This is a genomic window from Achromobacter anxifer, from assembly GCF_903652925.1.
Taxonomy (GTDB): Bacteria; Pseudomonadota; Gammaproteobacteria; order Burkholderiales; family Burkholderiaceae_B; genus Achromobacter; species Achromobacter anxifer.
In genome coordinates, this window is record NZ_CAHLAR010000009.1 from 1 (window position 1) to 230686 (window position 230686).

General features: G+C 67.0%; 176 protein-coding genes, 2 tRNA genes and 1 other RNA gene (1 of these 179 cut by a window edge). 84 read left to right on the forward strand and 95 right to left on the reverse strand.

Going from position 1 to position 230686, the window contains the following annotated elements:
* Window positions 1-772: 772 nt before the first annotated feature.
* Window positions 773-1078 (reverse strand): hypothetical protein, encoded by a 306-nt coding sequence (locus HWY37_RS34685; RefSeq protein ID WP_246302399.1) that lies wholly within the window; start codon window positions 1076-1078, stop codon window positions 773-775.
* A 123-nt stretch (window positions 1079-1201) separates the two neighbouring features.
* Here HWY37_RS34685 and HWY37_RS24670 point away from each other — a divergent pair, with 123 nt between their 5' ends.
* Window positions 1202-2131, forward strand: coding sequence for a LysR substrate-binding domain-containing protein (locus tag HWY37_RS24670; RefSeq protein WP_176090072.1), 930 nt, complete (start codon window positions 1202-1204; stop codon window positions 2129-2131).
* 150 nt (window positions 2132-2281) lie between these two features.
* Here HWY37_RS24670 and scpC read toward each other — a convergent pair whose 3' ends face one another.
* The gene (gene scpC, locus HWY37_RS24675; protein ID WP_176090073.1) at window positions 2282-3799 is read right to left on the reverse strand and encodes a succinyl-CoA:acetate CoA-transferase ScpC; all 1518 of its coding nucleotides are present in this window, start codon (window positions 3797-3799) and stop codon (window positions 2282-2284) included.
* A 242-nt stretch (window positions 3800-4041) separates the two neighbouring features.
* On the opposite strand from scpC, the gene HWY37_RS24680 reads away from it, so the two are divergent.
* Window positions 4042-4962, forward strand: coding sequence for a LysR family transcriptional regulator (locus HWY37_RS24680; protein ID WP_176090074.1), 921 nt, complete (start codon window positions 4042-4044; stop codon window positions 4960-4962).
* A 374-nt stretch (window positions 4963-5336) separates the two neighbouring features.
* Entirely contained in the window at window positions 5337-7742 is a 2406-nt protein-coding gene (locus tag HWY37_RS24685; protein WP_176090075.1) for a DUF3772 domain-containing protein, read from the forward strand.
* Window positions 7743-7870: 128 nt separating this feature from the next.
* Here HWY37_RS24685 and HWY37_RS24690 read toward each other — a convergent pair whose 3' ends face one another.
* Both HWY37_RS24690 and HWY37_RS24695 read right to left on the reverse strand, forming a co-directional pair.
* Entirely contained in the window at window positions 7871-8539 is a 669-nt protein-coding gene (locus HWY37_RS24690) for a hypothetical protein (RefSeq protein WP_175210981.1), read from the reverse strand.
* A gap of 45 nt (window positions 8540-8584) precedes the next feature.
* Window positions 8585-9055, reverse strand: coding sequence for a hypothetical protein (locus tag HWY37_RS24695; RefSeq protein WP_175210983.1), 471 nt, complete (start codon window positions 9053-9055; stop codon window positions 8585-8587).
* Window positions 9056-9509: 454 nt separating this feature from the next.
* On the opposite strand from HWY37_RS24695, the gene HWY37_RS24700 reads away from it, so the two are divergent.
* Window positions 9510-9800, forward strand: a complete 291-nt coding sequence (locus HWY37_RS24700) for an antibiotic biosynthesis monooxygenase family protein (RefSeq protein ID WP_175210985.1) — start codon at window positions 9510-9512, stop codon at window positions 9798-9800.
* Window positions 9801-9839: 39 nt separating this feature from the next.
* On the opposite strand, the gene HWY37_RS24705 is transcribed toward HWY37_RS24700, so the two are convergent.
* From HWY37_RS24705 to HWY37_RS24730, 6 genes are all read right to left on the reverse strand, one after another.
* The gene (locus tag HWY37_RS24705) at window positions 9840-10199 is read right to left on the reverse strand and encodes a nucleotide pyrophosphohydrolase (protein ID WP_175210987.1); all 360 of its coding nucleotides are present in this window, start codon (window positions 10197-10199) and stop codon (window positions 9840-9842) included.
* An 8-nt stretch (window positions 10200-10207) separates the two neighbouring features.
* Complete coding sequence (locus HWY37_RS24710; RefSeq protein ID WP_246302406.1) at window positions 10208-10744, reverse strand: 3'-5' exonuclease; 537 nt, start codon at window positions 10742-10744, stop codon at window positions 10208-10210.
* Window positions 10745-10823: 79 nt separating this feature from the next.
* On the reverse strand, window positions 10824-11048 hold the full coding sequence (locus tag HWY37_RS24715; protein WP_176090076.1) for a DUF1653 domain-containing protein: 225 nt from the start codon (window positions 11046-11048) through the stop codon (window positions 10824-10826).
* A gap of 147 nt (window positions 11049-11195) precedes the next feature.
* On the reverse strand, window positions 11196-12644 hold the full coding sequence (locus tag HWY37_RS24720; RefSeq protein ID WP_176090077.1) for a methyl-accepting chemotaxis protein: 1449 nt from the start codon (window positions 12642-12644) through the stop codon (window positions 11196-11198).
* A gap of 183 nt (window positions 12645-12827) precedes the next feature.
* The gene (locus tag HWY37_RS24725; RefSeq protein ID WP_175210995.1) at window positions 12828-13538 is read right to left on the reverse strand and encodes a glutathione S-transferase; all 711 of its coding nucleotides are present in this window, start codon (window positions 13536-13538) and stop codon (window positions 12828-12830) included.
* A 62-nt stretch (window positions 13539-13600) separates the two neighbouring features.
* On the reverse strand, window positions 13601-14668 hold the full coding sequence (locus tag HWY37_RS24730) for a GlxA family transcriptional regulator (RefSeq protein ID WP_175210997.1): 1068 nt from the start codon (window positions 14666-14668) through the stop codon (window positions 13601-13603).
* Between the two features lie 136 nt (window positions 14669-14804).
* On the opposite strand from HWY37_RS24730, the gene HWY37_RS24735 reads away from it, so the two are divergent.
* From HWY37_RS24735 to HWY37_RS24755, 5 genes are read left to right on the forward strand one after another with little or no spacing between them, the layout of a single operon-like run.
* Window positions 14805-15857, forward strand: a complete 1053-nt coding sequence (locus HWY37_RS24735; RefSeq protein WP_175210999.1) for an ABC transporter substrate-binding protein — start codon at window positions 14805-14807, stop codon at window positions 15855-15857.
* 13 nt (window positions 15858-15870) lie between these two features.
* Entirely contained in the window at window positions 15871-16920 is a 1050-nt protein-coding gene (locus HWY37_RS24740; protein WP_175211001.1) for an ABC transporter ATP-binding protein, read from the forward strand.
* Window positions 16917-17765 (forward strand): ABC transporter permease, encoded by an 849-nt coding sequence (locus HWY37_RS24745; RefSeq protein WP_175211003.1) that lies wholly within the window; start codon window positions 16917-16919, stop codon window positions 17763-17765. Before HWY37_RS24740 ends, HWY37_RS24745 begins: the two co-directional genes overlap by 4 nt.
* Window positions 17762-18553 carry an ABC transporter permease gene (locus HWY37_RS24750; protein WP_175211005.1) on the forward strand — a complete coding sequence of 264 codons (792 nt, stop codon included), beginning with the start codon at window positions 17762-17764 and terminating at the stop codon, window positions 18551-18553. Before HWY37_RS24745 ends, HWY37_RS24750 begins: the two co-directional genes overlap by 4 nt.
* A 37-nt stretch (window positions 18554-18590) precedes the next feature.
* A complete protein-coding gene (locus HWY37_RS24755; protein ID WP_175211007.1) occupies window positions 18591-19604 on the forward strand; it encodes a proline racemase family protein in 1014 nt (337 codons plus the stop codon).
* 154 nt (window positions 19605-19758) lie between these two features.
* Here the strand turns inward: HWY37_RS24755 and HWY37_RS24760 are convergent, their stop codons facing one another.
* Together HWY37_RS24760 and HWY37_RS24765 are read right to left on the reverse strand one after the other, a co-directional pair.
* Window positions 19759-21357, reverse strand: coding sequence for a GMC family oxidoreductase (locus tag HWY37_RS24760; protein ID WP_176090078.1), 1599 nt, complete (start codon window positions 21355-21357; stop codon window positions 19759-19761).
* Window positions 21358-21362: 5 nt separating this feature from the next.
* Window positions 21363-22184 carry a shikimate dehydrogenase family protein gene (locus HWY37_RS24765; protein WP_176090079.1) on the reverse strand — a complete coding sequence of 274 codons (822 nt, stop codon included), beginning with the start codon at window positions 22182-22184 and terminating at the stop codon, window positions 21363-21365.
* A gap of 178 nt (window positions 22185-22362) precedes the next feature.
* Here HWY37_RS24765 and HWY37_RS24770 point away from each other — a divergent pair, with 178 nt between their 5' ends.
* Complete coding sequence (locus HWY37_RS24770) at window positions 22363-23067, forward strand: GntR family transcriptional regulator (RefSeq protein ID WP_175211012.1); 705 nt, start codon at window positions 22363-22365, stop codon at window positions 23065-23067.
* A gap of 21 nt (window positions 23068-23088) precedes the next feature.
* Window positions 23089-24159, forward strand: a complete 1071-nt coding sequence (locus HWY37_RS24775; RefSeq protein WP_176090080.1) for a glycerol dehydrogenase — start codon at window positions 23089-23091, stop codon at window positions 24157-24159.
* Between the two features lie 40 nt (window positions 24160-24199).
* On the opposite strand, the gene kce is transcribed toward HWY37_RS24775, so the two are convergent.
* The 3 genes from kce to HWY37_RS24790 are packed head-to-tail and all read right to left on the reverse strand — an operon-like array spanning window position 24200 to window position 26866.
* Entirely contained in the window at window positions 24200-25135 is a 936-nt protein-coding gene (gene kce / locus HWY37_RS24780) for a 3,5-dioxohexanoate:acetyl-CoA acetone transferase (RefSeq protein WP_175206294.1), read from the reverse strand.
* Window positions 25128-26084: a 3-hydroxyacyl-CoA dehydrogenase gene (locus HWY37_RS24785; RefSeq protein WP_175206293.1), complete on the reverse strand. Its 957-nt coding sequence runs from the start codon at window positions 26082-26084 to the stop codon at window positions 25128-25130. The genes kce and HWY37_RS24785 overlap by 8 nt, the downstream gene beginning before the upstream one ends.
* Complete coding sequence (locus tag HWY37_RS24790; protein ID WP_175206292.1) at window positions 26084-26866, reverse strand: SDR family oxidoreductase; 783 nt, start codon at window positions 26864-26866, stop codon at window positions 26084-26086. Before HWY37_RS24790 ends, HWY37_RS24785 begins: the two co-directional genes overlap by 1 nt.
* A 327-nt stretch (window positions 26867-27193) precedes the next feature.
* Between HWY37_RS24790 and HWY37_RS24795 the strand changes: the two genes are divergently transcribed.
* From HWY37_RS24795 to HWY37_RS24820, 6 genes are all read left to right on the forward strand, one after another.
* The gene (locus HWY37_RS24795) at window positions 27194-28393 is read left to right on the forward strand and encodes an ABC transporter substrate-binding protein (RefSeq protein WP_175206291.1); all 1200 of its coding nucleotides are present in this window, start codon (window positions 27194-27196) and stop codon (window positions 28391-28393) included.
* Window positions 28394-28508: 115 nt separating this feature from the next.
* Window positions 28509-29375, forward strand: coding sequence for a branched-chain amino acid ABC transporter permease (locus HWY37_RS24800; protein WP_175206290.1), 867 nt, complete (start codon window positions 28509-28511; stop codon window positions 29373-29375).
* 22 nt (window positions 29376-29397) lie between these two features.
* Window positions 29398-31179 (forward strand): branched-chain amino acid ABC transporter ATP-binding protein/permease, encoded by a 1782-nt coding sequence (locus HWY37_RS24805; protein WP_175206289.1) that lies wholly within the window; start codon window positions 29398-29400, stop codon window positions 31177-31179.
* A complete protein-coding gene (locus HWY37_RS24810) occupies window positions 31172-31876 on the forward strand; it encodes an ABC transporter ATP-binding protein (protein ID WP_175206288.1) in 705 nt (234 codons plus the stop codon). Before HWY37_RS24805 ends, HWY37_RS24810 begins: the two co-directional genes overlap by 8 nt.
* A 19-nt stretch (window positions 31877-31895) precedes the next feature.
* A complete protein-coding gene (locus tag HWY37_RS24815; RefSeq protein WP_175206287.1) occupies window positions 31896-32891 on the forward strand; it encodes an NAD(P)H-quinone oxidoreductase in 996 nt (331 codons plus the stop codon).
* Complete coding sequence (locus HWY37_RS24820) at window positions 32888-33655, forward strand: SDR family oxidoreductase (RefSeq protein WP_175206286.1); 768 nt, start codon at window positions 32888-32890, stop codon at window positions 33653-33655. The genes HWY37_RS24815 and HWY37_RS24820 overlap by 4 nt, the downstream gene beginning before the upstream one ends.
* Before the next feature lie 43 nt (window positions 33656-33698).
* Here the strand turns inward: HWY37_RS24820 and HWY37_RS24825 are convergent, their stop codons facing one another.
* Window positions 33699-34358, reverse strand: a complete 660-nt coding sequence (locus HWY37_RS24825) for a thiopurine S-methyltransferase (protein ID WP_175206285.1) — start codon at window positions 34356-34358, stop codon at window positions 33699-33701.
* 138 nt (window positions 34359-34496) lie between these two features.
* On the opposite strand from HWY37_RS24825, the gene HWY37_RS24830 reads away from it, so the two are divergent.
* The 3 genes from HWY37_RS24830 (at window position 34497) to HWY37_RS24840 (ending at window position 36358) form a co-directional block, all read left to right on the forward strand.
* Complete coding sequence (locus HWY37_RS24830) at window positions 34497-35042, forward strand: sigma-70 family RNA polymerase sigma factor (RefSeq protein ID WP_175206284.1); 546 nt, start codon at window positions 34497-34499, stop codon at window positions 35040-35042.
* Window positions 35039-35722, forward strand: coding sequence for an anti-sigma factor (locus HWY37_RS24835; protein WP_175206296.1), 684 nt, complete (start codon window positions 35039-35041; stop codon window positions 35720-35722). The genes HWY37_RS24830 and HWY37_RS24835 overlap by 4 nt, the downstream gene beginning before the upstream one ends.
* A gap of 87 nt (window positions 35723-35809) precedes the next feature.
* Window positions 35810-36358, forward strand: coding sequence for a fasciclin domain-containing protein (locus HWY37_RS24840; protein WP_175206283.1), 549 nt, complete (start codon window positions 35810-35812; stop codon window positions 36356-36358).
* 192 nt (window positions 36359-36550) lie between these two features.
* Here the strand turns inward: HWY37_RS24840 and HWY37_RS24845 are convergent, their stop codons facing one another.
* Entirely contained in the window at window positions 36551-37597 is a 1047-nt protein-coding gene (locus tag HWY37_RS24845; protein ID WP_176090081.1) for an aldo/keto reductase, read from the reverse strand.
* Between the two features lie 319 nt (window positions 37598-37916).
* Here HWY37_RS24845 and HWY37_RS24850 point away from each other — a divergent pair, with 319 nt between their 5' ends.
* The 9 genes from HWY37_RS24850 to HWY37_RS24890 all read left to right on the forward strand — a co-directional run bounded on the left by HWY37_RS24850 (window position 37917) and on the right by HWY37_RS24890 (window position 45752).
* On the forward strand, window positions 37917-38879 hold the full coding sequence (locus HWY37_RS24850; protein WP_176090082.1) for an AraC family transcriptional regulator: 963 nt from the start codon (window positions 37917-37919) through the stop codon (window positions 38877-38879).
* Window positions 38880-38996: 117 nt separating this feature from the next.
* Window positions 38997-40298, forward strand: a complete 1302-nt coding sequence (locus HWY37_RS24855; protein ID WP_176090083.1) for an alanine racemase — start codon at window positions 38997-38999, stop codon at window positions 40296-40298.
* A 3-nt stretch (window positions 40299-40301) separates the two neighbouring features.
* Window positions 40302-40970 carry an amino acid ABC transporter permease gene (locus tag HWY37_RS24860; protein ID WP_175206279.1) on the forward strand — a complete coding sequence of 223 codons (669 nt, stop codon included), beginning with the start codon at window positions 40302-40304 and terminating at the stop codon, window positions 40968-40970.
* An 11-nt stretch (window positions 40971-40981) separates the two neighbouring features.
* Window positions 40982-41632, forward strand: coding sequence for an amino acid ABC transporter permease (locus HWY37_RS24865; RefSeq protein WP_175206278.1), 651 nt, complete (start codon window positions 40982-40984; stop codon window positions 41630-41632).
* Window positions 41619-42359, forward strand: coding sequence for an amino acid ABC transporter ATP-binding protein (locus tag HWY37_RS24870; protein ID WP_175206277.1), 741 nt, complete (start codon window positions 41619-41621; stop codon window positions 42357-42359). The genes HWY37_RS24865 and HWY37_RS24870 overlap by 14 nt, the downstream gene beginning before the upstream one ends.
* Before the next feature lie 24 nt (window positions 42360-42383).
* Complete coding sequence (locus HWY37_RS24875; RefSeq protein ID WP_175206276.1) at window positions 42384-43169, forward strand: transporter substrate-binding domain-containing protein; 786 nt, start codon at window positions 42384-42386, stop codon at window positions 43167-43169.
* A 24-nt stretch (window positions 43170-43193) separates the two neighbouring features.
* Window positions 43194-43541, forward strand: coding sequence for a RidA family protein (locus tag HWY37_RS24880; RefSeq protein ID WP_175206275.1), 348 nt, complete (start codon window positions 43194-43196; stop codon window positions 43539-43541).
* A 62-nt stretch (window positions 43542-43603) separates the two neighbouring features.
* On the forward strand, window positions 43604-44638 hold the full coding sequence (locus HWY37_RS24885) for a M14 family metallopeptidase (protein ID WP_175206274.1): 1035 nt from the start codon (window positions 43604-43606) through the stop codon (window positions 44636-44638).
* Window positions 44639-44663: 25 nt separating this feature from the next.
* Window positions 44664-45752, forward strand: a complete 1089-nt coding sequence (locus tag HWY37_RS24890; protein ID WP_175206273.1) for a LacI family DNA-binding transcriptional regulator — start codon at window positions 44664-44666, stop codon at window positions 45750-45752.
* Between the two features lie 3 nt (window positions 45753-45755).
* On the opposite strand, the gene HWY37_RS24895 is transcribed toward HWY37_RS24890, so the two are convergent.
* Window positions 45756-46574 (reverse strand): 2-keto-4-pentenoate hydratase, encoded by an 819-nt coding sequence (locus tag HWY37_RS24895; RefSeq protein ID WP_175206272.1) that lies wholly within the window; start codon window positions 46572-46574, stop codon window positions 45756-45758.
* 109 nt (window positions 46575-46683) lie between these two features.
* Here HWY37_RS24895 and HWY37_RS24900 point away from each other — a divergent pair, with 109 nt between their 5' ends.
* The 3 genes from HWY37_RS24900 to ycaC all read left to right on the forward strand — a co-directional run bounded on the left by HWY37_RS24900 (window position 46684) and on the right by ycaC (window position 49099).
* Window positions 46684-47631, forward strand: coding sequence for a LysR substrate-binding domain-containing protein (locus HWY37_RS24900; RefSeq protein ID WP_176090084.1), 948 nt, complete (start codon window positions 46684-46686; stop codon window positions 47629-47631).
* Window positions 47632-47736: 105 nt separating this feature from the next.
* A complete protein-coding gene (locus tag HWY37_RS24905; RefSeq protein ID WP_176090085.1) occupies window positions 47737-48414 on the forward strand; it encodes a hydrolase in 678 nt (225 codons plus the stop codon).
* A 58-nt stretch (window positions 48415-48472) separates the two neighbouring features.
* Entirely contained in the window at window positions 48473-49099 is a 627-nt protein-coding gene (ycaC, locus tag HWY37_RS24910; RefSeq protein ID WP_175206269.1) for an isochorismate family cysteine hydrolase YcaC, read from the forward strand.
* Between the two features lie 77 nt (window positions 49100-49176).
* Here ycaC and HWY37_RS24915 read toward each other — a convergent pair whose 3' ends face one another.
* Entirely contained in the window at window positions 49177-50325 is a 1149-nt protein-coding gene (locus tag HWY37_RS24915) for a sterol desaturase family protein (RefSeq protein WP_176090086.1), read from the reverse strand.
* Window positions 50326-50581: 256 nt separating this feature from the next.
* Here HWY37_RS24915 and HWY37_RS24920 point away from each other — a divergent pair, with 256 nt between their 5' ends.
* Window positions 50582-50806: an HP1242/YdcH family protein gene (locus HWY37_RS24920; protein WP_176090087.1), complete on the forward strand. Its 225-nt coding sequence runs from the start codon at window positions 50582-50584 to the stop codon at window positions 50804-50806.
* A gap of 56 nt (window positions 50807-50862) precedes the next feature.
* Here the strand turns inward: HWY37_RS24920 and prpR are convergent, their stop codons facing one another.
* Complete coding sequence (gene prpR, locus HWY37_RS24925) at window positions 50863-52809, reverse strand: propionate catabolism operon regulatory protein PrpR (RefSeq protein WP_175206267.1); 1947 nt, start codon at window positions 52807-52809, stop codon at window positions 50863-50865.
* A gap of 165 nt (window positions 52810-52974) precedes the next feature.
* On the opposite strand from prpR, the gene prpB reads away from it, so the two are divergent.
* From prpB to HWY37_RS24940, 3 genes are read left to right on the forward strand one after another with little or no spacing between them, the layout of a single operon-like run.
* Window positions 52975-53880, forward strand: coding sequence for a methylisocitrate lyase (gene prpB / locus HWY37_RS24930; protein ID WP_175206266.1), 906 nt, complete (start codon window positions 52975-52977; stop codon window positions 53878-53880).
* A 50-nt stretch (window positions 53881-53930) separates the two neighbouring features.
* A complete protein-coding gene (gene acnA / locus HWY37_RS24935) occupies window positions 53931-56627 on the forward strand; it encodes an aconitate hydratase AcnA (protein WP_176090088.1) in 2697 nt (898 codons plus the stop codon).
* Between the two features lie 37 nt (window positions 56628-56664).
* Window positions 56665-57642 (forward strand): Bug family tripartite tricarboxylate transporter substrate binding protein, encoded by a 978-nt coding sequence (locus HWY37_RS24940; protein WP_175206264.1) that lies wholly within the window; start codon window positions 56665-56667, stop codon window positions 57640-57642.
* Between the two features lie 114 nt (window positions 57643-57756).
* Here HWY37_RS24940 and HWY37_RS24945 read toward each other — a convergent pair whose 3' ends face one another.
* On the reverse strand, window positions 57757-58734 hold the full coding sequence (locus tag HWY37_RS24945) for a LysR substrate-binding domain-containing protein (protein ID WP_246302400.1): 978 nt from the start codon (window positions 58732-58734) through the stop codon (window positions 57757-57759).
* 194 nt (window positions 58735-58928) lie between these two features.
* Here HWY37_RS24945 and HWY37_RS24950 point away from each other — a divergent pair, with 194 nt between their 5' ends.
* The 8 genes from HWY37_RS24950 to HWY37_RS24985 all read left to right on the forward strand — a co-directional run bounded on the left by HWY37_RS24950 (window position 58929) and on the right by HWY37_RS24985 (window position 68141).
* The gene (locus tag HWY37_RS24950; RefSeq protein WP_175181993.1) at window positions 58929-59903 is read left to right on the forward strand and encodes an ABC transporter permease; all 975 of its coding nucleotides are present in this window, start codon (window positions 58929-58931) and stop codon (window positions 59901-59903) included.
* An 11-nt stretch (window positions 59904-59914) separates the two neighbouring features.
* Window positions 59915-60799, forward strand: a complete 885-nt coding sequence (locus HWY37_RS24955) for an ABC transporter permease (RefSeq protein ID WP_223283369.1) — start codon at window positions 59915-59917, stop codon at window positions 60797-60799.
* 8 nt (window positions 60800-60807) lie between these two features.
* Complete coding sequence (locus HWY37_RS24960) at window positions 60808-61791, forward strand: ABC transporter ATP-binding protein (RefSeq protein WP_176090089.1); 984 nt, start codon at window positions 60808-60810, stop codon at window positions 61789-61791.
* Window positions 61792-61805: 14 nt separating this feature from the next.
* Window positions 61806-62810: an ABC transporter ATP-binding protein gene (locus HWY37_RS24965; protein WP_176090168.1), complete on the forward strand. Its 1005-nt coding sequence runs from the start codon at window positions 61806-61808 to the stop codon at window positions 62808-62810.
* Complete coding sequence (locus HWY37_RS24970) at window positions 62807-64411, forward strand: ABC transporter substrate-binding protein (protein ID WP_176090090.1); 1605 nt, start codon at window positions 62807-62809, stop codon at window positions 64409-64411. The genes HWY37_RS24965 and HWY37_RS24970 overlap by 4 nt, the downstream gene beginning before the upstream one ends.
* Window positions 64408-66288, forward strand: coding sequence for a CocE/NonD family hydrolase (locus tag HWY37_RS24975; RefSeq protein WP_175206259.1), 1881 nt, complete (start codon window positions 64408-64410; stop codon window positions 66286-66288). The genes HWY37_RS24970 and HWY37_RS24975 overlap by 4 nt, the downstream gene beginning before the upstream one ends.
* Before the next feature lie 94 nt (window positions 66289-66382).
* Entirely contained in the window at window positions 66383-67399 is a 1017-nt protein-coding gene (locus HWY37_RS24980) for a porin (protein WP_175206258.1), read from the forward strand.
* A gap of 139 nt (window positions 67400-67538) precedes the next feature.
* Window positions 67539-68141: a LysE/ArgO family amino acid transporter gene (locus tag HWY37_RS24985; RefSeq protein ID WP_175206257.1), complete on the forward strand. Its 603-nt coding sequence runs from the start codon at window positions 67539-67541 to the stop codon at window positions 68139-68141.
* Window positions 68142-68154: 13 nt separating this feature from the next.
* Here HWY37_RS24985 and bamE read toward each other — a convergent pair whose 3' ends face one another.
* The 18 genes from bamE to HWY37_RS25075 form a co-directional block, all read right to left on the reverse strand.
* Window positions 68155-68469 (reverse strand): outer membrane protein assembly factor BamE domain-containing protein, encoded by a 315-nt coding sequence (gene bamE / locus HWY37_RS24990; protein WP_175206256.1) that lies wholly within the window; start codon window positions 68467-68469, stop codon window positions 68155-68157.
* A 102-nt stretch (window positions 68470-68571) separates the two neighbouring features.
* Window positions 68572-69225 carry a TetR/AcrR family transcriptional regulator gene (locus HWY37_RS24995; protein ID WP_175206255.1) on the reverse strand — a complete coding sequence of 218 codons (654 nt, stop codon included), beginning with the start codon at window positions 69223-69225 and terminating at the stop codon, window positions 68572-68574.
* A 42-nt stretch (window positions 69226-69267) separates the two neighbouring features.
* A complete protein-coding gene (gene lpdA, locus HWY37_RS25000; protein WP_176090091.1) occupies window positions 69268-70707 on the reverse strand; it encodes a dihydrolipoyl dehydrogenase in 1440 nt (479 codons plus the stop codon).
* A gap of 6 nt (window positions 70708-70713) precedes the next feature.
* On the reverse strand, window positions 70714-71439 hold the full coding sequence (locus HWY37_RS25005; RefSeq protein ID WP_175206253.1) for an ABC transporter ATP-binding protein: 726 nt from the start codon (window positions 71437-71439) through the stop codon (window positions 70714-70716).
* Complete coding sequence (locus tag HWY37_RS25010) at window positions 71432-73246, reverse strand: branched-chain amino acid ABC transporter ATP-binding protein/permease (protein WP_176090092.1); 1815 nt, start codon at window positions 73244-73246, stop codon at window positions 71432-71434. The genes HWY37_RS25005 and HWY37_RS25010 overlap by 8 nt, the downstream gene beginning before the upstream one ends.
* 5 nt (window positions 73247-73251) lie before the next feature.
* The gene (locus tag HWY37_RS25015) at window positions 73252-74136 is read right to left on the reverse strand and encodes a branched-chain amino acid ABC transporter permease (protein WP_175206251.1); all 885 of its coding nucleotides are present in this window, start codon (window positions 74134-74136) and stop codon (window positions 73252-73254) included.
* A gap of 66 nt (window positions 74137-74202) precedes the next feature.
* The gene (locus HWY37_RS25020) at window positions 74203-75414 is read right to left on the reverse strand and encodes an ABC transporter substrate-binding protein (RefSeq protein WP_175206250.1); all 1212 of its coding nucleotides are present in this window, start codon (window positions 75412-75414) and stop codon (window positions 74203-74205) included.
* 72 nt (window positions 75415-75486) lie between these two features.
* Window positions 75487-76845 carry an MmgE/PrpD family protein gene (locus HWY37_RS25025; protein ID WP_176090093.1) on the reverse strand — a complete coding sequence of 453 codons (1359 nt, stop codon included), beginning with the start codon at window positions 76843-76845 and terminating at the stop codon, window positions 75487-75489.
* Between the two features lie 45 nt (window positions 76846-76890).
* Window positions 76891-78384: a long-chain-fatty-acid--CoA ligase gene (locus HWY37_RS25030; RefSeq protein ID WP_176090094.1), complete on the reverse strand. Its 1494-nt coding sequence runs from the start codon at window positions 78382-78384 to the stop codon at window positions 76891-76893.
* A gap of 73 nt (window positions 78385-78457) precedes the next feature.
* Window positions 78458-79633: an acyl-CoA dehydrogenase family protein gene (locus tag HWY37_RS25035; protein ID WP_175206247.1), complete on the reverse strand. Its 1176-nt coding sequence runs from the start codon at window positions 79631-79633 to the stop codon at window positions 78458-78460.
* A gap of 5 nt (window positions 79634-79638) precedes the next feature.
* Window positions 79639-80880: a dihydrolipoamide acetyltransferase family protein gene (locus tag HWY37_RS25040; RefSeq protein WP_176090095.1), complete on the reverse strand. Its 1242-nt coding sequence runs from the start codon at window positions 80878-80880 to the stop codon at window positions 79639-79641.
* 3 nt (window positions 80881-80883) lie between these two features.
* Entirely contained in the window at window positions 80884-81672 is a 789-nt protein-coding gene (locus HWY37_RS25045) for an enoyl-CoA hydratase/isomerase family protein (protein WP_175206245.1), read from the reverse strand.
* Between the two features lie 14 nt (window positions 81673-81686).
* Window positions 81687-82661, reverse strand: a complete 975-nt coding sequence (locus HWY37_RS25050) for an alpha-ketoacid dehydrogenase subunit beta (RefSeq protein ID WP_175206244.1) — start codon at window positions 82659-82661, stop codon at window positions 81687-81689.
* A gap of 1 nt (window position 82662) precedes the next feature.
* Complete coding sequence (locus HWY37_RS25055) at window positions 82663-83634, reverse strand: thiamine pyrophosphate-dependent dehydrogenase E1 component subunit alpha (RefSeq protein WP_175206243.1); 972 nt, start codon at window positions 83632-83634, stop codon at window positions 82663-82665.
* Window positions 83635-83863: 229 nt separating this feature from the next.
* On the reverse strand, window positions 83864-84637 hold the full coding sequence (locus tag HWY37_RS25060) for an IclR family transcriptional regulator (protein ID WP_175206242.1): 774 nt from the start codon (window positions 84635-84637) through the stop codon (window positions 83864-83866).
* Window positions 84638-84722: 85 nt separating this feature from the next.
* Entirely contained in the window at window positions 84723-85499 is a 777-nt protein-coding gene (locus HWY37_RS25065) for an enoyl-CoA hydratase/isomerase family protein (RefSeq protein ID WP_176090096.1), read from the reverse strand.
* Window positions 85496-87637, reverse strand: a complete 2142-nt coding sequence (locus HWY37_RS25070; protein WP_176090097.1) for an acetate--CoA ligase family protein — start codon at window positions 87635-87637, stop codon at window positions 85496-85498. The genes HWY37_RS25065 and HWY37_RS25070 overlap by 4 nt, the downstream gene beginning before the upstream one ends.
* A 1-nt stretch (window position 87638) precedes the next feature.
* Window positions 87639-88640, reverse strand: coding sequence for a tripartite tricarboxylate transporter substrate binding protein (locus HWY37_RS25075; protein ID WP_175206239.1), 1002 nt, complete (start codon window positions 88638-88640; stop codon window positions 87639-87641).
* Window positions 88641-88868: 228 nt separating this feature from the next.
* On the opposite strand from HWY37_RS25075, the gene HWY37_RS25080 reads away from it, so the two are divergent.
* Genes HWY37_RS25080 through HWY37_RS25110 form a run of 7 tightly spaced genes read left to right on the forward strand, consistent with a single transcriptional unit; the run spans window position 88869 to window position 94345 of the window.
* Window positions 88869-90017 carry an acyl-CoA dehydrogenase family protein gene (locus HWY37_RS25080; RefSeq protein ID WP_176090098.1) on the forward strand — a complete coding sequence of 383 codons (1149 nt, stop codon included), beginning with the start codon at window positions 88869-88871 and terminating at the stop codon, window positions 90015-90017.
* Complete coding sequence (locus HWY37_RS25085; RefSeq protein WP_176090099.1) at window positions 90014-90823, forward strand: enoyl-CoA hydratase/isomerase family protein; 810 nt, start codon at window positions 90014-90016, stop codon at window positions 90821-90823. Before HWY37_RS25080 ends, HWY37_RS25085 begins: the two co-directional genes overlap by 4 nt.
* Window positions 90820-91971 carry a thiolase family protein gene (locus tag HWY37_RS25090; protein ID WP_176090100.1) on the forward strand — a complete coding sequence of 384 codons (1152 nt, stop codon included), beginning with the start codon at window positions 90820-90822 and terminating at the stop codon, window positions 91969-91971. Before HWY37_RS25085 ends, HWY37_RS25090 begins: the two co-directional genes overlap by 4 nt.
* 1 nt (window position 91972) lies before the next feature.
* Window positions 91973-92374 (forward strand): Zn-ribbon domain-containing OB-fold protein, encoded by a 402-nt coding sequence (locus tag HWY37_RS25095; protein WP_176090101.1) that lies wholly within the window; start codon window positions 91973-91975, stop codon window positions 92372-92374.
* Complete coding sequence (locus tag HWY37_RS25100; protein ID WP_176090102.1) at window positions 92371-92766, forward strand: hypothetical protein; 396 nt, start codon at window positions 92371-92373, stop codon at window positions 92764-92766. Before HWY37_RS25095 ends, HWY37_RS25100 begins: the two co-directional genes overlap by 4 nt.
* Window positions 92767-92774: 8 nt before the next feature.
* The gene (locus HWY37_RS25105; RefSeq protein ID WP_176090103.1) at window positions 92775-93167 is read left to right on the forward strand and encodes a MaoC family dehydratase; all 393 of its coding nucleotides are present in this window, start codon (window positions 92775-92777) and stop codon (window positions 93165-93167) included.
* 17 nt (window positions 93168-93184) lie between these two features.
* Window positions 93185-94345: an acyl-CoA dehydrogenase family protein gene (locus HWY37_RS25110; RefSeq protein ID WP_176090104.1), complete on the forward strand. Its 1161-nt coding sequence runs from the start codon at window positions 93185-93187 to the stop codon at window positions 94343-94345.
* Between the two features lie 13 nt (window positions 94346-94358).
* On the opposite strand, the gene HWY37_RS25115 is transcribed toward HWY37_RS25110, so the two are convergent.
* Window positions 94359-95270 (reverse strand): LysR family transcriptional regulator, encoded by a 912-nt coding sequence (locus HWY37_RS25115; protein ID WP_175206231.1) that lies wholly within the window; start codon window positions 95268-95270, stop codon window positions 94359-94361.
* Window positions 95271-95533: 263 nt separating this feature from the next.
* Here HWY37_RS25115 and HWY37_RS25120 point away from each other — a divergent pair, with 263 nt between their 5' ends.
* The 7 genes from HWY37_RS25120 (at window position 95534) to HWY37_RS25150 (ending at window position 102049) form a co-directional block, all read left to right on the forward strand.
* On the forward strand, window positions 95534-96310 hold the full coding sequence (locus tag HWY37_RS25120; protein ID WP_176090105.1) for a 5-oxoprolinase subunit PxpA: 777 nt from the start codon (window positions 95534-95536) through the stop codon (window positions 96308-96310).
* A 38-nt stretch (window positions 96311-96348) separates the two neighbouring features.
* On the forward strand, window positions 96349-96591 hold the full coding sequence (locus tag HWY37_RS25125; RefSeq protein ID WP_088142093.1) for an acetyl-CoA carboxylase: 243 nt from the start codon (window positions 96349-96351) through the stop codon (window positions 96589-96591).
* A 7-nt stretch (window positions 96592-96598) separates the two neighbouring features.
* Window positions 96599-97999: an acetyl-CoA carboxylase biotin carboxylase subunit gene (locus HWY37_RS25130; protein ID WP_176090106.1), complete on the forward strand. Its 1401-nt coding sequence runs from the start codon at window positions 96599-96601 to the stop codon at window positions 97997-97999.
* On the forward strand, window positions 97996-98868 hold the full coding sequence (locus HWY37_RS25135; protein WP_175206228.1) for a 5-oxoprolinase subunit B family protein: 873 nt from the start codon (window positions 97996-97998) through the stop codon (window positions 98866-98868). Before HWY37_RS25130 ends, HWY37_RS25135 begins: the two co-directional genes overlap by 4 nt.
* Complete coding sequence (locus HWY37_RS25140; protein WP_175206227.1) at window positions 98861-99850, forward strand: 5-oxoprolinase subunit C family protein; 990 nt, start codon at window positions 98861-98863, stop codon at window positions 99848-99850. Before HWY37_RS25135 ends, HWY37_RS25140 begins: the two co-directional genes overlap by 8 nt.
* 137 nt (window positions 99851-99987) lie before the next feature.
* Window positions 99988-101319 (forward strand): purine-cytosine permease family protein, encoded by a 1332-nt coding sequence (locus HWY37_RS25145; RefSeq protein WP_175206226.1) that lies wholly within the window; start codon window positions 99988-99990, stop codon window positions 101317-101319.
* 79 nt (window positions 101320-101398) lie between these two features.
* Window positions 101399-102049: an HD domain-containing protein gene (locus HWY37_RS25150; protein ID WP_176090107.1), complete on the forward strand. Its 651-nt coding sequence runs from the start codon at window positions 101399-101401 to the stop codon at window positions 102047-102049.
* A 1-nt stretch (window position 102050) separates the two neighbouring features.
* Here the strand turns inward: HWY37_RS25150 and HWY37_RS25155 are convergent, their stop codons facing one another.
* The 8 genes from HWY37_RS25155 to HWY37_RS25190 all read right to left on the reverse strand — a co-directional run bounded on the left by HWY37_RS25155 (window position 102051) and on the right by HWY37_RS25190 (window position 145881).
* The gene (locus HWY37_RS25155) at window positions 102051-102854 is read right to left on the reverse strand and encodes an efflux RND transporter periplasmic adaptor subunit (RefSeq protein ID WP_176090108.1); all 804 of its coding nucleotides are present in this window, start codon (window positions 102852-102854) and stop codon (window positions 102051-102053) included.
* A gap of 19 nt (window positions 102855-102873) precedes the next feature.
* A complete protein-coding gene (locus HWY37_RS25160) occupies window positions 102874-104856 on the reverse strand; it encodes a preprotein translocase subunit SecA (protein WP_176090109.1) in 1983 nt (660 codons plus the stop codon).
* Between the two features lie 13 nt (window positions 104857-104869).
* The gene (locus HWY37_RS25165; RefSeq protein WP_176090110.1) at window positions 104870-107023 is read right to left on the reverse strand and encodes an efflux RND transporter periplasmic adaptor subunit; all 2154 of its coding nucleotides are present in this window, start codon (window positions 107021-107023) and stop codon (window positions 104870-104872) included.
* A gap of 10 nt (window positions 107024-107033) precedes the next feature.
* Window positions 107034-108857, reverse strand: a complete 1824-nt coding sequence (locus tag HWY37_RS25170; RefSeq protein WP_176090111.1) for a GAF domain-containing protein — start codon at window positions 108855-108857, stop codon at window positions 107034-107036.
* Window positions 108850-142395, reverse strand: a complete 33546-nt coding sequence (locus tag HWY37_RS25175; protein ID WP_176090112.1) for a DUF4347 domain-containing protein — start codon at window positions 142393-142395, stop codon at window positions 108850-108852. Before HWY37_RS25175 ends, HWY37_RS25170 begins: the two co-directional genes overlap by 8 nt.
* A 148-nt stretch (window positions 142396-142543) precedes the next feature.
* The gene (locus HWY37_RS25180; protein ID WP_176090113.1) at window positions 142544-144211 is read right to left on the reverse strand and encodes a TolC family outer membrane protein; all 1668 of its coding nucleotides are present in this window, start codon (window positions 144209-144211) and stop codon (window positions 142544-142546) included.
* Window positions 144204-145073, reverse strand: a complete 870-nt coding sequence (locus tag HWY37_RS25185; RefSeq protein WP_176090114.1) for a hypothetical protein — start codon at window positions 145071-145073, stop codon at window positions 144204-144206. Before HWY37_RS25185 ends, HWY37_RS25180 begins: the two co-directional genes overlap by 8 nt.
* Before the next feature lie 16 nt (window positions 145074-145089).
* Window positions 145090-145881, reverse strand: a complete 792-nt coding sequence (locus tag HWY37_RS25190) for a SapC family protein (RefSeq protein ID WP_176090115.1) — start codon at window positions 145879-145881, stop codon at window positions 145090-145092.
* Window positions 145882-146215: 334 nt separating this feature from the next.
* On the opposite strand from HWY37_RS25190, the gene HWY37_RS25195 reads away from it, so the two are divergent.
* The gene (locus tag HWY37_RS25195; RefSeq protein WP_176090116.1) at window positions 146216-147376 is read left to right on the forward strand and encodes a hypothetical protein; all 1161 of its coding nucleotides are present in this window, start codon (window positions 146216-146218) and stop codon (window positions 147374-147376) included.
* A gap of 58 nt (window positions 147377-147434) precedes the next feature.
* On the opposite strand, the gene HWY37_RS25200 is transcribed toward HWY37_RS25195, so the two are convergent.
* Window positions 147435-147511, reverse strand: a tRNA-Pro gene (locus HWY37_RS25200).
* A gap of 258 nt (window positions 147512-147769) precedes the next feature.
* Between HWY37_RS25200 and HWY37_RS25205 the strand changes: the two genes are divergently transcribed.
* The gene (locus HWY37_RS25205; RefSeq protein WP_175206215.1) at window positions 147770-149122 is read left to right on the forward strand and encodes an MFS transporter; all 1353 of its coding nucleotides are present in this window, start codon (window positions 147770-147772) and stop codon (window positions 149120-149122) included.
* Window positions 149123-149215: 93 nt separating this feature from the next.
* On the opposite strand, the gene pstB is transcribed toward HWY37_RS25205, so the two are convergent.
* From pstB to ppk1, 5 genes are all read right to left on the reverse strand, one after another.
* Window positions 149216-149992 carry a phosphate ABC transporter ATP-binding protein PstB gene (pstB, locus tag HWY37_RS25210; RefSeq protein ID WP_006221056.1) on the reverse strand — a complete coding sequence of 259 codons (777 nt, stop codon included), beginning with the start codon at window positions 149990-149992 and terminating at the stop codon, window positions 149216-149218.
* 50 nt (window positions 149993-150042) lie between these two features.
* Window positions 150043-150897: a phosphate ABC transporter permease PstA gene (gene pstA / locus HWY37_RS25215; protein ID WP_176090117.1), complete on the reverse strand. Its 855-nt coding sequence runs from the start codon at window positions 150895-150897 to the stop codon at window positions 150043-150045.
* Between the two features lie 26 nt (window positions 150898-150923).
* Window positions 150924-151940: a phosphate ABC transporter permease subunit PstC gene (gene pstC / locus HWY37_RS25220; RefSeq protein ID WP_176090118.1), complete on the reverse strand. Its 1017-nt coding sequence runs from the start codon at window positions 151938-151940 to the stop codon at window positions 150924-150926.
* Between the two features lie 153 nt (window positions 151941-152093).
* Complete coding sequence (gene pstS, locus HWY37_RS25225; RefSeq protein ID WP_175206212.1) at window positions 152094-153134, reverse strand: phosphate ABC transporter substrate-binding protein PstS; 1041 nt, start codon at window positions 153132-153134, stop codon at window positions 152094-152096.
* Between the two features lie 217 nt (window positions 153135-153351).
* Complete coding sequence (gene ppk1, locus HWY37_RS25230) at window positions 153352-155427, reverse strand: polyphosphate kinase 1 (protein WP_176090119.1); 2076 nt, start codon at window positions 155425-155427, stop codon at window positions 153352-153354.
* Between the two features lie 220 nt (window positions 155428-155647).
* Between ppk1 and ppx the strand changes: the two genes are divergently transcribed.
* Window positions 155648-157135, forward strand: a complete 1488-nt coding sequence (ppx, locus tag HWY37_RS25235) for an exopolyphosphatase (protein ID WP_175206210.1) — start codon at window positions 155648-155650, stop codon at window positions 157133-157135.
* 185 nt (window positions 157136-157320) lie between these two features.
* Here the strand turns inward: ppx and HWY37_RS25240 are convergent, their stop codons facing one another.
* The 5 genes from HWY37_RS25240 to HWY37_RS25260 all read right to left on the reverse strand — a co-directional run bounded on the left by HWY37_RS25240 (window position 157321) and on the right by HWY37_RS25260 (window position 163276).
* The gene (locus tag HWY37_RS25240; protein ID WP_175206209.1) at window positions 157321-158127 is read right to left on the reverse strand and encodes a GNAT family N-acetyltransferase; all 807 of its coding nucleotides are present in this window, start codon (window positions 158125-158127) and stop codon (window positions 157321-157323) included.
* A 213-nt stretch (window positions 158128-158340) separates the two neighbouring features.
* Window positions 158341-159684 carry a phosphoglucosamine mutase gene (glmM, locus tag HWY37_RS25245; RefSeq protein WP_175206208.1) on the reverse strand — a complete coding sequence of 448 codons (1344 nt, stop codon included), beginning with the start codon at window positions 159682-159684 and terminating at the stop codon, window positions 158341-158343.
* A complete protein-coding gene (gene folP / locus HWY37_RS25250) occupies window positions 159681-160523 on the reverse strand; it encodes a dihydropteroate synthase (RefSeq protein WP_175206207.1) in 843 nt (280 codons plus the stop codon). Before folP ends, glmM begins: the two co-directional genes overlap by 4 nt.
* Window positions 160524-160541: 18 nt before the next feature.
* Entirely contained in the window at window positions 160542-162428 is a 1887-nt protein-coding gene (ftsH, locus tag HWY37_RS25255; RefSeq protein WP_175206206.1) for an ATP-dependent zinc metalloprotease FtsH, read from the reverse strand.
* 215 nt (window positions 162429-162643) lie between these two features.
* On the reverse strand, window positions 162644-163276 hold the full coding sequence (locus tag HWY37_RS25260; RefSeq protein WP_175206205.1) for an RlmE family RNA methyltransferase: 633 nt from the start codon (window positions 163274-163276) through the stop codon (window positions 162644-162646).
* An 18-nt stretch (window positions 163277-163294) separates the two neighbouring features.
* Here HWY37_RS25260 and HWY37_RS25265 point away from each other — a divergent pair, with 18 nt between their 5' ends.
* The gene (locus HWY37_RS25265) at window positions 163295-163894 is read left to right on the forward strand and encodes a YhbY family RNA-binding protein (protein WP_176090120.1); all 600 of its coding nucleotides are present in this window, start codon (window positions 163295-163297) and stop codon (window positions 163892-163894) included.
* A 130-nt stretch (window positions 163895-164024) separates the two neighbouring features.
* Here HWY37_RS25265 and greA read toward each other — a convergent pair whose 3' ends face one another.
* Entirely contained in the window at window positions 164025-164501 is a 477-nt protein-coding gene (gene greA / locus HWY37_RS25270) for a transcription elongation factor GreA (protein ID WP_054451366.1), read from the reverse strand.
* A 666-nt stretch (window positions 164502-165167) separates the two neighbouring features.
* Here greA and HWY37_RS25275 point away from each other — a divergent pair.
* Window positions 165168-166787 carry a methyl-accepting chemotaxis protein gene (locus HWY37_RS25275; protein WP_175206203.1) on the forward strand — a complete coding sequence of 540 codons (1620 nt, stop codon included), beginning with the start codon at window positions 165168-165170 and terminating at the stop codon, window positions 166785-166787.
* A 51-nt stretch (window positions 166788-166838) separates the two neighbouring features.
* Here the strand turns inward: HWY37_RS25275 and HWY37_RS25280 are convergent, their stop codons facing one another.
* A complete protein-coding gene (locus HWY37_RS25280) occupies window positions 166839-168149 on the reverse strand; it encodes a solute carrier family 23 protein (protein WP_175206202.1) in 1311 nt (436 codons plus the stop codon).
* 138 nt (window positions 168150-168287) lie between these two features.
* Here HWY37_RS25280 and HWY37_RS25285 point away from each other — a divergent pair, with 138 nt between their 5' ends.
* The 6 genes from HWY37_RS25285 (at window position 168288) to HWY37_RS25310 (ending at window position 174643) form a co-directional block, all read left to right on the forward strand.
* Window positions 168288-168716: a hypothetical protein gene (locus tag HWY37_RS25285; RefSeq protein WP_176090121.1), complete on the forward strand. Its 429-nt coding sequence runs from the start codon at window positions 168288-168290 to the stop codon at window positions 168714-168716.
* A gap of 128 nt (window positions 168717-168844) precedes the next feature.
* On the forward strand, window positions 168845-170170 hold the full coding sequence (locus tag HWY37_RS25290; RefSeq protein ID WP_175206200.1) for an ABC transporter substrate-binding protein: 1326 nt from the start codon (window positions 168845-168847) through the stop codon (window positions 170168-170170).
* A gap of 88 nt (window positions 170171-170258) precedes the next feature.
* Window positions 170259-171971 carry an ABC transporter permease gene (locus HWY37_RS25295; protein ID WP_175206199.1) on the forward strand — a complete coding sequence of 571 codons (1713 nt, stop codon included), beginning with the start codon at window positions 170259-170261 and terminating at the stop codon, window positions 171969-171971.
* The gene (locus HWY37_RS25300; RefSeq protein ID WP_175206198.1) at window positions 171968-173053 is read left to right on the forward strand and encodes an ABC transporter ATP-binding protein; all 1086 of its coding nucleotides are present in this window, start codon (window positions 171968-171970) and stop codon (window positions 173051-173053) included. The genes HWY37_RS25295 and HWY37_RS25300 overlap by 4 nt, the downstream gene beginning before the upstream one ends.
* A 10-nt stretch (window positions 173054-173063) precedes the next feature.
* Complete coding sequence (locus HWY37_RS25305; RefSeq protein ID WP_175206197.1) at window positions 173064-173972, forward strand: LysR family transcriptional regulator; 909 nt, start codon at window positions 173064-173066, stop codon at window positions 173970-173972.
* Window positions 173973-173998: 26 nt separating this feature from the next.
* Window positions 173999-174643 carry a histidine phosphatase family protein gene (locus HWY37_RS25310; RefSeq protein ID WP_175206196.1) on the forward strand — a complete coding sequence of 215 codons (645 nt, stop codon included), beginning with the start codon at window positions 173999-174001 and terminating at the stop codon, window positions 174641-174643.
* Between the two features lie 4 nt (window positions 174644-174647).
* Here the strand turns inward: HWY37_RS25310 and HWY37_RS25315 are convergent, their stop codons facing one another.
* The 3 genes from HWY37_RS25315 to carA all read right to left on the reverse strand — a co-directional run bounded on the left by HWY37_RS25315 (window position 174648) and on the right by carA (window position 179906).
* Window positions 174648-175412, reverse strand: coding sequence for an SDR family oxidoreductase (locus tag HWY37_RS25315; RefSeq protein ID WP_175206195.1), 765 nt, complete (start codon window positions 175410-175412; stop codon window positions 174648-174650).
* Between the two features lie 89 nt (window positions 175413-175501).
* Complete coding sequence (carB, locus tag HWY37_RS25320; RefSeq protein WP_054451376.1) at window positions 175502-178741, reverse strand: carbamoyl-phosphate synthase large subunit; 3240 nt, start codon at window positions 178739-178741, stop codon at window positions 175502-175504.
* Between the two features lie 10 nt (window positions 178742-178751).
* The gene (gene carA / locus HWY37_RS25325) at window positions 178752-179906 is read right to left on the reverse strand and encodes a glutamine-hydrolyzing carbamoyl-phosphate synthase small subunit (protein WP_175206194.1); all 1155 of its coding nucleotides are present in this window, start codon (window positions 179904-179906) and stop codon (window positions 178752-178754) included.
* Between the two features lie 219 nt (window positions 179907-180125).
* On the opposite strand from carA, the gene tal reads away from it, so the two are divergent.
* Complete coding sequence (gene tal / locus HWY37_RS25330; RefSeq protein WP_176090122.1) at window positions 180126-181079, forward strand: transaldolase; 954 nt, start codon at window positions 180126-180128, stop codon at window positions 181077-181079.
* Between the two features lie 65 nt (window positions 181080-181144).
* On the opposite strand, the gene HWY37_RS25335 is transcribed toward tal, so the two are convergent.
* From HWY37_RS25335 to HWY37_RS25415, 17 genes are all read right to left on the reverse strand, one after another.
* The gene (locus tag HWY37_RS25335; RefSeq protein WP_176090123.1) at window positions 181145-181672 is read right to left on the reverse strand and encodes a carboxymuconolactone decarboxylase family protein; all 528 of its coding nucleotides are present in this window, start codon (window positions 181670-181672) and stop codon (window positions 181145-181147) included.
* Between the two features lie 11 nt (window positions 181673-181683).
* Entirely contained in the window at window positions 181684-182478 is a 795-nt protein-coding gene (locus HWY37_RS25340; RefSeq protein ID WP_088142186.1) for an ABC transporter permease, read from the reverse strand.
* 3 nt (window positions 182479-182481) lie between these two features.
* On the reverse strand, window positions 182482-183291 hold the full coding sequence (locus HWY37_RS25345; protein ID WP_175206191.1) for an ABC transporter ATP-binding protein: 810 nt from the start codon (window positions 183289-183291) through the stop codon (window positions 182482-182484).
* The gene (locus tag HWY37_RS25350) at window positions 183284-184324 is read right to left on the reverse strand and encodes an ABC transporter substrate-binding protein (protein WP_176090124.1); all 1041 of its coding nucleotides are present in this window, start codon (window positions 184322-184324) and stop codon (window positions 183284-183286) included. The genes HWY37_RS25345 and HWY37_RS25350 overlap by 8 nt, the downstream gene beginning before the upstream one ends.
* Window positions 184325-184335: 11 nt before the next feature.
* Window positions 184336-185595: a CaiB/BaiF CoA transferase family protein gene (locus tag HWY37_RS25355; protein ID WP_175206185.1), complete on the reverse strand. Its 1260-nt coding sequence runs from the start codon at window positions 185593-185595 to the stop codon at window positions 184336-184338.
* Window positions 185596-185663: 68 nt separating this feature from the next.
* Window positions 185664-186272 carry a recombination mediator RecR gene (gene recR, locus HWY37_RS25360; RefSeq protein ID WP_175206156.1) on the reverse strand — a complete coding sequence of 203 codons (609 nt, stop codon included), beginning with the start codon at window positions 186270-186272 and terminating at the stop codon, window positions 185664-185666.
* 19 nt (window positions 186273-186291) lie between these two features.
* Complete coding sequence (locus tag HWY37_RS25365) at window positions 186292-186618, reverse strand: YbaB/EbfC family nucleoid-associated protein (RefSeq protein WP_042794716.1); 327 nt, start codon at window positions 186616-186618, stop codon at window positions 186292-186294.
* 45 nt (window positions 186619-186663) lie between these two features.
* Entirely contained in the window at window positions 186664-188904 is a 2241-nt protein-coding gene (locus HWY37_RS25370) for a DNA polymerase III subunit gamma/tau (protein WP_176090125.1), read from the reverse strand.
* A gap of 215 nt (window positions 188905-189119) precedes the next feature.
* Window positions 189120-189217, reverse strand: an RNA gene (ffs, locus tag HWY37_RS25375) — signal recognition particle sRNA small type.
* Between the two features lie 349 nt (window positions 189218-189566).
* The gene (locus tag HWY37_RS25380; protein ID WP_176090126.1) at window positions 189567-189929 is read right to left on the reverse strand and encodes a cupin domain-containing protein; all 363 of its coding nucleotides are present in this window, start codon (window positions 189927-189929) and stop codon (window positions 189567-189569) included.
* Between the two features lie 28 nt (window positions 189930-189957).
* Entirely contained in the window at window positions 189958-191244 is a 1287-nt protein-coding gene (locus HWY37_RS25385; RefSeq protein WP_176090127.1) for an NAD(P)/FAD-dependent oxidoreductase, read from the reverse strand.
* Window positions 191245-191252: 8 nt separating this feature from the next.
* Window positions 191253-193493 (reverse strand): N,N-dimethylformamidase beta subunit family domain-containing protein, encoded by a 2241-nt coding sequence (locus HWY37_RS25390; RefSeq protein WP_176090128.1) that lies wholly within the window; start codon window positions 193491-193493, stop codon window positions 191253-191255.
* Window positions 193494-193541: 48 nt separating this feature from the next.
* Complete coding sequence (locus HWY37_RS25395; RefSeq protein WP_176090129.1) at window positions 193542-193850, reverse strand: N,N-dimethylformamidase alpha subunit family protein; 309 nt, start codon at window positions 193848-193850, stop codon at window positions 193542-193544.
* Between the two features lie 26 nt (window positions 193851-193876).
* Entirely contained in the window at window positions 193877-194668 is a 792-nt protein-coding gene (locus HWY37_RS25400) for an ABC transporter permease (RefSeq protein ID WP_175206557.1), read from the reverse strand.
* Between the two features lies 1 nt (window position 194669).
* Window positions 194670-195506 carry an ABC transporter permease gene (locus HWY37_RS25405; protein WP_175206558.1) on the reverse strand — a complete coding sequence of 279 codons (837 nt, stop codon included), beginning with the start codon at window positions 195504-195506 and terminating at the stop codon, window positions 194670-194672.
* A gap of 16 nt (window positions 195507-195522) precedes the next feature.
* Window positions 195523-196569, reverse strand: coding sequence for an extracellular solute-binding protein (locus tag HWY37_RS25410; protein WP_176090130.1), 1047 nt, complete (start codon window positions 196567-196569; stop codon window positions 195523-195525).
* A gap of 28 nt (window positions 196570-196597) precedes the next feature.
* Window positions 196598-197677, reverse strand: a complete 1080-nt coding sequence (locus HWY37_RS25415) for an ABC transporter ATP-binding protein (RefSeq protein WP_176090131.1) — start codon at window positions 197675-197677, stop codon at window positions 196598-196600.
* 146 nt (window positions 197678-197823) lie between these two features.
* On the opposite strand from HWY37_RS25415, the gene HWY37_RS25420 reads away from it, so the two are divergent.
* The gene (locus HWY37_RS25420) at window positions 197824-198618 is read left to right on the forward strand and encodes an IclR family transcriptional regulator (protein WP_176090132.1); all 795 of its coding nucleotides are present in this window, start codon (window positions 197824-197826) and stop codon (window positions 198616-198618) included.
* Between the two features lie 60 nt (window positions 198619-198678).
* Here HWY37_RS25420 and HWY37_RS25425 read toward each other — a convergent pair whose 3' ends face one another.
* The 4 genes from HWY37_RS25425 to HWY37_RS25440 form a co-directional block, all read right to left on the reverse strand.
* On the reverse strand, window positions 198679-202122 hold the full coding sequence (locus tag HWY37_RS25425; protein ID WP_176090133.1) for a UvrD-helicase domain-containing protein: 3444 nt from the start codon (window positions 202120-202122) through the stop codon (window positions 198679-198681).
* A 3-nt stretch (window positions 202123-202125) separates the two neighbouring features.
* Window positions 202126-204789 (reverse strand): PD-(D/E)XK nuclease family protein, encoded by a 2664-nt coding sequence (locus HWY37_RS25430; protein ID WP_176090134.1) that lies wholly within the window; start codon window positions 204787-204789, stop codon window positions 202126-202128.
* Window positions 204790-204877: 88 nt separating this feature from the next.
* Window positions 204878-205042, reverse strand: a complete 165-nt coding sequence (locus HWY37_RS25435; protein WP_175206564.1) for a hypothetical protein — start codon at window positions 205040-205042, stop codon at window positions 204878-204880.
* Window positions 205043-205065: 23 nt separating this feature from the next.
* Window positions 205066-206265, reverse strand: a complete 1200-nt coding sequence (locus HWY37_RS25440; RefSeq protein WP_176090135.1) for an MFS transporter — start codon at window positions 206263-206265, stop codon at window positions 205066-205068.
* Between the two features lie 311 nt (window positions 206266-206576).
* Here HWY37_RS25440 and HWY37_RS25445 point away from each other — a divergent pair.
* Together HWY37_RS25445 and pbpG are read left to right on the forward strand one after the other, a co-directional pair.
* A tRNA-Arg gene (locus HWY37_RS25445) sits at window positions 206577-206651 on the forward strand.
* 377 nt (window positions 206652-207028) lie between these two features.
* Entirely contained in the window at window positions 207029-208225 is a 1197-nt protein-coding gene (pbpG, locus tag HWY37_RS25450) for a D-alanyl-D-alanine endopeptidase (protein WP_246302403.1), read from the forward strand.
* A 91-nt stretch (window positions 208226-208316) separates the two neighbouring features.
* On the opposite strand, the gene HWY37_RS25455 is transcribed toward pbpG, so the two are convergent.
* Entirely contained in the window at window positions 208317-208703 is a 387-nt protein-coding gene (locus HWY37_RS25455) for a ribbon-helix-helix domain-containing protein (RefSeq protein WP_175206604.1), read from the reverse strand.
* Window positions 208704-208938: 235 nt separating this feature from the next.
* Between HWY37_RS25455 and adhP the strand changes: the two genes are divergently transcribed.
* Window positions 208939-209964, forward strand: coding sequence for an alcohol dehydrogenase AdhP (adhP, locus tag HWY37_RS25460; RefSeq protein ID WP_176090136.1), 1026 nt, complete (start codon window positions 208939-208941; stop codon window positions 209962-209964).
* 151 nt (window positions 209965-210115) lie between these two features.
* On the opposite strand, the gene HWY37_RS25465 is transcribed toward adhP, so the two are convergent.
* The 4 genes from HWY37_RS25465 to HWY37_RS25480 all read right to left on the reverse strand — a co-directional run bounded on the left by HWY37_RS25465 (window position 210116) and on the right by HWY37_RS25480 (window position 213260).
* On the reverse strand, window positions 210116-210694 hold the full coding sequence (locus HWY37_RS25465; RefSeq protein ID WP_013395630.1) for a DJ-1/PfpI family protein: 579 nt from the start codon (window positions 210692-210694) through the stop codon (window positions 210116-210118).
* A gap of 134 nt (window positions 210695-210828) precedes the next feature.
* Entirely contained in the window at window positions 210829-211317 is a 489-nt protein-coding gene (ybaK, locus tag HWY37_RS25470; RefSeq protein ID WP_175206606.1) for a Cys-tRNA(Pro) deacylase, read from the reverse strand.
* 38 nt (window positions 211318-211355) lie between these two features.
* Window positions 211356-212339 (reverse strand): site-specific tyrosine recombinase XerD, encoded by a 984-nt coding sequence (xerD, locus tag HWY37_RS25475; RefSeq protein ID WP_175206607.1) that lies wholly within the window; start codon window positions 212337-212339, stop codon window positions 211356-211358.
* Between the two features lie 15 nt (window positions 212340-212354).
* Entirely contained in the window at window positions 212355-213260 is a 906-nt protein-coding gene (locus tag HWY37_RS25480) for a LysR substrate-binding domain-containing protein (RefSeq protein WP_175206608.1), read from the reverse strand.
* A 184-nt stretch (window positions 213261-213444) separates the two neighbouring features.
* On the opposite strand from HWY37_RS25480, the gene HWY37_RS25485 reads away from it, so the two are divergent.
* From HWY37_RS25485 to HWY37_RS25495, 3 genes are all read left to right on the forward strand, one after another.
* Window positions 213445-215127, forward strand: a complete 1683-nt coding sequence (locus HWY37_RS25485) for a thiamine pyrophosphate-binding protein (protein ID WP_175206691.1) — start codon at window positions 213445-213447, stop codon at window positions 215125-215127.
* 113 nt (window positions 215128-215240) lie between these two features.
* Entirely contained in the window at window positions 215241-216434 is a 1194-nt protein-coding gene (locus HWY37_RS25490; RefSeq protein WP_175206609.1) for an acyl-CoA dehydrogenase, read from the forward strand.
* Between the two features lie 225 nt (window positions 216435-216659).
* Window positions 216660-217646: a TRAP transporter substrate-binding protein gene (locus HWY37_RS25495; protein WP_175206610.1), complete on the forward strand. Its 987-nt coding sequence runs from the start codon at window positions 216660-216662 to the stop codon at window positions 217644-217646.
* Between the two features lie 84 nt (window positions 217647-217730).
* On the opposite strand, the gene HWY37_RS25500 is transcribed toward HWY37_RS25495, so the two are convergent.
* The 5 genes from HWY37_RS25500 to HWY37_RS25520 all read right to left on the reverse strand — a co-directional run bounded on the left by HWY37_RS25500 (window position 217731) and on the right by HWY37_RS25520 (window position 223735).
* Window positions 217731-218174 carry a MaoC family dehydratase gene (locus tag HWY37_RS25500; RefSeq protein ID WP_175206611.1) on the reverse strand — a complete coding sequence of 148 codons (444 nt, stop codon included), beginning with the start codon at window positions 218172-218174 and terminating at the stop codon, window positions 217731-217733.
* 69 nt (window positions 218175-218243) lie between these two features.
* A complete protein-coding gene (boxA, locus tag HWY37_RS25505) occupies window positions 218244-219485 on the reverse strand; it encodes a benzoyl-CoA 2,3-epoxidase subunit BoxA (RefSeq protein ID WP_175206612.1) in 1242 nt (413 codons plus the stop codon).
* A gap of 54 nt (window positions 219486-219539) precedes the next feature.
* Window positions 219540-220967: a benzoyl-CoA 2,3-epoxidase subunit BoxB gene (gene boxB, locus HWY37_RS25510; RefSeq protein WP_175206613.1), complete on the reverse strand. Its 1428-nt coding sequence runs from the start codon at window positions 220965-220967 to the stop codon at window positions 219540-219542.
* 57 nt (window positions 220968-221024) lie between these two features.
* Entirely contained in the window at window positions 221025-222683 is a 1659-nt protein-coding gene (gene boxC / locus HWY37_RS25515; protein WP_176090137.1) for a 2,3-epoxybenzoyl-CoA dihydrolase, read from the reverse strand.
* A gap of 143 nt (window positions 222684-222826) precedes the next feature.
* The gene (locus tag HWY37_RS25520; RefSeq protein ID WP_175206615.1) at window positions 222827-223735 is read right to left on the reverse strand and encodes a helix-turn-helix transcriptional regulator; all 909 of its coding nucleotides are present in this window, start codon (window positions 223733-223735) and stop codon (window positions 222827-222829) included.
* A gap of 176 nt (window positions 223736-223911) precedes the next feature.
* Between HWY37_RS25520 and HWY37_RS25525 the strand changes: the two genes are divergently transcribed.
* The 7 genes from HWY37_RS25525 to HWY37_RS25555 all read left to right on the forward strand — a co-directional run.
* Window positions 223912-224382, forward strand: coding sequence for a DUF4863 family protein (locus HWY37_RS25525; RefSeq protein ID WP_176090138.1), 471 nt, complete (start codon window positions 223912-223914; stop codon window positions 224380-224382).
* A gap of 69 nt (window positions 224383-224451) precedes the next feature.
* Entirely contained in the window at window positions 224452-226011 is a 1560-nt protein-coding gene (locus tag HWY37_RS25530) for a benzoate-CoA ligase family protein (RefSeq protein WP_176090139.1), read from the forward strand.
* Window positions 226008-226832, forward strand: a complete 825-nt coding sequence (locus HWY37_RS25535; protein WP_176090140.1) for an alpha/beta fold hydrolase — start codon at window positions 226008-226010, stop codon at window positions 226830-226832. Before HWY37_RS25530 ends, HWY37_RS25535 begins: the two co-directional genes overlap by 4 nt.
* Window positions 226833-226868: 36 nt before the next feature.
* A complete protein-coding gene (locus HWY37_RS25540; protein WP_175206619.1) occupies window positions 226869-228029 on the forward strand; it encodes an ABC transporter substrate-binding protein in 1161 nt (386 codons plus the stop codon).
* Between the two features lie 31 nt (window positions 228030-228060).
* Window positions 228061-228942 (forward strand): branched-chain amino acid ABC transporter permease, encoded by an 882-nt coding sequence (locus tag HWY37_RS25545; RefSeq protein ID WP_042794742.1) that lies wholly within the window; start codon window positions 228061-228063, stop codon window positions 228940-228942.
* A 2-nt stretch (window positions 228943-228944) separates the two neighbouring features.
* Window positions 228945-230021: a branched-chain amino acid ABC transporter permease gene (locus HWY37_RS25550; protein ID WP_175206620.1), complete on the forward strand. Its 1077-nt coding sequence runs from the start codon at window positions 228945-228947 to the stop codon at window positions 230019-230021.
* Window positions 230014-230686, forward strand: partial view of an ABC transporter ATP-binding protein gene (locus HWY37_RS25555; RefSeq protein WP_176090141.1) — the 5' portion only. It continues 92 nt past the right edge of the window; 673 of the gene's 765 nt are visible here — the first part of the coding sequence; the start codon lies at window positions 230014-230016; its stop codon lies off the right edge, out of view. Before HWY37_RS25550 ends, HWY37_RS25555 begins: the two co-directional genes overlap by 8 nt.

The following is a 230686-nucleotide window of genomic DNA, read 5'->3' on the forward strand; positions in this document are numbered from 1 at the left end:
TTCTTAACCCCCGAAAGGGTCGAGTCATACGTCGCTACTCAAAGGAAGTGAGGTATGTGCTTAGACTTGACATCTAAGGTACTTCACTTCTAGTGAGCACTTGATTTCATTGTGCTTTGTGACCGAAGCCACTATGCACTCGCATCAAGCGCCCACACTTATCGGTTGTTTAATTGTTAAAGAGCGGTACTGCTAAATTCTGTACTTCTTACTGCATCTTGCTACCAACTTCACGCTCCGTCGCCTTCGCGACATCGCCGTGTCAGCAGCAGAGAAACGAGATTATGAAGAAGTTTTTATCGCTTGTCAAGTCGGCGTCACATCCATCGTTTCGCCTTCTTGCTTGCGACCTCCTCAGGCCCGCCTCTCCTTAGCAGCTATCGAAATATCAGGGTTAACCCTAATTTTTCGGCAACTGCCAAGCCCAAGATATTAACACTATTTTTGCAGATTGCGCAACTGGCTTTTGCCTAACTTGCTGCAACCCATGCAACAACCGCTTGGCTCTCATTTCTGATTTCCTTGCGGCAGACCGGCTTGGATGACCTTGCCTGACCTGTAGTGCTTGCTTGGCTTCGCCGTTCAAAACCGCCCGAACTGCGAAGGAGCGAGACTATAGCACAAGTTTTTCGCCCGTCACGCGTCGGAGCCAAGAATTTCTTGAATTTCCTCATGCCGGCGTCCGGGCGGGGAAGCCGCGAAAGACGACGGCCCCGGTCTCTCTATATATAGCGATATAGAAAGAACGGGGCCGACGCAGGCGGCGGGCCGCCTACCAGCGGATGTAGTCGGCGTCGCGGAACCGCGCCAGGTCGCGCTTGACGGCGGCTTCGTTCAACAGCCAGGAGGGAGCGCCCAGGTCCTGCAGCATGTGCTCATCCAGGTCCGCCGCCAGTTTGCGCATCCGCGCCTTGTTGCGGCGCTGGCGCAAGGCCTCGAAGAGCGTCGCGATGAGGCTGCGGCGGGGAGCAGCGAACTCGACGGCCGGCGCCGCGTCAGGCTTGGGCGTGGATTGCTGCCGCTCCCTGGGCACAGCCACTAGGGCCGGGGAAGATGAGGTGCAAAGCTGTGCAGACATGATGGGCTCCAGGTGTTTATGCACTTTGGTAAGCGTATTCGCCCAATGCTTGCCTGAAAATCGAATTGTTCTGGGGTTATCGGTAAGCTATGATGACCAATCACCTAAACTCCGGTTCCTGCCATGCGCCTGCCCTTGAGTACTCTCCCCGCTTTCCGCGCCGTGGCCGAGCTGCAGAATCTGCGCGCGGCAGCTGAACGGCTGCACCTGACGCATAGCGCCGTCAGCCAGCAGATCAAGGTGCTGGAAACCCAGCTCGGCTTTCCCTTGTTCGAGCGTAGCGGCCGCGGCATCGTGCTGAATACCGCTGGAGCCGCGTTGTTGTGCAGCGTGCAAGGCGCGATGGCCTTGCTGGATGAAGGAACGATGGCGGCGTCGGCCGCGGCCACCGGCAGCGAGCAACGCCTGCGCGTGTCGGTGCTGCCCTCCTTCGCCCAGCGCTGGCTGCTGCCGCGCATGGCGCGGTGGCGCGCCCGCAATCCGGGTTTGACGCTGGAGATAGAGACTTCGCAGCAACTGGTGGATCTGCTGCGCGACGGCTTCCACGCCGCCCTGCGCTTCGGACGCGGCCCCTGGGCGGGCGTGGAATCGGAACCCCTGTTCGATACCCCCTTGCCGCTGATCGTCCTGGCGTCGCCGGAGACGGCGGCCGCGCTGCCCGACAACACGCCCGAGACCCTGTCGCGCCAACCCCTGCTGGGCGAGCGCGAACTATGGCAATACTGGTTCAACGCCGCAGGCCTGAATACGCCGGTCAACCCGGTGGCGTCGTTCAACGATGCGGGCATGATGATGCAGGCGGCCGAGCAAGGACTGGGCATCACCCTGGGCCGCCAGCTGCTGGCCGCGGACGCGTTGTGCGCGGGCCGGCTGGTGCAGGTGTCGCCGGTCAGCATCGAATATGAACAAGCGCAGACCTATCACTTGGTCTACCGGCCCAGCCTGCGCGATTGGGCGCCCCTGGTCGAGTTGAAACAGTGGCTGCGCGACGAGCTGGAGATGTCGCGCCACAACCTGACCGCGCCCCCGTCCGATTCCTGCAAGGATCAATAGGCGAAAAAAAAGGTAAAGCAGCCAGAGCTCCTTTACCCCTACCAAATCGCGGCGCCCTGCGGAAACCACGATCCGCAGACCGGAATCCGCTACGCACGGATGAACCGGCAGGCGCCGCGGCGGCGGCAGCCACAGTTCGCGGGAGGCCTCTCAGGCCACCTTGCGCGCAGCCGGTTTGGCCGGCCGCATCGTATCGGTTTCGTTGAAGCGCTGATGCCAGGAGAACGCTTCCTCCAGCAGATGCGGGGTCTGCCCGCCGCGCTCGCAAGCCCGGTCGAAATAGTCCTGCAAGGCCTCGCGGTACGACGGGTGCACGCAATGCTGGATGACGGCGCGGGCGCGCTCGCGCGGGGCCAGGCCGCGCAGGTCCGCCAGGCCGCATTCCGTGACCAGCACGTCCACGTCGTGCTCGGTGTGATCCACATGGGACACCATGGGCACCACGCTGGAGATGTCGCCGTTCTTGGCCATGGACTTGGACACGAAGATCGCCAGGTGCGCATTGCGCGCGAAATCCCCCGATCCGCCGATGCCGTTCATCATGTGCGTGCCGCCCACGTGCGTGGAGTTCACATTGCCGTAGATGTCGAATTCCAGCGCCGTGTTGATGGCGATGATGCCCAGGCGGCGGACAATCTCGGGCGCATTGCTGATCTCCTGCGGACGCAGCACGATGCGTTCGCGGTAGTGCTCCATATTGGCCAGGATCTTTTCATAGACCGGCTTGGACACCGTGATGGACGAAGCGGACGCGAACGCCAGCTTGCCCTGGTCCAGCAGCTCGATCGCGCTGTCCTGCAGCACTTCGGAGTACATCGTCAGGTTCTCGAAGCTGGACGACTCGAAGCCGTGCAGCACCGCGTTGGCGATGGTGCCGATGCCTGCCTGCAGCGGCAGCAGCTCGTTCGTCAGGCGGCCTGCGTCGACCTCGCGCCGAAGGAAGGCGTTGATGTGGCCGGCGATGGCATTGGTTTCCTCATCGGGCGGCAAGGCATTGGACGGGCTGTCCGGCTCCTGCGTGATGACGATGGCTGCGATCTTGGACGGGTCCACTTCGATGAACGTCTGGCCGATGCGCTGGTCCGCCGACACCAGGCCGATGGGCTTGCGCGCCGGCCGGTCGCCGGGCACGTAGATGTCGTGCAGGCCTTCGATGGCGGCCGGCACGCTCATGTTCAGTTCGACGATGATCTTGTCCGCCTGCTGCGCAAAGGAAGCGGAATTTCCCACCGACATCGTCGGCACGATGGAGCCGGTCTCGGTGATGGCGGCAGCCTCGATGATGGCCACGTTGATCGGACCGATGTGGCCGGCGCGCAATTGCTCGACAGTCTCGGACAGATGCTGGTCGATGAAGGCGATCTCGCCCTGGTTGATCTTGCGCCGCAGGGTCGTGTCAACCTGGAACGGCATGCGGCGCGCCAGCGCGTTGGCCTGAGCCAGCATCTTGTCCGTGTCGTGGCCCAGCGAGGCGCCGGTGATCAGCGTGATGGAGAACGGCTCGCGCTCGGCGCGGGCCGCCAGCGCCGCCGGCACCGATTTACAGTCGCCCGCGCGGGTGAAACCGCTCATGCCGACGGTCATGCCGTCCTGAACCAGCAAGGCCGCCTGATCGGCGGAAGTGATCTTGGCGCGCAGCCCAGGGTGGCGGATACGGTCGAGATGCATGGTGTCTCCAGAATTAAGGGCCTATGGCCAGCGGCGGGGCGCGGCGTCGCCGCCTTGGCGCCCAGGCGCCGTCTGACGCGGCGTTTCCCGAGGTTCCCTGGCCGCGACTTGGCTGCCAGGGAACGAATTTTCGGCAGTATAGGAAGGCCGGCTCAAATCTCGTAATGACTTAAAATCATCCAAACCAGTCGCTTTTTTCATCGTTTGAATGTTCTGCGCGTTGCGCAAGGAAATCCCGGTCCATGGACGTGCGCGCATTGCGGTACTTCGTCGAAACCGTCAGGCACGCCAGCTTCACGCAGGCGGCCAAGGCGCTCTTCGTCACGCAGTCGACGGTGAGCAAGATGATCCGCCAGCTGGAAGAAGAAGCCGGCACGCCGCTGCTGATCCGCGACGGCCACACGGCCCGCCCCACCGACACCGGCCGGGTCATGTACCAGCGCGGCCTGCAAGTGCTGGAAACGATGCGCCAGCTGCAGGAAGAATTGCGCCAGACCGCGGACCTGCGCCGCGGCGCGCTGGAGGTCGGCATTCCGCCCATGATCAATCTGCTGTTCACGCCGGTGGTCAAGCGCTTCCGCGAGCTGCACCCGGACATCCACCTGACCCTGCGCGAAGGTACCGGCCAGGCGGTGGAAGGCCTGGTCGCAAGCGGCGAGCTGGAACTGGGCGCGACCATCCTGCCCGTGGCGCCGGACAGCGGCCTGGCCGTCCAGCCTTTCGGCAGCTACCCGATCTGGGTGATAGGCCCGCCCGACGCGCCCTGGGCCGGCAAGACCTCGCTGCCGCTCGCCGCCCTGCGCGACGCGCGGCTATTGATACCCACGGACGACTTCGCCATGACGCGCCGCCTGCGGCAGGCCTTTGCCGACGCCGGCTTCCAGCCCGGCATCGCGGCCCAGAGCGCGCACTGGGACTTCCTGGTGGCGATGGCCTCCGCCGGCCTGGGCGTGGCGCTGCTGCCCGAACCCCTGATGCAGCGCATGAAGACGCGCGGCCTGAGCACGGCGAAGCTCGCCAAGTCGGGCATGCAGTGGGAAGTCGGCCATATATGGCAGCAGTCCGGCTACCTGTCCTATGCCGCCCGAGCCTGGCTGGACGTGTGCGACGCCGTGCTGGGCAAGCCGAAAAAAGGCCCGCAACGCGGCGCCCTGCCAGCCTGAGCTGCAGCCAGAGCCGGCCAGCGTTGCTACCAAGACCGGCCTGAGCCGCTGCCAGACTGGGTTCCTTCCAGACCGGGTTCCTTCCAGACTGAGTTCCTTCCGGACTGAGCTTCTTCCCAGACCCAGTTCCTTCCAGACTGAGTTGCTTCCAAACGTTGGCCTCGTAAACTTGGTTTGCGGGCAAACCCGGTCGCTGGACCGGAGACCAGGCCCTGCCGCCTATCCGACCCTGTTTCTCCCCCCCCGGTCCGCGCGGTCTCCCCAAGGCTCGCGGCGTCCTCGAAAAAGGGGGCCACAGCGCTCGTTTTTGTTGCAACGGACAGGGCGGCGGCTTGCTATGCTCCCGCCTCGATGCGAGCCACTCGCCCTGAAACATGACACAGACTTTCCTTCCCCTGCCCGCGCGCGACCGCCGCGCGCGCCACTCCGTTTTCGTGGCGTTGCTGGCGGCGCTGCTGCTGGCGCTGTTCCTGCTGCCGGCCCACGCCGCGGCGCCCCCCACACCCGCCGACACGGAAGCCACGCTGGCCGCCGCGCGCAAGCAGATCGACGACATCCGCAAGCGGGTCGCCGACGAAACCGATGACGCCACCCTGGTCAAGCAGCGCGGCGACGCGTTGGACATCCAGTCCAAGGCCGACGCGGCGGCCGAGGCCCTGACTCCGCAGTTGTCCAGCGTGACGGCCCGGCTGAGCGAACTGGGTTCGCCGCCGGAAGGCGTCAAGGAAGCGCTCGACGTGGCGGCCCAGCGCATGCAGCTGGAAAAGAACAGCCGGGCGCTGGACGCCCAGATCAAGCTGGCCAGGCTGCTGTCCGTGGATGCCGGCCAGACCGCCGAACAGATTTCGGCGCAACGGCGCACGCAGTTCCAGGCGCGCCTGGGCGAACGGCGCGACTCATTCCTGTCCGACCAATTCTGGACCGAGTTCCGCGAGGAATTCCCGCGCGACCTGGAGCGCCTGGAAGTCCTGCGTGACGACCTGTCCACCGCCGTCGGGCAAACGCCCAAATGGGGCTGGCTGCTGCTGGGCTCCGCGATCGCGCTGGCGATCGCCCTGCGCGTGGCCATCGGCCGGATCCTGCTGCGAGTGACGGCCACCCGGGTCCCGCCCGGACGCCTGCGCCGCTCCTTCCTGGCAGTCACGCACCTGGTCCTGGCCGTGGCCACGCCCGGCGTCATCGCGCTGCTGATCCACATGGGGCTGGACTGGAATTCCCAGCTCAGCGACAACACCTCGTCGCTGCTGGCGAACCTGGTCGCCACGGTCTGTTTCGGCGGCTATGTGTCCGGACTGGGCTATGCGCTGCTGTCCGCGAACCGGCCGTCGTGGCGCCTGCCGCCCATCAGCGACGCGGTAGCGACGCGCCTGCGCTGGCTGCCCGGCGTGCTGGGCGTACTGGTGGTGATGATCTGGCTGGCCGAGCGCCTGCCGGTGCTGCTGAACGCCAGCCTGACCACCACCATCACGCTGACCGGCATCGTCGCCGTCCTGACGATGGCGACGCTGGGCGCGGTGCTGGCCATCAGCCGCCGGCTGCGGCGCCAGGCCATGCAGGAGAACGACGCGCCGATCCCTTTCTGGGTGTCCTTGCTGCTGGGCGCGGTCTGGACCGTGCTGATCCTGAGCCTGGCCAGCCTGCTGGCCGGCTACGTGGCCTTCGGCAGCTTCCTGGTCAAGCAGGTACTGTGGGTGCTGATCGTGCTGGCGTCCGCCTATCTGCTGTCCACGCTGATCGAGGATGGCTTCAGCACGCTGCTGGGCACCTCGCACCGCGACGGCGGCGACCACGAAGCGCCCAGCATGCGCGACCAGGCGGCCGTGCTGCTGTCCGGCGTGGGCCGGGTGGCCGTCGGCCTGCTGGCTGTCATCCTGCTGCTGGCGCCCTTCGGCGAAGCGCCGATGGACCTGCTGCAGCGCTTCGACCAGCTGCGCAAGGGCCTGGCGATCGGCGAGGCCCAGATCCGTCCGGGCGCCGTGCTGCAGGCGCTGATGGTGCTGGCGCTGTCGCTGCTCGCGGTAAAGATGCTCAAGCGCTGGCTGTCCAACCGCTACCTGCCCACGACCGAGCTGGACCCCGGCATGCAGCTGTCGGCCGCCACGCTGTTCGGCTATGCCGGCTTCGTGATCGCGGTGGCGCTGTCGCTCTCGGCGGCGGGCATCGGCCTGGAACGCGTGGCCTGGATCGCGAGCGCGCTGTCCGTGGGTATCGGTTTCGGCCTGCAGGCGGTGGTGCAGAACTTCGTCTCGGGCCTGATCCTGCTGGCGGAACGTCCCGTCAAGGTCGGCGACTGGGTTTCGCTGGGCGGCGTGGAAGGCGACATCCTGCGCATCAACGTCCGCGCCACGGAAATCCAGATGGGCGACCGCTCCACGGTGATCGTCCCGAACTCGGAGTTCGTCACCAAGACCGTGCGCAACGTGACCCGCTCGAATCCGCTTGGCCTGGTGCAGATCAAGCTGCCCATGCCGCTGTCCACCGACGCCGAGCAGGTGCGCGAACTGATCCTGCAGGCTTTCTCGGACCATGAGGACGTGCTGGACACGCCGGCGCCCAATGTGTTCCTGGACGGCATCGACGGCGGACACCTGATCTTCAACGCCAAGGGCTACGTCTCGTCGCCGCGCGCGGCCTATGGCGTGCGCAGCGCCCTGCTGTTCACCGTGCTCAAGCGCCTGCACGACGCCGGCCTGGAAGTATCGTCGCCGCCCACCATGCTGCTGGCCTCGGCGCCGCAGCCGGCGGCGCCCCTCGCGGTGGCGCCGCCCGCCCAGACCTAAACGCCGCGCTTTCCGCCACGCCCGCGGCCCGCAGCAGGCGGACCGGGGCGCGCCGCCTTAATCGGGCAAACTCAGCCGGGCAAACTCAGCCCGGCGAACCCAACCCGGCAAACTCAAGCCCTGCAAGTTCAGCCCGGCGAGTACAGGTCGGCGTATGTCCGATTGCGCAGCGGCGGCACGGACAGCGCGGCGCTCTGCACGCTGCGCACCGGATAAGCCTGCGCCTCCGGCACAGGGGGTTGCGCCGGCGCCGGCCGGTCGGCCACGACCGGACCCGAAGGCGCCGTTTGCGCGACCGCGCTGCTGTCGAAACGATGGTCCGCCGTCGTCAAGGCGGGATTGGTGCACAGTCCCTGCGCCACCAGCGCCGCCTTGGTGCGGTCGTCGGTCTGGCACAGGATGTCGATGGCCGCGGTCTCCAGGCGGCGCGAACGATCCGCGTCCTTGGTCGATGCCGCCGCCTGCATGGTGCGTTCGAAGTTGCGCCGCAGGCTGCACTTCTGATCCTCGATCGGAATTGCGACGTTCATGCCGAAACCCACCACGGCGCCGCCGCCTCCCGCCGAGACCATGCAGCTGTCGGACGAAAAGGAACCGTAGAAACTCTGTCCGCCCAAGGGCGGCACGCTGCGCACCGTGCTGGTCCCGCTGTTGTTGGAGTTCAGCGTGATGCCCTGGTTGTTGCCGGCGTTGGTCGAACCCGATGACGCCGACGTCGTCGCGCTGGAACTGCTGGTCTGGGCGCTGGCGGAAAACGCAGCCAGCGACAGGGAAATGGCAAGCACTAAAGTCTTCATGATGTCCCCCCACACCGGACGGCCGGGGCCGTCCGGTTCCTTGGGTCAGTGATTGAAACCGCCGACGCCGCCCACCGGGCCGATGCCGTGTATCGATCCGAAAGCTCCCACGTTCACCGCATGGAATGATCCCGTCGCCGAAGCGCTGGTATCCGTCTTGGCAAACGTGGCGCTGCCGTTGGCGATGCTGTCGCCCACCATGATGGGCGCGTTGCCCGTCATGGAGCCCGACGAATCGCTATTGGCGTACTGCCGCGTGCTGGTGACGACTTGCGTGCCGTCCCGGTTGAAGGTGCCTCCGACTTCCGAAACGCCGCCCGTCATGCCGAACGACACCTGGCTGGAAGTGCCATAGCCGTTGATCTGGGTGGCGGCCACCGAACTACCGGTGGAGATGGATGATGCCGTGCCATTGATTGCGCCGGCGTGGCCCGTCACCGATCCGCCGACCTGGCCTGCGGCAAAGGCCGAGGCGGCGAACAAGGACAACGCGGCGGCTGCTGCGAGCTTTTTCATTTGAGCTCCTCCTGCTCCGTGCAAGCACGGATTCACGATTACCGGCGACCGACCGGCGCGGACCGTTACCGCTCAGCACCACGCCAGATCCATGACGAAAGGCGTGGGACTTTCGTATTGGTACGGAATGATTGCGCCGTCCTAGGCAAGTCGATATCGGTTAAACGGGCGACCGAGTTCCGCAGGAGGAGAAGCAGCCCGAAAACATTCAGCCAAATTTAGGGGAATCTTGCGCCCGCACCGTGCGTATGGACGAGAGCGGACAGCCGCCGCCTGCGTGGCGAAGCCGGATTTTCAACTTTATGGATGGGATGGAGGGAGCCTGACTCGGGCAACTTCCCTAGCGCGCACACCCTAGGCGCAACAGGGACTCGAGCGTGCCGCCCGGGATTTTCAGCGATACTACGGCGGCCGGCCGGGCGCTACCCGGCCTTATCCGTAGGGAGACAAGACCATGATCCAGGAGATTGCCAGCATCCATGTCCGCGAAGGACAGGAAGCGCTGTTCGAGGCCGGCGTCGCGCAGGCAAAGCCGTACTTCCTGCGCGCCCGCGGCTGCCATGGCGTCGAGCTATACCGCAGCATCGAACAGCCGCAGCGCTACACGCTGGTCGTGGACTGGGAAACCGTCGAAAACCACATGGTGGATTTCCGCGAATCCAGCGATTTCCAGGAATGGCGCAAGCTGGTGGCGGGCTTCTTCGTCGAGCCGCCCCAAGTGCATCACGAGCAGAAAGTGATCTGACGGCAAGACCGGCCGGCGGCGCAAGACGCGCCGCCGCCATCAAGCCTGTTCGGGCGGATCGTCGTACTTGCGCGCGCTGCCGCGGAACACGTCGGCCGGATACTTCCGCGCATTCTTGACCATCTTGCCGGCAACGGCATCCGCGATATCGATGCCGAGCTGGTCCGCCAGGGCCACCAGGTACATCTGCACATCGGCTATCTCGTCCGCAACGTCGGCCAGCTTTTCCGGCGGCATCTGGCGCGAAGCGTCCTCGCTCAGCCATTGGAACAGGGACACGAGCTCGCCCGCCTCCCCGGCCAAGGCCATCGCCAGGTTCTTCGGCGTATGGAACGGCTGCCAATCCCGTTCCTCGGTAAACCGGCGCACGGCGAGCCGGATCTGTTCCAGGTCGGACATCGGCGCTCCTAGCCCGCCGCCAGGCGGGAACTGGCTGCCAGCGCCACGGCCACGGTCGTGCGCACGTCGGCCAGCGCACGGTGAGTGGGATCGGAGGCGCCCACGTGGCGCGCCAGGATTTCCAGCTTGTGCGACGGCAGCTCGGGCCACGCGCGCCGGGCCAGCGCCAGGGTGCAATGCGTGGGGTTGGAAAACGGCATGCCGGTCTGCTCGGCCGCCGCGCCCAGGAAGCGCCGGTCGAACGAAGCATTGTGGAAAAACACCGGCAGGTCTTCGACGAAATCGAGAAAGCTGGAAAACGCCTGCCTCACCGGCACGCCGTGACGGTCGACTTCCGCCTGCGTGATGCCGGTCAGCCTGCTGATGAAGGGCGGCACTGGACCGCGCGTGCGCACGACCTGCGTGTACTCGCGCTCCAGCGTACCCTCGGCGCCGACGCGGACCGCGGCGAATTCCAGGATTTCGCACGTCGCCGTGGACAGGCCGGTGGTTTCCAGGTCGGCCACGATGAAGGGGCCGCGCAAGGCATGCAGCGCGGCGGTCAGGGTTTCGGCCCCCGGCTTGCGCGCCGGCGCCGCGGCCGGGCTGCCCGCGCGCGGCCGCCGGTAGAAGAACGTCACGGCCTTACTCCGCCGGCCGCAAGGGCGCGAAACGCGGCGTGCCGTCGGGCATCTGGCCGAAGAACATTTCCGCCGGGCGCACCCACAGCCCGCGCTCGTGTGGCCACAGGTGTTCGTAGACGACCAGGGACTCCTCGGTCTCGGAGTGGCGGGCGGTGCCCAGGTAGAGATAAAGGCCGCCCTTGTAATGGCGGTGCGAGGCGAGAGCCAGGGCTTCGGATTCGGTCATGGACGGTTGCCGCAAATGACGCGGCCCGGGCGGAATGGCTCCTGCCCGGGCCTGCGGGTTCAGATCAATACCGTCTTTATAGCGCATCGGCCTCTTGAGGACCGTGCCTCTGGTCCGGGCCTCTGGTCCAGGTCTTAGGTCCCGGCCTCAGTAACACACGTACTGCAATTCCGCCTGGGCTTGCAGCGGCGCGTTGGCGGCCGGCCGGGCGCGGAGGGCCGGCGCGACCGGTCTGATCGTCTCGGCCGGCAGGGCGCGGCGCGGCGCCTGGCTTTCCGCCGCGCCGGCGCGCTGCGTGATGTCCTCGGTCACCTCGCCCAGCTTGGCGGACTGGGCCAGCGATACCTCGACCACCTCGGCCATGATCTGGGTGACGCGGCGGGATGAGGCCACGATGTCGTCCATGGTCGTGCCGGCCGACTGCACCTGGCGCGCTCCGCTCTCGACCTGCTCGACCGAGGACGTGATCAGCGTCTTGATCTCCTTGGCGGCGGCGGCGCTGTTCTGCGCCAGGCTGCGGACCTCGGCCGCCACGACGGCAAAGCCCTTGCCGTGCGAGCCGGCGCGGGCCGCCTCGACCGCGGCGTTCAAGGCCAGGATGTTGGTCTGGAAGGCGATCCCGTCCATGACCCCGATGATCTCCGAGATGCGGCGCGAACTCTGGGTGATTCCGCCCATGGTCCGCACCACGTCCTGCACCGTGTTGCCGCCCTGCTCCGCCACGCGACAGGCGTCCTGCGCCAGCGTATTGGCCTGGCCCGCGCGTTCCGCGTTTTCGGTCAGGCCCTGGACCGCGACACGCAGGGTCTGGGCGGCGGTGAAGCGCCGCGTGATGTCGGTGGCGTACTTGACGACCTTGACCGGCCTGCCCTCGGCATCGAAGATCGGGTTGTAGCTGGCCTCGATCCAGACCTGGCGGCCGCCCTTGCCGATGCGCAGATACTGGCCGGTGTCGTGCTCGCCGTTGCGCAGCTTGCGCCAGAACTCCTTGTACGCCCCGCCGCGCGCCTCTTCCGGCGGCACGAACATGCTGTGATGGCGGCCGACGATCTCGTCGGCGCGGTAGCCCACCGCGGCCAGGAACAGATCGTTGGCGCGGATGATGGTGCCGTCCAGCTCGAATTCGATGATGGCCTGCACCTTGGAAATCGCCGCCAGCTGGCCCTCGACGTCCGCCTGCCGCTGCTGCTGCGCGGTGATGTCGACGGCGTACTTGACCACCTTCAGCAGCCGCTGCCGGCGGTCGAAGATCGGGTTGTAGGACGCCTGCAACCAGACGTCGTGCCCATCCCGGCAAATCCGCCGGTAGCGCCCGGCATCGTGCTCGCCTCGCCGCAGCCGGTCCCAGAACTGCTCATAGGCGGCCGACTCGCGCTCGCCGGGGTCGACGAACATGCGGTGATGCCGCCCGACGATCTCGTCCAGCGCATAGCCCATGGTGGTCAGGAAATTCGCGTTCGCTGCCAGCACGTGGCCGTCCAGGTCGAACTCGACGACGGCCTGGGCGTTGTGGATCGCTGCGATCTGCCCAAGCATGTCCGCCTTCTGCATGCCGCGGTCCGCGCGCAACAGTTGGCTGAGGGGAATCCATTTCATCGTGACGTCTCCTACCCGGTATCGGGTGGTTTGATGCCGTTCGACCTATCTGCCGCGAGACAAATGGATATATTTATCTAACAATTTGCAAATATTTAATCTTAAAAATGAGGGAGTCTCAAGATTTTCTAGAGACCCCTCAAAAATAAATTGGCATTCAGCAACACGAGGGTTTGCCCCAACTCAAGCGGCGTCCAATTCGCGATATTGGCGAAAGATTCCTTCCCCGAAGGGCAGGCGCCTGCCGCTTTCGAAATAAGGCTGCAATTCCGCCAGCGCCGCCACGCGCGCATGCAGCGCCATGACGTTCGGATAGCGGATGGCCAGCGTGGCCATGCGTTTGGGAAAGGCGTAGAGCAGGCCGTCGACCAGGTGGAACAAGGACAGATCCACATAGGTCCAGCGCTTGCCGCCAGCCAGCCAGGCCTGCGGCCCGTCCAGCACGCGCTCGAAGTAGCCCAGGAACTTGGGCATGCGCTCTTCGCGGAAACTGCGCGCGCGGCGCTTGGCCTCCACTTTCTGGTCTTCGTAGTATTCGCTGGCGGAAATCGGATGATGCGTGTCGTGCGCCTCGGCCACCATGTCGGCGATGGTGAGCTGCAGCTGGTTCACCCATAGCCGCCCCTCCAGCGATTCCGGCGCCAGTCCGTGTTTTTCGCCCAGGAACAGCAGGATGTTGGCGGTCTGCGCCAGCGTCATCTTGCCCGCCACCAGATAAGGCGGCGCGAACGGAGGATGCTTGCGCGCCGAGCTCAGGTCCGCGACCAGCGTGCCTTCGTCGGCGCCCGGCTGGCGCGCGCATTCGCGATAGGGAATGCCGCCGGCTTCCAGCGCCAGGCGCACGAATTCGCCGCGTCCGGGTATGCCGTCCCAGTACCAAAGGTCATAGGTCATGCCGTCTCCTTGCGTTGATGAGCCCAGGGCCTGCCCGCGCCGGAACCGGCCGTGCGCAGGCCCTACGCGGGAAACACGCTGATTCCGCCCTCGCGGCCGGCCGCCTGCTGATACTGCCGCGGCGACTGGCCGAAATGCGCGCGGAAATCGCGCGAAAAATGAGCGCCGTCCGCAAACCCGCAGTCCAGCGCGATCTGCGTGATGCTGCTGGGATTGTTCAACAGCAGCCAACTGCCGTACTCCAGCCGTAGCTGCCGCTGGAACGCCATGGGCGACATGCCCGTGGCCAGCCGGAACGCGCGTTCCAGCTGCCTGCGTCCCACGCCGACATAGCGCGCGATCGCATCCAGCGGCGGCGGGTTGTCGATGCGCTGTTCGATGAAGTGCGCGGCCTGGCGCACGCGCAGGTCCTGGATGCCCGACAGGTCCGTGCGGAAATGGGCCTGCGGCACGCGCCCCGGCCGCACGCCTTGCAGCATCATGTGGCGCATCGCCTGTTGCGCCTTGTCGCGTCCGCAATGCCGCGCCACCAGGTACAGGGCCAGATCGATGGCGGCCGTGGAGCCGGCGCAGGAAATCAGGTCGCCTTCATCCACGAACAGGCGGTCCACCACCGCGCGGGTGTCGGGAAAGCGCTCGCGGAACGTGTCCAGCACGTTCCAGTGCACGCAGACCGTGCGCGGCCCGATGACGTCCGCCTGCGCCAGCGCGAAGGTGCCCGTGCAGATGCCCAGGAGCCGCACCCGCTGCACCGCCGCCAGCCGCAGCCAGTCGCGCAGCGGCTCGGGCAGGCGGCCGTTGAAGTAATCGTTGCCGCCGCATACCGCCACATAGTCGAACTGCGTGGGATCGTCCGGCAGGCTGTCTGCCACCTCGATGGTGAGGCCGGCGCTGGAACAGCGCGGCTTGCCGTCCCAGCTCATGACGCGCCACGCGGTATGGATCTGGCGGCTGCGTCCGCCGTGGTCGCCCGCCAGCCGCAGCACGTCCACCAGGCCGGCAAAGGCGGCTAGCGTGAACTGGTCCAGCAGCACGATACCCACGGTCAGTGCGGGTTTCCCCCGAGGCTGGCCGCTGAGCTCATCGTCATAGGAGAAAGACGGAATTGCGGCGGGCGTGGCGGTATCCATGTCGCAATTATTCAAGTTTTTGTCCCAGGCCTTCAAGCTGGTTTTCCCGGGGATCGACCAAGATGTGTCCATGGCAACGTCCTGCCGCGCCGCGCGCGGCGGGAACGGGCCGATAAATCGACAAGGGGAATTGGACATGGCAACACACACTAGCCGCGCGATCCGCGCCGCCTTGCTGGGAGCCGGACTGCTGGCCGCCAGCCAGGCGCTGGCCCAACAGCAGAAAATCACCGTCGCCTGGTACGGCGGCAACTGGGGCGACGCATTCCGCGCCTGCGTGGCCGAGCCCTACACCAAGGCCACCGGCGTGACCGTCGTTCCCGAAGTGGGAACGTCCACGACCACGCTGGCCAAGCTGCAGCAGCAGAAAAGCGCGCCCACCATCGACGTCGCCTGGATGGACGGCGGCATCAGCGAACTGGCCGCCGAAGCCGGCGTGCTGGACACGCTGGACCCTGCCGGCATTCCCAACCTGAAGAACGTCATCGACCAGGGCGTGTACCGCAACGCCGGTGGCGCCTACGCGGTCAGCACCGGCTACTACTCGCTGGGCATCGCCTACAACACCAAGGAAGTGCCCCAACCGCCGACCAGCTGGAAGGACTTGTGGAAACCCGAGTACGCCGGCGCCGTCGCCATTCCTTCACCGGCGAATTCCTCCGGCGTGCCGTTCATCTTCTTCCTGGCGCGGGTGTTCGCCATCGACCCGTCCAACCTGGCGCCGCTGTACGCCAAGCTGGCCTCGCTGGACACGGCGCTGTTCTTCGACAGTTCAGGCGCCGCCACCAATGCCTACCAAAGCGGCGAGGCCATCATCGGCGCGCACTTCAACGTGGGCGCCTGGGACCTGATCGACAAGGGCCTGCCCATCGGCTTTGCCGTGCCCAAGGAAGGCGCCTGGGCCACGGATGCGCGCCTGCACCTGGTCAAGAACGCGCCGAACAAGGCCGCCGCGCAGAAGTTCATCGACACGGCGCTCACGCCCGACGCCGCCGCCTGCCTGGCCACGCGCCTGTACCTGGGCCCGGCCGTCAAGGACGTGCAGGTGTCCAAGGACGTGGCCCGCAAGCTGCCGTGGGGCGCCGAAGGCTCGGTCAAGAACCTGAGCCTGTTCGACTGGAACCTCATCAACAGTCGCCGCGCCGAGGTCACGGACGCCTGGAACCGCCAGGTTGCCCGCAAGCGCTAGACCAGGATCGAACATGCCCGCTTTGCTCACCATCGAAGGCGTATCGATGCGGTTCGGCGCCTATCAGGCGCTGGACCGCATCGACCTGGAAATCCAGCAGGGAGAGTTCGTGGCCTTGCTGGGCCCCAGCGGCTGCGGCAAGACCACCCTGCTGCGTTCGATAGCCGGATTCCTGCGGCCCGAATCGGGCCGCATCCTGATCGACGGCCAGGACATCAGCCGCCTGGCCGCGCACCATCGGCCGCTGAACACGGTGTTCCAGAACTATGCGCTGTTTCCGCACATGAGCGTGCTGGAAAACGTGGCCTATGGTCCGCGCCGCCAGGGCGCGTCGAAGCAGGCGGCGGCCGAGCGCGCCCGCTCGGCGCTGGACATGGTCGGCCTGGCGGACTTCGGGCCGCGCTATCCCCGCGAAATGTCCGGCGGCCAGCAGCAGCGCGTGGCGCTGGCGCGCGCCATCGTGAACCAGCCCAAACTGCTGTTGCTGGACGAGCCGCTGTCGGCGCTGGACCTGAAGCTGCGCAAGCGCATGCAGCTGGAACTCAAGCATCTGCAGGCCAAACTGGGCATCGCCTTCATCTTCGTCACGCACGACCAGGAAGAAGCCATGACCATGGCGGACCGCGTGGTCGTCATGCACGCGGGCAAGATCGAACAGGTGGGCGGCGGGACCGAGATCTACCGCCATCCCGCCACCCGCTTCGTGGCCGAGTTCATCGGCGACGCCAACTTCATGCCCTACACCGCCAGCGGCGGCGAATTGCTGTTGGACGCCCAGGGACTGCGCGTGCCGCACGCGGACCGGACCGCGCCCGCGCGCGGCGTCGCCGTGCTGCGGCCCGAAGACCTGCGCCTGGCCGATGAATCCGCGGCGCACGGGTTGAGCGGCAAGGTCACCGACGTCATCAACGTGGGCAGCCACTGCATGATCCACGTGGACATCGGCGGGCAAGTCCTGGTGGCGCGCCACGGCGGCATCGCGCCGTCCGGCCTGGGCCCAGGCGCCACGGCGCATCTGGCCTTCGCGCCGGAACACCTGCACCTGATCGGTGAGCAGCCATGAACCTGCGCGCCTGGCGTTCGCCCTGCCTGCTGCTGGCGGCTCCCGTGCTGTTCTTCGCGGCCTTTTTCCTGGCCCCGCTGGCGGTGGTGGCGCTGGCCAGCATCACGGGCGGCGCCGACGGCCTGACCCTTACCCCGCAGCAATACCTGCGCGTGCTGGGCGACCAGTACCACTGGGACGTGATCCTGGTGACTTTCCGGCTGGCGTTCTTCACCACGGTCGCCTGCGTGATCCTGGGCTATCCGCTGGCCTGGTACCTGGTGCGCGTGGTGCGCTGGAAGGCCTGGCGGCGCTTCTGCGTGATCCTGCTGGTGGTGCCGCTGTTCACCAGCAATATCGTGCGCGCCTTCGGCTGGATGGTGCTGCTGGGCCGCAACGGCCTGGTCAACCAGGCCCTGGTGGGCGCGGGCGTCGCCGACCGCCCCGTGCGCTTCATCGGCACCGAGCTGGGCATCCTGATCGGCATGGTCTACGTGCTGCTGCCCTTCGTGGTGCTGGCCGTGGGCAATGCGCTGGCCCGCGTCGATCCGGCCTGCGAGCAGGCATCGGCCGACCTGGGCGCCAGCCCCGCGGCGACCTTCTTCCACATCACCTGGCCGCTGACCCTGCCTGGCGTGGTGTCGGGCGCCATCATGGTCTTCACCCTGGCGGTCAGCGCCTACGTGACGCCGGCCCTGCTGTCCGGCGGGCGCGTGTCGGTGCTGTCCATGCTGATCTTCCAGCAGTACAGCACGGTGTTCGACTTCCATTACGGCGGCGCGCTGAGCATGGTGCTGCTGGTGTTCACCCTGATCCTGGTGGCGCTCGCGAACCGCGCCGCCGTCCTGCCGGGAGCCGCGCGATGATCGCCCGCAACCTGATCCGCCTGATCGCCCTGGGCGTGCTGGCCTACCTCGCGCTGCCGCTGGTGGTGATCCTGGGTTCCTCGTTCACGGCCACGCCGTACCTGGCGTTTCCGCCCAAGGGCTTTACGCTGGAGTGGTACCGCACCCTGCTGGTCGAAGCCGGCTATGTCGCCGCGTTCACCACCAGCACGGTGCTGGCCCTGGCGGCCACGGCCGCCGCCGTGCTGCTGACGGTGCCCGCGGCGCTGGCGGTGGCGCGCCACGAGTTCCCGGGCAAGGCCGCGCTGACCTCGGTGCTGATGTCGCCGCTGGTGCTGCCCCACATCGTGCTGGGCGCGGCGCTGCTGCAGTACGGCGCCTACTTCGGCCTGACGCGCAGCTTCCTGTCCCTGCTGATCGGGCACATCGTCATCATCGCGCCCTTCGTGCTGCGGTCCACGCTGACCCTGCTGACGCCGGAACAGCGCGCGCTGGAAGAGGCATCGGCCGACCTGGGCGCGAACCCCTGGACGACCTTCTTCCTGGTGGTGCTGCCGCAGATCCGGCCCGGCATCGTCACCGGCTCGATCTTCGCGTTCATCTCTTCGTGGATCAACGTGGAGCTGTCCATTTTCAACACCACGGCGGACCTGAACACCATCCCCGTGAAGCTCTTCAACTATGTGCAATACACGATAGATCCGACCATCGCAGCCGTATCGGGCGCCACGATCGTGGTTGCGGTGATCGCCATCGTCATCCTGGATTTGACCGTCGGGCTGGACATGCTGTCCGAACGCGGCAAATAACCTTTCTTCCCTACCTTACCTGTCTGGAGCCACAGTCATGCGCAAGCAAGACGCGTTCGATGTCATCTATACCCATACCGAAGGCGAGCCCCTGTGCATCGTGCATAGCGGCATCCCCTACCCCGCCGGCTCCACCATCCTGGAGAAGCGCGCCTTCCTGGAACAGAACTACGACTGGCTGCGCAAGGCGCTGATGCGCGAGCCGCGCGGCCACAAGGACATGTTCGGCGTGTTCCTCACGCCGCCGTCCAGCCCCGAGTACGACGCCGGCCTGATCTACATCGACGGCACGGAGTATTCGCACATGTGCGGCCACGGCACCATCGCGGTCAGCATGGCCATGGTGGCCAACGGCCTGGTGCCGCGCGGCAAGGACGGCATCACCAAGATCCGCTTCGAAACCACCGCCGGCCTGGTCGTGTCGGAAGTGGCGTCCGAAGGCGACAACGTGCTGTGGACCCGCTTCGAGAACGTGCCCGCCTACGTGGCCGCGCAGGACATCCCGGTGGAACTGCCCGGCTACGGCAAACTGTCGGCCGACATCGTCTGGGGCGGCAACTACTTCGGCATCGTCGACCTGTCCGGCTGCGACCTGCGCATCTCGCCGGACAACGGCACCGAGCTGTCGCGCATGGGCCTGATCGTGCGCGACCAGCTCAACGCCCGCCAACGCATCCAGCATCCGACCGAAGCGCACATCAACAATCTGAACTTCATCACCTTCTGGCACCAGCCGACCATCGAGGGCGCGTTCTACAAGAACGTGCACGTGTTCAGCGCCGGCCAGCTGGACCGTTCGCCCGGCGGTACCGGCACCAGCGCGATGATGGCCATGTTCGAGGCGCGCGGAAAGATGGGGCTGAACCAGCCGATCAAGTCGGAAGGCCTGCTGGGCAGCGGCGTGTTCGAAGGCTGCCTGCTGGGCGAGGTGGACCTGAACGGCACCCGCGCCGTGCGTCCCACGGTCAAGGGCACGGCCAGCATTTTGGGCACGGCGCGCTGGGTGATCGACAAGAATGACCCCGTCGGCGCCGGGTTCCTCATCCGCTGAAGGGTGTTGCCCCCCACGCCGCGCGCACTTCGTGCGCTAGCTGCCCCCCCGAGGGGGGCTCTTTCGCCTTGGGGCGGCCCGGCGGCGAAAGGGCCCCCCAAGCCACGCGCACTTCGTGCGCTAGCTGCCCCCCCGAGGGGGGCAGCAGCCCTACCTACTCGCGAGCCGCGTCTTCCAAGATCATCTCCGCGCCGCGCTCGGCCACCATCATGACGGCGGCCTGGGTGTTGCCGGAGACCATCTTCGGCATCACCGAGGCGTCCACCACGCGCAGGCCGGACAGGCCGTTGACGCGCAGGCGCACGTCGGTGACGGCGGCGGCATCCGAACCCATGCGGCAGGTGCCTATCGGGTGGTAGATGGTCTGGCCGTTGCGCCGCGCGAAATCCAGCCATTCGTCGTAGCTGTCAACCGCCGCGCCAGGACTGATCTCCGATTCGATGTAACGATGCATGGCCGGCTGGCCGACGATGCGCCGGGCCGCCTGCATGCCGCCCACCAGGCTGTCACGGTCAACCTGCGCGGACAGGAAGTTGGGCCGGATCGCGGGGCCGGCCTGCGGATCCGCCGACTTGATGTGGATGGATCCGACCGACTCGGGCCGCAACTGCGCCACGCCTATCGTCATGCCGGGATGCCGGTCCAGGATGCGTTCCGCCGCGTTGGCGTAGCTGGCGTGCACGAAGAAGTACTGCACGTCGGGCGCGGGCAGGTCCGGCGCGCTTTTCACGAAGCCGTGCACCAGCCCGGTTCCCAGCGTCAGGATGCCCTTGTGGCTGGCGTAGTAGCGCGCCACCTGCTGCGCCAGGCGCCAGCCGCGCGACATTTCGTTCAGCGTCACCGTGCCTTTCACTCGCCAGTTCATGCGCGTGGCAAAGTGGTCGATGTAGTTCTCGCCCACCTGCGGCTGCGCCAACACCGGCGTAATGCCGAAAGACTGCAACAGGGCCGGATTGCCGACCCCGGACAGTTCCAGCAGCTGCGGCGATTGCACCGCCCCCATGCACAGCAACGTCTCGCGCCGCGCGCGCACGATGTGTTCCTGTCCGTTCTTGCGGTAGGCCACGCCCACGCAGCGCTTGCCTTCGAACACCAGCCGGGTCACGTGCGCGCCGCATTCCACCTTGAGGTTCTTGCGGCCGGCGGCGGGCTTCAGATAGCCGTCCACCACGCTCCAGCGCCTGCCGCGGTGCTGCAGCACCTGGTAGTAGCCCACGCCCTCCTGGCTGCCGCCGTTGTAGTCGGGGTTCAAGGGCTGCCCGTCTTCCTGCGCCGCCTTCAGGAAGGCATCCGCGATGGGAAAGCGTTCGGCCACCTCTTCCAGATGCATGGGACCGTTCTTGCCGCGGCTGGCGTCGCCGGGTTCGTAGCATTCGATCTTGCGGAAGATGCGCTCGGCCTGGTTGTAGCCCCAGCCGGTGGCGCCGGCGGCCTCCCAGCCGTCGTAGTCCTGCGGTTGGCCCCGCACGTAGATCATGCCGTTGATCAGCGTCGATCCGCCCACGCCCTTGCCGCGCGGCACGGCGATGGTGCGTCCGTGGACGTTGTCTTCAGGCTCGGTGGCGAAGCGCCAGTTGTATTCGGGGTTCACCAGCAGCTTGGAAAAGCCCGCGGGAATCGAGATCCACATGCTGCGCGCTTCATGGCCGGCCTCCAGCATCAGCACGCGGTGCTTGCCGTCGGCGCTGAGGCGGTTGGCCAGGATGCAACCCGCCGTGCCGCCGCCGGCAATGATGAAGTCGTAATCGCTCATACGGTTCAGCGTCCCGTGCCGGCCGGCTTGTCCGCCGCCACGCCCAGCATCTGCGCCATCAGCTCGATCTGGCAGGCCAGCATGGGCGCGCCGTAGTGCACCTTGCAGCCACGGGCCTGAGCGGCCAGCAACAAGGCAGTGTCCTTGGGCTGCATGATGACTTCGCACACCCGCTGATCGGGCGTCAGGCGGCTGGCGTCCAGCGGCAATGCATCGTCCGGCTTCATGCCCAGCGAGGTGCCATTGACCACCAGGTCGTGCCCTGACGGGTCGGCCGTGCCCACGTCGATCCGGGCGCCGGGATGCAGCGACAGGATGCGCGCCTTGAGGTCTTCCGCCTTGGCCGTCGTGCGGTTGGCGATGGTCAGGCGCGACACGCCGGTCTGGACCAGGGCGAAGCCGATCGCGTTGGCCGCGCCGCCCGCACCCGCCAGATAAGCGCTCTTGCCCTGCGGCGACACGCCCGCGCTTTGCAGGCCGCGCACGAAGCCCTCGCCGTCCAGCATGTGCGCCACCAGCTTGCCATCGGCCTCGCGGCGCACCACGTTGGCGGCGCCGATCTTGCGCGTCACCGGGGTGGCGTCGTCGACCAGCTCCAGGATGGCCGTCTTATGCGGCACCGTGATGATGACTCCGCCCAGGTTTTCCAGGCGGCGCAAGCCGGCGACCACTTGCGCCAGGTTGTCCGGCCTGGCGTGGAACGGCACGCAGACGCCGTCGAAACCGATGGCGGCGAAATGCTCGTTCATGCGCTGCGGCGTCTTCACATGGTGGATGGGATCCGCCAGGATGCCGAACAGGCGCGTGGTTCCGGTGATTTCCTGCATTTGCTGTCTCCTAGTCTCTGGGCCGCAGCGCTGCGCGCTCCTGTGCTTAAGCACGTTTCCCGCTTGCCACAATAATATATGATATATAATATACCCATAGCGCTTGAATTGGCCATGGCGGGATAGAATTCATCCCGAATCCAACCCCGCCCATCAATACAGCAAGCCCGAGCCTGTCATGTCCAGCCTGAAACCGGTAAAGAAAGAGAACCTCTCCGTCAGGGTCTACAACGAAATCCGCAATGCCCTGATCAATGGGCAGTACGAACCCGGCGAACGCCTGATCATTGGCGAACTGGCCCAGGAAATGGGCGTGTCGATCACGCCCGTGCGCGAGGCCATCTTCCGGCTGATCAGCGAGCAGGGCCTGGAAATGCAGGCAGCCACCGCGGTCTACGTGCCCTACGTCAATTCGGAAAAGCTGCGCGAAATCCAGCAGATCCGCTTTCACCTGGAAGGCATGGGCGCGGCCGAGGCCGCGCAGAACATCACGCGCAAGCAGCTGGACAACCTGATCGCGCTGCAGAAGGACTTCATTTCCTGCACCGCCAGCGATCCCAAGCGCGCCAGCTACCTGAACCGCAAGTTCCACTTCGCCATCCTCGAAGCCAGCAACAAGCCCATCCTGCGCGCCACCGTGGAATCGTTCTGGGTCATCACCGGCCCCATCCTCAAGGTCTTCCACGTCAAGACCTCGGGACTCGACTATTCGCAGAACGAACACCGCCACGAAGCCGTGCTGGAAGCCCTGAAGGCGCGCGACTCCGAAGCGGCCCGGGAAGCCATCCAGGCCGACCTGGTCTGGGGCGGCAAGATCATGATCGACTGGCTGGTCGAGCGCGAAAAGGAACTCGACTACCGTCCTCCCACAGCCCGCAAATAGCAAGACCCGAAGGAAGACCCGATGCTGAAGATCTTTGGCGCGCCCAGCCGCTACATCCAGGGGCCCGGCGCCCTGGACACCCTGGGCCAGTACGCCGCCCTGTTCGGCCGCCGCGCGGCCCTGGTCATCGACAGCTACGTCCATGGCGTGCTGGGGCCGAGGATCGAAGCGCTGTGCGCGGCGCAGCAGGTGTCGCTGGTCCCGCTGATCGTGGAAGGCGACCTGACGCCCGCGTCGATCGCGCAATTGCGCGCGCAGGCCGCGCCCGCCGGCATCGACATGGTGATCGCGGTGGGCGGCGGCAAGGCGCTGGACGCGGGCAAGGCGGTGGCCAAGTCCTCGCCCTGCCATCTCATCACCGTGCCCACCGTCGCGTCCAACGACGCGCCGACCAGCAAGAACTACGTCCTGTACGACGCCCATCACAATCTCCTGGCGGTGGAGCACATGCTGTTCAACCCCAGCATCGTGCTGGTGGATACGGCGGTCATCGCCACCGCGCCCGTGCAGTTCTTCCGCGCCGGCCTGGGCGACGCGGTCTCGAAGAAGTTCGAGGCCGAACAATGCGGCCGCAATGGCGGCAGGAACATGTATGACGCCGCGCCGCCCCTTACCGCCCAGTTCATCGCCGACGGCTGCCTGCGCATCCTGCTGGCCGACGGCGCCGACGCCGTGGCCGCGGCCGGCAGCGGCCAGCCCACGCCGGCGTTCGAACGCGTGGTGGAAGCGATGATCCTCATGAGCGGCCTCGGTTTCGAAAGCGGCGGCCTGTCCATAGCCCACGCCTTGACGCGCGGGCTGCCCAAGATCAGCGGCGTGGCCACGGCCCCGCACGGCCTGCAGGTGGCGGTCGGCCTGCTGGTACAGCTGGAGCTGGAAAACCGCAGCGACGACATGCTGGCCGAGCTGACCCGCTGGTACGCCCAGGTGGGCCTGCCCGTCACCCTGCGCGAACTGGGCGCAGCCGACGCGCCCGCCGACGCGGAACTGCGACTGGCCGCGGAGCTGAGCCTGAAGGCCCGCCACGCCGCCAACTTCGACCGCGCGCTGGACACCGACACACTGGCCGCCGCGCTGCGCCGCCGCGCCTGACGCCGCAGGGGGCCGGCCAACGGCCGGCGCCCCCGCCGCGTCAGAACGCGACGTTGTCCTTACCCTTCAGGTCCAGCTTGGCGCGCGCTTCCTCGGGCGTGGCGATTTCAAGGTTCAAGGCTTCCAGGATGGTGCGGATGCGCTCCACCTGGACCCGGTTGGATTGCGCCATTTCGCCCGGGCCGATCCACAGCGAATCCTCCAGCCCCACCCGCACGTTCGAGCCCATGGCCGCGCCGATGGTCGCCAGCGGCATCTGGCCGCGGCCGGCGCCCAGGATCGACCACTCGTAGTCGTTGCCGAACAGGCGGTCGGCCGTGCGCTTCATGTGCATCAGGTCTTCGGGATGCGGGCCGATGCCGCCCAGGATGCCGAACACGGACTGGATGAACGGCGGCGACTTCACCAGGCCCCGGTCCACGAAATGCGCCAGGTTGTAGAGATGGCTGATGTCGTAGCACTCGAACTCGAAGCGGGTGCCGTTGGCATTGCCCAGGGTCAGGATGGACTCGATGTCCTGATAGGTGTTGCGGAACACCAGCGAACGGCTGTTCTCCAGATGCTCGCGTTCCCAGTCGTGCTTGAATTCCTTGAAGCGGCCCAGCATCGGGTACAGCCCGAAGTTCATGGACCCCATGTTCAGGGACGCCAGTTCCGGCTTGAAGGTGGTGGCCGGACGCATGCGCTCTTCCACCGTCATGTGGGGGCTGCCGCCGGTGGTGATGTTGATGATGGCGTCCGTTTCCCGCTTGATCCGCTCCAGGAAGGGCTTGAACAGCGCCGGGTCCTGCGAGGGCTTGCCGGTCTGCGGATCGCGCGCATGCAGGTGCAGCACCGCCGCGCCGGCCTGGGCCGCGCCGATGGCGGCTTCCGCGATCTCGTCGGCGGTGACCGGCAGGTGCGGCGACATGCTGGGCGTATGGATGGCGCCCGTCACGGCGCAAGTGATGATGACTTTCTGCTTGGGCTTAGCCATTGTTGTCTCCGTTGTCCTGCTTGTGGCGCATGAGGCGCATCAGTTTTTCATCGCGCCAGAAGCGGCGCTTGGCAAGATCTTCCCGCGGCAGCAGGCCGCGGCGTTCCTCCGACAGGGCGTCGACCAGCGCGCCGTCCCAGGCGACGAGATCGCCCTGGGTCGCGCCGATGGATTGATACAGCCCGCCGTAGCGCGCGCAGTAATCGGCGATGCCGCCCGGCGCGTTGAGGTCTATGGTTTCGAAGGGCCCCATGAACGACCAGCGCAATCCCAGGCCGTCCTTCACGGTCGTGTCGATGTCCTCGGCGCTGGCGATGCCCTCGCTGGCCAGGCGGAACGCCTCGTGCAGCAAGGCGCCTTGCAGGCGGTTGAGGATGAAGCCTTCGATTTCGCGGCGCACCAGCACGGGCTTCTGCCCGATGGATGCCATGACCGCGCTGGCGCCCGCCACCGTCTCGGGGCTGGTCCACGGCGCCGGGCATAGCTCCACGACCGGGATCAGATAGGGCGGGTTGACCGGATGCGCCACCAGGCAGCGGTGCCGCCCGGACAAATGCCCGGTGAATTCGCTGGCGGGGATGCTGGAGGTGGAACTGCCGATGATGGCGTCCGGTTCGGCCGCGGCGTCCAGTTCCGTGAACAGGGCCCGCTTGATTTCCACCTTCTCCGGCGAGTTCTCCTGGATGTAGCTGGCGCCCCGCAAGGCGTCGGCCAGGCTGCTTGCAGCATGGACGCGCGCGCCTATGGCTTCGGCATCCTTGAGCAGTCCCTGGGTTTCCAGTTCGCGCAGCTGCTGCAGGATCAGGCCGCGGGCTTCGGCCAGCATGGCGGCATTGACGTCGTGCAGACGCACTTCCCAGCCCATGCGGGCGAATACGATGGCCCAGCCCTGGCCGATCAGGCCGGTGCCGATGATGGCGGCGCGTTGCGCCAGTGAGCCGGCCGCCATCAGTAGAGCTTCTGCGTGAAGCCGTCCACCACGATGGCCTGCCCCGTGACGCTGCGGGCGGCCTCGCTGGCATTGAACAGCACCATGTTGGCGATATCGCGCGCGGTGACCATGCGGCCCAGCGCGGCCTGGTTCTCGTACTGCGCGGCGATCTCTTGCACCGGACGTCCCAGCGTATCCGCCTTGGCCGCGATGACGGCGCGGATGCGGGGGCCTTCCACCGCGCCCGGCAGGATGGCGTTGACGCGGATGCCGTGCGGACCCAGTTCGATGGCCAGGGACTTGGTGAAGCCGATCACCGCCCACTTCGACGCCGAATAGACCGAACGCCCCGCGAAACCCAGATGGCCCGCCGCGGACGACAGGTTGATCATCACGCCGGCCTTGGACTCCTTGAGCAGGCCGATGGCCTGGCGCGCGCACAGGAACTGTCCGGTGATGTTCACGGCCAGCGTGCGGTCCCAATCCGCCTTGGACAGGGTTTCGACATAGCCCGTGGGGCCGGCCACCCCGGCGTTGTTGACCAGGATGTCCAGCCCGCCCAGCTTGGCGCGGACCTGGTCGAAGAGCGCGGCGACGCTGTCCTCGTCCGACACGTCGGCCAGCGCGGCGTGCACGCCGGGCAGTTCGGCCGGCAGCGCGGCCAGGCGCTCCTGGTTCACGTCGCACACGAATACCGAGGCGCCGGCGTGGCGGAACACTTTCGCCATTTCCAGCCCCAGCCCGTCCGCGCCGGCGGTGATCAACACCCTTTTCCCGGCGAAATCCACTTCCTCGAACATGCCTCTGTCTCCTAGGATTCTTATGAAAAACAGGCTTTTGATGATATACGATATATGAAAAAAACAGCTAGACACCGGCACATCCGGCAAGCTCGGCATCGACCTTAAGGTGTCATTCAAAAGGATGATGCAAGCCCGTGTTTGCGCTGTATCAGCCCGCTAAGTCTTTATTCATGCGGCTTTAGGGAATTCCCCGATTCGGCGGGTTACGGCCCCAACTAGAATCCAAGGCGGGGTTTGCTACCCGCCCTGCCGATATATCATATATTCAAAAAAACGGACCAAACAAGAAAGTCCGCATCCCATACCGACAAAGGAGCGTAGACAGTGTTCAAGTTCAACAAGATCGTTTTGGCGCTGGGCGTGTGCGGCGCGCTGGCCAGCGGCAGCGCAGCGGCCGACATGAAGGTGGGCGCCCTCTTCCCGTTCAGCGGCGCGCTCGCGCTCCTGGGACAAGAGAGCTATCGCGGCCTGGAGCTGGCCGTCAATGAAATCAACGCCGCGGGCGGGGTCAACGGCGAGAAGATCGAGATCATCAAGGCCGACGCCGTCGATCCGACTCAAGCCGTGTCGGAGACCAAGCGCCTGATCTCCTCCAACGTGGTCGGCGTGTTCGGCAGCTACGCCTCCGGCATTTCGTACGCGGCCTCGCCCGTGACCGAGCTGGCCGGCGTGCCCTACTTCGAACTGGGCGCCACCGCGCACAAGATCACCACGCGCGGCTACAAGTACCTGTTCCGCAGCAACCCCAACACCGCGCTGTACGGCGTGTCGGTGGTCAATGCGCTGCACGACACCATCGCGCCGGGCATGGGGCTGAATCCCAAGGACATCAAGATCGGCATCATCCACGAGGACGGCCCCTACGGCACCGACGTGGCCGCCACCGAGAAGAAGCGCGCGCAGGAGCTGGGCTACACCGTGGCGGAAGTGCTGCCGTACTCGGCCAAGACCGTCGACCTGTCCTCGCTGATCCTGCGCCTGAAGGGAGCCAAGGTCGACGTGGTGCTGCAGACGGCCTACCAGAACGACGCCATCCTGTTCTTCAGCCAGGCGCGCGCCGCGGGCTTCAAGCCCAAGGTGGTGATCGGCGCGGGCGGCGGCTACTCGCTGGCCGACACGGCCAAGGCCGTGGGCGCCGACATGAACGGCGTGTTCGACCTGGACTTCCCGCAGGCCTCCATCAATCCGGCGGGCGCGCCGGGCCTGGACAAGTTCCTCGAAGCCTACAAGGCCACCTACAAGAGCGATCCGCAATCGGGCCACAGCCTGACCAACTACGTCGGCGCCAAGGCCTTCTTCGAAGCCATCGGCAACGCCAAGTCCACCGACAAGGACAAGATCCGCGCGGCGGTGCTGGCCTACAAGAAGCCAGCCGGCCAGACCGCCAACGGCTGGGCCTTCGACTTCGGCGAAGACGGCCAGAACAACGCATCCACGTTCTACGTGATGCAGTGGCAGGACGGCAAGCTCGTCACCATCGCGCCCAGCAACCTCGCACTCGGCAAGCCCGTCTTCAAGAAATAAGCGCCACGCCAGTGCCCAGGCGCTCGGGGGCGCCTGACGTTACCCGGGGTCCGCACCCCGGTCCGCCGCCACCGCGGCCGGACCGGGGCCGCTGCCCGTTCTAAGAGGTTGCAACATGGAAATATTCATTCAACTGGTCATCAACGGCCTGTTGCTGGGCGGCGCGTACACCATCATCAGCCTGGGGCTGACGCTGATCTTCGGCGTGGTGCGCGTCGTGAACTTCGCGCACGGCGAATTCCTGATGATAGGCATGTACATGGTCTATCTGATCGCGGCGCAATTCGGCGTGCATCCCTATGCCGGCCTGGTGCCGGTCGCCGTCATCCTGTTCGCGCTGGGCGCGCTGACGCAGAAGGGCATCATCCAGCCGCTGCTCAACGCCGACCAGCACATCCAGATCTTCGCCACGGTGGGCGTATCCACCATCCTGCTGAACCTGGCCCTGGTGATCTTCGGCGCCAACGTCTACCGCGCGCCGGTGGAGCTGGGCACCAGCACCGTCGATATCGGCCCCTACTCCATGGTGAGCGGGCAGCTCGTCACCTTCGTGATCGGCCTGAGCCTGGCCGTGCTGCTGCACCTGTTCATGCACCGCACCTACCTGGGCCGCGCACTGCGCGCCGTGGCGCAGCACCGCTACGCCGCCACGCTGATGGGCGTGAACGTCAACAATGTCTACGCCATCGCCTTCGGCCTGGGCACGGCCTTCGTCGGCATCGCCGCCGGCCTGCTGGCGCCGCAATACCCGGTGTTTCCCACGGTGGGCACCTACTTCGTGCTGACGGCCTTCGTGATCGTGGTGCTGGGCGGGCTGGGCAGCCTGTACGGCGCCGTGGCCGGCTCCATGATCATCGGCATCGTCGACACGCTGGCCGGCTTCTACATCGCCCCCGACCTGAAAGAGGTCGTTTATTTCGGGATCTTCCTCTTGATCCTGGTGCTGCGTCCGAACGGCCTGTTCGGCGTCGGCACAGAGTGATCAGAGCAACAAGGAGCGAGACGTGTTTCCCGATATTCGACATCCCAAGACCTACGTCAGCCTGATCCTGCTGATCGCGATGTTCCTGGTGCCCGTGGTCATGGGCACGCCTTTCTGGACCAACCTGTTCGTGCTGCTGTTCGTGTTCTCGGCCCTGTCCGTGGCCTGGAACATCGTCGGCGGCTACGCCGGCCAGCTGTCGCTGGGCCATGCCGTTTTCTACGGCATCGGCGGCTATACCGCCACGCTGCTGACGCAGAACTTCGGTATTTCGCCGTGGTTCGGCATGCTGGCGGGCGCGGCGATCTCGGCGGCCGTGGCCATCCTGATCAGCTACCCCACCCTGCGCCTGCGCGGCCCGTTCTTCGCGCTGGCCACCATCGCCATCCTGGAGGTGGTGCGCCTGCTGGTCATCCACGAGGAAAGCTGGACCGGCGGCTCCAGCGGCATCAGCCTGCCCCTGAACATAGGCTGGACCTGGATCGTGTTCCGCGAGAAGGTCAACTACGTGATCATCGCCTTCGGCCTGTTCCTGCTGGTGACCTGGGCGTCCTGGTACATCCGCAAGTCGCGCATAGGCCATTACCTGATCGCGATCCGCGAACGCGAGGACGCTGCGCTGGCCGTCGGCATCCACACCGTGCGCATGAAGATCATCGCCGCGGTCGTGTCCGCCGTGCTGACCAGCATCATCGGCACCTTCCACATCACCTACCTAACCTTCGTCGATCCCAGCTCGGCGTTTTCGCTGGAGCTGTCGATCCAGGTCGCCATGTTCGCCCTGATCGGCGGCCTGGGCACGGTGGCCGGCCCCATCGCCGGCACCTTCCTGGTGCTGCCCATCGCCGAACTGGCGCGCGGCTGGCTCAGCAGCGTGGGTAACGGCATGCACGGGCTGATCTACGGCCTGATCCTGGTGGCGGTGGTGCTGACCATTCCGCGCGGCCTGGCCGGCGCCTTCGGTCCGGTCATCGAGCGCTGGCTGTCGCGGCTGCCCTATCTGGGCACGCCCCGCGCCAAGCTCAAGCTGGCCGACGAGCTGCGCCTGCGCAGCGCAGAACGCACCGGCCAGCCGGTGCTGAAGGCCGACAAGCTGTTCAAGAGCTTCGGCGGCCTGCGCGCCACCAACGACGTGTCGCTGACGCTGAACCAGAACGAGATCCTGGGCATGATAGGCCCGAACGGCGCCGGCAAGACCACGGTGTTCAACCTGCTGTCGGGCTTCCTGTCGCCGGACAAGGGCGGCATCACGATGCTGGACGCGAACGGCAAATGGGTCACCTGCAAGACGCCCGACGAATTCGCGCACCAGGGCCTGGGCCGCACCTTCCAGATCGCCAAGCCGTTCACCGGCCTGACCGTGCTGGAGAACATCATGCTGGGCGCCTTCATCCGCACCTCCAACCGCGAGGAAGCCGAGCAGATCGCGCTCAAGGTCGCCGAACAGACCGACCTGGTGAAGTACCTGGGCATCGAGGCGCGCAACCTGACGGTGGGCGGCATGAAGCGCCTGGAAGTGGCGCGCGCGCTGGCGATCAAGCCGCGCATCCTGCTGCTGGACGAGGTCATGGCGGGCCTGAACCCCACCGACATCGAGAAGTCCATCCAGATGATCCGCCGCATCCGCGACTCGGGCGTATCAGTGCTGCTGATCGAGCACATGATGCAGGCCACCATGGCGCTGTCCGACCGCATCATCGTGCTGAACGAAGGCGCGGTGCTGGTCAGCGGCGCGCCCAAGGACGTGGTGGAGAACCCGGCCGTCATCGAAGCCTATTTGGGCAAGGAGTACCAGGATGCTTAAGGTTTCGAATCTGTCCTCGGGCTACGGCAAGAGCCAGGTCCTGAACGGCCTGAACTTCGAGGTCCGCGCCGGCGAGATCGTCACGCTGATCGGCGCCAACGGCGCCGGCAAGACCACCACGCTGAAGACGCTGTGCGGCGTCATCGGCGCAACCGAAGGCAAGGTCGAATTCGAAGGCCAGGACCTGACCAACCGCAAGCCCTACGACATCGTGGACGCCGGCATCACCATGATTCCCGAAGGCCGCCAGCTGTTCCCGCACTTCACGGTGCGCGACAACCTGCTGATGGGTTCGTACAAGCGCGCCGCCCGCCCCATCGTGCAGCGCAAGCTGGAAGAGGTGCTGGGCATTTTCCCGCGCGTGCGGGAACGCCTGAACCAGTACGCGGGCTCGCTCTCCGGCGGCGAACAGCAGATGGTGGCGATCGCGCGCGGCATGATGGCCGACCCCAAGCTGCTGGTGTTCGACGAGCCCTCCCTGGGCCTGTCGCCGCTGCTGGTGCAGCAGATGTTCGACATCATCCGCGGCGTCACCGCGCACGGCGTGACCGTGCTGCTGGTGGAGCAGAACGTATTCCGCACCCTGCGGCTGGCGGACCGCGGCTACGTGCTGGAGAACGGGGCCATCGTGCGCTCCGGCACCGGCGCGGAGCTGCTGAGCGACCCGCATGTGAAAAAGGCCTACCTGGGCCATTGATACCAAGGATTCACTTCCCATGTCTTTACGCTGCACATTCATCGACCACGGCCAGGGCGGCGCGCCCGATTGCATGCGCCTTGCCGAACGCGACATGGAGGCCCCCGTCGGCCGCCAGGTGCTGATCGAAGTGGCCTACGCCGGGGTCAACCGCCCCGACGTGCTGCAACGCTCGGGCTCCTACCCGCCGCCGCCGGGCGCTTCGCCCTACCTGGGTCTGGAGGTCTCCGGCACCGTCATCGCCGCCGGTCCCGACGCCAGCCTGTGGAAGGTCGGCGACCAGGTCTGCGCGCTGACGCCGGGCGGCGGCTACGCCCAGTACTGCCTGGCCGACGAACGCCACTGCCTGCCGGTGCCGCGCGGCCTGGACCTGCTATCCGCCGCCGCCATTCCCGAAAACTACTTCACGGTCTGGACCAATGTGTTCGACCGCGCCCGCCTTGCGGCCGGCGAACGCTTCCTGGTGCATGGCGGCTCCAGCGGCATCGGCCTGACCGCGATCCAGCTGGCCCGCGCCTTCGGCGCCGAAGTCTGGACCACGGTGGGCAACCAGGAAAAGGCCGACGCCTGCCTGGCGGCCGGGGCGCACCACGCGGTGCTGTACCGCGACGCCGACTTCGAGGCCGAAGTGCGCCAGGGCAGCGGCGGCCCGGGCGTGGACGTGATCCTGGACATGGTGGGCGGCGCCTACATCAACAAGAACCTGCGGCTGCTGGCGGTCAACGGCCGGCTGGTGCAGATCGCCTTCCTGGAGGGCAGCAAGGCCGAGATCGACGCCATGCCCATCATGCTCAAGCGCCTGCAGTTCACCGGTTCCACCCTGCGCCCGCGCTCTGACGAGGACAAGGGCGCGATCGCTCGCGCACTGGCGGAAAAGGTGCTGCCGCTGATGGAACAGGGGCAATGCCTGCCACGCATCCACAAGGTCTTCCCGCTGGCCGAGGCGGCCCAGGCGCATGCGCTGATGGAAAGCAGCAAGCATATCGGCAAGATCATGCTGAAGGTGGCCGCATGAGCGGGCGCTTCAAGGACCAGGTCGCCATCGTCACCGGCGCGGTCGGCGGCATAGGCTCGGCCATCGTCGAGGGCTTCCTGGCCGAAGGCGGCCGCGTGGGCCTCATCGACTTCAACTCCCAGGGCGGCCAGGCCTATGAAAAGGAGCTGCGCAAGCGCGGCCACGAAGCCTGCTTCGTGCACGCGGACGTGGCGCGCTTCGAGGAATGCCAGGCCGCCTACGAGCGCATCAGCCGCGAGCTGGGTCCCGCCACTATCCTGGTGAACAACGTCGGCATCTCGCCCAAGACGGACGGGCGCGCCCTGAAGGTCTGGGAAATGCCGCCGCGGGAATGGGAGAACGTGGTCGCCGTCAACCTGAACAGCGTGTTCTACATGACGCATCTGGCCACGCCGCACATGGTGCGCGAGCGCCAGGGCCGCGTGATCAACATGTCTTCGGTGGCGGGCCGCGCCTATTGCGACATCGTGGCGGCGCACTACGCGGCCACCAAGGCCGGCCTGATCGGCCTGACGCGCCACTGGGCGGCGGAACTGGGCGAACACCAGGTCACGGTCAACGCGCTGGCGCCGGGACGCATCAGCACGCCCTTGCTCAAGACCGTGCCCAAGGAAATCAATGACGCCGTGGCGCAGGTGACCGCGCTGCGCCGCCTGGGCACGCCCGAGGAAGTGGCGGACGCCTGCCTGTTCTTCGCCTCGGACCAGGCCCGCTTCGTCACCGGCCAGGTGCTGGACGTGGCCGGCGGCTGGCTGATGACCTGAGCTAGCGAGGCAGGACGCCCGCGCTGCGGCGCGGGCGCTTCGCTTATTCCTGGACGCCCAGGTGGTAGACCACTGTGTCCAGCCGGCTGACGCCAGCCGCCAGGAACTTGGGTTCCTTCTCCAGGATGTCGCGGCGGTCGATGATCCTGGCGGGCGACACGTCCGCGTAGAGCTTCTGCACCTCGCTGTCCACCAAGGAAAACGGCGGTCCCGGCATTTCTTCCTGGGGATAGTCCAGCGTGATCAGCAAGCCCTGATAGGCCGGCGACAGCTGGCCGTAGACGTGACGCACGTAGTCGGCGCGCATGGCCTCCGGCAGCGCCACCAGCGCCGCGCGGTCATAGGCGCCGACGCAATGCGACAGCAGCTGCGCATCCAGCTTGAAGATGTCGCCGCAGATGATTTCGATGCTGCCCGCCACGTAGTGCTTGCCATAGATGGACACGTGCGTGAGCGGCTTGAGTTCGTTCTCCTCGAAGAACTGCTCCACCGCGAGCTCGGACAGTTCAATACCCAGCACCGGATGCCCCTGGGCCGCGATCCACACCATGTCTAGCGACTTGCCACATAGCGGCACCAGCACCCGGCCGCCCTTGGGCACGCCCAGCGCCGGCCAGTACTTCTGCAACAGCGGGGTCACCCGCGTTTGATGAAAATGCGTGCGCCCTTCGCGCCAGCGTTCCAGCCAGAATTCCGCGTCCATGCCTGCTCTGCTCCTCCAAGGTCTTGGTGCCGAACCTGCCGGCCCGGTGCGAAGCATTGTAAGGCCCGCACTTTCTGGTGACGCCTTGCGGCCGGGCCGGTATGCTTGGACGCAGCGTGCCATTCCCTCCAGGAACCGATGCCCGACGCCCAGCACCTCCAGGCCCTGCTTGTCCAGTGCGCTGCAAAGCGGGAATCGGCGCTGGCCGAGATATATCGTCTTGCGTCCCCGCATCTGTTTGCGCTGGCCAAGCGTATGTTGAAAGACCAGGCTGCAGCCGAAGACGTGCTGCAGGAGTGCTTCGTGTCGATCTGGCGCCAGGCGGGGCAATATCGCGCGGACCAGGGCCAGCCCATGACCTGGATGATGCGCATTGTCCGCAATCGCTGCATCGACCGTTTGCGGCGCGCCAACGCGGAACTGCCGGATCCGGACGATGCGCTGACGCTGGCGATGGCCGACAGCGGGCCTGGGCCGCTGGCGCAGCTTCAGGCCAGCCAGGACGGTCGCCGCCTGGCCGAGTGTCTCGGACGGCTGGAGGGGCCGCAACGCGTTGCGATCGCCATGGCCTTCTTTGACGACTTGGCGCATTCAGCCATCGCGGCGCGCCTGAATGCGCCGCTGGGAACGATCAAGAGCTGGATTCGCCGGGGTCTGCAACAGCTGAAAAGGTGCCTGGAATGAACTACCGCGACCCGGAGCTGCAAGACCGCCTGGCCGCCGAGTACGTGCTTGGCGGCCTGCGCGGGGGAGCGCGCCGCCGGTTCATCCAGTTGATGCGTGACGATGCGGCCCTGCGCCGCGCCGTGGTCGATTGGGAAGACAAGCTGCTGCCCCTGGCGCTGGCGCTGCCGCCCGAAGCGCCCCCGCCCGGTATCTGGGATGCGATCGTTGCCCGCATCGCCCCCGCTCCGAGCCCAGCTCCCGCGAGCCGCAGCCACTTGCACCGCCTCTCGTGGTGGCGCAGGCTGTCCGCTGGCCTGGCGGCCGCTGCCGTCGTGCTGGCCGTCATGCTGTTCCGTCCGCCCTCGCCGCCACCCCAGCCTCGCACCGTCGCCGTTTTGAATGGGGAAAAGACGCCCGGCTTGCTGGTGCTTAACAGCCTGGCGGATCATCGCCTGGCGGTCCAGCCCATGCGCGATCTCACGGCCCTGGCCGACGGCCGCGCACTGGAACTATGGGCGATCTCGCCCAACCAGGCGCCGCGCTCGCTGGGCCTGCTCACGCCTGACCAGACCACCGTTCTGACCCCGCGCCAGCCGCCACAACAGGGCGACACCGTGGCCGTCACGCTCGAACCGCCCGGCGGCGCTCCGAACGGCGTGCCGACCGGTCCTATCGTTTTAAGCGGCTCCGTTATCTGATCAGGGTTTGTCCTAGCATCAAACGCCGCATCCAATCGCCAGCCAGCCTCGTATCTCCTCTTGACGGCCACACAAAAGGAGATCGTCATGAAATTGCTAGCTTCGATTGCCATCGCCTGCTCCGCGTTGATCCTGGCGCCCGCGCATGCCGCCGACGTCATGGTGGGCGGCCAGGCGATGATGCCCACCAGGAACATCGTCGCGAATGCGGTGAACTCCGCGGACCACACCACCCTGGTCGCGGCGGTGAAAGCGGCCGGTCTGGTGGACACGCTGCAAGGCAAGGGACCGTACACGGTGTTCGCCCCCACCAACGCCGCGTTCGGCAAGCTGCCGGCGGGCACGGTCGATACGCTGGTCAAGCCCGAAAACAAGCCGGCGCTGACCAAGATCCTGACCTATCACGTCGTGCCCGGAAAGCTGGACTTCGACGCGCTCGCGGCCCGGATCAAGAAGGACGGCAAGGCTGCGGAACTGACCACCGCCAGCGGCGGCAAGCTGTGGGTGATGATGAACGGCAAGCACAACCTGGTTCTTAAGGACGAAAGCGGCGGCATGTCGACCATCAGCACCTATGACGTGTATCAATCCAATGGCGTGATCCACGTCATCGATACCGTGCTGATGCCGAAGTAAGCACTGCGCGCTCTCGCGCAGGCAGGCCCCGCACATGGGTGCGGGGCCTGCCTGCTGCCTCCGCGCGTCAGGAACGCAACGGGAAGTTGCGGATATCGTCGGCCACCGGCGCTGCCACCAGCAGCAGCGACGGTATCGGCGCCAGCGTTCCCGCCGAGCCGAGCCCCAAGGCAAAGCAGAACTACGCGCCAGTCACGCCACGCCGGATTCGCTCAGTTGCTTGCGCCGGTGCTCGCCCTGGCGCACATGCATCCAGCCCGGGTACTCCGGCGGCAAGGCGCTGACCTGGTCCAGCTCGGCCAGCTCGTCCGCCGTCAGCCGGATGGCGGTGGCCGCCAGGTTGTCGTCCAGCTGGTCCACGCGCTTGGCGCCGATGATGACGCTGGTCACGGCCTGCTGATGCAGCAGCCAGGCCAAGGCCACCTGCGCCACCGACACGCCGCGCGCGCCGGCGATGCGCCGCAGGACGTCGATGCTGTCATAGGCGCGTTCCTGGTCGACCGGCGGAAAATCGAAGGCGGCGCGGCGGCTGCCGGCTTCGGCCTGGCCGTCGCGGCCGTACTTGCCGCTGAGCAGGCCGCCCGCCAGCGGGCTCCATACCATCAGGCCCACGCCCTCGCTTTGCAGCATGGGCACGATCTCGCGCTCCAGGTCGCGGCCGGCGATCGTGTAATAGGCCTGCAGCGACTCGAAGCGCGCCAGCCCCAGGCGCTCGGCAATGCCCAGCGCCTTCATGATCTGCCAGGCCGCCCAGTTGGACACGCCGACGTAGCGCACGTGGCCGTGCTGCACCAGGTTGTCCAGCGCCCGGACCGTCTCCTCGACCGGCGTGGCGGGATCGAAGCCGTGGATCTGGTAGAGGTCGATATGGTCCAGCTGCAGGCGCGCCAGGCTTTTCTTGACGCCGTCCATGATGTGCGCGCGCGAGTTGCCGCGGGCATTGACGCCGGCGCCCGTCTGGCCGAACACCTTGGTCGCGATGATGACGTCCTCGCGCGCCACCTTCAGGTCGCGCAGCGCCTGGCCGGTGATGACCTCGGAGCGGCCCTCCGAGTACACGTCGGCCGTATCGATAAAATTGACGCCGGCGTCCAGCGCCCGGCCCACCAGCCGGTTGGCGTCTTCCTGCTGCAGGTTGCCGATCTTGCTCCACAGCTCGCCTTCGCCGCCGAAGGTCATGGTGCCCAGGCAGAGTTCCGACACGAACAGGCCGGTGCTTCCGAATTTCTTGTACCGCATGGTTGCGCTCCTTCAAGGGCTCGGCGGGCGCCGGCGTCCCGGGATGGGAGGCCCGCGGCGCGCCGGCCGGGTCGATAGGCAGTATGCGTCCGGGAGCCGGCGCGGGCGCTGCTTGATCCTGTGCTTTTTTTGCCCGATTCTCCGGCGATCGGGAGCGTTGCGCCGCGGACGCCCATTCCTCCGGATTTCCTGCCCATTTCTCCATGGAAGGCGTCAAAGCCCGGATCGGGGCCCGCCAGGGCATACACTAAAAGGCACCCGATCCTCCAATTTTTCCGCCAGCTGCCCGCCCGCGGCGCGCCAGGCCACGGAGCCCTCCATGCCATTGACCACCGCACTAGCCGCTGACTTCGCCGGCCCGATCCTCGATGCCGCCTACGAGCCCGCGCGGCGCGAGCTGCTCTGCACGCTGGAACGCATGACGGGAGACCTGGAGGGTTCGCTCGATACGCCCATAGAGGGCCTGTACCTGCACCGCATCTCCCAACCCACCGGCGCCAAGCCCGGACTGCAAAAGGCCGCGCTAGGCGTCATCGCGCAAGGTTCCAAGCGCCTGCTCATTGGCGACGAGGCCTACGAGTACGACCCCTTCCACTACCTGATTTCCTCGGTGGACCTGCCGGTCGTGGCCAAGGTGTCCGTCGCCAGCCCGACCCTGCCCTACCTGGGCCTGCGGCTGGACCTGAACGTGGAGGAGATCACCGCGCTGATCAGCGACGAGAACCTGCCGCCGCAGCCGCCCGCCGAGGCGGCGCGCGCCCTTTGCGTCAACCCGCTGGGCGGCTCCCTGCTGGACGCGGTGCTGCGCCTGCTGCGCCTGCTGGACACGCCGCGCGACATCCCCATCCTTGCGCCCCTGGTCAAGCGCGAGCTGCTGTACCGCCTGCTGATGAACGGCCAGGGCGCGGTGTTGCGCCAGTCGGTGCTGCAGGACAGCCAGCTCAACCGCGTCGCCAAGGCCATCCGCATCCTGCGCGACAACTACGCGCAGCCCTTGCGCGTGGAAGAGATCGCGCGCGACGTGCACATGAGCGTGTCTTCCCTGCACCATCATTTCAAGCAGGCCACGGCCATGAGCCCGCTGCAATACCAGAAGCACCTGCGCCTGCAGGAAGCCCGGCGCCTGATGCTGACCGACGACGCCGGCGTGGCGCTGGCCGCCCACTCCGTGGGCTATGAAAGCTCGTCGCAGTTCAGCCGCGAGTACAGCCGCCTGTTCGGCTCGCCCCCCCTGCGCGACAAGCAGCGCTGGAAGGACGAAACGGCCTCGGCGCAGGCCTGAGGCACCCATTCCTCTGCGTAAGGGATAGCCCTAATCCTAATTTGACAACGTTACCATTAGACTGCCGCCATTAAATGACAACGTTGTCATAACCCTGAATCCTTCTTCGGCGGCCGCATGAATCCCTTCCTGGAAACCCTGCTCGATACCCCACTGGACGACACCTACCGGGGCATTCCTCCGGGCGAGCCCGCGCTCCCGCTGCGCGCGGTGGCGTCCCGGCGCTGGCAGCCCAGGAACGGCGACATGGCCCTGCCCGTCCTGACCCTGGACGAGGCCGCCTTTGCCCACAACGTCGAACGGATCTTCCAGTACGCCCGCAGCCACGGCGCGGCGCTGGCGCCGCATGCCAAGACGCCGATGTCGCCGCAGATCGTGCAGCGCCTGCTCGACGCCGGCGCCTGGGGCGCCACCGTCGCCAACCTGCAGCAGGCCGCCGTGCTGCTGCGCGCCGGCGTGACGCGCCTGATGCTGGGCAACGAGATTGGCGGCGCGGCCAGCGGCGCGCGCCTGGGCAAGCTGCTGGCGGCCTATCCCGATGCCCGCCTGCTGGCGTTCGCGGATTCCGCCGCCACGGTGCGTTCCCTGGCGGCCGCCGCGGCGCAGGCCGGCCGGCCCGCGGAAGTGCTGGTGGAAGTCGGCGGCGGCCGCGCCGGCGCGCGCGATGACGCCGCCGTCACCGCCATCCTGGACGCCATCCGCGAACAGGACGGCAAGCTGGCGCTGGCCGGCGTGGCCACCTATGAAGGCGCCGTCGCCAGCTCGGACGCGGCGCTCACCGCCACCAATATCGCCGCGCTGATGGAGCGCGCCGCCCGCGCTTTCCGCCAGGTGCGCGCCCTGGCGCCGCACTCGCCGCTGGTGTTCACCGCCGGCGGCTCGGCCTTTTTCGACCAGGTCACGCAGGCCGCCAAGCCCTGGCTGGCCGAGGACGGCAACGCCCAGCTGGTGCTGCGCAGCGGCGCCATCTTCTTCCACGACCACGGCACCTACCAGCGCGCCCTGCAAGCCATGGACGCGCGCGCCGGCTTCCAGGTCGACGGCCAGGCGCGCAATGCGGCCACCGATTTCCGGCCGGCCCTGCGCCTGTGGGGCGAGGTCCTGTCGCGTCCGGAACCGGGCTTGGCGATCTGCGGCTTCGGCATGCGCGACGTGTCCTATGACCAGGACCTGCCCGCGCCGCTGGCCGCCTTCCGCGACGGCGCGCCCCTGGCCGGCTGGGACGCCCAGGCCCGCGTCACGCGGCTCAACGACCAGCACGCCTTCCTTGCGATCGCGCCGGACAGCGCGCTGGCGCCCGGCGACGTGATCGAGTTCGGCATTTCGCATCCCTGCACCTGTCTGGACCGCTGGCGCGTGTTCTTCGGCCTGGACGCCGACGGCCGCGTGCAGTCGGCCTACCGCACGTTCTTCGGGTAAGCCATGCAACAGCTGAACTTCCAACAGATCTGGCGCTACCGCGAGCAGCTCTGGGACGGCATCCAGGTCACGCTGGAACTGACCGTCATCGCCGTGATCGCCGGGCTGGCCATCGGATTGGCCGGCGCCCTGCTGACGCGCCACGGCCCCAAGCCGGTCAAGCTGGCGCTGCGCGCCTACGTCGAAGTGTTCCGCAACACGCCGTCGCTGATCCAGCTGTTCGTGGTGTTCTTCGTGCTGCCGGGCCTGGGCCTGCGCATGCCGCCCTTCGTGGCCGCCGCGCTGGCGCTCAGCCTGTACTTCGGCGCCTATGCCATCGAAATCCTGCGCGCGGGCCTGGATTCGATTCCGCGCAGCCAGATCGAGGCCGGCCACTGCCTGGGCCTGAGCTCCTGGCAGGTGTACCGCCACATCGTGCTGGCGCCGGCCCTGCGCAACGTCTATCCCGCCCTGGGCACGCAGCTGGTCATCCTGCTGCTGGGCACTTCGCTGGCCTCGCAGGTATCGGCCGAGGACCTGTTCCACGCCGGCAGCTTCATCGAAAGCCGCACCTACCGCAGCTTCGAGGTCTATGCGGTGATCTGCGGCATCTATTTCACGCTGGTGCTGATCACCAAGGCCCTGCTGGCGCTGGCCGGCAGCCTGGCGTTCAACTGGCCCGTGCGCCGCTAGGAGCCGCAAGCATGCGTACGTTTACCCTGAGCGACTTCGCGTCCCTGATCAGCGCGCTGCAGTGGACGGTGGCCCTGGTGCTGATCGCGCTGGCCATCGGCGCGCCGCTGGGCCTGGGGCTGGCGCTATTGCGCGGCCATCGCGCGGCGCCGCTGCGCTGGCTGGCCGCGACCCTGCAACAGCTGGTCCAAGGCGTGCCGCTCCTGGGCCTGCTGATGTTCTTCTACTTCGGCATGCCGGTGTTCCTCGGCATCGAGGTGCCCGCGCTGACCGCCGTCAGCGTCGCCTTCATCATCTACACCGCGGCCTTCCTGGGCCAGATCTGGTACGGCGGCATCCAGGCCGTGAAGCACGAGCAATGGGAAGCCGCCGCCTGCCTGGGACTGTCCAAATGGCACCAGTTCCGCCACGTGATCGCGCCGCAGGCGTTCCGCCTGTCGCTGCCGCCCACGGTGGGCTTCCTGGTGCAGCTGATCAAGGGCACCTCGCTGGCCTCGGTGGTGGGTTTCGTCGAACTGGCGCGCGCCGGGCAGATCGCCAGCGCCGCCACCTTCCAGCCCCTGCTGGTCTATTCCTGCGTCGCCCTGCTGTATTTCGCGGCGTGCCTGCCCCTGACGATGTGGGCCCGTAACCTGGAGGGCCGCTTCCATGGCGCTCGTTGAAGTTTCCAACATCCATAAACGCTTCGGCGCCAACGCGGTGCTCAACGGCGTCTCGCTCGAAGTCAACGAAGGCGAGATCGTCACCATCATCGGCCGCTCCGGCTCGGGCAAGTCCACGCTGCTGCGCTGCCTGAACGCGCTGGAGACGGTGGACGACGGCGACATCCGCATCGGCGGCGAGCGCGTGCACGCCGGCATGCCCGGCCTGCGCCAGTTCCGCCAGCGCGTGGGCATCGTGTTCCAGCAGTTCAACCTGTTTCCGCACCTGAACGTGGAGCGCAATATCACGCTGGCGCCCACGCTCAACGGCAAGATCGCCAAGTCGCAGGGCCGCGAGCTGGCGCTGGACGTGCTGCGCCGCGTCGGCCTGGCCGAGAAGATCGACGCCTATCCGGCCCTGCTGTCGGGCGGCCAGCAGCAGCGCGTGGCGATCGCCCGCTGCCTGGCCATGGCGCCGCAACTGATGCTGTTCGACGAGGTCACCTCGGCGCTGGACCCGGAACTGGTGGGCGAGGTGCTGAAGGTCATGGAAGACATGGCGCGCCAGGGCATGACCATGGTGCTGGTGACGCACGAAATGGCATTCGCCCGCAACGTCGCGTCCAAGGTCGTGTTCATGCACCAGGGCCGCGTCTGGGAACAGGGCCCGCCCGCCGAACTCTTCGCCAATCCCCAAACCCCCGAGCTGCGCCAGTTCATCGGCACGGCCGCGCCTACCACCCACTAAGCCATCCGCCACTGGAGTCATTGCATGAAACTGTTCGCCAAGCTGGCCGCCGCCGCGGCCGTCTGTCTCTCCCTGGCCGCGCCCGCCTCGGCCGCCGACAAACTGCAGGACGTGCTGGGCGCGGGCAAGCTGCGCGTCGGCGTGCTGATGGATGCCGCGCCCTGGGGCTTCAAGGATGCCAAGGGCGAGGCCGCGGGCCTGGACATCGACCTGGCCAAGCTCATGGCCGCCGACATGGGCGTGAAGCTGGAGCTGGTGCAGGTCACCGGCGCCAGCCGCATTCCCAGCCTGCTGGCCGGCAAGGTCGACGTGCTGATCGCCGCCGCCGGCGCCACGCCCGAGCGCGCCCAGCAGGTCATGTTCTCGCAGCCCTACGCCGCGGTGAACCTGGGCGTGTACGGCGGTGAAGCCATGCCGCAAGCCAAGACCGTGGAAGAACTGAAGGGCCACAGCATCGCCGTCGCCAAGGGCTCCACCTTGGACATCTGGCTGACCGACAACGCGCCGGGCGCCAAGCTGGTGCGCTTCGAGGACACGCCCTCGGCCGTGGCGGCCTATCTGGCCGGGCAGTCGGAATCGTTCGCCGAGAACAGCGCCATCGCGCTCAAGGTAGCCGAGGACAACCCCTCCAAGGCGCCGCAGCTCAAGTTCCTGATCCGCCAGTCGCCCGCCCACGCCGCCGTGCAGCAAGGCCAGCAGAACCTGCTGAACTGGATCAACACCTTCCTCTTCACCAACCGCCTGAACGGCAAGCTGCCGGCCCTGCAGGAGAAGTGGTTCAAGGAAGCCCAGACCCTGCCGCAGATGTAATCGCCTCACCCATCAAGGACTCGCATGATCAAACGCTACAAATCCGGCTCGCGCATGAGCCAGGCCGTGTCGTACAACGGCTTCGTGTTCATCGCCGGCCAGGTGGCCGACAACCGCCAGGGCTCGCTGGAATCGCAGACCCGCGAAGTGCTGGCCAAGATCGAAGCGCTGCTGGCCGAGGCCGGCAGCGACAAGTCGCGCCTGCTGGCGGTGGACGTGTTCCTGCCCGCCATCGGCGACTTCGACGCCATGAACAGTGTCTACGACGCCTGGATCGATCCCGCCAATCCGCCCGCCCGCGCCTGCGTCGAGGCCCGCCTGGCCGACCCCGACCTGCGGGTCGAGATGACCGCGGTCGCCGCGCTGCGCTAAGCGCGGCCCGCCCCCCTTCCGATCCATTCTTGCGCCGCCCCCCGCGGCGCCATTGCTTCCCCATGCATACCGGCCTGTTTCACGAGATAGACTTCGACGCCGACGGCAAGGCGCTCAGCTTCCTGGGCACCCCCTATTCGGTGGACCGTTCGCCCTACTACCAGATCAAGACGCCCATCTGCCGCATCCGCAACGGCAGCGGCCCGCGCGTGCTGCTGATGGCGGGCAATCACGGCGACGAATACGAAGGCGAAGTCGCCCTGGGCCGGCTGATCCGCCGCCTGGATCCCGCGCGCGTGCGCGGCGAGGTCACCATCCTGCCGCTGGCCAACCTGCCCGCCGTGATGGCGGCGCGGCGGCGTTCGCCGCTGGACCACGGCAATCTCAACCGCGCCTTTCCCGGCGTGCCCGGCGGCACGCCGACCGAGAGGCTGGCGCACTTCCTGGAGCATGAGCTGTTTCCGCGCCATGACGTGGTGTTCGATATCCATTCCGGCGGCACCTCGATGGCGCACCTGCCCACCGCCCTGATCGAACGCCAGGATTCGCCCGAGCGCATGGCGCGCGCGCTGGACCTGATGAGATCGCTGGGCATGAGCCACGCCTTCGTTGCCGCCAACGGCCGCGATGCGCCCACCTCCATGGCGGCGGCGGCGCGCGCCGGCGCCATCGGCATCAGCGGCGAATTCGGCGGCGGCGGCACGCTGACGCCAGCGACGTTGGCCGCCACGCAGCGCGCCATCGACAACCTGCTGCAGAAGCTGGGCGTGACGGACGCGCCGGTGCTGGGCCCGCACCAGCCCGCCGCCCCCGGCATGCAGCTGCTGGAGCTGGACAGCCACGAACAGAACATCTTCGCCACCCGCCGGGGCTGGTTCGAACCCGCGGTCGACATCGGCGCGACCGTCCGCCAGGGCGATGTCGCGGGCTACTACCACGACCTCAACCAGCTGCACGCGGAAGAGGAAGTCCTGCGCTTCCGGGTATCGGGCATCGTCATTTCGCGGCGCCTGCATACCGACTGCGAATCGGGCGACAGCCTGATCCAGGTTGCGCGCCCGGTCGGCCAGGCTGATATCCTGACGGCTGCCGCCTGAACCCGGAACAATCAAAAGAAACCGCATGACCCACCGGCCCGCGCCCTCCGACTCCCCGACCTACGACGACGTGCTGCGCGTGCGGCCCGAAGGCGGCCCCGCGCCCGCGCGCGCGGCCGCCCCCGCCAAGCCGCCGCGCATCGAGGAAGTGGCGCGGCTGGCCGGAGTTTCGCCCATCACCGTGTCACGGGCCTTGCGCCAGCCGGAAAAAGTGGCCGCCGAAAAGCGCGACCGCATCCTGCAGGTGGTGGCGCAGACCGGCTATGCCTCCAATCCGCATGCGCGGGCCCTGCGTTCCGGGCAGTCCAGCGTGGTCGCGGCCTTCGTGTCCAATATCCTCAGCCAGCAGTTCGCGCTGGCCGTGCAGGGCTGCGCCGAGGTGCTGGAGCCGCAGGGCTATCAGCTGATGGTGGGCCAGACCTCGTATTCGTACGCCAAGGAAACCAGCATGATCGCGTCGCTGCGCGCGCTGCGCCCGGCCGCGGTGTTGTTCACCGGCGTCATCGAACTCGAAGAAAACCGCCAGTCGCTGCGCGACCTGGGCATCCCCATCATGGAGACCTGGGCCTATCCGCGCGATCCCATCGACATGCTGGTCGGGTTTTCCAACTACGACGGCGGCGCCATGGCCGCGCGCCACCTGGCCGAACGCGGCTACCGGCGCGTGGCCTTCGTGGCGCGCCAGGGCGGGCGCGGCGAACTGCGCCGCCAGGGCTTCAACGCCGCGGCGGCCGAACTCGGCCTGCAAGTGGTGGCCGAGCTGGCCGTGGACAACGCGCAGACCATCGCCGATGGGCGCGCCGCGCTGAGCCGGCTGCTGGCCATGGGCCAGGCCTTCGACGCCGTGTTCTGCGCCAACGACCTGCTGGCCGTGGGCGCGCTGTTCGAGGCGCGCGACCGCAAGCTCGCCATTCCAAAGGACATCGCCATCCTGGGTTTCGGCGACACCGACATCGCCAGCGAAATCGAGCCAGGCCTGACCACCATCGGCGTGGACAGCCGCAAGCTGGGCGCGCGCGCCGGCGAACTGCTGCTGCAACGCCTGAACGGCGGCGCTCCCGTCGCGCGCCAGGAAGTCTTTCCGCTGACGCTCAACCGGCGCGCCAGCGTCTAGGGCTCATTCGTCGAACACGATCCGCAGGCCTGGCAGCCCGATGCCATCGAGCTCGGTGCTCCAGGTCTCGCCCGCATGCACCGGAAAGGCTTTGGTCAGCGTTCCGGTCGTGACCAGCTCGCCCGCCTGGATCGCCTCTTCCTTCGGCCGTTCGGCCAGCACCGCCAGCAGATGGGCCAGCGCCGCCAGCGGACTGCCCAGCACATTGGCGCCGGTCCCGCTCTCGCGCAGGACGCCGTTGCAGGACAGGTCCACCCGGAAGCCCGCCAGCCGCTCGATCAGGTCAGGCCCCAGATCCGCCGCGTCCTTGAGCGGGCCGATGAAGAGCGCGCCGTGCAGGGCATTGTCCGCCACGGTATCCGCAGCCTGGAACTGCCAGGCGGGATAGTGCGACTGCACCAGTTCAAAACCATGCGCGATCCAGTCCACGCATTCCAGTATGCGGGCCGGATCCCGCGTTTGCGGCGGCGCTGAATGGAAGTGCAGCACGATTTCCGGCTCGATGCGCGGCTCGACATAGCGGCCCAGGCGGCAATGGACCTCGCCGGTGTCGTCGTAAACGGCGCTGTGCTCGTAGACGCGCCCCCACACCGGGAAGTCCACGCCCAGCGCCGCCCACATCGCCGGATTGGTGAAGCCGATCTTGCGGCCGACGAGCAGCGCGCCTTCGGCCAGCCGGGCCTGGTGTATGCGCGCCGCCACCTCATAGGCGGCGTCCAGATCGAAGCGCGGACGCCTGGCCGTGACCGGCGCGATGGAAGAAGCATGGTCCTGCGCCGCCTTGATTTCGCGGGCAAGCGTTGCGGGGTCGGAAGCGGGCATGTCGGCTCCTGTGCGTACTCGCAAATGTAAAAGAAAACGCCGCCGCGCCATACCGCCGCCGTTATATGCTCCCCTTGACGTCCTATTATCAGAACAGCGGGGTAGCAGCATGCACGACTTGAATGACCTCTATTACTTCGTCCAGGTCGTCAAGAACGGCGGGTTCGCGCCGGCCGGACGGGCGCTGGACATACCCAAGTCCCGCCTCAGCCGGCGCATCGCGCTGCTGGAAGACCGGCTGGGCGTGCGGCTCATCCAGCGTTCCACGCGCAGCTTCGCCGTGACCGAACTGGGTCAGGAATACTACGAACAATGCCTGTCGATGCTGGCCGGCGCGGAGGCCGCGCAGGAAGTCATCGACCGCACCCGCGCCGAGCCGCAAGGCACCATACGCATGAGCGCCCCGCCCGCGCTGATCTATTACTTCCTGGGCGAGCTGGTGGCGCGCTTCATGGTGCGCTGCCCCAAGGTCAACGTCTACCTGAAGAGCTTCAGCCGGCCGGTGGACGTGCTGCGCGAAGGCTTCGACATCGCGGTGCGCGTGCGCTTCGGCCCCATAGAAAGCAGCGATCTGGTGATGAAACCCCTGGGCATGAGCTGCCAGTGCCTGGTGGCCAGCCCGGAGCTGGCGCGCGCGCTCCCGTTGCCGGGCGATCCCAACGCCCTGAGCCAGCTGCCCACGCTGGCCCTGGGCACGGAGCAGCGCGAATCCCATTGGCGGCTGGACGGACCGGACGGCGCGCGCATGATCGTGCCCTTCACCCCGCGCCTGGTGACGGACGACATGCTGGCGCTGAAGCGGGCCGCGCTGAACGGCGTGGGCGTGGTCGCCCTGCCCCTGCTGATGATCCGCGACGAGCTGGACGCCGGTACCCTGGTGGACGTGGGCGCGCCCTGGCAGCCCGAGGCCGGCAGCGTCCATGCCATCTTCCCTTCGCGCCGCGGCCTGCTGCCCGGCGTGCGGGATCTGCTGGACTTCATGAGCACGGAGTACCGCGACGTCGCCAGGCGCGAGCACGACTCCCAGGTCCGCCACAAGCTGCCCACGCTGAAGTAGGCGCAGCGTCCGACGGATGGGACGCAGCAACCCATTTTCCAGGCCTACACAGCCCCCATGACTTGCTCCTAGGATGACTATCCCCCAAGTCATCAGGAGCACATCATGAGCGTCCCCGCCAACTTCAACGGCCAACGCCCCGTCATCGATCCCAACGATGCCGCCATGTTGCTGATCGATCACCAAAGCGGCCTGTTCCAGACGGTCGCCGACATGCCGATGACCGAACTGCGCTCGCTCGCGGGCGCCCTGGCCTCCATGGCCACCCTGGCGAAGCTGCCGGTCATCACGACGGCCTCCGTGCCACAGGGCCCCAACGGCCCGCTGATCCCGGAAATCCATGAGAACGCCCCGCATGCCAAGTACGTGGCCCGCAAGGGCGAGATCAATGCCTGGGACAACCCGGAATTCGTCGCGGCGGTGAAGGCCACCGGCCGTAAGACCCTGATCATCGCCGGCACCATCACCAGCGTCTGCATGGCCTTCCCCGCCATCAGCGCCGTGGCCGAAGGCTACAAGGTCTTCGTGGTGGTCGACGCCTCGGGCACGTACAGCAAGATGGCCCAGGAAATCACCCTGGCGCGCGTGGTCCAGGCGGGCGTGGTGCCCATGGACACGGGCGCCGTCGCCGCCGAACTGCAAAAGACCTGGAACCGCGAGGACGCGGCCAAGTGGGCCGAGGTCTATACCAAGATCTTCCCGCCCTACCAGCTGCTGATCGAAAGCTACAACCGGGCCCAGGAAGTCGTCAAAAAGGGCGAACAGCTCGACTCGCAGCGTTGAGCTGCACCCGGTTTTCCAGCGCGTCGCGAGGCGCGCGCCTTACCTCATGGAGTACGCAATGACCAAACCCTACGTGAAACTCGACAAGACCCAGGCCGCAGTGCTGCTGGTGGACCACCAGGTGGGCCTGCTGTCCCTGGTGCGGGACTTCCAGCCCGACCAGTTCAAGAACAATGTGCTGGCGCTGGCCGACCTGGCCGAATACTTCAAGCTGCCCACCATCCTCACCACCAGCTTCGAGGACGGCCCCAACGGCCCGCTGGTGCAGGAACTGAAGGACAAATTCCCCAAGGCGCCCTACATCGCCCGCCCCGGCAACATCAACGCCTGGGACAACGAGGACTTCGTCAAGGCGGTCAAGGCCACCGGCAAGAAGCAGCTGATCATCGCCGGCGTGGTCACGGAAGTGTGCGTGGCCTTCCCCGCGCTGTCGGCCCTGGAGGAAGGCTTCGAGGTGTTCGTGGTCACCGACGCGTCCGGCACCTTCAATGAAGTGACCCGTAACGCCGCCTGGAGCCGCATGGAACAGGCCGGCGCGCAATTGCTGAGCTGGTTCGGCGTGGCCTGCGAACTGCACCGCGACTGGCGCAATGACATCGAAGGCCTGGGCACGCTGTTCTCCAACCACATCCCCGACTACCGCAACCTGATGGCGGCTTACTCGACCGTCAAGGCCAGCAAGTAACTGGCGGATAGTGGCTGGACGGGCCGCGCCGGCCCGTGGCAGCTTCGAAGGCGGCGCGCACGATGCGCGCCGCCGTTTTATTTCTTGCGCGCGAAGGGGTAGGCCTGCTGCGCCAGGAAGGTGCCCGGCATGTCGTTGTCCAGAATGCCGTAGTTCTCGGGCAGGCGCTTGCTCACGCCGCGCACCGCCGTGCCAAAGGCGTAGTCGATGAACGAGAAGTGGGCGGCATAGTTGCGGTCGATCGCCTCGGTGTCCGAGGAATGGTGCCAATGGTGGGAGTCCGGCGTCACGATGATGTAACGTAGCCAGCCCCAGGGCAGCCTGACGTTGGAATGGATCAGCACCGCCTGGAAGCCCACGATGATGATGTAGGCGTCCAGCACCGGCTTGGAGAAGCCCAGCGCGAACAACACGCCCAGCACCGCCACGCGGGTGATCAGCAATTCGACGATGTGCAGCCGCGAACCGGCCAGCCAGTCCAGCGTGCGGGTGCTGTGATGCACCGCGTGGATCCGCCACAGGAACGGCACCTCGTGGTAGGCGCGATGCGCCGCGTACTGCACCAGATCCGCCACCAGCACGGCCACGAACAGCTCCGCCAGATAGGGCAAGGACTGGATGGCCTGCTGCAGGGGCTCGTAAGCCGCCCAGGAGAACAGCCGGTGCACGAAGAAGTTGATGCACAGCAGCACCGCCCCCACCGAGAGGTGGTTGAACAGGAAGTGCTTCATGTCCACCTGCCATTCGCCGCGGAACACGGGCTGGCCCGGATACAGGGGGAACAGCTTCTCGAAAATGATGAAGACGGTGCTGGAAGCCAGCAGGTCCAGGATGAACCAGTCCAGGCCCAGGTAGGGATGGCTGCCCGTATTGGAAGTGGTCACCACCACGTTGCTGCCGCCCGCGGCCACCGCGCCGCACACCAGCACGAAGGCGGCGATGTTCAGCCAGCGCTGGCGGCCCAGCACGGTATTGGCCAGCGCGATGGTGCCCGAGATCAGCAGCGCGGTGAACAGCAGCGCGCGCATCGCGTCCACGTTGTAGAAGCTGCGCAGCTCCGGCGTGGTCAGGTAGGCGGGGAAATGGAACGCCAGGACGCCGAGGACCGCCAGGATCGCCAGGAACAGCGCGATCACGCCGCTCATCATGCCCGTACCCGGGTGGATCCTCCCGTCCTGCTTGAAAAGCTGTAAGACCTGGCGAAGGATGGACGCGCGCTGATTCATTTCAAATTTATGGCAGACCACGGGGAAGCGAGTTTATCGCCGGGGACGGATCTTCATGTAATAAAACGTGATCAGGCGCGACAGAATGGCGTCCCTGCTTCCCCTTTGCGCGGCATCAATTCTCGGACGGAAGGCATGCGCCCGGATGGTTGACAAGGGCGCGGGGTTGGCGTGTCATGGAATCGAAAGCTTAAGGATCATCAGGTTCCCCGGTTTCCCCGCAGTGCCCATCAACCGGTTCTTTAAAGAGGCCCCTATGTTCCCTGAATACCGTCACCTCATTACCCAGCTGAAATCCGAAAACGCGCATTTCTCCGCGCTGTTCCAGCGCCACAATGACCTGGACCAGGAAATCAAGAACATGGAGGCCGGCATCCAGCCTGCCTCGGGCAATGAGGTCGAAGTGCTCAAGAAGGAAAAGCTGCACTTGAAGGACAAGCTTTACGGCATCCTGCGCGCTGCCGACCAGGGCAGCAGCTGAACCGTTCGCCGCCACGGACTGGCGCCTGCCTCGTCTTGCGGGCGCCTGCCCTCCCCCTATTCCCGCAGCCGCCGCCACAGCGTGGTCGGACTGATCCCCAGAATGGCGCAAGCCTCCTGGCGGTTGCCGTTGCAACGGGCCAGCACCGCCCGTATATGGGCTGCGTCGCGGCGCCGCGCATTGCCGGCCAGCGACTCCGCCGCCTGCCCTTCTTGCACCGCCTGGCGCGCCAGTTCGGGCGCGACGTCGCCAACGATGCGCCGCATCTGGGCGTCGGCCATGTCCTCCGGCATCTCCGCAAGGTAGACCGCCAGGCGCTCCAGCACGTTCTCCAGCTCCCGGATATTGCCGGGCCAGGCGTATGCCATCAGCGCGTCCCGGGTGCAGGGCGACAGCGGCCGGCCCGGCAGCAGGCCCAGGTTTTCCTGGATGCGGCCATACAGCAGTTGCGCCAGCGGCCAGATGTCCTGCCCGCGCTCGCGCAGCGTGGGCATGTCGATGCGCAGGATGTTCAGGCGGAAAAACAGGTCCTGGCGAAAATCGCCCGAGGCGACCATCGCCGCCAGATCGCGGTGCGTCGCCGCGATGATGCGCACATTGACCGGCACGGCCTCGCTGCCGCCCACCGGCATGACCTGCCGTTCCTGCAACACCCGCAACAGGCGGATCTGCAACGCGGCGGGCATGTCGCCCACTTCGTCCAGGAACAGCGTGCCATTGTGAGCCGACTCGAACAGTCCCGGCTTGCCGCCGCGGCGGGCGCCGCTGAACGCGCCGTCCTCGTAGCCGAACAGCTCGCTCTCCAGCAGGCTTTCCGGAAAGGCCGCGCAATTGACCGCGATGAACGGAAAGCTGTGCCTGGCGCTGGCCTGATGGATGCCCTGGGCCAGCACTTCCTTGCCCGTGCCGCTTTCGCCGCCGATCAGCACCGTGGAGTCGACGCGCGCGTAGCGGCGGCCCAGCATGCGGACTTTTTCGACCGGCGGCGCGGTCCCGAACAGATCGTCCAGCGTGTAGCGCACGGCGTGGGCGCGCATGCGGGCGCGCGTGCGCAGGCTGCGGTCGGCGCGATGGATCGCGCCCGCCTCCTGCAAGGTCAGCACTGCGCCGGACAGGCCGGCGCCCGACGCCAGCGGAATCCGGTTCACCACCACCATCTTGCCCGCCAGGCGATGGATCGACTCGGCTTCGCGCTTGCCGCTGCGCAGCACCTCGTCCAGCGACAGGGCGGGCGAAATTTCCTCCAGCCGGCGTCCGGCCATGCCCGCGGCGCTGATGCCCAGCAGGCGCTCGACGGCGGGGTTCAGGGCCTGGATCCTGCCGGCGGCATCCACCGCGGCGACGCCCTCGTCCAGGTTGGAGAGCACCGCATTGAGGTATTCGCGCCGCCCGGACTCGATGCGCTGCAGGCGCGTGATTTCGATGGCATCCTCGATGCAGGCGCCGATGGTCGACAGCGAGTACACCAGCACGCCGGTGAGCCCGATGCGTTCGGCGTAGTCGACGATCAGGCCGGAGCCGACGATCACCTCCACGCCCTCGTCCTTCAGCGCCTGGGCCTGGGCCAGCGCGTCGTCCGGATCGAGATAGGTCCGCACCGGGATGTCCAGGGCGAACGTGCGCAGGAAGGTGTCGAGTTCGGGATACTGGGCCGCCTGTCCCAGCAGCGCGACCCGCGGCGAAATGCGGCGGGCCGTGGACAGCGCGTTCATGACCTCGAAGCCGACGATCTTCACCTGCACCACCGGCACGCTGACGTGGCGCCGCAGATAAGCCCCATTCAGGCCCGCCGCAACCACGGCATCGACCTGTCCGGCTCGGACCGCCTGGTTGATGGCGCTGGCGGCCGCCTCGAAGCCGGCCTCGATCAGCTTGAATTCGCCACGGCCCGCATAGCGCGGCAGGATCTGCGCAAAGCTGCGCGAAATGCGCGCCATGCCGATGGCCCAGATGCGGGGCAGCGTGGCGGACTCCTGTTCGATCGACGGCGTGGCGGGCAGCATGGCGGATTCTCCGGGTATGGCTCCCGCATATCTCACCATTGAAATCCAGTTCGTTCAATTCTGAAATTCAAAACCCCGCCCCCGCCCGCCGCAGCGGGAGCGAGGCAGGCTGGTACGCATCTTGCATGAGCAGGAACATCCCCCTACTGACGGAGCGCGTACGCCATGGTCCCCACATCCCCTTCCGCCCCTGCCAGCGCCGGCGCGCGCATGCGCCTGGCCATGCAGGCCGAACGCCCGCTGCAGGTCGTCGGCGCCATCAACGCCAACCATGCGCTGCTGGCTCAGCAGGCAGGCTTTCGCGCCATCTACCTGTCCGGCGGCGGCGTGGCCGCCGGTTCGCTGGGGGTGCCCGACCTGGGCATCGTGGGCCTGGAGGACGTGCTGACCGACGTGCGGCGCATCACCGAAGTCTGCCCGCTGCCCCTGACCGTGGACGTCGATACCGGTTTCGGCGCCTCGGCCTTCAATGTGGCGCGCACCACCCGGTCGCTGATCGCGGCCGGCGCGGCGGCCATGCAGATCGAGGACCAGGCCGGCGCCAAGCGCTGCGGCCACCGGCCGAACAAGGAAGTGGTGACGCTGCCCGAAATGGTGGACCGCATCAAGGCCGCGGTCGACGCCCGCACCGACCCTGATTTCGTCATCATCGCGCGCACCGACGCGCTGGCCAGCGAGGGCAGGCAAAGCGCCCTGGACCGGTTGGCGGCCTGCATCGAGGCCGGCGCCGACGTGGCCTTCCCCGAGGCCGTGCACGATCTGGCGGGGTTCCGGGATTTCGCGCGCGCCCTGGCCGCGCCGATCCTGGCCAACATCACGGAATTCGGCCAGACCCCGCTGCTGACCGTCGACGAACTGGCAACGGCCGACGTGGCCATCGCGCTGTATCCGCTGTCGGCTTTCCGTGCCATGAACCGCGCCGCGCAGCGCACCTACGCCGCCATCCGCCGCGACGGCACGCAGAGCGCCATGGTGGAAGAAATGCAGACGCGGCTCGAACTCTACGAGAGCATCGGCTACTTCGCCTACGAACAAAAACTGGACGCGCTGTACGCTGGCAAGGCGGCCTGATCCGCGTCCGGCGCAAGCTGAAAAATAACGAAACTGGAGACACCGCCATCATGCATTCCTCGCTGGATGACCCGTTCCTGCTCGTCTACCAGGACGACGCGGACCACGGCCGCCACTACTCCGTGCCGGCCTACGCCGCCGCGCAAGGCCTGGACGCGCGCCGCCTGCCCTATGTCGCGCGGGTCCTGATCGAGAACGCGCTGCGCCACGAGAGCGCCGCGCACGACCGCCGGCCGCATGCGCAGGCGCTGCTGCGGACCTATCATCCGGACGCGCCGAAAGACGCCGAGCCGGCCGATGTCTGGCTGCATCCGGCGCGCGTGCTGGCCCAGGACGTCAGCGGCATTCCCAGCCTGATCGACCTCGCCGCGATGCGCGACGCCATCCAGGCGCGGGGCGGCGACCCCGCCCGCATCAATCCGCACATCCCGGTCGACCTGATCGTGGACCATTCGCTGATCGCTGAGCAGGCGGGCCACGCCGGCGCCCGCGCCGCCAACGAAGCGAGCGAGTACGCGCGCAACCGCGAACGCTACACCTTCCTGAAATGGGCCCAGGAGTCGTTCGACAACCTGCGCCTGGTGCCGCCCGGCAAGGGCATCCTGCACCAGATCAACATCGAATACCTGGCCGAAGTCGCGACGCTGCGGACCACCGCCAGCGGCGCGCGCGTGACCTGTCCGGATACGCTGGTGGGCACCGACAGCCACACCAGCATGGTCAACGCGCTGGGGGTGCTGGGCTGGGGCGTGGGCGGCATCGAAGCCGAAGCCGCCATGCTGGGCGACGCCCTGGTGTTCCGGGCGCCGGAAGTCGTCGGCGTGCGGCTGCACAACCGGCCGGCGCCGGGAGTCACCGCCACCGACATCGTGCTGAGCCTGACCCGCATCCTGCGCGAGGCCAAGGTGGTGGAGCAGTTCGTCGAATTCACCGGTGACGCGCTGGACGGCGCACTCACCCTGGAAGATCGCGCGACCCTGTCGAACATGGCGCCGGAGTACGGCTCGACCTGCGCCTACTTCCCGGTGGACGAGGAAACCCTGTCCTACCTGCTGCGCACCGGCCGCGATCCGCAACAGGTGGAGCGGGTGCGGCTCTACGCCCGGGCTTCCGGCCTGTGGCGCGAGCCGGGCGCCGAGCCTCCCGGCTACAGCCGCATCGTGGACGTGGACCTGGAGCAGATCGGCCGGGTGGCGGCCGGCCCGAACAAGCCGCAGGAACGCATCGCGCTGGCCGAGGTGCCCGTCAGCTTCAGGAAGGCGGCGAACGCGATGCCCGCGGCGGCGGACTCGTCCCTGCCGGAAGGCGCCGTGGTGCTGGCCGCGATCACCAGCTGCACCAATACCTCCAACCCCAGGCTGCTGGTGGCGGCGGGCCTCCTGGCGCGCAAGGCCGTCGCGCTGGGACTGCGGCCGCAGCCCTGGACCAAGACCTCGTTCACGCCCGGCTCCCGCGTCGTCACCGACTACCTGCAGGCCAGCGGGCTGCAGGCGGCGCTGGACCAGCTGGGCTTCCAGACGGCCGGCTACGGCTGCGCCACCTGCGCCGGCCTGTCCGGATCCCTGGCGCCCGAGGTGGAACAGGCCATCGCCACGCGCAACCCGCGCGTGGCCGCCGTGCTGTCCGGCAACCGCAACTTTCCCGGCCGCGTGCATCCGCTGGCGCGCGCCAACTACCTGGCCTCGCCCGCGCTGGTGGTGGCCTATGCGCTCGCCGGCACCGTGGAGCGGGACCTGGAGCAGGATCCGGTGGGCTGGCGCGCCGACGGCACGCCCGTGCGCCTGCAGGAGTTGTGGCCAGCCGATGAGGAAATCGATGCCATCGTCGCCGCGCACCTGAATCCCGGCCTGTACACGCGGCGCTATGGCGACATCTTCGACGGCGATCCGGCCTGGCAGGACCTGCCCACAAGCGCCGGCGCCTGCTATCCCTGGGACGACCAAAGCCTGTACCTGCGGCGCCCGCCCTACCTGGACGTGCCCACCCAGGACGGCGCCGTGCGCCTGACGGACGCGCGCGCGCTGCTGATCCTGGGCGACTCGGTCACGACCGACCATATTTCGCCTGCCAACGAGATTCCTCCCCAATCCAGCGCCGGCCGCTATCTGCAGTCGCTGGGCGTGGCGCCCGAAGATCTGCACACCTACCTGGCGCGCCGCGGCAACCACCGGGTGATGATGCGCGCCACCTTCGCGCAGCCCACCCTGGCGAACGAACTGCTGCCCCAGGGGCCGGCCGGCGCCACGCGCCACCAGCCGGACGGCGAGGTCATGCCGGTCTACGACGCCGCCATGCGGTACCGCGAAGCCGGCGTACCGGTGGTGGTGATCGCGGGCAAGGACTACGGCACGGGCTCTTCGCGCGACTGGGCGGCCAAGGGCACCCGGCTGCTCGGCGTGCGCGCGGTGATCTCCGAGAGCTTCGAACGCATCCACCGCTCGAACCTGGTCAACATGGGCGTGCTGCCCCTGCAGTTCCCGCCGGGCGTCACGCGCCTGAGCCTGGGGCTGGACGGTGGCGAGACCTATGACATCGAGATCGACGCCGGGCTGGCGCCGCGGGGCCAGGTGTCCTGCGTCATCCGCGGCAAGAACGCGTCGCAACCCTTGACCCTGACGTGCCGCCTGGACAACGAGCACGAAATCCGCATCTGGCGAGCCGGCGGCATCCTGCCCGCGGTGCTGCGCCAGGCCCTGGCCGATCCTCAAGCCAGCAACAAGCAGCACACACAAGCGCAGCACACATAAGAAGCGCAATGCCATCACCACCACCAAGGAGACAGACATGCATGCAAAACGACTACGCGCGCCCCTGCGCGCCCTGGCGCTGCTGGCCGGGCTGACGCTGGCCTGCGCGGCGCAGGCCGCCGACTGGCCGGCCAAGCCGCTGCGGCTGATCGTGCCGTTTTCCGCCGGAGGCCAACTCGACGCCATGACGCGCATCTTCGCGACCGGCCTGTCGGACCACCTGAAGCAGCCCGTGGTCATCGACAACCGGCCCGGCGCGGGCGGCCTGATCGGCTCCGACATGGTCGCCAAGAGCGATCCCGACGGCTACACCTTCCTGGTGGCAGGCAACGGCGCCATCACCAACAAGATGCTGCGCGCCAAGATGCCGTACGAGGACTCCGACCTGACGCCGGTCGGACTGCTGTTCGAGTCGGCCTCGGTCATCGTGGTCAGCGCCAAGAGCGACATCCACACGCTGAAGGACTGGCAGAAGAAGGCCGGCGCGGGCGGACACCCCATCCTGTTCGCCACCGCGGGCACCGGCAGCACAGGGCACTTTGTCGGTGAAATGCTGGGCCAGGCGCTCAACGTTCCGGTGACGATCGTGCCGTACAAGAGCGGATCGGAAAGCTCGGCGGCGCTGATGGGCGGGCAGGTCGACGCCGCTTCCGAGGCCAGCGTGTCGATCCGCAACTACGTGACTGCCGGCCGTGTACGCGCCCTGGCGGCGACCGCCGACCACCGCACACCGCTGCTGCCGTCCACGCCCACCACCGCGGAACAGGGCTTCCCGCAGATCCAGATCACGCACTGGGGCGGCATGTATGCGCCCAAGGGCACTCCCGGCCCCATCGTCGACGCCATGAACCGCGCCATCTCCCAGGTCATGGAAACGCCGTCGATCAAACAGCAGTTGAACGATGCCGGCTATGAGCCGATACCGGGCAGCGTGGCGCACTTCAAGCAGTTCATCGCCGCCGAGGACCAGCGGCTGGGCGCCATCGTCAAGTCGGCCGGCATGAAGGCCGATTAAGCGGGCTGATAAGCAGGCTGATCATTGGCCTGATGATTGGCCTGATAAACGACCTGGCCGGGCGCGCCCCAGCCCCGGAAGCTGCAAGGCATCCGGGGCCGCGATCCCTGCGCGTCAAGGCTCCACCAGCGTAAACGCATCGCTGCCCGCCATGCGCGACATCTCGTCGATGATGCGGCGCGACAGCTCCAGCACCAGCGGACTGCGGGGTTCGCCGGCAAGCGTGACCATGCCCAGGCTGTAGCCGATGCGCGGCGCAAAGGGCTTGCAGATCACGCCCATGTCCTGGCACAAGCGCGCGAACAGGCCGTTGACCACGGACACGCCGATGCCGCGCGCCACCAGCCGACAGGCCATTTCCACCGCATGCACCTCGGCGCGGATCTGCGGCACCATGCCGCCCTGGCGGAACACCTGGTCGATCTGCTGGCGCAAGAGGCGCTGGCGTCCCAGCAGCACCATGTCGACGCCGATGAGATCGCCCGGTCCGACCTCGGGCAAGGCTTCCAGCGCATGGCCGGGCGGCACGATGCACACGGCATCCGTGTCCAGGCGCGCCACCGTTTCCAGCCCCGAATTCAAGGTCGGCGAGCGCACCAGCGCCAGATCGGCCTCGCGCCCCAGCACCGCGGCCTCGCTGGTTTCGTAGGTGCCGACCAGCACTTCCAGCGCCACGTCGGGATGATCGTTCAGAAAGGATTCGGCCACGGCCGGCATGACGGTCTGCGCGACCGAGCTGGGCAACTGCACCCGCATCAGCGTGCGCCGCAGTCCGCCCAGGCGCAGCTGGTTGACGTGGCGTTGCAGCGAGTTGGCATTCAGGATCATGTTCTGCACGTCCGGCAGCAAGGCCTCGGCCTCGCTGTTGGGTACCAGCCGTCCCTTGCGCCGCATGAACAGGGGCAGCCCCAGATCGGACTCGAACTGGCTGAGCAGGCGGCTGACGGCGGGCTGGGAGGTCCCCAGCCGCTGCGCGGCCTCGATGGTCGACCCGGTAGTCATGAAGGCCAGGAAGGCCTCTAGCTGCTTGAAATTCATCGTCGTCGCGGGCGTGCCGATGGCGGCGGTCTGCCCGTATCTTAGGGTTAGCACCAAATTTGGCGGAATTCACATAGACGCATGCCGGCCCAGCATACGGTTGCCAAGCCCTCGCGTTGGCTCGAACATGCCGGCAACCGCGGATTCTGCCCATTCAGCAATCCGTAATCAATCCGTACTAGCGCCGAATCGCAAGGAGCCAAAATGCGCGCTGCTGTCCCACGCCCCTCCTGTCGCCGCACCGCGCCATGACCGCGTTCATTATCCGCCGGCTCTGCCAAAGCGTCGTGATCCTGGCCCTGACGTCGCTCATCGTGTTCGCCGGCGTCTATGCCATCGGCGACCCCATCGAGATCCTGGTGCCGGCCGACGCCTCGCAGGCGGAAATCGCCCAGGCCGTGGCCTCGCTGGGCCTGGACCTGCCGCTCTACCAGCAGTACCTGAAGTTCGTCGGCAACGCGCTGCACGGCGACCTGGGCACGTCCTTTGTCTACAACCAGCCCGCCATCCAGCTCATCCTGCAACGCCTGCCGGCCACGCTGGAACTGGCATTCGTCGCCCTGCTGCTGGCCCTGGCCATCGGCCTGCCACTGGGACTGGTCGCGGGCCTGAAGCCCGATTCGGCGCTGGACCGCGGCATCATGACCGGCTCCATCCTGGGCTTCTCCCTGCCCAACTTCTGGCAGGGCATCATGCTGGTGCTGATCTTCTCGGTGACGCTGGGCTGGCTGCCCTCCACCGGGCGCGGACCCACCGGCGAAGTGCTGGGCATCCAGACCAGCCTGGCTTCCTGGGATGGCATCCGTCACCTGATCCTGCCGGCGCTGAACCTGGCGCTCTTCAAGATCGCCCTCATCGTGCGCCTGACGCGCAGCGGCGTGCGCGAGACCATGCCGCTGGACTACGTGAAGTTCGCGCGCGCCAAGGGCCTGCGCGAGTCGCGCGTGATCTACATGCACGTGCTGAAGAACATCATGATCCCCATCGTGACCGTCGTCGGCATGGAGTTCGGCTCGATGATCGCGTTTGCCACGGTCACCGAAACCATCTTCGCCTGGCCCGGCGTGGGCAAGCTCATCATCGACAGCATCATGAAGCTCGACCGCCCCGTCGTGGTCGCCTACCTGCTCATCGTGGTGACCATGTTCATCCTGCTCAATCTGCTGGTGGACATCATCTACTCCGTCCTCGATCCCCGTGTCCGCGTGGGGGCCGCCGAATGAAATCCGCCGCCATGAAACTCAACCGCGAAACCACGCTGGGCCAGGCCCTGTACGGCGTGCTCGACAGCCGCGCCGCCAGCATCGCGGCCGCGATCCTGGGTGTGCTGGTCCTGGCCGCGCTGTTCGCCAGCTGGATCGCGCCGCAAAACCCGTATGACCTTGCCGCCATCACCATCCTGGACGGCCGCCTGCCGCCCGGCAGCGTCGGCGTCTACGGCGACACCTACTGGCTGGGCACCGACGCGCAGGGGCGCGACATGCTGTCGGCCATGATGTATGGCCTGCGCACCAGCCTGGGCGTGGGCGTGCTCAGCGGCCTGTTCGCCATGGTGGTGGGCACCGTGCTGGGACTGGCCGCCGCCTACTTCGGCGGCCGCGTGGACACCCTGATCATGCGGCTGGTCGACCTGATGCTAGGCTTTCCCACCATCCTGGTCGCGCTGATGATGCTGGCCATCCTGGGACAGGGCCTGGACAAGGTCATCTTCGCCCTGGTGGTGGTGCAGTGGGCCTACTTCGCGCGGGCGGTGCGCGCCACCGCCGTGGTCGAACGGCGCAAGGAATACATGGAGGCCGCGCTCTGCCTGGGCCTGAGCCACCGGCGCGCGCTCTTCAGCCAATTGCTGCCCAATTGCGTGCCGCCGGTCATCGTGATCGCCATGATCCAGACGGCCAACGCCATCGCGGCCGAAGCCACGCTCAGCTTCCTCGGCATCGGCCTGCCGGTCACCGAGCCCTCGCTGGGCCTGCTGATCGCCAACGGCTACCAGCAGATGCTGGCCGGCCTGTACTGGATCAGCGTCTACCCGGGCGTCCTGCTGCTGACGGTGGTCTTCACCATGAACATCGTGGGCGATCGCATCCGCGAAGCGCTCAACCCCCGCCTGCAGAAATAGGAAGCCCCATGAATCCGGCAATTCCCACGCTTTCCGTCAGGAACCTGCGCACCTGGTTCCACACCCGAGCGGGTGTGGTGCGCGCGGTCGACGACGTGAGCTTCGACGTCCACCCGGGCGAGATCCTGGGCCTGGTCGGCGAGTCCGGTTCGGGCAAGTCCATCACGGGCTTCTCCGTGCTGGGCCTCATCGACCCGCCCGGACGCATCGACGGCGGCCAGATCCTGTTCAAGGGCCGCGACCTGGCCACGCTATCGGCCGAAGAGCTGCGCGAACTGCGCGGCAACCGCATCGCCATGGTGTTCCAGGACCCCATGATGACCCTGAACCCGGTGTTCCGCATCGAAACGCAGATGGTCGAGACCGTGCAGGCGCACGAGCGCTGCAGCCGCAAGGCCGCCTGGGCCCGCGCCCGTGACACGCTGGCCGCGGTGGGCATCCCCTCGCCCGAAGAGCGCCTGAAGGCTTATCCGCACCAGCTCTCGGGCGGCATGCGCCAGCGCGTGGCGATCGCCATCGCCATGCTGCACAAGCCCGACCTCATCATTGCCGACGAGCCGACCACCGCGCTGGACGTGACCATCCAGGCCCAGATCCTGGCCGAAATGCAGAAGCTCTGCGCCGAAACCGGCACCGCCATGGTCTGGGTCAGCCACGACCTGGCCGTGGTCGCCGGCCTGGCCGACCGCGTCTGCGTGATGTATGCGGGCCGCGTGGTGGAGTCCGGCCTCACCTCGGACATCCTCGACCATCCCCGCCATCCCTACACGGTCGGCCTCATCGGCTCGGTGCCCAGCAACGACCAGGGCGGCGCGCGTCTCTACCAGATCCCCGGCATGGCGCCCTCGCCGCTGGCGCTGCCGCAGGGCTGTGCCTTCAGCCCGCGCTGCGCGCACGCCACGCTGCGCTGCCGCGAAGAACAGCCGCAGATCACGGCCGAACAGGAACGCACGCTGCGCTGCTTTCACCCCCAGACAGGAGCCCTCTCTTGAACACGCCCATCCTGATGCAGGCCCAGCAGGTATCGCGCCTGTTCGTGAAGCGTCCCGACTACGCCGAAAGGCTGGCCGGGCTGCTGGGCGCGCGCGTGGCCTCGCATACGGTGCACGCGGTGGACCGGGTGGACCTGGCTATCCACGAAGGCGAGGTCGTGGGCCTGGTCGGCGAATCCGGCTGCGGCAAGTCCACCCTGGGCCGAGTGCTGGCCGGGATCCTGCCGCCCACCTCCGGCACCCTGCTGACGCCGGCCGGCGAGCTTTCCTCCCTGACCGGGCAGGCCGCGCACGCCCAACGCATGTCCACGCAGATGATCTTCCAGGACCCGATGTCCTCGCTGAACCCGCGCAAGCGCGTGCGCGACATCATCGGCGAAGCGCCGCTGGCTCATGGCATCGTGGCGCGCGCCGACTACGACGACTACGTGGTCGAGGTGATGCGGCAGGTGGGCCTGAACCCGGACTTCCGCAACCGCTTCCCGCACCAGTTCTCCGGCGGCCAGCGCCAGCGCGTGGGCATCGGCCGGGCGCTGGCGGTCAAGCCGCGCTTTCTCATCTGCGACGAATCCATCGCCGCGCTCGACGTCTCGATCCAGGCCCAGATCCTGAATCTGTTCATGGACCTGCGCGAGACGCTGGGCCTGACCTATCTCTTCATCAGCCACGACCTAGGCGTCGTGCAGCGCATCAGCGACCGCACCGTCATCATGTACCTGGGCCGCATCGTCGAATCCGGCCCCACCGCCGAGATCTTCAAGGCGCCGCTGCATCCCTACACCCAGGCCCTGCTGGAAGAAGTGCCGCGGCTGACCAACCGCAAGCGGCGCTTCCACGCCATCAAGGGCGAGATCCCCTCGCCGCTGAACCCGCCGCCCGGCTGCCATTTCCATCCGCGCTGCCCCCACGCCATGCCGCGCTGCAAGACCGAACAGCCCGAGCTGCAGGAACAGGGCAATGGCCGCCGCGCCGCCTGTCATCTGCTGGACGCGCCAGCGCAAGGAATCCTCCGTCCATGAAAGCCGCAAGTCTCAAACCCTCTCTGTTGCGCAGCGGCTTGCGGGCCCTGCTCATTGTGACCTTGCTGGCGGCAGGCGCCGGCGCCGCTGCCCGTCCGCTGCTGACCATCGGCCACTCAAGCGAACCCTCGTCCATGGACCCGCTGTTCTCGCGCACGGGCAACAACCAGGCGGCGGCCGAGAACATTTTCGAACGTCTGGTGTCGACCGACGAGAACATGCAGATCCGCCCCGGCCTGGCGGTGTCGTGGCAGGCGCTGGAGCCGACGCTGTGGGAAATCCATCTGCGGCCCGGCGTGCGCTTCCATGACGGCTCGCCGTTCACGGCCGACGACGTGGTGTTCTCGCTGCAGCGCGCGCCCAAGGTGCCGAACAGCCCTGCGCCTTTCACCGGCGCGGTGCGCTCCATCGCCGCCATCGAAGTGGTGGACCCGCTGACGCTGCGCATCCGCAGCAAGCAGCCCACGCCCGACCTGATGGAGCAGATCGGCCTGGTCTACATCCTGTCGCGCCACGCGGCCGAGGGCCGCAGCTCGGAAGACTTCAATGCCGGGCGGGCCGCCATCGGCACCGGCCCCTACAAGTACAAGCGCTGGCAGCCGGGCGACAGCCTGGAGCTGGAACGCAACGACCAGTACTGGGGCAAGCGCCCGGACTTCGACCGCGTCGTGATCCGCTACATCTCCAACGACGCCGCGCGCCTGGCCGCCCTGCTGTCGGGCTCGGTCGACCTGATCGACAGCGTGCCGCCCACCGACACCAGGAAGCTGCAAAGCCGTCCCGGCTACGTGCTGTACCAGTCCGCCTCGGCGCGCCTGATCTACCTGGCGCTGGATTCGGCGCGCGACAAGAGTCCGTATGTCACCGACGCGCAGGGCAAGCCCATGGACGTCAATCCGCTGAAGGACGTGCGGGTGCGCCGCGCCATCTCGATGATGTTCATGCGCGGGCCCATCACCGATCGCCTGCTGAGCGGCGCCGGCGTGCCCGCGGGCCAGATGGTGCCCGAAGGGCTGGGCGGCTACTCGCCCGCGCTGCCGCCGACCGCCTATGACCTGGAAGGCGCGCGCAAGCTGCTGGCCGAGGCCGGCTATCCCAAGGGCTTCGGCCTGACGGTGCATTCGTCCAACGACCGCTTCGCCAGCGACGGCGACTTGGCGCAGGCGCTGGCGCAGATGATGGCGCGCGCCGGCCTGCGCATCAACGGCGTGGTCACCCAGCCCTACAACGTCTACGCCGGCGCCAGCAGCAAGCAGCAGTACAGCGCCTTCATCTTCTCGTACGGCAACAGCACCAGCGATTCGTCCAACGGCCTGACCAACGTGCTGGCCACCTACGACAAGGCCGCCGGCACCGGCGCCTTCAACCGCGCGCGCTACTCCAACCCCGAGGTGGACCGCCTGCTGGCGCAGGCCGCCACCGAGTTCGACACCGACGCACGCAACCAGCTGCTGCGCCAGGCCGCCGAAGCCGCCTTCAATGACGTCGGCATCGTGCCCCTCTATTTCCCGGTCGTCTTCTGGGCAGCGCGCGACGGCATCGTGGTGCGCGCCAACAAGCTGGAACGGACCTCCATGGTCTACATACAGGAAGCAAAATGAGCCCCACCCGCCCCCTCGCGGACCTGTCCAACCAGAAAGTGCGCACGCGCGACGGCGTGCTGCTGGCGACCGACGTGTACTTTCCCCCCGGCTACCGGCCCGGCACGGACGCGGCCCTGCCCGTCATTCTTGAACGCACGCCCTACGGCAAGGCCGACATCTCCCGTTCCGAGCAGCTTGGCGGCGTGCAAGGCCAGCCGCGCCCCGACATCGCGCGCTACTTCGCGCAGCACGGCTTTGCCGTCGTGTTCCAGGACTGCCGCGGCCGCTACGACTCCGAAGGCCAGTTCACCAAATACCTGTCCGAAGGCGAGGACGGCTACGACACCATGGCCTGGATCACGGCCCAGCCCTGGTGCAACGGCAGGATCGGCACCATGGGGCTGTCGTATGGCGCGCACACGCAAATGGCGCTGGCCTGCCTGAACCCGCCCGGCCTGGCCTGCATGGTGCTGGACTCCGGTGGCTTTTCCAACGGCTACCAATGCGGCATCCGCCAATCCGGCGCCTTCGAACTGAAGCAGGCGACCTGGGCCTACAAGCAGGCCAAGCTCAGCCCGGCCGCGCAGGAAGACCCGGTGGTGCTGGCCGCGCTCGAAGCCCAGGACATCCGCCAGTGGTTCATGCGCATGCCCTGGCGCCCGGGCCATTCGCCGCTGTCGGCCGTGCCCGAGTACGAGGACTACCTGTTCGAACAGTGGCGCGCCGAATGCTTCGACGAGTCCTGGCGCCAGCTGGGCATCTACGCCCAGGGCTATTACGACGCCATCCCCGACATTCCGGTCGTGCTGATGTCCAGCTGGTACGACGCCTACGTGCGCACGACCATGGAGAACTTCGAGGGCCTGGGCGCGGGCCGCAACGCGCCGCTGCGGCTCATCATGGGTCCCTGGCTGCATGGCGACCGCAACATCACGCATAGCGGCGACGCCGAGTTCGGCGCCGCCGCGGCCTTCGACGGCCACATCGCCCGGAACTGGCTGGAGTTCCGCCTGGCCTGGTTCCGCCGCTGGCTGCAGCAGGACGCCAGCCCGGCCGCCGCGGACCCCGTGGCCCGCCTGTTCCTGATGGGCGGCGGCAGCGGCCGGCGCGACGCGCAGGGCCGCTTCGAGCACGGCGGCCAGTGGGTGCAGGCCGCCACCTGGCCCGTGCCGCAAGCCCGCCCCACCCCCTATTTCCTGCATGCCGACGGCGGCCTGCGGCGGGAACCGCCGCAAGCGCAGGACGCCCGCATCCGCTACCAGGCCGATCCGCGGCGTCCCGTGCCCACCATCGGCGGCGCGCTGACCTCCGGCCAGCCGGTGTTCGTGGGCGGCGGCTTCGACCAGCGCGAGGACGCCCGCTTCTTCGGCATCGAGCAGGCCGGCCTGCCGCTGGCCTCGCGCGACGACGTGGTGGTGTTCCAGACCGAACCGCTGGAGCAGGACCTCGCCGTGGTTGGCCCGGTCGTGGTCAGGCTCAGCATCTCGTCCGACTGCCCCGACACCGACTTCACCGCCAAGCTGATCGACGTCTATCCCGCCAACCCCGATTATCCGGAAGGCTATGCGCTGAACCTGACCGACGGCATCTTCCGCTGCCGCTTCCATGAGTCCTGGGAAAAGCCGGCCGCGCTGGAACCCGGCAAGGTCTATGAGATCACCATCGAGCCCTTCGCCACCTGCAATCTGTTCAAGCGGGGCCACCGGATCAGGCTGGACATCTCCAGCAGCAACTTTCCCAAGTACGACGTCAATCCCAATAGCGGGGAGACGGCGGCCGATGCCCGCGAAAAGCGTGTCGCCCTCAACACCCTGCATCTCTCGCCGGTCCATGGCTGCAGCGTGACGCTGCATATCGCCGATCCGCAAGCGCTGACGCCCTTGCCGGCTCCCTGACCCGCCCATCCGTTTTTACCCCCTTCCTCCCGCGCGCCACGCGGGCGGCAGGGGCCGCTCGTCCATCCGCAGCACAACACCAATGGGGATCACCATGAAAAGAAAACTGAGACAACGCAAACTTCTGGGCGCCGCGCTGGCCCTTTCCTGCATGAGTCCCGTGCAAGCCGCCGAAAGCAGTTCGGTCACGCTGTACGGCCTGGTCGACCTGGGCATGCTCTATGAGCGCAAGGACGGCGAATCCAGCCTGCGCCAGAAAAGCGGCAACCAGTCCGGTTCGCGCTGGGGCCTGCGCGGCAGCGAGGACCTGGGCGACGGCTACAAGGCCGTGTTCCGCCTTGAAAGCGGCTTCAACGCCAACAACGGCACCCAGGCGCAGGGACGCATGTTCGGACGCTGGGCCTACGTCGGCCTGGCCGGCGGCTTCGGCGAAGTGCGCCTGGGCCGCCAATGGGTCTACGGTTTCGAATGGGCTGGCGTGGGCTCGCCGTTCGGCACTGGCTGGAGCCAGAGCTCCAACAACGCCGTGCTGGGCTACAACGACGGCGACTTCGGCGCCGGTGGCCGCGTCAACAATGCCGTGTTCTACGCCACGCCCCGGATGAACGGCTGGCAGGCCGGCCTGGGCTACAGCTTCGAGGCCAACGACGGCGCCGAGTTCGCCACCGACGCCCACGACCGCGTCCTGACCGCGGGCCTGCGCTACAACAAGGGTCCCGTCGCCGCGGCGCTCACCTATGAACGCCTGAACCCGAACTCGCTGCAGCCCAACAAGAAGACCGCCACCAACTTCCAGGCTGCGGGTTCCTACGACTTCGAATGGATCACGCTGCACGGCACCTATGGCAATCTGCGCAACGCCAACAGCGGCCCGTCCGCCGGCTATGACAACGTCAATTCCTACATCGCCGGCGTCACGGTGCCGACCGGCAAGGCGGGCAAGGTCATGGCCTCGTACCAGCGCGCCACATCCTCCGACATCACCGGCTGGGCGCTGGGCTACCAGTACGACCTGTCCAAGCGCACCAACCTCTACGCCTACGTCAATCGCCTGGACATCCGCGAGTCCCATACGCTGCAGACCTCGGCGGGCATCCGCCACATGTTCTGAAGCCTGACGGACGGATCGATGCGCCCGGGTTCGCCCGGGCGTTTTTTCATATTTAGAAAAACTGAATATGGATTAGGATAATTAGCTGTCCTAATCATCCAGGCAAGGCTAGTCTGTCGCCCTACGTTCAAGGGTATCGATGACCACCGCCTACCTCCCCGGATTCCTGCTCGGCCTGAGCCTCATCATGGCAATCGGCGCGCAGAACGCCTTCGTCCTGCGCCAGGGACTGCGCCAGGAACACGTTTTCGTCGTCTGCCTGGCCTGCGCCCTGTCCGACGCCATTCTGATCAGCGCCGGCGTGGCCGGCTTCGGCCTGGCCGTCGGCGCCCTGCCCTGGCTGGAACCAGCCTTGCGCTACGGCGGCGCGCTGTTCCTGTTCGCCTACGCCGCGCGCAGCCTGCGGTCGGCGCTGCGCGCCCGCCACGACAGCCTGACGCCTTCGTCGACCAAGGCCGCCGGACGCTATGCCGCGCTGGCGACCTGCCTGGCGCTCACCTGGCTCAACCCGCACGTGTATCTGGACACCGTGGTGCTGCTGGGTTCGGTTTCCAGCCAGTACGACGGCCACAAGACCGCCTTCGCGCTGGGCGCGATCTCGGCCTCGTTCGTCTTCTTTTTCGCGCTGGGCTACGGCGCGCGCCTGTTGCGGCCGGTCTTCGCCAACCCCAACGCCTGGCGCGTGCTGGACGCCTGCGTCGCCGCGGCCATGTTCGCCATCGGCCTGAAGCTGGTGCTTTGAGGGATCGCGCGCCCTAGCGCCGCTTGCCCGATCCGGCGGACGCGTTCACGTAGTCCTTGACCGTGCGGTCCGGATTGAAGATCACCGTCAGCGTCTGCTGGTCTTCCATCGCGCCGTAGTCGCTATTGTTGAAATAGAACCACGTGGCGGTGGTCAGCCCGTCCCCGCCCAAGTGCTGGGACCGCGGCGGCCCGTAGTCACGGACCATTTCGTCGTAGGTGGTGACGTTGAGCCGGATGGCCTGCACCTTCTCCTCGGTCAGCAGGTTGCCGGAACTGCTGGCGCAGCCGGTCACGATGGCGGCCACGAAAAGCAAGGATGTTCTCATTCTGTTCTTTCCCGGTCTGGCAGGCCGCGCGGGGCAGCCGACGTGATGGCGTTTTGCTGGATAGACCGAGATTAGAACTGAAATCCGCGCCCCGCGGTGCGCCTATTCCACCTGCATCTTGCCCAGGTCGGGCGCGAACGCCTCCGGCGGCTTGCTGGCGATCGAGCGGCACAGCAGCTCGGACATGCCCCGGGCCAGTTGCTTGTTGTTCCATTCGCCCGAGTCCGAATACCACTTCGGCACCCAGTTCACCGCCCCGAAAATGGAAAAAATGGCCAGCTTGGGATCGCACTGGATGATGCTGCCGTCCTCCATGCCCTCGCGCACGAAGGCGCGCAGCTTGGCTTCGAAGCGGTCGCGCTGCTTGACGATCTCCGCGCGGTCGTCCGGTTCCAGCGCGTGCTCTTCCGTGATGATGACGCAGCGGCTCATTTCGCTGAGCGTCACCTCCAGGTAGTCGCGCAGCGCGAACTGCAACTTGTCCAGGCCGGTGCCGCCATGGCGTTCCGCCGCTTCGATGGCCTCGAAACCCACACGCAGCGCCTCGGCGAACGCCTCGTACAACAAGGCATGCTTGTTCGGGAAATAGTGGTAGAGCGCCGCCTTGGTGACGCCCAGGCTGGTCGCGATGTCTCCCAGGGAAGTGGCGTGGAACCCCTTCTGGTTGAATGCGGCAATCGCCTGGCGCAGCAGCGCTTCGCGCTTCAATTGGTGCATCACCTTGTGCGTGGGCACCGAGTTATTCCATGTCGCCACTGATCAAACCCTCCCGGTGAATTGCGTGGACCGGCCGCATATTTAACTTTTTTTCCCTGAGAGGAACAACTCGGTGAGCGTCCCCTCGTACGCCTCTGCGGCAAACGCCAGCGTCTCCGACAAGGTCGGGTGCGGATGTATGGTGAGCGCGATGTCGCCGGGCTCCGCGCCCATCTCGATAGCCAGCGCCGCCTCCGCAATCAGGTCGCCGGCCTGCGGCCCCACGATACCCACCCCCAGCAAGACGCGGGTCTCGGGGTCGACGAGGATCTTGGTCAGTCCCTCGCCCCGCCCCAGGCTCAGCGCGCGGCCGCTGGCGGCCCAGGGAAAGCTGGCCGACTCGAACGCCACGCCGTCGCGGCGCGCGGCGGTCTCGGTCAAGCCCACCCACGCCACCTCGGGATCCGTGTAGGCCACTGCCGGAATGACCTTGGCGTCGTTGCCGGCCTTCCTGCCCGCCGCCGCCTCCGCGGCCACCTTGCCCTCGTAGGCCGCCTTGTGCGCCAGCATCGGTTCGCCGACGACGTCGCCTATGGCAAAAATGTGCGGAACATTGGTGCGCTGCTGCGCGTCCACGCGGATGAAACCGCGTTCATCCACATGGACTCCCGCAAGATCCGCGCCTATCCTGGCCCCGTTGGGCCGGCGGCCCGCCGCAACCAAGACGGCATCATACACCTGAGGTCCGGCGCCTTGCGGCCCGTCGAACGCCACATGTACGCCGTCGTCGCGGGCGCTGGCCGAGACCATGCGGGTGCCGGTCAGGATGGCCTCGTAGCGGCCGGCCATGCGCAGCTCAAGCGGCTGCACCAGGTCGCGGTCGCATCCTGGCAGCAGGCCGTCCGTCAGCTCCATTACCGTGACGCGGGCGCCCAGCGCCGCGTATACCGTGGCGAGCTCCATGCCGATGATCCCCCCGCCCACCACCAGCAGGCGGCCTGGCACATTCTGGAGCGCCAGGGCATCACTGGAATCCATGATGCGCGGGTCTTGCGGGAGGCCCGGCAGGCGCACGGGGTGAGAACCCACGGCCACGATGGCCTGCTTGAAGCGCACCGAAGGGCCCCCCTCGACCGCCAGCGTGCCGGGGCCGGTGAACTGGCCCCGGCCGTTCATCACGCGGACCTTGCGCCGCCGCGCCAGGCCGGCCAGCCCGCCGTTCAGCTTGGCCACCAGCGCTTCCTTCCAGTGCCGCAGCCGCTCCAGGCGGATGCGGGGCTCGCCGAACTCTATGCCCAGCTCATGCAGGCCGCGCGTCTCTTCCAGCGCGCGGGCCGCGTGCAGCAGCGCCTTGGAGGGAATGCAGCCCACGTTCAGGCATACGCCGCCGAGGGCCGGCCGCTCGTCGACCAGCGTCACGGCAAGCCCCAGGTCGGCCGCGCGGAACGCCGCGGTATAGCCTCCCGGCCCGCCGCCCAGCACCAGCAGTTCAGTCTCGATGATTTCGCCCTCGGCGGGCTCCTTCCTGTTGTCTGTCCGCATGTCCGCCTATTCCGTTCTGCCCGCGCCCAGATAGGCGCTGGAAAGCTCCGCGCCTGCGCTGCCCCGCAGCACCTCGCGCGTGCCCTCGAATACCGTCTTGCCGTGCTTGAGCACGTAGCCGAAATCGGCCACCCTGAGCGCCAGGCTCGCCATCTGCTCGCTGAGCAGCACGACCCGGCCGCCCTGCGCGCAATATTGCTTGATGAAGTCGAATATCTGGGCGACCACGATGGGCGCCAGGCCCAGGGAAGGTTCATCCAACAGGACGCAGCGCGGTTCGTGCAGCGTCGCCATCGACAGGATCAGCATCTGCTGCTGCCCGCCGCTCAGGGTTCCCGCCTTCGCGGCGCGGCGCTGCGCCAGGACCGGGAAATTGCCGTACACCTGGTCCAGCGCGGTCTTGAAGTTGCCCTTGGGCTTGCGGAAATGCCAGGCCGTGATCAGGTTTTCCTCGACCGTGTGCTGGTGAAAGATGCGTCGTCCCTCCATGGCGTGGGCCAGCCCGCGCCGCGCCCGCTCGTGCGGCGGCAGGCGGGATATGTCCTCTCCGTCCAGCAGGATCTGCCCGCCCTTGATCGGCGTGACGCCGGAAATGGCGCGCATCAGCGACGACTTACCGGCGCCATTGGCGCCGATAAGCGCCGTGATGCCGTCAGGGCGCGCCGTCAGGCTGACGCCGCGCACGGCATCGATCGCGCCGTAACTCACCTGCAGATTGCGTACTTCAAGCATGGACCGGCTCCTCGACGCCAAGATAGGCCTGGATGACGGCGGTATCGGCGCGCATGCCGTCCATGTCGCCCCGGTAGATTTCCTCGCCGGCCTCGAACACGACCACTTCCTCCACCAGCTCGGCCAGGAAATCCATGTGGTGATCGATGATCATGATCGCCACGCCATGGTCCCGCGCCAGGCGGACCAGTTTGATCAGGTGGGCCGATTCGACTTCCGACAGCCCGGCGGCAGGCTCGTCCAGCAGCAACAGCTCGGGATCGCTGGCCAAGGCCCGCGCCACCTCTGCCAGGCGCTGGATGCCATAGGGCAGTTCGCTCATGATGGCGTCGGCATGCCCCGCCAGCCCAGCCGCCTGCATCAGCGCCTCGACCTGGCGCAGCAGCGCGCCTTCTTCGCGCCGCGCGCCCGGCGTATTGAACGCCGCCGCCAGGGCGCCATGCCGGTAGCGGCGATGGGCTCCCATCAGGATGTTCTCGCGCACCGTGAAACTGGGCACGTTGCGCGGATCCTGGAAGGTCCGCGTGATGCCGGCCTGCGCCACCTTGTGGGCCGGCCAGCCCGCGATGTCCTGGCCCTTGTAGAGGATGCGGCCGACGGTCGGCGCATAGATGCCGCTGATGACGTTGACCAGCGTGCTCTTGCCCGAACCGTTGGGGCCGACCAGCGCGGTAATGCTGCCTGCGCGCAGGTCGAGCGAGACGCCGGCCAGCGCGCGCAGGCCGCTGAACTCCATCACCACGCCCTCGACGCGCACCAGCGCCTGCCCCGTATTCGCGCCCTCGGCCGCCGTCCTGCGCGACAGCGGAGCTTCGGCCGCGCCGCCCGCTGTTGGCCGCAACTGGTCGAACTTGCTGTAGCGCGTCTGCGTGCGCAGCAAGCCCGCCAGTCCCTTGGGCAGCAAGGTGAAGATGAACACCAGGATCAGGCCGTAGACGATGTACTGGTAGTCGTTGAAGGCCTGCAACTTCTGCGGCAGGTAGGTGAAAAGCACCGCGCCGTACACCTGCCCCGCCAGCGAGCCCAGGCCGCCCACGATGGACATGACGAGTATCTCGATGGAACGCATCAGGCCGAAGCTCTCGGGCGTGAGGTAGCCGATCATGTGGGCATAGAATCCTCCGGCCAATCCCGCCAGGCCGCCGCTGATGGCGTAGGCCGCGCGCTTGACCGCCGCCTGCGAAATGCCTAGCGAACCGGCCGCGATCTCGCTGACATGCACGGCATAGAACGCCCGGCCGAAATGGCTCTTGACGAAGTTGCGCAGCATCAGCATCACGACCAGCAGCACCACCAGCAGGATCCGGAAGTAGGCGACCGTGTCGATGCTCCAGCCGAAGATCTGCAAGGTGCCGATCTGCGAGGACGGAATGCCGCGCATGCCCATCACGCCGCCCGTCACCCCGCGCAATTCGCGCGCCAGTTCGTAGACGATCAGTCCGAAGCCCAGCGACATCATCGCCAGATAGAACTCGCGCACCCGCCCCGCCGGACCGGCCAGCAGCAGTCCGACCGCGGCCGCGGCAAAGGTCGCCAGGACCAGCGCCGCGGGAAATGGCATGCCCCAGGATTTCAGCGCAATCGCGCTGGCATAGGCGCCGATGGCGAAGAAGCCGGCATGGCCCAGGGATATCTGGCCATTTATCCCCGTCAGGAGATTGATGCCCTGCGCCAGCAGGATATTGATGATGACGAAACTCCACATCTGCACCGTGCCGGTGGCGACGTGGCCGGCGCCTATGGCCAGCGCCACCGCCAGCGCGCCCAGCGTCCAAGAGTTCGTCAGGAATTGACCGAGCTGTTTCATCGTCCTCACACCTTCACTGTTTCGCGCTTGCCGAACAGGCCCTGCGGCCGTATCGTCAACACGCCTATCAAGAGCACGAAAGCCACGACCTCCGCCGCGGCGGGCGACACATAGCCGCCGACCAGCTTCTCCAGCACGCCGAGCGCCAGTCCGCCCACCAGCGAACCGGACGCGCTGCCCATGCCGCCCATGACGGCCGCCACGAACGCTAGGATCAGCAGATGCAGGCCGAAATTCGGATCCACCGTGCCCGACACCTGCGACACCAGGATGCCGGCGATGCCCGCCAGCACGCCGCTCACCAGGTACGAGAAGACCACCACCCGGTAGACGGGTATGCCCATCAGCGCCGCCAGGTCGCGGTCGTGCGCGACCGCGCGCACGCCGTAGCCCCAGATGGAATGGCGCAGGAACAACTCCATCAGGCCGACGATCACCACGCTGATGACGAACACCGCGATGTACTGGAGCGACAGATAGGCGCCCAGGAATTCCACCGTATCCGCACTGCTGAAAAGCACGTCCGGAAACGCGACGGCCTGGGTGCCGAACAGCCAGCTCGCCACGCCTTGCAGGAATATGCCTATTCCCAGGGTGGAAACCACCCACCCCATGCTGCCGGCGATGCGCCGCGTGGGACGGACCCCGACGACCTCGACCACCCACAGGATGAAGGCCGTCGCCAGCAGCGACACGCCCACCGCAAGGAACACGTTGACCCCGGCGCCGACCATGACCGCCGTCAGCATCGCGCCCGCCATCAGCACCGAGCCCTGTCCGAAATTGAGCACCCGGGTGGTCCAGAACGTCAGGTTCAGGCCCAGCCCGATCAGCGCATAGGCGGCGCCCACGCTGAGTCCCGACACGATCATTTGGATAAAGAAATCCATCTCACCATCATCCATGCAGGCAGGCGCCGTCCGGCGCCGCAGGGCGCCGGACGCTCGCCGCGCCGGTTACTGGGCGACCGGCTGCAGCCGGACCTTGTCGTCCTGCTTGACGTACTCGAACACCTTCACGCCGTCCGTCTCGATCCCGTGATGCCGGTCCTTCGAGAAGTTGTACGTAGTGTTGACGCCCGGGTAATCCTTGATCGATTCGATGGCCGCGATGATGGCCTTGGGATCGGTGGAGTTGGCCTGCCGGATGCCTTCGAACAGCACGTTGGCCGCGTCGTAGCCGTTGGACACCGAGATCGCCATGAACAGCTGCGGATTCTCCGGATCGTTGCCCCACCAGCGGTCGGCGCCGTACTTGGCCTTATAGGCCTTGGCGAAGTCCGCCGCGGCCGGGCGCATGGGCTTGCCGAACGCGCCGATCATCGTGCCCAGGGTGCCCAGCGTGAGATCGCCCGCGCCTTCCTGGTACGGCTGGCCCAGCGCGCCGTTGGACGCGACCAGCGGCACGTTCACGTTGAGGCGCGCCATGGTCCGGCGCAACACCGCCAGGTCCTTGCCCAGGCCGATGGCGGCAATCGCGTCGACGTTGGCGCGCTTCATGCGCGCCACCTGGGCGGTCATGTCCTGCGCGCCCTGGTTGTAGGAATCGGTGGCGACCGGCTTGGCCCCGCCGTTCTTGCCGATGGAGGCGGACAGGTAATCGACGCCGGTCACGCCATAGGCCGTGCTTTCATGCACGATGCCGATGCGCTTGAAGCGCTTGGCCAGGTACTCGCCCATGGCCACGGCCTCGATGTCGTTCTGCAGGGCGAACGAAAACACGTTGGGCCGGGGCTTTTCGCCGGTCTTCTCGCCCGCGTAGGTCACGACGGGCGTCTGCGCGATGGGATTCATGTACGGCCGGCCATCGGCCTGGGCCATGTCGATCACCGCCAGGGTCGGACCGCTGCCCGCCGGGCCGATGATGCCGACGATATCCTTGTTGTCCAGGATGGCGCGCATGTTCTGCACCGCGCGGTCCGGGTTCAGCTGGTCGTCCAGCAGCATCGCGATCTCGATCTTCTTGCCGTTGATGCCGCCCTTGGCGTTCCATTGCTCGACGGCGAGCTCGACGGCGCGGCGGTTGCCTTCGCCGAATTCGCTATACGGACCGGTCAGCGCCGACGTCATGCCGATCTTCACGGTATCCGCCGCCATCGCGGATCCCGACACCAAGGCCGCCACCGCGACCGCCAGCCACGCAGGCGTGGGTTTCCTGTACCAGGACATGTTGTCTCCTCCTAGGTTCTTGCACGTTGTAGTGAGGCGCCCCGATGTCGCGCGGCGCCATCCACTGGCCTCTCAGCGGGCCGTCTGGATCTCTTTGAAAGCGGCGAGGACATCGCCCAGGTCCGCATCCGGCAGCGCGGCGGCGAACCGTTCGATGCGGTCATAGGCGCGCGGCGCCACGCCGGTCTCCTCGCCGATGCCGCGTATCAGCGCCGAGACGCGCGCCCGGTCATAGCTGTACTCGGTGTGATCGGTGTCCATGCGCACCACCACGGGCTCGTCCTCGCCCTCCAGCTCCGCCTCGATGCGGCAGGCCAGCAGGCCCAGCGAGCCGTCGGCATGCAGCCTGATCCGCGGGATCAGGCCCGCGACCGCGGCATCGTCGAACTGCGCCATGCGCGCGATCGTCGGAGTCCCGTGCAGCAAGGTCGTGGCCACGCAGAACTGCGTGCTCATCAGCGTTCCGGAGATGCTCTGGAACGGGCCTTCCTTGTCCATGCCCGCATAGCCCACGACGGTGGGGTTGAGGTGCACGCGCAGGGTCTTCACAGCCTGGGCGCGCGCGCCCAGTTGATCGCGCAGCTGCAGGCAGGCGCGGACCGGCGTCTGGTTGAGCGCGCAGACCGGATAGGGTTTGAACGTCACCTTGAGCAAGGACCAGTCCTGACCCAAGCGGCCGGCAATGGCGGCGGCGTCGCATTCCTCCCGGACAAAGGCCCGCACAAAGCCGGACCTGCCTTCGAAGGCGCCGTCCGCCGAGACCGATCCGCGGGCGGCCAGCGTTGCCGCTGCCAGCCCGTTGCGCCCCGCCATGCCGACCTGGTAGCGCCACTCGTCGGTGCCGTCGCCGAAGGACTGCAGGATGCCGCCGCTGAACGAAGCGGCATTGGACAAGGCCGCCGCGGTCCGGTCCGCCGGCAAACGCCACAGACGGGCGACGGCCGCTGCCGCGGCGATCGTGCCGTACAGCGGCGAAGCGCGCAGGCCTGCGGCGGTCGTGCGGGCCGAATAGGCGGACTCCAGCGCGCCGCCGACCTCGTAACCCGCCACCAGCGCCGGCAGGAAGTCGGCCATGGCGCCTTCACCTTGTTCCACCAGCGCGGTCAGGAGCGGCAGCAGGATCGCGCCGAAATGCGCCACGCCGCAAGTGTCCTCCTGGGCCCGCCCGTGGAACAGCGCGGCATTGGCCAGCGCCGCGCCGGCCACGGTGCTGCGGCGGCCGCTGCCCAGCAGCGAGGCGCCGCCTGGACGCTCGCCGTCCATGGCCAGGACGGCGCTTTCGGCCACCCCGAAGAACGGCGTCGGGTATGAACCCAAGGCGATGCCGTAGCCGTTGAGCACGCAGGCGCGGGCCTTCTCGATCACCGGCGCCGGCAGGTTCTCGACGCTCAGGTTCGTCGAAAAGATTGCGAATTTGCTGGCCAAGCTCATGCTGTCTCCCCCTGTTTTCTCGTGCCTTTCCCCCCTGCTGCGGGATCAGGCGTTGTAGCGGTCCCGCAGCACCCGCTTGAGGACCTTGCCGGACGGGTTGCGCGGCAACTCGTCCACCACTTTCAGTTCCCGCGGCACCTTGAAGTTGGCCACGCGCTTGCGGCAGTGGCGGTCCAGCTCTTCCAGCGTCAGCGTGTGTCCCGGATTGAGCACCACCACCGCGGTGATGCGCTCCCCCCATTGCTCGTCATGCACGCCGATGACCGCGGCTTCGGCGATCTGCGGCATCTCGTACAGCACCGCCTCGACTTCGCTGGACGCCACGTTTTCCGCGCCGGTCAGAATCATGTCCTTAGTCCTGTCGGTGACGAACAGAAAGCCTTCGTCGTCCAGGTAGCCCACGTCGCCGCTGCGCAGCCAGTCGCCAAAGTAGGCTTCGGCGGTTTTCTCGGGCGCGTTCCAATAGCCCTTGGTCACCTTGGGCCCGCGCACGCAGATCTCGCCCTTCTCGCCGGCGGGCAACCAGCGGCCTTCGTTGTCGGCGATGCGGATTTCCACGTGCGGCAGCGCCCGCCCGGTGGAACCGATCTTCTCGATTTCCCGTCCTGGCTCCATCAGCGTGTCGCCGCTGCAGGTTTCCGTCATGCCGAAGCCGTCGATGAAGCGGCCCCGCGTAAACACGCGGGTGAAGTCGCGGATGCGGGACTCGGGCGTTTTCTCGCCGCCGGCGATGCACCAACCAAAGGTATCCAGGGCGTAGCGCTCCGGGTTCTGCACGGCCAGCACGCGGCTCAGCATGACGGGCGCCATCCAGCCGCAAGTCAGACGGTGCCGTTCAATGGAGGCAAGCACTGCTTCGGGATCGAATTCACGGTGCACGCACAGCGTTCCCCCTACCCACAACACGGCGATGCCGGGCAGGTCGAAGGCGCCGACGTGATAGAGCGGGCCCACCACCAGCAGCCGCTCCCGGTGCGTCAGGCCCAGCGCGATCACGTGGTCGATGGACTTCCAGTGGATGTTGCCGTAGGTGTGCATCACGCCCTTCGGACGCGAGGTGGTGCCGGACGTGTACATCAGCCGCACCAGGTCGTCCTCCGCCGCGGCGGCCTGCTCGGGCACGGCCAGCCCCGGCTTGCCCAGGCGGCGCGAGTCGGCCTGCGCCGCCGCGTCGAGCACGATCTTGAGCACCTCCAGCGCGGCCACCTCCTTGAATTCCTCGTCCACGAACAACAGCTTGGCGCGGGCGTCGGCAAGAATGTAGCCAGCCTCCGGCGCCGCCAGCCGGTAGTTGATCGGCAGGAACACCGCGCCCAGGTAGCTGGCGGCAAACGCCAGTTCCAGGAAGGCTGCGCTGTTTTTCATGAACAGCGCCACCACGTCGTTGCGGCCTATGCCATGCGATTGCAGCAAGGCCGCCGCCTGGCGGATGCGGTCGTGGAAATCCGCGTAGCCGATCGCTTCGTCGCGAAAGATGATGGCTGCGCTATCGGGTGCGCGCCGCGCGTGATAGGCGATGGCTGCGCTCAGATTGAACATGGTGTCTCTCCCTTGGGTGGCGGCTCGGCGCGGGTGGCGGCCTGGGCCGGTCCCGCGTCTCGATTGTGCAGTTTCAGTACGACTTCGGCATGCCGAGATCGTGGATGGCGATGTAGTTCAGGATCATCTCTTCCGACACCGGCGCGAACTTGAACAGCCGGGCATCGCGCCACAGGCGCTCGACGTGGAATTCACGCGCGTAGCCCATGCCCCCCATGGTCTGCATGCTGCGTTCGATGGCGTGGCTGGCGGCCTGCGATCCTATCAGCTTGGCGATGTTGGCCTCGGAGCCATACGGCAGCCCCTGGTCGCACAGCGATGCCGCATTCAGGTTCATGAGACGGGCGCACTGCAGCTCCGCGTGCGACTGCGCCAAGGGGAACTGCAGGCCCTGGTAGGCGCTGATGGGCTTGCCGCCGAACACCTTGCGGTCATTGGCGTACTGCACCGCCAGGCGCTCCGCCAGCCGGCCCGCGCCGACCAGGCTGGCCGTGGTCACGATGCGCTCGGTGTTGAGCACGTCCAGCAGTTCGCGAAAGCCCTTGTCCAGCGTGCCCACCAGTTCATGCGCCTCGATGCGCACATTGTCGAAGAACACCGAGCAGGCGCTGAGGGTCTGCGTGCCCACTTTCTCGATGGCCGAATAGCTCAGACCCTCGCGCTCGACGTCGATCATGAACATGGAGATCCCGTCGGTGGGACGCGCGCCCTCGACCGGCTTGGCGGTGCGCGCCACGACCAGCATCTTCTGCGCCGCGTCCACGGCGGTGATCCAGATCTTGCGCCCGTCCAGCCGCCAGCTGCCGTCGGGCTGGGCCGCCGCGTAGCTCTTCATCGCCAGCGTGTTGGTGCCCGCGTCGGGCTCGGTGAGCGCCATGCAGAAATTGATCTCGCCGCTGGTCAGTCCAGGCAACAGCTCGCGCTTCATCTGTTCGCTGCCGAACTTGGAGATCGGCACGCCGCCAAAGATCGGATTGATCATGAACAGCTGGCCCAGGGTCGAACCGCCGCCCCCGGCGGAAAGCTCTTCGACGATCAGCGCCAGTTCCACCATGCCCAGGCCGGAGCCGCCGTGCTCCTCCGGCAAGGCCGCCCCCGCCAAACCCGCCTCGCAGATGGCCTGCCAGCATTCCTGGGGGAACGCGTTCTTGCGGTCCTGTTCATACCAATATTCCACGCCATACGTTTCACCGATGCGGCGCGCGGTCTCGACGATCAGCTTCTGCTCGTCCGAAAGCGAAAAGTCCATGAAGTCTATCCTTGGGTATGGGTGCGCAGCAGCCGGTACGGGTCCTGCAGCAGTTCGATGACGTGATTGAGGAATTTCAGCGCGCCGGCGCCATCATGCAGCCGGTGGTCCGCCGCCAGCACCAGGCCCATCTCGCGCCGCAACGCCGGCGCGCCTTGCGCGTCGGGCCGGAATACCTCGCGGATGCTGCCCACGCCCAGGATCGCCGACTGCGGCGGATTGATGATGGGCGTCATGTACGTGACGTTGAACATGCCCGCGTTGGAAATCGAGATGGCGCCGCCGCTCATGTCGTCGCGGGTGGCATTGCCCGTGCGCGCGCGCTCCAGCAAGGCGTCGGAGCGCCGGGCGATGCCGTCCAGCGCCACGCCCGCCAGGCCGTGCAGCACCGGCGCCATCAGGCCGCGCTCGGTGGTGACCGCCACGCCGACGTCGATGTCCTGGAACTGCACGATATGGTCGTCGTTCCAGATGCGGTTCTGTTGCGGCAGCGCCTCCAGCGCCCGCGCCACGGCCGCGATGACGAAGTGGTTCAGCGTCAGCCTGGGCGCGTCGGGCTGGCCGTTCAGCCGGCTGCGCAGCGCGAGCAGCTCGCTGACTTCGGCCTCCGCCGCCAGATAGAAATGGGGGACCTGCTTGGCCTGCGTCATGCGCCGCGCCATGGTCTGCACCAATCCGCTCGCGGCGATGCGTTGCGCGTCCTCCGCGGCGGGCGCCGCCGGAGCCGTCGCCGCAACGGCAGCCCGGGTTGGCGCCGCACGCGCCGATGCCTGCGCCTGGCGCACATCCGCCGCCTTGATGCGCCCGCCCGGCCCCGTGCCGCCTACGCCAGCCAGATCCACGTCCAGTTCGCGAGCCAGACGCCGTGCCAGCGGCGTGGCCACAATGCGGCCTGTCGCCGCGGACGCGGACTCCGGTTCGGCGGACGTCTTCGCCTCCGCCTCTGGGGCTGGATCCGCCTCGCCGGCGGCAAGCGCCTGGGGTTCCAGCCCGCCCTGCTGGCCCGGCCCCGTCCAGCGCGCAACCACGGCGCCGACCGGCACGGTCTCGCCCGCCGCCACCAGGATCTCACCGATCAAGCCATCGGCCTCGGCCGCGATCTCGTTGGCGACCTTGTCCGTTTCCACCACGAACAGAGGATCGCCGGCCTTGACCTGGTCGCCCGCGACCACGCTCCATTCGATCAGCATGCCCTCGGTCATCGTCAGGCCGAGCTTGGGCATCAGGAGGTCGTTCAGCGCGCCCATGGGCTATTGCCCCGCGAAGCGCGCTTCGCGCTTTTCCAGGAACGCGCCTATGCCTTCGTGGGCATCGCGCGTGTCCAGCACCAGGCCTATCATGGCCTGTTCATGCGCCAGCGCATTGGCCAGCGGCATGTCGGCCCCGTCGCGCAGCGTGCGCTTGAGCAACTTGAGCACCAGGGGCGATTTGCCGGCGATCTGTTCCGCCAGGGCCAGCGTCTGCGCCATGAGTTCCTCTTTCGGCACCGCGCGGTTGGCCAGGCCCATGCGCACCGCGTCGGCGGCGGCGATGCGTCCACCCGTGAACATCAGTTCCTTGGCCAGGCAGGGCGCAACCTGCCGGATGATGCGCTGCGTGCCGCCCGCGCCGGGAAACAGGCCCAGATTGATTTCCGTCAGCGCGATCATGGCGCTGTCGGCCAGGATGCGCAGGTCCATGGCCAACAGCAGTTCAGTGCCGCCGCCCAGCGCCCAGCCGTTGACGGCGGCGATCGTCGGCTTGTCGCTGACTTCTATCCGGCGGAATACGCGGTGGATGTCCTCGGCGAACTCCTGGTAGTGCGCCAGCCCCTGGCGCGAATTCAGGTCGGCCAGGTCGCCGCCCGCCACGAAGGACTTGTCGCCGGCGCCGGTGATGACGATGACCCGGCAGTCGTCGCTGGCTTCCAGCGCGGCGAACGCGCGCTCCAGTTCGATCAGCGTCGGGATGTCCAGCGCGTTATGCACCTTGGGACGGTTGATCGTGATGATGCCGACGCGGTTGCGGACTTCGGTAAGAATGCTGGCTGCTTCGTTCATGTCGTCTCCTGGAGTCAGGCGCAGAGCTTGCGCGCGGCCGCAATGACATCGGCCTCTTGCGGCTGGTACTGTTCTTCTAGCGAGGGGGCAAACGGCACCGGCACGAAGGGCGCCGCAACGCGGGCGATGGGCGCGTCCAGCTCGTCGAAACCGATGTCCGCCATGCGCGCGGCAATCTCGGCCCCCACGCCGAACGCCTCGACGGCTTCGTGCACGATGAGCAGGCGGTGAGTGCGCTTGAGCGAGGCCAGCACCGCCTGTTCGTCCCAGGGTTGAATGCTGCGCAGATCCAGCACTTCCGCCTCGATGCCGTCGGCGGCCAGCGCCTGAGCGGCCCGCAGCGCCTTGTGCACGGTCGCGCCATAGCTGACCACGGTCAGATCCCGGCCCGCGCGCGCCGTACGCGCCTGGCCCAGGGGGATGGCTGCTGCGTCGTCGGCCACTTCGCCCTTGAGCGCGTACAGGGCCTTGTTTTCCACGAAGACCACCGGGTCCGGGTCGCGGATCGCCGATTTGAGCAGGCCGTAGGCGTCGGCGGGATTGCTGGGGCAGACCACCTTCAAGCCCGGCACGTGGGCGAACCACGCTTCCAGGCACTGGGAGTGCTGCGGGCCCGCGCTGATGCCGCCGCCATGCGGCGTGCGCACCACCATGGGCACGCTGGCCTGCCCGCCGAACATGTAGCGGGCCTTCGCGGCCTGGTTCACCAGCGCGTCCATGGTCAGCGTCATGAAGTCCATGAACATGATTTCAAGCACCGGCCGCAACCCGGACAAGGCCGCCCCCACGGCGGCATTGGCCATCGTCGCCTCGGAAATCGGCGTATCGCGGATGCGGTCCGGACCGAAGCGGGCGTGCAGCCCGCGGGTCACGCCAAACGGGCCGCCGGCCTCGGCGATATCTTCGCCGAACAGGAATACCGTCGGATCTTCCTCCATGCACTCGGCCAACGCGCGGTTGATGGCATGGGCAAAACGAAGTTCAGCCATCTCAGTTCGCCTCGGTAGTGGTGTAGACATCGTTGCGCGCGTCCTGCCAGACCGGCTGGCGGCCCTGCCGCGCGCGCTCGACCGCGCGTTCGACCTGCGCCTGGACCTCTTCGAACGCCTGTTCGCGTTGCGCCTTGGCCACCCCTTCCTTGTCCAGCACCGCTTCGAAGCGCGCGACCGGATCGTGCTCGCCCAGGCCTTCGATCTCTTCCGAAGGACGGTACTTCTGGGGGTCGCCTTCATAATGGCCGCGCCAGCGGTGCGTGATGCACTCCAGCACCCGCGGACCCGCGCCTGCACGGATGCTGGCCACGGCCGCGCGGGCAGCGTCCGCGACCTGCAGCACGTCGTTGCCGTCGATTTTTTCGTGGGGGATGGAGAAGGCCGCCGACAGCTTGTCCAGCGGCGCCACGAATTGTTTGTGGGTGGGGGAGAATTCCGCCCAGCCGTTGTTCTCGCACAGGAACAGCAGCGGCAGGCGCCACAGCGCGGCCAGGTTCAGGCTTTCGTGCAGCACGCCTTCGGCCATGGCGCCATCGCCAAAGAACGCGACCGCCACGCGGTCCTTCTTGCCGACCTGATGGGCCAGCGCGCTGCCCAGCGCTATCGGTATGCTCGCGCCCACGATGGCATTGGCGCCCAGCATGCCGATCGACAGATTGGCCACGTGCATGGAACCGCCGCGCCCCTTGCAGATGCCTTCCTCGCGCGCCATCAGTTCCAGGAAGAAGTCCTCGATGTCGATGCCCTTGGCCAATGCATGGCCGTGGCCGCGGTGCGTCGAGGCGACCGTGTCGTCCGGACGCAGCACCATGCCCATCGCGGCCGCCACGGCCTCCTGGCCGATGCTCAGGTGTATGAAACCGGGCACTTCTCCGTCGGCGAACAGGCGTCCCAGCCTGAGCTCCGCCAGTCGGATGCGCAACATGCGCCGGTACGCGTCCAGCAACTGCTCTTTGTTGGCGCTAGCCACCATTGCCTCCTCGCAACAACCGCTTTGATTCCGCCGGCGATCTGCTCGCCGTCGAACTGTTACATATAAGTTATCAGTCAGTTAATTTACTAACCGTACGGTTAGATGAATCATAAGCAAAGGTTTTGGCGGACGTCAATCGGGTTTTTCAGGGAGTTCTTGCCGCGCCTGAACGGGCGGCAGCCGTCCCGCCCCTCGCGTGAAGAGGCGGTGGCGCATCAGCGGAAAATCAGGCCCGGCCGCCCGAGAGCGCGCGCGTGATCAGCACGGCGCGGTCGCGCAGGTCCGCGCCCAGGCGCTCCAGGGCATCGCCCGAAACCTGCGCGCTGAAGCCGACCGCGCTGATGGCCATGGCGGGTTTGCCGAATTCGTCGAGCACGGCGGCGGAGACGGTGCTCACGCCTTTGACGTAGTTGCCGGCATCGACCGCATAGCCCTTCTCACGCGCTTCGCGCACGCCTTCCAGGTAGTCCTGGAAAGGCGGCTTGTCGTCCCAGCGCAGATTGTCGAAACGCTGTCGCAGTTCCTTGTCGTCCAGGCCGGAATGCGCCGCCATGCACCGCCCCAGCGCCGCGATGTACATGGGCAGGCGCTGGCCCACGCTCATGTGCACGCGCACCGAACTGTCGGTGTCGGCGCGGTCCACCAGCACCACGCGTTCGTTCGAGGTGCGCTGCCAGAGCGTCGCGGTGACGCCATGGCCGCGCGCGATGTCGCGCAGATGCGGATGAACCAGCCGCACATAGGACCCCTGCTCCAGCACGCCCTTGGCCAGTTCGACCAGCCCCAGCGCGATCGAGTACGTCTTGGTGGCCTCGTCGAACGTCACCAGGCCTTCGTACACCAGCGTCTTGAGGAAGTTGTAGCAGGTGCTGGAATTGAGCTGGAGGTCGCGCGCCACCCGGGTCACGCCCACGCCCGAGGGCGCGGCGCTCAAATAGCGCAGCACGCGCAGCCCGCCCACGAGGGCGCCGACGAGTTTTTCCGGTTGTTCGGTCGTCATTCTGAAGACAGAGAATTTCTCTGGATAGAAAAGAGCAAAAATTGTGGCACAGAGCCCCTGCCCGCACAAACCGGCCGCGCGCGCCTCAATTCGCGCGCCTGGCGCGCATGTTGGCCAGATACGCCTGGATCGTTTCCCGCACGCCGGGCCGGGCGAAGTTCTCATGCATCAAGGGCTCCAGCGCGGCGATGCGGCCGATCGCGAGATCGGGCGGTTCCAGCTGCAAACGCGCCTTGCGGGCGATGGCCAGGGCTTCCCGGCGCGCAACGTAGAACGCCACGCGGTCGGCGGCAAGTTGGTCGAAGCCGTCAGCCGCGAGCACGTCCGTCACCAGGCCCAGCTCGCGCGCGGGCTCGGCCTTCAGCAACTGGCCGCTGAGGCACAGTTGCCGGGCCCGCGCGGCGCTAACCTTGGTCTGCAGCGCGGCCTGGACCATGACGGGATACATGTTGAAGGCGATCTCGGGGCAGGCAAGCGTCAGGTCGCTGGCGCCGATAACGATATCGGTCATGGCCAGCAGGATCACGCCGGCGCCGGCCGCCTTGCCCCTGGCCACGGCCAGGATGGGGCACGGGCAGCTCGCCATGACGCCCATCAGCTCACGCAAGCCTACGCCCTGCGCTTCCAACAACTCCGGGCTTTGGACGAATTCCTCGATGTCGCCACCGGCGCAGAACAGGCTCGGCGAGGCGCTGCGCAGCACGATCAGGCCCATGCCCGAGTCAGGCGCGCCATCAATCGCACGCCGCAAGGCGGCGAGCATCCCGGCATTCAGCGCGTTGGCCTTGGCGGCGCGGTTCAGCGTCAGCGTGCGGATGCCGTCGGCATCCTGCACCAGCACATGGTTTGCGGCGTCCATCATTCGTACCGGCTCACCACGGCATCGAGCACCCAGGCCTGGCCGGCGCCCACCGCCAGGGGATTGATCTCGATCTCCGCCAGGTCGGACCGCGCCAGGAACGCCTGGCACAGCTCCGCGATCTGCTTCGCCAGGGCCGGCAGGTCCACCGCGCCGCGGCCGCGGAATCCTTGCAGCAGTTTGGCGCAACGCAGGCTCCCGATCATTTCCTGGATGCCCGCCGCGTCCAATGGCAGCAGGCGGCTGGCCACGTCGGGGTCCAGTTCGACCTCCACCCCGCCGCGGCCGAGCGTCAGCGTGGGGCCGAACCGGGCGTCGCGGCGCAGCCCCAACAGCAATTCGTGGTCGAACCGCTGCATCGATTCCAGCAGGATGCCCATCGCATCGATGCCCCGGTCGCGCGCGATCTGGCGCAGCCGCTTCACGGCCGTCTGCAATTGCTCGTCATCCGCGATGCCCAGCACGACGCCGCCGATATCGCTCTTGTGCAGCACGTCGCTGGCCTGCAGCTTGGCGACGACCGGATAGGACAAGGGCGCGGGCAGACCGCCGGGCAAGTCGCCTTCCACCAGCACGCCGGCGGGAATCCCGGCAACGCCAAGTCCGCGCAACAGCGCCTTGCTGTCCCACTCCGCCAGGAACATGGTCTTGCCAGCGGACGCGGCGGCGGGCCCGCGGCCCGGCAGTGCCGGTTGCGCCAGCGCGGCGGCGCGCAGGCCGTTCAGGCGCACCGCCCCGCCCAGCGCCGCAACCGCCGGCGGAATGTCGCGGAACACCGGAATGCGCGCCTGCTGCAGCACCGCGACCGACTCCTCCTTGGCGCCGATCCAGATCACGACGATGGGGCGATGCGTGCGCTGGCGCGCATGGGCGATCGCGTCGGTGAATGCCGTGGCAATGCTATGCATGAGGCCGACGAACAGCACGATGGCGTCATTGCCGGGGTCGCGCGCCACGGCCTCCAGCGCGCGCGAGATGCTGGCCGTGTCCTGCACGACATTGCCGGTCAGGTCCAGCGGATTGGCGGCCTTGACGAAGGAAGGCAGCACGGGCGCCAGCGCCTCGGCCGTCTGCGGCGCGAGCGCCGGCAATTCGAGTCCCCAGCCTTCGGCCTCGTCCGCGATGAGCACGCCCGCGCCTCCCGACACGGACATGACGGCCAGTCGCCCGCCCTGCGGCACGCTGTCGAACAGGAACAGCCGCGCCACGTCCATCATCTGGCTCAGCGAATCCACGCGCAATGCGCCGTGCTGGCGCAGGCAGGCGTCATACAGCGCATCGTCGCCGGCCAGCGCCCCCGTGTGCGACGCGGCCGCCGCCGCGCCCGCCTGCGAGCGGCCGGCCTTGATGGCAATGACGGGCTTGCCCGTCTCCGCCGCGCGCCGCAAGGCCCGGCGGAACGCCTCGGAATCCCGGATGTCCTCGACATACAGGCCGATCACCCGCGTCTGCGGATCGTCGGCCAGGTACGCGATGGCCGAGGCGGCATCCATATCGCATTCATTGCCGGTGGTGATCCATTTGCTGAATCCCAGGCCCGAGCGCAGGCAGATGTCCATCCAATAGGCGCCCAGCGCGCCGCTCTGGCTGACGAAGGCGAAACCGCCCTGCTTGATGGGCGTCGCTTCCAGCGCGGTGGTGAAGGAGGCGATCAGGCCGGTGGCGCTGTTGGCCACGCCCAGGCAATTGGGGCCCAGTATCGTGACGCCCTGGGCGCGCGCGAGTTCGCCCAGGCGGCGCTGCAGCGCGGCGCCCTCCTCCCCGGTTTCGGAAAAACCCGAGGAAAACACCACGAAGGCCTTGACGCCCGCGGCCGCCCCTTCGCGCACCACGTCCTCGACCAGCGCCGCCGGCGTGCCGACGATCGCCAGGTCCACCGGTTCGCCTATCGCGGCCAGCGAGGGATAGCTCTTGAGGCCCTGCACCTGGTCGCGCGTCGGATTGACGGGGAACAGCTTGCCCACGAAGCCGCGCGACAGCATGTAGGCCAGCGGCCGGCCCGCGATCTTGCCCGGGTCGGCCGACGCGCCCACGATGGCCACGCTGCGCGCCTCCAGCACGGCGGCCGCGCGCGCGGCCCCGTCCAGCGGCGACAGCGCGGCACGGGCAGCGCCGCTTGCGGAATTCACTTCGTCCATCATGTCAGTTCGCATTGATGCCTGCCGTTTTGATGACCTGTGCCCAGCGCTTCATCTCGCCGTCCAGGAACTCGCTGAACGCCTGCGGCTCGGACGCGACCGGGATCACACCCTGCCCCAGCAGACGCTTGCGCACCACGGGATCGTCGAACTCTGCGCGCACCGCCCCTTGCAGTTTCTCGATGATGCCCTTGGGCACGCCCGGGGGCGCAACCAACCCCAGCCAGGTATTGCCGTTGAATCCCGGCAGGCCCGATTCGTTCAGCGTGGGGTAGTCGGGATAGGCCGGGGAACGCTCCAGTCCGGTGACGGCGATCAGCTTGAGCTTTCCGGACTTTACATAGGGTTCGGCCGACAAGGCATCCACGAACATCACCGACAGGGAACCACCGAGCAGGTCCGTCAGCGCCTGGGCGCTGCCGCGGTAAGGCACGTGCACCAGCTTGATGCCGGCCGCCTGCTGCAGCAATTCGCCGGACAGGTGATTGGATTGTCCGGTCCCCGCGGACCCGTAGGTCAAGGAGCCCGGCTTGGACTTGGCCAAGGCGATGAACTCCTTCAGGTTGGAAGCCGGCACCGACGGATTGGCGACCAGGAAGTTGGTCAGTTCCACCATCTGGGTGATGTTGCTGAACCCGTGCGCCGTGTCGTACTGCAGCTTGGAATAGATGCTGGGATTGATCGCGTGGCTGGTCGCCACGGCGCCCAGCGTATAGCCGTCGCCCGGCGCGCGCGCCACCGCGTAGGTGCCGATGGTTCCGCCGCCGCCCGGAAGATTCTTGACCACCGCCGGCTGGCCCAGGCGTTCGATGCCATGCGCGGCGGTGCGCGCGATGGTATCCAGGATGCCGCCGGCCGACGAGGCCACCACGATCTCTATCGGCTTGGACGGATAGGCGGATTCGGCGTGGGCCGGGGCTGCGCCCAGCGCCATAAAGGCGGCCGCGGCCGCACTGGCCAGCCGCGATGAGAACGAGGATTGAAGCAGGGGTATTCCGGTCTTCATGTTGTCTCCTATATTCTTTATAGCGAATAATTATCTTTATAGCGAATAAAGTCTAGGATCGGCATTCCTGCTTGTCAAGGAGAAAACCCCGAGATCCGATGATTGACGCATCAATGAACGGCCGCTATGATATTTTTTAACGAGAATATTTTTCTCTATATCGAATAAATAGCCAGCCGCGACGGGTTGGCGGCGGGCGCCGTCCGCAGAGACAAAAGGAGCATATCCGTGAGCTTGAGCTTTGCCTTTTCCAACGAGCACGAAGCCGTCCGCGACACCGTGCGGCGGCTGTGCCAGGAAGAACTCGCCCCCCTGGTTTTCGATGCCGAAGAGCAGGAGACCTTTCCCCGGCACGTCTTCGAACGCTGGGGAGACCTGGGACTGCTGGGCGTGCGCTACCCGGAAGCCGATGGCGGCAGCGGCCTGGACAAGGTCAGCGATTGCATCGTGCGCGAGGAACTGAGCTACCTGTCGCAGGCGTTCGCCTCGACCTGGTCGGCCCACACGCACCTGGGCATCTGGCCGATCTGGAAAGCCGGCACCGCGGCGCAAAAATCCCGCTTCCTGGCGCCGGCCCTGGCAGGCCGGAAAGTGGCGGGATTCGGCCTGAGCGAGCCGGACGGCGGCTCCAACGTGCGCGCCATGAAAACCCGCGCCGAGCGCGTCGAAGGCGGATGGCGCCTGCATGGCAGCAAGCTCTACATCACCAATGCGCCATTCGCCGACTTCCTGCTGGTGGCCGCGCGCACCAGCCCGGAACTGCGCCCGGAATCGATCAGCCTGTTCATCGTCGAGCTGCCCAATCCGGACTTCGAGATTGCCAAGCTCAAGAAGGAAGGCATACGCGCGTCGGAAACGGCGCTGATCCACATCGACAACGCGTTCGTCCCGGACGATTGCCTGCTGGGCGAAACCACCGGCACCTATCCGCTGATCCTGGAATCGCTGAGCGAAAACCGGGTGGGCGTGGCGGCCAATGCGTTGGGCATGGCGCGCGCCGCCTTCGATGCCGCCAGCGCCTACGCCAACGACAGGCTGGTGGCCGGCAAGCGCATCGGCCAGTACCAGGCCATCGGCCACAAGCTGGCCGAAATGTCGGCGCAGATCGAAGCGGCGCGCTGGCTGGTGTACTACGGCGCCTGGCGCGTGGACCAGGGCACGCTGGATGCCGCCACGGCCGCGCGCGTCAAGCTGGTCGCCAGCGAGACCGCAGTGTCGGTCAGCGAACAGGCCATCCGCATCTTCGGCGGCGCCGGCATCATGCGCGAGTACCCGGTAGGCCGCATTCACCGCGACGCCCTGGTCTACATCATTGGCGAGGGCACCAGCGAAATCCAGAAGAACATCATCGCGTACAGCCTGGGGTTCAAGCCATGACCGACTTTGTCCTGCGCGAGCGCCGCGGCGCGACGCTCATCATTACCCTGAACCGTCCTGAACGGCGCAACGCCTTCGATCTCGAAGTGCGGCAAAGCCTGGCCGAAGCCGTGCTCCAAGCGCGCGACGACGACGCCGTCAAGGCCGTGGTCATCACCGGCGCGCAGGGCGTGTTCTGCGCGGGCGGCGACCTGAAGTCGCTGTCCGAGGCCAAGCGCCCGGTCTACAAGGACCGCGACCGCATACGCCGCCTGCACACCTGGTTCCATGAGCTGGTCAACCTGGAAAAGCCAGTGATCGCCGCCGTGGACGGCCCCGCCTTCGGCGCCGGCTTCAACCTGGCCCTGGCCTGCGATTTCATCCTGGGCACGCCCACCGCGCGCTTCTGCGCCGTGTTCGGACGCATCGGCCTGGTGCCGGACCTGGGCGGCTTCTTCCTGCTGCCGCGCATCGTCGGCCTGCAGCGCGCCAAGGAACTGGTGTTCTCGGCCCGCGAAGTGGCTGCCGAGGAAGCGCACGCGCTCGGCATCCTGTACCGCATCGTGCCGGGCCCTGCCCTGCTGGACGAGGCGCTGGCGCTGGCCGCCCGCTTTCATGCGGCGTCGACCGAAGCGCTGGGCATGTCCAAGAACATCCTCAACCGCTCCTTCAACCTGGACCAGAACACGCTGGCCGAATTGGAAGCGCACGCGCAGGCGCTGGCCCTGCACACCGCCTATCACGACGACGCCGTGGCCCGCTTCCTGGACAAGCAGCCGCTCGCGTTCAGCTGGCCCGCCAAGACTGGCAAGGATGGCGACGCATGACGATGAATGCCTACATCACCGGGGCCAGCGACACCCGCGTCGGCGAGCTGCCCGGCTCCAGCTGCATGAGCCTGCACGCGGAGGCGGCATTCGGCGCGATCCGCGACGCGGGCCTGGAGCCCGGCGACATCGACGGCGTGCTGTGCGCGTACTCCTTTACCGAACCTCATCTGATGCTGGGCTCGGTGTTCTGCGAATACGCGGGACTCAGCCCGAATTTCTGCGCGGCCATACAGGCCGGCGGCGCCAGCGCCTGCATCATGGTCATGCAGGCCGCCGCCCTGGTGGCCAGCGGCCAATGCAATCACGTCCTGGTCGTGGCGGGCGACAACCGCCTGACCGGGCTGTCCCGCGACGGCGCGGTGGCGGCGCTGGCGGAAGTCGGCCATCCGCAGTTCGAACGCCCCTTCGGCATCAGCGTCCCCGCGTCCTACGCGCTGGTCGCGCAGCGCTACATGCATGAATACGGCGTGACGTCCGAGCACCTGGCCGCCATTGCGGTGGAGCACCGCCGCCATGCCGGCCGCCACCCCAAGGCGCACAAGCGCGAGCCCATCACCATCGGCGACGTGCTGAATTCGCGCGAAATCAGCTCGCCCCTGCGCATGCTCGACTGCTGCCTGGTTTCCGACGGCGGCGCGGCGCTGGTGATCAGCCGGCGCCCCGGTGGCGATGCCCGGCGGCCCGCCATCGAGATCCTGGGCGCGGGCCAGGGCCACACGCACGAACACATCGTCTCCGCGCCCAGCCTGGTCGACTTCGGCTGCAAGGCCTCGTCGGCGCGCGCGTTCGCGGCGGCGGGCCTGAAGCCCGCCGACATCGACGTCGCGCTCATCTATGACTCGTTCACCATCACCCTGCTGGTCGAACTGGAATCCATCGGCTTTTTCGCGCGCGGCGAAGCCGGACCCGCCGCCCTGCAAGGCCAGCTGGGCCTGGGCGGCTCTCTGCCTTGCAATACGCACGGAGGGCTGCTGTCCTATGGCCACTCGGGTGCAGCCGGCGGCATGTTCCACGCGGTCGAGGCCGTCCGCCAGTTGCGCGGACTGGCGGACGAACGCCAGGTGGACGGCGCCAGGCTGGCCTTCGTGCACGGAGACGGCGGCATACTTTCCGCCCATTGCTCACTTGTCCTGGGAGCCGCCTGACATGGAAAAACCCTCCATACGCCCCACGGCGGAAACCCGGCCTTTCTGGGAAGGCTGCCGCGACCGCAAGCTGCGCTACCAGCGTTGCGCGGATTGCGGCGCGGTGCAGCGCATTCCGCGCAGCGTCTGCACGCATTGCCACGGACTACGGCTGGACTGGCACGATTCGGCCGGCCTGGGCACCGTGCTCAGCCACACCACGGTCCATCGCGCCCCGACGCCCGCCTTCAAGGCGGACACGCCCTACGTGATCGCGCTGGTCGATCTGGACGAGGGCTTCCGCCTCATGGTCAACGCGCGCGGCGGCGCGAACTCCCCGCTGGCCATCGGCCAGCGCGTGCGGATCGGCTTCGAGCCGCGCGGCGACCATCTGCTGCCGATCGTGGAACCGGAGCTGCCATGAACCCGCTGTACACCTATGACCGTTTCCTGCCCGGCTCCGTGCTGGGCGACTGGGAAGAACCGTTGGACGCCAGGCTGCTCGCGCTCTGGGAACGCCTGTTCGGCTCGCACGCGCAGGACGCGCCCGCCCGTCAGGCCGGGCTGGCCGTGGCGCTGATGATGCGCGCCTACTTGAACGTGGTGACGCCGCGCCCGCCCGGCAACATCCACGCGCGGCAGGCGCTTTCCGTCCACGGTTTGCCGCAAGCCGGCGAACGGATCCGATCCACCGTGCGCTGCGTCGGCAAGGAATTGCGGGGCGAACGCCGCTATCTCCAACTGGAAGTCGCCGGCGAAGGCGAGGCGGGGCGCCCCCTCTACACCGGCCGGATGAACCTGATCTGGGCAGCCTAGGACCCGCCATGACGCCTACCCTTGAAACAGTCTCCATGACGGTCACGCAGGCAGACATCGATCTCTACGCCGAACTGACCAACGACTTCAACCCACTGCACGTGGACCCCGCGTTCGCCGCCGCCACGCCCATGGGCGGCACCATCGCCCACGGCACCCTGTCGGTCAACCTGATCTGGCAATCGCTGGCGCGCACGTTCGGAGCCGCTGCCCTGGAACGCTTCGATCTGGACATCCGCTTTCTCAGGCCCTTGCATGCCGGCGGCCTCATCACCGCGGGGGGCGAGGGGCTCGCCGATGCGCCGGGGCGATATGAGGTGTGGGTGAAGGACGCCAACGGCGGCGCGCTCATCGCCGGCCAGGTGGCGCTCGTCCATGCCGGCGAGCCGCCCTCCGACTGAACCAACCGGGAACAGCCATGCAATTCACTCACGAACATCGCGAACTCGAACGGACCACCCGCCGCATCATCGCGGAGCACCTGGATCCCTATCTGGACGAATGGGAAGCCGAACAGATCTTCCCCGCCCACCGCGTCATGAAAGCCTTCGGCTCGGCCGGCCTGCTCGGCATCGGCAAGGCCGCGGAGTATGGCGGCATGGAGCTGGACTTCAGCTACGAGATGGTCTTTGCCGAAACCTTGGGAGAAGTCCGATCCAGCGGCCTGACCTCGGCCATCGGCGTGCAAAGCACGATGTGCACCCCGGCGCTGGCCCATCACGGCAGCGACGCGCTCAAGCGCGAATACCTGGCCCCCACCATCGCGGGCGACCTGGTGGGCTGCATCGGCGTCAGCGAAGCCTCGGCCGGGTCGGACGTATCGCAGATCAAGACCTGGGCTCGCCGCGACGGCGACGACTACGTCATCAACGGTTCCAAGATGTGGATCACCAACGGTGTCCAGGGCGACTGGATCTGCCTGTTGTGCAATACCTCGCAGGACGGCGGGCCGCACAAGAACAAGTCGCTCATCATCGTGCCGCTCAAATCCCCGGGCGTCAGCGTTTCGCGCAAGCTGGACAAGCTGGTCCTGCGCGCCTCCGATACCGCCGAACTGTTCTTCGACGACGTGCGGGTGCCGGCGAGCAACCGCATCGGCGAAGAGAACATGGGCTTCATCTACCAGATGGAGCAGTTCCAGGAAGAGCGCATGTTCGTGGCCGCCCGCAGCATGCGCTCCATGGAGCGCGCCATCGAGGAAACCATTGAATACGCGGGCCAGCGGCAGGTGTTCGGCGGCACGATCCTGTCCAACCAGGTCGTCTATCACAAGCTGGCCGAAATGCAGACCGAGATCCAGGCGCTGCGCTCGTTGCTGTACCGCGCCATCGAGCAATACATGGACGGCCAGGACATCGCCCAGTTCGCCTCCATGGCCAAGTACTACGCTGGCAAGCTGTCGATGAAGATCCCGAACGAATGCCTGCAATTCTGGGGCGGCCAGGGGGTCATGAACGAGAACTGGATCTCGCGCGCCTACCGCGACCTGCGGCAGACGGCCATAGGCGGCGGCGCCAACGAGATCATGCTGGAAGTCATTGCGAAGACGATGGGCATACATCCCGGCAAGCGGGCGTAGCGCCGGCGCGCGCTCAGCCCGCGCCGCCCCGCTGCGCCGTATACGCATGCCGGAAGTAATCCCGCACCACCTGCATGGCGGGCGAGATCTCCGCGCCGCGGCGCCAGGCCAGGCCCACGTTCATGGGAGGAATCGGATCCTTGAGCTGGACCGTTTCGATGCGGCGGCCTTCCAGCGACCAGGGCCGGTAGACCATGTCCGACAGCAGCGCGACGCCGCTGCCGTTGGCCACCATGCTGCGCACCGCTTCGACGGATGAGGTGCGCAGCCGCACATCGGGCTTGAACGGGGTTTCGTTCCAGTAGCGCAAGGCCGTGTAGGCCGCCTCGTCCACGGTCAGCATGATGAACGGCTCGCGCGAAACGTCTTCCAGCGTCACCGCGTCGGCCGCCAGCAGCGGATGCCTGGCGGGCAGCCACAGGCGCCGCGGCGAACCGAAGAAATGCTCCACCGCGAGATCCGGATTGGCGACGTTGGAGGTCAGCAGCACCGCCATGTCGTAGCGGTTCGCGATCAGGCCTTCCTCGATCGCGCTGCGGTTCAGTTCGTGCAGCTGGATGTCCAGCCGCGGATACAGCTGCGACAGGCGCTGCAGGTGGTATGGCAGGAAGTAGCCGATCACGGTGTAGGACGCCGCCAGCAGCAAACGCCCCGAGACTTCCTCGGCAGCGCCCGGCATGCGCAGGGCCTCGTCCACCGAGGACAGGATGTTGTAGGCGTGGTTCAGGAAGGTGCGGCCGCTATGCGTGAGCGTCACGCCGTGGGCGCCGCGCAGGAACAGCGCCGTGCCCACGGTCTCTTCCAGTTCGCGGATGGCGCTGGTGATGGCCGATTGCGAGATGGCCAGTTGGATCGCCGCCTGCGAAATCTGGCCGAGTTCGGCCGCCGCGATGAAGTATTTGAGTTGGCGCAGGGTGACGGACATGGGCTGCCATATTGATTAAATCGATATCTGCCCATCAGGATATCTGCGAATTCTTTCTTGTGCGGCAAGAACCAGATCAGGGGTATCCCTTATTTTTCATAGATAAACCCGGCAAGCGCTGGCCGTTGGCTACGCTCAAGGTATCTGAAAATTCGATATTGCTCGATCAATAAAAAGATCTTTTTATCCCCTGCGAGCTTGGCTAATGTTCACGTCACACGCCGCGTCGAATGCGGCAGGCAACGCGAAGGAGGCCACCCGCAATGAGCAAGCGCAGCATCGACCTCAACTCGGACATGGGCGAAGGATTCGGCCCGTGGACCATCGGGGACGGCGTGGACGACGCGATCATGCCCTTGATCAGCTCGGCCAACATCGCCACCGGATTCCATGCCGGCGATCCGCGGATCATGAACCGCACGGTGCTGCATGCGCGTGAGCACGGCGTATGCATCGGCGCCCATCCCGGCTTTCGCGACCTGGTGGGTTTCGGCCGGCGCGACATCCGCGAAAGCGCCGAGGCGCTGGTGCACGACATCGTCTATCAGCTGGGCGCCCTGCGCGAGTTCGCCCGCCTGCATGGCCTGCGGCTGCAGCACGTGAAGCCGCATGGCGCGCTGTACATGCAGGCCGCCCGCGACGAGACCCTGTCGCGCCGCCTGATCGAGACGCTGCAGGAACTGGAGCCCACCCTGGCGCTGTACTGCATGGAAAGCTCCATCACCTACCGGCTGGCGCGCGAGCTCAACCAGCCCGTGGTGCGGGAGTTCTACGCCGACCGCGACTACGACGCCAGCGGCTCCATCGTCTTCACCCGCTACACGCAGCCGCTGGACGCCAACCAGGTCGCGGAAAAAGTGCTGCGCGCCTGCACCGAGGGGCGGGTACGCACGGTGGAGGGCAAGGACATCGCCATCGACTTCGATTCCGTCTGCATACACAGCGACACGCCCGGCGCGCTGTCCCTGGTCCGCGCCACCCGCGAGAAGCTGGAAAGCCACGGCATCCGCATCGCGCCGCCCAGCGTGACGGGTCCCTGAAACGCCATTCCCCCGAACAACAATCCAAGGAGAAAACCATGCCGTTGCACGATATTCCCAGCCCCCTGCCCGGAACCTTCTATCGCCGCCCCAGCCCCGGCGCGGCGCCCTTTGTCGAGCCGGGCGCGACGGTGGCTGCCGGCGCCGTCATCGGCATCGTCGAGGTCATGAAACAGTTCAACCAGATCGAAACGCCCACCGGCGGCGTGGTGGCGGAGATCCTGGTGGAAGACGGCGATCCAGTGGAAGCGGGCCAGCCCCTGCTGCGCATCGAGGGATAGGCGCGTCATGTCCGATCACAATCTCCCCTACCGCCCGCGCCGCATCCACAAGGTGCTGGTGGCCAACCGCGGCGAAATCGCGCTGCGCGTCATCCGCGCCGCCCGCGAACTGGGCATGCGCACCGTCGCGGTCTACAGCGAAGCCGACCGCGACGCGCTGGCCACGCGCATGGCCGACGAAGCCGTGTTCATCGGCCCCTCGCACGCGACGCGCAGCTATCTGAATACCGAAGCGCTGCTGGAGGCCGCGCGCAGCAGCGGCGCCCAGGCCGTGCACCCCGGCTATGGCTTCCTGTCGGAGAACGCCGCGTTTGCGCAGGCCGTGAACGACGCCGGCCTGATCTTCGTCGGCCCCGATGCCGCCACCATCCGCACCATGGGCGACAAGGCCGCGGCGCGTGCCTGCGCCCAGGCGGCCGGCGTGCCCACCGTGCCGGGCAGCGATGGCGTGCTGTCCTCGCTGGACGAAGCCCTGACCCATGCGGCCGTCATCGGCTATCCGCTGATGATCAAGGCCGCCGCCGGCGGCGGCGGCCGCGGCATCCGCGTGGTGCGCGACGAAGCGCAGTTGCGCGAACAAATGCCGCAAGCTCAGGCCGAGGCGCAGGCCGCCTTCGGCGAGTCCGGCGTGTACCTGGAACGCTATCTGCCGCGCGCGCGCCATATCGAGGTCCAGGTGCTGGGCGACGGCAGCAACGCCGTGCACCTGTACGAACGCGAATGCTCCTTGCAGCGGCGCCGGCAGAAGATACTGGAAGAGGCGCCCTCGCCCGCCCTGGACGCCGCCACGCGGCAGAAGCTGTGCGAATCGGCCGCCCAGCTGGCGCGCTCGGTGGGCTATCGCGGCGCGGGCACGCTGGAATACCTGTACGACGACAGCCGCGGCGCGGGCGAGTTCTATTTCATCGAAATGAACACCCGCATCCAGGTCGAGCATCCCATCACCGAAGCCATCACCGGCGTGGACCTGGTGCGCGAGATGCTGCGCATCGCCGACGGCGAGCCCTTGCGCTGGCGCCAGCAGGACATCGCCATCCGTGGCGCCGCGATCGAATGCCGCCTCAACGCCGAGGATCCCACGCGCAACTTCGCGCCCAGCCCCGGCCGGGTGGAGCACGTGCGCTGGCCGGGCGGGCCGGGCGTGCGGGTGGATTCGATGCTGTATCCCGGATGCACGGTGCCGCCCTACTATGACTCGCTGCTGGCCAAGCTGATCGTCTGGGACGAAAGCCGCGCGGCGGCGCTGGCGCGCATGGCCCGCGCCCTGGATGAAGTCGAACTGGCGGGCGTGCATTCCACGCTGGCCCTGCACCGCGAGCTGCTGCAAGAAGCGGACGTGCTGGCGGGCCGCTACCACACCAACTATCTTGAAGCCTGGATGCAAAAGGATCGGGAGGAGAGGCAATGAGCCTGCGCTACACCCACGGCGGCGACGAATTCATCTTCGTCGAGATCAGCGAGGACATGTCGCTGGAGTCCTTCTTCAAGGGCATGGCGATCACGCGGGCGCTGCGCGAACGCGCGGTCGACGGCGTGACCGAAATCTGCCCGGCCAATGCCTCGTACCAGGTGCGGTACGACCCCGACCGCATCGCGCCCGAAGCCATGCTGGCCCTGCTGCGCGAGCTGGAAGCCGGCATGGATCTGGCCAGCCTGACGCTGGACACCCGCATCATCGAAGTGCCCGTTTACTACAACGACCCCTGGACCCACGAAACCCTGATGCGGTTTCGCGAAAGACACCAGGATCCCGAATCCACGGATCTGGAGTACGCGGCCCGCATCAATGGCCATGACTCGGTGCAGGGCTTCATTGACGCGCATTCCGGCTCGCCCTGGTTCGTGTCCATGGTGGGCTTCGTGGCCGGGCTGCCCTTCATGTATCAGATGGTGGAACGCGAGCGCCAGCTGCAGGTTCCGAAGTACCTGCGCCCCCGCACCGACACGCCCAAGCACACGGTGGGACACGGCGGCTGCTTCGGCTGCATCTACTCGGTGCGCGGCGCAGGCGGCTACCAGATGTTCGGCGTCACGCCCGCGCCCATCTTCGAGCCAGCCCAGCGCCAGGCTCACCTGCGTGACTCCATGGTGTTCTTCCGTCCGGGCGACATCGTGAAATTCAAGCCCATCAATCGCGAGGAATACGACCAGGCCGCGGCGCAAGTCGAGGCCGGCGCCTTCGAACTGCGCATCCGGCCAGTTTCGTTCTCGCTGGCCGAATACCAGCGCGCGCCCGATGCCTGCAACGCCCAACTGCTGGAGACCCTCCATGCCTAACGCTGCCATCATCGAAGTCATCAAGCCCGGCCTGGCCACTTCGGTGCAGGACACGGGCCGCCAGGGCTACTACCACCTGGGCATCCCGCCATCCGGCGCGCTCGACCAGTACGCGCTGGCCGCCGCCAACCTGCTGGTGGGCAATGCGGCCGATGCCGCCGTGCTGGAATGTACTTTGCTGGGCCCGGAGCTGCTGTTTCACCGCGCCGCCGTGATCGCCGTGACTGGCGCCAGCATGATCCCCAAGCTCGACGGCGCGGCACAGGCCTGCAACGTGGCGCTGGCGGTGCCGGCGGGCAGCCGGCTGTCGTTCGACTTCGTGCAGGCCGGCGCCCGCGCCTGCCTGGCAGTGGCCGGCGGCATTGACGTGCCGGAGGTGCTGGGCAGCCGCTCGACCTATGCGCTAGGCGCCATCGGCGGCCACGAAGGCCGCAAGCTGCAGGCCGGCGACCGGCTGGCGGTGGGCCAGGCGTCGATCCGCACGCGCGTCGGCCGCGAGCTGCCCGCCGAGCTGGCCGTCAGCCCTCCCAAGACGCAGACGCTGCGCGTGCTGCCGGGCCTGTACGACCATCGCCTGGAAGCCGAATCCGCCGCCACCTTCTATGAAGACGCCTGGACCGTGACCTCCGAGGCCGACCGCATCGGCTACCGCTACAAGCAGGGCCGCCCGCTGCGCTTCCGTGGCCGCGAACAACCCTTTGGCGCCGGCGCCGACCCGTCCAACATCGTCGACGCCTGCTATCCCATCGGCTCCATCCAGGTGCCCGCGGGCGTGGAACCCATCATCCTGCACCGCGACGCCGTCTCCGGCGGCGGCTACGCCATGATAGGCACGGTGATTAGCGCCGACCTGGACAAGGTCGGGCAGATGCAGCCCAACCAGAGCGCCCATTTTGAGCGGGTGACGCTGGAGCAGGCGGTGGCCGCCCGGCGCGACTACCGCGCCCGCTTCGAGCGGCTGCGCCAGGCGCTCAGCGGCTGACCCCGGGGCGCGGCCGCGCCGCGCCTTCTCCCACGGTTTTTCCAAGATCCCGGCCCTGCGCTCCCGCAGGGCCGATGGGCGACGCGCGCCCGTTCCGCAGTCGAACCGCAGCATCCGATCCCGCCAGGAGATCCGTCATGGCCAATATGACCCCACGCAAACCGTCCGATGAGACGGACAACTCGCTGCATGCCGTCGCCGACAGCGACCGCATGCCCCGCTACTCGCTCACCATGGCCTGGTGGGCCGTGTGCAGCGCCGTGTTCTACATCGTCGTCGGCGCCACCCTGGCGCTGAAGTACGGCGCCCGCAACGCCATCATCGGCATGGTGCTGTCGGTGATCAGCTACGGGCTGATCAACGGCGTCATCAGCCGCTACGCCATCCGCACCGGCCTGTCGGTGGCGCTGTTCTCGCGCCGCCTCTTCGGCACCTCGGGCGCGGCGCTGGCCACCCTGATCTTCTTTGCCACCGCCATCTATTACGCGGTGTTCGAGGGCGCGGTGATGTCGGTCGCGGCGCATCACCTCTACCCTGCCGTGCCGTACTGGCTGGTGGCGCTGGTGGTGGTCGCCTACAGCGTGCTGCTGATCTTCGGCAGCGTGCAGCGCTGGCTGGACAAGTTCAACGGCGTCCTGCTCCCCTTCTATCTGCTGGGCCTGCTGCTGGCGGTCGTGATGGCGACTCAGGAATACGGCTACAGCGACGCGTGGCTGTCGTTCGGCCCGCCCGAAGGCCCGGTGCCCGGCGGCTGGTGGGACGCCTTCGTGTACTACATGGGCGTGTGGGTCCTGATGATGTTCACCTTCGACTACGCCCGCTTCGGCAAGCGCGAAGACCAGACCTATCACAGCCGCTACAACTTCGGCATGCCCTTCTATCTGGTGACCTTCCTGCTCAACGGCGTGGCCGGCATCTACCTGGTCAGCACCATCCCCAGCGATGCGGCCTTGTCGGAAGTGTCGGTGGTGCTGGCCCTGCTCAAGCTGATGGGGCTGGGCGGCCTGCTGTTCGTGTGGATCACGCAGACCCGCATCAACACGGCCAACTACTATCTGGCCACCATCAACATGCAGGCGTTCTTTTCCCGCTGGCCTGGCATGCGCTGGCCCAAGGCGGTCTGGGCCGTCATCGTGGGCGCGGTGACGTATGCGCTGATGCTGCTGGACGTGTTCTCGTACCTGCTTCAGGCCCTGGCCTACCAGGGCATCTTCGTGGTGTCCTGGGTGGCCGTGGCGCTGGTGCATATCCTGGGCGGCCAGGAAGCCGCGCCGCAGCACGGCGGCGGCGCGGCCTTCAACCGCGCCGGCCTGGCCGGCTGGTTCGCCGGCGCGATCTGCGGCCTGGCGCTGATGCACACGGCCGGCTTCGCGGCCACACTTGCCGCTCCGGCAAGCTTCGTGGTGTCGGCGCTGGTGTACCGGATCTGCTCGACCGCGGCGGGACGGATGCAGGCGCAAGGCGGTTGACGTCGCCCCCGGGCCGCGCCTGCGCGGCCCGAAGCGCGCTGTGTACACTTTCCGTTGGACCCGAAGCTGGCGGTAAGAAATGAACAGGCAGGAAGATTTGGCGGCATGGCGGCCGCAACTCATACGGATTGCCAGAGACGCGGATACCGGCGATGGCGCCCATGACCTGAGCCACCTGGAGCGCGTCTGGAGGGCCGCCCGCGGCATGCTGGCGCACCACCCCGAAGCCGACCCGGCCATCGTCATGGCCGCCTGCTACCTGCACGACCTGGTCAACCTGCCCAAGAACCATCCCGACCGGCCGCGCGCCTCGACCATGGCGGCCGCGCAGGCCGTCCAGGCGCTGCGCGCCATCGGCTACCCCGCGGCCCGGCTTGACGGCGTGTCCCACGCCATCGAGGCCCACAGCTATTCCGCCAACATTGCGCCGCGCACGATCGAAGCCCGCATCGTGCAGGACGCCGACCGCCTCGATGCGCTTGGCCCGGTGGGACTGGCCCGCATGTTCCACATCGGCGGCCAGCTGGGCCGGGCGCTCGCCCATCCCTCCGACCCCATGGGCGCACACCGCGAACTGGACGACGGCGTCTATACGCTGGATCACATCGAACTGAAGCTGGTGCGCATCGCCGGCACGATGCAGACCGAAGGCGGCCGCCTGCTGGCCGCGAGCCGGCTGGATTGGATCCGGCGCTTCCGCGATGAGTTCATCGCGGAATGGACTGCCTGAATCAGAACTTCACCGAGCAGCGGATGCCCGACGGAATCACATTGCCTTCATTAGGCAGGCGCAGCAGCACCGTGAACGTCCCGCTGGCCGCGTCCATCACCCGGTCGATGCGCCAGACCTTGGCCTGCAGCGGCTTGTCGGTGATGGCCTGGTTGATCGTGACCTGCGCCTCGGCGTCGGCCTTGATCTGGCCATAGAGGCTTTCAGGCACAACCACCTTCACCAGCAGGGGGTTGATCTGCGCCAGCTTGACGATCTTGTTGTCGTTGATGCGGTCGCCCGGGCCAGCCAAGCGTTCGGCGACCACGCCGTCGAAGGGGCTCTTGATGCTGCGTTCGGCCAGGATCGCCTGCTGCAATGCCACCTGCAGCTGCGCCTGGCGGCTGCGAGAGGTCATTTCGTCGTAGTCGCCGGCGGGCAGCAGCTGGCGCTTGAACAGGTCGGTGTTGCGGTCGACCACGCGGCTCAGGTAGGCGGCTTCGGCGCGGCGCAGACCCAGCGTGGCCTCGTCCACGCTGGTGTTCAGCTCGGCCACCACCTGCCCCTTCTTCACCACATCGCCGCGCTGCACCAGTATGCTCGCCAGCACGCCGGCCGAGGCGCTGCCCAGTTCGGACACCTGGAAGGGTTCGATCAGGCAGGCCATGGGAGCCTGCAGATTGCCGGCCTGCGCTGACAGAGCAGGTTCGGCCAGCAGCGGCAGGCGGGCATCGGGCGGCAGGCCCTGGGCGCCTGCCGCGGCGGCGATGAGGGTAGCGGTGGCGGCAAGCAGGGCCGGGCGTGGCAGTCGGTAGCGTGGCGTCATGGAATCGGGCCTTTGCATATCAGTCGCCCTGCCCGGAAAAGGACAGGGAATTTTCGAGTTCTTCATCCGCGGCCACCATCTGGCGGCGCTCGCGGGCCAGTTTTCGTTCGGTGCGGGCCTGGGCGAAACGCAGCCAGCGCGCGGCCAGCCAGTTCCAGTCCTGCAGGCGCCGCGCGCGCAGCAACCGTCCCGGGCCGGCCCAGGCGCCGCCGGCGACGCTGTCCAGCACGGAGTCTTCCAGCGACAGGATGGCTTCGACGTGGCCTGGATCGCCCTGGCGGCCGCTGCGGCCTTCCAGCTGCCGGTCGATACGCGCCGATTCGTGCCTCTCGGTCAGGATGACGTGCAGGCCACCGGCCTCGCGCGCCGCGTCGGACAAGGGAATATCCGTGCCGCGTCCGGCCATGTTGGTGGCGATCATGATGCTGCCGATCTCGCCGGCGCGCGCGATCATGTCGGCCTCGTCGGCGTCCTGCTTGGCATTGAGCACCACCGCCGGCAGGCCGGCCTCGGCCAGCACGTGGGCCACCTGTTCGGATGCCGCGACCGAGCGCGTGCCGATCAGGATGGGCACGCCCTGCCGGTGCAGCGCGCTGGCGCGCTCGCACACCGCGGCCCATTTCTCGGCCAGCGTGCGGTACACGGCATCGGGCGCATGGCGCCGCCGCGACTTGCGGTGCGTGGGGATGCGCACCACCGGCAGGTCGTAGACCCGGCCCAGCTCGGCGCGGATTTCTGCCGCGGTGCCCGTCATGCCCGACAGCAGCAGGTAATGTTTGAAAAAACGCTGGTAGCTGATGCTCTTGAGGGTGGAGCGCGGCTCGCTCAGCTCCAGCCCTTCCTTGTGTTCCAGCATCTGGTGCAGGCCCTGGCCCCAGGAGCGGTCCGGCATCACCCGTCCGGTGAATTCGTCGACCACCATGATCTTGCCGTCGCGGATGATGTACTGCTCATCCAGCCGGTACAGGTGCTGCACGGTCAGGGCGCTGAGGACCAGCTCTTCGCGCCGGAACGGAATGCTCCACGGCGCCGGCAGCGCGGCGCACTGTCCGCGCAGATGCTCGCGGCCCAGTTCGGTCAGCGTGACGCGGCGCTCGCCGCGATGCAGGCGGTAGTGCTCCGGCGCCATGCCGCCGGCCAGCTCCATGGCCTGGCGCGTGACCTCGCTGGTGTCGTCCTCCTGCACGCCGGAAATGATCAGAGGCGTGCGGGCTTCGTCAACCAGCACGCTGTCGGCCTCGTCCACGATGGCGTAGCACAGGCCGCGCAGGTACAGCTGGTTCAGCCGCCCCTGCTCGCCGCGCAGCCGCTCCAGGCGCAGGGCGTCCTCGTCCTTGTCGCTGTCCAGGACGATCAGGTCGCGCAGGTAGTCGAACACCAGCGTCTTGTTGGAGCAATAGACCACGTCCGCCTGATAAGCCTTGCGCCGCGCGGGAATGTCCATTTCCATGCTGACCCAGGCCACCGAAAGGCCCAGCGCCTCGTAGAGCGGCCCCATGATCTGCGCATCGCGCTCGACCAGGTAGTCGTTGGTGGTGATGACGTGCACCGGCAGGCCCGCCATGGCGACGGTGGCCGCCGGCAGGGTCGCGGTCAGCGTCTTGCCTTCGCCGGTGTTCATCTCGGCCACCATGCCTTGCAGCATGGCCCAGCCGCCCAGCAGCTGCACGTCGAAGTGCGCCTTGCCCAGCGCCAACCGTCCGGCCTGCCGGATCAGCGCGAAGGCGCGCGCCGCGCTCTCCTGGCTGATGCCGTTGGCGCGCAGGTCGAATGCGATCTCGTCGGCCCGCCGCCGCACGCCCGCCAGGTCAAGTTCGCCCAGCGCCTCGGTCTCGCGCCGCACCCGCGCCAGGATGCGCCGGGTGCGCCACAAGGGCTGGCGGCGCTTGCGGCTGAGCCAGCGCAGCGCGCCCGTGCCCCAGGCTTCCAGCTTGTTGGCATGGCGCTCGCTCTCCTTCTCGGGATAGAGCGGGTCCGGGGCCAGGGCGTCGAAGGCGCGCATGTCAGATGCGGGGTCAGAAACGGAACTGGCGCAGCACCATCTGCCGCACCGCGTCGTAGGCTTGCAAGGCGAGCGGCCGGGGTTCGTGCGAGAACTTCACGTAGACCCTGGCCCCCAGATAGGCGCGCGGCGCGTCCGCGGGCAAGGCCAGGTCCATCACGAAGAGGTTCTCGGCGGACTTGGCGCGCCCTTCCTGCGACTTGCGCGGGTCCACCCCGATGCTGCCGCCGCCCTGCAGGCTCAGCGCCAGGCTGGGCAGCTCGTCGGTGGCGGCCGGCACCTCGCGCGCGATCGCGGCCACGTACTCTTCGCCGCTGTCCTGCACCAACCGCACGCGCACGTTCCGGAGCGAGCGGTGGATGCGCTCCAGGCTGGATTGCGGCACCACCACGCGCACGGTCTCCGCGTCGGTCAGCACATAGCCCAGCAGCTCGCCGCGCTGCACGTAGCGGCCGACCATGTCTTCGGCCTGCGCCGACACATAGCGCCCGGCGTGCGGGCTGCGCACCTGCTGTGCCTGCACCTGCTCCTGGATCGCGCGCCTCTCGGTCTGCAGGCTGGTCCATTGATGCCGCATGATGGCCGCCTGGACCTGGTTCTGCGCATAGGCCTGCACATAACGCGCCTGGTACTCGTCGACCTGCGCGGCCAGCATGGCGTCGCGCCGGATCAGTTCGTCGTTCTCCAGCATCATCAGGGCCGCGCCCTGCCCCACCGGCGCGTCATCGGCCGCCTGCCGCGCCCGCACGAAACCGGCCACCGGCGCCCGTACCTGGGCCGACGGCGGCACCCAGACCACGCCTTCGGTGTCGGTGGACGAAGGCAGCGGCACCGCGCCGACCAGTCCCGCCACGCCCAGCACGCACAGCCCGCAGATCAGGTAGCAGCGCAGGCGGTGCGCCTGGATCTGCGGATCGGCATAGAACTGGCGGCCCAGGCGCCACAGCGGCATGACGATGGTGTTGAACAGCGCCCAGATGGCCAGCAGCACGCCGAAGAAAAAGAACTGCCCGGCCATGATGAAGATGGCCAGGAACATGATGAACATGCGGTAGCAGAAGGACAGCAACGCGTAGCCCGCGAACCAGGCGCGTTCGCCCGGCGTGGCGCGCGGCGCTTCCACGCCCCGCAGCCCCAGCGCATAGCGCTTGAACAGATAGCCCAGGTAGCCATTGGCCCGCTGACCCAGGTTGGGGATTTCGATGGCATCGGACAGCACGTAATAGCCGTCATAGCGCAGCAGCGGATTGCCGTTCATGAACAGGGTGGACACGCCGCACAGCACGATGACGGTATAGGCCAGCGAGCGCCCCAGTCCGGGATCCAGCTGGGTCCACGCGATCATCGCCACGGCCGCCAGGAACAGCTCCACCAGGATGCCCGCCCCGCCCACCAGCATGCGCCAGCGCTTGTCGGCGAAGGCCGATGCCGCCGAGGCGTCCACATAGGGGATGGGCACCAGCAGCAGGAACATCAGGCCGATCTCATGCACCTCGCCGCCCCGCGCCTTGACCGCGCAGGCGTGGCCAAGTTCGTGGATCGCCTTGACCACGGGGTAGACCAGCGCCATGGCCAGCACATTGCCCGAGGAAAACACCTGGTCCCAGATGTTGTGCGTCAGCGTCTGCCAATGCATGGCGCCCAGGGCCGCGCCCGCGCCCACCACGCCCAGCCAGAGCAAGGCGCCGACCCAGGTGAACAGCCAGCGGTAGTACGGCAGCGCCCGCGTCAGCCCGCGGTCGGGATCCAGCAGCGGCATCTTCAGCGCGCTGGGATTGCCGATGTACTGCTTGATTTTCTGCATGCGCTGGCGCTTGCGGCGCTCGACCAGGTCGCGCACGTCCGGCGCGCGGTCGGTGGTGAGCACGTCGGCGCGGTGCAACTGGGCCATCAGGCGGATGACCTCGTCCTGCGGCATGGCGTCGTCGTCCAGCTGGCCGCAGGCGATCTCCCAGATCTCCTGCACCGAGCGGCGGCCGTCCATCAGGCTGATCAGCAGATTGGCCTCGGGCGTGTAACGATGGAATTCGCCATTGCTCTGGTCCTGCATCACGTACCAGACCTCGCCCCGGTAGACGTGGCGGTGGATATGGATGTGCGAACGCAGCCGCGGGCGCAGCGTGCTGACCCGGTGCCAGGAATTGCTATAGAGCGCGGTGCCGGACATCTTCTGCTCTTCAGCCGAACCAGGCCCACCACTTCAGGCGGAGCCAATCGAAAAACCCGTGGGTCCAGATCCAGACGTAGCGACGCTCGTCTATGTCGATGCGGCCCACGCCCTCCATGCCCGGCCGCAAGGCCGGCGCCGACTTCGGGTCCAGGCTGGCTTCCAGGCGGAACACCGTCTTGCCTTCCTGCACTTGCGCCAGCGGCACGATGCGCGTGACCGTGAACGGAATCTGCCGGTCCGGCATGGCCGCCAGGGCCACCCTGCCGGTCTGGCCCACGGCCACGTCGTCGATCAGACGGTCTTCCACGTCCAACCACAGGCGGTAGCCATCCGGCGGCGACAGCTTGAAGAGCTCCTGCCCGCGCTTGACGGCTTCGCCCAGCTGCTGGCTCAGGTCGCCGCTGACGATGATGCCGGCGAACGGCGCGCGCAAGGTCGAACGCTGGATCTGCTCGCGAAAGAACTGCATCTGCGCCGTGGCCTGGCGCGCCTGCGCCTGCGCGATGGCGGCGGCCGCGCTGTCGCCGCGCGCCGACGCCTCTTCGGCCTGACGCCGGTATTGCACTTCCAGATTGCCGGCGCGCAACAGTTCCAGCTCGGTCTCGCGCGTGTCCAGCGCGGCCAGGGCGTCGCCCTGCTTCACCTCGTCGCCCGCCCGGCGCGTCGCGTCGCTGATATAGCCGTCGAAAGGCGCGGCCAGCACCCGCTGCACCACGCCCTGCACCGTGGCGGTGGCGCTGATGCGGTAGGGCCCTTGCGCGAACACGCCCAGCGCCACGGCGGCCACCAGCGCCAGCGCGGCCAGTTTGCGGCCGATGTAGCGCGGGCCCAGCAGGCGGCCGGACTCGCGCAAGACGCCGTCGCGCCATTTGCGCCAGAAGGGACGCTCCTGCCGCAGCCGCTGGTACAACACGCGGCCGGCCAGCAGCACCACGCTCTGGCATAGTTCTATGCTCTGGCGGTCGAAGGGCAGATTGTCCGGGCGTTCGAACACCAGGGCGCCGCGGGCCTCGTCCTCCGGCGCGAACGGCACGGTCAGCACATTGCGGTTGCCGAATTCGCGCGCCAGCTTCTGGTGGGCGCGCAGCTGGATGGTGCGGGCCTCGTCCTGCGGCAGGCACAGCGTGGTGTTCTGGTCTATGGCCTCGTCCATGGCCTCGGCCACGGCGCGCATCAGGTTCATGTTCTGCACCAGCCGGCTGCTGTGCGACAGCGCATACACCTTGGAGCGTCCATCCTGGCGAAAGCCGATGCTGACGCGGTCGCACTCCAGGCGGGTAGCCAGGTCCGTGACCAGGGTCAGCGCCACGTCCTTGAATTGCCCTTCCTTGAGCGCCCGGGCCACGCTGTTGATCACCACCATCAGGCGCTCGACCGTCTGCGCGCTGTCTGTCTCCTGGCGCTGCGACAGCCACAGCTCCAGCACTCCGGCCCCCCAGCGCAGCGCCTGCACCAGCGGCTCGGGCGCCTGCATCGCGGTTTCGAAGGCGGCCACGCCGTGGATGCGGCCGGCCAGCACGATGGGATAGGCGATCACCAGCCCCTGGGCGTCGGCGGATACCGCGACCTCCCGGCCTTGCAGCGACTCGTCGACGGCGGCGTAGAACGTACCGCCAGCCCGGCTGCCCGCCGGGTACTGCGACGCGACCTCGAACGGACCGGTATCCGGCTCGCCCAGGATCAGCGCCGCATGGCGCACCCCCGCCAGCTGGCCGGCCTGCAAGGCCAGCCAGGCGTCCAGGAACGACTGGCGGTCGCTGGCGGCCGACAGCGCCGACCACCAGGCCAGGTCCGCGCGCTTGACCTGCGCGGGCACGACTGCATCATTCATCCTCGCTTCCAATCTCCGTAAGCTCGGGTTCCTGGCGCCGCACGCTCAATCCGCGCTTGCGGGCCGCCTTGGTTTCCCACGTGTTGGTCTTCGAATTGAACACGACCGTGCCATTGCCCGACGCGCCCAATGCCCCGCTCAAACCCAGCAAGCCCACCCCGGCCGCCAACGCCGCCCGCTCGGCGGCGGAAGCGCCCGTCGCGGCAGGCGCGGCATCCGACTGGAGGCCCGCCCCGGCGTCCGACTCGACGTGCGCCCGCGCGTCCTGCGGCGCAGCGGTGGCCGTCGGTGCGGCATCCTGCGACGCGGCCTCATCGGCCGGATCGGCCGCCGGCGTCTTGGCAGCCGGCGCCTGCGTGGCCGCGGCCGGCTGCGCGCCGCCGGGATACCCTTGGCCGCCGTCCTGCACCGTCTGATCCGTGCGCATGGACACCGCGTCCGCCGGAGCCGACGAAGCATAATCGGAAAGCCCGCCGTCGTGGCGGTCGATCACGATGTCCGGCCGCGCCGCGCCCATGCTGACCCGGTCCGCCGCCGCTTGCCCTTCGGCTTCCTGGCGGCTATCGGCTCCCCAACGGCTGACGAGCGCGCCGAACGCCGACCGCGGCCAGTCGCCGAAGTTGCCGCTCCACGAGTACAGGTTCTCCATGGCCCGCGTGATCAGGTCGGGCGTGTTGCCGCCCTGGCCGAAACGGGTCAGGTTGATGACGCGGCCGCTCACCGGATCGATGTAGATCGCCGCGAAGTCGCCCACCATCACGTCCTTGGAGAAGTTGCCGCGGAACTTGTCCGCGCCCAGGCCGCCCAGCATGTAGTTGCCGCCCGTCCCCGCCAGCAGGATGTCGTCGCCGCCGAACGCGATGTCGATGGTCTCGATCAGGCTGATGCGGTCGTTGACGAACACCACGCGGCCGTTGTCGCCGAACATGACGTTGTTGCCCGCGCCGCTTTCCAGCTGGTCTGCGCCCATGCCGCCCAACATCACGCCTTCGCCGTTGTTGTAGAGACTGTCGTTGCCGCCCACCGACGGGTAGATGGACTCGAACACGGCAATGCGTCCAGCGTCGGTGTAGCGCGCCCGGGCGCCGTCGCCGGCGATCAGGTTGAAGCCGCCCGCGCCTTCCGCCCGGATGATGTCGTCGCCCATCCCGCCGAACAGCGCATTGCGGCCCGCGCCCACGGTAATGGTGTTCACGCCGCCCGCCGGCAGATTGATGGTCTCCAGCATCCGCAATCCGTCGCCCGCCAGATAGCGCGCCTCGCCGCCAGGCGCCGCAGCGTCGATGAAGTCGCCGCGGTCTCGCAGGTAGTTCACCGGATCCACGGTCACGATGCGGCCGAAGTTGGCGAACACGATGTTGTTGCCATCGCCGGCCGTGATCGTGTTTCCGCCCGCCGCCAGCAGGTCGGCGGACCGGCCCACCGCCAGCCCGGCAGCCTGTTCCGGCGTCAGCACCAGGGTCAGCGCCGCCAGCGTGCGCAGGTCGGCCCGCGCCGCCGCGCCCATGTCCATGGGCGCGCCCAGGTCGACGTTCATGCCGGCGTTGCCGAACACGATGTTGTTGCCCTGGCCCGCGTGGATGACGTTGTTGCCGCCGCCGCCCGCGATCAGGTCGTTGCCGGAACCGCCGTAGATCAGGTCGTTGCCCGCTCCGCCGTACAGGATGACGCCCTGGGTGGTGGTGCGCGCGTCCAGCACGTTGTTGCCCGCCTTGCCGAAACTCAGCGCCTGGCCCGCCTGGCGCTGGCCGGGACCCGCGGTGTAGTAGGCGTCGTCCTGGCTTGTCGAACCGAACAGCAGGACCGGACGCTCGGCGCCGCCGACGGTCGAGCCTTCCACCGCCAGCAGATTGTTGCCGCCGCCGCCCTGCACCAGGGTCATCGTCCCGACCGTGGCGTGGCGCACCGTGTAGGTGTCGTCGCCCTGGCCCAGCATGGTGTTGACCGACTGCACCCCATGGAAGACGATGCCGCGGTCATACACATGGGTGCCTTCCTTGCCGGTCTGCGACACCGTGCCGCCCGCGCCGCCCAGGCCCGGCGTCATGCCCAGCCCGGTGATGCGGCCGAAATCAGCCGCCTGCGCGTTGTCGTACAGCCGGCCCAGCCCGCTCAGGTTGTCCACCTGATCCTGCATGCCCGTCTGGCCGACAGTCGTGCCGTCTTCGAAGATCCGGATGCGGTTGTTGGCCGGAGCCGTCTGCGCCGCGCCTTCATGACGCGCGCCCAGCGCACCGTCCGTCTCGCCCGGCAGGCCCACGCCGGCATGCAACACACCGTCGTAGCCCGGACGGTCCAGCGTGCCGCCTTCGATCAGCAAGCTGCCCTGGATGCCGGACACGTCGTGCGGCTGGTCGCCGTAGTTGGCGTAGCTGATACCCGTTGCCGGGTCCACCGTGATGACCGGCTGGTCGCTGGCGCGCGGGTTGCGCACCTTGCCCGGCTCGTTGGCCGGGCCGGCATAGGCCGGATCCGCGACCCGCACCAGGATGGGCGGCAGGGCCACGTCCTGCAAGCCCGGCAGCGTCGTGAAGAGCGAAGCCGACAGATGCAGATCGCGGCCGGCCAGGCTCAGCGGCGGCAAGCCGACGCCGGCGCCGTCCTCGACCTTGATCAGCACCTGCTGCGTGGCGCCCCAGGCCTGCGCCCCGGCGCCGTTGGCGTCGAAGGCCAGCACCACGCTCTGGTGCCAGCTCTGGCCGCCGTCGGTCGACAGCAGCACGCCGCGCCCTTGCAGGCTCTGCATCGCGGCCGCCAGCGCGTCCGCGGACGACAGGCCGGCGCCTTGCGACAGCGAGCCGTACAGGGCCGAAGCCACCATCGCGCTGCTCAGCGACACATAGGCCTGGCCGGAAGCCGGACGCGGCAGCACGCCGGCGTCCAGGCTTACGGACAGCGACAGGGTATTGCCGCCGTGGGCGTCCAGCTCGCCGGGTTGCGCGGTGATGCTGACCGGTTGCGCGCCATCGAACACGTCGCGCGAACCGCCACGGCCGGTGACGATGGTGTTGCCCGCCACGTCGCCCGACAGGTCGAAGGTGTTGCTGCCGCTGCCGCCGATCAGCGTCGTGATGACGTTGCTGCGGGTGGACAGCACATAGATGTGGTCGTTGCCCTCGCGCGCATCCAGGTTGACGCGTTGAATGTTCTGGTAGCTGGTGTTCAGCCCCGCGCCGCGTATGCCTTCCTGCGTCAGCACGAAGGCGTCGTCGTCCTCGGAACCCAGCATGGTGTAGGTATTGAGGCCGTCGCCGCCGTCGATGGACACCGGGCCGTTGATGACATAGCCACGTTCGCCGTTGGCCTGCGGCTGCGCTTCCTTGAAGGCATAGACCATGAACTCGTCGTCGCGGCTGCCGCCATGCAGCGCCAGCGGCGCGGCGTTGCTGTAGACGCGGAAGACGTTGCTGCTGTTCTGCGCGCCATACAGCGTCAAGCCGTAGCTGTTGCCGCGCGACAGGTAGCCCTGCGTCGTCAGCACGGTATCGATCTGGTCGCCCGCGGCCACTTGCGGCAGCAGGCGGTCCAGCGCGTACAGCTGGCCGACCTGGTACTCGTTGTGCTTGGACGCGTCGCTGCCCAGGCCGCCATCGATGACCACATAGGTGCTGGTGTCGTCGATATAGAAGCGGTTGCCGCCGTCGACGGCATTCAGGCGCAGTCCGCCCGTCGAGCTGCGGTCGTAGTTCACGCGCTGCACTGCGTCGGCGTAGCCGGCTCCTTGCGGCGTGATCTTGGCGACGTAGTTGGCGCGGACCAGGAAGCTCTCGTCCTGCACCGTGCCATTGATGGTCAGCTGGTTGACGCCGGCCAGGTTCTCGGCGCCCATCCCGTCCGAGTTGTGGACATTGATGAGTATCGAGGTCAGCGCCTCGTTCAGGTTCACCACGACGTGGTTGGAACCGCGTCCGCCGTCCACGTCCACCCTGTCGGTCACGCCGGGCGTTCCCTGCTGGCTGGTCAGGGACGGCAGCTCGTCCAGCACGATGAGATCGTTGCCGCCATCGCCGCGCAGCGAGATTCCGCCCGCCAACGCACGCGCCGACAGATAGATGTAGTCATCGCCCTCGCCAGCTTGCACGGCGGCGCCCCGGGCCAGCAGGATCCGCGACATCCAGATCTTGTCGTCGCCCGCGCCGGAATCGACGGACAAGTGCCCCAGGAAATCGGAATCCGACAGCATGATCAGGTCGGCTCCGGAGCCGGTAACGATGACCGTGCCGCCGCCCACCGTGACGGTGTCCAGCAGAACGGCGTTGTCACCATCGCCCGCATTCACGGCCAACGCGCCAGCCAGGCGGCTGTCGCGCAGGGTGATACGGTCAGCATCCTTGCCCGTCGTGATCGAGGTATTTCCGCTAACGGCTACCGTATCCAGCAGGATGGCGTTGCCGCCGTCGCCGGCAGCCACGGTCAGCGAACCCGTCAAGCCGCTGTCCAGCAGCGTGATCGAATCGCTGCCGGAACCGGTCGTGATCGTGGTGTTGCCGCCCACGGTCACGGTGTTCAGCAGGACGGTGTTGTCGCCATTGCCCGCATCTACCGTCAACGAACCCGTCAAGCCACTATCCAGCAGCGTGATCGAGTCGATGCCGGAACCGGTCGTGATCGTGGTGTTGCCGCCAACGGTCACCGTGTCCAGCAGGACGGTGTTGTCGCCATTGCCTGCATCCACCGTCAACGAACCCGTCAAGCCGCTGTCCAGCAGCGTGATCGAGTCGATGCTGGAACCGGTCGTGATCGTGGTGTTGCCGCCAACCGTCACCGTGTCTAGCAGGACGGTGTTGTCGCCATTGCCTGCATCCACCGTCAACGAACCCGTCAAGCCACTATCCTGCAACGTGATCGAGTCGATGCCGGAACCGGTCGTGATCGTGGTGTTGCCGCCAACGGTCACGGTGTTCAGCAGGACGGTGTTGTTGCCATCTCCCGCATCCACCGTCAACGAACCCGTCAAGCCGCTGTCCAGCAGCGTGATCGAGTCGATGCCGGAGCCGGTCGTGATCGTGGTGTTGCCACCAACGGTCACCGTGCTCAGCAGGACAGTGTTGTCGCCGCCCCCTGCATCCACGGCCAGCGAACCCTTCAGACCGCTATTGAGCAGCGTGATCAGGTCAAGACCGGCGCCGGTCGTGATCGCGGCGTTGCCGCCCACGGTCACCGTATCCAGCAGCACGATATTGTCGCCATCGCCTGCCTCGACGGTCAGCAGTCCGCTCAAGCCGGCATTCAGCAGCGTAATCAGGTCGACGCCGGAACCTGTCGTGATCGCGGTATTGCCGCCCACGGTCACCGTATCCAGCAGCACGGAGTTGTCGTCATCGCCTGCGTCCACGGCCAACGAACCCGTCAGGCCGCTATCCCGCAGCGTGACCAGGTCGACGCCGGCACCGGCCGTGATCGCGGTGTCGCCACCCACGGTCACCGTATCCAGCAGGACGGTGTTGTCGCCATTGCCCGCATCCACGGTCAGCGAACCTGTCAAACTGCTATTGAGCAACGTGATCTGGTCGATGCCCGCACCGGTCGTGATCGCGGTGTCGCCACCCACGGTCACTGTATCCAGCAGCACGGTGTTATCGCCATTGCCCGCATCCACGGTCAACGAACCCGTCAGGCCGCTATTCCGCAACGTGATCTGGTCGATGCCCGCACCGGCCGTGATCGCGGTGTCGCCACCCACGGTCACCGTATCCAGCAGGACTGTGTTGTCGCCAGTGCCCGCATCCACGGCCAGCATGCCGCTCAGGTTGCTATCGCGCAGCGTGACGCGATCGGCGCCCAGCCCGGTCCGGATGCTGGTGGCCAGGCCTGTGGTCACGCGCTCCAGCAGCACGACATTGCCGCCATCGCCTGCATCCACGGTCAGCGTGCCAGCCAAGCCCGTATCCAGCAACGTGATCTGATCGGCGCCGGCACCGGTCGTGATCGCGGTGTTGCCACCCACGTTCACCGTATCCAGCAGCACGGTGTTGTCGCCGTCGCCCGCAACCACGGTCAGCGCGCCGCCCAGACCGCTGTTTCGCAGCGTGATCCGATCGGTGCCCGAGCCAGTCCGGATGCCGGTGGCCAGGCCTACGGTCACGCGCTCCAGCAGCACGGCATTGTCGCCATCGCCTGCATCCACGGTCAGCGTGCCGGCCAAGTCCGTATCTAGTAGCGTAATCAGATCGATGCCGACACCGGTCGTGATTGCGGCATTGCCGCCCACGGTCACCGTATCCAGCAGGATGGTGTTGTCGCCATCTCCCGCGTCCACGCTCAGCGCGCCTGTCACGCCACTATCCCGCAGCGTGATCCGATCGGCGCCAGCGCCGGTCGTGAGCGCGGCGTTGCCGCCCACGTTTACCGCCTCCAGCAGGACCGTATTGCCACCGTCGCCCGCAGCCACGGTCAGCGAACCCGTCAGGCTGCTGTTGCGCAACGTGATCTGGTCGGCGCCCGCCCCGCTCGTGATCGACGTATCGCCGCCGATGGCGGCGGCATCCAGCAGAACCGTGTTGACGCCCTCGCCCGCCGCCACCGCCAGGTCGCCGCTGATCCGCGTATCGAGCACGGACACGGCATCATCGCCCTGTCCGGTCTGCACGCTCAGGTTGCCGCGCAGATCGGACGAATCGAAGGTGACGGTATCGTCGCCATCCAGGGTGCGGACGTAAGTCTGCTGTTGATTGATCAGCAGCGCGCGCACCGTGATGCGGTCCTGGCCCGAACCGCCGGTGATGTCCAGCAAGGCGCCCTGGGTCAAGCCGCCATTGCCGTCCAGCCCGCCGCCGATCTCGGCATTGCTGCCGAAGCTGATGGCGTTGTCGCCGGTCTGGCTGCCATAGACGTGGATCTGCGGCGCCAGCAGGCGGCCGTTGATATCCATGACCGACGCCTTGCCGTAGCCGGCCATGCCGCGGTCGTCGCGGTCCACGCGCAGGTTCATGCGTTGTCCGGCCTGGATCAGCGCGCCCGGGGCCAGGCCGTTGCGGCCGGCCACCGACAGGTTGTTGCCCGCCAGCAGGCTGAGCACGCCCACCGTGCTGATCACGGAATCCGACGACAGGACGATGTCGCCCGAAGGAGCGGACTGGCCCGCTTCGTGGCGCGCCACCAGCCAGGCGTTGTTCGCCTCGATGCGTCCGATGTTCATGGACAGCGCCTGCGACGCGCCCTGCGCATCGGTGGCTGCGCCCAGTTGCACCAGGGCCACGTCGCCGCCGGCCAGCGCATTGATCGTCGCTTGCGGTCCCACCGCCGCCACGATCAGCGCGTCGTTGGCCTGCGCACCGGCCGTGTCGGACTGGGCGTAGCCGCCCACCGAGCCGACCGCCGTGAAGTAGAGGCTGCCGCCCGTCACGACCGCGCCGGAGCGGCTGCTGGAACCGCCCGGATGCGCCGTCTTGTCGTTGACGATGCTGGCCTCGCTGCTCAGGTGAACCTCGTCGCGGGAACGCGACTCCACCCGCGACAGCGCCAGGTCATGCGCGCCCAGCTGGCTGAGCGATACCGACCCCAAGGCCGACGCCACCAGATAGCCGGACATGTCCGTCAGCAAGGGCGAACCCAGCTCTCCTATGGTGCCAGACAGGGTTTCCAGCCACACATTGCGCGCCGTGATGGCGGCCTGCCCGGAAGCCGTGCCGTTCAGGATGGAATCCAGCGCATAGATGCGCGCATCGCCCCGGTTGCCGTTGGCGTCGACCACGTTGATTCCGTCCAACCGCAGGCCGTGCATGCCGTACAGATTGACGCTCTCTCCCGCCGATGCGCGTACCAATGCCTGCGTGTCGCCCTGCGAGATGCTGATGAGCAGCGGCGAACCCTGCTGCGACAAGTCCGCGCCCAACTGGCCCACGGACTTGCCGGCGATCAGGACCACTTCGCGCACGTAGCCCAGCGCGGCGAGATCCGAGGCGCTCAGATCCGACAGCACCACGTTGGCATACTGCCGCTGGCCCTGGGCGGTGGCGTTCAGGATGGATTGCCCGGCCTGCAACGTGACGCTGCCCGCCGACACCACCTGACCCACGAGCAGATTGGCGCCCGCCTGATAGGACGAGCCGCCCGCCGCCGTGCCCTTGGTATGCGCCAGGACCAGGTTCAGGTCCTGGGCGCCCGATTGCGCCACCCGCGCCACGCCGCCCGCCTCCACGTACAGGGAATGGCCGGCGGACAGGTTCAGCTGCAGATGCTTGCTGGCGTCGTACTGGTAGATGCCGTTGGCGTCGCGGGTGCTGCCCACGATGTCCTTGTCGGCCACCAGGCTGACCTGGCCGGCGCTTTCCAGCGTGCCGGCGTCGGTACCGATGATGGAACCGCCCTGCGCGCCGACGGCGATGGTGATGCCCTGCTTGGCGTGGATGTCGCCCAGGCGGATGCTGCCCTGGGGCGAATCCAGGCCGACCGTGGTGTCGCTGTAAGCGGACACCACGCCATCGACCGCCTGCACCGCCAGCGAACGCGTCAGCTTCAGCGTCAGGTAGCGCGGATCGCGCATGTCGCCCACCAGCATGCCGGCGCTCAGCGCCTGCGGGCTGGCGCCGTCCTGCGCCATGTAAGGCACGCTGATCTGGCTCCACACCGGGTCCAGGAAGCCGCTGCCGATATCCACGACCTGCACGCCGTTGGCGCGCGCGGCATCGATGTTCGCCTGCAGCTGGCTGCGCTGCGCCGTCGTGGCGCCTTCCAGCATCTTGCTGTTGTAGATGAAGACCTGGCGGCTGTTCTGGTACAGGTCGAAGCGGTCGGCGAACAGGAACTGCACGGCGCTGTCGGCCGCCAGGGTCCTGCCCAGCAGCAGCGACGCGTCGTTCGAGAACAGCGGCTCGAAGCGCTGCCACAGGCTGGTATCGGAAAAGTCGACCTGGCTGCGGTCCAGCGGCGTGGTGCCGGCCGGACCGATGTAGCGATACAGCGTGTGGTAGACGCCCGCCAGGTTCACCGCGTTGGCGCGCGACAGGATGGCCTTGTCGGCTTCCGGCAAGGAGTCGAACACGTTGGCGCGTTCGGCGTCCGACAACCCGTCCAGGTTGGGCAGCTGCAGCGTGTAGTCGCCCAGCTGGGCGCCGATCGAGCCCTGGCCCGACGTACGCAGCTCGATGTCGGCGCCCGCCTTCACGTTCAGGAAGCGATCGACCGGCTGTGCGCTCTCGCCGTTGCCTTCCAGGTCGAAGACCTTTTCGTTGATGGCCGCCGACACCGGATACAGCAGGTTGTTCTCGATATTGCGCAAGGTGGCGTTCGAGAAGTAGAAGAAATGGCCCGCGTCGTACGTCTGTCCGTACAGGGCGATTTCCTCAGCGGTTTGCGCCGCGGCGTCCGCGCGCACGGTGTAGACGCGGGTGTAGGCTTGCACGTCCGCGCCGTTCAGGCTGGACGCGTCGAACGTCAGCGTGATGGGCTGGCCCATGTTCGGGTACAGCGCCAGCAGGCCGTCGTTCTGTCCGGCTCCGGTCTGGTACAGCATGGCATCGGCCAGCGACGCCGCCAGGCGGATGGTGCCGTCAGCGCCCACGATGGCATAGTAGGCCGTGTCGGCGCGCACATTGCCCACGGCGTTGCGGAAATAGATCTCGTCGCCCGTGCGCAGCGCGCGCAACTGGCCGGTGCCGTCGTCGACGATATTCATGTCGGCCAGCTTGAAGCTGCCCGACCCGACCGACACCAGGCCCGACACCGCCGTGCCCGCCGAGGACTCCAGGCGTTCGCGCCAGTAGTTGTGATACTCGGCCGTCTGTGCCAGTTCCTTTTCGACCACGTAGTCGTACACGACCTGGTTGCGCGTCGATTTCACCAGATTCTGCGCCGCCGCGATATCCAGCGCCACAGGCAGGTAGTTGGGGTCGAAGCCCTGGTTGCGCAGCTGTTCGTGCAGCGCCAGCATCTGCGCGCTCAGGCCCTCGGTGGAGCCCGCCGCCTGGGTCTGGAAGAGATGCGTGGACACGGTGAACATGCCACGAACGTCGGTGGCGGCAAAACCGCGCAACAGCTCGCCCGTGATGCCGGCATCCGTGAACAGCGCCTTGACCAGCGCCTGGCCTGCCGGCGTCTGGTTCAGGACCTGTATCTGCTGATACAGCATGGCCTGTTCCTTGGACGCGAACAACTGGATCGTGTTGTTGGCGCCGACCAGCACGTAGTAGGCCACGTTGGTCTGCAGGCTGGACACCTTGCCCGTCTGCAGCCGCACGTCGTTCAGGTACACCCGGTCGAAGTTCTGCAAGGCCCGGTAGCCCATGACCTGGCCGTTGGCGTCCGTGACCGGCACGATGTTCATGTCGGTCAGCGTGATGACGTTGTCCGCCAGCACCGAGGCGCCGCTGGCCGCGGCGTCCAGCAGCCTGACGGTGACCGCGCCGGGCGAATTGCCCGCCAGGGCCAGGATCGCGCCCACGCTCACCGGGGTGCCGCCGTTGAAGGCGCCGTCCACGCTGTCCGACAGAGTCACCACCCGTCCGTTCACGCTCTGCACGTAGTAGATGACAGTCTGGTTGGAATTCGAGAAGCTCAACTCGACGCGCTGGCCCTGGACCAGGCGGTCCGTGCCGGGCAAGGTCAGTGTGGCCGCGCCGAACTGGGTCAGCGACTGCTGCGCGAAGCCCGTGTCGACCAGGCGGATGCCCGCGTTGACCGTCTTGCCTTGCAGATTCGGCACGTAGCCGCTGGTCGCGGCGGGGTCATGGACGTTGGTATTCTTGTAGACGTCCAGGTCCTCCAGCTGCGACTTCTGCGCGTAGACCTTGCCGCTGAACGTGATACGGCCGGTCAGCCAATCGCTGTCCGAACTGGCGGCAGTCAGGGGATTGCCCTGGGCGTCGACGATGGTCAGGATGTGCAGCGTGCCGTTGTCGTAGACGCCCAGTTCGTGGCCCTGCAAGGTGCCATTCTGGTTCGTCATGTACAGCTCCAGGCCCGCCAGCGAGATCGACTGCCCGCTCTGCAGCAAGGCCTTGATGCTGTTGGCCAGCTGGGTGCGCGCGCTATCGCTCAGGCTGGAGCCGGTCAGGTCCCAGCTGAAGCTGTTGCCCATGTCCACGTACTCGACATAGCCGGCGCCTGTGCCCGTCTTTTCCGTGTAGGTGTAGAACGGCAGCAGGTTGCTGCCATACCAGCCCCAGTAGGAAGTGGGGGTATCCGAGCTCAGCGTGCCCTGCTTGAGCGCCGTCGCGCCGAAGCCGCGCTGCACGGTGTACGCCACGGCAAGCGTGGCCGAGCCGGAGCCCGAACCCTTGCCCAGGCCCGTCAGGCCGTAGGCCAGTTCCGAGGGCAGCTGGTTCGAGACCACCGTGCCCGCGCCGTTGCGGACATAGTAATTCTTGATCTCCACCGCCGCGCCCGAGAAGGTCACGGAGACGTAGTTCTGCGAGTCGTTCAGATTGAGGGCGGGCGAGCCGTCGGCGCGGACCAGGCTCAACGATTCGATGTGGCGCGTGTAGCTCACGCCGTCGATCGTGAACGAGATCTCGCTGCCGATCAGGCCGTTGACCGCCTGGTTCATCCACTGGTTGTAACCCTGCACCGTGTAGATGCCGGACGGCATGCCCCAGCCCAGTTGCGAGCCGGACAACAGCAACGAATTGGAACTGCTGCTGCGCTCGACCACGGACCAGGGATTGCTGGGCGACGTGGCAGTCAGGTTGGCATACAGCGAACCCGGGCCCGTGTCGATCTTGGCTTGCGGATGCGCCAGGTTGTATTGCGTGATCGCGTTGACGATGGACGTGGTGATGTCCTGGTCGCCTTGCGGCAAGGTAGCGGCAGACGTGCCGGAACTCGGCACCTGCGGCCGCGCCGTGTCGGTGCTCCCGGTGTAGCTGCCCGCGCCGGCAGTCTGGCTGCCATTGCTCAGGACGACGTTCAGTTCGCGGTGGCCGTTGCCGTCGGTCGGCGTCAGGTCGCCCACATAGGGCGACTTGAGCCGGATCAGGATCGTGTCGAAACTGTTGGACCCCCACCATTGCCCCGTGGGCAGGATCTGGTCGATCGCCAGCACCTGGCCTCCGACCAGAATGGTGTTGTAGCTGCGCAGTCCCGCCAGCACGCGCTGGTAGTAGTCCCCAATCGCCGGGTCGCCCTTGGCGTAGAACGCCGCGATCTGGTCGGCGCTGAGCTGCAGGCGCAGCGTGTCGGAACCCTGCTGCGTCGTCAGGTTCCCGCTGGGCAGGGTGAAGGTGATCGGCAGATTAGCGTTGGATTGATCCGTCGCCCCGGCCAGCGCGTAGGACGGTCCGTACAGCACGCCCTGGCTGCCGGCGGTATAGCCAAGCGAAGCCAGCGACACCGGCCCCGCGTTCGGGTTGGACGGGTCGTACAGCGTGAAGGTGAATTGGTAGACGCCATTGGCGCCGCTGCCCGCCACCAGCCCCAGGTATCCCAGGATCTCGGTGCGCGCATTGCCGTTCAGGCTGTTGTTGTACGCCAGGCGCACCAGGTGATGGCCGTCGACCGCCGCCTGCAAGGCCGCCGCGTACTGGGCGGCCGTCATGCTGATCGCCAGGTACTGCCCGCCTTCGGCCTGGGTGCTCAGGTAGGTGCCCGAACCGCCCAGCGTGACCGTGGCGGTCTGCAGCGAGCGCACGCCCGACCAGTAGCTGTCGTACTGCGACAGCTGCGCGCTGAGGTCGGCCAGCAGCTTGGCCGTGACCGTCGGGTAGGCCTTCTCGGTCGCGGTGCGCGTGTCGGCCAGTTCGCCGTCCAGCAGCGATCCGCCGTTCAGGCTGATGTGCACGCTGCCCAGCGCCGCATAGACGGCTGCCTGCGGATTGCTCCAGTTCACCGGCTTGACCAGCGTCAGGTCGGCGTTCAGGACATTCTGCGCCAGGTAGATGCTCTTGTCTGCGCCCGCCGGGCCGCCAGCCAGGCCGGCCTGCGCGGCAAAACCCTGGCGCGCGTAGATCGTCAAGGCCTTGGAAGCCGTGCCGATGGCGCCGTAGCCCGCGTTCAGTTCGATGCGGTTGCCGGTCACCACGGTGTCGTTGCCAGCCGAGGCGTGGGCGAAGATGCCGTTGAGCGCCTCGATGTAGACCGTGCCCGCCGCCGAGGCCACCTTCTTCAGCGTGGCCCAGGAACTGTTGCCACCGTCCGAGAAGTAGTTCAGGCGGATGTCGTTGCGCGCATCGGCCCGGGTATAGCCGTTCGAGCCCATGACGTTCAGGCTGATGGAGCCGCCCAGGGCGATGGCGTCGACGTTGACCACGGCGGACGCGCCGGTAGGCATCTGCCCATTGGGGTCCCGCGCCATGATGCCGACCTCGCCCTGCATCGTGATGGACGTAGGCGACGAAGCCGACACCGCCTCGATATGCACCGTCTTGCCGTTGCCGACGATCAGGTTGCCGGCCAGCGTCACGTTGCCATTGCTGCGGATGTAGATGGCGTTGTCGCTATTGCTGGAGCCCAGGAAGCTCAGCGTGATCTCCTGCGACGCCGGCACGTAGAAGGTGAAGAGTTCCTGCTGCTTCTTCTCGACCACTTGCGTCAACGTGGTGGTCTTGGTGCGCAGCCAACCGCCGCCGCTGGTGTGCGGCCCGTCGTTGCGCACGATCACGCCGGTGTTGAACTTGCGGTAGGCCACGCTGAAGGTGGACGTGTCCAGCGCCGTGCCGCCCGAGGACTCCAGGCGGTAGTGCTTGCCGTCGGGACCGACAATGTCGCCAGAGGCGTCCTCGACCAGGCGTTGCGTGCCGCTGCCTTCGATGGTGGTCGGCAGCAGCGCCTGGTTCAGCTTGCCGCTGGCCGCCAGTTGCTGGCGCAGCGCCTCGGGCACCGAGTTGACGCCGTCGTAGGCGACGACGGTGGACACCAGCACGGGGCGCGGCGTCTCGTAGACCGTCACCGGACCGGATTTGGTCGTGTCGTTGTTCGTCAGCCAGCCCAGCGGATCCCAATCGCCGAACAGGTTGAAGCGCTTGGAGGTGTAGACCGTGGTCGTGGTTTCACCCGAGGTCCAGCCCATCACCCAGACCATCATCTGGCCGGCCTGCGGCTTGTAGGTCAACGTCAGGGTCCGGCCGTCCTGCAGCGTGCCCGCGGAATTCCGCAGGCCGGCCGCGTCCTGCTGGCCCGCACTGTTTTCATAGACCCAGATCCTGTCCAGCGCCAGCGGGTCCGTCGAGGTGGACGAAGGCTGCACGAACTTGTTCCAGACCGTGTGCACGACGTCGTTCAGGCCCTGCAGCTCGTACAGGTCCTTCTGCCCGCGCGCCGTGTCGATGATCTCGATGCGGCCGCGGCGATAGGTGCTGACGTCGATATCGTGCGTCACCAGCGCATAGGTGGTCTGGTTGTCGATATGGACCGAGGCGTAGCCGTTGGCCACGATCAGGTTGCCGTTGCCCACCGACACGATCTGTCCGGTCAGCGAGATGCTGCCGCCCGCCAGCCGGATCGGATCCAGGATGATGGTCTGCGTGGCGTAGTCGAAGCGGCCCGTGATGGCACCATAGCGGTTCAGCGATCCGTCCGCGCTGAACGACACGCCGCCGATGGCGTAGCCGTTGCCGTCCTGCAAGGCCTTGTCCTGGTCGCCGCGGAACGAGCTGTCGATCTTGATGTAGGCGTCCGTCAGGCCGCTCTGGATCTTGCCGTCGATGTTCAGCGTCAGCGCCGAAATGCTGATGGCGCCCAGGGCGAAAATGCGCGAGTCCCTGGCCGCGGCATTGCCGTTCAGGTAGCCGGTAAAGGAGCCCAGCTGGTTGTTGTAGCCCCACTTCAGCAGGACGTTCTGCATCGTGTCGTCGATGCCCGTGCTGGTGCCCCCGTTTTTCAGGGCGTTGATGACGCTCTGCCACTTGTCGTTCAGGAACGTGGGATCGGCGCCCGAGTTGTACCAGCCTTCGCTTTGCAGGCTGAAATTGCCCTTGGCCACGATGTCCAGGCTGAGCGCCTGGATGGTGCCGGACACGCTGATGCTGCCCAGCGCATTGATCACCGACACCTTGCCCAGCGGGTTCACCACCGCGCCCATCAGGCTCAGGTCCACCGGCGCGTTCGCGATCATCTTCGCCACGCTGTTGGTGGGATCGGAGGGGTCATTCAAGGCCCCGCCGAACGGGTCCGCGGCCCAGCCGTTCTTGAGCTGGCTGATGCTGACCTCGGCCGTGTCGGCGCCCGACGCTCCCTTGACGGACACGTCGTTGATGTACAGGTGCCCGGTCTTGAATACCTTCAGCTGGCCATCGGAACCCGGCCGGATGATGGTGCCGTCCAGCACGACCGCGTCCCTGACGTTCATCAGCATCGGCGAATCGTTGACGATATTGATCTGGGTATTGGCGCGGGCGTCGATGCCCGACCGGTATACCCCGCTGGTGTCGCTGGCGCTCACGTAGACCGAACCGCCGGACGCATACATGTCCGGCATGTCGATGAAGAAGGTGCTGAACGAATCCAGATAGCGGATCTGGCCGTTGGCCAGCGTCATGCCCATCTGGATGCTTTGCAGCTGCTGTTGCAGCGCGGCGATGTTGGCCTGGTAACGCGCCACCGCCTGCGGGTCCGAGGCGTGCTCGACCTGCATCCGCGTCAGCGTGCGGATCTGCTCGCTGATGACGTTCTGCTGGCTGGCATAGCGCAGCGTCGGCTGGTCTATGTCCACCGTCTTCAGCACGAAGTACAGCCTGCCGACGTTGCCTGCGGCAAAGGCGCCGAAGTCGGACCCCAGCGCTTCGTCCTTCTGCGCCTGGGTCGGATTGCTCAGGCGCATCCAATAGCTGTTGTTGACGTAGTCCTCCGCCGCCAGATCCAGGTCGCGGCTATTGGGGCTGTTGTAGCGGTAGTAGCTGCCGTTGTGCTCGATGATCATCCCGGTCGTGACGTTGACCTTGATGTCGCTGGCGCTGAACGCGGTCAGTTCATAGCGCACGTCGATGTTGACCGTGCCCGGCGCGCCGTCCAGGCTGGTCTTGCCTGCGCCCAGCAGCTTTTCCAGGATGGCCTTGACCACGGGCGAGTTCGAATCGAAGCGCAGCGGCGCCCCGGCCGTGGGCAGGCCTGCCCCGGACAGCCCCAGCTGCGCCAGCAATTCCGCCGGGATCACGAACAGGTTGGCGGCATTGTTCACGCCGGCGATGATCTGGGTCGCCGAACCGGTGGCGACCCTGCTGGACGTGGTATCCACCACGGCGTCGGCCAGCTTGACGGTGGGATTCAGGTTCAGGCCGATGACCTGCACCGAGCCGTTCACGTGGGCCTGGTCCAGCTTGGACGGATTGGTCTCCAGCCGCACGTTGCGCTGCGCCTTCAGCAGCGAGCCGATGGAGGACACCCCGTCGATCAGCACGGTATTGATCTGGCGCGCCCGGGCGCCGCTGTCCACGTCCGGAATCTGGGCAATGCCCACCAGCGTGAACGACACGTTGTCGTTGGCCAGCAGATAGCCGGTGGACAGCGGATCGGACGCCTTGCCGCTGCCCGCCAGCGCCAGGATGCTGTCGCCCTCGATCGAGGAATTGTCGATCAGGATGGCGTTGCGCACCGTCAGGTCGTTGTTGCTGTCCGACTTGCTGAAGCTGGACACGGCCACCACCAGCAGATCGCTGATGGTGGTCGTCACGCCGCGCGTGTTGGCCGCCATGACCACGTCGCCGAAGGCGTTGCGCAGGAACGCGCCGCTGACCTTGACCTGCGACAGCGCGCCGTCGGTGCTGAGCTTGTTGGTCGACAGCGTCACCGATACGCCGGAAACGCCGGTGATCTTGTTGCGCTGGGTATAGATGATGTCGTTGGTCGTCACCAGGTCCAGCATGCCCGGCGTGTCGAAATTGCCGCGCGCCTGCACCACGGTCATGCCCGCCGACTCCAGCGTGCTGTTGGCCTGCCGCGCGCCGGTGATGGTGATGGTCGATTCCGGCTTGATCGTCACCGTGTGCTTGCTGACGTCCGCACCCGCCACCTTGACAGAGTAGCCGCTCAGGGTGGAGGTGCCGCGCACGGTGTTGTTGCTGCGGATGTCCAGCTTGTTGCCGGTCACCTGCGCGCCGCCGCTGATGTCGATGGCGGACTTGCCGCCGACTTCCACATCGATCTTGCCTTGGCGTCCAGCCACCAGCGCGATCGTGCCGGCGTCCATCTTCACGTCCACTGACTGCACCTGGCCCGCGACTATGCTCAGTAGCGTGCCGTCCACGCGGGCGTTGTTGCCGATCTGCACGCGCGAATCCAGGGCAGTGGTCAGCTTGGCGCTGTCGATCGACACCGTGACGCCGCCCACTTCCAGCGAACGGGCCTCGGCCTGCAAGCCGGCCTCGCCGTTGCGCTCGGTGGTGGCGGCGGTGGTGATGCCGATGATGGCGCCCTGCACGGTGGCGTTGTCCACCGAGGCCTTGAGCGAGCCGCCCAGGCGGGTTTCGGCGCTCATCACGCCCACGCCGATCACGCCTCCGGTGATCGCCTTGGAATAGGCGCGGCCGTAATAGGTGCCCTGCGCATTGATATTGACCATGCCCGGGATCTCGCCCTGGCCCGGCACGGAAACCGACACGCCCTGCAGGACCGCGCCATTGCGCGCCTCGGCCAGGGTCGTGGTGGCGATGTCGACCAGCGCCTTGTTGACGTTCACGGCCAGCCCTGTGGTGGCGGCCACGCCGGCCGTCTGGGTCTGGCTGAAGTCGACGCTGACCAACGCGTTCATGTCAACCACGGGCGCGCTGACGGTGGCGCCATCCACGGAGGCCGTGGTCGTGTCGCGCGCGATGTTCTCGGCGATGCCGACGCCGACTGCCGCGCCCACGATGCCCACCGCCACGCTGACCTGGGTCAGGTCGATCTCGGCGCGGACCTGGGTGTCGGCCTTGATCTCGACCTTGCCCAACGCCCCCACCTTGCCCGCGCCCAAGATCCGGGCGCTGACGTTGTTGCGGGTATTGTTGGTGACGCGCACCCCTGCGCCCGACGCCGCGATGCCGCCGCCCACCGCTACCGAGGCGGTGACCGCGTCCAGCCCCTTGAAGTCGGTCTTCTCCAGCGCCGTGACGGACACGGCGTCATAGGCGCCCACGTTCTTGCCGCTGGCGGTATTGATGTAGGCGCTGACCTCGTTGGCGGCTTCGCTGTCCACCAGCGTCACGGCCAGGGCCAGGTTCAGCCCGAAATTGCCCGGCACCGGCAGCGAGGCCGCCACGGCCACGCCGTAGGCGCCGGACTTCAGGATCGTGCTGGCGTCCTGCGCGCGGACGTTCACGGAACCCGCCCCGCCAGTGATGCCGGCGATGGCCTCCGAGCCCTGGATATAGGCGGAAGTCGTCGTCGCAAAGCGATTGGTGACCTGCACCCCCGACCCGGCGGCCGAGCCGCCGGCGCCCGCCACCGCCACGCTGCCGGCGAAGTTGACGCTGGTCAGCGTTTCGCTGGAAGTGGCCAGCACGTCCACATTGCCCTTGGCAACGGAGATCGTGCTGTTGTCGATATAGGCCAGCGCGCGATTGGCGCGAGTCACGCCATCGCCCGAGTAGGCGCCGAAAGTGTTCTTCGCAATCGACACGCCTATGCTGGCGCCCAGGCCCGCGCCCGTGACGCTGACCGACACCGCGCCGGTCACGGCGGAGATGCTGGAGGTATTGTCCGCCTTCACCGATACGCCGGTGCCCGCCGTGATGGTCGAGCCGCTGATGTAGCCGCCCACGTCGTTGGCGACGGTCTGCGTGCTTTCCGCGCCCGCGCCGGACACGGCGACGCCCGCAAAGCCCGCAGCCACCGAGGCCGCCACCGACACGCCGTCCAGCGTCGCCGTTTCCTTGGCCGACACCGCGACGCCGTCCGACACGTTCAGCGTCGATCCCGTAATGGAAGACTGCACGCTCATGGCCGCCACGTTGCGCGCCACCGAGGCGCCCACCGACAGCGAGCCGCCCTGCATCGCGAACGCCAGCGACGCGCCGATGGCCTTGGCCTCCAGCGTCGTTGTGTCCTGGGCCGTCACCGCCACCCGCGTCATCTGCGCGCCGGCGCTGGCGGTGAGCACCGAGTTCGACAGCGCCGCCTCGACTGCGCCCAGCGCCTTGTTGCTGGCCAGGGCCACGCCCACCGACAGGGCCAGTCCCTGCGAGGTGCCCGCCAGGCTTGCGCCCGCGGCGGTGGCCTTGAGCGTGGACGTATTGGATGCCCTGACGTTCAGGCTCTCGGCCCCCCGCACGGTGGCGTCGGACTGCGTCAATCCGTTCACTTCGGCGCGCGTGACAGCGCGCGAGGTGTTGTAGGCCGACGATCCGGCGCCAGCAAGCGCCGCGCCCTGGTACGCGATACCCACCGCGCCCGCGACCACAACCGCTTCCAGGGTCTGCCTGGTATCGGCGCTTACATTGACCGCGCCTAAATGCCATACCTGCGTATTGCTCAGGCTGGCGCGCGCGCCGGCCGCCTGGGTAATCTCGTTCTCCGCCAGCGAAGCGCCGATGGCCAGCGAGCCGCCCGCGGCAGTGAAGGCCACGCTGGCGACCACCACCTTGGCGTCGATCGCGCCGCTCATGTCGGCGTCTATCGTCAACGCATTGGCGCCGTTGCCAGTGACGCGCGAGCCGTTCATCATTGCCACGGCGGACGAGCTGATCACGTTGCGCGCATCGGCGCCACCGCCTGCCACTGACAGGCCGCCCAGGCTGACGCCCGCCGCGATCGACACCGCCACGGATATCGTGTGGATGCTGGCCTGGCTGTCCGCCTTGACCGTGATCACCGGCGCGCCGGTGAAGTTCACGCCGTCCACCTTGGCCAGCGTGTCGTTGCCGACCTCGTTCTGGGCCAGCGACGCCGCCACGGACAGCGAGGCCGTCGCGCCCAGCGACACGGCCACCGAGATCGCCACCGCGGCGATCGTGCTGTCGATGCGCGACTTGTCCGTCGCCACGACGGACACGCTGGCCGCATTCCAGGCGTGAGCCTGGTTCTGGTCGGTAATGCGGGCGGTGATGGCGGTCTTGATCTTGTTGACCGCCCGTGCGCCCGCGCCGGCCCCCGACACCGCCAGGCTGGCGCCGTCGACGATGGGCGGCGCGTAGGCCACCGACACCGCGACCGCGCCCGCCACCACCACGGCGTCTATGCTTTGCTGTTGGTCGACGCTGCCGTCGGCCTTGAATTTCACGTTGCTTGCGTTCACCGAGACCGCGCCCGCGGTCACCGCGCTGCGGTCGATCGATGCCGTGATCTCATTGACTGGACGGTTCGCGCCCAGCGCGACCACCTGGCCTGCGCTGTTGACGTCGTAGCCTATGACGTTTTCGGCCATGGCGACGCCCACGGAGGCCGACGCGGCCGCATAGTGGCTGACGGATACCGACGCCGACATGCCCAGCACCACTGCGTTGATCTGCGACAGGCCCAGGGCCCGCACGTCGAGCGCGCCCCTGGCGCCGCCCGCGCCCTCCGTGCTGATGTGTGCGTCCGAGATGCCCGCCTGCACGCTGGCCGAGATGACGTTGCGCGCCAGCGCGCCGCCGCCGCCGATGGCGGCATTGGCGCTGTCGCCCACCGACACCGCCACCGAAGCGCCCAGCACCACCGACAGGATGCCGGCCTGCTGGTTCGCACTGACGGACAGTCCGGCTCCTGCCGTCTGGATGTCGCCGCCCCGGATGTCGGCATGCACCGTATTGAAAACCTTGTTGACCGCGACGCTGGTGCCCACCGCGATCGCCACGCCCGCGCTGCCGGCCTGCACGCTGACCGCGCCGCCAACCGCAATGGCGGTGATCGTGGCCCGGTCCGACGCCGATACCGTTACGCCCTGGCCCGTTCCATTCGTCCAGATCACCGAGTTCTCGACCAGCGCGCGCACCGTCGTGCTGATTTCGCTGATCGCCACCGACACGCCCACCGAAGCGCCCGCGCCCATGCCACCAGCGGAAACCGCCACCGCCAAGGCGCCTGCCACCGTCACGATGCTGCCGGTGTTCTCGGCGTTGACGCGCACGTCGCCCGCGATATATCCATTGTTCAGCGGGATCACATTCTTCAGCGTGGCCTCCACCGACCCGCCGATGGTATTGCCGCTGCCCGCGCCGGCGCCCGCCCCGGCGAATCCCTGCCCCACGGCGACTGCCGCTGCCACGCCGATCGACACCGACACGATGCGCGATTCGTTGACCGCGTCCACCGCGATGCCATGCGCCGAACCGATGGCCGTGTTCAGGCCGCTGTTACTGGCGCTGCTGCCATCGATATAGGCCCGGGTCTGGTTGTTGACGGTATTGTGGGTCGCCGACACGCCGGCCGCGATGCCCGCGCCGCTGCCCGGCGACACCGCCACGCCCAGCCCGCCGGCCACCGCCAGCACATAGCCGTCGTCGCGCGCCTGCACCGCCACGCCCGGCGCGCCGCCGGCGGACAACGCCTCGACCAGCCGCGCGTTGCGAATGCCGGCCTCGTTCTTGCTGTTCAGCCGGTTCACAGAGACCGCGCCGCCCACCGACACCGCCGCCGTGCCCACGGCCACGCTGCCCGCCACGGTCACGTTATGGATGCTGCCCTCGAACAGCGACGCCACCTGCACGTGCGCGCCGCGCACGGCGCCCTGCGTGTCGCGGATCTGCGCCGAAATGGAATGCTCGCGCGCGTTGCCCGCGGGCGCGCCGCCCAGGTAGTTGTAGGACAGGCTGGCGCCCACGGCCACGCTCGCGCCCTGCGACCCCAGCCCCAGCGCCACCGCGCCCGCCAGGCTGTTGATCGTGGATTCGTCGCTGGCCCGGACCACGATGTCGCCGCCGGCCGTCACGTCCTGGCCGGCCGAGGTTTCGCCGATCTCGGCCTTGATAGAGTTCGCGATCCAGTTCAGGACCGCGGAACCGCCAAAGCCCACGTTGGCGCCGGAGCCGCCGGCCGCGACCGCGCCGCTGACCGCCATGGTCGAAATCTGGGCGTTCAGGCCCGGCGACAGGTCGTCCGGCTTGGCAAACGCCGCCTGCACCACGATGTCGCCCGTGGCCGACAGGGACGAGCGCACCGCGCCCGCGTACACCGTGTCGAAGATCTGGTTGACCGCGAAGGCCATGCCGGCGGCCACCCGGCCGCCCACCGAGACCGCCACGTTGCCGGCCAGCGCCGCAATGCTGGCCGTGTCGCGCGCCACGATGCGGATGTCGCCCGAGGTCGCCGTCACGGAGGCGTCGCGGATCTGCGCATGCACCGTGTTCTGGATCGTGTTGACGGCCAGCGAGCCGCTGACCGCCACGCCCGCGCCGCCGGCCAGGCCCACGGACACGTTGTAGATGCTGGCGCGCTCTTCGGCGCGCACCTGCACCGCCTGGGCCTCTACGGTCGCCTGCGCGATCGCCGCGCGCACGTTGTTGCGCATGTCGGCCACGCCCACGGACGCGCCGATGGCCGCCGATGCCCCCTGGGTGGTGGAAATGCCCAGCGCGCCCGTCGCCGTCACGATGCGGCTGGCGTCCTGCGCCGACACCGATACCGCGCCGGCGTCGGCCTGCACCTTGGTTCCGGCGGCCGCGCCGGTGTTGTCGATGATGGCGGTGACGTCGGCCCGAGACAGGTTGACGCCAATGGCGCCCGCGCCGCCCAGGGACTTGCCGCCGGCTCCCGCCACCGTGATGCTGAGCATGCTGTTGCTCAGCGACTGGCCCTTGGTCAGCGAGCCGATGTCCAGCGTGATCAGGCCGCCCGAGCTGATGCGGTCAACCGCCTTCTGCAGGCTGATGCCGCCCGTGCCGGTCAGCGCGCCCAGCTGCATCGCGATGCCGTCGCGGGCATTCTCTAGCGAGCTGGCCAGCTGATATCGGAACGCGCCGCCTTGCGAGGCATTGATCACGTAGTAGCGCTGGCCGTCCACCAGGCCGGCGATGTTCGTGCCCTGGCTGCGGTAGATGACCACGTCGCCCGTGGCCAGGCCCGCGTCGCTGGCGAACGAGAAGCTGTTTTCGCCCGCGATCTGGCTCTTGGCCGAGGAGGCCGACAGCGTCGCATTGGTCGGCGTGCCTTGCGTGATGCTGGTGTTCTGGGTGCCGTCGCTGCCCGTGCTGGTCGAGGTCTGCGAGGTCTGTCGCTGCAGCGCGACCTGAGTGAACGCGATCATGGCGTCCGGGTTGACCGAAATCGGCCGGTTCTGGGCGTCCAGCAGCTTGACGCCGTTGGCGTCGGCCAGGAAGTAGTCGTAGCGCTTGCTGCCGGCGTTGAACTCCGCCACATACCCCAGCGCTCCCAGCGTCACCGCCGCGCCGTTCACGTCCTTGAAGCGCAGCGTGGTGCTGTTCACCACTTCGACCACATAGACGTGGTCGTTGGCCAGGCCGGTCAGGATGCCGTTGGCCGCCAGGTTGACGACCACCTTGTCGCCCGTGGCCAGGCCATGGGCCTTAGGCAGGGTCAGGCTGCCGTCCGGATTCAGGGCCGCGCCCGCGGGATTGCTGACGCTGAAGCGCTGCAGGGCGCCGCCGACGGCCGCGCCGCTGAAGTCGACCACGTTGCCCTGGCCGTCGCGCAGCTGGAACGAGGTCTGGTCCGCGCTCAGGTTGAACACGTAATAGGTCACGCCGACCTTCAACACATCCTTGCCCTGGGCCAGGATGCGGTTGGCCAGCACGTCCTCGATCTGGCCGTTGCTGCCCACCGAACCGCTGTAGATGATGGCGGAGCCTTCCTGCACGCCCGGGAAGGGTTGCGCCAGCACCAGGGTGTTGGTGGCGGTATTCAGCGTCACGCCCGCGTCCACGCCGTGGAACGGCTGCAGGTTGACGCTGGTGGCCTCCTGCATGCGCACGTGGGCGAAGCCGATGGCGGACAGGTTGACCACGCTGCCGAACTGCAGGGCCTTGCCGCGCAGCGCGTCTTCCTGGGTGTCCGCCAGCTGGATGATGGCCTGGCCGTCCGGCGCCTCGCGCCGGATCACGTAGTACACGCGGTCGTTGCGCAGGCTGGAGCCGTCGGCCAGCGTGATGTTGCCGGCGCCCGAACTCAGGTAGACGCCGTCGCCGGTCTGCCAGCCGGAGAATTCCCCGCCGCTCGCGCCGGATTGCCCCGGCATGCCGGCGTTGCCGCTGTCGTCCTTGGTGCCGTTGATGATGGCCGCGGCATCCCCAGTGAAGGTCAGCGTGCTGCCACCCTGGTTCACGCCGATGCCGCCGTCGCCCACCGGCAACTGATTGCCGCCATTGAGCTGGGCATTGCCGCCCGCGGCCATCGGGTCCACCAGGCCGGCAAAGACGTTGATGTTGCCTTGCGCCGCGCGCACGTCGCTGCGCAGGATGGAGGCGGCGATCTTGGGATTGGCGGTGGCGCCGGCATTGTCGGCCACTCCCACCGTGGTGACGGCCGCGCCGGAATCGGCCAGCGTCGTGTTGTTGAAGCCCAGCAGATTGCGGTCGAACGCCGTGTTGCCGCCCATGATGTTGACGGCCACGGCCAGCCCCACCGCCGCGCCCTGGGTGGCGATCGCGCCGGCGACCGTGATGGCGTAGAGGGCCGACGCGTCAGAGGCGTTGACGCGCACGGCGTCGCCCGAGAAGCCGGCCTGGCTGCCGGCCTTGACCGTGCTGTCGCTGATGCGGGCCTCGGTGGCGCCGCGCATCATGTTGACGTTGACGGCTCCCGCCAGCGCGAACTTCTTGGACAGCGCGCCCGCCGCGCCCACGGACACCAGCAGCGGCGAGGAATGCGCCGACACATCGACCTTGCCCGCGACGTCCACGTCCGCGTATTCGAGCAGCGCGCTGGTGCGCGAGCTGAACTCGTTGACGCTGACCGACGCGCCCACGGCCACGGAACCGCCAGCCGTCACCGCCACGCCGCCGGTCACCGCGACCAGTGTGTTGTTCTCGGTCGCCTCGACCGTCAACGCAGACGCGTCGATACGGCTGCGCGCGGTCACCGCGCCATTGCCGTCGCGGCTGGGCAGCACATAGGCCGCCACCGCCGAGCTGACACGGTTGACCTGGACCGAGCCCGCGGCCGCGAACTTCGCTTCGCCCATGCCCACGCCGACGCCGACCGCGCCGCCGCCCAGGGACGAGGTGTCCTTCGCCGTGACGTTCACGGCGCCATGGCCGCCCGTGTCCACGGTCGAACCCTGGATCCCGGCCATGACGACGTTGCCGATCTCGTTGTAGCTGACGGCGATGCCTACGCCCGCCTTCTTGCCCACGCCCGCGGCGCCGGTGATCGCGACCAGCGTGCTCTTGTCCTCGGCCCGGATGTCGACGCCGTGGTTGCTGCCAGCCGCGCCGCCATAGACGACCTTGCTGTTGACCAGGTAGCTGTTGATGCGGTTGGACAGCACGTTGACAGATACCGATCCGCCCACGCCCGCGCCGTCGCGCGCCGCGCCCAGGGCGCCGGCAAAGCCCACCGCCACCTGTGTGGATTGCGCCGACACGTCGACGCGTCCGGTGTACAGCAGCTCGGTCACCTGGCGGATGCCCGCCTCGGCATTGTTGGTGCTGACGTTGACCGCCACCGCCGCGCCCACGCCCGCCTTGCCTTCCGAACTGGCTACCGCGCCCGCCACGGTGACCAGCACGCTCAGGTCGCGCGCCTCCAGCGTCACGTCGCGAGCGCTGACCTTGGCCGCATTGCCCAGCACCGCGATATTGGCGTAATCCGCCACGCCGACGGCAGCCGAACCGGCCACGGCCACGCCCTTCTGCCCCTTGGCGCCGGCCATGCCGGCGGCGATGGTGACGGCCACGCCGGTACGCCGCGCTGCCAGCGCCAAGTCCGCAGCCACCACCAGTTCGCCCACGGCCAGCACCTGGGCGCGCGCTTCGCCGCCCAGCATGTTCATGCTGTAGGCGCCGGCTATGCCCACGTTGGACTTGGCGTTGTCCGACTGCGCCAGCGCGGCCGAACCCGACAGGGCCAGGGTATGGGTGCCGTTCTGCGCCTCTACCTTGGCGTCGCCGCCTATGGTGATCTTCATGCCGGCCGCGTTCACATAGGCCTGCGCGAAGTCGCTGACCATGTTGACCGCCACCGCGCCCGAAATGGCCACGCCGGCCTTGGATTGCTGGCTGCCGGACCCGCCGCCTGGCGCCGGGCTGCCCGGCGCCGCGCCCGTATCCTGCGTCAGCTGGGTCACCTGGCCGCTCAGGCCTTCCAGCTTCGAACCCAGGTCCGTCGGCGCTGGCGCGGGACTGTCCGCGCCGGGCGCGGCGTCGCCCTGGCTGGTGGGCAGCTTGAGGTTGTCCAGGCTGGTGCCCGTGCCCCCTGCTCCGCCCGCGCCGCCGGCCCCCGCTCCCGTGCCGCTGCCGGCGCCCGCCACCGGGCTGGAAACGCGCGAGCCCGCCACGGCCAGATTGCCGATGAAACCCTTGTTTTCCGCCCGCAGCGTCAGCGACGCCGCCGAGAACGAGCCCACCGGCCGGGCCGTGGGCGCGCCGTCCGCCGCGCGCAGCGTGTCCCCAATCAGGGCCTGCGTCCAGCGGTTGACGTCATTGATGGACACGCTCATGCCCACACCCACCGCCTGCGATCCGGCGGCGGCGCCCGCCACCGTGCCGACCCAGGTCGCGTCCGTGGCCTGGATGGACGCCGCGCCCGCGGCGGTGATGTTGGCGCCGCGGCCGACCTGCGCCAACGTCGTCGCGCTGGTGGAATTGACCAGCACCACGCCATTGAGCGCCAGGGTCTTGGCCTGTCCGCCCGATGCGCCCAGCGTCACGGAAATCAGTTCATTGTCGGCATCGACCGTCAGCTTGCCCGAGTTGATCTCGGCGGTGTCGCTGACCACCGCGCGCGTCTGGTGCGTGGCGGCATTCACGTACACCGACACGCCGATCGCCGAGCCTTCCTTGGAGCTGCTGCCATAGTCGAAGCCCTGGAACTTGGGGGTCAGGAAACCCTTGACCAGATCCTTGCCATAGCTGAAGCGGCCTTCGGAAGCGCCGCGCGGAGCGGCCTTCTGCAGCGACTTCGCGCCGCCCAGGGACATGGACGGCAGGATGATGTTGCCCACCAGGTTCAGGCGCTGCGAGGAATTCTCCGCCTCGACCTTCACGTCGCCGGCCGCGCCGCCCGACAGCGTCGTATTGATCTTGCCTGCGACCTGGGCCTGGGTCTTGGTGTCCTGCACCAGCACCGTGAAGGCGCCGGACAGGGCCAGCTTCTTGCTCTTGGCCGTGGCGCTGGCCCAGCTGCTGAAGCTGGACGAAATGCCGCCCGTGCTGGTCAACGTGGCCTGCAGATTGTTGAGGAAGGACGCGGCGGCCTTGCCCGCCACCGTCATCTTGTCCTTGGTGCCGTCGGCGTCGTTCCACTTGGTGTCGATGCCGTCGAAGGGCGCATACAGATTGACCAGCCAGAGCTTCTTCGGGTCGATCTGGTTCAGCGTGCTGGCGGTCACCGCCACGTCGCCGCCCTGGGTGCTGATGTTGGCCAGCTGGCTGACAGTGGCCTGGGTCGCGACGTTGTCGATGCCGATGATCACGGCCGCCGCGGCGCCGAAATCGGAACCGTCCGGGCCCGCCGCGCGCTCGGGCTGATTGGTCGTGAGATTGTTCTTCTTGTTCAGGAACGCCTGCTTGTCGGCGATGGCCTGGTCATCCACCCCGCTCATGACCGTGAGCTTGGTGTTGTACTGCGTCTGCGCGTTGACGGTGACGTCGCCGCCCGCCGTGCTGACCGTGGCCGCCGTCACGCCGTTGCCGATGCGGGCCGTGGTCGTGATGTTGCTCATCGACATGCCCAACGCCGCCCCGACCTGGAACTCGGTGGAAGGCTTGTCGATTTCCTTCTGGATGTCGGAGTCGTACTTGGCGCGGTCCTCGAAGTCCTTTTCCTGCTTGATCTGCTTGATCTTCTCGCCGAACTTGGTGCCCCGGTTTTCCGACACCAGCGCGCTGAAGAAGCTCTTGGTGTACTGCGCTCCGGTGCCCAGGCCGCTCAAGGCGCCGCCCACGATGGGGGTGACTGTCTTGCCGATGGCCGCGCTCTTGGCCTCGGTCTGCGCCGACGAAAGAAAATCGCTGCCGGTGGCGGCGCGACCGCCCAGGATGGTCTTGACGGCGATGGCGCTGCCCGCGTCCTCCGCCTTGGCCTCGACGGTCACCTTGCCCGCATTGCGAGCCACCACCGTGCCGTCCATGAAGGCTTCGGTGGTCAGCTGGTTGTATGCGAAGCCCACCGCCACGCCCACCTTGGCGTAGCTGGCCTTGTACTTGCCCGTTTCCTTGGACGGATCGATCTTGCCGTCGGCGCCCGTCACCGGCTTGGTGTCGTCGCTTTCGGCCATGGCGCCCGCGGCCGATATCGAAATCGTGCTCTTGTGGCTGGTCAGGGCCTGGATCGTAACGTCGCCGCCCACCCCGCTGACGCTGCTGGTATACGCGTCGGCGGTATGCAACAGGCCAGTTTCCAGCCGCGCGCCCGTGCCGATGTGCACGGAGGATTCGCTGATCACCACCGCCACGCCCACGCCGATCACCGCCGGCACGGCGCCCAGCTGGCCGGGCAACAGCGCGATCTCCATTTCGTTGGTGAGATCGGACTTGATGGTGATCGCCTTGGACGCGATCACCGTGCCCTGCACGTCGATGGTGGATTTGTTCTGCAGCACGCCCACGGCAATGCCGGCGATCTTCGCCACCAGCGGACTGAGCTTGACCGTGGCGGACGTGGTCGAGGTGATGGTCACTTCGCCGTTGGACACCAGGCGCGCCTGCGTCCCCACCGTGATCGACGAGGTGTACTTGATGCCCGCCCAGGACGCCATGGCGCTGGCGCCATCCAGGAACTTCATCAGCGCATCGAAGGCCGAATTCACTCCGCTCGCCAACGAGTTCAGTACGGTGGACTGGTTTTCGCCGTTCTTGATCAGCGGATCCAGGTCATAGTCCTTGCTGTCGATCTTGCTGGTCAGGCTGACCCCGGATCCTTGCTGGTCCCTGGCCCACAGCGTCGCATTGTTGACCGTGATGCCGGCGTCCAGCTCGTAGATCTGGGCCATGGCGCTACGCCACGGACGGTAGCGCTGCGCCGCCAGCTCGATTGCGCCGGCGGCCAGCATGATGTTGGCGCCGCTGGTGGCGCCAACGGTAATGTTCTGCCCCTCCAGGCGCAGGGTGTAGCCCGCGTCCAGCGTGATGTTCTGCAGCACCGTGTAGGATTCGCCGCGGATGATGACATTGCGCCCCCCCACCGACAGGGCTTGATCCAGCGTACCCTTGCCGATGTCCAGCACGTAGTCCAGCTTGCCGGTGTTCGCTCCCAGCGTCACCCCGGCGATCGCGCCGGTCTGGGAAATCAGGCGCGACAGCGCGGTGCCGTCGCCCAGGGCCATCACCTGCAGGCTGTTGCCACTGCCGCTATTCGACGCCAGCGACACGGTCACCTTGCCAGCGGCGGTGTCCGCCGGCTGAGTGACCACGAAGGACACATTGCTGGTGTTGCCCTTGAGCGTGTCGTAGCCGCCGCGGGTGGCCAGCGTGACGGCCTGGTTCCAGACGCTGGCGTCCAGCGTGGTCGCGCCGGTGGAACTGGTGGAGATGAGGGTGGCGTCCGCGAACGCGCTGCCATTGAGCGCCACCTGGCTCGCGGGCGAGCCGCCGCTGACATAGTGGACGTTGGCATTCGACAGCACTGCGCCAAGGCTGGTGTTGACCACCAGGCTGTTGCGTGCCCCGACCTGCGCGGCAATGCTGTTGCCGGCGCCGGTGTTCAGCGCGCCCTGGCCGTAGTTCACGACGAAGGTGTTGTCGCCGCCACCCGAGCGGATGGTCGAATTGGAGCCCGCCAGCACGAACTGGGTCTGATGGCCGATGGCGAGCGCCGCGCCCGTCAGGACGCCCGCGCCGTTGGAACTGCTTTGCACCTGCCCGGCCGCGATCAGGCCCAGCTTGTAGGCCGCATCCGACAGGCTGACCGTCGACGTCGACACCGTGCCGTCGGCGTTCAGCGCGGTCTGCATGCCGGGCGCCAGCGAGAACACGCCGGAGAAGCCCGCCGCGATCGCGTCCTGGCTGTAGCTGACTTGCAGGCGGCCTTGCGCGTCGAGGCTGGCCGTCAGCGCATAGAGATAATCCCAGGCGCTGGTGGTGTCCGTGGCCGGAATCAGCTTGCCGGCGTTCGGCCCGCCCACGGCAATGCGCAGCGGCTCGCCGGCGGCGTTGACCATGATGCCGGCGCCGATGGCGTCCAGCAGGTCCTGGATGGTGCGCACCCCTTCCAGGCCTACGTCGACCCGCGCGTTGGCATGGTTGGGGAACACGAAGGCCAGCGCCGGACCGTCCGCGGGCGTGTAGCCCGAGCTCAGGTCGGACAGATAGGTCCGGGTGGTCACGCCGGTGAAGGCGGTGGTGTCCACCGTGTTGGCGCCGCTGCCTTCCACCACGAAGCGGAAGTCTTTGACGTTGGTGTAGGCGCTGCTGATCTGCGCGCCGCCCGAGCCGATCTTCACCTGGCTGTTGTCCAGGGCCACGTTCTTGCCGCCCGTGGACAGCTCCACCGTATTGCTTCCCGCCGACCCGATCACCTGGGTGGCGTAGGCATTGCTGATGATGAAATAGTTGGACAGCCCGGCGGCGCCGTCCAGCACCGCCGTCCCCGCGAAGCGCGAGGTATCGATCCAGTTGCCGTACTCGCCGGCGACGACGCGCACGCTGGTGATGCCGGCATAGGTCGAAGCCGTGGCCTGGGTTTCGCCGGACGAGCGCTTGATCCAGCCCGTGGCGCCCATCTGCTCGAACGACACATAGCCCACGCCGCCATCGCCCATCTGCGTCTTGTAGCCCGCGCCGTCCGTACCCGTCAGGCCATCCGCCGCCACGACCAGTTCGGTGGCTGCGTTGACGCCTGTGCCGCCGTACACGTTGTAGCGGCCGCCCAGCAGCATGATCTGGTGGCGGGTGTTGTCGCCCGAACCCGAACGGATGACGCCGCCGGCCATCAGGCCGCTGACCAGCACGGTGTTGCCGCTGAAGGCCGATGCGTCGATCAGCGTCGAACCCAGGCCGCCGTTCAGGCGCGCGTCGCTGAACGCGCCATGCAGCGTATTGCTCAAGATCGGGGCCGCCACCCCGGCGCCCAGGGGCGTGCCGTCGGAGGCGTAGGCCGCCGTCAGCTGGGCGTTGGTCAGGGTGTAGTTCCACTGGCCGTTTTCTTCCAGCGTGTTGCTGAGCGAGCCGGCCTGCGCCCACAGCTGGTTGGCGCCTTGATAGCCGGTAAAGGTGTTGTGGCCCATGCCGCCCAGCAGGACGTTGACGCCCGCACTGCCGATCAGCGTCAGGTCGCCGCGATAATTGGTGCCGTCCAGCGTGACGCTGGTGCCGGCGTGATTGGTGCTGCCCGCTGCCGCAGCAGCGTCGATGGTGCGATAGTCCTGCAAGGTCACGGCGTTCACGCCGCGCAGGGTCACCGTGCTTGCGGCGCCTGCGCCCGGAGGCGTGTTCGTCAGTGTGGCCGAGGTCTTGTCGCCACTGAGCGCGGCGCTGCTTTCCACGCCCGCGATGTATTCGGTTGCGCCGCCGGTGGCCAGGTTGCCGATCACCAGATCGTTGCCGCCGCCGCCGCTGATGCGGTTCTGCCCGCGGCTGTTGGCCACGGTAATGATGTTGTCGCCCAGGTTGCCGACGATGTCGTTGCCGTACTCGCCGCCAGCGCCGATGACATTGCTGATGTTCAGCACGCCGGCCATGCCGCTGGCGTTGTAGAGGCCGGTGTTGCCGTCCTGGAAGTTCAGGTTGACGGTGACGTTGTCTTCATAGGCCGAGTAGTCCAGCGTGGTCTTACCCGCGACGCCGAAGAACATCTGCACATCGAGATTGCTGACCAGCGCGGTCGCCAGGCTGTTGACGCTGCCGTCGGCCGCCACGCCCGCGCCCATGTAGACGCTGAGGCCGCCGCTGGTCTGCACGCGGGCCGTGACGTCTGCGCCAAATTGGGAAAGGTCCAGTGTGTTGCCGCTTTGGCCGGCCTGCTGGGTCAGGTTGAAACCGACGGTGCCGCTTGCGGCGATGTAGGTGTTGCCGCCGCCGCTGCCCTTGATGATGTCTTGCGAGTTATTGATCGTGACCGTGGTGTCGCCCACCACCGTGATCTTGTTACCGCCTTGCGTGGAACCCTTGACTCCGCTGATCGCCCGCACATAGCCGAACCCGGTCGGCGGCGGCGGCGGAATTTCTTCACCATTGGAGTCCGCCGTGGGGCCGGACAGGTCCACCGTCACCCCCGTCGCATAGCCGCTGTAGTCCAGTATGGTCTTGCCGCTTTGCGCCGTGCCTATCAGATTGAAGGTCTTGTCGCCGATCTTCAGGCTTTGCGAGCCGTCGGCGGACTTGAACACCACGTTGACCACGCGCTGGGTCCAGTTGTTGCCCGCGTCCACCGTCGAGTAAGTGATCTGGTAGGCGTCGTTGTTGCTGATGATGGCCGTAACGTTGCCCTGGACGCCCGAGAAATCCAGCGTGTTGTTGCTGTTGTCGTCGTCTTCGTTGCGCACCCAGACGCCGTTATCCAGCTTCATTCCCTGGCGCACTTCGATCGTGGTGACCGCGGCGGTGGAGCTGTTGTTGAACACGAACGTGTTATTACTGCCGTAGCCGACCAGTTGGCCGTTGACCGCCACGCCCACCAGGGTCGAGCCGCCGCTTTGCAGGCCGCTGGCGCTGGCCATCACGCCATTCCAGCTGGCGACGGTCACCGTGTTGGCGTCGATCACGCCATGGCGGTAATCCAGCACCCAGTCGCCGCCAAGCGCGGCGCTGCCCACGGTATGGGTCGCCGCCGCCACATCCGCGCGCGTGATGGCCGCGAGGCTGTCGACGAAGGCAATGCCGCCGCGGCCGGCCGCCACGTTGCAGCCATAGAGCAGGATGTCGCCGTCTTCCGACATGGCGTCGCCCCAGGCGCGCAGTTGGTCCTTGTAGGCATCCAGCTGGCCGGAACCCAGCGTGGCGGTGCCCAGCGTCAGCGATCCCACGCTGCCGTGGCTCATGATCTGCACCGCGGCCAGGTCCTTGTGCTGGCCCAGCACCTGCGTGATCTGGTTCACGCCGTCATAGCGGCCGTCCAGCACGATGATCTCGGTGTCATGACTGCGCAGCACCTGCAGTTGCGGGCCGTCGCCGCTGGGCTTGGCCAGCCCGTCCAGGCCTTCGGTCTTGCCGCTGATCAGGCCATACAGGCCCTGCACGATCTGCTCGGCGTTGTCCACCGCCGGATCCACGAAGATGATCTGGCGCACCGGCGTCTGTTCGGAATGCGTGGTGTAGCCCGGAATGGCATCAGGCAGCGCCGACGGCTTGCCCTGGCCGGCTTCCGTACCGGGCAGCCATGCCTTGGCGTCGCCCTGGCGGGTGGCGCTGGCCTTGGCGTACTGCTCCAGCGTCAGCATTTCGCTGTGCTGCGTGACGGCCTTGAAGGCGGCGCGTTCCACCAGGTACGGATGCGAGCCGGGCGCGCTGGGCTTCTTGCCCTGGGCGCCGGCGGCGGGGTCGGCGGGCGCCACCACGGGAGCCTGCTCGCTTGCCGGCGGCGGCGGCGGGACCAGCAGTTCGGCCGACATGAGATAGCGGCGCTCCAGCGCCTCGAAGAGCGGCCGCCTGCGGAACAAGGATTGCTGCACCTCGCGGGAGGAACGGCCGGTCCAGAGTTTGCGCGCCAGTTTCTTCATGCTCATATCGTCGCTCGACATTTTTCTTGCGGGCGTATGCAACGCCCTGATTTAAACGATTCCGAGCCATCCGGCTGGCCGCCGGATGGCTCTGCTGTTGTCTTGCCTGCGTACAGCCCCGGCTTGCGCGTCTTGCCGCAAGCCCCCTGCGTCCCTACAGCATCTGCTGGCTGATCGCCGCGATGTCCGCCGCGTTCAGCGTGCCCGCAGCCTGCTTCAGCTTCAGTCCGTCCAGCAAAAAGTTGTATCCGGCCTCGGCCTGCTGCCGCTTCGCGTTGTAAAGATTGCGCGTCGCGTCCAGCACGCTGACGATGTCGTTCAGCCCTGCCTGGAAGCCCTCTTCCTTGAGTTTCAGCGCCAGTTCGAAGGACTCCACCGAGCTGTTCAGCGCCTTGATCCGGTCGATGCCGATCACAATGTTCTGGAACGAAGAGAACACCTGGCGCTGCACCTTGCGGCGCGTCAGGCTCAGGTCGGACGAGGCCGCGCTCAGGCGGCTGGCCGCCGCGTGACTCATGCCATACGTGTAGCCGCCCTGGAAGATCGGCACCGACAGGTTCACCGTGAAGCGCGTGTCGGCGACCGTGCTGCCACCGCCGAACAGGCTGCCACCGGTTTCGTTGCGGCCGGTGGAAGCGCGCAGGTTCACGCTGGGGTAATAGCCCGCCTTCTGCACCGACACTTCCTTTTCCGCCACCGCCACGCCGGCCGAGGCCGCGCGGATCGACCAGTTCTGGTCCAGCGCGGTGCGCAGCCAGGCCTGGGGATCGTTGGGCGCGGGCAAGGTCATCGGCAGGTCCTTGCGCACCGGACGCAGCTTGAGGTTGCCGTAGCCCACGATTTCCTGGACGGCCTGCTGCTTATCCAGATAGTCGTTCCTGGCCAGCAGCGTGTTGGCGTCCTGGATGTCCAGGCGGGCCTGCACTTCGCTCAGGCCGACGCGGGTTTCCTGGCCGCTGTGGAAACGCGCCTGCACCAGTTCCTGCTGCTTGCGCGTGGTGCGGCGTTCGGCCTCGGTCAGTTCGATCTGGTCCTGCGCCGCGAGCACGCTGAGATAGGCCGTCGCCGTGCGCAGCATCAGGTCCTGCTGCGCGTAGGCGTAGCTGGCCACTTCCTTGCGTTCCGCTTCCTGCGACTGGCGCCACTTGTGATAGGCGCCCAGTTCGAAGATCGGCTGGTTCAGGGTCAGCGCCCAGCCGTCCTCGGCCCAGTTGGCGCGGCCCGTCTGGTAGACGGCGTTTTCGCTGTCGACCACGTTCTGGCGCACGCGGCTGCGATTGACTTCGCCGCTGACGCTGGGCAGAAGGCCGGCGCGGGCGGACATCACGCCATAGCCCACGGCCTGCAGCTCCTGGTAGGCCCCCTGCATCTGCGGATCGTTCTGCAGCGCCATCATGTAGACCTGGTCCAGCGTCAAGGGATCCGACTGGTCCGGCAGTTGCGCGCCGTTGTAGGCCGGCATGTTCTCCGCCAGGTACGAGGCGGGCGCCGGGAACACCGTGTTCTCGTCGAAGCGCGGCGCAGGCGCCGACGGCACCTCGTCCATCTTGGCGCTGGGCATCGCCTTGCCGAAGCCCGAATCCTCTTGCGGACTGCGCTCGCCGATCTGGAGCGCGCCGCTTTCGGTTTGCGGACCGGAGGGCGTGACGGACGCGGCGGTTGTGGTCGTGGCCGCGCTTGTGGCCGGCGCCGCCGACGCGGCAGGCGCCTTCTGGCCATTCGAGGCGCAACCCGCCACATTCAATGCGGCCAGCACCGCCATCGCCAGCATGCCCTTGCGCGCATGCGCGGGGCGGAAGAGAAGCTTGTCGTTGTCAGTCATAGTAGACAGTCAGAAACTCGTGTCCGTCCCGCGCGGCCCCCGCGGCCAGGCTATAGAGGCTGCGGGGTTCGTCGGGCAAAAGAAAACCCAGTACTTCGCTTTCCGCCAGGGCCAGGCTGGCGGCAAGACGCAAAAGGTCGGGAATAAAAGCTCTCAAGGGCAGATCCGCCCCGCGAAACGTCACCGTGAACGAATCGCGCCGGGTATCGGCCTCGTCCACTTCCAGGAACATGAAGCCCGCCGGATCCGCCTCTCCGCATGCCTGCGTCACGATCGATTGCGCGACCTGCCGCAGCACCGGATTGGCGAGCCGGGCCAGATACGGCGCCAGATGCGCATCGAACGCCGCGCGGTCCTGCAGATAGCGCATGCGGTAGGCGGTCACGGCCGCCTCGCGCTGCGTCGCAGGATGCCACTTGTACCCGCAGCCCAGCGGCAGCACGCCGTGCTGGCGCAAGGCTTCGGGCGTGGGCATGAACTCCAGGTAGACCCGGTACGTGCCTGCCGCGCCGTCGGGCTCATAGGCGAAGAACATGGCGCGCGCTTGCTCCATGTCCTGCTGCACACGCATCCACAACGCCTGCGGAATCGCGAGCTCGCGCGACAAGCTGGCCAGATCCAGCTGGCGCCAGTTCTCGCGCTGGATCCCCAGCATGAAGCGGTTGCCGACCAGGCCGGCGGCCGAGAACTTCATCGACCACTCGACCCCGTCGATCTGCCGGTTCTTGAAGACCGACAGCAAACGGTCCGCCCAGATCCGCTGTTCCCCCCGCAGCGTGTGCAGGGGGATATGGATCTCGGGCTCGGCGCCGGCTTGGCTGGGGGCCTGGCCGATCGCGGGAGTCAAGGCGGCGGTCAGCATGGCCCTGCGGCAGCTATCAGGCCGCGGACTGCGCGGGCGCGGCGTCGGTGGTGGACGCCACGTCCTTCTGCTGCTGCGCCTTCAGGCGGCGCTGCTCGTCCAGCTGCATGGCCAGGCGCTGGACGTTGCCCAGCGAGGCGCGATGCAATTCGATCAGGCGCAGGATGCCGGCGCGCTGCAGTTCGATCACGCGGGCATCATCGATGCCGGCGAACTTCTGCTCGTCCACGACCCAGAAGCCGCTCAGGTAGCGGTCGCCGTCGGCCTGCGAAATGGTGATGGTCTTGGCCGTCAGCAAGCCCAGCTCGTTCAGGCGCTGGGCCATGCTCTTGGTCAGTTCCATCTCGCCCTGGAACACGCGCAGGAACTCCATCATCTGCGTCAGGTAGCCGGTTTCCTTGCCGTCCTCGAACAGCGCCACGCCATCGGCCGTATTGATGCCGGGGTAGGACTCGTCGATGCACACGGCCAGGCGGTCGGCCTCGGCCGTGGTGCCCAGCACGAAGGGATAGCGGCGGGCAAAGGCGGGCACATAGGTGTCGGCCTTCCAGGTGCCCAGCTCGGTCACGAACAGGTTGGACTTGTCTTCCAGGCCCAGCAGCACGGCCACGTGGAAATTGCCGGCTTCGTCGCCCACGAACACGATGGGATAGTGGCGGCCCGCGTCCGCGAATTCGCTGGCGGCGATGGGCAAGGCATTCGTGTCCTGGGCGAACGCGTAATGGTCCGGCTGAATCTGGATCTTGGTGTCCTGGTGCGCTGCCCGATCCAACGCCACGGCCCGTTCATAAAACACAGTCGCTGACATGCTTCTAGCCCTCCTTGCCTGTTTGCCAGTTACTAACTCAAGCATTCAGTAGGGCCTGCATACATTATTGCGAAAAGGCGCCCTGTTTCTGCTTGAGTCAATGCATCATTTTGTCTATTGACTGCAAGCATTAGACGGGGATTGAAACTCTTCGTCTATACCTGAAACTAGGTATATCTTCTTATGGCGTAAGGAATTTTTCTGAGTTACAAGTGATAACATTGCAATAAATTGATGTATTTCACATTGATGCGATCAATCCCGCGATTGAAATGGTAGGCAGGTAATAATCCGCCTGCCTCAAGGCGGATTCATCACCCATTTGCCGACGAACATGCGCATCTCTGCCATCAAGCCGCCAACCCGTGCACTTGCGCTCCTGTTCAGCCTGTTGGCGGCGCCCCCCGCTCTGGCTGCATCGGCATACTGCGAGGCGGCGATTCTCCTATCCCGTATTGGCGGCGGCATAGGACCTGACGAGCACTACAGAACCAGCATTTTCCAGGTTGACAAAGCCCAGACAGGCGTACTCCAGGATCTCAACCAGCAATGGATAAGCTATTTCAAAAGCATCGGGAAATATCGCCAAGACACAGGTGAGCGTTACCGCAGCCCCCATTCCTACTTCTGCCACATCGCCGGATTGGAACCCGACGAAGACGAAAACAAGCTACGCACCGAGTACGACTATCGCATCAAGATGTTGAGGCAGAACGGCTTTCCGCCCCAAATCATCCAATGGGCGCCGAAACCGCAAGGACCGTCTTCCGCAAGTGCCAGCGCGGGCGCACCGTTAAAACCCGTCTGCGAAGCGGAGATACGCCAGGCATATGGTCCTGGCAATGCGGATGGGGCGGCAAAGTCGATAAGCCGGAACAACAGGCAATTGAATGCCGCCACGTTGTCTGAAGCGCGAGATTCCCTGCGGAAATTCGAATCGATGCAGGCAAAGGCCGAACAAGGAGCGCAGGCGCCCATGGTCGCCTGTCTGAAAGACGCCTGGGCGCAAAGGGTGACGCAAATGAGCGGCGCTCCTGCCGCCAACGCTGGACACGGAACCGGAGAGGCGAATGCCAGCGTTGCCCCCGCCAGGCCGGATCGCGAGACCAGGGCGCTCGCATACGGCTCGAACCAGAGCGGCTGCCTGCAACGAGGCAAGACTCCGGAAGGGTACTTCACTTACACCAATACCTGCACTGTGCGCGTAGCCGTAGGCTACTGCAATGTCTATGCCGCCCAAGGCGCCAAGGACGGCACAGTTTGCGAGCCCCGCGACAGCGAATTCTCACGCACGAAGAAGACCTTCATCACACAGGATCTGGGCCTGGAGCCGGGCGCCACGCATCGCCTGGCCTACCGGTACGAAACACAATCCACTTTCATCGTGGCGTGCACGGATGGATTGCCGCTGATCGAATCTTTCGACACTCCCCGGATCACCGCCACCAGCAAGGCGCGTACCGCCTGCTGGAAATTCGCTACCCAGAAAAGATAGCGCAGACGAAAAAAGCAAAAGGGGTTAGCTCACAGAATGAACTAACCCCTTGATTTTTTGGTCGGGGCGGTGGGATTCGAACTCACGACCCTCTGCTCCCAAAGCAGATGCGCTACCAGGCTGCGCTACGCCCCGAAGGGTGGCAACTATACCAGATACCGCGCATGCTGGCCCGTTCCCCGCATGCGTCCCATCGATGCCGGCTCCCCGACGGGCGATCCCTGATTGACACCTATATATTTCAAGCCTAAATTAATTGCGGCTTCCGACGCTGCGGTGGATAGCCGCCAGAGGACTGGCCGCCAGGCCAGCCGCCCTGTGTTTTGCGCCGGAATGCCTGCTGGAATCAGCAGGCGCACAGGCACAACCCAATAACCAAACATCGGGAAACACATGGCAAACGCCTCCGCTCCATCCGCCTGGGCCACGCCCACGCGGACCACCCATACCGTGCTTTTCGTCTGCTGGCTGGCCATTCTGTTCGAAGGCTATGACGTGGGCGTGATGGGCGCCGTGCTGCCCGCGCTGGCCGAAGACAAGAGCTGGAACCTGAGCTCGCTGCAATTGGGCGTGCTGGGCAGCTACGCGCTGGCGGGCATGTTCGTGGGCTCGTTCGCCGTGGGCACCCTGAGCGACCTGCTGGGCCGCCGGCGCATGCTGTTGGCCTGCGTGACTCTGTTCTCGCTGACGATGATAGGCGCGGCCTGGGCGCCCACGCCGACCTGGTTCGCGGTGTTCCGCTTCATCGGCGGCCTGGGGCTGGGCGGGGTGATTCCGGTGGCGGCGGCGCTGACCATCGAGTATTCGCCGCCGGCCAAGCGCGGCTTCAACTATGGCGTGATGTACTCGGGCTATTCGCTGGGCATCCTGTGCTCGGCGGCCGTGGCCATGGCCTTGCTCAGCCATTGGGGCTGGCGCTCCGTGATCGCGGTGGGCGCCCTGCCCCTGCTGCTGGTGCCGCTGCTGGCGCGCCTGCTGCCGGAATCGCTGGAATACCTGCTGGCCAAGGGCGACGAGGCCGGCGCGCGGGCGCAGGCGCAGCGCCTGGGCATCACCTCGCTCGAAGCCTTCCGGCCGCGCGAGGTCGCGGGCGCCAAGTCCACCTGGCGCGACGTCATGGCGGCGGTGTTCGCGCCGCGCCACCTGCGCGCCACGCTGTGCTTCTGGGGCGCGCTGTTCCTGGGCATGATGCTGGTGTATGGCCTGAACACCTGGCTGCCGCAGATCATGCGCAAAAACGGCTACGACCTCGGCTCCAGCATTTCCTTCCTGCTGGTGTTCAGCCTGGCCTCGGCCATCGGCGGCCTGGTGCTGGGCCGCTTTGCCGACAAGACCGAACCGCGCCGCATCGTGGCGCTGTTCTACCTGGCGGGCGCGGCCGGCATCTATTGCCTGACCTACAACAATCCGCTGGCGGTGAACTATGTGTGGGTAGCGCTGGCCGGCATCGGCAGCATTTCCTCGTCGCTGATCCTGACGGGCTACCTGGCGGGCTACTACCCGGCGCATGCGCGCGGCGCGGCCACGGGCTGGGCGCTGTCCTTCGCCCGCATCGGCGCCATGAGCGGCCCCATCGTGGGCGGCTACCTGGCCAGCCTGAAACTGCCGCTGGCCTGGAACTTCATCGCGTTCTCTTGCGCGGCGGTGCTGGCGGCGGTGTTCGTCATCCTGATTCCCGGCCGCCATGCGGGTGGTTCCCAGGAACCGGCCGCGACGGGAACCAAGCAGGCCCTGCAACAGCCGTAAAAGAGAAACGGCGCGCTTCGAAAAGCGCGCCGTTTTTTTTGCCGGGCCATCCCAAGGCACAACCGCCCCGCTGGCGGCAGACAGATTCGGCAATCAGCCGAAGCGGCCCGTGATGTAGTCTTCCGTTTCCTTGCGCGACGGCTTCACGAAGATCTGGTCGGTCTGGCCGAATTCCATCAGCTCGCCCAGGTACATGTAGGCGGTGTAGTCCGAGCAGCGCGCGGCCTGCTGCATGTTATGCGTCACGATGACGACGGTGTAGTCGTTCTTCAGTTCGGCGATCAGTTCTTCGATCTTGGCGGTCGAGATCGGGTCCAGCGCCGAGCACGGCTCGTCCAGCAGCAGCACTTCCGGCTTGATGGCCACGCCGCGCGCGATGCACAGGCGCTGTTGCTGGCCGCCCGACAGGCTATTGCCGCTCTGGTGCAGCTTGTCCTTCACTTCGTTCCACAGCGCGGCCTTGCTCAGGGCCCATTCCACGCGCTCGTCCATTTCGCCCTTGGACAGGCGCTCGAACAGGCGCACGCCGAAGGCGATGTTGTCGTAGATGCTCATGGGGAACGGCGTGGGCTTCTGGAACACCATGCCGACCTTGGCGCGGATCAGCGAGATGTCGGTCTTGGCCGTCAGCAGGTTTTCGCCGTCCAGGATGATTTCGCCCTCGGCGCGCTGGCCGGGATAGAGCTCGAACATGCGGTTGAAGGTGCGCAGCAGCGTGGACTTGCCGCAGCCCGACGGGCCGATGAAGGCGGTAACCTTCTTCTCCTGGATCGACATGTTCACATTGCGGATCGCATGGAACTTGCCGTAGTAGAAGTTCAGGTTCTTGACCTCGATCTTGTTCTTGACGGCGGTAGCGGTGTTTTCCATTTGGTTTCCCTTGGCTCCGGCGCGCCCCAGGCGCGCCGGCAAAGCGATCTTTACTTGCGGAACATGTTGCGGGCGATGATGTTGATGCCCAGCACCAGCAGCGTAATCAGGGTGGCGCCGGCCCAGGCCAGGTTGTTCCAGTCCTTGAAGGGGCTGCCGGCGTACTGGTAGATCACGACCGGCAGGTTGGCCATCGGGCCGTTCATGTTCAGCGACATGAACTGGTTCGACAGCGCGGTGAAGAGCAGCGGCGCGGTTTCACCCGAGATCCGGGCGATGGCCAGCAGCACGCCGGTGATGATGCCGGTCTTGGCGGCGCGATAGCACACCATGGTGATCATGCGCCACTTGGGGCAGCCCAGCGCGGCAGCGGCCTCGCGCAGGCTGTTAGGCACCAGCAGCAGCATGTTGTCGGTGGTGCGCACCACGACCGGGATCACCAGGATGGACAGCGCGATGGCGCCGGCCCAGCCCGAGTAATGCCCAACTTGGGCCACGTACACGGCGTAGATGAACAGGCCGATGATGATGGACGGGGCCGACAGCAGCACGTCGTTGAGGAAGCGCGTGGCGGGCGCCAGCCAGCCGCGCTGGCCGTATTCGGCCAGGTAGGTGCCGGCCAGGATGCCCACGGGCGTGCCGATCAGCGTGCCCACGCCGGCCATCATCACGCTGCCGAAGATGGCGTTGATGAGGCCGCCGGTCTGCCCCGGCGGCGGCGTGATTTCAGTGAAGAGCGCGAACGACAGCGCGGGCGCGCCTTTCATCAGCAGCGTCAGAATGATCCAGAACAGCCAGAATAGCCCGAATACCAGCGTCCCCAGCGACACCGTCAACATGACGCGGTTGATCACGCGGCGCCGGCGATAGGTGCCGTTCTGCATATTGAGTACGGATACAGCCATGTTCTTTTCCTTGTGCTCGCGGCGCGTCAGGTTTTCTTGCCTTCACTGGCGGACAAGCGGACCAGCAGCATCTTGGCCAGGGCGAGGACGATCGTCGTGATCAGGAACAGGATCAGGCCCAGTTCCAGCAGCGCCGATTTCTGTATGCCTCCCGCCTCGTTGAATTCGTTGGCCAGCGCGGAAGCGATCGAGTTGCCCGGCGAGAACAGCGAGCCGGACCACTTGAAGGCGTTGCCGATGACGAAGGTCACGGCCATGGTCTCGCCCAGGGCGCGGCCCAGGCCCAGCATGATGCCGCCGATGACGCCCGACTTGGTGTAGGGCAGCACCACGCGCCACATCACTTCCCAGGTCGTGCTGCCCAGGCCGTAGGCCGATTCCTTCAGCATCGCCGGCACCAGTTCGAACACGTCGCGCATCACCGCGGCGATGAACGGGATGATCATGATCGACAGGATCAGGCCGGCGGTGAAGATGCCGATGCCGAACGGCGGGCCCGCGAAGATGCCGCCGATCACGGGCAGGCTGCCCAGGGTGACGATCAGGAAGGGCTGCACGTACTGCTGAAACACGGGGACGAAGACGAACAGGCCCCACATGCCGTAGATGATGGACGGGATCGCCGCCAGCATTTCGACCGCGGTGCCCAGCGGGCGGCGCAGCCAGGTCGGCGACAGTTCGGTCAGGAAGATGGCGATGCCGAAGGACACCGGCACGGCGATGATCAGGGCGATGGCCGAAGTCAGCAGCGTGCCGATGATGGGCACCACCGCGCCGTAGTTTGAATTGACCGGATCCCAGTCGTTGAGCCAGAGGAACGACAGGCCATACTTGGCCAGCGATTCGCGGCTGCCGTAGATCAGGGAAACAAGAATCGCCGCCAGCAGGATGAACACCAGGAAGGCGAACAGCCGGGTCAGATTCTTGAATAGCGCATCCATCAGCGCGTTATTGTTTTGCTTCATAGGCGAAGGCGTGCCGGTAGTCACGGAGTCCGCCACGCTGGGCGGAAGCGGCACACTATTATCCATTACCGCGCTCATGGATGGACTTTCCTTAGGAAACCAGGGGGAAGAACTGCGAAGGTCTTGCGGCGGACCGTCCCCGCCGTTCCGTTACTCCGGAACCACGGGGACGGCCGCTGGAGGGCTGCGCGGGAGAGGCCGGCTTGCCTGGCCTCTCCCGCGCCGTACCCATTACTTCCAGACGGCCTTACCGTCGGCGGCCTTGACTTCGCCCCAGGCGGCGCGAATTTCCTTGGTCACGGCTTCCGGCAGCGGCACGTAGTCCATGGCTTCAGCCGACTTGGCGCCGTTCTTGAAGGCCCAGTCGAAGAAATCCAGCACGGCCTTGCCCTGAACCGGCTTGTCTTGCGACTTGTGGATCAGGATGAAGGTGGCGGCGGTGACGGGCCACGAATCGGCGCCCGGCTCGTCGGTCAGGACCACGCCCATGCCCGGCGCGCTCTTCCAGTCGGCGTTGGCGGCCGCGGCGGCGAAAGCCTTCTGTTCCGGCTGGACGAACTTGCCGTCCTTGTTCTGCAGCTGCGTCCAGGCCAGCTTGTTCTGCTTGGCGTAGGCGTATTCGACATAGCCGATCGAGTTCTTCAGCTGGCCGACGTAGGCGGCGACGCCTTCGTTGCCCTTGCCGCCCTGACCCACGGGCCACTTGACGGCCTTACCTTCGCCCACGGTCGACTTCCAGTCCGGCGAAACCTTGGACAGGTAGTTGGTCCAGCCGAAGGTGGTGCCCGAACCGTCCGAACGGTGCACGACGATGATGTCGGCCGACGGCAGCTTGAGGTCGGGATTCATCGCCTTGATGGCGGCGTCGTCCCACTTCTTGATCTTGCCGAGGAAGATGTCGGCCAGGACCGGGCCCGACAGCTTCAGCTTGCCGGGTTCGATGCCGTCGACGTTCACCACGGCCACCGTGCCGCCGATGACGGCCGGGAATTGCAGCAGGCCGTTCTTTTCCAGGTCAGCCGCCTTCATGGGATCGTCCGAAGCTCCGAAATCGACGGTCTTGGCGATGATCTGCTGCTGGCCGCCGCCCGAACCGATGGACTGGTAGTTGACGGCGCTGTTGGTGGCAGCCTTGTAGTCGGACGCCCACTTGGCGTAGATCGGGTACGGGAACGATGCGCCGGCGCCGGTCACATCGGCGGCCTGGACGGCAAACACGGCGGCGCTCAGCGCGACGCCCAGGGAAACTTGTTTGAAGACACGTTTGAACATCTGGGTTCCTTCTGTGCTCGTTGGAGGGGTCTGGCAGGCTTGATTAACTGCCTGTCTTTCATCGACCCTCGCATATTAAAAGTCCCAGATGACAAGATAGTGACAGTCACATACGCTTCATGCGCCCACCCTCGCCTCGCCTGAAAACAAGACGGCCGCCCGAGGAAGCCAGGGCGGCCGGCAGATGGGGACAAACCCCGTTTTTCGATGAACAGGCTTACACGCCCAGCTTCTGCATCAGGTACTGATGCACATTGAAAGGCTCGCGGCGGCTCTTGACGCGGGCGTAGTCGCCGTCGGGCTGTTGCTGCCAGGCCAGCTGGTTGTCGCGCAGGGCGTAGGTAAAGGCCTCGTCGATCACGCGCTTCTTCAGGGTCTTGTCGTAGATCGGGAAGGCGATCTCGACGCGGCGGAAGAAATTGCGGTCCATCCAGTCGGCGGATGACAGGTAGACGGTTTCCTCGCCCTCGGCGTAGAAATAGAAAACCCGCGAATGCTCCAGGAAGCGGCCCACGATGGAGCGCACCCGGATGTTCTCGGACAGCCCCTGCACCCCGGCGCGCAGCGCGCACACGCCGCGCACGATCAGATCGATCTTCACGCCGGCCTGGCCTGCCTTGTAGAGCTCTTCGATGATCTGCTCTTCCAGCAGCGAGTTCATCTTGGCCATGATGCGCGAACGCTTGCCGGCCTTGGCCGCGCGGGCCTCGGCGCGGATCAGCGCCACCATGCCGTCATGCATGGTGAACGGCGACTGCATCAGCGCCTTGAGCGAGCGGCGCGCGCCCAGCCCGGTCAGCTGCGCGAATACCTTGTCCATGTCCTCGCACAGCTTCGGATCGGCGGTAAGCAGCCCGAAATCGGTGTACAGGCGCGCCGTGCGCGGATGGTAATTGCCCGTGCCCAGGTGGGCGTAGCGGCGCAACCGCCCTTTTTCGCGGCGCAGCACCACGGCCATCTTGGCGTGCGTCTTGTGCGCCACCACGCCGTACACCACGTGCGCGCCCACCTCTTCCAGCTTGGAGGCCCAGTTGATGTTGGTCTGTTCGTCGAAGCGGGCCATCAGCTCCACCACCACCGTCACTTCCTTGCCGGCGCGAGCGGCGGCCAGCAGGATCTTCATCAGCTCCGAATCCTCGCCGGTGCGGTAGATGGTCTGCTTGATCGCCATGACGTCCGGGTCCAGCGCGGCGGCGGTCAGGAAGTCGATGACGGGCTGGAACGACTGGTAGGGATGGTGCAGCAGGCGGTCCTGCTCGGCCACGGCCTCGAACAGCTCGGCCGGCTTGTCGCCCACGCGGTCGAACGGCGCGGGCACGGGCGCGCGGTAGTCGGGGAACAGCAGGTCCGGCCGCGAATCCGAATTGCACAGCTGCATCAGGCGCGACAGGTTCACCGGGCCCGGGACGCGGTATGTGTCCTCGGGCTTGAGCGAGAACTCGCGCTGCAGGAAGTGTTCCAGCTCGACCGGCGTCAGCTTGTCGATTTCCAAGCGCACGGCGGCGCCGAAGTTGCGCTGCGACAGTTCGCCCTGCAAGGCATGGCGCAGGTTGGTGACTTCTTCCTCGTCCACGAACAGGTCGCTGTTGCGCGTGACCCGCCATTGGTAGCAGCCCAGCATTTCCAGGCCCGGGAACAGCTCGCCCACGAAGGCGCGCAGCAGCGAGGTCAGCAGGATGTAGCCCTCGGGCTGGCCCGACAGCTCCTGCGGCATCTTGATCAGGCGCGGCAAGGCGCGCGGCGCCTGCACCACCGCGATCGAGGCCTGGCGGCCGAAGGCGTCGGCGCCCGACAGCGACACGATGAAATTCAGGCTCTTGTTGTAGACGCGCGGGAACGGATGCGCCGGATCCAGCCCGATCGGGGTCAGCAGCGGCATCACGTCGCGGTTGAAGACCTCGCGCGCCCACTCCTGCTGCTGCGGATTCCATTCCGACGCATGGTGCAGCGCGATGCCCTCGGCGTGCATGGCGGGCAGAATCTCGTCGTTAAGCAAGTTGTACTGGCGATTGACCAGTTCATGCACCGCCTGCTGGACGTTCTCGAACGCCTGGTCCGGCGTCATGCCGTCGGGCCCCACCAGGTTCGGCGACTGGCGCTGCTGCTCCTTCAGGCTGGAAATCCGGATCTCGAAGAACTCGTCCAGGTTGGAACTGACGATGCATACGTAGCGCAGGCGTTCCAGCAAGGGAGTCTTGGGATTCTCCGCCATCGCCAGCACGCGTTCGTTGAATTTCAGCAGCGACAACTCGCGGTTCAGAAGCAAAGGCTCGGCAGGAGGGCGTGAGGGCATACCGGATTCCATACGTAGGGAGAGCGTGGAGTTTTACTGCAAAAAAGTGACGGTTCCATGACACGGCGCCGAATACATAGCGTAAGCCAAAACCGGGACGCATAGCAGAGCGATTATGCGCTGCAAGCCCCTGTTCCATAAGAAAAAATACGCGCGCCGGGGCGCTGTCACATGGGGTCTCTATAATCGGGCCACCTCCAAGACAATATTTACGAGCCGCATGGATCAACTTCTGGCCGCCGTGGACCTCGGGTCCAACAGCTTCCGCCTCTCCATCGGACGCATCGTTCAGCAGGACGGTACGCCCCAGATCTATCAAATCGACCGCCTCAAGGAAACCGTCCGGCTCGCGGCCGGCCTGGACTCCGAAAAGCGCCTGGGCGACGAGGCCATCGACCGCGCCATCGCCGTGCTGGAACGCTTCGGCGACCGCCTGCGCAGCTTCCACCCCAACCGGGTTCGCGCCGTCGCCACCAACACTTTCCGCGTCGCCCGCAACACCCGCGACTTCCTGCCCCGGGCCGAAGCCGCCCTGGGCTTTCCCATCGAAGTCATCGCCGGCCGCGAAGAGGCCCGCCTGATCTTTTCGGGCGTGGTCCACACCCTGCCCCCCTCGCCCAACAAGCGCCTCGTCATCGACATTGGCGGCGGCTCCACCGAAGTCATCATCGGCAAGAGCCATGAGCCCGGCCTGATGTCCTCGCTGTACATGGGTTGCGTCAGCTACAGCCGCCAGTTCTTCTCGGACGGCGTGGTGGACGCGCACCAGATGAAGCAGGCCGAGCTGGCCGCGCGCCGCGAGATCGAAGTCATCGCCAAGCAGTACCGCAAGATGGGCTGGAAGGAAGCCTACGGTTCTTCCGGCACGGCCAAGGCGCTGTTCGCCATCCTGACCGAATGCCGCTTCTCGGACCGCGGTATCACCCGCGCCGGCCTGGCCAAGCTGAAGGATCGCATCGTGCGCTCGGGCCGCGTGATTCCGTCCGAGCTGCCCGGCATCAAGGTTGAACGCGCGGACGTGCTGCCCGGCGGCCTGGCCATCATGAGCGCCCTGTTCGACGAACTGGGCATCGATGTGATGCACACCGGCGACGGCGCCCTGCGCCTGGGCGTGCTGTACGACCTGCTGGGCCGCGACGACGAACACGACAAGCGCGACGAATCGGTGCGCCAGTTCATGAAGCGCTACCACGTCGACGTCAACCAGGCGCGCCGCGTGCATCACGCCGCGCTGACACTGTTCGACGCCATGTTCCCGGACGGCCCGGAACGCGCCGAGCTGCGCCCGGCGCTGGGCTGGGCCGCCGACCTGCACGAAGTGGGCCTGTCCATCGCCCACAACGCGTATCACAAGCACACCGCCTACGTGCTGGAAAACGCCGACATGCCGGGCTTCTCGCGGGCCGACCAGCAATTGCTGGCGCTGCTGGCGCTCGGCCACCAGGGCAAGCTGACCAAGCTGGAACCGCTGGTGCGCACGCGCGCGCAGTGGAAGGCCATCCTCAGCCTGCGCCTGGCGGTGCTGCTGTTCCGCCGCCGCAACGAAATCGAGCCGCTACCGCTGACGGCATCCGTGCGCGACAACTCCATCGTGGTGCGGGTCAACCGCGACTGGCTGGCGCAGCATCCCCTGAGCGACTTCACGCTGCGCGCTGAAGAAGCCGAGTGGAACAAGGTGGGCTTTTCGTTCGAACTGCTGGAGTTCTGAGGAACCGGCGGGGCAGCGGCCATGCCGCCTGCCCTGCCGGGCTCCGCGCCGATGCGCGGAGGTGGCGCTTTAGAACGGCGATAGATCCGTTTCGCGATCGAGCCGCTTTAGCTCCATTCGCAAGGGCCGCGTGGCCCGCCGTATCAGTCTGATCTTCATGCGGCGGAGCAGGCGGCGCATGATGCTCAGCGTTGCGCGGGGGCGGTGGCGGGCTGGTCCAGGCCGAAGTGACGGCGGTAGCGCTCGTCCATGCGGTCCATCTTGAGCAGCACAGGGAAGTCCGCGGCATTGAAATCCGGGTCCCAGGCGGGCTCGCCACAGACACTCGCGCCCAGCTTCAGGTAACCCTTGATCAGCGGCGGCACGCGCGCCGGCAAGGTGCTGTTGAGCTTTTCCACCGGATAGCGGTGCAGCGGCGTCACGCGGGGCTCGTCGCCCTGCGGCAGCTGCTTGGAAATGGTGCGCCACACTTCGGCTGCGGTGACGCCGTCGTCGCGCAGGCTGACGCTGGCGCAGCCCAGCACGTACTGGTAGCCGCCACGGCGCAGGTACTCGGCCAGGCCGGACCACAGCAGCATGATGACGCCGCCGCCGCGGTAGTCCGCGTGCGTGCAGGAGCGGCCGACCTCGACCAGCTCGTCCTGGATCGATCCCAGCCCGGAAAGGTCGAATTCGGATTGCGAGTAATAACCGCCGGCTTCCCGCGCCTTTTCGGGCGTCAGGATCCGGTAGGTGCCGACGACGCGGCCCGTATCCAGCTCACGGACCATCAGATGTTCGCAGAACGGGTCGAAGCGGTCGTGCTCGATGCCGTCGTGGGCATCGGGGAACACCGCGCCCATGTCCTCGGTGAAGACGTCGTAGCGCAGGCGTTGAATCTGCTCGATTTCTTCAGCGGTGCGCGCCAAGCCCACCACCAGCACCTTGGCGGCGGCGCCGGTCCAAGGTTCCGCGGCATTGCGGCTCGGATTGATGCGTGCTAATTCCAGCATTGCGCGAAGCTCCTAGAGAGTCCAGTCAGTGTGGACGCCCTGTATGTCAAAGACTTGACCAATATGTTACGTGACTATGAAGTTTAGACCGGCGCAGATAAATCAATCCTCCGCCTGAATCGACAAAACTTTACAAATCTATACAAACCCTGAACAAACAAAGGCCACCCGTCACGCGGCGGGTGGCCTTGGTCGGAACCGGAAAGACCGAAATCACCCCAGGCTGGCCGCAAGTTTCTCGGCGCAGGACACGGCGAGCCCCTCGTCTTCGGCTTCCACCATGAGGCGCAGCTTCGGCTCGGTGCCCGACGCGCGGATCAGGATGCGGCCGCGGCCGTCCAGCTCGGCCTCCACCGCCTTGCGCGCGGCGCTCAGGCCGGCATGCGTCTTCCAGTCCTGGCCCGGGGCCAGTGGCACGTTGATCATCTTCTGCGGGTACATGCGCAGGTCGCTAACCCACTCCGACAGTCCGACCGAATTACGGCGCAACGCGGTCAGGACCTGCAGCGCCGCGACGATGCCGTCGCCGGTGGAATGGCAATCCAGGCACAGCAGATGGCCGGAGCTTTCGCCGCCGTACAGCCAGCCGCGCGCCTGCATCTGCTCCAGCACGTAGCGGTCGCCCACGTTGGCGCGCTCGAAGCCCACGCCCAGGCGCTGCATTTCGCGCTCGAAGCCGAAGTTGGTCATCAGCGTGCCGACCACGCCGTCCACCTTGCCGCGCTGCATGCGCTCGCGCACGATGGCGTACATGAGTTCGTCGCCGTTGTAGATGCGGCCCTGCCCATCCACCATCTGCAGGCGGTCGGCGTCGCCGTCCAGCGCGATGCCCAGCTGGGCGCCGCGGGCGCTCACTTCCTTGGCCAGCAGTTCGGGGTGCAGCGCGCCCACGCCCTTGTTGATGTTGAAGCCGTCCGGGTTGACGCCAATGGCGTGCACTTCGGCGCCCAACTCGCGGAACACGTGGGGCGCGATGTTGTAGGCGGCGCCGTGGGCGGCGTCCACCACGATCGTCATCCCGTTCAGGTCCAGATCGTTGGGGAAGGTGCTCTTGCAGAATTCGATGTAGCGGCCCTGCGCGTCGCCCATGCGGCGGGCCCGGCCCAAGGCTTCCGAACCGACGCAGCCCAGCGGCTCATCCAGCGCGGTTTCGATGTCGGCCTCGATCTCGTCAGGCAGCTTCATGCCTTGCGCAGAGAAGAACTTGATGCCGTTGTCGTGGTACGGATTGTGCGAGGCGCTGATCACGATGCCCGCCACCAGGCGCAGCGCCCGGGTCAGGTAGGCCACCGCCGGCGTCGGCACCGGACCAGCCAGCAGCACGTCGATGCCCGCGGCCGACAGGCCGGCCTCGAGCGCCGATTCCAGCATGTAGCCGGAAATCCGCGTGTCCTTGCCGATCACGACTTGCGGACGGCTGCCGCCGCGCACCGCGTGTTCGCGCGCCAGCACGCGGCCGGCCGCGTAGCCCAGGCGCAGGGCGAATTCGGCGTTGATCACCGGACCGCCGACTTCACCGCGCACGCCATCGGTACCGAAATATTTGCGTCGAATCATGAACTGAGTGCTCCTTGTTCTGCCGCGTGCCATACCTTGAGCGCGTCGACCGTGGCGGCCACATCGTGCACCCGCACGATGGAAGCGCCACGCGCCACGCAAGCAAGCGCCGCGGCGATGCTGCCGGGCAGCCTGTCGCCCACCGGCCGGCCGGTAGCCTGACCGATCATGGATTTGCGCGACAAGCCGATCAGCAATGGATAACCGGCGCTGCGCAGGCTGGACAGCCGGCGCAGCAGTTGGAAATTCTGGTCGCCCGTCTTGCCGAAGCCAAAGCCAGGGTCAAGCACGATGCGGCGGGGATCGACCCAGGCCGCGCGCAGCTTGTGTGCGCGAGCCCCCAGAAAAAGACCGATTTCACCGATCAGGTCGGTGTACTCGGGAGCGGCCTGCATGGTGCGGGGCTCGCCCTTCATGTGCATCACGCACAACCCGCAGCGCGAATGCGCCACCGCCTCGACGGCGCCGGGCTGCCTGAAGCCATAAATGTCGTTGATCATGTCCGCGCCGGCGTCCAGCACGGCGCGCATGACTTCCGGCTTGAACGTGTCGATGGACAGGGGCACGCCGCAATCGCGCAGGGCCTCCACCACCGGCAGCAGCCGGGCCAGTTCGTCGGCCACGGAGACCGGATCGGCCCCGGGACGCGTGGACTCGCCGCCGAGGTCCAGGATCTGGGCGCCTTCGGCGATCAATTGGCGCGCATGCGCCACCGCGGAATCCGTATCGTCGTGCTGGCCGCCGTCGGAAAAGGAATCCGGCGTGACATTGACGATACCCATGACAAGCGGGCGCTCGAGATCAAACTCGAAGCGCCCGCAAAGGAAGTTATTTGCCATAACTCAGGATGAGCAGCCTCAGACAGCGGCAGCCGTATTGCCACCTGCCGCCAGGCCCGTGGGCGGCGTGTCGGACGTATCCGACGGGCCCTGAGGCGTCTTCGGGGGACGCGGGGGGCGGCCCTCGATGATGTCGTCGATCTGGTCCGCGTCGATGGTTTCCCATTCGAGCAGCGCGGAGGTCATCACTTCGACCTTGTCGCGGTTGTCTTCCAGGATCTTGCGCGCAACGCTGTACTGCTCGTCGATGATGCGGCGGATCTCGGTGTCCACCTTCTGCATGGTGGCTTCCGACATGTGCGTGGTCTTGGTGACGCTGCGGCCCAGGAACACTTCGCCTTCGTTCTCGGCATAGACCATGGGGCCCAGCTCGTCGGTCATGCCGTAGCGCGTGACGATGTCGCGGGCGATGGCGGTGGCGCGTTCGAAGTCGTTCGAGGCGCCCGTCGTCATCTGGTTCATGAAGATTTCTTCGGCGATGCGGCCGCCGAACAGCACGGCGATGGTCGACAGCAGACGGCCCTTGTCCATGCTGTAGCGGTCGGTCTCAGGCAGCTGCATGGTCACGCCCAGCGCGCGGCCGCGCGGGATGATGGTGACCTTGTGGACCGGATCGGTCTTGGGCAGCAGGCGGGCGACGATGGCGTGGCCGGACTCGTGGTACGCAGTGTTCTTGCGTTCCTCTTCGGGCATCACGATGGAGCGGCGTTCCGCGCCCATGATGATCTTGTCCTTGGCCTTTTCGAAGTCGGACATGTCGACCGTGCGGCCGTTGCGGCGCGCGGCGAACAGGGCGGCTTCGTTGACCAGGTTGGCCAGGTCGGCGCCGGAAAAGCCCGGGGTGCCGCGCGCCAGGACGGTCGCGTCGACGTTCGGCGACAGCGGGACCTTGCGCATGTGGACTTTCAGGATCTGCTCGCGGCCGCGGATATCGGGCAGCGGCACCACGACCTGGCGGTCGAAGCGGCCCGGACGCAGCAGCGCGGGATCCAGCACGTCGGGACGGTTGGTCGCGGCGATGACGATGACGCCCTGGCCGGACTCGAAGCCGTCCATTTCCACCAGCATCTGGTTCAGGGTCTGTTCGCGTTCGTCGTTGCCGCCGCCCAAGCCTGCGCCGCGCTGGCGGCCGACCGCATCGATTTCGTCGATGAAGATGATGCAGGGAGCATGCTTCTTGGCGTTTTCGAACATGTCGCGCACGCGGGCAGCGCCCACGCCGACGAACATTTCAACGAAATCGGAACCGGAGATGCTGAAGAACGGCACCTTGGCTTCGCCCGCGATGGCCTTGGCCAGCAGCGTCTTGCCGGTACCGGGGGAACCGACCATCAGCACACCGCGCGGAATGCGGCCGCCCAGTTTCTGGAACTTGCTCGGATCGCGCAGGAAATCGACCAGCTCCTGCACGTCTTCCTTGGCTTCGTCGCAGCCGGCGACGTCGGCAAAGGTGATCTGGTTGGTGTTTTCGTCGAGCATGCGGGCGCGCGACTTGCCGAAGCTGAACGCTCCGCCCCTGCCGCCGCCCTGCATCTGGCGCATGAAGAATACCCAGACGCCGATCAGCAGCAGCATGGGGAACCACGACACGAAGATGCTCATCAGCAGCGATTGCTCTTCGCGCGGCTTGCCCGAAACCTGGACGCCGTACTTCAGCAGATCGGAGACCATCCACAGGTCGCCCGGGGAGGTCAGCGTGTAGGCGCGGCCCGCGTCAGGGGTGACGTACAGCACGTCGCCCTGGACGTCGACCTTGCGGATACGTCCCGCCTTGGCGTCGTCCATGAACTGCGTGTAGGTCACGCCGTCCTGGGTCTGAGCGCGTCCGTCGAACTGCTTGAAGACGGTGAACAGCACGAGGGCTATCACCATCCAGACAGCGACTTTCGAAAATGAATTATTCAAGGTCGATCTCCTGCTTTCGATTCCGACCGGCGACCGCGCACCCGCATATGGCACAGTCACAAGTATGTCAATAGCCCATTCTACCCTGTCAGACCAGCTTGCGTCCCGGGATGCCTGGGCCCCTCTAAGTTTTGTCTGATTCGTGAGTTTTCTGGTCGTTGTCCCGGCAGGCGGTAGGTTGCGTCTGGATCGGGGCGATATGCCCCGGATCCGGGCTACTTCAGATCGCGCGCAACCAGAAAGGTTTCGGAGGATTTATCCCGCGAAGCCTTCGGCTTGCGTTCGACCACCCGCTTGAAGCGCTGCTTGAAGGACTCCACGATCTGCGAAAAGCCGCTGCCGTGGAAGGCCTTGACGATCAGCGCCCCGTTGGGCTTCAGATGGGCGCAGGAGAATTCCATCGCCAGCTCGCACACATGCTGGATGCGCGCGGAGTCGGCAATACCCACCCCAGACAAGTTGGGGGCCATGTCGGAAATAACAAGGTCCACCGCGCGCGATCCGACCATGTCTTCCAATTGTTTCAAGACTTCGTCGTCGCGGAAGTCGCCCTGGATGAATTCGACGCCCGCCACGGGCTCCATGGGGAGCAGGTCGAGCGCGATGATGCGCCCGTCCACGATCCCGCCCGGTCCCGCCAGGCGCTCGCGCGCCACCTGAGACCAGCTGCCGGGCGCCGAGCCCAGGTCGACCACCAGGTCGCCCCGGCGCATCAGTTTTTCGGTGTCCAGGATCTCGATCAGCTTGAAGGCGGCGCGGGCCCTGTAGCCCTTCTGTTGCGCCAGCTTCACATAGGGATCGTTGATGTGCTGGTGAATCCAGTCTTTAGAGAATTTATTCTTGGCCATTACCGTACAATTCCACGCATGCCTATATTAGAACTTACCTCTCGTGAGCGCAGCGACCTTCGGTCCGCCGCTCACCCTCTGCGCCCCGTCGTCCTGATTGGCGACAATGGCCTGACCGAAGCCGTGCTCAAGGAAATCGACCTGGCACTGACTTCGCATGGCCTCATCAAGGTGCGCGCCGGCGGCGACGACCGCGAAGCCCGAGATGCCATGCTGTCGACCATCTGCGACACGCTTTCCTGCGCTCCGGTGCACCACCTGGGCAAGACCCTGATCCTGTTCCGCCCGCTGGCCGGCAACATCAAGCCCGCCGCGCTGGCCGCCATGGAACCCGAACGCCCCGCCAAGCGCCGCGCTTCCGAGCCGCATACGCCCAAGAAGCTGGCCGCCGAAGGTAAAACCCTGGCCAAGCGTCCGCGCCGCAGCGAAACCGAAGAGCCCAAGCCGAAGACCCGCTTCGTGCCCCAGGACCAGCTCAACAAGAACGGCAAGCCCATGCGGCCCAGCACCAAGAAGGCTTCCGCCAGCGGCCACGGCATTCCCCGCCGCGCCGGCAGCGCGCTCAGCCTGCGGGCCGGAGCTCGCAGCGGCACCAGCCGCAAGACGGCGAAAAGGTAAGCGCCAGGCACAAAAACGGGCGCTTTACGCGCCCGGTCCACCATAGCAATCCGCATTAAACCGCGGAATTCAGTCGAACGCACGGTTCGGACTATGGTGTTTTGACAGTTTCCAGCTTACTACGTTGGCGTCAGATGTAACGGACGCCCAGGACTTCATACTCGCGAACGCCAGCCGGGGCCTTGACCTCGACGACATCGCCTTCGCTCTTGCCGATCAACGCGCGCGCCACCGGGCTCGACACGGAAATCAGGTTCGACTTGATGTCGGCTTCAACGTCGCCGACGATTTGATACGTCACGCGATCGCCCGAATCCAGGTCCTCGATATCGACGGTAGCGCCAAACACGGCGCGCCCTTCGGCATCAAGAGCGGTAGGGTCGATCAAATGGGCATTGGAAAGCGTGCCTTCAAGCTCGGCAATCCGACCCTCGATAAAGCCTTGGCGCTCGCGAGCAGCGTCGTACTCGGCATTTTCCGAGAGATCGCCCTGCGCACGCGCTTCAGCGATCGCGTTGATAACGGCAGGACGTTCCACGGTTTTCAGCCGCTGGAGCTCTTCTTGCAAGCGCTCGGCCCCGCGCACGGTCAAAGGAATGGCAGACATGTCGTTTCCCAAACAAAAGTAGAAAACGCCCCGGACGGAGCGTTCTCGGTGAAGGTCGTGAACCTGGCGCGCGCAGGCCGTCGGGTGTATCGAGATTGACGGCGCGGCGCGGACGACCAAAACAAAACCCCGGCTCGGGTCGGAACCGGGGCAATCAAGGTCATATTGTGGTCAAAGTCCACGGGAATTGCAAGCCGCCGGAGAAAACGTCGTTTTCGGCGCATTTCGCTGCCGTAACCCGCTAAAACCGGCCATTTCTTCTGATTTATCTCAATCCGCGAGCGATCCGCGCGGCCGGGTCGCGTCCGCGCCGCAGGATGAGCCATTCATGTTGCGTAAAAACTACTTTCTGATAGTTTTTTGCAACAAAGCCCCAGATCGGTGCATGGAAACGCCTGAGGCATGCGATCAAAACCGTTATAACCTACAAATTGTGTCACATATAACATTTTAATACATCCTATATTCGACGAACGATCGTCTGGCTAGGGCTGGCAGACCGCGAGCACATGCCGGACGCAGGTGACTTGTTTTTTTGCGGGTGTTTGCAGTTGTGGCGTACGCATCGCCGCCATCCGGCGCGACGTGCGCCGTTCCACAGCGCGGCGGGCAGCCCTCGGGCCAATCCCGCGCGCGACGGATCGCGTTCGAGAACAAGGAGCTCTCATGCTGGAAAAACTGAAAGTCCGTACTGGAATGCTGTTGGTACTCGGATGCTTCATGATTGCCCTGGCGCTGGCTTGCAGTTTGAGCTGGATGAACGCCGAGCGCAGCGTGGCCGAGATCAAGGACCTGAACAATGTCGCGGTCCATCAGGTCGACCCGCTGTTTGAAGCCAACGCCGCCCTGTTGCGGGCGCGCCTGGCGCTGGGCACGGGCATGGCCGCCGTGCAGGCCGGCGCCATGGACCAGGCCGCCCAGGCCGGCCAGGAAGCCGCCAGCCAGCTGAAGCTGGCGCGCGATCGCTTCACCCGCTACATGGCCGTGCCCAAAAGCCCGCGCGGCCAGGAACTGGCCCTGGCGCTACAGGGGCGCTTCACGGAGTACAGCGCCATCCTGGATTCCCTGGACGCCGCCCTGAAGGAACGGGCGCCAGCCAAGTACCAGCAGGACGAAGCGCGGCTGCCCCAGATCGACGCGAATTTCATCAAGGACATGCAGGCCTTCCTGGCCCGCGTCCAGGAGCGCAGCGACGGCGTGCTGGCAAGCTCGGAGCAGACCTACTCCACCGCACGGATCTCGTCGGTGGCCCTGGTATCGACCGCCCTGCTGCTGACCGCGCTGTGCTGGACCTTCATCCGCCGCGCCGTGCTGCGTCCGCTGCAGGAGGCCGGCAGGCACTTCGACCGGATCGCGGCCGGTGATCTGACCAACCGCGTGGAAAGCCGCTCCGACAATGAGATCGGCGTCCTCTTCGCCGCCCTCAAGCGCATGCAGGAAGGCCTGACCCGCACGGTGACGTCCGTGCGCCAGGGTGTGGACGAGATCAACGTGGGCGCCGCGGAGATCGCGGCCGGCAACGCCAACCTCTCGGTGCGCACCGAGGAACAGGCCGCCGCGCTGGAGGAGACCGCATCCACCATGGAGGAGCTGGCGGTCACGGTGAAGCAGAACGCCGAAAACGCCTCCCAGGCGAATCAGCTGGCCGCCGTCAGCATGGACGTGGCGCAGCGCGGCGGCCAGAACGTGGAGCAAGTGGTGGCCACCATGCACGGCATCTCGGACAGCTCGCGGCGGATCGCCGACATCGTGTCGGTGATCGACGGCATCGCCTTCCAGACCAACATCCTGGCGCTGAATGCCGCGGTAGAGGCCGCGCGCGCCGGCGAACAGGGCAAGGGCTTTGCCGTGGTCGCCGGCGAGGTCCGCACCCTGGCCCAGCGCGCGGCGCAGGCGGCCAAGGAAATCAAGACGCTGATCGAGGCCTCGGTGGACACGGTCGCCGCCGGTTCGGCGCAAGTCGCCGCCGCCGGGCAGACCATGCAGGAAATCGTGGAATCGGTGCAGCGCGTGGCGGCCATCATGGGCGAGATCTCGGCGGCCTCGGCCCAGCAGGCCGGCGGCATCGACCAGGTCAGCCTGGCGATCACGCAGATGGACGAAGTGACGCAGCAGAACGCCGCGCTGGTGGAGGAAGCCTCCGCCGCCGCGGCCGCGATGGAGGAACAGGCGCGGCGCCTGGCCGAGGCCACCGCGGTGTTCAAGACGCAGTCGGGACAGGTGATCGAGGCGGCGCCGGTGGAGTTGGCGCGCGCCGCGCCGGCCTCGAGGCTATCGCGCACCTAGACGCTCGCGGGCCGTGCGCGGAGCTCCAGCGCCCGCGCATGGCCTGGCCGCCTACTTCCTGCGGCGCAGCAGCGCGTACAGGATGATGGCGCCGAAGGTGGCGGTGCCGATGCCGCCCAAGGTGAAATTGCCCAGCTTGACCGTGAAGTCGCCCGCGCCCAGCACCAGCGTGACGGCGGCCACGATGAGGTTGCGGTTGTCGCTGAAGTCCACCTGGTTGACCACCCAGATGCGGGCGCCGGCGATGGCGATGAGGCCGAACACCACCACCGACATGCCGCCTAGCACGGGCGCCGGGATCATCTGGATCAGCGCGCCGAACTTGGGCGAAAAGCCCAGCACGATGGCGATCAGGGCAGCCACCACGAACACCAGCGTGGAATAGATGCGCGTGACCGCCATCACCCCGATGTTCTCGGCGTAGGTGGTGACGCCCGTGCCGCCCACGGCGCCGGACACCATGGTCGCGACCCCGTCGCCGACGAAGGCGCGGCCCAGGTAGCGGTCCAGGTCCTGCCCGGTCATGGCGCTGACGGCCTTCACGTGGCCCAGGTTTTCGGCCACCAGGATGATGGCGACGGGCACGATGAGGCCCATGGCCTCGGCCTTGAACACCGGCGCGGCAAAATGCGGCAGGCCGAACCAGGCCGCGGCGGCCACGCCCGAAAAATCGATGGGCTTGCCCAGCCCCATGCCATTGGCCAGGATGCCGTACACCACGCATGCCAGGATCATGCCGACCAGGATCAGCAGGCGCTGCACCATGCCCTTGGTGAACACGGCGATGCCGCCCACGCACAGGATGGTGACCATGGACATCACGCTGTCGAAACCCGACGCGCCCATCGCGCCCTTGGCGGCAATGGGCGCGAGGTTCAGGCCGATGACGGCGACCACAGCGCCAGTGACCACGGGCGGCATCAGGGTATCGATCCAGTTCGCGCCGCCGCCGGCGCGCGCGTTGACGAACCAGACGACCAGCCCGATCAGCGTGTAGGCCAGGCCGCAGGCGATGATGGCGCCCAGCGCCACGCCGATATTGGCGTTGGCGCCGCCGCCCGCGTAGCCGGTCACCGCGATCACACCGCCGATGAAGGCGAAGCTGGAACCCAGGTAGCTGGGCACCCGGCCGCCGACGAACAGGAAGAAGATCAGCGTGCCTATGCCCGACATCAGGATGGCGACGTTGGGGTCGAAGCCCATGAGCAGCGGGGCCAGCACGGTGGAGCCGAACATGGCGACGACGTGCTGGGCGCCCATGGCCACGTTCTTGGGCCAGGACAGCCTTTCGTCGGGCGCGATGATGACGCCGGGCTCGGAGTCGTCCGCCAGGCGCCAGCGGGGAAAGTAGGAATTGGACATGGATATCCCAAAGTAGGTGTTGGGTGTGAGCGGGCGCCAGTGTAAAGGGGGCCGCAAACGGGGGGCAATGCTTAAGTTCGCCGCCGGAATGCCGTACTAGTGAAAACCCCAAAATCCTCACTCGCGGCAGGAGCAATCATGGCGATCGATCCCATCAGCGGCAATTCCCGCATCAACAGCCTCGCGGACCTGTGGGCCCAGAAGATCCAGGCCAACAAGGAAGCCAAGAGCGCCTCGGGTACGGAAGCGAGCACGACGTCCGCGGACGGCAAGATACGCGTCGACAACCCCGGCGGCCTGAAAGTAGGCAACGTGCAGGAAGCCAAGGAAACCGAGGACTCCAGCGACGACGACGCATACACGCGCCAGATCAAGGAACTGCAGAGGCAGCTCAAGCGCGTGATGGACCAGATCGCCAAGGTCCAGGCCAGCGGCATGTCGGCCGAAATGAAGGCCCAGCAACTGATGGCGCTCAATGCCCAGGCGATGCAGATCCAGCAGCAGATCACTGAAGTGATGGACCAGCAGGCCCAGGCCATGCGAGGCGGCGTATCCGCCAGGGCCTAGCGGGCAAGGCCCGCCCCCCCACGCGGCCGGGGCGCCCGCATTGATGGCGCGCATCAAAATTTCTGATTGGACGCTACCCAGACCAGCCAGTACTGTCTCCGGACAAATTAAAACTACGGAGACAAACCATGCATGCAATGCGCACAGCCCTTGCAGGTGCGGTGCTGGCCGTTTGCGCGGCCCCTGCCCTCGCAGGCACCGTCACGGTGATCACGTCGTTCCCCAAGGACCTGACCCAGGCCTACAAGACCGCCTTCGAAAAGGCCAATCCCGGCATCACGCTGGAAATCCTCAACAAGAACACCGTGTCGGGCATCGCCTATGTGCGCGAAACGCCCGCCGGCCAGCGGCCCGAGGTGTTCTGGGCCAGCGCGCCGGACGCGTTTGAGGTCCTGGGCCGCGACAAGCTGCTGGCCAGTTCCGCCGACGTGGCGAACAAGCAGGTGCCGGACAAGATCGGCGAATACCCCATCAACGATCCCGGCGGCATGTACCTGGGCCAGGCCCTGGCCGGCTACGGCATCATCTACAACACGCGCTACATCACGGCGCACAAGATTCCCGCCCCGGTCGAATGGAAGGACCTGCTGTCGCCGCAATGGTTCGGCCACGTCGGCATCACTTCGCCGTCGCGCTCGGGCACCATGCACCTGACCGTGGAAACCATCCTGCAGGGCGAAGGCTGGGACGAAGGCTGGAGCACGCTGCTGCGCATGTCGGGCAACAGCAGCGCCGTCACCGAGCGCTCGTTCGGCGTGCCGGACGGCGTGAACAACGGCCAGTTCGGAGCCGGCCCGGTCATCGACTTCTTCGGCCTGTCCAGCAAGTACTCCAAGTTCCCGGTCGAGTTCGTCTACCCCTCCGAGACCGCCATCGTGCCGGCCAACATCGCGCTGATCGAAGGCGCGAAGAACTCCGAGGAAGGCAAGAAGTTCATCGCCTTCACCCTCAGCCAGGCTGGCCAGGAACTGCTGCTGGAGCCCAAGATCTCGCGCCTGCCGGTGCTGCCCTACTCGGCGCTGGCCGGCAAGATTCCCCAGGGCTACCCCGACCCCGCCGAGATCGCCAAGCGCAGCAAGGTGCAGTTCAACGCCGACCTGTCGCAGTCGCGCTACTACGTCGTGCAGTCCCTGTACGACCAGACGGTCACGTTCCGCCTGAAGGAACTGCAGGCCGCCACAAAGGCCATCTACGACGCCGAAGCCAAGCTGGGCGACAAGGCCAAGAGCGGCAAGGCGGCAGAGCTGCTGGCGCAGGCCCGCAAGCTGACCTGGGCGCCGCTGGTCGACGGCAAGAAGGCCGCCGACCCGGCTTTCCTGGCCATCTTCGCCGGCAACAAGAAGGACGCCGCCGTTAACCAGCAGATCACGCAGCTGGAAGGCGAATGGAACGGCCGTTCCAAGGCGAACTACGAAGAAGCCGTGAAGCTCGCCAAGCAGGCCGCGGCGCTCTAGGCCGCCGCAACCGCAGGACGCGCGCGACGGACGGGCCTGCCCCGTCCGCCGCCGCGGTTTTCCCCTGGCAACGATTTCGGGAATCTCGATGAATTCTTCGGGCCACTCGCGCCTGCCCGTCGGCCCCCTGCTGACGGCGCTACTGGTGTTCGGTTTTCTGCTGCTGTTCCTGGCCGTGCCGGTGGGCACGGTGTTCTACAGCGCCTTCGTGAACGCCGATGGCAGCTTCACGATGGGCCACTTCGGCGCATTCTTCAACCAGCCGCTGATGAAGGAAGCCTTCTTCAACAGCCTGTACGTGGCGGGCTGGTCGGCGCTGCTGGCGTCCCTGATCGCCGTGCCGCTGGCGTACTTCACGGTGCGCTTCGACTTCCGCGGCGCGCTGCTGATCCAGACGCTGGGCGTGCTGCCGCTGATCATGCCGCCCTTCGTGGGCGCGGTCGCGATGCAGCTGATCTTCGGCCGCTCGGGCAGCGTGAACCTGCTGCTCAACGACTGGTTCGGCTTCACCATCCCCTTCATGGAAGGCTTGAACGGCGTCATCTTCGTCGAAGCGCTGCACTATTTCCCCTTCATCCTGATGAACCTGGTGGTGGCGCTGCGCAACATCGACGGCGCCATGGAGGAAGCGGCCTTCAACCTGGGCTCGCGCGGATTCCGCCTATTCCGCCGCGTGATCTTCCCGCTGGCGCTGCCGGGCTACGTGGCCGGCGCGTCGCTGGTGTTCGTCAAGGTCTTCGACGACCTGGGCACGCCGCTGGTGCTGGGCACCACCAACATGCTGGCGCCGCAAGCCTATCTGCGCATCACGCAGGTGGGCCTCGAGGACCCGCTGGGCTACGTGATCAGCGTCATCATGGTCGGGTTCTCGATCCTGGCGTTGTGGCTCTCGGCGCGCGTGCTCAAGGGCCGCGACTACTCTACCCTGCAGAAGGGCGGCAGCTCCATCCAGAAGCGCAAGCTGCGCCCCATGGAAAGCGTGCTGGCCTACGGCTGGATCATTCTGGTGCTGCTGCTGGTGCTGTCGCCGCACATGGGCGTGCTACTGTTGTCGCTGGCCAGCGTCTGGAGCTTTGCGCCGCTGCCCGACGGCTACACCCTGGCGCACTACTCCGCGGTGTTCTCCGAATCCCAGGGCATGATCGCCAACACCCTGCTCTATTGCGGCCTGGCCGCGGGCGTGGACGTGATCCTGGGCACCGCTATCGCCTACCTGATGCTGCGCACCCGCCTGCCGGCGCGCCAGTGGCTGGACTTCCTGGCGTCCGCCGCGCTGGCGATTCCGGGCATCGTGCTGGCCATCGGCTTTCTGCGCACCTTCCGCGGCATCGAACTGCCCGGCACCGGCACCCTGCTGACCTCGTCGTGGATCATCATCATGATCGCGTACTCGGTGCGGCGGCTGCCCTATGCCCTGCGTTCCTGCGTGGCCTCGCTGCAGCAGATCAACATCTCGCTGGAGGAAGCCGCGCAATCGCTGGGCGCCACCCGCATGAGCACCATACGGCGCGTGGTGGTGCCGCTGATGGCCGGCGGCATGCTGGCGGGCTTCGTCACCAGCTTCGTGACGGCGGCAGTCGAACTGTCCGCCACCATCATGCTGGTGACCAAGGACAGCCAGGCGCCCATGAGCTACGGCATCTATCTGTACATGCAGAGCGCGGCGGGCCGGGGGCCCGGCGCCGCGCTCGGCGTCCTGGCGGTGGCCGCGGTGGCCATCGGCACGTATGTATCGCACCTGCTGGTAGAGCGCGCCCAAGCGCGCCAGCGGCCGGCGCGCACTGAAGGGGAATCCGCATGAAGAAAGTCAGCGTCGAATGCCGCAACATCCGACTGTCCTACGGCAAGACGGAAGTGCTCAAGGACGTCAACATCAGCATCGAACCCGGCGAGTTCTTCGCCCTGCTCGGACCGTCCGGCTCGGGCAAGTCCACACTGCTGCGCCTGATCGCCGGATTCAACCGGCACAACGCGGGGCAGCTGCTGGTGGACGGCAAGGACATCAGCAGCACTCCGCCCTGGAACCGCAATATCGGCATGGTGTTCCAGAACTACGCGCTGTGGCCGCACATGACGGTCTGGGACAACGTGGCGTTCGGCCTGGTCGAACGCAAGCTGCCGCGCGCCGAGATCCGCGCCAAGGTGGAAGCCGCGCTGGAACTGGTCGGCCTGTCGCAATACGCCAAGCGCCGTCCCAACCAGCTGTCCGGCGGCCAGCAGCAGCGGGTGGCGCTGGCGCGCACCATCGTCATCGAACCGCAGGTGCTGCTGCTGGACGAGCCGCTGTCCAACCTCGACAAGAAGCTGAGGGTGCAGATGCGCCAGGACCTGCTCAGCCTGCAGCGCCGGCTGGGCATCACCACCATTTTCGTCACGCACGACCAGGAAGAGGCCATGACCACCGCCGACCGCATGGCGGTGCTGGACCATGGCGTGGTGCAGCAGATCGGCGCGCCCAGCGTCCTGTTCGACTATCCGGTGAACCGCTTCGTCGCCAACTTCGTAGGCACCATGAACGTGCTGGAAGGCAATGTGCGCGAACGCACCAGCGGCAGCGTGGTGCTGGCGGTGGAAGGCGTGGGCGACCTGCACCTGCCGCTGGCGGGCGAAGCGCCAGCCGCATCGAGGCTGGCGGCCAGCTTCCGCCCGCACACGGTGCAGATCGAAATGGCGGACGGGCTGGGCGATGCGCGCTACGTCTGGCTGCCCGGCATCGTGGAAAGCAGCGAGTTCCTGGGCGAATTCACCCGCTACCAGGTGCAGATCGGCGAACAGCGCCTGACGGCGGACCAATCGCATCTGGCCGGACTGTCGCCCTTCCCGGTCGGCGCCCCGGTCTCGGTCGGACTCGAACCCACCCAGGTGCGGCTCCTGGCGGCCTAAACTCGGGCCCATGGAAATCTATCAGATCCGCGCCTTCGTCACGGTCGCCCGGCTGGGCAACCTGACGAAGGCGGCCGAGGCGCTGTCGCTGACCCAGCCCGCCGTGACGGCGCAGATCAAGGCACTGGAGCAAAGCCTGGGCGTGGCGCTGTTCGACCGCAGCGGCGGTCGGCTGGCCCTGGCCAAGGCCGGCGAGGTGCTGCTGCCCACCGCCGAATCGCTGCTGGTGCTGGGCGCGCAGTTCAAGTCCGAGGCCCAGCAGCTGCAAGGCAGCCTGCACGGCGCGATCGAGCTGGGCGTGCCCAGCGAGAAACCCGACTTCCTGCGCCTGGGCGAACTGGCCTCGGCCGTCACCCAGCGCCTGCCCCTGGTCGAACTGAAGACCCAGACCCTGCCCGCCGCCACGCTGGCGGAACTGGTCAGCACCGGCCGCCTGCCGGCGGCGCTGATCATCGCCGCCAATCCGCCGCGCGGCGTGCTGTGGCTGCCGCTGCGCAGCGTGCGCTACCGCATCGCCATGCCCAAGGACCACGCCGCGGTGCTGAAACGCGGCGGCTGGCGCGAGGTGGCGCAACTACCCTGGCTGGACGGCCCGTCCGGCAGCCACACGCACCTGCTGCTGCGCGACATGTTCGAGCGCCACGGCCTGTCGCCACGCATCGTGATGCAGAACGACGATCAGGCCAACCTGGACGCGCTGGTGCGCGCCGGCGCGGGCTGCGCCCTGTTGCGCGAGGAAGCCGCCCTGGCGGGCGCCGCCTCGAACGACTTCATCGTCTGGGGCCAGGCGCGCGTCGACGCCATGCTGGGATTCATCCTGCCGTACGAGCGCGCTAGCGAGCCCGCGCTGGTCGCGTTAAGCTCGATCATTCAAACCATCTGGAAACCGCGCGCGGCCATCGCGCCCGCCCAGATCTAAGCCTCAATCCCCGCATCAAGACCGTAATGACTGAAATCTGGTTCATCCGCCACGGCGAAACCGACTGGAACCGCCAGCGGCGCCTGCAAGGCTGGCAAGACATCCCCCTGAACGAATTCGGCGTCAACCAGGCCAGCCTGCTGGCCGCGCGCATGCGCGCGGAGGCCCGCAGCACGCCTATCCACGCCATCTACAGCAGCGACCTGCAGCGCGCCCACGCCACCGCCCTGCCCGTGTCCGAACAGCTGGGCCTGCGCGTGCGCGTGGAACCCGGCATCCGCGAGCGCGGCTTCGGCGTGCTGGAAGGCCTGGACCACGAACGCATCGACGTGCTCGCGCCCGAGGCCGCGGCCGCCTGGAAAAGCCGCGATCCGCTGCGCCCGCTGGATGGAGGCGAAACGCTGGGCCAGTTCCAGTCCCGCGTCATTTCCACCGTGGACGACATCGCCAGCCGCCACGACGACGAACGCATCCTGATGTTCACCCACGGCGGCGTGCTCGACATCATCTGGCGCCATGCCTCGGGCGTGCCGCTGAACGCGCCGCGCGACGCCGCGCTGCTGAACGTCAGCATCAACCGCGTCGGCGTGCAGGGACGGAAATGGCAGGTGCTGGACTGGGGCGACGTGGCTCACGTGAGCGACGAAGTCGGCGACGACGTCACTCCCTGAACCTTCAGCGCGCGCGGCGCGGCTTGCGCGGCGCGTTGCGCGCCAGCCTGTCGTACACGGCATTGGGCAAGAGGCGCATCAACTTGGCCACGACGCCCATCTGCCAGGGAATCACCACGTAGGACGCGCCCCGCCCGATCGCGGCGCGTGCGCGCCGCGCGAAGGCGTCGGCCTCCATCAGGAAGGGCATCGAGTACGGGTTGTGCGCCGTCATGGCCGTCTTGATGTAGCCCGGCGCTATCGTCACCACGTCTATGCCTTCAGCCGCCAGTTCCAGCCGCAGGCTTTCGCAGTAGGTCACCACCGCCGACTTCGACGCGCTGTAGGCGCCCGCTCCCGGCAGTCCCCTCACCCCCGCCACGCTGGCGATGCCCACCAGCCGGCCGGAGCCCGCCGTCCGCATGGACGCGATGAACGGCTCGAAGGTCGCCACGGTGGCCAGCAGATTGGTGTCGACGATGGCCTTGAAGACGTCATAGTCCTCGCCGTGCTCGGTCAGGGTGCCGGCGCTGATGCCGGCGCTGGCGATGACCACGTCCACCCGCCCCTGGCAGAACGCAATGAAATCCTGGGCCGCGGCATGCAGGCCCTGGCGGTCGCGCACGTCCACCGCATAGCAGCGGTGTTCTCCGGGCAGGCTGTCGGCCAGTTCCCGCAAGGCGTCCTCGCGCCGGCCCAACAGGCCCAGGGTGGCGCCGGTGGAGGCGTATTGCTGCGCCAGGGCGCGTCCCAGGCCGCTGCTGGCGCCGGTGATGAAGACTCTTTCCATGTGTGCCTGATGCCTGTGGTGGCGTTGCGGAATCGCGTTGCAAAAAAATAGGGCACGCTCTCGCGTGCCCTATTGTGGCGTTTGCCGGCTTAGCCTTGCAAGGAGGCGTGCAGCTCCTGCAGCGGATAGACCTGCAGGCCCAGGCCTTGGCGCAGGTATTGCATGCCTTCGACCGCGGCGCGGGCGCCGGCGATGGTCGTGAAGAAGGTCACGCGGGCGGCCAGCGCCTGGGTGCGGATGGTACGCGAGTCAGCAATGGCGTTGCGGCGCTCTTCGACGGTGTTGATGACCAGCGAGATCTCGCCGTTCTTCACCATGTCGACGATGTGCGGACGGCCTTCGGTGACCTTGTTCACCAGTTGCACCGGGATGCCGGCGGCTTCGATCTCGGCTGCCGTGCCGCGCGTGGCGACCAGCTTGAAGCCGAGCGCGTGCAGGCCGCGGGCCACTTCCACCGCCAGGGGCTTGTCCTGGTTCTTGACGCTGATGAACACCGTGCCGGATTCCGGCAGGCGCACGCCGGCGGCCAGCTGCGACTTGACGAAGGCTTCGCCGAAGCTGGTGCCCACGCCCATCACTTCGCCGGTCGACTTCATTTCCGGACCGAGGATGGTGTCCACGCCCGGGAACTTCACGAACGGGAACACGGCTTCCTTGACCGAGAAGTAAGGCGGCACGACTTCCTTGGTGATGCCTTGCGCGGCCAGGGTCTGGCCGGCCATGGCGCGCGCGGCGATCTTGGCCAGCTGCAGGCCGGTGGCCTTGGAAACGTAGGGGACCGTGCGCGAGGCGCGCGGGTTCACTTCCAGCACGTAGACGTCGCCGCCCTGGATGGCGAACTGCACGTTCATCAGGCCGCTCACGTTCAGCGCCTTGGCCATCATCGTGGTCTGGCGCTTGATCTCGGCGATGACTTCCGCCGACAGCGAGTACGGGGGCAGGCTGCAAGCCGAATCGCCCGAGTGCACGCCGGCCTGCTCGATGTGTTCCATGACGCCGCCGATAAAGACGGTTTCGCCGTCGGCCAGGCAGTCCACGTCCACTTCGGTGGCATTGTTCAGGAAGCGGTCCAGCAGCACGGGAGAGTCATTGCTGACCTTCACGGCCTCGCGCATGTAGCGTTCAAGGTCCTGCTGCTCGTGAACGATTTCCATGGCGCGGCCGCCCAGCACGTAGCTGGGGCGCACGACCAGGGGATAGCCGATTTCGGCGGCGTGGGCCAGGGCCTCGCCTTCCGTGCGCGCAGTGCGGTTGGGCGGCTGGCGCAGGCCAAGCTTGTTGAGCAGCTTCTGGAAGCGCTCGCGGTCTTCGGCCACGTCGATGGATTCGGGGCTGGTGCCGATGATGGGCACGCCATTGGCTTCCAGCGCGCGCGCCAGCTTCAGCGGGGTCTGGCCGCCGTACTGGACGATCATGCCGACCGGGTTTTCCTTGTGCACGATCTCGAGCACGTCCTCGAGCGTCAGCGGCTCGAAGTACAGGCGGTCCGAGGTGTCGTAGTCGGTGGACACGGTTTCCGGGTTGCAGTTGACCATGATGGTCTCGTACCCGTCGTCGCGCAGCGCCAGCGCGGCGTGCACGCAGCAATAGTCGAACTCGATGCCCTGGCCGATGCGGTTCGGACCGCCGCCCAGCACCACGATCTTCTTGCGGTCGGTGGGCGCGGCTTCGCACTCTTCCTCGTAGGTCGAGTACATGTAGGCCGTGCGGGTGGCGAATTCAGCGGCGCAGGTGTCGACGCGCTTGTAGACCGGACGCACGTTCAGCTGGTGACGCAGCTTGCGCACTTCGGATTCCGAGGAATCCAGCAGGAAGGCCAGGCGGCGGTCGGAGAAACCGCGGCGCTTGAGTTCCCACAGCGTGGCGTAGTCCAGGTCGGCCAGCGTCTTCTGTTCCAGCGCCAGTTCGATGTCGACGATTTCCTTGATCTGCGACAGGAACCACGGGTCGATGTGCGTGATGTTGTGCACTTCGTCCAGCGTGAAGCCCTGCGCGAAGGCGTCGCCCACGTACCAGATGCGTTCCGGACCGGGCTCGCCCAGTTCGACCTGCAGCTTTTCGCGGTCGGTGGTCTTCTGGTTCAGGCCGTCCACGCCCACTTCCAGGCCGCGCAGCGCCTTCTGGAAGGATTCCTGGAAGGTGCGGCCGATGGCCATGACTTCACCCACGGACTTCATCTGGGTGGTCAGGCGCGCGTCGGCGGTGGGGAATTTTTCGAAGGCGAAACGCGGCACCTTGGTGACCACGTAGTCGATCGAGGGCTCGAACGAGGCCGGCGTGGCGCCGCCGGTGATTTCGTTCTTGAGCTCGTCCAGCGTGTAGCCCACGGCCAGGCGCGCGGCGACCTTGGCGATGGGGAAGCCGGTGGCCTTGGACGCCAGCGCCGACGAACGCGACACGCGCGGGTTCATCTCGATGACGATCATGCGGCCGTTCTTGGGATTGACGGCGAACTGCACGTTCGAGCCGCCCGTATCCACGCCGATCTCGCGCAACACCGCGATCGATGCGTTACGCATGATCTGGTATTCCTTGTCGGTCAGCGTCTGGGCCGGCGCCACGGTGATCGAGTCGCCCGTGTGCACGCCCATCGGGTCCAGGTTTTCGATGGAGCAGACGATGATGCAGTTGTCCGCCTTGTCGCGGACCACTTCCATCTCGAATTCCTTCCAGCCCAGCAGCGACTCTTCGATCAGCAGTTCGCTGGTGGGCGAAGCTTCCAGGCCGCGGCGGCAGATGGTTTCGAATTCCTCGGCGTTGTAGGCGATGCCGCCGCCCGAACCGCCCATGGTGAAGCTGGGGCGGATCACGGCGGGGAAACCGGAGGTGCCGACTTCGGCCGCGATGCGGCGCTGCACTTCCCAGGCTTCGTCCATGCTGTGCGCGACGCCCGACTTGGCCGATTCCAGGCCGATGTCGGTCATGGCCTGCTTGAACTTCTGGCGGTCCTCGGCCTTTTCGATGGCGTGCTCGTTGGCGCCGATCAGTTCGACGTTGTGCTTCTTTAGCACGCCATGGTGAGCCAGGTCCAGCGCGCAGTTCAGCGCGGTCTGGCCGCCCATGGTGGGCAGCAGCGCATCGGGCTTTTCACGCTCGATGATCTTTTCGACGGCTTGCCAGGTGATGGGCTCGATGTAGGTGACGTCGGCCGTTTCCGGGTCCGTCATGATCGTGGCCGGGTTGCTGTTCACCAGGATGGTGCGGTAGCCCTCGGCCTTGAGCGCCTTGCACGCCTGCGCGCCGGAATAGTCGAATTCGCAGGCCTGCCCGATGATGATGGGGCCGGCGCCGATGATGAGTATGCTTTTTAGGTCTGTACGCTTGGGCATGATGCAATCTTTACTTTTGGCCGGACATCAGGCTGATGAACTTGTCGAACAGCTCCAGGATGTCGTGCGGACCCGGGCTGGCTTCGGGGTGGCCCTGGAAGCAGAAGGCCGGGCGGTCGGTAAGTTCGAAGCCCTGCAGCGTGCCGTCGAACAGCGAGACGTGCGTCACGCGCGCGTTGGCCGGCAGGCTGGCCGCGTCGACCGCGAAACCGTGGTTCTGGCTGGTGATGAACACGCGCTTGGACTGGAGGTCCTGCACGGGGTGGTTGGCGCCGTGGTGGCCGGTCTTCATCTTGAGCGTCTTGCCGCCCAGCGCCAGGCCCATGATCTGGTGGCCCAGGCAAATGCCGAACACCGGCAGCTTCTTGTCCAGGAAGGCGCGCGTGGCTTCGATCGCGTAGTCGCAGGGCTCGGGGTCGCCGGGGCCGTTGGACAGGAACACGCCATCGGGATTGAGCTTCAGGACTTCCTCGGCGCTGGTCTGGGCCGGCACGACGGTCAGGCGGCAGCCGCGGTCGGCCAGCAGGCGCAGGATGTTGGTCTTGATGCCGAAGTCGTAGGCCACGACGTGGAACTTGGACTGGTCGGGCTTGGAGAAGCCTTCGCCCAGCTGCCAGGTGCCTTCGGTCCATTCGGCGCGATCCTTGACCGACACCACCTTGGCGAGGTCCTGGCCGGCCATGCCGGCGAAGCCGCGGGCCAGCTCGACGGCGCGCTCGGCGTCGGTGCCGACGAAGATGCAGGCGCCCTGGGCGCCCTTTTCACGGAGGATGCGGGTGAGCTTGCGGGTGTCGATGCCGGAAATGGCGACGACGCCTTGCTCGGAGAGGTACTCAGGCAACGATTGCGTGGAACGGAAGTTCGACACGCGGGCGGGACAGTCGCGGACCACCAGGCCGGCGGCAAAGACGCGCTTGGCTTCCACGTCTTCGGCGTTGACGCCGGTATTGCCGATGTGCGGATAGGTCAGCGTGACGATCTGGCCGCTATAGCTGGGATCGGTGAGAATTTCCTGGTACCCGGTCATCGCGGTGTTGAACACCACTTCGGCAACGGTATGCCCAGGCGCACCGATCGACACGCCTCGAAAAATGGTACCGTCCGCCAGAGCCAGAATTGCAGGAGGGAAGCGGTTGATCCCCTCGGGAAAGAGTTGCGGCAGCACAGTAAACCCCGGTTTTAGAATCGATAATCAAACCTTCGGATTATACCTTGAGCGGCCGTTTTTCTCGGGGAACCGCGCCAAATAAGGCCGGAAACGGGGTTTTGGGCTGTTTTTCCGCGTCCCGCCGTCCCCCTCCGCCGTCCGGCCGGCAGCGCGCCTGCGGCCTCAGTGATACGCTAGGACACCTTCAACCCTAGCCTGCAGCGAGCCGTACCGTCCATGTCCAGCCAACTTGACGCCCTGCGCAACCACACCACCGTCGTCGCCGACACGGGGGATTTCGAAGCGATGAAGGCGTTGCGTCCGACCGACGCCACCACCAACCCGTCCCTGATTCTCAAGGCCGTCCAGCAGGACGCCTACCGCCCCCTGCTGGAAAAGACCGCGCGCGAACACCGCGGCGCCCCCACCGCCGAACTCATGGACCGCCTGCTGGTCGCTTTCGGCCGCGCCATCCTGGACATCGTCCCGGGCCGCGTGTCGACCGAAGTCGACGCCCGCCTGTCCTTCGACACGCGCGCCACCATCGAACGCGCCCGCAGCCTGATCGCCCTGTACGAAGCCGCCGGCGTGCCGCGCGAGCGCGTGCTGATCAAGATCGCCTCGACCTGGGAAGGCATCCAGGCGGCCCGAGCCCTGCAATCGGAAGGCGTGCGCTGCAACCTGACCCTGCTGTTCTCGCTGCCGCAGGCCGTGGCCTGCGCCGATGCGCACGTGCAGCTGATCTCGCCCTTCGTCGGCCGCATCTACGACTGGCACAAGAAGTCCGCGGGCGCCAATTGGGTCGAAGCCGACAATGCCGGCGCCCGCGACCCTGGCGTGTTGTCCGTCAGCCGGATCTACCAGTACTACAAGCATTTCGGCATTCCCACCGAGATCATGGGCGCGAGCTTCCGCAACGTGGGCCAGATCCTGGCGCTGTCGGGCTGCGACCTGCTGACCATCAGCCCCGAGCTGCTGACCAAGCTGGCAGGCACCGAGGGCGACGCCCCGGCGCAATTGCGCGCCGACGACGTGCCGGCCAACATCGCCCGCATCGGCGCCGACGAGATCACGTTCCGCACCCTGCTCAACGAGGATGCGATGGCCAGCGAGAAACTGTCGGAAGGCATCCGCCTGTTCGTGGCGGACGCGGTCAAGCTGGACGCGCTGATCGAGGCGCAACGGGCCTGACCGGGGCGGGCGCCGCGGCGCCCGCGCAGGCAAGGAAATGCGCGGCCCGCGGCCGCGCGCCTGCCTCAGCGATGATCGTGCGAGTGCACCTGCAGCGCTTCCAGGAAGCGCGACACCATGTTGTAGGCCGCCACCGTCGCGGTCAGCTCCACGATGAGCTTTTCCGAACCCATGGCCGCCTTCGCGGCCTGGAACACGGGATCCGGCACCTGCACCTGGCGCGTCATGGCGTCGGTATAGGCCAGCACCGCCCTTTCGCGTTCGTCGAACAGGCTGGAGGCTTCCCAATCGTTCAGCGCGTCCAGCTGCGCCTGCGACACGCCTTCCTTCAAGGCAATCGGCGCATGCTGGTCGGCTTCGTAGGGCGCGCCATTGATGGCCGCCACGCGCATGATCACCAGTTCCCGCAAATCGCCAGGCAAGGTGCTGAGCTGGCGGATCGACGTCAGGTAGTTGAGCCAGCCGCCCGCCACGGCGGGGCTGTGCAGCAGCATCTGGTACAGGTGCAGGACGCTGCCGCGCTCGGCGACGATGCGGTCGACCAGCGGCTTCGCTTCGGGATGGGTCAGGTCGGCATAAGGTAGACGGGCCATGGAAACTCCGTTCAAATCTTTTCGGTTTCGCCGGACCGCGGCTGCCATTTCATCAGGCGCTTTTCGCCCATGCCGACAACGGCGTCCAGCACCAGCGCGAACGCCGTCAGCACAATAATGCCCGCGAACACGGTATTGACGTCGAAAGTGCCCTCGGCCTGCAGGATCAGGTAGCCCACACCGCTGGCCGAGCCCAGGTACTCGCCCACCACCGCGCCCACGAAGGCCAGGCCGACCGAGGTGTGCAGGCTGGAAAACACCCAGCTGGTGGCCGACGGCAGGTACACGTGCCGCAGCAGCTGGCGCCGGCGTGCGCCCAGCATCCTGGCGTTGTCCAGCAAGGTGGGGCTGACTTCGCGCACGCCCTGGTAAACGTTGAAGAACACGATGAAGAACACCAACGTCACAGCCAGCGCCACCTTGGACCAGATGCCCAGGCCGAACCACATGCCGAAGATGGGCGCCAGGATGACGCGCGGCATCGAGTTGGCGGCCTTGATGTAGGGATCGAGGATCGCGCTGGCGCCCGGCGACAGGCCCAGCCAGAGACCGAAGGCCAGCCCCGCGATGGTGCCGATGAAAAAGGCCAGCACAGTCTCGGTCAGCGTCACGCCCAGATGGGTGTAGATGTCCGCGTTGGTGACGAACCAGGCCCAGATGCGGCCCCAGACCTTCAGCGGCTCGCCGAAGAAGAAGGCCACCTTGGGATCGCGCGATGCGAAATGCCAAACGAGAAGAATGATGACCAGCAACAGCAACTGCCAGAAGCGCAGGCTGGCCGAACCGGGTTTGATCAGCTTGGGCATGGCCTAGGCTCGCTTCTGTTGGGCGTAGCCCTTTAGGACTTCTTCACGCAGCACGCCCCAGATGGCGGCATGCAGCTCCACGAAACGCGGATGCGTGCGCACTTCGGCCACGTCGCGCGGACGCGGCAGGTCGATGGCGAATTCGCCGATGGGGTGCGTGCCGGGCCCGGCCGACAGCACCACCACGCGGTCGCTCATGGCGATGGCTTCGTCCAGGTCGTGGGTGATGAAGAGCACGGCCTTGCGCTTGGCCATCCACAGGTCCAGGACCTCGTTCTCCATGAGCTGGCGCGTCTGGATGTCCAGCGCCGAGAACGGCTCGTCCATCAGGATGATGTCCGGGTCGCGGATCAGCGTCTGGGCCAGCATCGCGCGCTTGCGCATGCCGCCCGACATCTGGTGCGGATAGCGGCTCTCGAAGCCGCCCAGGCCGACGCGGCGCATCCATTCGCGGCCACGCTCCAGCGCCTGCGGGCGCGGCACGCCGGCGAAGTCCAGGCCGGCCACCACGTTGTCCAACGCGCTGCGCCACGGCAGCAGGGCTTCGCCCTGGAACATGTAGCCAGCGCGCTCATTGATGCCGGACAGCGGCTGCCCGAACACCTTGACGCTGCCCGACGACGGCGCCAGCAGGCCGGCGCTGACATTGAGCAGGGTGGACTTGCCGCAGCCGGTAGGCCCCACCACCGACACGAACTCCCCTGGCGCGATGGCCAGGGAGGTATCGCTGACGGCGGTGTAGCGTTGCGAGCGGTCGTCGCGGGAGACAAAGGTGCAGCTGATGTTTTCCAGCGACAGCGCGGCGTCAGCCATTGGGGTACTTCTCGTTGGCGCGGCGCGCGTAGTCGTTGGTCCAGACCTTGGACGGATCGATCTTGGAACCGTCGAAATCCGCCTGGTAGGCGGCCAGCGCCTTGAGCGCGGTGGCGGCGCCATCCTCGGGAATCATGCCGTCGGGCGACAGGCCTTCCAGGCTCTTGGCGATGGCGGCCTTGTAGACGGCCGGATCGCCCAGCAGATAGGTTTCCGGCACGGCCTTGGCGATCTCGTCGGCGCCGGCCTTCTGGATCCACTTGTCGGCGCGCACCAGGGCGTTGGCCAGCGCCTGGGTGGTATTGGGATTGGCGTCGATGAAGGCTTGCGGCGCATACAGGCAGCCCGCCGGCATGTTGCCGCCGAAGATGTCCTGGGTGTCCTTGAGCGTGCGCGTGTCGACGATGATCTGGATGTCGCCGGGCATCTCCAGCATCGACACCACGGGGTCGGTATTGGAGATGGCGTCGATCTGGCCGCTGCGCAGCGCGGTCACCGCGCCGGCGCCGGCGCCCACGCCGATGATGGAAACGTCCGAAGCCTTCAGGCCATGCTTGGCCAGAAAGAAGCTGACGACCATGTTGGTGGACGAGCCCGGCGCGGTCACGCCGATCTTCTTGCCCTTCAGGTCGGCGGCGCTCTTGTAGTTGGGCATGTTCTTCTTGGACACGCCCACGCCGATCATGGGCGCGCGGCCTTGCAGCACGAAGGCGCGGTAGGCCTGGCCCTTGGACTGCATCGACAAGGTGTGCTCGAAGGCGCCCGAGACGATGTCGGCGCTGCCGCCCACCACGGCCTGCAAGGCCTTGGAACCACCCGCGAAGTCGGCGATGCTGACGTCCAGCCCTTCGTCCTTGAAGTAGCCGCGGGCCTCCGCGATGGACAGGGGGAGATAGTAGATCAGCGGCTTGCCGCCGACTGCGATCTGGACCTTGGTCTTCTCCAGCTTCTGCGCGCGCACGATGGCGGGCGCCATGCCCATGACGCCGGCGGCGCCGGCCATCTTGAGCAGATCACGGCGAGTGACTGACATGTGCTTGTCTCCTAGTTGTCGGGCAGACCGATAGCGCCGGTCTTCGCCAGCTCTTCTATAGCCGCTGAATCATACCCCAGCGATTTCAGGACTTCCTCGGTATGTTCCCCTAATACGGGACCCACCCAGCGCGTCTCTCCGGGTGTCTCCGACAGCTTGGGAACGACGGCGGGCAGCTTGACCGGCGTGCCGTCGGGAAAGCGGTGCTGCTCGATCATGCGGCGCGCCAGGAACTGCGGATCGCTGAACATGTCAGCCACGCTGTAGATCTTGCCGACAGGCACGTCCGCGCCCTTCAGGACGCCCAACGCCTCTTCGATGCCGCGCGCGCCGCACCACTGCTGGATGGCGCCGTCGATCTCCTCCACGCGCTTGGCGCGGCCGTCGTTGCGCACCAGCCCGGGATCCGTCGCCAGGTCGTCGCGGCCGATGGCGCGCATCAGCCGGTGGAAGATCGCGTCGCCGTTGCCGGCGATGACAATGTTCTGGCCATCGCGGGTGGTGTAGGTATTGGAGGGCACGATCCCGGGCAGCGCGCCACCCGTGCGTTCGCGCACCACGCCTGCCACGTCGTATTCGGGCACCAGGCTTTCCATCATGTTGAACACGGCCTCGTACAGCGCCACGTCCACCATCTGCCCCTGCCCTGCCTGGCAATCCGCGCCCTGCTTGCCGTTCCAGCGTCCGCCGGTGGCGTCGCGGTGGCGCAGCGCCATCATCGCGCCGATCACTCCGTGCAGCGCGGCGATCGAATCGCCGATGGAAATGCCCACGCGCAACGGCGGCCGGTCAGGATGGCCGGACACGTAGCGCAGCCCGCCCATGGATTCGCCGATGGCGCCGAAACCCGGCAGGTCCTTCATGGGGCCGGTCTGTCCATAGCCGGACAGGCGCACCATGATGAGCGCGGGATTGATGGCGCGCAGCTGTTCAAAGCCCAGGCCCCACTTCTCCAGCACGCCAGGCCGGTAGTTCTCGACCACCACGTCGGCGTCCAGCGCCAGCTTGCGGGCGATCTCCCGCGCGCGCGGGTCTTTCAGGTTGAGGGCGATGGATTGCTTGTTGCGGGCCTGCACCGTCCACCAGAGGGAATTGCCCTCGTGCAGATGGCGCCAGCTGCGGATGGGATCGCCGCCGCCCGTGCCGTCAGGCCCGTGGGGCGTTTCCACCTTGATGACATCGGCGCCGAATTCGCCGAAGATGCGCGCGGCGAACGGGCCGGCAATGAGCGTGCCGAGTTCCAGGACCTTGAGTCCGGTCAGCGCTGACATGTTTTGTCTTCCTCACGGTTTTTGCCGTTGCCGATGCGTTGCCGGCAAGGCGTTCTGCTACTGCGGAATCAGGTGGTCTTGCGCTCCATCAGGGCCCAGGCGATGGTGCCGGCGTCCACGTATTCCAGCTCGCTGCCGGCGGGCACGCCGCGCGCCAGGCGCGTGACCCGCAACCCGCGTTCGCCCAGGGCTTCGCCCAGGAAATGGGCGGTGGTCTCGCCTTCGGCGGTGAAGTTGGTGGCCAGGATGACTTCCTGCACCACGCCGTCGGTCGCGCGCTTGATCACCCGGTCGAAGTCGAGTTCGCGCGGGCCTATGCCTTCAAGCGGCGCGACTCGGCCCATCAACACGTAGTACAGGCCGCGGTAGCCGTGGCTGGACTCGATCATGTTCTGGTCGGCCGGCGTCTCGACGATGCACAGCAGCGAAGGATCGCGCTTGGGATTGATGCAGGTGCCGCAGACTTCTTCTTCGGAGAAGCTGTTGCAGCGCGCGCAATGCTTCAGGTCATGCACCGCGCTCGCCAGCGCCCGCCCCAGCATGTCCGCGCCTTGCGGATCGTGCTGCAACAGGTGATAGGCCATGCGCCTGGCGGAGCGCACGCCCACGCCGGGCAGGCGCCGCAGCGCCTCGATCAGCGAGACGAGCGGCTCGGGTTCAGGCAGTAGCGGGTCCATTGCGGCCTTGGGGCTGCGTTCAGAACGGCAGCTTCATGCCCGGGGGCAGCGGCATGCCGGCGGTGACGGACGCCATCTTTTCCTGCGAGGTGGCTTCGGCCTTGCGCAGCGCGTCGTTGAACGCGGCGGCGACCAGGTCTTCCAGCATGTCCTTGTCGTCGCCCAGCAGCGACGGGTCGATCGCGACGCGCTTGACGTCGTGGCGGCAGGTCATGGTGACCTTGACCAGGCCGCCGCCGGAGGCGCCTTCGACCTGGATCTCGGCCAGCGCGTCCTGCGCCTTCTTCATGTTTTCCTGCATCTGCTGCGCCTGGCGCATCAGGCCGGCCAGTTGTCCTTTCATCATGATCGGTGCTTCCTTGAACGAGGGGAATGAGGGATGGCCGCCGCTTCAGGCAGCGGCGGCGGGGGAATCGACGTGGCGGATCGAGCCGGGCACGACCTGTCCGCCGAAATCGGCGACGAGCGCCTGCACAAAGGGATCGACGGCGACCGCGTCCTCGGCGGCCTGCTGGCGGGCGGCGCGTTCGGCCTGGGCCACGGCATGCGCCGTCGCCTCGCCCGTCACGCCGACTTCGACGTCCAGCCGTATGCCCTGGCCGAAATGCTCGCACAGCACGGTCTGGAGACGGACGCGGCTTTCGCTTTCGGCCAGCGTCTTGACGGCGACGCGCAGGATGATGGCATCGCCCTGCACGCCGGCCCATTCGCTTTGGCGCGCCAGTTCCGCGGCCAGGCCGGTGACCGGCAGGCGCGCGGCCAGTTCGGGCCAGGTGGCCGAGGTCATGTCCGCCATGCGGGCGCGCGACGACTGCCGCTTGCGGGCGGGAGCCGGCGCTTCGCGCCGGGCCACGGGCTGCGGCGCGGCCGATGGCGCGCTGGCCAGGGTTTCGAAGTCATCGTCGTCGGGATCCGACGTGAAGCCGTTGTCCGGCGCAAAGCCGCCTTCGGCTTCGAAGGGAATTTCTTCATCGACCCAAGCCGGCGGACCGTCGTCGGCATCGGCCTGGGGCATGGGCGCGGGCGCGGGCGCAATGGCGGCGGCGGTAGCCGGCGTGACCGCCAACGCGGCCGAACCCGCAGCCTTGACGGTATCGGGCTCGGACACGGCCGGCATCTCTGCGGGCAGCTCTTCCCAAGGCGGCACGCCGCCTGCCTGCGCGGCTTGCGGCGCGGCCGCCGGTTCGGGTTCCGCAGCAGGGGCGATCGGTTCAGGGGCCGGCGCAGCGGCCGCGGGAGCGGCGGCTTGCGCCGGCGCGGGCGCGGCAGGAGACGCGGCCGGCGTCATGACTGCGGGCGCGGCGGCCGGAGCGGCCTCAGCCTGAGCCATCTGGGCCTGAGCCTGCTCGACTGGTGGCGTAGTGGCGGCCGCGGCGGCTGGGGCGACTTGCGCCGGCACAGCCGGGGCTGACGCCGCCGCAGGCGCAGCAACCGGAGCCGGCGCTGCCTGGGCTGGCGCCGCCGCAGGCGCGGCAACCGGCGCCGCCGCCGCATCTGCCGTCTGGCGGGCCGGCGCGGCAGGCGCTTCGAGCGCCGTCTGCGGGCCGGCTTCGCCGTTGAGCGCCAGCATGCGCAGGCAGGCCATGATGAAGCCCGCGTATTCGTCGGGAGCCAGCGTCAGTTCGCTGCGGCTGTGCACCGCCACGGAATAGAAAAGCTGGACGGCGTCCGGATGCAGCGTCTGCGCCAGCCGCGCGATGTCGGCGGCCAGCGGATCCTCCGCCGGCGTCACGCCGCGCACGCGCTGCTCGATGGCCACGCGCGACAGCAGCACCGCCAAGTCGGCCAGCGCGCCAGCATAGGACAGCCCGCGGATCGCCAATTCGTCCGCCACCGCCAGCACGCCCTTGGCGTCGCCCGCGGACAGCGCGTCCAGCAGACGCACCAGGTGCCGCTGGTCGATGGTGCCCAGCATGCCGCGCACGGCATCCTCGGTCAGGTTGCCGGCGCTGTAGGCGATGGCCTGGTCGGTCAGGGACAACGCGTCGCGCATGGAGCCCGCGGCAGCCTGCCCGATCAGGCGCAGGGCCGGTACCTCGAAGCCCACGTCTTCCTGGCCGAGCACGGCCTGCAGATGGCCGACGATGGAGTCGGCCGGCATCTGCTTCAGGTTGAACTGCAGGCAGCGCGACAGCACCGTGACCGGAATCTTCTGCGGGTCGGTCGTGGCAAGAATGAATTTGACGTGAGGCGGCGGCTCTTCCAGCGTCTTGAGCATGGCGTTGAACGCATGCCCGGTCAGCATGTGGACTTCGTCGATCATGTAGACCTTGAAGCGTCCCGCGCCCGGCGCGTACACCGCCTGCTCCAGCAGCTGCGTCATTTCCTCGACGCCGCGGTTCGAGGCCGCGTCCAGCTCAAGGTAGTCGACGAAGCGCCCGGAATCAATTTCCGTGCACGCGCGGCACACGCCGCAAGGCTTGGAAGTGATGCCTGTTTCGCAGTTGAGGGACTTCGCCAGGATGCGCGAAAGCGTGGTCTTGCCCACGCCCCGGGTGCCGGTGAACAGCCATGCGTGATGCAGGCGTTGGGTGTCGAGCGCATGCGTCAGCGCGCGCACCACGTGATCCTGTCCCACGAGGGTATCGAACGATCTCGGCCGCCACTTGCGGGCCAGTACCAGATAAGTCATGGGTGGATTGTAGAGCCTGTTTCGCAAGCTGGCCCGAAATGGCGGGTCCAGCTTCCGGGGTTCGGCGCAGCAGCATGCGCATCCATGCTCCGCGCGGCCTGAAACGCAAAGGGGACGGGCTTATTCCCGTGGAACGTATCCTTGGAAAATAACCCCGTCCCCCTTGAAAGCAACGCGCCATGCACAGGGCATGACGCGTTGCTTTGAAGAATCCGGTTGGCGAGCCTTACTCCGGCACTGACCCTAAACGACTATGGCTGCTTCGTTCCCGACCTGACCAGGTTCACCGCCGAACCATGCGGAGGGGCCCGCCAGCCGAGATTCTAGCAGAGCTGCGCTTCGCTTGCTTGCTCGAATCTCGGCTGGCGGGCCCCGAGGGGCTGTATGTGCGCCCCCTCCCCAGCCCTCCCCCCGAGGGGGAGGGGGTTGGGACGTCGCTTCGCTTGTCCCTTTGGCTCGCTTCGCTTTGCCTGGCTATCTGCGCCGGGCTGCGCCTTTTTCCCTTGCCTTTCTATCTCCCCTGGGTGCGCCTTTTCGCGTTGTCCGGCTATGTTTGCTCGTTGCGCAATCGCTTTGCCTGACGGAGGAGCTGCGCTTTGCTTATTGGGTGTGATCTCGAATAGGAAGAGTGCCTGCTTTAGCTCTTGCCGAGTGATGCCTTCCTAGTTGGGCGTGGCGGGAGCCAGCACGTAGAGCTTGCGGACGGCGGTGTGGATGTGCCAGACGCCTTGGGTGTTGGGGGGCATGGCCAGGGTGTCGCCGGCGCGGAATTGCAGGGGGGGCTGGCCGTCGGGGGTGAAGGTGCCGGAGCCGGCGAGGATGTGCATGATTTCGCCTTCCTGGACCTGGCGGCGGAACTGGCCGGGGGTGCATTCCCAGATGCCGGCGCTGGTGGCTTCGGCGCCGGGAATCACCAGCTTGCTGGCGCGCAGCGTGCAGGCGGGGTTGCTGAGCGGGATGCCGACGGGGCCGATCTCGTCGAGCTGGGCGGTGTCGCGGGTCTGGGGGATGTGTTGGATGGACATGGGTGCTCCGGGGTTGGGGCTGGCGCGTCTACGAGAGCTTGTCGCACAGGCCGTAGTAGGCGACGCCTACGGCGATGTAGAAACGCTTGAGGCCGTGGAATGGCAGCGGCGTGATGGGGGTGACGGGGTAAGGCATGGGTTCGCCGGCGGCGATGGTGCGGGCGAGGTAGCGGCCCATCTGAGTCGCCAGGGCGACGCCGCGGCCGTTGTAGCCCAGCAGGATGTGCAGATTGGGCGAAGGCTGATGCACGTGCGGCACGAAGTCGCGCGTGAGGGCAATGCGGCCGGCCCAGCGGTAGGTGAAGGGAATCCGGGCCAGCTCAGGAAACAGCATGCGCGCCCCGCGCACCAGGTGGTCCCAGTCCTGCTGCGCGACGGGGTCGGCGAAGTGGCCCCGGCCGCCCAGCACGAAACGGCCCTCGTGGTCGCGGCGGAAGTACAGCAGCAGGCGGCGGGAGTCCGAGGCCACGACGCCGCCGGGCATGATGTGGCCGCAAGCCTGCGCGTCCAGCGGTCCCGTGGCGACGATGAAGCTGTTGGCGGCGATGACGCTGCGCTGCAGGCCCGGCCACAAGCCGTTGGTGTAGCCATTGGTGGCGATCAGCGCATGGTCGGCCCGAACCGTGGCGCCCTGCTCCGTGCGGGCCAGCCATTGCTGGCCTGAGCGCTCCAGCGCCTTGACGCGGGTATGGCCGTGCACGGCAGCCCCGGCGGCTTGCGCCGCCGACAGCAGGCCGCGCGTATAAAGCAACGGCTGGATGCTGCCGGCGCGCCGGTCTATCCAGCCGCCCAGGAAACGGTCCGTGCCCAGGCGCGCGCTGACCGTCTCCCGGTCCAGGATTTCCACCGGCGCGCCGCGCTCCAGCCACTGCCGCGCCCGATCCGACACCGTCTCCAGGGCCCGGGCCGAGTGGGCCGGCTGTATCCAGCCGGCGCGCGTGGCATGGCAGGCGATGGCGTGCTTGTCGATGAGGTCGAACACCGCGTCGGCGGCCGACCCCACCATGCGCAACAGCGGCTCCCCCAGTTCCTTGCCATAGCGGGCCAGGATTGCCCGCGGGTCGTGCTTGATGCCCGGAATGACCTGCCCGCCGTTGCGGCCTGAGGCGCCCCAGCCCGGATCCTGGGCATCGAGCACGCAGACGCGCAGCCCCGACTCGCTCAGATGCAGGGCCGTGGACAGGCCGGTGATGCCCGCGCCGACGATAACGACGTCGCATTGGACGGAACCGGCCAGGGCCGGCGTCGCGGGCGCTGGCCCCGCGGTCTGCTGCCACAAGGATTGCCGGGCATCGGCCGAGTCTGGTGCGCGCATGGTGTGTATCAGCGTCCGCTGGCCTGGGGGAACACGAAGGGCGTGGCGTCGGCGAACCGTGCCAGCACGTTCGCGGTGATGCGCGACACGTTGTTGTCGTAGCCGTTCCAGGCCAGTGACGCGCCCCAGGTGATCGAGCCCGTGGAGAACACGGCGCCGCCGTTCAGGCATTCGTAGAACACCAGGTCCGCGTAGCAGTGCTTGGCTTCCTCGCCGTTGATGGTGGGATGGTGATAGGTCGTCTCTTCGGGCACCACGTTGTAGTAGCGCGTGTGCTTTTCCGAGCGGGCCACGATCAAGGTGTGCGGCGGCGTACCCAGGCGGTAGTCGACGCGGTCGATCTCGTCGCCCGCGGCGCCGCCCCCGCTGCTGCCGAAATCGCCGATGATCTCGTCCTCCACGCCGTCGAACATGAAGGCGACGCGCGAATCATGGCTTTCGGGCCGCCGGCGGTAATAGGAAGAGGCGTCGAACCCGGTCGCGGTCGTGCCGATGCCGGTCAGCGTCTGCGGCGCGATGCCGATGCGGCGCCAGGTGCCGCCGTATTCGCCGGTATAGCTGTGGTAGCTCTCGCCCGCCGGCGTCTCGCTGTAGCGGGCGCCGGTCTCGGTCCGGCGCAATTCCATCAGCCAGGGCTTCTCGGGATGGTAGGCGCAGCGCCAGTAGAAGCCGTTGCCGCCCATGTACATGAGGCGGCCGCCCTGACCCTGATACGCCACCATCGCCTGCCACATGCGCGTGGTCCAGTACTCGGGATGCGCGCCGGTCATGACGACCTTGTAGCCCTCCAGCGCCTGCAGGCCCTCGGCGTGCAGCATGTCGTCCGTGATGACGTCGTAGTCGAAGCCCTTTTCATCCAGCCAGTCCAGGAAATGCGTGTCGCCATTGAGCGACCAGGTGCGGCATTGCAGGTGCATGCTGAAGACCGGACGCAGGCGCGAGGCGTAATAGACGCCGTAGCCGTCCGAATGCGTGTCGTACATGGACAGGCCGAGCTCGCGGTGTTCGCCCAGGTAGGTCTCCCAGGGATACAGGACCATGAAGTTGCCCGACTTCATTTCCATGCCTTCTTCGTCCAGACGATAGTGCGAGTTCGAGTACGCCATGTAGGTGGCCGTTGACGCCAGGAACGCGATCCGCTTGCGCGGACCGCCCGCCTTCGGCCGCACGATGAAGGTGATGCGCTCCTGCTCTCCCGCCGCGCCGGTGAGGCGCGCCGCGTACAGGCCGCTGGGCAGATCGTCAGGCACGGTCAGGCTGAAATCGGTTTCCCAGCCCGCGTCTTCCAGCGTGTCGTCGTGGAAGTGCAGCGCGGCGAAATGGTCTGGACGCTCGCGCCAGAACATGACGCTGGAATCCCAGCGCAGGCCGGGCACGCCGCGCGCGGGCAGGTTCTCGATGCGCCCCTCGGACCAGGGCCTGGCCGCGTCGACGATCACATCACTGTCGATGCGCTGCGAAAAATCCCAGGAAACCAGGGGCGGCGCGGCATGGCGGCGCGCCGGGGCCTCGACGCGCAGCTGCGCCAGGTCGGCATCGTCCGCGGCATACGGCAGCAGCGTGGGTGAATCGAGCCGGCCGTTGTAGTGGCGGGCATAGCGCGGAAACGGCTTGCCGGTGGCGGCCGCGCCCATCGTCAGCGGCAGACCCGCCAGCGCGGCCGGATCCACCGCCGCCAGCCGGCCGCTGGCCTGCGCATGAGAATCCACGGCCAGCAAGGGGTTGGCGGGAATCTGCCGCAGCGCGACCGTCCCCGCGTCCAGATCCAGGCTCACCGCCACCAGGTACCACTGCCTCACGGTCATGGACAGCGCGAGCGTGAGACGTTCGCTCTGGCCCCCGCTGCCCTGCTCCCAGAACAGACAGCCGTCGCGGTCCAGGCCCAGCACGTAGCCGACGCGCGCGGCCTCGTCCCAGCGCGACAGGATCGCCTGATCGCCGCCATTGCAGGGCAAGGTCGGCATCACCGCCAGGATCCAGCTCTTGCAGCCCGAGGCTGGCTCGCTGAACGCCGGCGCCACCGCGCGAGAGCCGGTCTCCGTGCCTTGCGGACGCCCGGCGATGCCGGTGGCGATGCCAGGCAACACCACGGTTTCCTTCAGCCCCGGCGCGCCCGGCGACACGTCGCCGCTGCGGATGCGCACCAGATCGGCGTCGTAGCGCAGCGCCTGCGCACAGCTGACTTTGAATTCCATGGTCTCTCCTGGCGCGATCGTCCAGGTGCTGGGGTACCCCAGGATCTCGTACATACAGGCTCCGTCGATTGGGTTCAGGCCACGCGGCGTGGCGGCCGGCATTCAGTCCAGGTCGGACGGCCAGGGATAGGGGGAATGGATGGCCCAGCGGATCTTCAGCAAGGCCCACTGCGCGTCGGCCAGCTTGGCGTAGCGCGGCGGCGCCAGTTCGACCGGAGCGCCCCGCTCCTCGCCCAGCCTGCCGATGGCGTACTCGGAATAAGGCTTGGTGCAGACGATGACCTGCTTGCCGGCCATGGGCTCCATCCGCAAGCGGTTGAGCAGGCGGTTCAGCTTCAACGGCCGATTCTTGGTGGTGGTCGTCCTGAAGTGCTTGAGCAATTCTGCATCTTCGGGCTGGATCTCATACATATCGGGCTCCGGACATGAAAAGGGGTTCAGTGGTCGCGCTCCGGCGCGGCGAACAGCTCCAGGCCGACCGTGCGCTCCAGCAGCAGCACCAGCGCAAGCGTGAAGACGATCAGGGACGTGGCGATGGCGGCGATCACCGGGCTGGCGCTTTCCTGTATCTGCGTGAGGATGCGCACGGGCAAGGTATTGACGTCGGGCGCGACCAGGAAAACGGTGATCGTGGCCTCGTCGAACGACACGATGAAGCAGAACAGGAAGGCCGTGATCAGGCCGGGCTTGAGCATGGGCAGCGTCACGGTGCGCAGCACCTGCGCGGGCCGCGCGCCCAGGCTCATGCTGGCCTCGCCCAGCGCGGGATCCAGCTTGCGCAGGGAGTTCAGGATGGGGCGGTACGCGAACGGCAGCGTGATGATGCAATGCGCCAGCACGATGCCCAGGTACGAGCCGCTGACGCCCAGCAGGCCGAGCAGGCCCAGGAAGGCCACGCCCAGCGCCGCGTTGGGAAACACCAGCGGCAGCATGATCAGGGACTCGATCAGGCCGCTGCCCCTGATGCGGCTGCGGTCCAGCACCAGCGCGGCCAACAAGGCCGCCGAGGTGCTGATGAACGCCACCAGCAGGGCGATGCCGGCGCTGACGGCCAGCAGGCCCAGCCACTGCGCGTCGGTAAAGAATTCCAGGTACCAGCGCCACGACAGCGAGGCCAGGGGCAAGGTGAAATAGCCGGTGGAGGTGAACGACGACACCGCCACCACCAGGATGGGCAAAGGCAGGAAGCCGAACAGCAGCACCAGCAGCAAGCGGTAGAGCCAGCGCATATCAAGCTCCCATTCCGGACACGCGCGCGGCGACGCGGCGTTCAAGCCATTGCAGCGGGATGACCAGCGAGAACGCCGCGAACAGCAGAATGATCGCCATGCTGGCGGCCTTGGGGTAGTCGAAGACCTGCAGCACGTCCTGGTAGATCTGCGTGGCCAGCATGCCGTCGCGCACGCCGCCCAGCAGCAGCGGCGTAACGATGGCGCCGGTGGACAGCAGGTAGACCAGCATGGCGCCGGTAATGACGCCCGGCAGGCTCAGCGGCAAGGTGACGTGCAGAAAGGTCTTCACCGGCCCCGCCGACAAGGTTTGCGACGCCTCGTCCAGCGCGCGGTCCAGGTGCAGCAGCACCGCCAGCACCGAAACGATGAAGAACGGGCTGAAGACATGCACCAGGCCGATCACGACGCCAGTCATGTTGAAGATCAGCCGCATGGGCGTATCGATCAGGCCCAGCGACAACAGCAGCGAATTCAAGGTGCCCTTGGGGCCCAGGATCACCACCCAGCCGTAGGTGCGCACCACCACGCTGACCAGCCACGGCGTGATGACCAGCATCATCAGGAAATTCCGGTTGCCGCGGTAGCGCGCGATCGCGTAGGCGATGGGATAGCCGACCAGCACGGAGCACAGCGTGACGACCAGTGCGATCCCTATCGTGCGCCACAGCACCGCGACGTAGTCGGCCCGCGCGAAGAAACTGGCGAAGTTGCCCAGGCCGAAACCGTCTCCGGCGCGCAGCGATTCGACGACGAGATAGGCTATCCCCGTGACGAACATGAGGATCAGGATCGCCGGAGGAAGCAGCAGGATCAGCGGCGGCCGGGTCGATTTCATCGAGGCTGCTCCGGGCTTACCGGCCGGCGCCCGCCATGGCGCGCTCGACCAGCTCGATGCGCGACTTGCGGGATTCGGCGATGTAGTTCCAGTCCGGCTGGTAGAGCTGGTCGCGCAGCGCGTTCAAGGGCTGGCCCAGTTCCTTTTCCGTCGCGGGAGACAGCTTGGCCGTGCTGTTCAGCGGCAGGTAGCCGGCGATGTCGGCGATGCGCGACTGCCCTTCCGGCTGCGCCACGTAGTTCAGCCACTTCAGGTAGCTGGCGCGGCCCTGCGCCTTCTTGGGCACGACCACGATGTAGGGCAGGATCAGCGCGCCTTCCTTGGGGATGACCATCTCGATATTGGTCTGCCCGTCGCGCTTCATCTGCCAGACGCGGGTCGAGTAGTACGGGGCCGCCGTGACCTCGCCGCGCTGCAGCAGCTGGTTCATCTGCGCCATCGAGCTGTACATCGCCAGCGAGTTCTTGCCCAGCGCGGTCAGCAGGGCAAGACCCTTGGCGGTGTCGCGCTCGTTGCCGCCTTCGGCCACGGACATGATGGTCAGGTCGTAGGCCGAGCTGTACACCGGCCGGGTGACGGACAGCTTGCCCGCCCATTTGGGATCGCCCAGCGCTTTCCATGACGAGAAATCGGAGGGCTTGGCCAGGTCCTTGTTGACCGCGATGCCGTAGTAGGCGAAATAGGTGCTGACGCCGATCAGGCGTCCGCCGGGCGTCTTGAGCAGGTACTTCTCGGGCACGTTCTTCAGCGCCGGCACCTCGCTCATGTCGAAGTCTTCGAGCAGGCCGTCGCTGTACATCTGCGAGGCCTCGAAGAATGACGACAATGCCGCGTTGAATTTGGGCGCGTCCTTCTGCGCCCGCACCTGGGCCTCGGGCGTGGGCACTTCGACGATCTTCACGCCGATCCCGGTTTCCTTGGTGAAGGGCTCGGCGTAGGCCTCGCGCCATGCCGCGCCGACGCCCCCGCCCCAGGTGGCCATGGTGATTTCCTGCGCGCCGGCAGCGCCGCAAACGGCCATGAACGCGGCGGCGGTCCAGCTGGCGAATCGATGGATGCTCATTGTGCGACTCCAGTAAGAGTGAACAGCGCTAGAGGGATACGACCGAAATGCGGCTGTCGTCCCAGGTCAGTCCGACGGCTGCGCCCTGTTCGGGCAGTGACAGCCCATCCTGCGCCGGCCAGTCGGCGATCAGGCTGCGGGCGCCGGCCTGCAGCCAGACGCGGGTGTTCTGTCCGGCGTAGACGCGGCGTTCCACGTGGGCCTGCAGGCGCGCGCCGGCCGCCGACGCCAGCCTCAGGTGCTGGGGGCGCAGCGACACGCCCACGGCGCTGCCCGCGGCAAAGCGCGGCTCCGGCAGATCGAAGGCGCAGCCGAGTTCGGCGCAGTCCACGCGCGCTGCGCCGGCCTGCACCACGCCTTCGAAGAAGTTCGTGTCGCCCACGAACTCCGCGACGAAGCGGGTCTGCGGCTTTTCGTAGATGGTGGCGGGATCGCTGACCTGGTCGATCAGGCCGTTGCGGAAAACGGCGACGCGATCCGACATGGTCAGGGCTTCTTCCTGGTCGTGCGTCACGAAGATGAAGGTGGTGCCGAGCTTTTCCTGGATCAGCTTCAACTCGGTCTGCATCTGGCGGCGGATCTTCATGTCCAGGGCGCCAAGGGGCTCGTCCAGCAGCAACACGCGCGGTTCCATGACGATGGCGCGCGCCAGCGCCACGCGCTGCTTCTGCCCGCCGGAGATCTGGCCGATGTAGCGCGCGCCGTAGCCCTCCAGGCCCACCATCGCCAGCGAGCGCTCCACCTTGCCGCGTATGGCGGCCGGCGTTTCGCGGCGCATCCTCAGGCCGTAGCCGATGTTCTCGGCGACGGTGAGATGCGGAAACAGGGCAAGGTTCTGGAACACCATCCCCAGGGGACGGCGGTATGGCGGCGCGGACAGGATCGACTGCCCGTCGATCCGCACATCGCCGGAGGTGGGCGTTTCGAAGCCGGCGATGATCCGGATCAACGTGGTCTTGCCGCAGCCGCTGGGGCCCAGCAGCGTCAGAAACTCGCCTTCGCGCACATCCAGGCTGACGCCCTTCAATGCCGCCGACGCGCCGAACGTCTTGCTGACGTTCTGGATCTGGAGGATCGGCGTCCCCGCTGTTTTCTGACCCTGCCCCATGCTCACACACTCCGGCAAAACAGATGAATGAGCGCAGAATATTGGAACGGATATGCTTTGGGCAATAGTAAAATCCCGCATGAAGATTTAGTATTACCGCTAGGCGATAATTAACACCCAAAATACGGGAAAACGAGGAGCCGAAAATGCTGGAACAGGCCGAACTGGAAGTCGACGATGGCATGTTCAATCACTCGTTCGCGAGGGGACTGAAAGTCCTGTTCGCGTTCCGTGGCGCGCAAAGCGCAATGTCCTTGTCGGAAGTGGCGCAAGCCGTGGGCACCAGCGTCAGCACCGCCCAGCGCACCGTGTACACGCTGGAAAAGCTGGGGCTCATCAGCAAATCGCCCAAGACGCGCAAGTTCAGCCCCACGCTGCGGGTGCTGGAGCTGGGCTACAACTACATCGCGGCCGACCCGCTGGTCGAAGCCGCCAACCCATTCCTGGCCGAGCTGTCCAACATCACCGGGGAAACCGTCAACCTGACCGAACCCCTGGACCACGAGATGGTCTACGTGTCCCGGGTCGTGGCGGCGAAGTTCATTCCCATCCACATGCCCATCGGCAGCCGCATCCCGATGTACTGCACGGCCAGCGGCCGCGCCTATCTGGGCGCACTGCCGGAAGACGCCGCGCAGGCCATCCTGGACGCCTCGCCGCTACAGCGCCATACGCAGTGGACCGAGACCGATCCGGCCAGGTTGATGGAGATCGTCCGCCAGGCGCGGCGCGAAGGCATCGCGCACAACAAGGAAGAACTGTTCCTGGGCGACATGACGATTGCCGCGCCCATCATGGGCCAGCGCGGCACGCCCGTTGCCGCCGTGCATATCGTGGCGCCGACCAGCCGCTGGACCCTTGAAGAGGCGCTGGCGCGGCTGGGTCCGCTGGTGTTCGACTGCGCCCGCGGCATCAACAATTCGGTGCGCGCGTTCACCTGACGGCCGCCGAGCTGGCGGTCCGCGTTTCAGGTCTATCCAGGCCCGGGCCGGCGAGCCGCGCTACAGGTCGATCCAGGCGCGGGCCCGCGGGAAGTAGAGCGCCGCGCGGGCGGCGCGGCCGTCCAGGGCGGTGACTTGGGCGCAATAGCGCAACAGCTGGTCGCCGTGGCGTTGCCGCATGCGAGTGGCAAACGCGTCTGGCGCCTCGCCCGGATGCGGCCTGCCGGTCTTGTAGTCGACGATGAGCCAGCCGTCCTCGGTGCTGAGCGCCAGGTCGATCACCGACACCTTCCCGGCGGCATCGATCAGCGGCCATTCGCGGCGCGCGCCGGATTGCGACAGCAGCCACAGGCCGCGCTCATCGGCCAAGGTCGCCTGCAGGGTTTCCAGCACCGCCTCGGAGGCCGCGTCGGCCTGGCTCGCGGGTATGCCCGCGCGCGTCAGCTGGCGGCGCATGGCGGGCAGGCGTTCAGCCAGCGCCTGTGCGGGCCAGGCCTGCGCGCCGTCCTGGCCGATGCGCGCCAGCCAGGCGTGCGACAAGGTGCCAATGGCGGCGTCATAACCGGCTTCCAGCTGCCACGCCGGATGTTCCCCGCCCTCGCCCCAGACGCCGCGCGCCGCGGCGCCAAAACCCGGACTGACCGAGACGTCCGCCAGGCTCGCCAGCTGCGCCAGCCCGGCGCGGTCCACCCGCCGCAAGGGTTCGCCCTGCCACTCGGGACCGTCGGCTTCCTGCACGAGCGTTTCGCCGTCCAGCGATGGCGGAACCGGCGCCTGCAGGCAAGGCCACAAGCGTCCCAGCAGGCTGGCGGACGACGGCGTCTTGACCTGGCCGCTGGCCTCGTCCACCGACACGTGGCCCACCAGATGCAGGCGCTTGCGCGCCCGCGTTGCCGCCACGTACAGCAGGCGATCGATCTCGTAGGAGGCGCGGCGCGCCTCGCGCGCGCCCAGATAGCGCGACAAGGGGTCGGCCTCGGTTTCGGCGCGCGGCTTGACCGGGCCGAACAGCACGCGGCCGCCGCTTTGCTCGAAGCGCACCAGCGGCGCCTGATCGCCGCGCGGCGCGCGGTGCAGGCCGTACAGGATCACGGTTTCGAATTGCAGGCCCTTGGACTTGTGCATGGTCATGATCTCGACCGCGCCCTCGTCTTCGTCCGCCGCGTCCGGCGCCGCGAACAGCCGCGCGATGCCCGAGTCCAGCGCCGCGACGTCGATGGCGCCATGCGGCGCCAGGCGCTCGATCAACTGGAACAGGCTTTCGGCGTCGTTAGCCACGGACAGGCCGGCGTACAACGCAGGGCCGCCCAGGCGGCGCCACAGCGACTCCACCCAGGCCGCGAACGGCATGGCGCCCGAGGCATTGCGCTTGTCGAGCAGGATGCCGGCCACCTGGCGCAAGCGCTCGAATTCGTCAGAGCCGAGCACGGCCTGCGCGGACGGCGTCTCCGGCGCTTCCGGCGCCGCGTCGAACAAGGAGCCCTGCGGCGCGCTCGGGGGCGCGGCGGGCGCGGCCTGTGGCGCAACGCGCAGCGCGCGCTCCAGCAACACCGGCACCGGGGTGATGTGATCGTCGCCGAACAGGCGTTGCAGCGAGGTCAGCGTCAGGCCGCAATACGGCGCGCGCAAAACCGACAGCCACGCCAGGCGGTCGCCCGGATGGGACAAGGCCCGCACCAGCTGCACCAGGTCCGCCACCACCGGCCGCAAGGCCAACGGCACCAGATCCACCGCCCGGCAGCGTATGCCCTCCTGCGCCAGCCGGCGGGTCAGGTTGCCCAGGTGGCTGCGCGCCCGCACCAGCACCGCGACGGGGTGTTTGGCGCCCTTGTGGTCGATCAGGGCCTGGCGCACCAGGCCCACCGCGATGTCCTCGGCCTGCGTTTCCGCCGGGGCCGCGCCTTCGCGCGACCAGGCCGGATGGAAGCGCACGGCGGGCTCAGGCAAGGCTTCGTGAAAAGCGGTGGACGGGCTGTAGGCAATGGCGCCCGCCGCCGCGTCGCTGCGGCGCGGCAGCAATTGCACGAACGACCGATTGACCCATTCGACGATGCCCGCCTGCGAGCGGAAGTTGTCGGTCAGGTTGAGGAAATCCGGCTGCAGTTCGCCCACGCCGATGTCGGCGACTTCCAGGAACAGGCCCACTTCCGCCTTGCGGAAACGGTAGATCGACTGCATGGGATCGCCCACCAGGAACAGGCTGCGGCCATCGCCCTGCTGCCAGCCCGAGGTCAGCGTGCGCAGCAGGTCCAGCTGGGTCTGGCTGGTGTCCTGGAACTCATCGATGAGCAGATGGCGGATCGAGGCGTCCAGCTTCAACAACAGTTCGCCCGGATCGTCGGCGCTGCCCAGCGCGGCAGCGGCGCGCTGCGCGATCTCGATGAAATCGACCTCGCCCGTGTCGGCAAAGCGCAGCCGCAGCTGCGCCACCGCCAACGCCAGCGTCATCAGCTGCGCGCCCAGCACTTCCCATTGCGCATCGGTGAAATGCGGCGCGGGCACGTCGCGCACGGCGTGCAGGCGGCGCACCCAGGCGGCATCGGCGTCGGCGGCCTCCAGCCAGGCCACGAACGGCTCCTTGTGCGCGCACTTGGCCGGAAAGCCCAGGTTCTTGTTGACGGTCTTGCGCAAGGAACCGGTACCCGTCAGCAGCAGGTGCGCCACGGCCTGCCATTGGTCCAGGAATTCAGCATCCGGCGGCAGCTCTTCCGTCCAGTCCCGCAGCGCCAGCAGCTTGCTTTCCGCTTCCCCGTCCTGCAGGCTGGCGGCAGCCAGGCGCGCCGGCCCGCTCAAGGCCTCGGCCCAGCCATAGGGCATGGCCTCGCTGAGCTCGTCCAGGTCTTCGCCTATGGCCTCGGCCAGCATGGCTTCCATGCCGGCGCGGTCTGAGCCGTGGCGCAGCAGCGGCAGCCATTGGTCGCGCTGCCCCAGCATGTCGGCGATGGCGTCCTTGGCCGCCTGCACGTCCACATCCAGGTGCTTGAGCAGGATGCGCACGGCCTCGTAGTCGTCGGCCAGGTCCAGCGTGGCGCGCGCGGCGGCTTCGTAGTGCGCGCGCGCGTCGTCGGTGATCTCGGGCATGCCGCCCAACTCCGACAGCCACGGCATGCTGCGCACCAGGCCCGCGCAAAACGAGTCAATGGTGCGGATGGCCAGGCGCGCGGGATGCTCCAGCAGATGCCAGCCCTGCTCCGCGTTGCGCGCCAGCGCGGCGCGCGCCAGTTCCCAGCTGCGGCGTTCGTGCATGGCCTCGGGCGCGGCATCCAGCCCGCGGCGCAGCTTGCTGAGCACGCGCGCATGCATTTCCGACGCGGCCTTGCGCGTGAAGGTGATGGCGACGATTTCTTCCGGGCGGTTCACGGTCGCCAGCAGCGCCAGGATGCGGTCCGTCAGCAGTTCGGTCTTGCCGGAGCCGGCCGGCGCCTGCACCAGGAACGAGCGGGTCGGGTCCAGCGCGTCGGCGCGCGCGGCGTGGTCGTGCGGCAGGCGTTCTTGTTCAGCCATGGCTCATGCGTCCTCATCGTCCAGATGCAAACGCAGGAACGGCAATGCATCGCAGTATTTCAGGTCGTCGCGGCGATATGCAACGTTGGCCGCGTAGCCCGCGGCGTACTCGTCGGCCAGCGCTTCGATGGCCGTGCGCCAGCGCTGCCGTATGTCCGGCCAGGACAGGCCGTCGAAGTACTTGCTGTCGCTGGCCAGCGTGACGCCGGGCACGCCCAGATCCTCGTCGGCCAGGCCTTGCGCGGCAACCTGCCGCGCGTGGATCTGCGCCAGCACCAGGCCGGCCACTTCGCCGCCCGCGGCGTCCGCCAGCACCGAGGCATAGAACGGCAGCTGCACGTTCACGGGCCGGTTGCGCGACCAGTCCGGCTCGGGCTTGGCCGCCGCCACGCCGGTCTTGTAGTCGACGATGACGTTGCGGCCATCGCCCAGCGTGTCGATGCGGTCCAGGCGCAATTTCAGGTTGAGCGCGCCGCGCTGCCACTGGTGGTTCTTTTCCACCTGCGCCACGGCGAAGGGCAGGCGTTCCGCCTCCATGTCCAGCCACGACGCCAGCACGGCCTGCGCGCGCTGGCATTCCAGCGCGCGCAAAGCCGGGGCGTAGTCCTTCAACTCTTCGTCCGCGGCCTGCGCCACCGCCTGCTCCAGCAGGGCGGGCAGGCGGCCCGTGGCCATGACCTCATGCAGCGCGTCCTGGTCCGGCATCATGCCCCACACCAGTTCCAGCGCCTTGTGCAGGAACTGGCCGCGCACGTTCACGGTGGCCGCATCGGCGTAGGGCGCCATCTCGCGCCCGCCCAGCCTGTGCCGCACGAAGGCCCACAGCGGATTGCGCGCCTGCGTGTCCAGCACGTCCAGGCCGCCGCCGCCACGGTTGCCGGCCGCCAGGGGCGGCCCTTGCGTGTCGTCCAGCGCTTCCTGCGGCAAGGCCTCCAGCGTTTCCATCGCGGCGGGCTTCCAGTCAGTGAGCGTTGCGGCCGCGATCAGCGGCGAGGGGCGCAACTCGCGCTCGCCGTCCATGTGCGCATGGCTGACGATGATCTCGGGCGCGCAGCGGCACAGCGCGGCGTACATGCCTTCGGCCCATTCGCGTTCGCGCTCCGGCGTGGCGCGCGGCGCCTTGGCCTGGCGCAGCACCGCCAGCGGCAACAGCGGATTGGGCTTGGGCGACGCGGGCAGCACGTCGTCGGTCAGGCCCAACATCCAGACGCCGTCCCAGTAGCCCCCTTCGGCCTCCAGCAAGCCCAGCACGTCCAGGCGCGCCAGCGGGTCGCGTTGCGGCTGGAAGGACGCGGAACGCGCCACGCTTTCCAGCAGGTTCACCGCAGCCACGCCGCCCAGCCGGCCGGCGGCCGGCGCCAGCGCCGAGAAGCTGCCCAGCGCATCGCCCAACGCGCCCATGACCTGATAGCCGACGCTGTCCAGCACGCCCTCTCCGGGAAAGCCCAGCGCCATCAGCGCGGCCTTCATGCGCAGCATCCAGACGTCGCAGGTGGCCTGGCGGCCGCCCTGCGTCCAGATTTCCATGGCCTGGTTCCAGGCCGGCGCCAGCAGCGGCAGATCCGCCAGCAGCTTGCGCCAGTCCTGCGGGCTGACATGCAGCTGCGCCTGGCGCCGCCAGCGCGCATCGATCGAAGCCAGCCGCGCGCGGTCGCGCACGTCGCCGGCGCAATGCCCGCCCGACAGCGCCGCGCCCAGCACCTCGACGCCGCAGCCCTTGCCCGGCGCGCATTCGGCCAGGGCGCGCAGCCAGGCCAGCGCGGCCCGCGCCATGGGCCATTCGTTCAGCGGCCGGCCCACCGCCACGTTGAAGGCATATGCGGGCTCGCCGTTGCGCCCGGCCAGGGCCTGGCTCAGCACGCGCCGCGCGAAAGGCGATTCCGCCTCCAGTTGCGGCGAAACGATGGCATAGCGGCCATGCGGATGCGCCTTCAGGCGCTCGGCCGCCCAGGCTGCCGCGGCGCGCCATTCCGCGCCCTGGTCCGCGGCCTCGTAGCGGCTCGCCGCCGTCTCGGTGCGCTGGGCGTCGCGCCATTGCGCAATAACGGCGCCCTGCTCTTCAAAGGCGCGCAGCAAGCGGCGAAACCGCGGCGACATGTCCGTGAATCCCGCCAGCACCAGCTGTTGCGGGATCGCCAGGCGCCCCTGCTCCAGGGCCCGCAGCACGCGCGCGTAACCCTGGTTCGCGTCCTCGGCGTCGATGCCCGCCAGCGCCTGGCGGTAGCGCGCGCGCCATTTCGCGAAGCCGCGGTATTCATCGGTATCCGCGCCCGACGGCACCTGCAGCGCCCATTCATCCATGAGCAGGTCCGCGTCCATGGACAAGCGCGCGGCCTGGCTCGCGTCCAGCAGGACGCGCTCGGCCTCTTCCGCGCGGATCGCCTCGGTCCACACCAGCTGCGTGGCGAAGCTGTCCAGCCGGTAGGCGGGCACGTCGTCATCGGTCTCGAACGCGAGCTCGTTGGCGGCATCGGCCAGCCACGCGGACAGCGGCAGGATGCGCGGCAATTCGCTGACCTGGCGTTCCTGGCGCAGCAGTCCGGCCAGCTCCAGCGTGAGACGGCGCGACAGGCGGTTGTTCACCGTCAGCACCAGCGTGTCGGCGGCGGGCATGCCGCCGATGTCCGGCAGCGATAGATCGGGATAGGAAAGCGATGAGTCCTGCATGGGCACCCGCGGCGCCCGCCTGGAGGCGGGGCGCAATGATGGAAGAAATACCGCCGTAGGATACCGCGAGGCAGAACGGAAAACGCGCCTAGAAGCCGCAGAGCGCGGCCAGGTTTTCCCAGTGGATCTGCATTTCCGGCGTGGTGTAGCCCCAGAACGCCAGGCCCAGGACGGCGACCAGCGCCAGCACGCCCGCGGCGCGCCAGCCGCGGTGGCGGCGGGCGGCGGGCGCGGAGCGGGTCGGGGATGCCATCATCGATCCTGAAAAGCCTGGTCTCATGCCGCGGCCGGCTGCGCCACCGGCTGTTCGCGCACCGGCAGGCACAGCAGCGCGGCGACGATCGCCAACGCCACGCCCAGCCACCAGACCGCGTCATAGTTGCCGGTCTTGGCATAGGCGTATCCGCCCAGCCACACGCCGATGAAACTGCCCAGCTGATGGCCAAGGAAGACGATGCCGGACAAGGTGGCCGCGTAGCGCAGGCCGTAGATCTGGCCGATCAGGCCCTGCGTCAACGGCACGGTGCCCAGCCAGAACAGGCCCATCCACGCCGCAAAGACGTACAGCACCCATGGCGACAGCGGCATCCACAGCAGCAACAGAATGCCGAAGGCGCGCATGCCGTACACCACGGCCAGAAGACGCTTCTTGCTGTACTTGCCGCCCAGCTTGCCTGCGTAGAACGAACCGAACACGTTGAACAGGCCGATCAGCGCGATGGCGGTGGCGCCCTGCCCCGCGGTCAGGCCGCCGTCGGTCACGTAGGCCGGCAGGTGCAGCGTGATGAAGGCGGTATGGAAGCCGCAGACGAAGTAGCTCCAGAACAGGAAGTGGAACGAGGGATGGCGCACCGCCTGCTTGACCGCCGAGGCCAGCGATTGCTGCGGCCCGGTGTGGGCCTGCGGACGTCCGCGCAGGAAATAGGCCAGCGGCGCGCCGCAAGCGACGAACAGCGACAGCACCCACAGCGCGCCCGGCCAATCCAGGCCGGTAATCAGCGCCTGACCGGTGGGCACCACCGCGAACTGGCCCAGCGAACCGCCGGCGCTGGCGATGCCCATGGCCGTGCTGCGGTAAGCCGGCGGCACGGCGCGCGCCACCACGGGCAGGATCACCGGAAAGGTCGTGCCGGCCTGGCCCAGCCCGACCAGCACGCCGGCCGTCAGGTAGAGCATGGTTTCGTCGGTGGCGAAGCGCGTGCCTATCATGCCCAGCATGTACAGCAGCGCGCCCAACGCAATGGTGCGGCCCGAGCCGTAGCGGTCGGCCAGGATGCCCATGAAGATACAGGCCACGCCCCACACCAGGTTCTGCAGCGCGAAGGCCATCGAGAACACCTCGCGCCCCCAGCCCTGCGCCAGCCCCATCGGCTGCATGAAGAGCCCGAAAGTGGCGCGCACGCCCATCGCGAGCAGCACCACCAGCGTGCCCACGATCAGGGTACGTATGAAATTCGTTTCGGTTTGGTTAGACATGAAACCCGTTTTTCGTTGTTTTGGTTCGCCGCCCCCTCCTCGGGGCGGTCCGGCGCTTGGCGCGGGACTCGGACATCATATACAAATAGCCTGCGCGGCCCGGCAATAGCCATGCCGGAGGCCGGGTCCGGAACCCCGGGCTGCGCGCCCTTCTGATTTGGGACTCGCGCCGCCTGCTGATAGACTTGCGTCCTGCGCCGAAGCCCGGACCGCCAGTGATAAACTCAGGCCCGGAAGATTCGCAGCGATATCAAGGCCTTAGAAAGCAGTCACGGCATTTTTTCTGCCCCTGCCGCCTGATCCGGAATAGTCTCGCCGTAGTTAAATGGATATAACCGGCCCCTCCTAAGGGTCAATTGGTGGTTCGATTCCACCCGGCGAGGCCACCTCCAACGTCGGTTCCGGCGTTCTCCTCTCCTCCAGACTCCCCGTCCGCTTGACGCGATTACCTCCCTCATGGGGGCGTTTTGCCGTGGGCGGCATGGACGCAAAAGTCTCATATTCAGCAGGATGAGGGTTAATCCGGGCTACGCTCACGCGCGGCGTGCCGTTAGTTTCTCGGACTTGTCTTGTGACGAATTGAAGCTACGTCAATACGTCACTCTTATTTTTTTCGACGATGATAGCGAATCGTCTTGCGCGCAACTTGAAATTGCTGTTTAAATTCGACGCGTAAGCCTCTAATTCATCTGGATTTTTTCTGACCCGACGAAACGCCGGCTTAAGAAACATTTCTTCACAGACTGACAAGCCAGCTCAAACCATGGCATTTTCCTGGAAACGTGCGATTGCGAACGCGATAGCGCCTGTGGCGCTGGCGGTGTGCGCGCTCCTGCCCCCCGCCGCGCAAGCCGCGAAGAATTCAGACCCTTGCAAGACCAACGCCAAGTCGGCGGCCTGCAAGGCGCAACAAGCCAAGAAACCCCCGGCCGCCAAAGCCGGCTCCGGCAAGAGCGCGGCCGCCAAGCAGGCCGCCCCCGCCGCCAAGAAGGCTCCCCCCAAATCCACCGCCGGCAAGAAGGCCGCGCCTCCCAAGGGCGGCAAGCAGGTCGCCGCCAAGGGCACGCCGCCCAAGAAGGGCGCCGCCGGCAAGAATGGCAAGCCGAACAAGCCGTCGCGCGCGCAACGCACGGCAGCGGCCGCCGCCGCAGGCTCGGCCGCCATGCCGCCGCCCGCCACCTCGGTGCGGGCCGAGGCCGCTGCCCTGCGTTCCACCACCGCCTACGTGCAGGACCTGGAAACCTCCACGGTCATCTTCGCCAAGAACGAAAACGTGGTGCGTCCCATCGCGTCCATCTCGAAGCTGATGACCGCCGTCGTGGTGGTAGACGCCAACCTGCCCATGAACGAAATGCTGGAGATCACCGACGAAGACGTCGACGGCCTCAAGCACACCACCTCGCGCCTGCGCGTGGGCACCAAGCTGTCGCGCGGCGACATGTTGCACCTGGCGCTGATGTCCTCCGAGAACCGCGCCGCCAACGCGCTGGGCCGCCACTATCCCGGCGGCCTGCCCGCCTTCGTGGCCGCCATGAACGCCAAGGCGCAGGCGCTGGGCATGACCAGCACCCGCTTCATCGAACCCACCGGCCTGTCCAGCGACAACGTCTCGTCGCCGCATGACCTGGCCCGCCTGCTGCGCGCCGCTTCCCAGCGCCCGCTGATCCACCGCTATTCCACCGACACCGAGTACGACGTCGAGATCAACAACCGCACGCAGACCTTCCGCAATACCAACCTGCTGGTGCGCAAGCCCGACTGGGACATCAAGGTGTCCAAGACCGGCTACATCAACGAAGCAGGCGAATGCCTGGTCATGCTGGCCCGCATCAACGGCCGCGACCTGGCCATCGTGCTGCTGGATTCGCAAGGCAAGCTGTCGCGCATCGGCGATGCCGTGCGCATCCGCCGCATCGTGCAAAGCGAAGTGGCGATGGCGTCGGCCCAATCCGGCGGCTGAACGCCGGACGCAACGCGCGGCAACGAACAAAGGGCCCGAACATTTCGGGCCCTTTGCTTTTGCGCCGCCGCCTGGGTGGCGTGGCGCGGACTTATGCGGCCTTGCGCTTGGGACGCAGGGGCTGGGCGTCGTACAACGTGGGCGGCAGGCCTTCCAGGACGGCCTGGGGATTGAGCGAGCGGATCGGCACGGCCGCGTCCAGCGGGATTCGGCCTTCCGCCTGCAGCAGCTGGTAGCGCAGGCAGCAGACGCGCAGGAAGGACGTGAAATTCGCGGCCTCGCCGCGATACTCGATCAGTTCGTCATACAAACGTTCGATCAGCTGCGTCACGCGCATGCCGTCACGGCCGGCGATTTCCTCCAGCACCTGCCAGAACAGCCTTTCGAGCCGCAGGCTGGTGGCCACGCCGTGCAGCCGCAGGGAACGCGTTTCGGGCGTGTAGGACTGTTCGCTGGCGCGGATGAAGATTTCACACATGGGAACTCCTGGAACTCGAAGCCGGACATTACGCCCGGGCCGAGACGTCTATAGCGGCCACTGTAAGCCGTCAGCCTCGCCCCCGGCAAGGCGCAGCGCAACAGCGGACGCCGCCTGCTTTCTGCAACCACACGTTTCTGGCGTCGGCCCGAGGCCACCTGGGTTGATATAAATCATGGTCGGGAAAGCGTCCGCGTTCGAGCATAAGAATCTTGATCAGACTTCGGAGGCAGTGATGGATAAAACCATGAAAGCAGCGGTTGCACGAGCATTCGGCAAGCCCCTGGCAATCGAAGAAGTCGCGGTGCCGCGCCCGGGTCCGGGCGAATTGCTGGTGAAGATCGAGGCCTGCGGCGTGTGCCATACGGACCTGCACGCGGTCGAAGGCGACTGGCCCGTCAAGCCCAACCCGCCCTTCATTCCCGGCCACGAAGGCGTAGGCCACGTCGTGGCGGTGGGTGCGGGCGTCACCCATGTGAAGGAAGGCGACCGCGTGGGCATCCCCTGGCTGTACTCGGCCTGCGGCCACTGCGAGCACTGCCTGGGCGGCTGGGAAACGCTGTGCGAACAACAGAAGAACGCCGGCTACTCCGTGAACGGCGGCTTCGCCGAATACGCACTGGCCGACGCCAACTATGTGGGCCTGCTGCCCAAGAATGTCGGCTTCGTCGAGGTCGCGCCCGTGCTGTGCGCCGGCGTCACCGTCTACAAGGGCCTGAAGATGACGGATACCCGACCCGGCAACTGGGTCGTGATCTCCGGCATCGGCGGACTGGGCCACATGGCCGTGCAGTACGCCAAGGCCATGGGGCTGAACGTGGCCGCGGTGGACATCGACGACGCCAAGCTGGACTTCGCCCGCCGCCTGGGCGCGGAAGTCACGGTCAACGCCAAGACCGCCGATCCCGCCGCGTATCTCAAGCGCGAGATCGGCGGCGCGCACGGCGCACTGATCACGGCGGTATCGCCCAAGGCCTTCGAGCAGGCGCTGGGCATGGTGCGACGCGGCGGCACCGTGGCGCTCAACGGGCTGCCGCCGGGTGATTTCCCCTTGTCGATCTTCGACATGGTGCTCAACGGCGTCACCGTGCGCGGCTCCATCGTCGGCTCGCGCCTGGACCTGCAGGAATCGCTGCAATTCGCCGAAGAGGGCAAGGTCCACGCCACCGTGGCCACCGAAAGCCTGGAGAACATCAACGACGTGTTCGACCGCATGCGCCGCGGCCAGATCGAAGGCCGCATCGTGCTCGATTTCGCCTGATCGGCAGTCAGCAACGGCAAAGCGCCTGGGGCGGCATGACTGCCGCCCCAGGCGCTTTTTTCTTGCCGCAGAGGCCCGTCCAGGGGGAACAAACCTCCGTGAGGGCACAACAAGCGCGCGCAGCGTCGCGGCTCTTATTGACGCGGAAGGATCAGGGCGTGATCTTCGTGCCCAGCACCGCCAGGAACTGCGACATCCAGGCCGGATGCGCGGGCCAGGCCGGCGCCGTCACCAGATTGCCATCGGTGTAGGCCTGGTCGATGCCGATCTCGGCATAGGTGCCGCCCGCCAGCCGGACTTCCGGCGCGCAGGCCGGATAGGCGGAGCAGGTGCGCCCCTTCAGGATGCCCGCGGCCGCAAGCAGTTGCGCGCCATGGCAGACCGCCGCGATCGGCTTGCCCGCCTTGTCGAAGGCGCGCACGATGTCCAGCACCTTTTCGTTCAAGCGCAGGTATTCCGGCGCGCGTCCGCCCGGAATCACCAGGCCGTCGTAGGACGAGGGCTCGACGCGGTCGAAGTCGAAGTTCAGCGCGAAATTGTGGCCGCGCTTCTCGGTATAGGTCTGCGCGCCCTCGAAGTCATGGATGGCGGTGGCGATGGTGTCGCCGGCCTTCTTGTCCGGGCATACCGCGTGCACCGTGTGCCCCACCGTCAGCAGGGTCTGGTACGGCACCATGGTCTCGTAGTCTTCGGCGTAGTCGCCGACCAGCATCAACAGTCGCTTGCTCATGTTCGTCTCCTAGGGGATGGCGGAAAGCCGGTTCAGCGCCCGTGGCCGGGCTCCGGTTCTTGATCTGCGCCCCTATTGTGGCGCCGCCTTCGGCCCGGGAGGTGGTATGGGGATACCACGCCCGCGCGAGCCCCCTACTCCAGCGCGACCGACACGCCCTTGGCGCCCAGCAGCGTGACCAGCACCTTGGGGTCGATGCCGATCAGATATCCGCGCCGCCCGCCGTTGATGTAGACCACCGGATAGTCCAGCACCTCGGCCTCGACCCACACCGGCATTTTCTTGCGCGTGCCGAAGGGCGAGGTGCCGCCCACCTGGTAGCCCGAGTGGCGCTGCGCCACCTCGGGCTTGCAGGGCTCGACCCGCTTCAGCCCTGCCTGGCGCGCCAGGTTCTTGGTGGAGACTTCGCGGTCGCCATGCATGACCACGATCAGCGGCTTGGCGGACTCGTCCTCCATCACCAGCGTCTTCACCACCGCATGGGGGTCCAGCCCCAGTTGGCGCGCGGCTTCGCCCGCGCCGCCGTGGTCGACGTACTCGTATGTGTGTTCCGTGTAGGCCACCTTGTTCTGCTTGAGGAACTGGGTGGCGGGCGTTTCGGAAACGTGGCGGGCTTTGCTCATGGGAATGCGTGATCGGAGATGAATGGAGACGGCGCGGCTTAGCCGCGCGGATGATGCGCCGCGTGCAGCGCCTTCAGGCGTTCGCGCGCGACGTGCGTGTAGATCTGCGTGGTGGAGATGTCGGCGTGGCCCAGCAGCATCTGCACCACGCGCAGGTCGGCGCCATGGTTCAGCAAGTGCGTGGCGAAGGCGTGCCGCAACACGTGCGGCGACAGCGGCGCGTGCACGTCGGCCAGCACGGCGTACTTCTTCACCAGCTGCCAGAAGGCCTGGCGCGACATGGCTTCGGCGCGGCCGGTGATGAAAAGCGCGTCGCTCACGCGGCCCGCCGCCAGCTCCGGCCGCCCGGTCTTCAGATAGCGGTCGATCCAGTGCGCGGCCTCCGCGCCCAGCGGCACCAGCCGGTCCTTGCCGCCCTTGCCCAGCACCACGCGCACCACGCCTTCGTTCAGGCTCACGTCCAGCGTGCGCACGCCCACCAGTTCGGACACGCGCAGGCCGGTGGCGTACAGCGTTTCCAGCATGGCGCGGTCGCGCAGGCCGCGGGCCTGCTCCAGATCCGGCGCCCGCAACAACGCGTCCACCTGCTGCTCGGACAGGGTCTTGGGCATGCGCGGCGGCTGCTTGGCGGCGATCAGGGTCAGGCAGGGATCGCGTTCGGCGCGATGTTCTCGCAGGGCCCAGGCATAGAAACGGCGCAGCGCGGCCAGCCGGCGGTTGGCGGTGGTGGCGCGGGTTTCTTCGTGGCGGAAGGCGAACCAGGCTTCGATGTCGGCCTTGCCGGCGTCGCGCAAGGGCTTGGCGGGTCCGGCGGGCAGCGCCTGCGCCTGCGCGGCGTCGCCATGGCGGTCGGCCATCTCGCGCGCATAGGCTTCCGGGTCTTCCAGCCAGCGGGCGAAGCCGGTCAGGTCGCGCCGGTAGGCGGCCAGGGTGTTGGCCGAGAGGCCGTCCTCGAGCCAGACGGCGTCGATGAAGGCGTCGATATCGGCCTGGGATTCAAGCGGCGGGCGGGTTGCGGGCATGCCTGATTCTACGGCTCAGCGTTCGCCCACGCCCGCGGCGGCCGACTTCAGCCAGCTCTCGAACAGCTTCAAGGCCTCGGAGCGCTCGCTGCGCAGCGGATAGCCGAAGTAATAGCCCTGGCTGACCGCCAGCGACTGCGGCACGGGCATCACCAGCGTGCCCTGGTCCAGCGCGGGCTGGGCCAGGAAGCGCGGCATCAGCCCCACGCCCAGCCCGGCCTGCACGGCGGCCATCACCATGGTGAAGAGTTCGTAGCGCGGCCCGCCCGCGGCCTGCGGACCGTACAGATGGCTGTTGGCGCCGTACCACTGGCGCCAGGCGTCCGGGCGCGAGGCCAGGTGCAGGTGCGTCATGCCGGACAGCGCGCTAACGCCGGGATCCGGCGTGCGCCTGGCCAACTCCGGCGCGCATACCGGCACCAGTTCACGCTCGGGGAACAGCAACACGCCCTGGGTGCCGGGCCACAATCCGTCGCCGTGATACAGCGCGCCATCGAAGGGCTGGTCCTTGAACTGGAACGGCAGCGTGCGCACCGACAGGCTGACCGTGATGTCGCCATGTTCCCGCTGGAAGTCCGCCAGGCGCGGTATCAACCAGGTGGTCGCCAGCGTGGGCACCACGGCAATGTGGATGCTGCGGCCCATGCCGGTGCGGCTGACCAGGCCAAAGGTGTCCTTTTCGATCTGGTCCAGGTGGTGGCGGATGCGGCCGGCGTATTCCGCCCCGTGGTCGGTCAGCACGATGCGCCGGCGCACCCGCGTGAACAGCTGCACGCCCAGGCGCGCCTCCAGGCTGGCCACCTGCCGGTAGACCGCGCTGTGGGTCAGGGACAGTTCCTCGGCCGCGCGGGAAAAGCTGCCCAGGCGGGCCGAAGCTTCAAACGCCTGCAGGGCGCTCAGGTTGGGGATGCCGTTTCTCATGGAGCGGGAACCGGTACTGCCGGCCGGGCGGCGCCGCCTTCAGGGGCGTGGCGCTTGCCGCGGCGCAACATGACAGGTCGTGCCGGTGGGTCAATAGATTGTGCAATTTTATCAATTGCCTTGTGCGATCAAGGAACATTATGCTCGGATGTCCTAATCTCGGCTCATCATGACTACCACCCCCATGTCCCAGCAAGAATCCCGTCTCGGCGGACACATCCTGGTCGACCAGTTGGTTGCGCAGGGTGTCAAACACGTTTTCTGCGTTCCCGGCGAAAGCTATCTGGCGGTGCTGGACGGCCTGCACGATGCGGATATCAAGGTCACGGTGTGCCGCCAGGAAGGCGGCGCGGCCATGATGGCCGACGCCCACGGCAAGCTGACCGGCGAGCCCGGCATCTGCATGGTGACCCGCGGCCCGGGCGCGTCCAACGCGCTGGCCGGCGTGCACATCGCCAAGCAGGACTCCACTCCCCTGATCCTCTTCGTCGGCCAGATCGAGCGCGGCATGCGCGAACGCGAAGCCTTCCAGGAAATGGACTACCGCGCCGTGTTCGGCACGCAGGCCAAGTGGGTCACCGAGATCGACCAGGTCGAACGCATCCCCGAACTGGTTTCGCGCGCCTTCCATATCGCCACCTCGGGCCGTCCCGGCCCGGTCGTGATCGCCCTGCCCGAAGACATGCTGGTCGAAGCCGCCAAGGTGGCCGACGCGCCGCGTTATGAAGCCATCGATTCCGCGCCCACGGCCGGCCAGCTGGCCGACCTGGAAAAGCTGCTGGCCGAGGCCAAGAACCCGGTCGCCATCCTGGGCGGCACCCGCTGGGATGCCCGCGCGGTCCAGCAGTTCGCCGATTTCGCGCAGCGCCACGCGCTGCCCACGGCCGTGTCCTTCCGCCGCCAGATGCTGTTCCCGGCCGACCACCCCTGCTTCATCGGCGACGTGGGCCTGGGTATCAACCCAGCGCTGCTCAAGCGTGTCGCCGATGCGGACCTGATCCTGCTGGTGGGCGGCCGCATGTCGGAAAACCCCAGCCAGGCCTACACCCTGCTGGACATCCCGGTGCCCAAGCAGAAGCTGGTGCACGTGCATCCCGATTCCGCCGAACTGGCGCGCGTCTACCGCCCCACCCTGGCCATCAACACCTCGCCCGCCGCCTTCGCGCAAGCGCTGGCCGGGCTGAAGGCGCCGGCCCAGCCCGCCTGGGCCGCGGGCACGCAGGCGATGCGCGAGTCGTACCTGAAGTGGAGCGACCCCAGCGCCATCACGACGCCGGGCGCGCTGCAGATGGGCCAGGTCATGGCCTACCTGGAAAAGACCCTGCCGGCCGACGCCATCATGACCAACGGCGCCGGCAACTACGCCACCTGGCTGCACCGCTTCCATCGCTTCACCCGCTACGGCACGCAATTGGCCCCCACTTCGGGCTCCATGGGCTACGGCCTGCCCGCCGCCGTGGGCGCCAAGCGCGTATCGCCGGACAAGACCGTGGTCTGCTTCGCCGGCGACGGCTGCTTCCTGATGCACGGTCAGGAATTCGCGACCGCGGTGCAGTACGACCTGCCCATCATCGTGGTGCTGGTGGACAACGGCATGTACGGCACGATCCGCATGCACCAGGAAAAGCACTACCCCGGCCGCATTTCCGCGACCGAGCTGAAGAATCCGGATTTCGCCGACTACGCGCGCGCCTTTGGCGGCCACGGCGAACGCGTCGAGACCACCGAGCAATTCGGCCCGGCCTTCGAACGCGCCCTGGCCAGCGGCAAGCCGGCCATTCTGCACTGCTTCATCGATCCGGAAACCATCACCCCGGGCACGACCCTGGAAAAGATCCGCGACGCAGCGCTCAAGGCGCAGCACTGACGGCGAGACGGAACGGCGGCGCCCCGCGCCGGCCGTTCCATTCGCCGCTTGCCGCCCGAATTATTTTAGGTTTAAACTTTCTAGCATTCCGAAATCCATAGCGGAGACCCAGCATGTCCTCGAATCCTTCCTTTCACTGGCAAGACCCCCTGTTGCTGGACCAGCAACTGACCGAAGAAGAACGCATGGTGCGCGACGCCGCCCTGGCCTATTCGCAGGACAAGCTCGCCCCGCGCGTGCTGAACGCCTTCCGCAATGAACAGACCGACCCGGCCATCTTCTCCGAAATGGGCGAACTGGGCCTGCTGGGCGCCACCATCCCCGTCGAATACGGCGGCGCCGGCCTGAACTACGTCAGCTACGGCCTGATCGCCCGCGAAGTCGAACGCATCGACTCCGGCTATCGCTCCATGATGAGCGTGCAGTCGTCCCTGGTGATGGTGCCCATCAACGAATTCGGCAGCGAAGAGCAGAAGAAGAAGTACCTGCCCAAGCTGGCTCGCGGCGAGTGGATCGGCTGCTTCGGCCTGACCGAACCCAACCACGGTTCCGACCCCGGCGGCATGGAAACCCGCGCCGTCAAGACGTCCGACGGCTACAAGATTTCCGGCAACAAGATGTGGATCACCAACTCCCCCATCGCCGACGTGTTCGTGGTGTGGGCCAAGTGCGTCGGCGGCGACTTCGACGGCAAGATCCGCGGCTTCATCCTGGACAAGGGCATGAAGGGCCTGTCCGCCCCCGCCATCCACGGCAAGGTCGGCCTGCGCGCCTCGATCACCGGCGAAATCGTCATGGACGAAGTGGAAGTGTCCGCCGACCAGATGATGCCGGGCGTGTCCGGCCTGAAGGGTCCGTTCACCTGCCTGAACTCCGCCCGCTACGGCATCGCCTGGGGCGCTGTCGGCGCCGCCGAAGCCTGCTGGCACACCGCCCGCCAGTACACCCTGGACCGTAAGCAGTTCGGCCGCCCCCTGGCCGCCAACCAGCTGATCCAGAAGAAGCTGGCCGACATGCAGACCGAAATCACGCTGGCCCTGCAAGGCTGCCTGCGCCTGGGCCGCATGAAGGACGAAGGCACCGCTGCCGTCGAAATCACCTCCATCATGAAGCGCAACTCCTGCGGCAAGGCGCTGGACATCGCCCGCCTGGCGCGCGACATGCTCGGCGGAAACGGCATCTCCGACGAGTTCGGCGTGGCCCGCCACCTGGTGAACCTGGAAGTGGTCAACACCTACGAAGGCACCCACGACGTGCACGCCCTGATCCTGGGCCGTGCGCAGACCGGCATCCAGGCTTTCTATTGATCGCCTGATCCGCTGCAAGCAAAAGGCCGCCCCTCGCTCGGGGCGGCTTTTTTTTGCCCGGCGCCATACGCCTGCCCATGCCATCCGGGCATTGCCGTAAGCCCGTATAGGCGCGCCCTTGCACTCGCCTTACGCTTTGCGGCATCGGCCAGACACAGGCCCGGGCGCCATCGCACCGTCCCGCGTGTCCCGACCAGGTTTCCCTCACACGACCAGGAGTCGCGCATGCAAGGCAACGCGTTCACCCGCCTGAGCACAGGCATCGCCATGGCGTTTCTCGCCCATGGCGCCTATGCCGCCACCACCCTCACCATGACCACCGAATACCCGGCCACGTCCATGCCGGGCCAGGGAGTGTCCACCTTCGCCGAACTGGTGCGCGCCAAGACGGCCGGGGGTGTGATCATCGACGCCAGCTACGACGCGGCCAAGGGCATCAAGTCGGGCGACATGATCGATGCGGTGGAAGCGCGCAAGGTGGACGCGGGCGATGCCTTCGCGGGCGCGCTGGCCACCAAGTATCCCTTGTTCGGCGTGTCGTCCCTGCCCTTCCTGGCGGACTCCCTGTCCAAGGCCCGCAACCTCAACAAGGCCGCCCGGCCCGCCTACGAAAAGCTGCTGGCGGCGCACGGCCAGAAGCTGCTCTACACCACGCCGTGGCCGGCTTCAGGCATCTGGTCCAAGCAGAAGCTCGACAGCGTCGCAGTCTTGAAGGGCCTGAGCATCCGCACCTACGACGCGACCTCGCAGGACGTGATGCAGAAGGCCGGCGCCCAGGCGCGCAACATCTCCTTCGCGGATGCGATGCCGCTGATCGCCTCGGGCGAGGTGAACGCGGTGCTGTCGTCGGGCGACGGCGGCGCGGGCCGCAAGCTGTGGGAACACCTGCCCCACTTCGCCGAGATCAACTACGCCATGCCGATCTCGGTGGCGACCATGAACCTGCAAGCCTACAAGGCCCTGGACGCGCGCACGCGCCGCGCCATCGACCAGGCTGCGGCGCAGACGGAAACCGAGCAATGGAAGCGCATCGACGGACGTTTGCAGCAGAACTACGCCAACATGCGCAAGAACGGCGTGGCGATCAATACGTCCGTGCCCTTGCCCGTGCGCAAGGCCTTGAAGGATGCGGCGGCGGACTCGGTGAATGCGTGGAAGGCGGCAGCCGGTCCCGACGCGGCCGCCATTCTCAAGCAGGCGGCCAAGCGCTGACGCCGAGGGCCCGCGAACTCGGGCGCGGGCCTCGGCCATGCGCCCAGTTCGCGGACCAAAGCCTCAGACTGCGGCCCGCAAATCTCAGTTGTCGCCGGAAAGGTCGAATAGGCTGGTCGCGTCCAGCTCCAGCACGCCTTCGTCGTGCTGGTTCAGGACCGTCCAGGCCCAGGTGATGATGCCCAGGTCCGGGCGCGACGAGGACGTGCGCACGCCCTGCACGCGCGCTTCCAGACGCAGCGTGTCGCCGGGGCGCACGGGCGTGCGCCAGCGCACCTCGCCCAAGCCGGGCGAGCCGAAGGATTCGGAGTCGTGCAGGGCCGCGTCCACGGCCATGCGCATGGCCAGCGCGCAGGTGTGCCAGCCGCTGGCGATCAGCCCGCCCCAGCGGCCTTCGGCGGCGCGCTTGACGTCGGTGTGGAACCACTGGGGATCGAACTTGCGTGCGAACTCCAGGATCTCGGGTTCCGTCACGGTGACGGGACCGCCCTTGATGACCATGCCGTCCTTGAACTCGGCGAACTTCATTTTTTAGTTTCCCCCCGCAAATGCAATCGGCGCGCCAGTGCGCGCCGATCGCCACGCATGTTTGTGGATTCAGTACGTCTCGAAATGCAGGCGCCCTTCGCGGCGCAACGCATCATGCAGGATAGACCAATCCTCGCCCGCTTGCAGCGTCACCTCGCGCAAGGCGTCCAGCACGCCCACCTCCATGCCCTTCAGGCCGCACACGTAGATGCAGGTATTGCGGTCCGCCAGCAATTCCCGCACCGCGCCCGCGCGGTCGCGGATCAGGTCCTGCACATAGCGCTTGGGCTGTCCGGCTTCGCGCGACAACGCCAGGTTGATGTCGATGAAATCGCGCGGCAGCTTCATCAGCGGCCCGAAGTACGGCAGTTCGCGTTCGGTGCGCGCGCCGAAGAACAGCAGCAGCTTGCCGTTTTCGCCGGTCTCGATGCGGCGGCGGTAGCGCTCCGTCATGGCGCGCATGGGCGCCGAGCCCGTGCCGGTGCAGATCATGATGAGATTGGCGCGGGGATGGTTCGGCATCAGGAAGGTATGGCCGAACGGCCCGATGACCTGCACCTTGTCGTTCTTGGCCAGGTCGCACAGGTAATTCGAGCACACGCCATGCGCGGCCGCGCCGGCATGATCCTCGGTGACGCGCTTCACCGTCAGCGAAAGATTGTTGTAGCCCGCCCGTTCGCCATCGCGCGGGCTGGCCAGCGAGTACTGGCGCGCATGGTGCGCCCGCCCCTGCGCATCCACGCCCGGCGGCAGGATGCCGATGGACTGCCCTTCCAGCACTGGAAACGGCAGATCGCCGAAATCGAGCACGATGTGGTGGATGTCGCTTTCGGTGTCCGCGCCCGTGACGCGGTAATTGCCGACCACCGTGGCCGTCATCGGCGCCTTGTGCGTGTACAGGTTGACGTAGGGATGCGCCGCGGACCAGGGCGGCACCGTCGCGCCGGGCGCGGCGGACGGTGCAGGCGCCACGGGCTCCGCCGCGGCGGCGGCATCATCATCGCCGACCGGCGCGGCCGCCGCCGATTCGGGCAAGGCCTTCTCGCCCGGCAGCTCTTCCCAGCCCAGCTGTTCCTGCACGCCGTAGGCTTCGGCGCGCACCATCAGCCGCCAGTTGTCGATGGCCCCCGTGGGACAAGGCGGCACGCAGGCCATACAGCCGTTGCAGATCTCGGGATCGACCACATAGTTGTTCGAGTCGTGGGTAATCGCCTTGATCGGACAGGTTTCTTCGCAGGTATTGCAGCGGATGCAGATCTCGGGATCGATCAGGTGCTGCTTGAGGACTTCTGCTGGTAAGGGAGCGTTCATCTCGGTCTTCCCCATGCTCCGGTAGGCGGCCGCGCACGCGGCCGCCGCCCCGCTTTAGTTGAAACGGACGTAGTCGAAATTCACCGGCTGGCGGTTGACGCCCATGACCGGCGGCGCGATCCAGTTGGCGAACTTGCCCGGCTCGGTGACGCGCCCCATCAGCGACGCAACGAAGGCGCGGTCCTCCGGCGTCGGCAGCCATTTGTGGCTGTTGGCCTGCCATTGCGATTCGGAGAGGATCTCGCCTTCGGGCGACATGCGGATGCCGGCCAGCGTACCGATCTGGCGGTTGAAGGCCTTATGCGGCACCTGCAGCCGGAACGGCAGGCCGCTCTTTTCGATCACCTTGTTCCAACGCCCGATGCCGGCCACCGAATCGCGGATGAAGTCGTCGCGCAGCACTTCGTTCAGGGCGTTGAGCATCGGCACCTCGATCTCGCGCAGCTTGCCGCCTTCCACGGTCAGCACGCGGTAGATGTCGTTCTTCAGCTGATGGTCGTCGGTGCGCTTGCTTTCTTCATAGCGGCCCTTCAGGCCTGAGCCGTAGAAAATGGCGGCATTGGACGATTGGTCCGCACCGAACAGGTCGATGGTGACGCTGTAGTGGAAGTTCAGGTAGCGCTGGATCGTGGGCAGGTCGATCACGCCGGCCGCGCGCACCGCTTGCGGCTCATCGGTCTTCAACTGGTTCATGACCTCGCAGGTGCGCTGGATGACGCGCGAAATGCCGGACTCGCCCACGAACATGTGGTGCGCTTCCTCGGTCAGCATGAACTTGGTGGTGCGCGCCAGCGGATCGAAGCTGGACTCCGCCAGCGCGCACAGCTGGAACTTGCCGTCGCGGTCGGTGAAGTAGGTGAACATGTAGAAGGCCAGCCAGTCGGGCGTCTTCTCGTTGAACGCGCCCAGGATGCGCGGATTGTCGGAATCCCCCGAGCTGCGCTGCAAGAGCGCGTCGGCCTCTTCGCGGCCGTCGCGGCCGAAGTAGCGGTGCAGCAGGTAGACCATGGCCCACAGGTGGCGCCCTTCCTCGACGTTGATCTGGAACAGGTTGCGCAGGTCGTACTGCGAGGGCGCGGTCAGGCCCAGGTGACGCTGCTGCTCGATCGAGGCCGGCTCGGTATCGCCCTGCGTGACGATGATGCGGCGCAGGTTGGCACGGTGCTCGCCCGGTACGTCCTGCCACACGTCGCGGCCCATGTTCTCGCCGAAATGGATCTTGCGCTGCCCGTCCTGCGGCGCCAGGAATATGCCCCAGCGGTAGTCCGGCATCTTGACGTGGTCGAAGTGCGCCCAGCCGTCGGGCTGCACGCTGACCGCCGTGCGCAGGTAGACGTCGAAGCCATGGGAGCCGTCGGGCCCCATGTCCTGCCACCACTGCAGGTAGTTGGGCTGCCAGTGCTCCAGCGCGCGCTGCAAGGTGCGGTCGCCGGACAGGTTGACGTTATTGGGGATCTTGTCGCTGTAGTTGATTCCAGACATGTCTCGCTCCTGTTCCTTGGGTGGGCCGCATTCACGCGGCGCGGTATCGCGGGGCCGTCAGACCCGGTTCCAGTCGAATGCGGCTTGCTCGCCCTTGCCGTAGAGCTTGAGCGCGCCCTTGTCGCCCGCGGCGTTGGGGCGGTTGAAGATCCAGTTCTGCCAGGCGGTGAGGCGGCCGAAGATGCGCGTCTCCATCGTTTCCTGCCCGCCGAAGCGCAGATTGGCCTCCAGGCCGGTCAGGGCATCGGGCGACAGCGCGCGGCGCTCTTCCAGCATCATCCGCACCTCGTCATCCCAATCGATGTTGTCCGGCGCGAAGGTGACCAGGCCCAAGTCCAGCGCGTCTGTGGCGGACAGCTGCTGGCCGGCGCGCGCGCGCACCGCTTCCAGCGGGCCCTCTTCTTCGTAGAAACGGCGCTGCAGGCGGCTCTGGCCGTTGACCAGGGGATAGGCGCCGAAATTGCGCTCGCCCACCACGATCTGCGCGGGCGCGGATTCGTCTTCGTTGTCCAGCATGTAGCTGCGGTCGGCGGCCAGCGCCAGTTCGAGCAGGGTGCCGGCGAAGCAGGAGCCCGGCTCGATCAGGGCGAACAGGCTGCGCGACGTCACATCCAGGCGCGCCAGCGTGCGGCGCAACATGCCGGTGGTTTCGCGCACGAACCAGTGGTCCGCGTGCTGTTGGAGCGCGGCGTCGGCGGCCAGCACCAGCGCGGCATCGCCCTCGGTCTTGATGATCCAGGTGCCGATGTCCAGTTCATTGGTGCGCATGGACAGGATGGCGTCGTCCAGTTCGCGCGCCATCTGCAACGGCCACCAGGCGGCGCCCGCGGCGACGATGTCCTGCAATTCGGTTTCGACCTGACCTTCGGGCGCACGCACGGTCCAGGTGGCCTGGCGCTTCTCGCGGTCCAACTGGATGTTTACATAGCGGTAGGACAGGCCGTCGGCGCTTTCGGTGCGCTGCAACGGCGTCAACGCCACGCCCTGCCCGTCCGCCGGACGGTTGCTGCCCTGCGCCAGCGCCTGCGCGCGTTCGCGCACCGCCTCTTCAAAGCGCGCCGGCTTGACCACGTCGTCCACCAGCCGCCAGTCCTTGGCGCGCTGGCCGCGCACGCCTTCGACCAGGGTGCAGAAGATGTCCGCGTGATCATGGCGCACGCGGCGCTTGTCGGTCACGCGGGTCAGGCCGCCGGTGCCCGGCAGCACGCCCAGCAGCGGCACCTCGGGCAGCGCCACGGCGGAGGAGCGGTCGTCGATCAGCATGATCTCGTCGCAGGCCAGCGCCAGCTCGTAGCCGCCCCCGGCGCAGGCGCCATTGAGCGCGGCGATGAATTTCAGGCCGCTGTGGCGGCTGGAATCCTCGATGCCGTTGCGGGTTTCATTGGTGAACTTGCAGAAGTTCACCTTCCAGGCGTGCGAGGACAGGCCCAGCATGAAGATGTTGGCGCCGGAACAGAAAATGCGGTCCTTCATGCTGGTCACGACCACGGTGCGCACTTCGGGATGCTCGAAGCGGATGCGCTGCAGGGCGTCGTGCAGTTCGATGTCCACGCCCAGGTCGTAGGAATTCAGCTTGAGCTTGTAGCCCGGACGCAGGCCGCCGTCCTCGGCGACATCCATGGCCAGCGTGGCGACCGGGCCGTCGAAGCTCAGGCGCCAGTGGCGGTACTGCTCGGGGTCGGTCCTGAAGTCAACCCGGTTGAGGGTGCTGCTCATAGTGTGTCTCCTCGTACGCCTGCCAGAACAGGAAAAATACTGCACTACATGAATTATTGTGCAGATTAGAGGACAAAAAAAGCCCCGTCAAGCGGGGCATGCACAAAAATGCATATTGCCGGGCGGACCGGCATCGAAGCTGCCTATAGCGGCAGGCCGCAGGCCTTGCGCACCTGGGTGCGCAATCCGGCGAAGCTTTCCTGCACGTCCAGGTTGCTGGTGACCCAGGTGAGATCCGCCTTGGCGTAGAACGCCTCGCGCCCGGCCAGGATGCGCTTGAGGTCGGCCATGGCCTCGTTGTTGCCGGACATGGGGCGGAAGTCGCCCTGCGCCATGACGCGGCCCATGTGCTCTTCCGGCGTGGCGCGCAGCCAGACCGTATAGCAGTGCGCCAGCAGCAGGTTCAGGGTGGCCGGTTCGGACACCAGTCCGCCCGGCGTCGCCAGCACCATTTCCGGGTAGATCTGCACGGCCTCTTCCAGCGCCCGCCGTTCGTAGCGGCGGTAGGCGTTGGGGCCATACAGATTGTGGATCTCCAGGATGCTGCACCCCGCCACCCGCTCGATCTCGCGGTTCAGTTCCACGAAGGGATAGCCGAGATCGTCGGCCAGCATCTGGCCCAGCGTGGACTTGCCCGCGCCGCGCAGGCCGATCAGCGCCACGCGCTGGGTACGGTTGGGGCGCTGCGCGCCCGCCCCCACCCCGAACAGCTGGGTCAGGGCCTCGCGCGCGCGCTGCAGGTCCGATTCCGAGCGGCCGCTGAGCAGCTCGCGGATCAGCAGCCAGTCGGGCGATTCGGTGGTGACGTCGCCCACCAGCTCGGCCAGCGCGCAGTTGAAGGCCCGGGCAATCTGCAGCAGCACCAGGATGGAGGCATTGCCCACCCCGTGTTCCAGATTGGCCAGATGGCGTTCCGATACGCCGGTCACCTGCGACAGGCTCTTGCGGGTCATGCCGCGTATGGCCCGCAAGCGGCGCACGCGCTCGCCCAAGGCCACCAGGAACGCTTCCCGCCTGGGTTCGGATGGCGCCGCGTCTAGCGCTTGATTCATGTTTACGTGACTCCGCAAAAACCCTGATTACCACGCTTTATGCACTATAGTGCTTGACCATAATCAATGGAAGCACTATTTTTCCTCAAACAGGCCCAAAGCGGCTCATGTGCAAAAAAAGCAGCAGTCGATTTCATGTCGATTCTGAAGCGCCGACAGTGTAAAGGAGGAGCCCGGTGAGTACGCCAGATCAATTCCACGCCCTGATGCGCGAGGTCACTCGCCTGACGCAAGGCCAGCCGCTGGACGCGGCGCTGCAGGAAAGCCTGAACCGCGAGGCCGGCCCCCAGAGCGCCCTGTTCCAGGAGATATACGCCACCTGTAGGCAGGGCGTGGCCGAGGGCTGGATGTGCAGCCGCGAAGGCGGCGGCATCCGCTACGGCCGCGTCATCAAGCCGGCGGCCGACCTGGCCGACTGCTCGGTGGACGTGGTGGACATGAACGATCTTGCCGGCCCCCACCATGCGCATCCCAATGGCGAGATCGACATGATCATGCCGCTGACCGAAGGCGCGCGCTTCGACGGCCATGGCGCCGGCTGGCTGGTCTACGGACCCGGCAGCGCGCACAGCCCGACCGTGAGCGGCGGCCGCACCCTGGTGCTGTACCTGCTGCCTGGCGGCGCCATCGAATTCACGCGGTCCTAGCGCCCGCCCCGCCGCCAGAAAAAAACACATCGCGCGGCTTCCACCCCCACAGGACATCAGGAGACAACCGTGAACACCTGTCCCGCCGAACTCAATTTCGCCAGCCACCTGGCGGCGCTCAACGCGCCGCGCGCCGCCAAGCCGGCCTACATCGACGACACGCGCCAGCTCACCTACGGCGAACTGGCGGAGCGGGTGGCGCGCATGGCCGGCGCCCTGCGCCAGCTGGGGCTGCGGCGCGAGGAACGCATCCTGCTGCTGATGCAGGACACCGCGGACTGGCCAGTGGTGTTCCTGGGCGCGCTGCACGCGGGCGTGGTGCCGGTGGCCGTGAACACCCTGCTCACCCCTGACGACTACGCCTACATCATCGGCCACAGCCGCGTGCGCGCCGTGTTCGTATCCGGTGCATTGCTGCCCGTCGTCCAGGCGGCGATGGCGCAAGCCCCGGCCGATGTCGAACACCTGGTGATATCGCAGCCTGCCGGCCCCCTGCCCGAAGCCGCGTACGAATTCGAAGCCCTGCTGGCGGCCGCCCCGCTGGCGCCCGCGGCCCGCACCCTGTCCGACGAGATCGCCTTCTGGCTGTATTCGTCCGGCTCCACCGGCAAGCCCAAGGGCGTGGTCCACACCCACGGCAACCTCTGGCATACGGCCGAGCTCTATGCCAAGCCCGTGCTCGGCATCCGCGAGGACGACGTGGTGTTCTCGGCCGCCAAACTGTTCTTCGCCTACGGCCTGGGCAACGGCCTGACCTTCCCGCTTTCGGTCGGCGCAACCGTCATCCTGATGGGCGAGCGCCCCACCCCGCAGGCTGTCTTCCAGCGCCTCACCCGGCACAAGCCGACGGTGTTCTATGGCGTGCCCACGCTGTACGCCAGCATGCTGGCCTCGCCCGACCTGCCCGCGCGCGAACAGGTGGCCATGCGGATCTGCACATCCGCCGGCGAAGCGCTGCCGCGCGACATCGGCGAACGTTACACGCGCCATTTCGGCTGCGAGATCCTGGACGGCATCGGTTCCACCGAGATGCTGCACATCTTCATTTCCAACCGGACCGGCCAACTGCGCTACGGCACCACGGGCAAGCCCGTGCCCGGCTATGAAGTGCAGCTGCGCGACGAAAACGGCGCACTGGTGCCCGCCGGCGCCATCGGCGACCTCTACATCAAGGGCCCCAGCGCCGCCCTGATGTACTGGAACAACCGCGACAAGACCCGCCAATGCTTCCTGGGCGACTGGCTCAAGAGCGGCGACAAGTACACCTGCGACGCCGACGGCTACTACACCTATGCCGGCCGCAGCGACGACATGATCAAGGTCAGCGGCCAGTACGTGTCGCCGGTGGAGGTCGAGAACATCCTGGTGCAGCACGAGGCCGTGCTGGAAGCCGCGGTGATCGGCGTGCCCGACCATGACGGCCTGGTCAAGACCAAGGCCTACGTGGTGCTGCGTCCCGGCTTCGAACCCGACGCGCAAACCGGGGCCGCGCTGCAAAGCTATGTGAAGCAGCACCTGGCGCCATTCAAGTATCCGCGCCAGATCAATTTCACCGACGAGCTGCCCAAGACCGCCACCGGAAAAATACAGCGCTTCCGCCTGCGCCAGCTGGAAGAGGCCACGCTATGAGCGCCTGCGCCATGGCCGAGACCGTGTTTGCCGAGTTCCATGCCGGCGGCCGGGACCAGCGCCTCGAATGCCGGTGGATCGGGTCCGACAGTCCAGGCGCTCCGCTGCTGGTCTTTCTGCACGAAGGGCTGGGTTCCGTGTCCATGTGGAAGGACTGGCCCGAGCGCGTCTGTGCGGCGGCCGGCTGCCGTGGACTGGTGTATTCGCGCTACGGCTACGGGCACTCGACGCCGCGGCCGCCCGCGGAAAAATGGACGGCGGATTTCATGCACCGCGAGGCGCGCGAAGTGCTGCCCGCGTTGCTCCGGGCGCTGGACGTGGACGCCAGGCGCGACAAGCCGCTGCTGTTCGGCCACAGCGACGGCGGCTCCATCGCCCTGCTATATGCCGCGATGCATCCCGATGCGATCGCCGGCGTGGTGGCCGCGGCCCCGCACATCTGCGTCGAGGACGTGTCGGTGGCCAGCATCGCGCAGGCGCGCCAGGCCTATCTGGACACGGACCTGCGCGCCCGGCTCGGCCGATACCACGCGGACCCCGACTCGGCGTTCTGGGGCTGGAACGACATCTGGCTGGACCCCGCGTTCCGCGGCTGGAACCTGGAGGAATACCTCCCCCGCATTGCCTGTCCCGTGCTGGCCATCCAGGGCGTGGACGATGAATACGGCACGCTGGCGCAGATCCGCGGCATACGCCGCCTTGCGCCCCAGACCGAACTGCTGGAAATCCCCGACTGCGGCCACTCTGCGCACAAGGACCAGCCGGCACTAGTCATCCAGGCTGTCGCCGGTTTCGTCGGCGGCCTGGCACAACCCCGCTGACCTCGCGTCGGCCCATAACAAGCACGGAGACTCACCATGAACCACGCCCTGACCCGGGCTGCGCTCGCCGCGGCTCTGACGCTCGCCGCCACCGGCGCCCAGGCCGCCGACAAGATCAAGGTCGGCTTCATGCTGCCCTATAGCGGCACCTACGCCGCGCTGGGCAACGCCATCGAGAATGGCTTCAAGCTGTATGTCGCCGAGCAAGGCGGCAAGCTGGGCGGACGCGAGATCGAATACTTCAAGGTGGACGACGAGTCCAATCCCGCCAAGGCGGCCGAAAACGCCAACCGCCTGATCAAGCGCGACCAGGTGGACGTGCTGATCGGCACCGTGCACTCGGGCGTGGCCATGGCGCTGGCCAAGGCCGCCAAGGATGCCGACACCACGCTGATCGTGACCAACGCGGGCGCCAACGCCATCACCGGCCCGCTGTGTGGCCCCGGCATCTTCCGCACCTCGTTCACCAACTGGCAGCCGGCCTATGCCATGGGCCCGGTGGCCTATGCCAAGGGCCACAAGACCGCCGTCACCATCACCTGGAAGTACGCGGCCGGCGACGAAGCCATCGGCGGCTTCAAGGAAGGCTTCGAGAAGGCGGGTGGCAAGGTCGTGAAGGAGCTGAGCCTGCCGTTTCCCAACGTCGAGTTCCAGTCTCTCCTGACCGAGATCGCCGCGCTCAAGCCCGACATGGTGTTCACCTTCTTCGCCGGCGGCGGCGCGGTGAAATTCGTGCAGGACTACCATGCCGCCGGCCTGAGCAAGACCATTCCGCTGTACGGCTCGGGCTTCCTTACCGACGGCACCCTGGAGGCGCAAGGCGCTTCCGCGCAGGGCCTGCTGACCACCCTGCACTATGCCGACGGCCTGAACACGCCGCGCGACAACGCCTTCCGCGCCGACTACAGCAAGGCCTACAAGGCGCAGCCGGACGTGTACGCGGTGCAGGGCTATGACGCGGCGCAGCTGATGCAGTCCGGCCTGGCCGCCGTCAACGGCGATTTCGCCAAGAAGGATGACTTCCGCAAGGCCATGCGCGGCGCCACGGTGGACAGCCCGCGCGGCCCCTTCACGCTGTCCAGCGCCGGCAATCCCGTGCAGGACATCTACCTGCGCCGCGTCGACGGGCTGGAGAACAAGGTCGTGGACGTCGCCGTGAAGAAGCTGGCCGATCCCGCGCGCGGCTGCAAGCTCTGACTCCGACCGGAACCGGCCTAAGGGGGGCCCCATGGACATCAGCATCCTGCTCATCCAGAGCCTGAACGCTTTCCAGTACGGCTTGCTGCTGTTCCTGGTGGCCAGCGGACTCACGCTGATCTTCGGCATCATGGGCATCATCAACCTGGCCCATGGCAGCTTCTACATGATCGGCGCCTATATGGCGTTCGCACTGGGCCCGGCGGTGGACCGCTGGCTGGGCGGCGGCTTCCTGGCCACGCTGGCGGTCTGCGTGCTGGCCGCCGGCGCGCTGGGCTATCTGCTGGAGGCCGCGTTCTTCAGCTACCTGTACAAGCGCAACCACTTGCAGCAGGTGCTGATGACCTACGGCCTGATCCTGGTGTTCGAGGAGCTGCGCAGCATCCTGGTGGGCAATGACGTGCATGGCGTGCCCCTGCCCGCCTGGCTGCAGGGCAGCATCGCGCTCGGCGACGTCATGACCTATCCGGTCTACCGGCTGTTCATCTCGGCCGTGGGCATCGCGGTGGCGCTGCTGCTGTACTGGGTCATCACGCGCACCCGGCTGGGCATGATGCTGCGCGCCGGCGCCAGCAACCGCGAGATGATCGGATCGCTGGGCATAGACATCAACAAGCTCTACCGCCTGGTGTTCGCGGCCGGCGTGGCGCTGGCGGCGCTGGCGGGCAGCATCGCCGCGCCGGTGTCCTCGGTCTACCCCGGCATGGGCAACGGCGTGCTCATCATCTGCTTCGTGGTGGTGGTGATCGGCGGCATAGGCTCTATCCGCGGCGCCTTCCTTGCCGCGATGCTGGTGGGCGTGGTGGAAACCTTCGGGCAGGTGCTGTTCCCGTCCGCGGCAGGCGTGCTGGTGTACCTGCTGATGGCCTTCATACTTCTTTGCAAGCCCGAAGGGCTGTTCAAGCAGGGCTGACCATGTTGAACCGACTCTTGCCCATCGCGGCGCTGCTGGCGCTGGCCGCCTTTTCCTGGAGCGGCAGCGACTACTACACCGGCCTGGCGATCAAGATCATGATCTACGCGATCTTCGCGCTCAGCCTGCAGTTGCTGGTGGGCGGCGCGGGACTGGTCAGCCTGGGCCACGCCGCCTTCTTCGGCATCGGCGCCTACGCCGCGGCGCTGCTGTCGCCCGAATCCGAGGCCGCCAGCCTGTGGTGGCTGCTGCCGGCCGCGCTGCTCGCCGCCGCGGCCTACGCGTTCGTGACCGGCGCGCTGGCGCTGCGCACCCGCGGCGTGTACTTCATCATGGTCACGCTGGCGTTCTCGCAGATGGCCTACTACGTGTTCCACGACACCAAGCTCGGCGGCGGCAGCGACGGCATCTACCTGTACTTCCGCCCCGAACTGTCCGTGGCCGGCTGGATGCCGTTCGACCTTGCCGACGCCAGGACCTTCTACTTCTTCGTGCTGGCCTGCCTGGCGCTGGCCTGGGGCTTCCTGGCGCTGTTGCGGCGTTCGCCCTTCGGCGCCGCGCTGGCCGGCATCCGCATCAACGAACAGCGCATGCGCGCGGCCGGCTACTCGACCTATCCGTACAAGCTCGCCGCCTATGTCGTGGGCGCCACCTTGGCAAGCCTGGCGGGCTTTCTCTTCGCCTTGAAGGACGGCTTCGTCACGCCGGAACTGCTGGCCTGGGAACAATCCGGCCTGGTGCTGCTGATGGTGATCCTGGGCGGCATGGCCAGCCTGGGCGGCGCGGTGCTGGGCACGGTGGCGCTGGTGCTGCTGCAGGAACTGTTCCAGTCACAGGAGCTGTTCGGCGATTATGCGCGCCACTGGCACCTGCCCCTGGGCCTGGCCATCATCGCGCTGGTGGCCCTGCTGCCCAACGGCCTGGCCGGGCTGCCGGCGCAACTGCGCCAACGGCGCGCGGCGCGCACTTCCGGCGCAGGCGTCGACGCCCCCCGCGCCGCGCCGAAGCCGGATGCCGCCCCTTCCAGCCGCCAGCCGGGCCCTGCCCGCCTGCCCATCCAGGGAGAACCCCATGTCTGACGTCCTGCTTGCCGCCAGCGCGGTCACGCGCCGCTTCGGCGGCCTCACGGCGGTGAATGGCGTGTCGCTGGCCTTGCAACGCGGCCAGGTGCACGCCGTCATCGGCACCAACGGCGCGGGCAAATCCACGCTGATCAACATCCTGTCGGGCGAACTCGCGCCCAGCAGCGGACAGGTCATGCTGGGCGGGCGCGACATCACCGCCTGGCGCCAGCCCGACCGGGCCCGCGCCGGCCTGGGCCGCAGCTACCAGCGGTCCACCATCTTTCCCGAACTGAGCGTGTTCGAGAATTGCAGGCTGGCCGCCCAGGCGCGCCGCCAGCGCTTCTGGCACTGGTGGCGCTCCGCATCGGAATGCCGCCACAGCGCGGAACTTGCGCGCCATGCGCTGGAGCGCACCGGCCTGGCGGACGACGCCGCGCGCGAAGCCGGGCTGCTGCCGCATGGCCGCAAGCGCCAGCTTGAGATAGCCATGTGCCTGGCGGGCGAACCGCAGGTGCTGCTGCTGGACGAACCGCTGGCCGGCATGGGCCCAGAGGAAACCGACCGCATCCTGGAACTGCTGGACGCGCTCAAGCCCGGCCATGCCATCCTGTTGGTGGAGCACGACATGGACGCAGTCTTCCGCGTCGCCGAGACCATCACGGTGATGGTCAACGGCAGCG

Bases quoted from the DNA above. Each gene is read 5' to 3' on its own strand.
- HWY37_RS34685 (WP_246302399.1), bottom strand. From the start codon at position 1,078: ATGTCTGCACAGCTTTGCACCTCATCTTCCCCGGCCCTAGTGGCTGTG.
- HWY37_RS24670 (WP_176090072.1), top strand. From the start codon at position 1,202: ATGCGCCTGCCCTTGAGTACTCTCCCCGCTTTCCGCGCCGTGGCCGAG.
- scpC (WP_176090073.1), bottom strand. From the start codon at position 3,799: ATGCATCTCGACCGTATCCGCCACCCTGGGCTGCGCGCCAAGATCACT.
- HWY37_RS24680 (WP_176090074.1), top strand. From the start codon at position 4,042: ATGGACGTGCGCGCATTGCGGTACTTCGTCGAAACCGTCAGGCACGCC.
- HWY37_RS24685 (WP_176090075.1), top strand. From the start codon at position 5,337: ATGACACAGACTTTCCTTCCCCTGCCCGCGCGCGACCGCCGCGCGCGC.
- HWY37_RS24690 (WP_175210981.1), bottom strand. From the start codon at position 8,539: ATGAAGACTTTAGTGCTTGCCATTTCCCTGTCGCTGGCTGCGTTTTCC.
- HWY37_RS24695 (WP_175210983.1), bottom strand. From the start codon at position 9,055: ATGAAAAAGCTCGCAGCAGCCGCCGCGTTGTCCTTGTTCGCCGCCTCG.
- HWY37_RS24700 (WP_175210985.1), top strand. From the start codon at position 9,510: ATGATCCAGGAGATTGCCAGCATCCATGTCCGCGAAGGACAGGAAGCG.
- HWY37_RS24705 (WP_175210987.1), bottom strand. From the start codon at position 10,199: ATGTCCGACCTGGAACAGATCCGGCTCGCCGTGCGCCGGTTTACCGAG.
- HWY37_RS24715 (WP_176090076.1), bottom strand. From the start codon at position 11,048: ATGACCGAATCCGAAGCCCTGGCTCTCGCCTCGCACCGCCATTACAAG.
- HWY37_RS24720 (WP_176090077.1), bottom strand. From the start codon at position 12,644: ATGAAATGGATTCCCCTCAGCCAACTGTTGCGCGCGGACCGCGGCATG.
- HWY37_RS24725 (WP_175210995.1), bottom strand. From the start codon at position 13,538: ATGACCTATGACCTTTGGTACTGGGACGGCATACCCGGACGCGGCGAA.
- HWY37_RS24730 (WP_175210997.1), bottom strand. From the start codon at position 14,668: ATGGATACCGCCACGCCCGCCGCAATTCCGTCTTTCTCCTATGACGAT.
- HWY37_RS24735 (WP_175210999.1), top strand. From the start codon at position 14,805: ATGGCAACACACACTAGCCGCGCGATCCGCGCCGCCTTGCTGGGAGCC.
- HWY37_RS24740 (WP_175211001.1), top strand. From the start codon at position 15,871: ATGCCCGCTTTGCTCACCATCGAAGGCGTATCGATGCGGTTCGGCGCC.
- HWY37_RS24745 (WP_175211003.1), top strand. From the start codon at position 16,917: ATGAACCTGCGCGCCTGGCGTTCGCCCTGCCTGCTGCTGGCGGCTCCC.
- HWY37_RS24750 (WP_175211005.1), top strand. From the start codon at position 17,762: ATGATCGCCCGCAACCTGATCCGCCTGATCGCCCTGGGCGTGCTGGCC.
- HWY37_RS24755 (WP_175211007.1), top strand. From the start codon at position 18,591: ATGCGCAAGCAAGACGCGTTCGATGTCATCTATACCCATACCGAAGGC.
- HWY37_RS24760 (WP_176090078.1), bottom strand. From the start codon at position 21,357: ATGAGCGATTACGACTTCATCATTGCCGGCGGCGGCACGGCGGGTTGC.
- HWY37_RS24765 (WP_176090079.1), bottom strand. From the start codon at position 22,184: ATGCAGGAAATCACCGGAACCACGCGCCTGTTCGGCATCCTGGCGGAT.
- HWY37_RS24770 (WP_175211012.1), top strand. From the start codon at position 22,363: ATGTCCAGCCTGAAACCGGTAAAGAAAGAGAACCTCTCCGTCAGGGTC.
- HWY37_RS24775 (WP_176090080.1), top strand. From the start codon at position 23,089: ATGCTGAAGATCTTTGGCGCGCCCAGCCGCTACATCCAGGGGCCCGGC.
- kce (WP_175206294.1), bottom strand. From the start codon at position 25,135: ATGGCTAAGCCCAAGCAGAAAGTCATCATCACTTGCGCCGTGACGGGC.
- HWY37_RS24785 (WP_175206293.1), bottom strand. From the start codon at position 26,084: ATGGCGGCCGGCTCACTGGCGCAACGCGCCGCCATCATCGGCACCGGC.
- HWY37_RS24790 (WP_175206292.1), bottom strand. From the start codon at position 26,866: ATGTTCGAGGAAGTGGATTTCGCCGGGAAAAGGGTGTTGATCACCGCC.
- HWY37_RS24800 (WP_175206290.1), top strand. From the start codon at position 28,509: ATGGAAATATTCATTCAACTGGTCATCAACGGCCTGTTGCTGGGCGGC.
- HWY37_RS24810 (WP_175206288.1), top strand. From the start codon at position 31,172: ATGCTTAAGGTTTCGAATCTGTCCTCGGGCTACGGCAAGAGCCAGGTC.
- HWY37_RS24815 (WP_175206287.1), top strand. From the start codon at position 31,896: ATGTCTTTACGCTGCACATTCATCGACCACGGCCAGGGCGGCGCGCCC.
- HWY37_RS24820 (WP_175206286.1), top strand. From the start codon at position 32,888: ATGAGCGGGCGCTTCAAGGACCAGGTCGCCATCGTCACCGGCGCGGTC.
- HWY37_RS24825 (WP_175206285.1), bottom strand. From the start codon at position 34,358: ATGGACGCGGAATTCTGGCTGGAACGCTGGCGCGAAGGGCGCACGCAT.
- HWY37_RS24830 (WP_175206284.1), top strand. From the start codon at position 34,497: ATGCCCGACGCCCAGCACCTCCAGGCCCTGCTTGTCCAGTGCGCTGCA.
- HWY37_RS24835 (WP_175206296.1), top strand. From the start codon at position 35,039: ATGAACTACCGCGACCCGGAGCTGCAAGACCGCCTGGCCGCCGAGTAC.
- HWY37_RS24840 (WP_175206283.1), top strand. From the start codon at position 35,810: ATGAAATTGCTAGCTTCGATTGCCATCGCCTGCTCCGCGTTGATCCTG.
- HWY37_RS24845 (WP_176090081.1), bottom strand. From the start codon at position 37,597: ATGCGGTACAAGAAATTCGGAAGCACCGGCCTGTTCGTGTCGGAACTC.
- HWY37_RS24850 (WP_176090082.1), top strand. From the start codon at position 37,917: ATGCCATTGACCACCGCACTAGCCGCTGACTTCGCCGGCCCGATCCTC.
- HWY37_RS24855 (WP_176090083.1), top strand. From the start codon at position 38,997: ATGAATCCCTTCCTGGAAACCCTGCTCGATACCCCACTGGACGACACC.
- HWY37_RS24860 (WP_175206279.1), top strand. From the start codon at position 40,302: ATGCAACAGCTGAACTTCCAACAGATCTGGCGCTACCGCGAGCAGCTC.
- HWY37_RS24865 (WP_175206278.1), top strand. From the start codon at position 40,982: ATGCGTACGTTTACCCTGAGCGACTTCGCGTCCCTGATCAGCGCGCTG.
- HWY37_RS24870 (WP_175206277.1), top strand. From the start codon at position 41,619: ATGGCGCTCGTTGAAGTTTCCAACATCCATAAACGCTTCGGCGCCAAC.
- HWY37_RS24875 (WP_175206276.1), top strand. From the start codon at position 42,384: ATGAAACTGTTCGCCAAGCTGGCCGCCGCCGCGGCCGTCTGTCTCTCC.
- HWY37_RS24880 (WP_175206275.1), top strand. From the start codon at position 43,194: ATGATCAAACGCTACAAATCCGGCTCGCGCATGAGCCAGGCCGTGTCG.
- HWY37_RS24885 (WP_175206274.1), top strand. From the start codon at position 43,604: ATGCATACCGGCCTGTTTCACGAGATAGACTTCGACGCCGACGGCAAG.
- HWY37_RS24890 (WP_175206273.1), top strand. From the start codon at position 44,664: ATGACCCACCGGCCCGCGCCCTCCGACTCCCCGACCTACGACGACGTG.
- HWY37_RS24895 (WP_175206272.1), bottom strand. From the start codon at position 46,574: ATGCCCGCTTCCGACCCCGCAACGCTTGCCCGCGAAATCAAGGCGGCG.
- HWY37_RS24900 (WP_176090084.1), top strand. From the start codon at position 46,684: ATGCACGACTTGAATGACCTCTATTACTTCGTCCAGGTCGTCAAGAAC.
- HWY37_RS24905 (WP_176090085.1), top strand. From the start codon at position 47,737: ATGAGCGTCCCCGCCAACTTCAACGGCCAACGCCCCGTCATCGATCCC.
- ycaC (WP_175206269.1), top strand. From the start codon at position 48,473: ATGACCAAACCCTACGTGAAACTCGACAAGACCCAGGCCGCAGTGCTG.
- HWY37_RS24915 (WP_176090086.1), bottom strand. From the start codon at position 50,325: ATGAATCAGCGCGCGTCCATCCTTCGCCAGGTCTTACAGCTTTTCAAG.
- HWY37_RS24920 (WP_176090087.1), top strand. From the start codon at position 50,582: ATGTTCCCTGAATACCGTCACCTCATTACCCAGCTGAAATCCGAAAAC.
- prpR (WP_175206267.1), bottom strand. From the start codon at position 52,809: ATGCTGCCCGCCACGCCGTCGATCGAACAGGAGTCCGCCACGCTGCCC.
- prpB (WP_175206266.1), top strand. From the start codon at position 52,975: ATGGTCCCCACATCCCCTTCCGCCCCTGCCAGCGCCGGCGCGCGCATG.
- acnA (WP_176090088.1), top strand. From the start codon at position 53,931: ATGCATTCCTCGCTGGATGACCCGTTCCTGCTCGTCTACCAGGACGAC.
- HWY37_RS24940 (WP_175206264.1), top strand. From the start codon at position 56,665: ATGCATGCAAAACGACTACGCGCGCCCCTGCGCGCCCTGGCGCTGCTG.
- HWY37_RS24950 (WP_175181993.1), top strand. From the start codon at position 58,929: ATGACCGCGTTCATTATCCGCCGGCTCTGCCAAAGCGTCGTGATCCTG.
- HWY37_RS24955 (WP_223283369.1), top strand. From the start codon at position 59,915: ATGAAACTCAACCGCGAAACCACGCTGGGCCAGGCCCTGTACGGCGTG.
- HWY37_RS24960 (WP_176090089.1), top strand. From the start codon at position 60,808: ATGAATCCGGCAATTCCCACGCTTTCCGTCAGGAACCTGCGCACCTGG.
- HWY37_RS24965 (WP_176090168.1), top strand. From the start codon at position 61,806: ATGCAGGCCCAGCAGGTATCGCGCCTGTTCGTGAAGCGTCCCGACTAC.
- HWY37_RS24970 (WP_176090090.1), top strand. From the start codon at position 62,807: ATGAAAGCCGCAAGTCTCAAACCCTCTCTGTTGCGCAGCGGCTTGCGG.
- HWY37_RS24975 (WP_175206259.1), top strand. From the start codon at position 64,408: ATGAGCCCCACCCGCCCCCTCGCGGACCTGTCCAACCAGAAAGTGCGC.
- HWY37_RS24980 (WP_175206258.1), top strand. From the start codon at position 66,383: ATGAAAAGAAAACTGAGACAACGCAAACTTCTGGGCGCCGCGCTGGCC.
- HWY37_RS24985 (WP_175206257.1), top strand. From the start codon at position 67,539: ATGACCACCGCCTACCTCCCCGGATTCCTGCTCGGCCTGAGCCTCATC.
- bamE (WP_175206256.1), bottom strand. From the start codon at position 68,469: ATGAGAACATCCTTGCTTTTCGTGGCCGCCATCGTGACCGGCTGCGCC.
- lpdA (WP_176090091.1), bottom strand. From the start codon at position 70,707: ATGCGGACAGACAACAGGAAGGAGCCCGCCGAGGGCGAAATCATCGAG.
- HWY37_RS25005 (WP_175206253.1), bottom strand. From the start codon at position 71,439: ATGCTTGAAGTACGCAATCTGCAGGTGAGTTACGGCGCGATCGATGCC.
- HWY37_RS25010 (WP_176090092.1), bottom strand. From the start codon at position 73,246: ATGAAACAGCTCGGTCAATTCCTGACGAACTCTTGGACGCTGGGCGCG.
- HWY37_RS25015 (WP_175206251.1), bottom strand. From the start codon at position 74,136: ATGGATTTCTTTATCCAAATGATCGTGTCGGGACTCAGCGTGGGCGCC.
- HWY37_RS25020 (WP_175206250.1), bottom strand. From the start codon at position 75,414: ATGTCCTGGTACAGGAAACCCACGCCTGCGTGGCTGGCGGTCGCGGTG.
- HWY37_RS25025 (WP_176090093.1), bottom strand. From the start codon at position 76,845: ATGAGCTTGGCCAGCAAATTCGCAATCTTTTCGACGAACCTGAGCGTC.
- HWY37_RS25030 (WP_176090094.1), bottom strand. From the start codon at position 78,384: ATGTTCAATCTGAGCGCAGCCATCGCCTATCACGCGCGGCGCGCACCC.
- HWY37_RS25035 (WP_175206247.1), bottom strand. From the start codon at position 79,633: ATGGACTTTTCGCTTTCGGACGAGCAGAAGCTGATCGTCGAGACCGCG.
- HWY37_RS25040 (WP_176090095.1), bottom strand. From the start codon at position 80,880: ATGGGCGCGCTGAACGACCTCCTGATGCCCAAGCTCGGCCTGACGATG.
- HWY37_RS25045 (WP_175206245.1), bottom strand. From the start codon at position 81,672: ATGAACGAAGCAGCCAGCATTCTTACCGAAGTCCGCAACCGCGTCGGC.
- HWY37_RS25050 (WP_175206244.1), bottom strand. From the start codon at position 82,661: ATGGCTGAACTTCGTTTTGCCCATGCCATCAACCGCGCGTTGGCCGAG.
- HWY37_RS25060 (WP_175206242.1), bottom strand. From the start codon at position 84,637: ATGACGACCGAACAACCGGAAAAACTCGTCGGCGCCCTCGTGGGCGGG.
- HWY37_RS25065 (WP_176090096.1), bottom strand. From the start codon at position 85,499: ATGATGGACGCCGCAAACCATGTGCTGGTGCAGGATGCCGACGGCATC.
- HWY37_RS25070 (WP_176090097.1), bottom strand. From the start codon at position 87,637: ATGATGGACGAAGTGAATTCCGCAAGCGGCGCTGCCCGTGCCGCGCTG.
- HWY37_RS25075 (WP_175206239.1), bottom strand. From the start codon at position 88,640: ATGAAGACCGGAATACCCCTGCTTCAATCCTCGTTCTCATCGCGGCTG.
- HWY37_RS25085 (WP_176090099.1), top strand. From the start codon at position 90,014: ATGACCGACTTTGTCCTGCGCGAGCGCCGCGGCGCGACGCTCATCATT.
- HWY37_RS25090 (WP_176090100.1), top strand. From the start codon at position 90,820: ATGACGATGAATGCCTACATCACCGGGGCCAGCGACACCCGCGTCGGC.
- HWY37_RS25095 (WP_176090101.1), top strand. From the start codon at position 91,973: ATGGAAAAACCCTCCATACGCCCCACGGCGGAAACCCGGCCTTTCTGG.
- HWY37_RS25100 (WP_176090102.1), top strand. From the start codon at position 92,371: ATGAACCCGCTGTACACCTATGACCGTTTCCTGCCCGGCTCCGTGCTG.
- HWY37_RS25105 (WP_176090103.1), top strand. From the start codon at position 92,775: ATGACGCCTACCCTTGAAACAGTCTCCATGACGGTCACGCAGGCAGAC.
- HWY37_RS25110 (WP_176090104.1), top strand. From the start codon at position 93,185: ATGCAATTCACTCACGAACATCGCGAACTCGAACGGACCACCCGCCGC.
- HWY37_RS25115 (WP_175206231.1), bottom strand. From the start codon at position 95,270: ATGTCCGTCACCCTGCGCCAACTCAAATACTTCATCGCGGCGGCCGAA.
- HWY37_RS25120 (WP_176090105.1), top strand. From the start codon at position 95,534: ATGAGCAAGCGCAGCATCGACCTCAACTCGGACATGGGCGAAGGATTC.
- HWY37_RS25125 (WP_088142093.1), top strand. From the start codon at position 96,349: ATGCCGTTGCACGATATTCCCAGCCCCCTGCCCGGAACCTTCTATCGC.
- HWY37_RS25130 (WP_176090106.1), top strand. From the start codon at position 96,599: ATGTCCGATCACAATCTCCCCTACCGCCCGCGCCGCATCCACAAGGTG.
- HWY37_RS25135 (WP_175206228.1), top strand. From the start codon at position 97,996: ATGAGCCTGCGCTACACCCACGGCGGCGACGAATTCATCTTCGTCGAG.
- HWY37_RS25140 (WP_175206227.1), top strand. From the start codon at position 98,861: ATGCCTAACGCTGCCATCATCGAAGTCATCAAGCCCGGCCTGGCCACT.
- HWY37_RS25145 (WP_175206226.1), top strand. From the start codon at position 99,988: ATGGCCAATATGACCCCACGCAAACCGTCCGATGAGACGGACAACTCG.
- HWY37_RS25150 (WP_176090107.1), top strand. From the start codon at position 101,399: ATGAACAGGCAGGAAGATTTGGCGGCATGGCGGCCGCAACTCATACGG.
- HWY37_RS25155 (WP_176090108.1), bottom strand. From the start codon at position 102,854: ATGACGCCACGCTACCGACTGCCACGCCCGGCCCTGCTTGCCGCCACC.
- HWY37_RS25160 (WP_176090109.1), bottom strand. From the start codon at position 104,856: ATGCGCGCCTTCGACGCCCTGGCCCCGGACCCGCTCTATCCCGAGAAG.
- HWY37_RS25165 (WP_176090110.1), bottom strand. From the start codon at position 107,023: ATGTCCGGCACCGCGCTCTATAGCAATTCCTGGCACCGGGTCAGCACG.
- HWY37_RS25170 (WP_176090111.1), bottom strand. From the start codon at position 108,857: ATGAATGATGCAGTCGTGCCCGCGCAGGTCAAGCGCGCGGACCTGGCC.
- HWY37_RS25175 (WP_176090112.1), bottom strand. From the start codon at position 142,395: ATGAGCATGAAGAAACTGGCGCGCAAACTCTGGACCGGCCGTTCCTCC.
- HWY37_RS25180 (WP_176090113.1), bottom strand. From the start codon at position 144,211: ATGACTGACAACGACAAGCTTCTCTTCCGCCCCGCGCATGCGCGCAAG.
- HWY37_RS25185 (WP_176090114.1), bottom strand. From the start codon at position 145,073: ATGCTGACCGCCGCCTTGACTCCCGCGATCGGCCAGGCCCCCAGCCAA.
- HWY37_RS25190 (WP_176090115.1), bottom strand. From the start codon at position 145,881: ATGTCAGCGACTGTGTTTTATGAACGGGCCGTGGCGTTGGATCGGGCA.
- HWY37_RS25195 (WP_176090116.1), top strand. From the start codon at position 146,216: ATGCGCATCTCTGCCATCAAGCCGCCAACCCGTGCACTTGCGCTCCTG.
- HWY37_RS25205 (WP_175206215.1), top strand. From the start codon at position 147,770: ATGGCAAACGCCTCCGCTCCATCCGCCTGGGCCACGCCCACGCGGACC.
- pstB (WP_006221056.1), bottom strand. From the start codon at position 149,992: ATGGAAAACACCGCTACCGCCGTCAAGAACAAGATCGAGGTCAAGAAC.
- pstA (WP_176090117.1), bottom strand. From the start codon at position 150,897: ATGGCTGTATCCGTACTCAATATGCAGAACGGCACCTATCGCCGGCGC.
- pstC (WP_176090118.1), bottom strand. From the start codon at position 151,940: ATGAGCGCGGTAATGGATAATAGTGTGCCGCTTCCGCCCAGCGTGGCG.
- pstS (WP_175206212.1), bottom strand. From the start codon at position 153,134: ATGTTCAAACGTGTCTTCAAACAAGTTTCCCTGGGCGTCGCGCTGAGC.
- ppk1 (WP_176090119.1), bottom strand. From the start codon at position 155,427: ATGCCCTCACGCCCTCCTGCCGAGCCTTTGCTTCTGAACCGCGAGTTG.
- ppx (WP_175206210.1), top strand. From the start codon at position 155,648: ATGGATCAACTTCTGGCCGCCGTGGACCTCGGGTCCAACAGCTTCCGC.
- HWY37_RS25240 (WP_175206209.1), bottom strand. From the start codon at position 158,127: ATGCTGGAATTAGCACGCATCAATCCGAGCCGCAATGCCGCGGAACCT.
- glmM (WP_175206208.1), bottom strand. From the start codon at position 159,684: ATGATTCGACGCAAATATTTCGGTACCGATGGCGTGCGCGGTGAAGTC.
- folP (WP_175206207.1), bottom strand. From the start codon at position 160,523: ATGGCAAATAACTTCCTTTGCGGGCGCTTCGAGTTTGATCTCGAGCGC.
- HWY37_RS25260 (WP_175206205.1), bottom strand. From the start codon at position 163,276: ATGGCCAAGAATAAATTCTCTAAAGACTGGATTCACCAGCACATCAAC.
- HWY37_RS25265 (WP_176090120.1), top strand. From the start codon at position 163,295: ATGCCTATATTAGAACTTACCTCTCGTGAGCGCAGCGACCTTCGGTCC.
- greA (WP_054451366.1), bottom strand. From the start codon at position 164,501: ATGTCTGCCATTCCTTTGACCGTGCGCGGGGCCGAGCGCTTGCAAGAA.
- HWY37_RS25275 (WP_175206203.1), top strand. From the start codon at position 165,168: ATGCTGGAAAAACTGAAAGTCCGTACTGGAATGCTGTTGGTACTCGGA.
- HWY37_RS25280 (WP_175206202.1), bottom strand. From the start codon at position 168,149: ATGTCCAATTCCTACTTTCCCCGCTGGCGCCTGGCGGACGACTCCGAG.
- HWY37_RS25285 (WP_176090121.1), top strand. From the start codon at position 168,288: ATGGCGATCGATCCCATCAGCGGCAATTCCCGCATCAACAGCCTCGCG.
- HWY37_RS25290 (WP_175206200.1), top strand. From the start codon at position 168,845: ATGCATGCAATGCGCACAGCCCTTGCAGGTGCGGTGCTGGCCGTTTGC.
- HWY37_RS25295 (WP_175206199.1), top strand. From the start codon at position 170,259: ATGAATTCTTCGGGCCACTCGCGCCTGCCCGTCGGCCCCCTGCTGACG.
- HWY37_RS25300 (WP_175206198.1), top strand. From the start codon at position 171,968: ATGAAGAAAGTCAGCGTCGAATGCCGCAACATCCGACTGTCCTACGGC.
- HWY37_RS25305 (WP_175206197.1), top strand. From the start codon at position 173,064: ATGGAAATCTATCAGATCCGCGCCTTCGTCACGGTCGCCCGGCTGGGC.
- HWY37_RS25310 (WP_175206196.1), top strand. From the start codon at position 173,999: ATGACTGAAATCTGGTTCATCCGCCACGGCGAAACCGACTGGAACCGC.
- HWY37_RS25315 (WP_175206195.1), bottom strand. From the start codon at position 175,412: ATGGAAAGAGTCTTCATCACCGGCGCCAGCAGCGGCCTGGGACGCGCC.
- carB (WP_054451376.1), bottom strand. From the start codon at position 178,741: ATGCCCAAGCGTACAGACCTAAAAAGCATACTCATCATCGGCGCCGGC.
- tal (WP_176090122.1), top strand. From the start codon at position 180,126: ATGTCCAGCCAACTTGACGCCCTGCGCAACCACACCACCGTCGTCGCC.
- HWY37_RS25335 (WP_176090123.1), bottom strand. From the start codon at position 181,672: ATGGCCCGTCTACCTTATGCCGACCTGACCCATCCCGAAGCGAAGCCG.
- HWY37_RS25340 (WP_088142186.1), bottom strand. From the start codon at position 182,478: ATGCCCAAGCTGATCAAACCCGGTTCGGCCAGCCTGCGCTTCTGGCAG.
- HWY37_RS25345 (WP_175206191.1), bottom strand. From the start codon at position 183,291: ATGGCTGACGCCGCGCTGTCGCTGGAAAACATCAGCTGCACCTTTGTC.
- HWY37_RS25350 (WP_176090124.1), bottom strand. From the start codon at position 184,324: ATGTCAGTCACTCGCCGTGATCTGCTCAAGATGGCCGGCGCCGCCGGC.
- HWY37_RS25355 (WP_175206185.1), bottom strand. From the start codon at position 185,595: ATGTCAGCGCTGACCGGACTCAAGGTCCTGGAACTCGGCACGCTCATT.
- recR (WP_175206156.1), bottom strand. From the start codon at position 186,272: ATGGACCCGCTACTGCCTGAACCCGAGCCGCTCGTCTCGCTGATCGAG.
- HWY37_RS25365 (WP_042794716.1), bottom strand. From the start codon at position 186,618: ATGATGAAAGGACAACTGGCCGGCCTGATGCGCCAGGCGCAGCAGATG.
- HWY37_RS25370 (WP_176090125.1), bottom strand. From the start codon at position 188,904: ATGACTTATCTGGTACTGGCCCGCAAGTGGCGGCCGAGATCGTTCGAT.
- HWY37_RS25380 (WP_176090126.1), bottom strand. From the start codon at position 189,929: ATGTCCATCCAACACATCCCCCAGACCCGCGACACCGCCCAGCTCGAC.
- HWY37_RS25385 (WP_176090127.1), bottom strand. From the start codon at position 191,244: ATGCGCGCACCAGACTCGGCCGATGCCCGGCAATCCTTGTGGCAGCAG.
- HWY37_RS25390 (WP_176090128.1), bottom strand. From the start codon at position 193,493: ATGTACGAGATCCTGGGGTACCCCAGCACCTGGACGATCGCGCCAGGA.
- HWY37_RS25395 (WP_176090129.1), bottom strand. From the start codon at position 193,850: ATGTATGAGATCCAGCCCGAAGATGCAGAATTGCTCAAGCACTTCAGG.
- HWY37_RS25400 (WP_175206557.1), bottom strand. From the start codon at position 194,668: ATGCGCTGGCTCTACCGCTTGCTGCTGGTGCTGCTGTTCGGCTTCCTG.
- HWY37_RS25405 (WP_175206558.1), bottom strand. From the start codon at position 195,506: ATGAAATCGACCCGGCCGCCGCTGATCCTGCTGCTTCCTCCGGCGATC.
- HWY37_RS25410 (WP_176090130.1), bottom strand. From the start codon at position 196,569: ATGAGCATCCATCGATTCGCCAGCTGGACCGCCGCCGCGTTCATGGCC.
- HWY37_RS25415 (WP_176090131.1), bottom strand. From the start codon at position 197,677: ATGGGGCAGGGTCAGAAAACAGCGGGGACGCCGATCCTCCAGATCCAG.
- HWY37_RS25420 (WP_176090132.1), top strand. From the start codon at position 197,824: ATGCTGGAACAGGCCGAACTGGAAGTCGACGATGGCATGTTCAATCAC.
- HWY37_RS25425 (WP_176090133.1), bottom strand. From the start codon at position 202,122: ATGGCTGAACAAGAACGCCTGCCGCACGACCACGCCGCGCGCGCCGAC.
- HWY37_RS25430 (WP_176090134.1), bottom strand. From the start codon at position 204,789: ATGCAGGACTCATCGCTTTCCTATCCCGATCTATCGCTGCCGGACATC.
- HWY37_RS25435 (WP_175206564.1), bottom strand. From the start codon at position 205,042: ATGGCATCCCCGACCCGCTCCGCGCCCGCCGCCCGCCGCCACCGCGGC.
- HWY37_RS25440 (WP_176090135.1), bottom strand. From the start codon at position 206,265: ATGTCTAACCAAACCGAAACGAATTTCATACGTACCCTGATCGTGGGC.
- pbpG (WP_246302403.1), top strand. From the start codon at position 207,029: ATGGCATTTTCCTGGAAACGTGCGATTGCGAACGCGATAGCGCCTGTG.
- HWY37_RS25455 (WP_175206604.1), bottom strand. From the start codon at position 208,703: ATGTGTGAAATCTTCATCCGCGCCAGCGAACAGTCCTACACGCCCGAA.
- adhP (WP_176090136.1), top strand. From the start codon at position 208,939: ATGGATAAAACCATGAAAGCAGCGGTTGCACGAGCATTCGGCAAGCCC.
- HWY37_RS25465 (WP_013395630.1), bottom strand. From the start codon at position 210,694: ATGAGCAAGCGACTGTTGATGCTGGTCGGCGACTACGCCGAAGACTAC.
- ybaK (WP_175206606.1), bottom strand. From the start codon at position 211,317: ATGAGCAAAGCCCGCCACGTTTCCGAAACGCCCGCCACCCAGTTCCTC.
- xerD (WP_175206607.1), bottom strand. From the start codon at position 212,339: ATGCCCGCAACCCGCCCGCCGCTTGAATCCCAGGCCGATATCGACGCC.
- HWY37_RS25480 (WP_175206608.1), bottom strand. From the start codon at position 213,260: ATGAGAAACGGCATCCCCAACCTGAGCGCCCTGCAGGCGTTTGAAGCT.
- HWY37_RS25485 (WP_175206691.1), top strand. From the start codon at position 213,445: ATGTCCCAGCAAGAATCCCGTCTCGGCGGACACATCCTGGTCGACCAG.
- HWY37_RS25490 (WP_175206609.1), top strand. From the start codon at position 215,241: ATGTCCTCGAATCCTTCCTTTCACTGGCAAGACCCCCTGTTGCTGGAC.
- HWY37_RS25495 (WP_175206610.1), top strand. From the start codon at position 216,660: ATGCAAGGCAACGCGTTCACCCGCCTGAGCACAGGCATCGCCATGGCG.
- HWY37_RS25500 (WP_175206611.1), bottom strand. From the start codon at position 218,174: ATGAAGTTCGCCGAGTTCAAGGACGGCATGGTCATCAAGGGCGGTCCC.
- boxA (WP_175206612.1), bottom strand. From the start codon at position 219,485: ATGAACGCTCCCTTACCAGCAGAAGTCCTCAAGCAGCACCTGATCGAT.
- boxB (WP_175206613.1), bottom strand. From the start codon at position 220,967: ATGTCTGGAATCAACTACAGCGACAAGATCCCCAATAACGTCAACCTG.
- boxC (WP_176090137.1), bottom strand. From the start codon at position 222,683: ATGAGCAGCACCCTCAACCGGGTTGACTTCAGGACCGACCCCGAGCAG.
- HWY37_RS25520 (WP_175206615.1), bottom strand. From the start codon at position 223,735: ATGAATCAAGCGCTAGACGCGGCGCCATCCGAACCCAGGCGGGAAGCG.
- HWY37_RS25535 (WP_176090140.1), top strand. From the start codon at position 226,008: ATGAGCGCCTGCGCCATGGCCGAGACCGTGTTTGCCGAGTTCCATGCC.
- HWY37_RS25540 (WP_175206619.1), top strand. From the start codon at position 226,869: ATGAACCACGCCCTGACCCGGGCTGCGCTCGCCGCGGCTCTGACGCTC.
- HWY37_RS25545 (WP_042794742.1), top strand. From the start codon at position 228,061: ATGGACATCAGCATCCTGCTCATCCAGAGCCTGAACGCTTTCCAGTAC.
- HWY37_RS25550 (WP_175206620.1), top strand. From the start codon at position 228,945: ATGTTGAACCGACTCTTGCCCATCGCGGCGCTGCTGGCGCTGGCCGCC.